Here is a 229,064-nt window from a genome sequence, read left to right on the forward strand (position 1 = left end):
GGAAGGCCGCCGCCGCGGCGCGCGCTACGCCGTGGTGACCGTGTGCGTCGCCGGCGGCCAGGGCTGTGCCGGCCTGTTCGAGATCGCCCGGAGCTGAACCGATGGACCTGCGCTTCACCGACGAGGAAATCGCGTTCCGCGACGAGGTCCGGAACTTCTGCCGAACGGAGATCCCAGCCGAGATCCGGAAGAAAGTCTCGGAGGGGCGCAGCCTCTCGAAGGACGACTACGTCACCAGCCAGCGGATCCTCAACGCCAAGGGCTGGGCGGTGCCGCACTGGCCGCAGGAATTTGGCGGCCGGGATTGGAGCCCGATCCAGCGCTACATCTACACGGAGGAGCTGTTCCAGGCGGCGGTACCCCTGCCGCAGCAGTTCAACTGCTACATGTTCGGCCCGGTGCTGGCGACCTTCGGCCGGCAGGACCAGAAGGAGCGCTTTCTCCCCCGCGCTGCCAATCTCGACGATTGGTGGTGCCAGGGCTTCTCCGAGCCTGGGGCCGGCTCCGACCTCGCCTCGCTGAAGACCAAGGCCGTGCGCGACGGCGACCACTACGTCGTCGACGGCCAGAAGACCTGGACGACGCTCGGCCAGCACGCCGACTGGATCTTCTGCCTGGTCCGCACCGACTTCGAGGCCAAGAAGCAGCGGGGCATCTCCTTTCTCCTGATCGACATGACGACGCCCGGCATCACCGTGCGCCCGATCCTCACCCTGGAGGGCCGGCACGAGGTCAACGAGGTCTTCTTCGATTCCGTGCGCGTGCCGGTGGAGAACCTCGTTGGCGAGGAGAACAAGGGCTGGGACTACGCGAAATTCCTGCTCGCCAACGAGCGGACCGGCATCGCCCGGATCGGGCTCACCAAGGAGCGGATCGCCCGGATCAAGCGCCTCGCCCGGGAAATGCCGGCCGGACCCGGCACGATGTGGGACGATCCCGCCTTCCGGTCCCGCGTCGCGGAGGTCGAGGTCGAGCTGAAGGCCCTGGAGATCACCCAGATGCGGGTGGCGGCCAAGCAGGGCCGGGCGGATTCGGTGGAGCCGGACCCCGCCTCCTCGCTCCTCAAGATCCGCGGCTCGCAGCTCCAGCAGGCGGCGACGGAGCTGCTGGTGGAGCTCGCCGGGCCGTTCGCGCTCGCCGCCCCGGCACGCGGGGCAGGGGCCAACAACCTGCCCGGGGGCTTCGACTGGGTCGATGCGGCGGCGCCGAGCTATTTCAACAACCGCAAGGTCTCGATCTACGGCGGCTCGAACGAGATCCAGCACAACGTCATCGCCAAGGGCATTCTGGGTTTGTGAGACGATCCCGGATCCGCTTGCAGGCTTGAGAAACGCGGCGGTCGCGGCCTCGGCTCTCCCTCCCCCCTCTGCGGGGGAGGGTGGCCCCCGAAGGGGGTCGGGAGAGGGGAGCGACGTTTCAGGACGCGGCACGCCCTTCATGCCGGTTGCGCCCTGTCCTGCAGCCGGGTTCCCCTCTCCCGGCCCCTGCTGACGCAGGGGCCACCCTCCCCCGCAGAGGGGGGAAGGAACGTCCGAGGACACCACCATGGATTTCGACCTGAACGAGGACCAGTCGCTCCTGCGCGACAGCGTCGAGCGGCTGGCCGCCGATCTCTACCCGTCCCTGGAAAGCCGGCAGGCGCGGCTCAAGGCGCCGCTCGGCTTCCCCGCGGAGGGCTGGGCGGCTTTTTCCGAACTCGGCGTCACGGGACTGCCCTTCTCGGACGAGGACGGCGGCCTCGGCGGCGGCCCGGTCGAGACCATGCTGGTCATGGAGGCGGTCGGCCGCAACCTCGTGGTCGAGCCGCTGCTGGCGAGCCTCGTTCTCGGCTCGACGGCCCTGCGGCTCGGCGGCAGCGCCGCGCAGAAGGCGCGCCTCGTTCCCGACTTGGTCTCCGGTGACCTGCGCCTGACCCTCGCCCACACCGAGCGCCAGTCCCGCTATGACCTCGCCGACGTGGCGACCACGGCCCGACGCTCCGGCGACGGTTTCGTGCTGAGCGGGGCCAAGAGCGTCGTACCCAACGCCGACGCGGCCGGCCTGATGGTGGTCTCCGCCCGCGTGTCGGGGGAGCGGCGCGACGCGAAGGGGATCGGCCTGTTCCTGGTCCCGGCCGACGCTGCCGGCGTCGCGATCGAGGCCTACCCGACGCAGGATGGCGGCCGGGCCGCGGAGGTGTCCTTGTCGGAGGTGCCCCTGCCCGACGACGCGGCGCTGGGCGATCCCGAAGCCGGCCTGCCGCTGCTGGAGCGGGTGGTGGAGCACGGGATCGCGGGGCTCGCCGCCGAGGCGGTGGGCTCCATGGACGCGCTCCACACGCTCACGGTCGAGTACCTCAAGACCCGCAAGCAGTTCGGCGTCAGCGTCGGCTCGTTCCAGGCGCTGCAGCACCGGGCGGTGGACATGCTGATCCAGCTGGAGCAGGCCCGCTCGATGGCCCTCTACGCCGCCATGATGGTCGACACGCCGGATGCGGCGGCGCGTGCGGCGGCCCTATCGGCCGTGAAGGTCCAGATCAACAAGGCCTGCCGGTATGTCGGCCAGGAGGCCGTGCAGCTCCACGGCGGCATCGGCATGACCCTCGAGTATATCGGCGCCCACCACTTCAAGCGGCTCGCCATGATCGAGTACCAGCTCGGCGACACCGCCCATCACCTGCGCCGCATCACGCAGGACGCGAACGGACTGCTCGCGGCGTAACCCACGCGGACAAGGGGCTTCCAAAGGGCGTGCCCTTTGGTGGGGTGTCGGGGTGAAACCCCGACGAACAGGTCTCCGCCCCAGGCAGGGGAGGCGGAGACCTTGTGAAACCGCCTTCAGACCGTCGAGCGGTCAGTTGAACAGCGAGCCGACCCCACCCTGCACCCGGCCGAGGCCGGCGCGGGCGACGGAGTTGTTCGGATCGATCGTCGCTGCGCGCTGGTAGTTCTCCATCGCCTCCTTGCGCTGGCCCGACTTCTCGTAGGCCAGGCCGCGATAGGCCCAGGAGGTGGCGTCCTTGTTGTTGACATTGAGGGCCGCGTTGTAGTCCTCGATCGCCTTCGGGTACTGGTTCGTGGCGATCAGGCTCTGGCCGCGTGCGGCGTAGGGCGCGGACTTGAAGGGGTCGCGGTCGATGGCGGCGTCGAAATCGGCGATCGCCTGCGTGTCCTGACCCTGCTTCTGCCGCACGAGGCCGCGGGCATGATAGGCCTCGGCCGATTCCGGCATCAGCCGGATCGCGACGTTGAGGTCGTTGAGCGCCTGGTCGAGGTTGCCCTGGGCGCGCTCGACATTGGCGCGGCCGATATAGGCCGGGCCGTAATTCGGATCGATCCCGATCGCCTTGGTGAAGTCCTGCAGGGCAGGGCCGTCGCGGCCGATCTGGCGGCTCGCCAGGGCGCGATTGTTGTAGGCGGAGGCGGAGTTCGGATCGAGCTGGATCGCCTTGGTGAAGTCGGCGATGGCATCGTTGAACTGGCCGGCGCGGGCATAGGCGGCGCCGCGGGTGTTGTAGGCGGCCGCGTCGTTCGGGTTGCGCTGCACGACCTCGGTCAGGGAGGCGATGTTGACGTTCGTGGCCCCCGTGGTGTCCTTCTCGAGGACCGCGTATTGCCGCGGGCCGGCCGCGCTCCCGACGGTCTCGCAGCCCGCGAGGCCGGCGGCCGAGACCATGGCTGCGCCGATCAGTGCCGTCTTTCGTCCCAGCCCGTTGCGTACGTTCATTGCCCCACTCTCCCCGAGGCGTCGCCCGCCTTGCGCGTGCCCGCCTCGCCCCTCACAGTCCAAGAGCCCGCGCCGTGCGCCGGGCACGCCCGAATCCGGGGCACCGTCGCGCATCACGGTGAAGGCCGGCTTAAGAAGCGCCGCGTCGTGATCCGGCCCCCGCCCGTCCCGGGGACGAAGGCGGTGCAGGCGGAATCGATCGACAGCATTCGGAACCGACCACGCTGTGGTGGAAGCGGTGGGATGTGGCGAAGGTATGGCTCGACGGTTCCGGGACGCCGCAGGCGGGCTTCCGACCGCCATGCGACGATGCAGGTGTGCCTTCGAAGCCTCAGGAACCGGCCGGGACGGGCCCGAGGCGGGTCACGTGACCCATCTTCCGGCCGGGACGCGCCTCGCCCTTGCCGTAGAGGTGCAGATGGGCGCCGGGCTCGGCCAGCAGGGCGTGCCAGTCGTCGGCCTGGGCACCGATCAGGTTGCGCATCTCCACCGGCAGGCCGCCGACCCGGCCCGGATCGCCCAGCGGCCAGCCGCAGATGGCCCGCACGTGCTGGGCGAATTGCGAGGTCAGCGCCCCCTCGCTGGTCCAGTGACCGGAATTGTGGACCCGGGGCGCGATCTCGTTGACCACGAGCCGCTCCGCCCCGTCCTCGCGGACGAGGAACATCTCGACGGCGAGGACGCCGACATAGTCGAGGGCGTCGGCGATCCGACGGGCGATCTCGAGGGCGATGCGTCCCGTCTCCGGGGCCACGCCCGGGGCCGGCACCCGCGTCAGAGCGAGGATGTGATCGCGGTGCTCGTTCTCGCACAGGTCGTAGGCCGCGAAGCTGCCGTCGCGCCCGCGGGCGCCCACCACGGAGACCTCGCGCTCGAACGGCACGAAGCCCTCCAGGATCAGCGGCGCGCCGCCGAACTCGGCGAACAGGGCGTTGCGGTCGCCCTCGGCCCGCTCGCGGAGCATGCGCTGCCCCTTGCCGTCGTAGCCGAAGCGGCGGGTCTTGAGCACCGCCGGCAGGCCGATCACCTCGATCGCCCGGTCGAGATCGTCGGGCGTGTCCACCGCCCGGAACGGCGCCGTCGGGATGCCCAGCCCGTTGATGAATTCCTTCTCGGAGAGGCGGTCCTGCGTGGTCGAGAGCGCCCGCGCGTTCGGGTGCAGGGCGGCGTGCCGGGCCAGGATGTCGGCCGTGGCGTGCGGGATATTCTCGAACTCGTAGGTCACGACATCGACGCTGCGCGCGAAGGCGGCCAGCGCCTCGGCATCGTCGTAGGCCGCGCAGGTGGTCCGGGCGGCCACGTCGAAGGCGGGGCTGTCCGCGTCGGGGGCGTAGACGTGCGCCTTGAGGCCGTAATCGGCCGCCGCCAGCGCGATCATGCGCCCGAGTTGGCCTCCACCGACGATGCCGAGGGTGGAGCCGGGGCCGAGGATCTTGTCCGTCACGCGTTCTCTTCCGTCACCGGCCGTTCGGCCACCGAGGCGGTCTGGGCCGCGCGCCACGCCTCCAGGCGCTCCGCCAGATCCGGATCGGAGAGCGCCAGGACGGCGGCGGCGAGCAGGGCCGCGTTGATGGCCCCGGCCCGGCCGATCGCCAGGGTCCCCACCGGGATGCCCGCCGGCATCTGGACGATCGAGAGGAGGCTGTCCTGGCCAGACAGGGCCTTGGATTCCACCGGGACGCCGAAGACCGGCAGGCGGGTCATCGCGGCCGCCATGCCGGGCAGGTGCGCGGCGCCGCCCGCCCCCGCGATCACGACCTTGAGGCCGGCCGCGACCGCGCCTTTGGCGAAGGCCACAAGCCGGTCCGGCGTGCGGTGGGCCGACACGATGCGCGCGTCGTAGGGTACGCCGAGGGCATCGAGCGTCTCGGCGGCATGCCGCATGGTCGCCCAGTCGGACTGGCTGCCCATGATGATCGCGACCGGAGGCGACGCCATCGTTGATCCCGGAAAAAGAGGGCGCTTACAGGCGGTGCGGGCCCGCGGCAAGGCGCGACCCGAAGACGTCCACCGACATCAGGCGATGATGTCCGGCGTGAGCGCGTCCTCGATGTGGAAGATGCGGTCACGCAGGGTGAGCTTGCGCTTCTTCAGACGCTGGATCTGGAGCTGGTCGCCAGCCACGCTGCGCTCCAGCGCCTCGATGGCACCGTCGAGATCCCGGTGCTCCTCGCGCAGCCGCGCCAGTTCGCCCAGGAGGTCCGACTGCGCACTCTCACCCGCCTCGTCCGCCATCGTCACCTGAGGACCCGAAGACCGTTCATGGCCCGAGAGCATGCGTCACGCTCCGGCGCCGGACAAGACGGCGCGGTAAGCAATCATCAGACTTAGCAGCAGAAAACGCTTCGACAGGTCCGGCATCTTGTGCCAATCTCGATGTGTCGAAACGATGACAGGAGATTCGGCTCATGTCGCTGCAGACGCATCTGAACCAACTCGCCCGGAAGCACGAAGCCCTCGAGCGTGAGATTCAGGAAGCGATCCACAGGCCTTCGGCGAACGACCTTCACATCGCCGAGATGAAGCGACGGAAACTCCTTCTCAAGGACGAGATCAACAGGCTGCAGGCGAACGGCAATACGCTGCACTGAGCCCCTGATCCGTCCGCACGCATAGCAGAAACGGCACGACAGCTGCCGCCGCATCGGGAGACCGGTGTGGCGGTTTTGCGTTCTGCGACCGCTCGTTTGGAGAAACGGCCGCCTCGGGATCGCCGATCCGGGCGGGCGTCGTGCTCTCGCGGATGTGACCCCGGAGCCTTGGCGACGGGGCGCCTGCCGCGCCCGCACGCCCGGGGATCGAAACAGACGACCCGCGACCTCCCGGCAGATGCGTTTCCCGCCGGCCACGCCGAGGCGCCCGGCTTCGAAGCCGCCGATCCGGGATGCATCCGGCGAACGCGTCACGGAGCACCCCGATCGCGCGAGCGAAGGCGCGCGGGGGTTCCGGCGACCCACAACCGGCCTCACACCCGCGGAAGAATGCGCTACTCTGGGCCCCGCCGCCGGAGAGCGGCCCGCGAGGAAACGCCGAACTGATGACGAGAGCCAGCCTGCCGGGCCGCTACCCGGACATCTACGATTCGGCCCGCCGCGCCCCGGAGACCTTCTGGCTCGGCGCTGCGCAAGCGCTCGACTGGGCGCATGTCCCGCAGCGGGCCTTCGCGCCGGATTCCGGCCCCTACGGCCGCTGGTTTCCGGACGGCACCCTGAACGCCTGCCACAATGCCGTGGACCGTCACGCCGACGGAGCGCGGGCGGATCAGGTGGCGATCCGCTACGATTCGCCCGTCACCGGGACCAAGCGCAGCATCACCTACCGCGCGTTGCGCGACGAGGTGGCGGTACTGGCCGCCGTCCTCGCCGGCCTCGGCGTCGGCAAGGGCGACCGGGTGATCCTCTACATGCCGATGGTGCCCGAGGCCCTGTTCGGCATGCTGGCCTGCGCACGGCTCGGCGCGGTGCATTCGGTCGTGTTCGGCGGCTTCGCGGCCAACGAGCTGGCGGTGCGGATCGAGGACGCGGCGCCGAAGGTGGTGCTCGCCGCCTCCTGCGGGATCGAGCCGAACCGCGTGGTCGCCTACAAGCCGCTCCTCGACGCGGCGATCGCGGCCTCGCGCCACAAGCCGGAAGCCTGCCTGATCCTGCAGCGCCCGCAGGCCGCCGCGACGCTCATGCCGGAGCGGGACCGCGACTGGGCCGAGACCGTGGCGGCCGCCCGTGCGGCGGGGCAGCGGGCGGCCTGCGTGCCGGTCGCCGCCACCGACCCGCTCTACATCCTCTACACCTCCGGGACGACCGGGAAGCCCAAGGGCGTGGTCCGCGATACCGGCGGCTACCTCGTCGCCCTCGCGTGGTCGATGCCGAACCTCTACGGCGTCCAGCCCGGCGAGACCTATTTCTGCGCCTCCGACATCGGCTGGGTCGTCGGGCACTCCTACATCGTCTACGCGCCGCTCCTGCACGGCTGCACCACGGTCCTGTACGAGGGCAAGCCGGTGGGCACGCCGGATGCCGGCGCATTCTGGCGGGTCGTCGCCGAGTACGGGGTCGTGTGCCTGTTCACCGCGCCGACGGCGCTGCGGGCCATCAAGAAGGAGGATTCCGCCGGCGCCCGGATCGCCGATTACGACCTCTCCGCCTTCCGCAGCCTGTTCCTCGCGGGCGAGCGCGCCGATCCCGATTCGGTCGCCTGGGCCGAGCGGGTGCTGAACCGGCCGGTGATCGACCATTGGTGGCAGACCGAGACCGGCTGGCCGATCGCCGGCAACCCGATGGGTCTCGGCCTTCTGCCGGTGAAGCACGGTAGCACCTGCGTGCCGATGCCGGGCTACCGGGTCGAGGTGCTGGACGAGGGCGGCAAACCGGTCCCGGCCGGGACCATGGGCACCATCGCGATCCGCCTGCCCCTGCCCCCCGGCTGCCTGCCGACGCTCTGGGGCTCGGACGCGCGCATGCGGTCGAGCTACCTTTCCACGTTCCCTGGCTACTACGACACCTCGGATGCCGGGGTGATCGACGCGGACGGCTACATCACGGTGCTGGGACGCACCGACGACATCATCAACGTCGCCGGGCACCGCCTGTCCACCGGCGGCATGGAGGCGGTGCTGGCGGGCCATCCGGACGTGGCCGAGTGCGCGGTCATCGGCATCCGGGACGCCCTGAAGGGCGAAGTCCCCTGTGGCTTCGTGGTGCTCAAGGCCGGCGTCGACCGGCCGACCGAGACGATCGAGCGGGAACTCGTGGCCAAGGTGCGCGACGAGATCGGCCCCGTGGCGGCGTTCAAGCTGGCCCTCACCGTGCCGCGGCTGCCCAAGACCCGCTCGGGCAAGATCCTGCGGGCCACCATGAAGCGCATCGCCGACCACGAGCCCTGGACGATGCCGGCGACGATCGACGACGCCGCGGCCCTCGACGAGATCGACGAGAGCCTGAAGGGACGGGGAATCGGCGCCGATTGAGGCGCCGGACGGTCCCGCGATCGGGACAGGCGCCGAGTCCAGGCGGCTCTCCCCGCGCGGCGCCGGGTCACGGCGCGGCCCAACCGCATCCTGCGGGTAGAGCCGGAGCGGCGGTGAGGGGCGCGATGCAGGATGCGGCCGCCCTGACCCGCCGTCGCCCCTCTGCGGCCGCCGCGCTCAGCGCGCCTGCGTGATCCGCAGATTTCCGCCCGGCGCCACTGCCCCGGGAACGCAAGTGCGGCCTCCCCCACGCTCAGGGGAAAGGCGACGGGTGGGGGCGGGGCAGATGGCACCGCACCGCTCGAGTCTGCGCCATCCCGCACGGAATCTGCGACCCTGGCACGCTCTGGGACGCCACCACTCCCCGGTGAGAGCGCGCGCGGGCTGCCGGGCAGGTTCCCGGGCCGCATGACCGGCGTGCGCGGCGCTGCCGCCGGTCTCAATACGCCAACGCCCATTGCGCTTCGGATGCCCATAACCATCTCCAGACCATCCAACGGGATGGCCTGGAGACGTTTCGACGATGACCGACACCGCGCGCGACCTCCGTCCGAAGGTGCCGGACAGCGAGAAGATCACGGTCAATCTCGGCTTCGTCGATCTCGGGCGCGTCGACCTGATGGTCCGCGACGGCTTCTACGCCAACCGGGCCGACTTCATCCGCACGGCCGTGCGCAATCAGCTGGACCGGCAGGAGGAGGCGGTCCGGCAATCGGTGGCGCGGCGCCAGCTCCGGCTGGGGCTCTCGCACTTCTCCCGCGCGGACCTGGAAGCGGCTCGGGATGCCGGCTCGCCCCTGCACATCCAGGTCCTGGGCCTCGCCACGATCGCCGCCGACGTCACCCCCGAACTGGCGCGGGCCGCGATCGCGTCCGTGGAGGTCCTGGGTGCCTTCCAGGCCAGCGCCGCCGTCAAGGCGGCACTGGCCGACCGGACCACCTGACCGTCCGCGCCCCGGTCGCGCGGAATCTCCACCCGAACCACGCCGTATGAGGATCCTCCCCATGTTCCGTTTCCCCAAGATTGACCCGTCGAAGCTCGACCTCTCGGCGTTCGGAATGTCGCAATTCGACCCGCACGCCTTCGGATCCGCGACGGCGAAGGGCAGGGGAACGGGGCCAGGAACCGGGCGAAGAACCGGGGCAGCGGACCGGACCGCCCGGATGCAGGACGCGATGGCGCGGTTCCGCCGCGGCCAGGAGGCCGCCGTCGCGCAATGGACCGAGGCACGACGCGGCATGGCAGACCGGCCCGGCACCGCCGGTCATGCCGAGCAGACCCTCGACATGGAGGCGCCGACGGCGGCCGGCGGTGCCTGGACGGCGCCGGATCAAGGCGGCGGTTCGCGACCAGGGACGGCCCCGGACCTGTCGGCGATGTTGCGCGCCCTGCGCGAGCGGCTGCCGAATGCCGGCCCGTCAGCCCGCCGCCCTGCCGCCGAAGTCCCGCCCGGCGCGCGGTTCGAGGATCGCGTTTTCACGGAGGCCGCCGGCAGCCGGGGCTACAAGGTCTACGTCCCGAGCGGCTACCGGGGTCAGGCCCTGCCCGTCATCGTGATGCTGCACGGCTGCACCCAGAACCCCGACGATTTCGCGGCCGGCACGCGGATGAACGCCCTGGCCGAGGAGCAGACGTTCCTGGTCGCCTATCCGGAACAGCCCCCGTCGGCCAACCTGCAGCGCTGCTGGAACTGGTACGCGGCGGGCGACCAAGTCCGCGAGGGCGGCGAGCCGGCGCTGATCGCCGGCATCGCCCGGTCGGTCGTGGCGGAGTTCTCGGCCGATCCCGGCCGGGTCTACGCGGCCGGGCTCTCGGCCGGCGGCGCCGCGGCGGCGATCCTGGCGGCGACCTATCCGGACCTGTTCGCGGCCGTGGGCATCCATTCCGGGCTGGCCTGCGGGGCGGCCCGGGACATGCCCACCGCCTTCGCGGCCATGCAGGGGCAAGGGTCGGCACCGGGGCCGAATCGGCAGGCGGTCCCGACCATCGTGTTCCACGGCGACGGCGACCGAACCGTGCATCCCGTCAATGGCGATCGGGTCGCGGCGCAGGCCGTGCCGGCCCCGGGCCTGGACGAGACGGTCAGCCGGGGCACGAGCCCCGGGGGCATGGCCTATACCCGGACGGTCCGCAGCGACGCGACCGGCCGGCCGGTGCTGGAGCAGTGGGTTCTGCACGGGGCCGGGCACGCCTGGTCGGGCGGAAGTCCCGACGGATCCTACACTGATCCGCGCGGGCCCGATGCCAGCGGCGAGATGGTCCGGTTCTTCCTGGCGCAGGAAGGAGCGTCCGCGGACCGTGACTGACCGTGGCGAGTGACGGCGCGGCCGGTCCGCCGCGCCGTTACCGTCGGGCGCTCAGGAGGGTGTCAATCGGCGTCCGAATCGTCGGCGTCATCCTCCAGGCCGGCGGGGGCCGATCGGTCCAGCGCCGGCGCGTAGGCGTCCTGCGTCGCATTCGTCGAAACCGACGCCGGCACGCTCCGCGCGTTCGGGTCGGTCGGGATCAGGGTCGCGCTGGCCGCGACGAGGCCGGCCATCGAGCGGACGTCCTGGGGCTGGCGCGGATCGCGGGAGATCAACGTGGCCTCCCGCTGCAGACGGAGATTGCAGGCCTGCGAGGGCAGCCCGCCATTCGGCGTGCAGGCATCGTGGCGGGCGCAGGCGGCGTCGAGGGCATCGATCGGCGGCAGCGGGGCGTTGTTGCCCGGACCGCAATAATTGCCGTGAACGAGCATCTTGGGTCCGCCGAAGGCGGCCGGCTGGGCATATGACGGCGCCGCGAGGGCGGCGCAGCCGGCGGCCAGAAGGAGCGAGGCGGCAAGTTTCGTGATCATCATTCAGGACCTCGGGCGATCTCGCCCCCTCAGGCGGTTCGCGTCGTGGCGACAGCGTCAGAAACGGTCAGCCACATCGGCGAGTTCCCGAACCCCCAGCCGCAGGGCTGACCTGCCGCAGCGCGCTGGCCGGCGCGGCCGTCCTGCGCCAGATTGACCGGACGCATCCGGAGCCACCCATGACTGCACGCCTGTTCGAACCGCTGGTTCTCGACGCGCTCACGCTCGAGAACCGCATCCTGATCGCCCCGATGTGCCAGTATTCGGCCCGGGACGGCGAAGCCACCGACTGGCACATGATGCATCTGGGACAGCTCGCCATGTCGGGGGCGGGCCTGCTCACCCTGGAGGCGACCGCGGTCTCGCCGGAAGCCCGGATCACCGCCTGGGACCTCGGCCTGTACAACGACGGCTGCGAGCGGGCGCTCGGCCGCGTGCTCGACGCGGTGCGCGAATACGCGCCGATCCCGATCTGCATCCAGATCGCCCATGCCGGCCGCAAGGCATCGAGCGCGGCGCCCTGGGCCGGCGGCCAGCAGATCCCGCCGGAGCATCCCTACGGCTGGCGCACCGAGGCGCCCTCGGCGGTGGCGCACGGGGAGGACGAGGTCCCACCCCACGCCCTCGACGTCGCCGACCTGAAGCGCGTCCGCGACGAGTTCGTTGCGACCGCCAAGCGGGCCGTCCGGCTCGGCATCGAGGCCGTGGAGTTGCACGGCGCCCACGGCTACCTGCTGCACCAGTTCCTGTCGCCGATCGCCAATAAGCGGACGGACGCCTACGGCGGCAGCCTCGAGAACCGCATGCGCTTTCCCCTCGAGGTCTACGACGCGGTGCGCGACGTCGTCCCGGCGGGCAGCCCGGTCTGGCTGCGCGTCTCGGCTACCGACTGGGTCGAGGACGGCTGGGACCTCGACGAGACCGTGGCGCTGGCCCAGGCGCTGAAGCGCGCGGGCTCGCCGGCGCTCCATGTCTCGACGGGCGGCGTCTCGCCGAAACAGGCGATCAAGCTCGGGCCGGGCTACCAAGTGCCCTATGCCGAGCGGATCAAGGCCGAGACCGGGCTCACCACCATCGCGGTGGGGCTGATCACGGAAGCCCGGCAGGCGGAGACGATCCTGCAGGAGGACAGGGCGGACGCGATCTCGCTGGCCCGCGCCATGCTGTACGATCCGCGCTGGCCCTGGCACGCGGCCGCCGAACTCGGAGCCCGCGTGCGGGCGCCCAAGCAGTACTGGCGCTCGCAGCCGCGGGAGTTCAAGGACCTGTTCAAGGACACGGCCTTCGGGCAGCGCTGAGGCCACCCTCAGCGCGGCAACGCCCCGACGAGCGGCCCCAGAGGCCGGCTGATGTCGGCGCGGCCGAGATTCGGCGCGTAGAGGCTCGAGACCGATCCGTCGAGGAACAGGGCATTGCGGCAGCCGAGATCGTCCCGGAACAGCCGCGCGAAGGCCCCGAAGGTCACCGGGCGCTCGGAGATGGCGAAGATCGCGACGTGCCCGTCGCCGGGCACGCCGACGCCGTTGCGGATCTTCTGGCTCGGCCCGTCGGCGGCGATCTTCGGGTGGATCTGGCCGTCGATCACCAGCATCGGTCCGGACTGCGTGGCGAAATCCGGGCGCATCTTCGCGCGGAGATAGCGGGCGGTGTCGGCCACTCCGGCGCGCTCGCCCTTCACCCAGAAGATCCCGTTGGGCTTGAGGTGGAAATTGCCCGGCCCGTCCGCCGTGGAGGCGCGCTTCAGCTCGTGGCCGTCCTCGATGTAGAGGCCCACCGGCGCCTGGTCCTTGTCGTACATGCCGGCATTCATCGCGAAGGCGAGACGGCCGCCCTGCTTCTCGGCGAGGGTGCCGAGGGCGCCGTAGGGCTTTCCGTCGTCCGAGAGCCAGAACAGCCGCAGCCGCTGCCGCCGCAGGTCGATGGTGCAGACCGTGAAGGTCTCGCCCTGCGCCTCCACCGGCCGGCACGGTTCCGCCGCCGCCGGGGTCGCCGCCCGGGCCGGGGCCGCCAAGGCGAGCAGCGCGATCAACAGGGCGTGAGCCGGTCGCAACATCATCATTCGTTCCATGCAGCTCGGGGACGGCGAGTCGGGGACGGCGAAGCTAGATCGGCGCGCGTCTCGCTCTGGAAAGCGGCGATTTTCGTGTCTCGGCCCGACCGGGACGCGTCAGGGGATCTCGCGTGGATCTCGCGGCTCCGCGCCGCGGGGCGGGGCTGGACCGTTTTGCCGATTCGCACGTTCTTAGCCGCAGAGGGCATTTTTTCCACGGAGATGACGTGATGAAGGGTGCAGTGCTCGGATCGGCCCTGCTGGCGGCGGGTGCACTGGTTCTGGCGCCGGCCAGCGCGGACGCGCGCGGCTTCGGCGGCGGCGGCTTCCATGGCGGCGGCTTCGGAGGCGGGTTCCACGGCGGCGGCTTCGGCGGCGGCGGCTTCCGTGGCGGCGGCTTCCGTGGCGGCGGGTTCGGGGGATTCCGCAACGGCGGCTTCGGCGGCGGCTTCCGCGGCGCCGGCTTCCGTCCGGGCGGCTTCGGCTACGGCCGCGGCTTCTACGGTCGGGGATACGGCTGGCGGGGCGGCTACGGCTATCGCGGCGGCTACGGCTACGGCCTCGGCGGCCTGGGTCTCGGCGTCGGGCTCGGCCTCGCGGCCGGCAGCCTCTACGGCGGCTATGGCTACGGCTATCCGGGCTACGGCTACGGCGGCTACTACGCGCCGGCCGCCTACGATTACGGCTACGGCGGCGGCTGCTACACCGTCCCGCGGGTGCGCTGGACCCCCTACGGCTACCGCCGGGTCCTGGTCGAACGCTGCTACTGAGCGTCATCGACAACGAAAAGAATGGGACAGGCCGCCTCCGGGCGGCCTTTTCCTTGCGTGGCCCGCCGCATCGTTGGACAGCTCAGCCTGGGACGCCGATACTGGTATCCGGCGGCGGGAGACGGTGATGAGTTCAGCAACCGGGCAGGGGCGCGCGGCCGTGGAGGTGGTCGAGATCCGCGACGCCAGCCTCACCGCCTTCTATCGTTCGATGACCCCGCCGGAGCGGCACACCTTCTGGGCCTGCGCGGCCGGCTGGTGCCTCGACGGCATGGACTTCATGATCTACCCGCTGGTGATCGGGACGATCATGGCCCTCTGGCACGTGGATGCCGGCACGGCCGGTCTCGCCGCCACGGTGACGCTGCTGGCCTCGGCGCTGGGCGGCTGGCTCGCGGGCTTCATCGCCGACCGGATCGGCCGAGTTCTGACCCTGCAGATCACCATCCTGTGGTTCTCCTTCTTCTCCCTGCTCTGCGCCTTCGTGCAGAATTTCGAGCAGCTCCTCGTGGCCCGGGCGATCCTGGGCCTCGGCTTCGGCGGCGAGTGGGCGGCCGGCGCCGTGCTGATCGGCGAGACCATCCGGGCCGAGTATCGCGGCCGGGCGGTCGGCTCCGTCCAGTCCGGCTGGGCCATCGGCTGGGGGCTGGCGGTCCTGTCGCAGGCGGTGACCTTCTCGCTGCTGCCCCCCGAGATCGCCTGGCGCTGGATGTTCGCGGTGGGCGCCCTGCCGGCCCTGCTGATCTTCTACCTGCGCCGCTACGTCCAGGAGCCGCAGGTCGCCGCCGAGACCCGCGCCCGGGCCATCGCCACCGGCGACCGGCCGAAGATCTGGGAGATTTTTTCCGGGCCGATCCTCAAGACCACCCTGCTCGCCTCGCTGGCGGCGGCGGGCTGCCAGGGCGGCTATTACGCGATCACCACCTGGGTTCCGCGCTTCCTCACCACCGAGCGCGGCCTGTCGGTGGTGTCCTCCACCGGCTACCTCGCGGCGCTGATCATCGGCTCGTTCACCGGCTACCTGGTCGGCGCCTGGCTCGCCGACCGGCTCGGGCGGCGGCCGCTGTTCCTGATCTTCTCGCTGGGCGCCATCGCGGTGATCGTCGCCTACACGCAGATCCCGCTCTCCAACAGCGTGCTCTGGGTGCTGGGCTTCCCCCTCGGGTTCTTCGCCTCCGGCTACTTCTCCGGCATGGGCGCCTTCCTGACCGAGCTCTACCCGACCCGCCTGCGCGGCTCGGGGCAGGGCTTCTGCTACAATTTCGGCCGGGGCGTCGGCGCCCTGTTCCCGGCGCTGGTCGGCTTCCTCGCCGAGCGCGCCGGCCTCGCCTCGGCCATCGCGATCTTCGCGGCCATCGCCTACGGGATCTTCTTCCTGGCGGCCTTCGCGCTGCCCGAGACCCGCGGCCGGGTCCTGCACGCGGATACCTGACCATGCCGGAGATCCGAGACTGCCCCGCCCCGGATCTGCATCCGGGCGGGCCCACCCGCTACCGGGTGCCCGCCGGCGCGGTCGACACCCACGCCCACGTGATCGGCCTGCCGCCGGCCTATCCGCTGGTGGCCGACCGCAGCTACACGCCCCCGGCCGCCCCGGCGGACCGGTATCTCGCGATGCTCGACGCCACCGGCATGGCCAACGGCGTGCTGGTCCAGGTCAGCGTCCACGGCACCGACAACCGGCTGATGGTGGAGACGCTCCGGGCCAACCGGGAGCGTCTGCGCGGCATCGCGGTGATCCCGCTCGGCCTGCCCGACGGGGAACTCGCCGCCCTCAAGGAGGCCGGGGTGGTCGGCCTGCGGCTCAACGTTCTGTTCGGCGGCGGGGTCGGGCTGGGTCAGGTCGAGTCCTACGGGGCGCTCGCCCGCGAGATGGGCTGGCACCTCCAGTTCCTGCTCGATGCCCGTGAACTGCCGCCCATCGCGGGCCGCCTGTCGCGGCTGCCGGTGCCGCTGGTCTTCGACCATATGGGCCACATGCCGACCTCGGCCGGCGTGGACCATCCGGGCTTCCGGGCGCTGCTCGGCCTCGTCGCCGACGGCAACTGGGTGAAGCTGTCGGGCGCCTTCCGGGATTCCGTGACCGGTCCGCCCTACGCCGACACGATCCCGTTCGCCCGCGCCCTCAACGACGCCGCCCCCGAGCGCTGTCTCTGGGGCTCGGACTGGCCGCACGTGGCCGCCTGGGACGGGCCGCCCCGGACCGCGACGCTCCTCGACCTGATGGCCGACTGGGTGCCGGACGCGGATCGGCGCCGGATGGTCTTCGCCGACAACCCGCGCCGGCTCTACGGATTCGGTTAGGGCAGGGGTTCAACGCCGGCCGAAGACCGTGCCGTCTGCGCGCGCGGAATTCGTTCGCGCTGCCGGCGAGGCGGGGGACCCGGTCAAACCCGCAGGTCGACGCTCAGTCCCTGTCCGGGGGGCGCCGGGGGACTGGCGTTCGCCGCGCTCTGGGCGCTGTCCGCGACGAGCCCGGCGACCGCCTTGTCGGCCGCGAGCTGCTGCTTGGCGACGGCGATGCCGATCTGCTGGTTCTGGGACGAGCCCAGCATCTGAACGGCGGTGGCGGCCAGGGTATCCATGGCCCTGTTCTAATCCTCCCGCCTGAATCCCGCGTTACGCAGATCCGGGGCTTTCGAGCGAATCCGGATCAATCGCCCCGGACGGCACCGCGGGCGGCCTGCCGTCAGAAGCTCGGCGGCGTGCAGGCGCTCACCACCTCGCAGGGGTTGGGCCCGACGCAGCGGAACCGGTGCGGGCGGCGGCTGTCGAAGCTGTAGGCGTCGCCGGGGCCGAGGATCCGGCGCTCGGCGTCCACCGTCACCTCCAGGCGGCCGGAGAGCACGATGCCACCCTCCTCGCCCTCGTGGGAGAGCGGCACCCGGCCGGTATCGGCCCCGGGCTCGTAGCGCTCCTTGAGGATCTGGAGCTTGCGCCCGAACAGGCTGTCGCCGACCTGGCGGTACGAGATCGCCCCCTTGGCGGCCCGGCGGCCGATCTCGGTCAGCTCCTCGGCGGCGAAGAACGCCTTGCGCTCCGGCTCCGGCTCCAGGGCGAAGAACTCGGCCATGCCGATCGGCACGCCGTCGAGGATCCGTTTGAGCGCGCCCACCGACGGGTTCACCCGGTTCGCCTCGATCAGCGAGATCGCCGAGTTGGTCACGCCGGCGCGCTTGGCGAGCGTCCGCTGCGACAGGCCGTGGCGGGCGCGCACGAAGCGCAGGCGCGCGCCGACATCGATGCTCATCCGGCTCAGGCCCGTTTCAGGTGTTGCGGATCCCGCAACGGTGCCACCCGCGGCCCCATTCCTGCAAGGGGTTGGCGGCGACCAGAAAAGGACTTGTTGCCCGATCGGCGAAGGTGTCCCCTGGTCCCGCCGCCCGATCCGCGCCGCCCGCCCCGGAGAACCGCCCCATGACCGACCATCCGCTCCGCAACACGCCCGCGATGGACGCCTTCTGGATGCCGTTCACGGCCAACCGCCAGTTCAAGGCGGCGCCACGCCTGCTCGTGTCGGCCGAGGGCATGCACTACACCGCCGATGACGGCCGCTCGGTCCTCGACGGCACCGCGGGCCTCTGGTGCGTCAATGCCGGCCACGGGCGCCGGGGCATCGCGGCGGCCGTGGAGCGCCAGCTCGCGACCCTCGACTTCGCCCCGACCTTCCAGATGGGCCACCCGATCGCGTTCGAATTCGCCGAACGCCTCGCCGAGATCGCCCCGGGCGGCCCCGACAAGCGCCTCGACCGGGTGTTCTTCACCAATTCCGGCTCGGAATCGGTCGACACGGCCCTCAAGATCGCGCTGGCCTACCAGCGGGCGATCGGGCAGGGGACCCGCACCCGGCTGATCGGCCGCGAGCGCGGCTATCACGGCGTCGGCTTCGGCGGGCTCTCGGTCGGCGGCATCGTATCGAACCGCCGGGTCTTCCCGCAACTCAACGGCACCGACCACCTGCGCCACACCCACGACCCGGCCCGCAACGCCTTCGTGAAGGGCCAGCCCGAGCACGGGGCGGAACTCGCCGAGGATCTGGAGCGGCTGGTGGCCCTCCACGGGGCCGAGACCATCGCGGCCTGCATCGTCGAGCCGGTGGCGGGCTCCACGGGCGTGCTGATCCCGCCGAAGGGCTACTTGGAGCGCCTGCGCGAAATCTGCACGAAGCACGGCATCCTGCTGATCTTCGACGAGGTCATTTCCGGATTTGGCCGCCTCGGCGCGCCGTTCGCGACCGACTTCTTCGGCGTCGTCCCCGACCTCGTGACCAGCGCCAAGGGCCTGACCAACGGCACGGTGCCGATGGGCGCGGTCTTCGCGAGCCGGGCGGTCCATGACGGGCTGATGCACGGCCCGGACGGGATCGAGCTGTTCCACGGCTACACCTATTCCGGGCATCCGGTCGCCTGCGCGGCCGGCATCGCCACGCTGGACATCTACCGGGACGAGGGGCTGCTGACCCGCGTCACCGACATCGCCGACGACTGGGCCGCGGCGATGCACGACCTGCGCGGGCGCAAGAACGTCATCGACATCCGCACCATCGGGCTGATCGCCGGCATCGAGCTGGCGCCGCGGCCGGACGCGCCCGGCAAGCGCGCCTACGAGGTGTTCGTCGACTGCTTCGAGCGCGGCCTGCTCACCCGGGTGACCGGCGACATCATCGCCCTGTCGCCGCCGCTGATCATCGAGCGCGGCCAGATCGGCGAGATCGTGGACGTCCTGGGCGCGGCGATCGACCGGGCCGCCTGAGAGCCCTCTCGGTCTCTGCGAGCGCAGCGAAGCAATCCAGGGTCGCGCCACGCTTAAGGATGTCGCGCTGCCCTGTGTCGCGTCGCTGCGCACGCGGTGACGGAGAGGGGTGACGCGATCCCGCAACCCTTGCGGTCCGCACAGGCGCCCCCGGCGCGCGGTGGGGTTGTCGCGACACTGCCGACGCCCATCTGCCCCGGACCCGGATTTGAGCCGGGCATGAGGGTTTCTATGTCGAACACCGCCCTGATCGTCGGCGCCAGCGGCATCGTCGGCAGCGCCACCGCGGCGCTGCTCCATCAGGAGGGCTGGCAGGTTGCCGGCCTCGCCCGTCACCCGGTGCGGCAGGACGGCGTCGCGCCGGTGGCCGGCGACCTGCAGGATCCGGCCTCCCTGGCGCGGGCGCTCGCCGACATCGCCCCGTCCCACGTGTTCCTGGCGACCTGGCAGCGGCGTCCCACCGAGGCGGAGATGATCCGCATCAACCGGGCCATGATCGAGAACCTGCTCGAGGCCCTGCGCCCGAAGGGCAGCGTCCGCCACGTCGCCCTGGTGACGGGGCTGAAGCACTATCTCGGCCCGTTCGAGGCCTACGGCAAAGGCCGCCTGCCGCAGACGCCGTTCCGCGAGGACCAGGGCCGGCTCGATATCGAGAACTTCTATTACGCCCAGGAGGACGCGGTCTTCGCGGCCGCCGCGCGCGACGGCTTCACCTGGAGCGTCCACCGCCCGCACACGATCATCGGCAAGGCGGTGGGCAACGCCATGAACATGGGCACGACGCTCGCCTGCTACGCCACCCTGTGCCGGGAGCTGGGGCGGCCGTTCGTGTTCCCGGGCTCGGCCGTACAGTGGAACGGGCTCACCGACATGACCGACGCGCGGTTGCTCGCCCGCCAGCTGCTCTGGGCCTCCACGGAGCCGAAGGCGGCGAACGAAGCCTTCAACGTCGTCAACGGCGACGTCTTCCGCTGGAGCTGGATGTGGGGCCGGATCGCCGACTGGTTCGGGATCGAGGCGGTGCCCTTCGACGGCACGCACCGGCCGCTCGAGCCCCGGATGGCGCAGGACGGGCCGGCCTGGGCGGAGATCGCCGCGCGGCATGGGCTCGCCGAGCCGAACCTCGAGAAGCTGGCCTCCCCCTGGCACACGGATGCCGATCTCGGCCGGCCGATCGAGGTCGTCACCGACATGAGCAAGAGCCGGCGCCTCGGCTTCACGGCCTACCAGCCCACGGACGACGCGTTCTTCGACCTGTTCGGCCGGCTCCGGGCGGACCGGCTGATCCCCTGAGCCGGGGCTGTCCGGTCAGCGCGCGTCGCGCTGCAAAGAAAGCACGCGCACCAAGCCCTCTCCCCTGCGGGGGAGGGAACCCGCCCCCGACCCCGGCCTGCCGACCTCAGGCGGCCTTGCGCTCGGTCCCGCACCACTCGGCCACGAACAGCGCCATGGCGGTGGTGCAGCGTTGCACGGAGGCCAAGCTCACCCGCTCGTCGAAGCCGTGGATGTTCTGGGCGGTCGGACCGTAGCAGAGCGCCGGCACCCGGTCGTAGAGGGCGTGCACGCGGGTATCGAGGTAGGAGGGCGACGTGAAGCTCTGCAGCGGCGAACCGATCGCCCGCGCGTGGGCGCGGCCGAGCACGGCCTCGGCCTCGGAGCCCGCCTCCAGCACGTAGCCCTCGACGAAGAAGCCGTTGAAGACCACGCGCGGCGGATTGTTGGCCAGGAACGGGTCGCTACGGGCGAAGCGCGACACCGCCGCCTCGATCTCGGCGGCGGCCTGGGCGGCGGTCACGCCCGGATAGAGCGCGATGCGGCAGTGGATCCGGCACCAGGCCGGGACCGAGGAGGCCCAGTCGCCGCCCTCGATCTTGCCGATATTGAGATTGATCGGGTGGTCCTCGTTCTCGAAATGCGGGTGCGCGCTCGTCTCGGCGTTCCAGCGGGCCTCGACCTCCCGGAGCGCGCCGATCACCCGGTAGGTGGCGTCGATGGCGTTGGCGCCCGCCCCCATCTCGCGGACGTGGACCGGCACGCCCCGGACCTCCACGGCGAACCAGAGCACGCCGGTATTGGCGCGCACGAGCTTCTCGTCCTCGGGCTCGGGGATCAGCACGGCGTCGGCCCGGTAGCCGCGCAGATGGCTCATCAGCGCGCCGTTGCCGGTCGATTCCTCCTCGACCACCGACTGCACCGTCACGGAGGCCGCCGGCTGCAGGCCGAGGCGGGCCAGGGCGTCGAGGGCGAACAGGTTCGCGGCGTGTCCCGCCTTCATGTCGCCGGCCCCGCGGCCGTATAGCCAGTCGCCCTCGACTACCGGGTCGAAGGGCCGATGGGTCCAGAGATCGAGCGGGCCGGTCGGCACCACGTCGACATGCGCCTGCAGGATCAGCGAGCGCCCGGTCTCGGTGTTCGGGCGGTGGTGGCAGACGACGATCGGCGCGTCCGAATGGAGGGCGTCATCGATCTTGGAGCCCCCCGGATGCGCCGCGATGGCGGCGCGGTCCATGGCGAAGCGCTCGGTCGCGTAGCCCCGGGCGCGGAATTGCGCGAAGACGTAATCCTGGCAGGCATGCTCCGCGCCCCGCAGGGAGGCGAACCGGACCAGAGCCTGCGTGTGGGCGACCTGATCGGCAAAGCCCTCCGCCACGGACGCTTCGATCTCGGCGGCGAGGGTGGGGTCGAGGGCCATGGGAACTCCGAACCGTCTGTGGCCGAAGGAGGCCCCCGGGCTCGGGCCGCTGTCAACCGGCGGTCGGTGAGGCATGGTCCGTGCCGTCAGGCCGGGAAGGCTGCGCGGATCTGCTCGGCAAACCGCATGAACGCCGCGCTCGGCTGGCTGTCCCTGCGGTGGACCAGCAGGGTCTGGGCATGTCCGTCGCCATCCGGAAGCGGATGGACCGATACGCGCCCGGCGCGGCGGGCGGGCTCCGCGACGACGCGCGGGATCAACGTCACGCCCAATCCGGCGGCCACGCAGCCGAGGATGCCGTCGAGGGTCCCGAATTCCATGCGGCGGACATGCACGAGGCCCTGCCGGGCCAGAAAGTCCTCCAGGCGCCTCCGGTACGTGCAGCCGGCCCGGAACACGAGCACCTTCGCCTCCCGCGCGCGGCCCAGCCGGTCGAGCAGCGCCGCCGGGTCGCCGACGGCCGGATGCGCCACCAGCACCAGGTCCTCCGTGAGCACCGGGATCGCGACGAGGTCGGCCTGAATGACCGGACCGGCGACGAAAGCCCCTTCGAGGACCCTGTCGAGAACCCGGGCGATCAGCTGCTCCGTCGGGCCGGTCTCCAGCTCGATGTCCACCTCCGGGTGGCGGGCGGCGAAGGCGGCGAGCGGACCGGGCAGGCGCAGGGCCGCGGTCGTCTCCATGGCGCCGACCCGCAGCGGTCCGCGCGGCTCGCCCTCGGAGAGCAGCGCATGCCGCGCCTCCGACAGCAGCCGCCCGACCTGGATCGCGTAGGGCAGGAGCCGCTCTCCGGCCCGGGTCAGCGTCACCCCACGGCTGCCGCGGTGGAAGAGCGGCACCTGCAGGGCCTGCTCCAGCGCCCGGATCCGCCCGGTGACGTTCGACTGCACGGTGTTGAGCCGGGCCGCCGCGCGCCCGATGCCGCCGGTCTCGGCGACGGCGGCGAAGAACATCAGGTCGGTGCTGTTCATGCCATCTGCTTTCGCGATGACATCCTTCTGAAGGAATCATTTTTTCTGCGTCAAGCGGGTCGATAAGCCTGAGATCCCGTCGGCGGCGCCGCGTGCGCGACCGAGGGTCGAGCCGGATGCGAAGCGGGGAGGGACCATGGCTCTGAGGACACGACTCACCGAGGCGTTCGGGCTGCGCCATCCGGTCGTGCTGGCCCCCATGGACCCGGCATCGGGCGGGGCCCTGGCTGCGGCCGTGAGCGCGGCCGGCGGACTCGGGCTGATCGGCGGCGGCTACGGCGATCACGACCGGCTCCAGCGGGAGTTCGCCGCCGCCGGCAACCAACGGGTCGGCTGCGGCTTCATCACGTGGTCCATGGCCCGGGACCCGTCGCTCCTCGACGCGGTGCTCGCCCGCGCCCCCGCTGCCCTGATGCTCTCCTTCGCCGATCCCGCCCCCTTCGCCGCGCGGATCCGGGCGGCCGGCGTGCCCCTGATCTGCCAGGTTCACACCCTCGCGCATGCCCGGCGCGCCCTGGAGGTCGGTGCGGCCGTCGTGGTCGCCCAGGGGACGGAGGCTGGCGGCCACGGGCTCGCCGCGCGCGGGACGATGGCCTTCGTGCCCGTCGTCGCCGATCTGATCGCCCGGGAGCACCCGGAGACCCTGCTGCTGGCGGCGGGCGGCATCGCCGATGGCCGCGGTCTCGCCGCAGCCCTGGCCCTCGGGGCCGACGGCGTGCTCGTGGGCACGCGGTTCTGGGCGACCCGGGAAGCCCTGATCCACCCGGCCGCGAAGCAGCGGGTGCTCGCCGCGACCGGCGACGACACGGTGCGCACGCGGGTCTACGACATCGCCCGGCAGCGGCCCTGGCCGGCATCCTATACCGGCCGGCTCCTGCGCAACGCCTTCATCGACACCTGGCACGGCCGCGAGGACGCGCTTCACGCGGCCGCCGCCGAGCGGCGACGGGACGTGGAGGAGGCCGACGCGGCGGGCGATTACGATGTCGCCAACGTCACGGTCGGGGAGGCCGTCGGGCTGATCGAGGATCTGCCCGGGGCCGGCGACGTGGTGCGGCGGATCGCCGACGAGGCGGAGGCCGCGATCCGCCGCAGCGCCGGCCACATGGCGGCGCCGTGACGGCCTCGGCAAAGCGTGACTACGCAGGGCCGGAGCCGGCCGGAACCTCGGCGTTGCCAACGGCTTAGCGTGACGGCAAACCACCGCGGTTGTTCACGCCGGAGTCGTCCATGCGTATCGGTCTGATCTCGGTCCTGTCCGGCCTGCTCCTGTGGAGCGCGACCCCAGGCGCAGCCCGTGCGGATGTGGTCGTGAACGTCGACAAGACCACCCAGCGCATGGAGGTCTCGGTCAACGGCCAGCCGCGTTATTCCTGGCCCGTTTCCACCGGCGTCGCGAGCTACGACACCCCGTCCGGCTCCTACCGGCCCTTCCGGATGGAGCGGACGCATTTCTCGAAGGAGTGGGACGACGCCCCCATGCCCTTCGCGATGTTCTTCACCACCCAGGGCCACGCCATTCACGGCACCAACCATGTCCGCAGCCTGGGGCGTGCGGCCTCGCATGGCTGCGTGCGCCTGTCGGTGCGCAACGCCGCGACCCTGTTCAACCTCGTCAAGGCCGAGGGCGTCGGCCGGACGCGAGTCGTGATCGAGGGCGCGGACGTCCCGATGGCGGATCGGGGCCAGCGGGGGACGCGCGTCGCCCGCCGCCGCAACCCCTATCAGCCGGACGATCTGCTGGCGGACAACGATCAGATGGGCCGCCGGTCCCTGCCGGCGTATTATCGTCCCGTCGGGTCCGGCTACGCGCCGGCAACCGTCTACGGATACCCGGCCGAGACCGACGGGATGGACGGCTGGTAGCCCGGCCTCGGACGGCATCGTCCAGGCACGATCGTCATGCGCGGCCGCCGCGACCCATTGCCGAGAGCGTGATGCCGGCCTAGCTCCTGCGCGGCCATCAGAGCCCCTCGCGGCCGCTGCTGCGATTTCAGACGGACGGAGACACCCCCAAGATGCCCTTCGCTTTCTGCCGCTCCCTCCCTTTTGCCGCCCTGGCGCTCGCGGCGGCCACCGTGCCGGGTTACGCCCTCGAGGTGACGCGCTCGGCCGACATCGCCGCGCCCCCGGCCAAGGTCTGGCAGACCATCGGCGAGTTCTGCGGCATCGGTGACTGGCATCCCGCCATCGAGAAGTGCGTCCTGTCCGACAAGGACGGCATGAAGGTCCGCACCCTCAGCCTGAAGGGCGGCGGCACCATCAAGGAGGAGCAGGTCTCCCGGGACGACAAGGTGATGAGCTACACCTACACGATCCTGGAGAGCCCGCTGCCGGTCTCGGACTACAAGTCGACGCTCTCGGTCGCCCCCGCGGAATCCGGCTCAAAAGTGACCTGGACCGGGACCTTCAACGCCAAGGGCGCGCCGGACACGGTCGCCAAGGACGCGATCCAGGGCATCTACGATTCCGGCCTGAAGGCGATCTCCGAGAAAGCGAAGTAGGCTCCGTCACGATTCGGAGCGCGCTGCCGGACCCGGTCGGCGGCAGCGCGCGCCAACCTCTTCTGAAGACAGCCTGTTTCGCGGTCTCGACCCTGAACGCCCGCCGGCCGCGCCCGATCGGCCTGCGGCCGGGGCGATTGACCCACTGCCAAGCTCGGCTCACAACCCCGGCGGCGCAGCCCGTGCGCCCCAACAGGATGACAGCCGTGCCCGCGTCCCGTCGATCGATGCGTCTCAGCCTCGCCGCCCTCGCCGTCGCGGCGTTGGGCGCCTGTCAGCAGCGCGCTGCGCCTGCGGTCTCCGAGCCCTCGCCCGTCATTCCGGCCCCGATCGTCCTGCCGACGGGCAGCGGCTGCGGCCCTGAGATCGCCCGGACCAAGGCGATCGTCGACAGCGACGTGGCCACCGGCAATCTCAACAAGCCCGTGGGCGACCGCTTCGGCGCCGACCTCGCCCAGGCCGCGGCGGAATGCGCGGCCGGCAAGTCCGGCGAAGCCCTGCACCTGCTCGCCGCCGCCAAGAGCCGGTATGGCTATCGCTGATCGGACCGCGGCCGGTCCGACCCGCTCGCGCAGGATCGGCCGCATCCCCTTGGCGGGCTGAGCTTTGCGGCATCACGAGCGGTTCCGACCCGCCCCCATCCGGAAGCGGTGGAGCGTTGCCGAGCCTGCACGAAGGGCCGTCCAGCCGGCCGCGCCGCTGCTTTCTGCAGGCCGCCGCCGCGGCCGTGGATGCGGGTGTGTTCGCACGGGGGTGCGATCCGGGACGTAAACCGCGCCGGAGCGGATGCCAGGGTCCGGCTAGATCACGAACAGCAGGTTCAGTCCGGCGCGCCGAAACCCTTCCTCGGCGATCTTCAGATCGAGCCCATAGGACGCGATGTCGTCCGCGACCGGGTCGAGGGTCGGCGCCCGGTGCTGGTGCAGGTGCTTGATGTAACTGTGGCAGGTCGTGCAGGTCTCGACCTGGACGTCCTTCGAGACCTCGTCGAGGCCGTAATAGCTGACGCCCTCGCCGTCGCCGCAGGCGGTGCAGCGGATCCGGACGTGATTCCAATACGTGCCGCAGAGCGAGCAACTCAGGTAACGCGCCTTGTCGGCCGGGGTCCAGGCGACGATGACGCTCGCCACAGGCGCGCCGCCGCAGCAGGGGCAGACCCCGTCGGCCACGGGCTTCAGGGTCTTCGTGTCGAGCCGCGCAGCCTGCTCGGCAAGACGGACCTGCAGGGCCGCCGAGACGAACACGCATTCGGCGATCCGGTCCACCGGCAGCGCCCCCTCGAAGACCTGGAGGGCCAGATCGAGGCGATCCTCCCGGGACGCCGCACGCAGGCTGTCGCGCGCCGCGACCGAGGCCTCAGGCGCCGTCGTGAGGTCGAGTTCGGCGAGCAGCGCCAGGAGCCCGTCGTCGAACCCCTGGTCCGCCTCGAGGCTATGCCGCGACAGGGGCGGCATGCCGTGCTCGCTCCGCAGCGCCAGATCGGAGGCCTCTGGAAGCGATGCCGGCGGCCCCTTCGCCTGGATCACGGCCTGAGCCCGGGCGACCTCGGCGACGAACCGGAGATAGGCCTCCATCGGATTCCCGGGGGCCGCCTCGAGAAGGCGCGCGGACCGGTCGGCGAACAGCCGTGCGGGATCGGGCAGGCGGACGAAGGGCACCGACCCGGAGATCCCGATCTTGTCGGGATCGGGCTTCAGCTCGTTGAAATCCCGGCGGCGGGGGCTCGTCGCGGGTGCTGCGGTCGGCGTCTCGTCCGCGGCCGGAGCCGCGGATTTCCGCTTGAAGAAACGGGCCAAGGCTCAGGATCCGCGCTTGTCCACCGAACCCCGGCGGCCCGTGCCGCCGGCCATCTGACGGAACCACTTGCGGTGATGGCGGTAGGCCCAGCCGCCCGTGACCGTGCCGCGGACCATCGCCCGGCCGGTGCCGCGGACCCAGATGCCGGCGTAGATGTGCACCACGATGATCGCGATGGCGATCACCGCGGCGAGGGAGTGGGCCAGGAGCGCCCAGCGCTGGGTCTCGATGGAGGTGAGGCCGCCGAAATAGGTGTTCCAGATCACGAGCCCGGTGACGAACATCACGCCGATCAGCGCGGTCTGCCCCCAGAACACGCCCTTTTGTCCGGCATTGTACTTGCCGAGCTCCGGGAGCCGGTCCTCACGGTTGGTGACCACGTCGCCGATATGCTTCGTCCACTCGACATCGTCCTTGTTGGGGATGTTGAGCTTCCAGAAGCGCACGAACAGGAAGAAGAAGCTGACCGCCAGCGCCACGCCGAACCAGGGATGGATCGCCCGGGTCGCCTGCCCGCCGCCGAACAGGCCGGTGAGCGAGAACAGGTAGGGCGTGAACATCGCCAGGCCCGACAGGGTCAGCAGCGTGAACAGGATCGCGGTGATCCAGTGGTTCACGCGCTGCACGCCGGTGTAGCGCGGGACGTACAGCACCTCCGTCGCCTCGGACTTGGCGTGGTGCAGGGGGCGGGGATCGCCGTCCCGGATGTCGCGGTGGATCGTCATCGACCTTCACTCGCCTGATGCGGCGCCGGCCCTGCGCCTCGGCGGAGGGGGCTCTGAAATTCAGGATAGGGCCTCTGGGCCCCGCCGTCTTCGGTTATCCGATCCCGCCCGTTTCCGAAGGGATCGCGGGTCCCCTCTCCCGTGCGGGAGAGGGACAGGGTGAGGGATGAGGACGATCCGGAGAAGGCGCAACCCGATCCCACGTCAACGACGTGCTCGATCCTGAACCTTCTCGACCCTCACCCCAACCCTCTCCCGCACGGGAGAGGGGGCGCGTCGCGTCTCCCGGGCTGCATTGGCAGCCCGGGATGCCGATCAATGCGGCCGGGCCTCGCCGCCGCCGGTCTCCCGGCGCTTGGCCTCGTCGTATTCGACCGCCTCTTCCTCCTCTTCGGGCACGACCTCGTTGGGGCCGGCCGTCACGTAGTGGAAGAAGCCCGCCACCGCGGCGAAGCCCATGGCGGCGAGACCGAACACCTTCGCTCCGCCCTTCCAGAAGGCGACGAGCGGCGAGATCTTCGGATCGTTCGGCAGACCGGCGTAGAGGCTCGGCTGGTCGGCGTGGTGCAGCACGTACATGACGTGCGTGCCGCCGACGCCGGCCGGGTCGTAGAGGCCGGCATGCGCGAAGCCGCGCGACTTCAGATCCTCGACGCGGTCATGCGCCTGGTCGATCATGGCCTGCTTGGTGCCGAACATGATCGAGCCGGTCGGGCAGGCCTTGGCGCAGGCCGGAGCCTGACCCACCGCCACCCGGTCCGAGCACAGGGTGCACTTGTACGCCTTGTGGTCGGTCTGGCTGATGCGCGGGATGTTAAAGGGGCAACCCTTCACGCAATAGCCGCAGCCGATGCAGTTCTCCTCGATGAAGTCGACGATGCCGTTGGAGTACTGCACGATGGCGCCGGGGGACGGGCAGGCCTTCAGGCAGCCCGGCTCGGTGCAGTGCATGCAGCCGTCCTTGCGGATCAGCCATTCGAGGTTCTGGGTCTCGGGGTTCTCGTACTCGGTGAACCGCATCAGGGTCCACGACTTCGGGGTGAGGTCGTGGGGGTTCTGATACGTGCCCGTGTTGACGCCGATATCGTCGCGGAGGTCGTTCCACTCCTCGCAGGCCGATTGGCAGGCCTTGCAGCCGATGCACTTCGACACGTCGATGAGCTTGGCGACCTCCACCTGGCGGCGGATCTCCGGCGGCGTCTCCGTGGAGGCGGAACGCTGGCGGATGTCGAGGGAGCTGTAGTCAGCCATGATTCAGCTCCCCTTACGCGACGGCATCGGACGGAGGCGTGGTCGGCTCGATATTCACGAGCCAAGCCTTGAACTCCGGCGTCTCGGTGTTCGCGTCGCCCACGACCGGCGTGAGCGAGTTCGGGTGCCATCCTTTCTTGGTGTGGCCCATGAAGCCCCAGTGCTGCGGGATGCCGACGACGTGGACCGGCTTGCCGTCGCAGATCAGCGGCTTGATGCGCTTCGTCACCACGGCCTTCGCCTTCAGGGAGCCGCGCTTCGACCAGACGCGGACCCAGCCGCCCTTGGCGATGCCCTTCTCCTTGGCGAGTTCCTCCGAGATCTCCACGAAGGCCTCCGGCTGGAGGATCGCGTTGATCCGGGCGTGCTTGGTCCAGCCGTGGAAGTGCTCGGTCAGGCGGTAGCTCGTCGCCGCGTAGGGGAAGTCCTTCGCGTCGCCGAGATCGGCCAGGTCGTCCTTGAAGATGCGGGCCGCGGGCGCGCCCTTGATCTTCGGGAAGGCGACGTTCTGCACCGGGGACTCGAAGGGCTCGTAGTGCGTCGGGAACGGCCCGTCGCGCATGAGTCCGCGGGTCCACAGGCGGGCGACGCCCTCCTGGTTGAGGATGAACGGACCGACGCCCTTATCGGGGGCGACGGTGACGCCGTAATCCGGCACGTCGAAGCCGATCCACTGCTTGCCGTTCCACTCGATGAGCTTCTTCTTCTCCGACCACGGACGACCCTCGGGGTCGCACGAGGCGCGGTTGTAGAGCACGCGCCGGTTGGCCGGCCACGCGAAGGCCCAGTTGGGCGCGATGCCGCGATCGCCGGGATCGGTGTTGTCCCGGCGGGCCATCATGTTGCCCTTCTCGGTGTAGCAGCCCGAGTAGATCCAGCAGCCGCAGGCCGTGGTGCCGTCGTCCTTGAGCTGGGCGAAGCCGTCGACCTGCTTGCCCGCCGGGATGACGGTCCCGTTGAGATCCGGCGTCGGCGCGAGCGTGTAGCCGTTGAGCTCGCGGGCGAGCTCCGTGGGCGTCGGCGACTCGGCGATCGCGTAGTCCCACTTCAGATTGACGATGGGGTCGGAGAAGGCCCCGCCGTCCTTCTTGTAGGCTCCGCGGATGCGCAGGAAGATCTCCGACATGATCTCGATGTCGGAGCGGCACTCACCCGGCGCGTCCTGGGCCTGCCAGTGCCATTGCAGCCACCGGCTGGAGTTCGACAGCGAGCCTTCCTCCTCCACGAACAGGGTGGTCGGCAGTTCGAACACCTCGGTCTGGATCTTGGTCGGATCGACGTCGTTGTACTCGCCGTGGTTCTCCCAGAACCGCGCCGTCTCGGTCTTGAGCGGATCCATCACCACCAAGAATTTCATCTTGGAGAAGGCTTCCGTCATCTTGGCGCGGTTCGGGAACGACAGCAGGGGGTTGAAGCCCTGGATGACGTAGCCGGTCATCTTGCCCTGCTTGGCGAGCTCGAACCCACGCAGCACGTCGTAGGTCGGCACGTCGAGCTTGGGCAGGTAGTCGTAGGCCCAGTCGTTCTCCTTCTGGGCCTTGTCGCCCCACATCGCCTTCTGGAACGAGACGAAGAACTTGTTGTAGTTCTGCCAGTAGCTCGTCTGCCCCGGGCGCAGCGGCTTGAACTGCCGCTTGGCGATGTAGCTCGCGTAGTCGGGCTCCTTCTCCACGGGGATGTTCAGATAGCCGGGGATGAGATTGCTCATCAGCCCGATATCGGTCAGCCCCTGGATGTTGGAGTGGCCGCGCAGGGCGTTCATGCCACCGCCCAGCATGCCGATGTTGCCCAGCAGCGTCTGCACGATGCACATCGAGCGGATGTTCTGCGAGCCCTTGGAATGGTGCGTCCAGCCGAGCGCGTAGAGCGACGTCATCACCCGGTCGGGCGCGGCCGTCGTGGCGATCAGCTCGCAGACCTTGAGGAAGGTCTCCTTGGGCGAGCCGCAGATCTTCTCCACCATCTCGGGCGTGTAGAGCGCCACGTGCTTCTTCAGGAGCTGCATGACGCAGCGCGGGTGCTGCAGCGTCTCGTCGACCACGGCGTAGCCGTCGGGACCGATCTCGTAGTCCCAGGTGGTCTTGTCGTAGTCGCGCTTGTCCGCATCGTAGCCCGCGAACAGACCCTCGCTGAAGTCGTAGCCCTCGCGGACCACGTACCCGGCGTTGGTGTAGGCAGAGACGTAGCGGTGCTGCAGCTTGTCGTTGTCGAGCAGGTACTTGGCCACGCCCGACAGGAACGCGATGTCGGTCCCCTGCCGGATCGGGCAGTAGAGATCGGCCACCGACGCCGTGCGGGTGAAGCGCGGATCGACGACGATCAGCTTGGCGTTGTTATGGGCCTTCGCCTCGACGACCCACTTGAAGCCGCAGGGGTGAGCCTCGGCGGCATTGCCGCCCATCACGGTGATCACGTCCGCGTGCTTGATGTCCATCCAGAGGTTGGTCATCGCACCGCGTCCGAAGGAGGGCGCCAAACTGGCGACCGACGGACCGTGTCAAACCCTGGCCTGATTGTCGAAGACCAGGGCCCCCATGCTTCGGACGGTCTTGTAGGTCAGCCACGCCGTCTCGTTGGTCGTGGCCGAGGCCGCCAGGAATCCGGTCGTGGTCCAGCGGTTGACCGTGAGATCGCCGTTCTTGGCCACGAAGTTCTTGTCGCGGTCCTCCTTCATGAGCTTCGCGATCCGGTCGAGGGCGAAGTCCCAGGAGACGCGCTTGAACTCCGAGGAGCCCGGGGCGCGATGGAGCGGGTATTTGGTCCGGGTCTCGGCGTGCACGAAGTCGAGGAGCGCCGAGCCCTTGGGGCAGAGCGTGCCGCGGTTGATCGGATGATCGGGGTCACCCTCGATGTGCATCACCGAGGAGCGCGCGTTCTTCGAGCGATCGCCCAGGCTGTACAGGATGACGCCACACGCGACCGAGCAATACGGGCACGTGTTGCGGGTCTCGCGCATCTGCGCGAGCTTGAAGGGCCGCACCGCGGCGGCCATAGCGGGCTCGAGTCCCCCGAACCCGAGGGCACCCAGCGAGCCGCCCGCGAGGCCGGCGCCGGCCCCCTTGAGCAGGCCACGCCTTGAGACCTGGACAGTCATCTCCGCCTCACAGAAAAGCGATCTGGTATAATTCCAGGGTGTCCCAAAAAAGCCCGCGCGAGGCAAGTGCGGTTGCGTGACACAGCAAGTCCCTGTGTCTCGGACGAAGCACCACGTTCGTCCGAGCCGGTATCATCCTGCCGAGAAACGATTTCTTTACTTGCTGGGGATCGCCGGATTCATTCCCGAGGGGCTCGCCGTGCGGTGCTCCAGGGGAGCCTGCGGCTCCGTGGCGGACGAGCCGCCGGGATTGGCCTGCGGAACCGGGCGGTTGGCGTTTTCCTTGGTCGATTGGCCGCCCGGGTCCGGCGCATCCTTGGCGGCCGATTGCTCGCGGGGAACCGGCGCCTGGCTCCAGCCGTCCTGGGCGCTGCGGGATTTGTCGCCCATCGCGTCGACACCCTTGATCTCGCCCGGCTTGGTCTGCGCGAGGCACGGGGTGCCGACCGTCACCGCCCCGAAGAGCACCAGCATCATCAGGGGAATCGAGCGAGGCAAGGGACGTCTCCGGGGAACGGGCAGGGGGATGCGCGGGCAACGTGCCCTGCACCGCCCCAGTTCCGGCCTGCGACACCGCCCCTCCGAGAGGCCGCCGGATCGGACGACCCGTCGACGCGCCGGCGTCGGTGACGGCTCCTTAACCACGCCCTGCAACGCTGCGTGCTGGCAGGTGCGAGGATCGCCCCATCATGTCGAAGCCGCATCCGGAGCGCGCCTCCGAACTCGAACAGATTCCAGACGCAGCGCCGCTCCCCCCCGGCGTCCGCCGCCATCTCGGCCAGACGTTGCGCACACTCTATACCGATACGCTCTCGGCCCCCGTCGACGAGCGCCTCAAGGCCCTGATCGCCCAGCTCAGCAAGCCGAAGCGCTGACGCAGCCCGCCACCGGCGCGATTGCCGGATATCCGGATGGGACAGGGCAGGGACCTCGCGTCGCACCGCCAGCGCCTCACGCCCCACCGGACCGAGGCCCACTCAAGTGCGCCAGCGCACATAAGATTGTTCGTTCTGAGAAACCCGATCCGGCATTGCGATTCTTCTCCTGTCGCGGAGATCCGGAGAAGATCCATGCGTTCTGGCGGCCTACTGCGCTGATCCGACTTGCATTCCGGCCGATGACGCCGTTCCTGAGCGAGCGATGCCATCCCGCGTGTCCGCGTCCGAGGCTTGACTTCGTTCGGTAAAAAGAACGATTTCCGGCCTCTGGGGATGCAGGTCCCCTGGATCGCAATCGCGCATGGCGGGGGATCGGACGTGATGAAGAACGCTGCAGGTCGCGGCCGGATGGCCCGGGCGATCGGGTTCTCCCTGCTGGCGGGTGCCGGCCTGTGGGCCTGCGTGCTGCCGGCCGCGGCCGAGACCGCGCTCCTCAACGTCTCGTACGATCCGACCCGCGAGCTCTATCGGGAGATCAACGCCGCCTTCGCGGAGGAGTGGAAGGCGAAGACCGGCGAAGCGATCACGATACGGGCCTCGCATGGCGGGTCGGGGGCGCAGGCGCGCACGGTGATCGACGGCGTCGACGCCGACGTGGTCACCCTCGGCATCCCGTCCGACATCGACGCGATCGCCAAGCTCACGCACAAGATCCCGGAGGATTGGCGCAGCAAGCTGCCCAACACCGCCACGCCCTACACCTCGACGGTGGTGTTCCTCGTCCGCAAGGGCAACCCGAAGGGCATCAAGGACTGGGCCGACCTGATCAAGCCCGACGTCAAGGTGATCACCCCGAACCCGAAGACGTCCGCCGGCGGGCGCTGGAACTTCCTCGCCGCCTGGGGCTACGCCTACGGGACCGACAAGGACGCCGCCAAGGCCGACGCCTTCGTCGGGCAGGTCTACAAGAACGTCCCGGTGCTCGACACCGGCGCCCGCGGCTCGACCGTGACCTTCGCCCAGCGCGGGCTCGGCGACGTGCTCCCCACCTGGGAGAACGAGGCCTACCTCGTGCTCCAGGAATTCGGGGCCGACAAGTTCGACATCGTCTCGCCGCCGAGCTCGATCTACGCCGAGCCGCCGGTGGCCCTCGTGGCGGTCAACGCCGAGCGGAAGGGCACCACCAAGGCCGCGCAGGCCTATCTCGACTTCCTCTACACCGACCGCGCCCAGGCCATCTTCGCTAAGCACCATTACCGGCCGATCCGCCGGGAGGCGGCCGCCCAGGCCGACCTCGCCCAGCTGCCCGACATCAAGCTGTTCAAGATCGAGGATCTCCAGGGCTCCTGGGACGAGATCCAGAAGCGGAACTTCGATGCCGGCGGTCTGTTCGATCGGCTGAGCCGGGCCGGCCGCTGAAGGGCGCATCATGGTCGAGACGCACCGCCCCCGATGGACATTCCGTCGGCCGAGCGTGATCCCGGGCTTCGGGATCAGCTTCGGCTACACCCTGACCTGCCTTGGGCTGATCGTGCTCCTGCCGCTCGCCGGGCTGGTGGTGAAGGCGTCGGGGCTGGGCCTGTCCGGTATCTGGGACGTCGCCACCGACCCGCGGGTGGCGAGCGCCCTGCGGATCAGCTTCGGCGTCTCGGCGCTCGCGGCCCTCGTGGCCTCGACCTTCGGCTTCCTCGTGGCCTGGGTTCTGACCCGCTACCGCTTCCCCGGCCGCAAGCTGGTCGACGCGGCGGTCGACCTGCCCTTCGCGCTGCCGACCGCGGTCGCCGGTATCGCGCTCGCCTCGCTCTACGCGCCGGACGGGCTGCTCGGCGCGCCCCTCGCACGCCTCGGCATCCAGGCGGCCTACACGCCGTTGGGCATCTTCATCGCCATGGTGTTCATCGGCCTGCCCTTCGCCGTGCGAACAGTCCAGCCGCTGATCGCGGAGATCGATAAGGAGATCGAAGAGGCCTCCGCGACCCTCGGGGCGACGCGGTTCGCCACCCTGACCAGGGTCGTGCTGCCGCCGCTGATTCCGGCTGTGCTCACCGGCTTCGCCCTGGCCTTCGCCCGGGGCGTCGGCGAGTACGGCTCGATCATCTTCATCGCCGGCAACCTGCCCTACGTGTCGGAGATCGCGCCGCTGCTGATCGTCATCAAGCTCTCCGAGTTCGATTACGGGGGCGCGGCGGCCATCGCCACGATCATGCTCGGCATCTCGTTCCTGACGCTGCTGGCCATCAACCTGATCCAGGCCTGGTCACGGAGGCGGTTCGGCTATGTCTGAGATCTTCTCGCCCGCCTTCGTGCCGGCCACCAAGCAGGCTCCGGTCGCCTCCGAGGGAGCCGCGACCCGCACGGTCCTGATCGGGATCGCGGTGGCGTTCCTGGCGCTGTTCCTGGTTCTGCCGCTGTTCGCGGTCTTCATCCAGGCCTTCTCGAAGGGGCTCGGAGCCTTCCTGGACGCGTTCCGCGAGCCCGACGCCTGGAGCGCGATCCGCCTGACGCTCACGGTGGCGGCGATCGCGGTGCCGTTCAACGTGGTGTTCGGGCTGGCGGCCTCCTGGGCGATCGCCAAGTTCGAGTTCCCCGGCAAATCGCTGCTGATCACCCTGATCGACCTGCCGTTCTCGGTCTCGCCGGTGGTCTCGGGGATGATCTACGTGCTGCTGTTCGGCTCGCAGGGCCTGTTCGGCTCCTGGCTGATCGATCACGGTATCCAGATCCTGTTCGCGCTGCCGGGGATCGTGCTCGCCACGGTGTTCGTGACCTTCCCGTTCGTCGCCCGCGAGCTGATCCCGCTGATGCAGGAGCAGGGCACCGCCGAGGAAGAGGCGGCGCTGACGCTCGGCGCCTCGGGCCTGCACGCGTTCCGCACGGTGACGCTGCCCAATATCCGCTGGGGCCTGCTCTACAGCGTGCTCCTCTGCAATGCCCGGGCGATGGGCGAATTCGGCGCGGTGTCGGTGGTGTCGGGCCACATCCGCGGCCTGACCAACACCATCCCACTCCACGTGGAGATCCTCTATAATGAGTACAACTTCGTCGCCGCATTCGCCGTCGCTTCGCTCCTCGCCGTCCTTGCCCTCATCACCCTCGTCCTCAAATCCGTTCTCGAATGGCGCTTCGCGGGGGAGCTCGCGGGCGGCCGGTCTCACTGACCGGCCATCCACGGCCATCCGGGTCGAGAACGTCTCGAAGACCTTCGACACGGCCGCGGTGCTGCACGACCTCTCCCTCGACGTGCGGGCGGGCGAGCTGATCGGATTGCTGGGCCCCTCGGGCTCGGGCAAGACGACGCTGCTGCGGATCATCGCCGGCCTCGACGCGCCGGACAGAGGACGCATCCTGTTCGGGGACGACGACGCGACCGGGCTCGCCGTGCAGGAGCGCGCGGTGGGCTTCGTGTTCCAGCACTACGCCCTGTTCAAGCACATGAGCGTGGCCGACAACATCGCCTACGGCCTGAACGCGCGCCGCCGGGCCGACCGGCCGGCCAAGGCCGAGATCAAGCGCCGGGTCGGCGACCTCCTCGACCTGATCCGGCTCTCGGGCTTCGGCGACCGCTACCCATCGCAGCTCTCCGGCGGCCAGCGCCAGCGGGTGGCGCTCGCCCGGGCGCTCGCCGTCGAGCCGCGGGTCCTCCTGCTGGACGAGCCCTTCGGCGCCCTGGATGCCCAGGTCCGCAAGGACCTGCGCCGCTGGCTGCGCGAGATCCACGACCGCACCGGCCAGACCACGATCTTCGTCACCCACGACCAGGACGAGGCCCTGGAGCTGTCGGACCGCGTGGCGGTGCTCGACCGCGGGCGGCTGGAGCAGGTGGGCACTCCCGACGAGGTGCAGGAGAACCCGGCCTCCGCCACCGTGATGAAGTTCCTCGGCGATTCCGTCGAGGTGGAGGCCATCGCCGAGGGCGGCCGGGTGCTGGTCCGGGGCCGGGAGACGCCGGTTGCGGCGCCGGCCGGGACCATCGGTCCGGTCAAGCTCTACGTCCGGCCCTGGCAGTTGCAGCTCGCCGAGCCCGAGGCCGCGCATCTCTCCGGCACCGTGCGCAGCTCGTACAGGACGCAGGGGCGTCAGCGGATCGAGGTGGTCGATGCCGAGGGGCGCGTGCTCGCGGTGGAGGATTTCGACGGGGTCCGCTACGCGGCCGGGCACCCGGTGGGCCTGCGGATCAACGGCGGCCACGTGTTCGGGTGACGCTCGCCAGCGGCAACGCAGCATCCTAGGCTCCCGACCATGACCGTACCGAGTCGCGAACCCGCACCCGATGTCCTGGCCGCCATCGGCCAGACACCGCTGATCCGCCTGCGCCGGGCCTCCGAGGCGACCGGCTGCGACATCTACGGCAAGGCCGAGTTCCTCAATCCCGGCCTGTCGGTGAAGGACCGCGCGGCGCTCTCCATCGTGCGGGACGCGGAGGCGAAGGGCCTGATCCGGCCGGGCGGCACCATCGTGGAGGGCACCGCCGGCAATACCGGCATCGGCCTCGCCCTGGTGGCTTCCGTGCGCGGCTATCGGACCCTGATCGTCATCCCGGTCACGCAGTCCGAGGAGAAGAAGCAGACCCTGCGGCTCGCGGGTGCCCGGCTGGTGGAAGTCCCGGCCGTGCCCTTCGCCAATCCGAACAATTACGTCCACGTGGCCCGGAGGCTCGCCGAAAAGCTCGCCGCCACCGAGCCGGCGGGCGCCTTCTTCGCCGACCAGTTCGACAACGTCGCCAACCGGCAGGCCCATGTGGAGGGCACCGGCCCGGAAATCTGGGCGCAAACCGGCGGCCGGGTCGACGGCTTCGTCTGCGCGGCCGGGACCGGCGGCACGCTGGCCGGCACCGCGGAGGCCCTGCGCGCCCGCATCCCGCAAGTGCGGATCGCGCTGTCCGATCCGGAGGGTTCGGCCCTCTACGCGCATTACACGACCGGGACCCTGAAGGCCGAGGGCAGTTCGATCACCGAGGGGATCGGCCAGGGGCGCATCACCCGGAACCTCGAAGGCTTCACCCCCGATCACGCCTTCCGGATCCCGGACCGCGAAGCCCTCGACATCGTCTTCGGGCTGATGCGGGAGGAGGGGCTGTCGCTGGGCGGCTCGTCGGGCATCAACGTCGCCGGGGCGATCCGGCTGGCCCGGGAACTCGGGCCCGGCCACACCATCGTGACGATCCTGTGCGACGGGGCGGCCCGTTACGCCTCGAAGCTGTTCAACCCGGCCTTCCTCACCGAGCGCAATCTGCCGGTACCGGGCTGGCTCGACGCCCCGCAGGATCCCCTGCCGGACTGGCACGCCTGAGCCGGGGGACCGCATCCGGACTTTTCCGCATAAAAGCGTAGCTTGGCGTTGAACGGAACGGAATGTCGCAGCGTTTGAACGGTCACGCTCGCACCAGCGCGACCGTCCGGAGAACGCGACCGATGTCCCTCGTCACCATTCTGCTCATCATCCTGATCATCCTGGCCTTCGGCGGCGGCGGCTTCCTCGGCGGCGGTGCGTATCGCGGACCCGGCTTCGGCCTGGGCGGCATCCTCCTGATCGTGCTGATCGTCCTGCTGGCGACCGGGCGGCTGTAAGGCGGCCCTCTCCGCCTGGACGGACGCGCGCCGGCCTGCCGACGCTCCGTCCGCTCAGGCCAACGGGCGGGCGCAGGTCCGTCAGGCGGCCGGCGGCCGTCCCGGCAGCGCGCCGGCTAGCGGCAGGTGATCGCCACCACCGCCGGCGCGGCCGCGGCCGGTCCGCCCTCCGGCCGCGGTGCAGCCGCGGGAAGACCTTGCGCGGCCAGGAAGGCGGCCACCGCCCGCGCCGGCACCAGCGGCAGGCGCGCGGGCGGGACCACCCCGGCGACGCGGCGCGGCGCCGAGGGATAGCGGGCCACGAGGCCGACGAGCCTGCCCGCGCGGTCGAGCACCGGCGCGCCGCCGGAGCCGGGCTGGAGCGCCGCGATCACATCGTCCCCGCGCGCCTCGCCGGGAGCGGCCAGGATCCCATCGGGACTCGGCGCGAGGGCGATCAGGTTGTCCTCGCCGGCGACGGACTCGGTCCGGATTGCGGGCCGGAACGGGGCGGGGGCGCCTTGTACCTCGAGAAGCGCGAGGCCGGCCGGATCGGTGGCGAGCACACGCGCCGGCGCCGACCCGATCTGGGGCTGGGCGCACCCATCCAGCACGGCGGCGGCGGTCAGCACGCGTCCTGGCGCCACCACGAGGCCGGCGCCCGAAGCCGGAGCGGACGACAGGCTCGCCGGCCTCAGGGGCGCGGGGGCCGGCGGCTGGGGCACCGGATTGCCGGCGGCGCGGGTGGTCCCCGCTGGCGTCCCGGGGCTTGCCGGCATCTGCGCGGCCGGCGCTGCGGCGGGGTCCGGAAACGGCACGAAGGCATTCGCCACGGCGATGACGAGCCGGCCGACCTCCGGCGCGAGGGTGCGGTCATAGCCGAACAGGAAGCCGCGGACTCCCTCCGGACCGGACGCATAGCGGATATAGGACAATCCCGGCCCGGTCTCGGCGGTGACCACCACGGTGTCCGGCCGCCGCAGCTTGTAGGTCACCTTGCGGCCGGGGAGCGGCGCGGTGGCCTTCTCGAAGAGGGAATCCAGGGTCTCGGTCCCGGGCGGGAAGGTGCGGGATTCCAGGGTCACGCGCCCGTCCTGGCTCTGCCAGCGGGTTCCGGCAGGGAGGGCGGTGCGCTTCGCCAGCAGGCGCTCCGGCACCCCCAGCAGGGCGCCGCTCCCGGAATCGACCGCGACGCGGAAGCGCGCCGCGTTCCGCGCGGCGGCACCGGCGGCCAGCAGCGCGGACCGGCCGTGGGGATCGAGGGGATCGCCTCCCCCGGTCCGGGCGCCGTAGGCGTGGAGCGCCTCGAAGGTCCGGCGCCCGAAGGCTCCCGACACCACGGCGTTGAAGTCGCCGGTCCAGACCAGGGCGTCCTGGACCGCCTTGCGGTCGGCCTCCGGCAGGGCCTCGAAGGTCGCCTTCGCCGCCTCGAAGGCGGGATCGGCCGGAGCCCCGGCAACCGGCGCCGGCCTCGGCGCGGTGCGGGCCGGGACCGGCCGGTCCTGAGCCTGAACCGGCCCAAGGCCGAGGGCGATCAGGATCGCGAGCGGTGTCACGCGCCGGGAGCGGCCGCGCGAGGCGCCCGGGAGCCGACACCGCGACGCATCACCCGAATCCATCGCCGCCCCCCGACCCCCGTCGTCGCGATCCTGGCAGAGGCCGCAGCGGCAGGCCAGACTAATCCGTCTCCGGCCACCGTGCGTCCGGGGCGACGATGCGCTAAAGGGCAGATGTCCGGTCCTGGGCGGCGGCCGGATTCCCGGATCGGTCGTCCGGCCATGCGATGCCGTCACGGTTCGACGCGGAGCCCGGCATGAGCGACACGAACACCACCTTCAAGAAGGCGCCCAAGCGCAAGGCCGCCAAGGGCAAGAGCATCAGCGTCTCTCCGGAGATGCGGCAGGCCTATGCCGACCTGATCCAGGAGCGCGCGGAGAAACAGGAAGTCTATGGCCGCCACCTGCCGCAGGATGAGACGCGCCGCCGGTAGCCGGAGGCCGGCCCAGGAATGCGGCGTCGCCGCGATTCGTCCGGGCGGGCGATAGCGGGGCGTCTGGCTCAGACGCCGGATCCAGGCCTCACCGGCAGCCGCCGACCGACCCGGTAAGGCCGTCCATTCAGCGCTTGCGCACGAATTCGGTGCGCAGGACCAAGCCCTTGATGGTGTCGTGGCGGCAATCGATCTCGTGCGGATCGTCCGTGAGCCGGATCGACCGGATGACCGTGCCCTGCTTGAGGGTCTGGTTCGCGCCCTTGACCTTCAGATCCTTGATCAGCGTGACCGAATCGCCGTCGGCGAGGGCGTTGCCGGCCGCGTCGCGGACCGCCGCCTTCTCGGGGGGCGCGGCCGCGGACCCGGGCGGGAGCCATTCGCCCGTCGCCGCGTCGTAGACGTAGGCCTCGTCGTCGTTCACAGCCGTACCCCGGGTTCGGATCGTGGCCGGGTCCTGTCAGGATCTCGTGGGCCCGTCATCCGCGCGCGTCCCGGCACACCGAACCGGTCGCCGAATCGGCGCGGGACGCCGCGAGCTTAGCCGATCGGGCCGGCCCCGCGCGAGAGCGGCGGGCCGGCCCGACGGAGTGCCTTACCGCTTCAGCGGGCCGGCCTCGATCACGTCCTCGACCGTGCGCAAGCCGGCGCGCGGGGAGTTGACGAGGCAGGCCATGTTGCCCGGCGGGTGCTGGTTCTTCCACATCTTGGTGTGGGCCTGGGGGATCTTGTCCCAGGGGAAGACCTCGCTCATGCACGGGTCGATCCGCTGGTCGAGCACGAACTGGTTCGCCGCCGAAGCCTGCTTGAGGTGGGCGAAGTGCGAGCCCTGGATGCGCTTCTGCCGCATCCAGACGTAGCGGGCGTCGAAGGTGATGTTGAAGCCGGTCGTGCCGGCGCAGAACACCACCATGCCGCCGCGCTTCACCACCAGCGCCGAGACCGGGAAGGTCGCCTCGCCGGGATGCTCGAACACGATGTCGACATCCTGCTTGCCGGTGATGTCCCAGATCGCCTTGCCGAACTTCCGCGCCTCCTTGGTCCAGGCGTGGAACTCGGGGCTGTTCACCTTCGGCAGTTGCCCCCAGCAGTCGAAGTCCTTGCGGTTGATGACGCCCTTGGCGCCGAGGCTCATCACGTAGTCGCGCTTCGACTCGTCCGAGATCACCGCGATGGCGTTGGCGCCCGACGCCGCGCAGAGCTGCACGCCGAACACGCCGAGACCGCCCGAGGCGCCCCAGATCAGCACGTTCTGGCCCGGCCGGACCGTGTGCGGCGCGTGGCCGAACAGCATGCGGTAGGCGGTGGCCAGCGTGAGCGTGTAGCAGGCCGCCTCCTCCCAGGTGAGGTGCTTCGGCCGGTGCATCAGCTGGCGCGACTGCACCCGGCAGAACTGCGCGAAGGAGCCGTCCCCGGTCTCGTAGCCCCAGATCCGCTGGGTCGGCGAGAACATCGGGTCGCCGCCGTTGCACTCCTCGTCGTCGCCGTCGTCCTGGTTGCAGTGGACGATGACCTCGTCGCCGACCTTCCAGCGCTTCACCTTGGCGCCGACCTTCCAGACGATGCCGGAGGCGTCCGAACCGGCGATGTGGTACTCGCCCTTGTGCACGTCGAAGGGCGAGATCGGCTCGCCGAGGCCGGCCCAGACGCCGTTGTAGTTCACGCCCGCGGCCATGACGTAGACCAGCACCTCGTCGTCGCCGATCTCCCAGACCGGCAGCACTTCGAGCTGGTGGGACTGTTCCGGCGGCCCGTGCCGCTCGCGCCGGATCGCCCAGGCATACATCTTGGCCGGCACATGACCCAGCGGCGGGATTTCACCCATCTCGTAGAGGTCCTTGACCTCCCCGCCCGTCGGACTGATCGCAGCGCTCGCCGCCATCTCGCTCTCCTCTCGTCCCGCGTGTTTCTCACGGCCGCGGTTCTCCATCGCGCTATAGCGGTGATGCCGGAGGCGTCCAAGTGGGCCGAAAGTCGAAACCCGATGGTTTCCGACACGAAAAAGGCGTCGGCACAGGGCGGGCAGCCACGTATTCAAAATCGGCTTTCCGGCAGACCAAGTATTATTCGCCCCTCGCCATGACGGCGCCGGTCCCGAGACCTTGCGCGGCGGCGCCACCGCGGGCCTGTGCTGCTCCCGGGCGCCCCGCAAGCCTCGCCAGCTCTAAGTCATTGTTCTGACGCGTTCTCTCGCGCCAGACCAAAGGCCGCTCCTGCGAAGAACAGTTCAGGTAGACTTTATACCAGCAGCGACGATGCTGATCGGGATCGGCGCGGGATGCCCTCCGTGACCGGATGGGACAGGGTCCTGCGGGGAGATCCCGCGTCGCCGCCTTCAAATCCCGCTGTTCCGGCGGGCAAGTTTTTTCATGGGCCGCGGAGGCCCGCGGGAGGCGTCTTGCACTTCCGTCCCGGATGACGCGTGCCCAAGCCTTCGCTACGGTGTCCGCAAGGCCGCGCCCAGCGCGGATACAAAGATGACACGGAGGCGAGGAATGGGCGCGAGCGTCGCCGAGACCAAGAGCGACAAGTCGAGCCGCGACAAGCCCTGGATCATCCGCACCTATGCGGGGCACTCGACCGCGGCGGAGTCCAACAAGCTCTATCGGGGCAACCTCGCCAAGGGCCAGACCGGCCTGTCGGTGGCCTTCGACCTGCCGACCCAGACCGGCTACGACCCCGACCACGAACTCTCCCGCGGCGAGGTCGGCAAGGTCGGCGTCTCGATCGCGCATCTCGGCGACATGCGGACCCTGTTCCAGGACATCCCGCTCGCCCAGATGAACACCTCGATGACCATCAACGCCACGGCCCCGTGGCTGCTGGCGCTCTACCTCGCGGTGGCCGAGGAGCAGGGGGCGCCGCTCGCCGCCCTCCAGGGCACGACCCAGAACGACATCATCAAGGAATACCTGTCGCGCGGGACCTACGTGTTCCCGCCCGCACCGTCCCTCCGGCTCACCAAGGACGTGATCCTGTTCACGACCAAGAACGTGCCGAAGTGGAACCCGATGAACGTCTGCTCCTACCACCTGCAGGAGGCGGGGGCGACGCCGGTCCAGGAGCTGTCCTACGCGCTGGCCATCGCCATCGCGGTGCTCGACACCGTGCGGGACGATCCCGAATTCGACGCCGCGAGTTTCTCCGACGTCTTCGGACGGATCTCGTTCTTCGTGAATGCAGGGCTCCGGTTCGTCACCGAGATCTGCAAGATGCGGGCATTCTCGGAACTCTGGGACGAGATCGCCCAGGAGCGCTACGGCATCGACGACCCGAAGAAGCGCATCTTCCGCTACGGCGTACAGGTGAACTCCCTCGGGCTCACCGAGCAGCAGCCGGAGAACAACGTCCACCGCATCCTCATCGAGATGCTGGCGGTGACGCTCTCCAAGCGCGCCCGCGCCCGCGCGGTGCAGCTGCCGGCCTGGAACGAGGCCCTCGGCCTGCCGCGCCCCTGGGACCAGCAATGGTCCATGCGGATGCAGCAGATCCTGGCCTTCGAGACCGACCTGCTGGAATACGACGACATCTTCGACGGCAGCCACGTGATCGAGGCCAAGGTCGAGGCGCTGAAGGCCGAGACCCGGGCCGAGCTGGAGCGGATCGGCGGCATCGGCGGCGCCGTCGCCGCGGTGGAAACCGGGGCGCTCAAGCGCGCACTGGTCGAATCGAACGCCCGGCGGATCTCGGCCATCGAGGCCGGCGAGCAGATCGTGGTCGGCGTCAACAAGTGGCAGCAGGGCGAGCCCTCGCCGCTCACCGCCGGGGAGGGGGCGATCTTCTCCGTCTCCGAGACCGTGGAGATGGAGGCCCAGACCCGCATCCGCGAATGGCGCGGTCGCCGCGACGCGAACGCGGTCGGTCAGGCCCTCGACGCCCTGGAGCAGGCGGCGCGCTCCGGCGCCAACATCATGCCCCCCTCCATCGAGGCCGCGAAGGCCGGCGTGACCACCGGCGAATGGGGCGCGCGCCTGCGGGACGTCTTCGGCGAGTACCGGGCGCCCACCGGCGTCACCCTGGAGACGGTGTCCAGCGGCGCGGCCGAGGACGCCAAGCTCCTGATCGCCGATCTCGGCGAGCGCCTCGGCGAGACGCCCAAGCTCGTCGTCGGCAAGCCCGGCCTCGACGGGCACTCCAACGGCGCCGAGCAGATCGCGCTCCGCGCCCGGGATGTCGGCTTCGACGTCACCTATGACGGCATCCGCCAGACGCCGGCCGAGATCGTCGCGAAGGCCAAGGAGACCGGTGCCCACGTGGTCGGCCTGTCGATCCTGTCGGGCTCCCACGTGCCGCTGGTGCGGGAGGTCCGTGCCAAGATGCGCGAGGCAGGGCTCGACCACATCCCGGTGGTGGTCGGCGGCATCATCTCGCCCGAGGATGAGCTGGTTCTCAAGAACATGGGCGTCCGCGCCGTCTACACGCCCAAGGACTACGCCATCGACCAGATCATGGTCGGGCTCGCAAAGGTCGTGGAGAAGGGTCTGGAGCGCCGGGACGGCCCATCGGACCAGCCGCGCGCGGAGGCTCAAGTCTACTGAGACGCGGCGGCATTAAAGTTGAATCAATAGCTGCCATATCTCAAACAAGTTTAACCGTTTCCGCATCATGATGTCCTCGGTCCCCCTTTCGGGACCGAGGAAGAAGCGACATGCGCCCTGGCATCTCGATCGCGGCCAAGCTCGGATTCTGCCTCGCCGCACTGGCTGTCCTGATCGCCGCGACGAGCGGCCTCTCCCTGACGGAACTGCGCAGCGTCAACGCCACCGCGGCGGAACTCCGCGACGTGCGCGTGCCGGCGACCGACGCGCTCGGCCGGATCGGCGTCATCATCATGCGGCAGCGGGTCAACGGCGGGCGGTTGATCACCGCCGACACGCCGGAGTTGCGGACCGAGGTCGCGGCCACGATCGCCAAGCGCGACGGACAGCTCGCCGCTCAGTTCGCCCGCTACGAGGCGCAGCCGCTCACGCAGGCTGAGCGCGACGCCTACGCGGCCCTCCGGCGCCAGCTGGACGCCTACAGGGCGTTGCAGACGGAAGCCCTGGACAAGGCTGCCTCCGGCGACGTCGCCGGTGGCCAGCGGATCTACAACACCACGATGTCGACCGGCATCAATGGGGTTCTGGCCGAATGGGACCGGCTGGTCGACCTGAACGCCGCCGGCTCGCAGGCGAGCGGCGCGCGGATCGAGGCGACCTACGCGGCCGCCAACCGGAACATGCTGGTGCTCGCCGCGCTCGCGCTGTTCGTCGCGCTGGGCGCCATGGTGCTGGTGCTGCGCGGCGTCAGCCGGCCGCTGCGGGCGATCGCGGCGGCGATCCAGCGCCTCGCCGCGGGCGACGCGGAAGTGGGGATCCCGGGCCAGGGCCGGCGGGACGAGATCGGAGCCCTGGCCGGCTCCGTGCTGGTGTTCCGCGACAACCTCGTCCGCTCGCGCGCCCTGGAGGCGGAGACGGCGCTGGCCCGCGCGGATGCCGAGACGCAGCGCCGGACCGCGACCCGTGCCATGGCCGACGCCTTCGAGCAGGCGGTGGGCGGCATCGTCGGCGGCGTGTCGGCGGCGGCCACCGAGCTGGAGGCCACCGCCCGGTCGCTGACCGGTAGCGCGTCGGATGCCGCCGGGCAGTCCGGCACCGTCGCGGCCGCCGCCAGCGAGGCCGCCGCCAACGTCAACACCGTCGCGGCGGCCGCCGAGGAACTGGGCTCGTCCGTGCAGGAGATCGGCCGTCAGGTCAGCGGCTCGGCGGAACTGGCGCGGGTCGCCGTCGCGGAGTCGACCAGCACGGTGGCGCTGGTGCACGATCTCAGCGCGGCGGCCGCGAAGGTCGGCGACGTGGTGGCGCTGATCTCCGGGATCGCCGCCCAGACCAACCTTCTGGCGCTCAACGCCACGATCGAGGCCGCCCGGGCCGGCACCGCCGGACGCGGCTTCGCGGTGGTGGCGTCCGAGGTGAAGGCGCTCGCCGAACAGACCGCCCGGGCCACCGAGGAGATCACCGGCCAGATCGGGCGGATCCAGTCCTCCACCGGGCAGGCCGCGTCGGCGATCGACGGGATCGGCCAACGGATCCGCGAGATCGACGACGTGGCCTCGAGCATCGCGGCAGCCGTGGAGCAGCAGGGTGCGGCCACCCAGGAGATCGTCCGCAACGTCGCCGAGGCCGCGGTCGGCACCGGCGCGGTGACCGGGACGATCGCGAGCCTTGCCCACTCCGCCGAAGAGACCGGTGCGGCCGCCGCCCAGGTTCTCGGGGCCGCAAGCGAGATGTCGCGTCAGTCTGAGCATCTGGGGGCCGAGGTCGCGCGCTTCCTCGCCACGGTGCGGGCGGCCTAGGGCGCCCCCTGACGGTCGGGCGGCAGATCGCGTAGGACGGCGCCATGCCGTCCGAAATGCCGTCCGCCCTGCCCACGATCCTGCTGCTGGCGGTGCCCCTCGCCGCCGCCCTCTCGGCGGGCCTGATCCTGCGCCTGCGCCCGCTGCTGCAGCGCTACGCCCTGGCCCGGCCGAATGCCCGCTCGAGCCACACCGTGCCGACCCCGCAGGGGGGCGGGATCGCCGTGGTCACGGCGTTCGTCACGATCTCGGGCCTGCTGATCGCGGCGCCGGAGATCGGGGGCCGTCCGGACTGGATCTGGCTTTCCGGCTGCGCCCTGGCCCTGGCGCTCCTCGGTGCGGTGGACGACATCCGGCCGCTGCCGGCCGCGCTGCGGCTCGCCGTGCAGGCTCTGGTGGTCGGCCTGCTGGTCTGGCACGTGGACGGGCGCTTGCTGCCCGGTCTGCCGCTCTGGCTGGAGCGCGGCCTCGCGCTGCTGGCGGGCCTGTGGTTCGTCAACCTGACGAATTTCATGGACGGGCTCGACTGGATGACGGTGGCGGAGATCGTCCCGGTGGCGGGCGCGCTCCTGCTGTTCGGCCTCGCCGGGCGCCTGCCGCCGCTGCCGACGCTGGTTGCGGCGAGCCTCCTGGGGGCGGTGCTCGGCTTCGCGCCGTTCAACCGGCCGGTCGCAAAGCTCTTCCTCGGGGATGTCGGCTCGCTGCCGATCGGGCTCGTCACCGCCTGGCTGCTGTGCCAGCTGGCCCTGGCGGGCGGCCTCGCCGCGGCCCTGCTGCTGCCGCTCGTCTATCTCGCCGATGCCAGCCTGACCCTCGGCGCCCGGGCGGCGCGGGGCGAGCGGGTCTGGGAAGCCCATCGCGGTCACCATTACCAGCGGGCCACCGTCAACGGGCTCAGCGTCCCCGGCGTGGTGGGCCGGGTGTTTGCGGCCAATCTCGCCCTGGCGGCGCTCGCCGCCGCGACCTTGCTTTGGCCGTCCTGGCCGGTCACGCTCGCCGCCCTGGCAGCCGGGCTCGCCCTGGTCGCCGCCCTGCTCCGCCGCTTCGCCCGCGCCCCGGCGCCGGCCCCAGCCGAAGGTGCCGCTCAGCCGTGACCGGACTCATCGCGCTCACCGGGGCGACCGGCTTCATCGGCCGCCATCTGCTCGCCGACCTCACCGCGCGCGGCTACCGGGTCCGCGTGCTGCTGCGCCGGCCGACGAGCGTGCCGGAGGGCGCCGCGAGCGCGGTGGTCGGCGACCTGACGCGCCCGATCAACATGGCGGCGGCCCTCAGCGGCGTCGACGCGGTGGTGCACTCGGCGGGCCTCGCCCACGCCAACCTCGGCCCGACGCCGTCGGGCGCCCCGGAGGACGATTACCGGACGCTCAACACCGAGGCGACGCGCAAGCTCGCGGAGGCGGCGGCGCGTGCGAAGGTGCGCCGCTTCGTGTTCCTGTCCTCGATCCGCGCCCAGGTCGGGGCGAGCGCACCGGGCGTGGTCGGGGAGGGCGATCCGCCCCGGCCCACCGACGCCTACGGCCGCTCCAAGCTGGAGGCCGAGCGGGCGCTCGCCGAGATCGGGCTGGACTGGGTCGCCCTGCGCCCGGTCCTCGTCTACGGGGCGGGCGTGAAGGGCAACATGGCCGCCCTGCTGCGGCTGGCGCGCAGCCCCTATCCGCTGCCGCTGGGAGGCCTCGCGGCGCGGCGCTCGCTGATCTCCCTGGAGAGCCTGTCGGGCGCCGTGGACGCGGCGCTGGCGGCGCCCGGCCCGCTGAACCGCGCCCTCATCGCGGCCGACCCGGATCCGCTCAGCCTGCCCGAGATGATCGCGTCCCTCCGCCACGGCCTCGGCCGCGGCCCGGGCCTCGTCCCGGTGCCGGCCGGGCTCATCAAGCTGGCCTGCCGGCTGACCGGCCGGGACGCGCAGTTCGCCCGCGTCGCCGAGGGGCTCGTCGCCCGCGCCGACGGCCTCGCGGCCCTCGGCTGGAGGCCGGCCGGGCCGACCCGCGACGGACTCGCCCGGCTGGCCCGCGACGGCGGCTGACGGCGCGGGCCAAGCTCAGACGCCCGCGTAGATGTCGGTGATCGTGCCGAGCAGCGACAGGGCGTCCGCCTTCGAGCGCTGGAAGGCGTTGCGGCCCACGATCGATCCGAAGCCGCCGCCCGCCTGGATGGCGCGGATCTCGTCGAGGAAGGGAGCCTCCTCGGCGTGGGCACCGCCGGAGAAGATCACGATCCGCCGGCCGTTGAAGGCGCATTGCACCACGTGGCGGACGCGCTCGGCCGCGGTGCCGATCGGGATGCCGGTGGCTTCGTAGACCTTCTTGGCCGCCGGCTGCTCGATATGGGCGGTGGGCAGCTTCACCTTTATGATGTGCGCGCCGAGCTGCGCGGCGATCTGCGCCGCGTAGCCGATGACGTCGATGGCGGTCTCGCCCGCCTTCGACAGGGCCGAGCCGCGGGCGTAGGACCAGATCACCACGGCGAGCCCGACGCTCTTGGCCTCTTCGGCGATCGCCCGAATCTGGCCGTACATGGCGTTGCGGTGGGCGGAGCCCGGATAGATCGTGAAGCCGACGGCGCAGGCGCCGAGCCGCAGGGCGTCCGCCACCGAGCCGGTGATCGCCTGCTCGGGATCGTCCTCGTCGGCCAGGAGGTCGTGGTCATTGAGCTTGAGGATCAAGGGGATGCGCCCCGCATAGTCCCGCGCCCCCGCCTCCAGGAAGCCGAGCGGCGCCGCGTAGGCGTTGCACCCCGCCGCCAGGGCCAACTCGAAATGGTACAGCGGGTCGTAGGCTGGCGGATTCGGGCCGAAGCTGCGGGCGGGGCCGTGCTCGAAACCCTGGTCCACCGGCAGGATCAGCATCTTGCCGGTGCCGCCGAGCTTTCCGTGCTCCAGCATCCGGGCGAGGTTGGCGAGCGTCCCGGGGCTGTCGGCCCCGTACCACGACAAGATCTCGGTGACGCGGTGGGATCGGTCCATCGGGCAGACTCCTGGTCGGGCAGACTCCTGGTCGGAGACCGTCGCGCCGCATGCCCTGCCACGCCGTGCCATGCCGTGCCGTGCGCGGACGGCCTGCCTTCGGAACGGGGCGGGGAAAACCGAGGTTCCCGCACGCGGCGCTTTCGGCTAACCGGATGGGGAGATGGGCGCCAGGAATCCGGTGGCTCGAAGCCCCGGGATCGGCCCAGAGATTCGCATCAGAGGTTCGCTCATGCGCAGGCTGATCCTGTTGCGGCACGCGAAGTCCGACCGTCCGCCGGGCGTGGCGGACCACGAGCGCCCGCTCAATGCCCGCGGCCGGCGGGCGGCCCCGGCGGTGGGCGCCCACCTCGCGCGGGAAGGCCTCTGCCCGGATCTCGCCCTGGTCTCGACCGCTGCACGGACGCGCGAGACCTGGGAGACGATGGCGGCCACGCTCGGCAATCCCGAGACGCGCTGGCGGCCCGAGATCTACGAGGCGCCGGCGCAGCGGATCCTCGCGGTGATCCGGGAGGCGCCCGACACCGCCGGCACGGTGATCGTCGTCGGCCACAATCCGGGACTCGGCGACCTCGCGGCGGGGCTGGCGGGGGCGGGGCCGCGGGCGGCGCGGGACCGCCTCGCCCTGGAATTCCCGACCGCGGCCTACGCGGTGATCGACTTCGCGGGCGACCTCTGGGCCGAGGTCGCGCCGGGCCGGGGACGCCTGGAGCGGTTCGTGCGCCCGCGGGACATCGACCCGGATCTGGCCGGCTGACGCCTCAGGCGACCGGCACCGCGACGGCGTGCGCCTCGACCTCGGCGTGGCTCGGCAGGGGCGAGCCCGGCACGAAGGCCTCGAAGGCCGCCCAGAAATCCTGCCGGATCGCGTCCCGCTCGGTGAGGATCTCGTGCCGGGAATCCGGCAGGACCAGGATATGGCCGGCCTTCAAACGGGCCGCGAAGCGCTCGGTGTCCGGCGTGCCGCAAACCGGGTCGGCCCCCGCCGCGACGATCAGGGTCGGCAGCGTGATCCGCGGCGCCGCCCGCGGGTCGCGCAGGCGCGCCATCGCGCGGAACGCCTCGGCGAGCCACGCGATCGTCGGATCGCCGACCGCGCCGGCGCCGACCTCCCGGGCCGCCGCGGCATTGCGGGCGTAGCGGACCGGATCCCGCGACAGCCTGTTGCCGGCGAAGGGGTTGGTGGCGATCGAGACCGGCTTGCCGAGCGGGATGTACCGGCTCCCGAGGCCCAGACGGTGCAGGCCCTGCGACAGCAGCGCGGCGCCGGCCGGCCAGCGGATCATCCGGATTGACAGCATCGGGGCCACGGTCACCAGCCGCCGGAACGGCAGCCAGCCGTCCAGGGCGCCCAGGAGAGCGACGCATCCGCCCATGGAATGCGCGAGGCCGACATGGGGCTCGGGCATCAGGGGCACCAGGACGGTCTCGGCCACGGCCCGCAGGTCGAGGCGGTAATCGTCGAACCGGGCGACGTGGCCCTTGTGGGGATTGTCCACCCGCCGGTCCGACTCGCCCTGGCCGCGCCAGTCGAAGGCGACGACCGCGAAGCCCCGCGCCCGCAGCTCGTGGATCGTCTCGTAGTACTTCTCGATGAACTCGGCCCGGCCCTGGAGCAGGCAGACCGTACCCCGGCAGGTGCGCGCCGTCGTCTGCCAGTAGGCCGCCCGCAGGGTGCAATCGTCGCGCGTGCCGACCGCGATCAGCGTGCCGCCCGGCGGGACCGGATTGTCGGGCGTGCTGCGCAGGGTCAGGAGCGGCGGCTCGCGCCCGGTACCACCGTCGAAGCGTCTCACTGGCCTCACCTCAGCGCGTCCGTGCACCGCCCGCTGCACCCGCGGACCGTAGCGAAAAAATTGCGATTCCTGCCATCGCCCGGGGTCTTGAAGGGCGATTTTCCCCCTCCGATATCTCGTCTGTGCCGGCCGTCAGGCGGCACGAAAGACGGGTCCGGCCCATCGGGCGGACCGGAATTGCATGTTGCTCACACGAGGATATGTCATGCGTCAGTTCGATCTCGCTCCCCTGTACCGTTCCACCGTCGGCTTCGACCGCCTGTTCTCCGCCCTCGACCAGTTCGCGAGCGCCGAGGCGGCCCCGACCTATCCGCCTTACAACATCGAGCGGACCGGCGAGAATGCCTACCGCATCACCGTCGCGGTCGCCGGCTTCACCGAGTCCGACCTGTCGATCGAGGTGCGGGAGAACGCCCTCACGCTGAAGGGCGAGCGCAAGGCCGAGGGCAGGGCGGAGTTCCTGCACCAGGGCATCGCGGCCCGCGCCTTCGAGCGCCGGTTCCAGCTCGCCGACCACGTCCAGGTGACGGGTGCGGCGCTCGAGAACGGCCTCCTCCACATCGACCTCGTCCGCGAGGTTCCGGAGGCGAAGAAGCCCCGCCGCATCGAGATCGCCACGGCGGCGCGCCCGAGCGCCCCGGTGATCGAGGGCGATGTCCGCAAGGACGCGGTCCCGCAGGCCGCCTGATCCCGCGCCCGCGCGGAACCGTCAGGTTGATGGAGCGCCCCGGCCCCGGCCGGGGCGCTTTCTTGCGCGGGCTGTCATAATGGCGTGTGCCCTTCGTGCTCTGTGTCGGATTCGACGGTGCACGGACGCGCACCCGGAGTGAACCCGACCATGGTCGCCAATCTCGCCCGCGGAGCCTACAGCGCGCTCGGAGCCGGCTGGCACAAGGGCGTGCAATGGGGAGTCGGCGCGCCGATCGCGAAGCTGCGCCGCCGGTCGATGCCGCTCCCGGGCGTCGAGGGGGCGAACGGAATCGCCGATCTCCTCTCGGCCGAGCGGGCTATCCGCCTGCCGGAGCCGTTCGAGGGGCGCAGCCTCGGCCGCATCGGCAGCCTGGAGGTGCGGCTGGCGACGCGGAAATCCGAGATCCGGCGGGCGCAGCGGCTGCGCTACAAGGTCTTCTACGAGGAGATGTCGGCGGTGCCCTCCGGGCTCGCCGCCCTGTCCCGGCGCGACGTCGACAGCTACGACGCGGTCTGCGATCACCTCCTCGTCCTCGACCATGCCGCCCCGAAGCGGAAGAAGCCCTTCGTCGAGCCGCGTCCGAAGGTCGTCGGCACCTACCGGTTGCTGCGCGGCGCGGTGGCCGAGCGGCATACCGGCTTCTATTCCGAGAGCGAGTACGACCTCGCGCCGCTGCTGGCCGCCCAGGGGCATCGGCGGCTCCTGGAACTCGGCCGTTCCTGCGTGCTCAAGCCGTACCGGAGCAAGCGCACCGTCGAGCTGCTCTGGCAGGGGATCTACGCCTACGTCCTGCACCATAAGATCGACGCGCTGATCGGCTGCGCCAGCCTGGAGGGCACCGATCCGGACCGGCTGGCCCTGCCGCTCGCCTTCCTGCACCACCATGCCCGCGCACCGGAGGGCTGGCGGGCCCGGGCACTGCCGAAGCGTGCCGTGGCGATGGACCGGATGCCGAAGGAGGCCGTGGACACGAAGGCCGCGCTTCACGCCCTGCCGCCGCTGATCAAGGGCTACCTGCGCCTCGGCGCGACCTTCGGCGACGGCGCGGTGATCGACCACCAGTTCGGCACGACGGACGTGTTCGTGACGCTGCCGGTGGAGGTGATCGGGGCGCGCTACCGGGGCCATTTCGCGCCGGCCGGGTGAGGGGCCGGCGCGGCGCGAGGCCGTCATCCAGCCATCCCTCCTCATCCTGAGGTGCGGGCGCGCAGCGGCCGCCTCGAAGGAGACGTCCAGCCAGCCGCGCGATCCCTGGAGCCCGCCTTCGGGTCCGCTTCGCGGTCACCTCAGGATGAGGGGACCTGTCGGGAGCAACGAACCCTTCGGCCCCGTCCCTACAGATCCCCCAGCGCCAGCTGACCCTGGTTGCGCGCCTTCGGCGGCGCGGCCTTGCGCTCCTTGGCCCGCGCGGAGGCGGCGCGGGCAACGGGCGGCTTCTTGGGCTTCGGGTCGCCGCGCATCCGGGCGACCGCCTTGTCGCGGGCCACGGCCTCCGGGGCCGTGGGATCGTCGGTCAGCCACTTGCCGCGCTTGATCACCTCGTTCACGCGGCCCTGGTTGACCCCGACCTTGAAGGCGATCTCCTGCTGGGTCATGCCGGTCGTGGCGTGCAGGTCGAGGATCGCCCGGGCGAGCTCCGGGGTCATCTTCTGACCCGTCAGTCGCCGGGCGGGCTTCACCGTGCGGGTCGCGCGGTCGCGCTCGCGCAGGCGCTCCAGAAGCGCCAACGCCATGTTCATGCCGTGCTCGCGCAGGGCCTCTTCGAATTCCTTCAACGTCGCCATCGGCGCCAACCTCCGCCGGGCTCTCGGGCCGGTTACTCGCGGGGGAACGTGCCGGGAACGAAGCGGTTGCGCAAGCCGAGGGGCGAGGGGGGCCGCACCGTGTCGGTGGACGGCGGGTGTCATCCACCGGAAATGCGCGGCCCTGGCCTCCCCCGGCGGCTCGGCGCCCGGGGCCGGGGGTCAGGACGGCCGTCAGTCCGCCGACGATGATCACCCCGATCCGCAGGATCGCCTCCGGCGAGGCGCCCGGCTTCCTCGTCCGGGCGCCGGAGGCGGGGGCGGCGGGCGAGCCGCGCCGCTGGCGGATCGGCGAGGATTTCAGGTCGATGGCGGAGGGGCTTATGCCGCGGCTGCCGGGCTACGCGCCGCTCAAGGCGCGGCTGCTCGCGGCCCTGCGCGTTACCAAGGCCAAGCGCTCGGAATACGACCACCTGATGCCGCACCTGCACGACGCACTGAAGCGGGACGAGACCTCTCAGGCCGACGTGGACTTTCAACCCGGCGAGACCTGGGGCACTTTCTCGGACCTCGTGATGCACGGGGCCATGGGCGGCCGTTCCATGCTGGAGCAGACCGTCTATCTGCCGGTCTCGGCGCAGGCCGCCCCCTCTTCAAGCCCGCATCGCTTCCTGGCGGCCAAGCTCGGCCGCGCCCTCCGCACCTGAGACAAGGACATCAGACCATGATCCTCGAGATCGCGCAGATCGAGATCAAGCCCGGCATGGAGGCCGAGTTCGAGGCAGGCATCACCGAAGCCTCGGCGATCTTCAAGGCGGCCAAGGGCTGCCGGGCCTTCGAGGTGCGGCGCTCCGTCGAGCATCCGCAGCGCTACCGGCTGCTGATCCACTGGGACACGCTGGAGGCCCACACCAAGGACTTCACCGGCTCGCAGCCCTGGCAGGAGTATCGCGCCCTGGTCTCCCACTGCTTCGCCGGACCGGTGGCCGTCGAGCATACCGAGCAGGTTCTGAAGGCGTTCTGAGCGCCGCCGCGCTGCGCCCCGGACGGCGCCCGCCAGAGGGGCGACGCGTTGCGGCGCGCGCCTCCGGTGCTAGGCTCCCGCATGAGCGAACCCGAAGCGAATCATCGGGGGCGCGGCAGGCGGGAACCAGGCTGGGGAACAGGCTGATGGCGCGGCTCGGACAGCTCGCGGGTGCCCTGGCGCTCCTCGGATGGATCGCGGGGCCGGCCCTCGCCCAGACCGCGCCGGCGGCCCGCACGACCGCACGGCCGGTGTCGGCCGCATCGGCGTCGTTCGCGAAGAGCTTCGTCCGGGCGGACCTCGCCAGCGCGGCGGTCCGCCTGGAGACCGCGCTGAAGGCGGAAGCCGGCGGACCACTGCGGCCGGCCGGCCAGTCCCGCGCCGCCGGGCTGGCCCTGCTCACCGCCGACAAGCCGGACGAGGCGGTGGCGCCGCTCGCCGCCGCGGTGGCGGCCGACCCGGCCGACGCGCGCAACTGGCAGGCCTATGCCCGCGGGGCCGCGGCGGCCCTGGGCGCGCTCGAGGACAACGACTATCAGGGCCGGTCGCGCCTGCGCGGTCGGGTGACGGCCGCCGCCTACCGCGCCTACGAGCGCGCCGGCACGGCCGCCGACGCCGCGGCGTCGCTGGCGGCCCTGGGGTCGGCAGAGGCCGAGCAGGAATCCTGGCGCCCGGCGCTGGACGCCTACGCGGCGAGCCTCGCCCTGGCCGAGACCGGTCCGGTCCGGGAGACCTACGAGACCCTGCGGGCGCAGCACGGCTTCCGCATCCTCGACTACAAGGTCGATTCCGACGCGGCCGCCCCGCGGGCCTGCTTCACCTTCTCGGAGGCGATCAAGCCCAAGACCGACTACGCCCCCTTCGTCGCCGTCTCGGGCAGCAGCGCGGCCGCGGTGACCGGGGAGGGCTCCCAGGTCTGCGTCGACGGGCTCAAGCATGGCGGCCGCTACGCCATCGTGGTCCGCCCCGGCCTGCCGTCGGCCGTCGGCGAGAGCCTGCTCAAGGCCGCCGATTACGAGATCTACGTCCGCGACCGCGCCCCGCAGGTGCGCTTCACCGGGCGCAACTACGTCCTGCCCCGGACCGGGCAGGCGGGCGTGCCCCTCGTCTCGGTGAACGCGCTCAAGCTCGACGTCGAGGTGCTGCGCATCGGCGACCGCAGCCTGCTGCCGACCCTGCGGTCGGAGGACTTCCTGGGCCAGCTCAGCGGCTCGACCGCCCGGACGATCGCCTCCGAGAAGGGCCAGCGCGTCTGGAAGGGCACCCTCGACACCGCCAAGGCCGAGATCAATCAGGAGGCCGTCACCGCCTTCCCGGTGCTGCAGGCCGTGGGCAAGCTGGAGCCCGGCCTCTACGTGATGCTGGCCCGCCCCTCGGGCACGGCCGCCTCCGACGAGGAATACGATACGCAGGCGACCCAGTGGTTCGTGGTCTCCGACCTGGGACTCACCGCCACCAAGGGCCGGGACGGGGTTACCGTGGTCCTGCGCTCGCTGGCCTCCGCGCAGGTGATGGCGGGCGCCGAGATCCGGCTGATCGCCCGCAACAACGAGGTGCTGGGCACGCGGACCACGGACGCACAGGGGCATGTCGCCTTCGATCCGGGTCTCGCCCGCGGGGAGGGCGGCCTGGCGCCGAGCCTCGTGGTGGCGCAGGCCGGCGGCGATTACGGCTTCCTCGACCTCAACCTCGGCGCCTTCGACCTTACCGACCGCGGCGTGAAGGGGCGGCTCGAGACCGGCGGCCTCGACGCCTACCTGTTCCCGGAGCGCGGGGTCTACCGCACGGGCGAGACCGTCCAGCTCACCGCCCTGCTGCGCGATCCCCGCGGCGCCGCCGTGCCGGACCTGCCGCTGACCCTGGTGGTCAAGCGGCCGGACGGCGTCGAGTACCGGCGCGTCTCGGTGCCCGACCAGGGGCTCGGCGGCCGCGCCCTGCCGCTGCCGCTCCTGTCGGGGGCGATGCACGGGACGTGGCGGGTTTCTGCCTACACGGACCCGAAGGCGCCCGCGATCGGCGAGACCAGCTTCCTCGTGGAGGATTACGTCCCCGAGCGGCTGGAGGTGACCCTCAAGGCCCGGCAGGCGGCCCTGAACCGGGGCGAGGCCGCGCAGGTCGATGTCGCCGCCCGCTACCTCTACGGCGCCCCGGGGGCGGACCTCGACGTGTCGGGCAGCGTGACCGTGCAGGCGGCCGCCACCAGCGGCATCAAGGGGCTCGAGGCCTACGCCATCGGTCTCGACGACGAGGCCGTGGAGCCGGCGACGCAGGAACTGCAGGATCACGGCACCACGAACGCGCAGGGCGGCGCCACCGTCACGGTGCCGGTGCCGCAGGTCGCGGCCCCGCGCGCCCTGGAGGCGAAGATCACGCTGGCGGTCGGCGAGCCCGGCGGCCGGGCCCTGTCGCGCAGCCTGACCCTGCCGATCCTCCCGGCCGGCCCGGTCCTCGCCCTGCGCAAGGGCTTCACCGACCTGAAAGAGGGCGGGGTCGCGGGCTTCGACGTGGTGTTCGCGCGCCCCGACGGGGCGCTCCTCGCCCGGCCGGGCGTGAGCTGGACCCTGTCGCGGATCGATTCCTCCTACCAGTGGTATCGGGCGGACGGGCGCTGGTCGTTCGAGGCGGTCAAGTCCGCCCGGCGCGTCGCCAGCGGCACCGTCGACCTCACGGCCGCCGGTCCGAGCCGGATCGAGGCGCCGGTCGGCCTCGGCCGCTATCGGCTGGAGGTCTCGGCCGCGGGTGCCCCGGAGGCGACCGCAAGCCTCGGCTTCGAGGTGGGCTGGGGCGGCTCCGAGACCGCGGAGTCGCCCGACCTCCTCGACCTGACCCTCGACAAGGCCGCCTACGCGGCCGGCGACACGCTGCGGGCCAAGCTCAGCCCGACGTTCAAGGGTCAGGCCAGCCTGATGGTCGTCAGCGACCGCGTGCACCAGACCCTGGAGGTCAGCGTGCCGGAGGGCGGCACCACGGTCAGCATCCCGGTGAAGGCCGAGTGGGGCGCCGGCGCCTACCTGGTGGCCACCGCCTACCGGCCCCTCGACCAAGCGGCCAAGCGCCTTCCGGGCCGGGCACTGGGTCTGGCGTGGTTCTCGGTGGACCGGGAGCGGCGCAGCCTCGGGGTCGCCCTGAAGGCGCCGGAGCGGGCGCGCCCGCGCCAGGACCTGACCCTACCGGTCCAGCTCACGGGCCTGAAATCCGGCGCGCCGGCGCGGATCACCGTGGCCCTCGTCGATGTCGGCATCCTCAACCTGACCCGCTACGCGGCGCCGGATCCGACCCAGTACTTCCTCGGCCAGAAGGCGCTCGGGCCGGAGGTCCGCGATCTCTACGGCTACCTGATCGACGGCATGCAGGGCTCGGCCGGGGCGATCCGCTCCGGCGGCGACGCGGGCGGCGGCGAGCTCGCCGATTCCCCGCCGACCCAGGCGCCGCTGGCGCTCTATTCCGGCGTCGTGACCGTGGGGCCGGACGGCGCGGCCAGCGTCACCTTCCCGATCCCGGCCTTCAACGGCACCGGCCGCGTCATGGTCACCGCCTGGAGCGGCGACCGGGTCGGGCAGGCCCAGGCCGACGTGATCATCCGCGACCCGGTCGTGCTCAGCGCCACGCTGCCGCGCTTCCTCGACACCGGCGACCGCTCGCGCCTGTTCGTGGCCCTCGACAATGTCGAGGGGCAGGGGGGCGAGTACACGGTCGACCTGAGCCCGACCGGACCGGTCGTGGTCGGCGCCAGCGCGCTGCGCCAGACGCTGCGGCTGGAGGCCGGGACCAAGGGCCAGTTCGCGATCCCGCTCACGGCCGCAGGACCGGGCACGGCCCGCCTCGACCTCGCTTTGTCGGGGCCCGGGCTCCCGTCCACCCTGAACCAGAGCTTCGCCCTGGGGATCTCGCCGGGGACCGGCGCGCTGCTGCGCCGCTCGGTGCGCAGCCTCGCCCCCGGGGCGGGGCTGACGCTGACGTCGGACCTCCTCGCCGACCTGCAGCCGGGGACCGGCAGCGTTTCGCTCTCGGCCACGGCCTTGCCGGGGGTCGATGTGGCGGCGCTGCTCCGGGCTCTCGACCGCTACCCCTACGGCTGCTCCGAGCAGGTGGTGAGCCGGGCGATGCCGCTGCTCTACGTCAACAAGCTCGCGGCCCTGGAGAAGCTCGCCCTCGACAACGGCGCCGACGATCGGGTGCGCGAATCGATCGAGCGCCTGCTCGCCCGCCAGGATTCGAGCGGCGATTTCGGCCTGTGGTCGGCGCAGGGATCGAGCGACCTCTGGCTCGACGCCTACGTGACCGACTTCCTCACCCGCGCCCGGGAGCGCGGCTTCGCGGTGCCGCAGAAGGCCTTCGCCCAGGCGTTGGACTACCTGCGCAACGCCGTGGCCAACGCCACCGAGGTGCGCAACGGCGGCGCCGACCTCGCCTACGCGGCCTACGTGCTCGCCCGGAACGGCCGGCCGGTGATGGGCGACCTGCGCTACCTCGCCGACACCAAGATCGGCGACTTCTCCTCCGCCCTCGGGCGGGCGCAGCTCGCCGCCGCCCTGGCTCTGCTGGGCGACCGCGGACGGGCCGCCAAGACGATGGACTCGGCGCTCGCCCTGCTGCGCGCCGACCGCGACAAGGGAGTCTATCGCGCCGATTACGGCTCCCGCCTGCGCGACGGGGCCGGGCTGATCACGCTCGCCGCCGAGAGCGGGCTGGCACAGGGGGCGCTGGGCCCCGCCGCTTCCGTGCTCGGCGAGGAGCAGCAGGCCGAGCGGTCGACGAGCACGCAGGAGAATGCCTGGATGGTGCTCGCCGCCGAGAGCCTGTCGAACGAGGCGGGCGCCCTGTCGTTCACCGTGGACGGCGCCCCGCAGACCGGAATGCTGGCCCGGGTCTACCGGGAGGCGGCCCTGGCCGACCGGGGCGTTCAGCTCACCAATACCGGCCGCGCGCCTGTGCAGGTGGCCGTGACCGTCAACGGCAGCCCCCTGGTACCGGAGCCGGCGGCGCAGCAGGGCTACACGATCGAGCGCAGCTTCCGCCGCCTCGACGGCAGCACCATCGATCCGGCGAGCGGCCTGCGCCAGAACGACCGGCTCGTGGTGGTGCTCAAGGTCACGGAGGCCAAGGCGGAGGCGGCGCGGCTCCTGCTGGTCGATCCGCTGCCGGCGGGGCTGGAGATCGACAATCCGAAGCTGCTGGACGCCGACGCGCTCCAGGGGCTCGCCTTCGCCAAGTCCGACGTGCAGCCGGTCCACACCGAGTTCCGGGACGACCGGTTCGTGGCGGCCTACGACCGCGACCCGAGCCAGTCGGCCTTCTTCACCGTGGCCTACACGGTGCGGGTGGTCTCCCCCGGGACCTACGTCCATCCGGGCGCCACCGTGGAGGACATGTACCGGCCCGCCCGGTTCGGCCGGACCGCCTCGGGCAGCGTGACGGTCGGGACGGCGAAGTAGGACGGGCGGCGTTCGAGCACTGCGCTGGCGAGGACGTCGGTGCTGAAGCCCTCGTCCGGACCCGCCTCGGACGCGACGGCGCAACCCGCCGGGCCGGGCCGCTGCGTTGCGGCGGGCACATGGTGCGTCGCGGAACCCCCATAATCGCCCGTCCATTCCCACAGGTCCCATTCGGAACCCGTGGAGCGATGCCCGATGCCGGACCTCGACGCGCTCGCCGGCTCCGCAGCCCGCGCGCTGGCCTACCTGCCGTGGTGGGCCGAGAGCCTGATCCTCATCGTCGCCTGCTGCGCCGTGGTGATGCCCCTGCACGGTGTCGTCTACCGGGCGATGAAGCGGGCGGTCGCGGGCAAGAGCCTGTTCTGGCGCTCGCTGGTCTCGCGTACCCGCGGGCCGAGCCGCCTCGGCCTGATCGTGGTGGCGATCAGCCTCGCCTCGACCACGGTGCATCTGTCCTGGGAGGTGCGGATCGCCCTCAACCAGATCCTGCTGGTGGCCTTCGTGACGCTGACCGGCTGGTGCTGCGCCACCGCGCTCCACATCGCCACTGTCATCTACCTCCGACGGTTCAAGCTCGACGCCGAGGACAACCTGCTGGCGCGCAAGCACTTCACCCAGATGCGCATCCTGGAGCGGGCCGGCGTGACGCTGGTGGCGCTGATCACCCTCTCGGTGGCGCTGATGACCTTCGAGCCAGTGCGCCAGTACGGGGTCAGCCTGCTGGCCTCGGCGGGCGCGGCGGGCCTCGTCCTCGGGCTGGCCATGCAGCCGGTCCTGTCGAACCTCGTGGCCGGCATCCAGATCGCCATCACCCAGCCGATCCGGATCGAGGACGCGATCATCGTCGAGAACGAGTGGGGCTGGGTGGAGGAGATCACCGCCACCTACGTGGTGGTCCGCCTCTGGGACTGGCGCCGGCTGGTCCTGCCGCTGACCTACTTCATCCAGAAGCCGTTTCAGAACTGGACCCGCGACGGCGCCTCGCTGATCGGCAGCGTGTTCGTCTACGTCGACCACCGGGCGCCCGTCGCGGCGATGCGCGAGAAGCTCGCCGAGATCGCCAGGGCCACGCCCCTGTGGGACGGCAAGGTCGTGAACCTCCAGGTCTCGGACGCGAAGGAATCGACGATCGAGATCCGGATGCTGGTGAGCGCCCGCAACGCGCCCCAGGCCTGGGACCTGCGCTGCGTGGTCCGCGAGGCGATGATCACGTGGCTCCAGGCCGAGCACCCGGAGGCCCTGCCGCGGCACCGGACGGAATGGGTCGGCGCCGAGGAGCCGGCCCTGCGCCGGGCGGAGGCGCGGCGGTTCGCGGCGTGAGGCACAGCGTTCAGTGTTGCGGGATTCCCAGCCACGCCCTCATCCTGAGGTGCCGAAGCGCAACGGAGGCCTCGAAGGAGGGCTTCAGGAATCGCAGCGGCTTCTGGAGGGCTCCTTCGAGGCGGCTTCGCCGCACCTCAGGATGAGGGCGCGGGTCGGATGTCTTCCGATGGACCGTCGCTCAGTCGTCGGCGCCGGCGTAAAAACTCTCCACGCCGATGCCCTCCTCCTGCATCAGCCGGGCGCGGGCGCGCAGCTTCTCGGTCTCGCTCTTGAGCTGGCCGCAGGCCGCCAGGATGTCCCGGCCCCGGGGCGTGCGCACCGGCGAGGCGTAGCCGGCGTTGAACACGATCTCGGAGAAGCGCTCGATCCGGTCCCAGTCGGAGCATTCGTAGCGGCTGCCCGGCCAGGGATTGAACGGGATCAGGTTGATCTTGGCCGGGATGCCCTTGAGCAGGCGGACCAGCTCCCGCGCGTCCGCGTCCGAATCGTTGACGCCCTTCAGCATCACGTACTCGAAGGTGATCCGGCGGGCGTTGCTCAGGCCCGGATAGGCCCGGCAGGCGGCGAGCAGCTCGGCGATCGGGTATTTCCGGTTGAGCGGCACCAGCTCGTCGCGCAGGTCGTCGCGCACGGCGTGGAGCGAGATCGCCAGCATGGCGTTGGCCTGCTCGCCGAGGCGCGGGATCTGCGGCACGACCCCCGAGGTCGAGACCGTGATGCGCCGCCGGGACAGGCCGAGCCCCTCCTGGTCCGACATCACCCCCACCGCGTCCACCACCGCGTCGAGATTGTAGAGGGGCTCGCCCATGCCCATGAACACGATGTTGGTCACGAGCCGGCCGACCTCGCCGGAGCCGCCGGCGTCGCGGCTCGGCATCTGGCCGGGCCAGTCGCCGAGCTCGTCCCGGGCGGTGACGAGCTGCTGCACGATCTCGGCGGCCGAGAGGTTGCGCACGAGGCGCTGCGTGCCGGTGTGGCAGAACGAGCAGGTCAGGGTGCAGCCGACCTGGGAGGACACGCAGAGCGTGCCCCGGTCCGGGCCGGGAATGTACACGCACTCGATCTCGGCGCCGCGATTGTGCTCCTGCCGGTTGGTCGGCGCCATGCGGAGCAGCCACTTGCGGGTGCCGTCCCGGGAGACCTGCCGGCTGGCCACCTCGGGCCGCTCCAGGGTGAAGTGCTCGGCGAGCTGCGCCTTCAAGGCCTTGCCGACATTGGTCATCTCGGCGAAGTCGGACGCCCCGCGAAAATTGACCCAGTGCCAGACCTGGCCGGCGCGCATCCGGCTCTCGCGCTCGGGCACGCCCATGCCGACGAGCTGCGCCTTGAGGGCGTCGCGGGTCAGGCCGACCAGCGATGGGCGGCGGCCGGGCAGCGCCTCGGGGAGGAGATCCGGCGCCTTCTCGATCGCGGCATCGGCCGCGCGGGCGCTGTCGAGCGACGGCGTCGCCATGGCGTTCAAACAATCCATACGATTGGAAAGTGTCTGATATAGGCGATCGCGCCGGCGAATGCGAATGCGCGCTGGCGACGGCTGACCCCACGGAGAGCCATGACGACCGACACGCAGGCCGGGCAGGCGATCTACAATCCGCGGACGCTGCAGATCTACGACCTCGTCGTGCTGCGCCTGTCGAACCCGCTGATCTGGCGCTGCCCCACGGCGCGGATCCTGGATCTCTACGACCGGCACGCGGGCTTGGCGCATTGCGACGTCGGGGTCGGGACCGGCTGGTATCTCGACCGCTGCCGCTTCCCCGCGCCTGCGCCGCGCATCGGCCTGATGGACCTCAACGCCGACAGCCTCGCCTTCGCGGCCGACCGGATCGCGCGCTACCGGCCCGAGACCTACCGGGTCGACGTGCTCGGCGCCCCGGCCACCGGCATCGCGCCGTTCGACTCGATCGGGATGACCTACCTGCTCCACTGCCTGCCGGGCGACATCGCCGCCAAGGCGAAGGCCTTCGACACGGTGCGGCCGTGCCTGCGGGACGACGGGGTGGTGTTCGGCGCCACGATCCTGTCGGGGGGCGTCCCGACCACGGCTGCGGCGCGCGCGCTGATGCGAGTCTACAACCGAAAAGGGGTGTTCTCGAACAGCGCCGACACGCTGCCGGCCCTGCGCGCGGCCCTCGATCAGCGGTTCCGGTCGGTGGAGATCACGGTCGTCGGCTGCGTCGCCCTGTTCGTGGCGCGGGAGCCCCGCTGACCCGGCCACCGTCCGCGCACACGAAAAAGGGCGCCCGCAGGCGCCCTCATCCATCGTGCCAAGTCCCAAAAGAATCAGGCGGCTGCGGTCTTCACCGGCACACCCTTCTCGGCCAGGAAGGTCTGCAGCTCGCCCGACTGGAACATCTCGCGGGTGATGTCGCAGCCGCCGACGAACTCGCCCTTCACGTAGATCTGCGGGATGGTCGGCCAGTTCGAGAAGGCCTTGATGCCCTCGCGGATGCCCTGATCGGCCAGCACGTTCACGCCCTTGAACGGCACGCCGAGGTAGTTGAGGATCTGCACCACCTGTCCCGAGAAGCCGCATTGCGGCATCTGCGGCGTGCCCTTCATGAACACCACCACGTCCTGGGAGGCGATCTCGTTCTGGATGGTCGTGTTGGCGTCGGTCATCGAGTTAGTCCTCGTTCGTCCTGTGACGGTTTATCGTGCAGCAAGCTTATAAGCTTGGCGTATGCTTCCTTGATTCCGCGATTTGCAGCAGTATCGCGTCCATATCAAAGCGTGCCGAAAGAAGCTCGTCCGGATCAACCGGACAGCTATCCGGCAGGTTGGGCAGAAGGCCATCACCGTATGGCGTAAGACCCAAGTTGGCGGTTTCGCGTGCGGATTTCCAGATCCGGTCCCAATCCAAACGCTGCCGCATCGATCGCTCGAACCTGTTGCGCGCGGCGATTTGGAACGTCAGCGTCTCCTCACGCCAGGGGCGGGTGACGGGCAGATCCGGCGCCGATAGGCGCTTCAGCATATGGGCGAGAGCCTGGACCAGCAAACCCTCAACGGCTCGAAGTTGAGACCGTCCTACGCTCTCGATCTCCTCGGCGACATTCTCCCAGTCGACCGCATTCGACAGGTCGCTGCGGGCTCCGAGCGCGCGCAGAGCCGCAACCTGCTCCTCGGCCCAGGTCACGATGTCGTCATCGTAGAGACTCGGTCGATCCATCGGGAGAGCTACCGCGAGAACGCCTAATCCTGCGGGACACCCGTGGTCAGCGCAAGGGCGTGGAGGACGCCGCCCATCCGGCCCTGAAGGGCGCCGTAGACCATCTGGTGCTGCGCCACCCGTGTCTTGCCCTTGAAGGCCGCCGACAGGACGGTGGCGGCGTAGTGGTCGCCATCGCCCGCGAGGTCGCGGATCTCCACCTGCGCGTCCGGCAACGCTTCGCGGATCATGCGCTCGATCTCGCCCGCATCCATCGGCATCGGCAAACTCCTGGGCGTAAGGGGGTTCAGGCGGCGGGAGCGGCCGGCTGGCTCGCCATGTAGGCGGGCAGCCAGCCCTCGTGCGCCGTGGACAGGTCGGCCAGCGATATGGTCTCGCCGCCCGGCAGGGTCAAACGGTCGGAGCCGGTGACGCCGACCACCGCCGCGTCGATCCCCTGCGCCGAGGCGCTGTAGAGGAGGTCGCTGGCAGCTTCCGGATCGATCGCCAGCAGGTAGCGGCCCTGGTCCTCGCCGAACAGGTAGGCGTGGGGGGCGAGATCCACCGGCACCTCGGGCAGAGCAGCGCCGATGCCGCCGGCCATCGCCATCTCGGCGAGGGCGACCGCGAGGCCACCGTCGGAAAGGTCGTGGACCGTGTCGACGGCGCCCGACTGGATCAGGGTGCGGACGAAGTCGCCGTTGCGGCGCTCCAGGGCGAGATCCACCGGCGGCGGCGCGCCCTCCTCGCGGCCCTCGATCACCGACAGGTAGGCGGATTGGCCAAGCCAGCCCTCGCCGGAGCCGATCAGCACCAGCACGTCGCCCTCGCGCTTGAGGGCGATGGTGGCGTGGCGCGCCACGTCGTCGAGCATGCCGACGCCGCCGATGGTCGGGGTCGGCAGGATGCCGACGCCGTTGGTCTCGTTGTAGAGCGAGACGTTGCCGGACACGACCGGGAAGTCCAGCGCCCGGCAGGCCTCGCCGATGCCCTGCAGGCAGCCGACGAGCTGGCCCATCACCTCGGGCTTCTCGGGATTGCCGAAGTTCAGGTTGTCGGTGATGGCGAGCGGCTTGGCCCCGACCGCCGTGATGTTGCGCCACGCCTCGGCCACGGCCTGCCGGCCGCCCTCGACCGGGTCGGCCTCGCAATAGCGCGGGGTGACGTCGCAGGTGAGCGCCAGCCCCTTCGGCCCGTCCTCGACCCGCACGATGGCGGCGTCGCCGCCGGGCTTCTGGACGGTGTTGCCCAGGATGAAGTGGTCGTACTGCTCGAAGACCCACCGCTTGGACGAGAGGTCCGGGGAGCCGACGAGGCGCTTGAGCGCGTCGGTGAGCGAGGCCGGGGCCGGAACCTCGGAGGCCGCGAGCACCGGCAGGTGCGTGTTGGCGAGGTGCGGCCGGTCGTAGAGCGGCGCCTCGTCGCCGAGCTCCTTGATCGGCAGGTCGGCCACGGTCTCCCCGTGCCACTTGATCACGAAGCGCAGCGTGTCGGTGGTCCGGCCGATCACCGCGAAGTCGAGCCCCCACTTCACGAAGATGGCTTCCGCCTCCGCCTCCATGCCGGGCTTGAGCACCATGAGCATGCGCTCCTGGCTCTCGGAGAGCATCATCTCGTAGGGGGTCATACCCTCTTCGCGGGCCGGCACCTTGTCGATGTCGAGTTCGACGCCGAGGTCGCCCTTGGCGCCCATCTCAACGGCCGAGCAGGTGAGGCCGGCGGCGCCCATGTCCTGGATGGCGATCACCGCCCCCGAGGCCATCAGCTCCAGGCAGGCTTCGAGCAGCAGCTTCTCGGCGAAGGGATCGCCAACCTGCACGGTCGGACGCTTCGACTCGGAGGCCTCGTCGAACTCGGCCGAGGCCATGGTGGCGCCGTGGATGCCGTCGCGGCCAGTCTTGGAGCCGAGATAGACGATCGGGTTCCCGATTCCGGCGGCGGCCGCGTAGAAGATCCCGTCGGTGCGGGCGAGGCCCACCGCCATGGCGTTGACCAGGATGTTGCCGTCGTAGCGCTTGTGGAAACCGGTCAGACCGCCGACGGTGGGCACGCCGAAGGAGTTGCCGTAGCCGCCCACGCCCGCGACCACGCCGGAGACGAGGCTGCGGGTGCGCGGATGGTCGGGGGAGCCGAAGCGCAGGGCGTTGAGCGCCGCGATCGGCCGAGCGCCCATGGTGAACACGTCGCGCAGGATGCCGCCGACACCGGTCGCCGCGCCCTGATAGGGCTCGATGTAGCTCGGGTGGTTGTGGCTCTCCATCTTGAACACGCAGGCGAGCCCGTCGCCGATGTCGATCACGCCGGCGTTCTCGCCCGGTCCCTGGATCACCCACGGCGCCGAGGTCGGCAGCCCGCGCAGGTGCTTGCGGGAGGACTTGTAGGAACAGTGCTCGTTCCACATGGCCGAGACGATGCCGAGTTCAGTCAGCGTCGGGTCGCGCCCGATCAGGCCGCGAAAGCGCTCGTACTCGTCCGGCGTCAGGCCGTGCTGGGCCACGAGCTCGGGGGTGATCGGAACGTCGTTGCGGAACATGGGGCAGCCTCGACGAGGGCGGTCCGGGAGCCCCGACAGGACCCCCGACCCGATAAGCGACCCGAACCGGGCAGCGTGCGGCGACGGTGACGGATTAGTGCGTTCTCCCACCGCGTTGCAATACGCCGTCTGACGCCACCGTGGATGAAGCCCGGTCACGCGGCCGGCGGATGGGCCAGGAAATCGGCGATCGCCGCCACGAACTTGTCGCCGTAGGCCTCGCGCTTGCGCTCGCCGACCCCGTGGACCGTGCGTAGAGCCCAGAGGTCGACGGGCTTCTGGCGGGCCATCTCGATCAGCGTTCGATCGGGGAAGACCATGAAGGCCGCGATGCCCTCGGCCCGGGCCAGCGTGGCGCGCAGGCCGCGCAGGTGCTGGAACAGCGCCTCGTCGGCCTCCGAGAGGGCGATCTCGCCGTCCTCGCGGGATGCAGGCCGGCGTCGCTCGCGGGATTCGGCCTTCGGCTCCGGATCCGGGCGGAGCTGGACCGGCTCCCGGCCGAACAGGATCGCCTCGCCCTTCTCGGTCATGGACAGGCCGCCGAAGCCGTCGGCGTTCTCGGCGATCGCCCCGGCCGCGAAGAGCTGGCGCAGGATCGCCCGCCACGCGGCCACCGGCTTGTCGGCGCCGACCCCGAAGGTCTTGAGGCTCGCGTGGCCGTTGCGGCGGATCTGCTCGCTCTCCTTCCCGTGGACCACGTCGCAGATATAGGCCGCGCCGAAGCGCTGGCCGGTGCGCACGATGGCCGAGAGGATCTTCTGCGCCGAGACCGTCCCGTCCACGAGGGTGACGCCGCCGCGGCACAGGTCGCAGCGGCCGCAAGGGCCGCTCGCCTCGCCGAAATAGGCGAGCAGCGACTGGCGGCGGCAGGTGGCGCCCTCGCACAGGGTGATCATCGCCTCGAGCTTGCGCCGCTCGACCCGGCGGCGCTCGTCGGAGATCTCCTTCTCGTCGATCTGGCGGCGGCGCAGCGCCATGTCGTCGAGGCCGTAGAGGGTCAGCGTGTCGGCGGGCAGCCCGTCGCGGCCGGCGCGGCCGATCTCCTGGTAGTAGCCCTCGACGTTGTTGGGCATGTCGGCGTGGCAGACGAAGCGCACGTCGGGCTTGTTGATGCCCATGCCGAAGGCGATGGTGGCGGTCATCACCACCCCGTCCTCCTGCAGGAACCGGTCCTGGTTGCGCATGCGCGTGCCCTGGTCGAGGCCGGCATGGTAGGGCAGGGCGTCGAACCCGTCCTTCTTGAGGGTCTCGGCCAGTTGCTCGACGCGCTTGCGCGAGGAGCAGTAGATGATCCCGCTCTCCGCCCGCCGATGCTTCAGGAACCGCTCGATCTGCCGGGCCGGGTTGTCCTTGGGCTGGAAGGTCAGCCGGATGTTCGGCCGGTCGAAGGAGTGGACGAAGATCTTCGGGGGCCGGTCCTGCGGGAACAGCCGCTCGGCGATCTCCGCGCGGGTCGCGGCATCGGCGGTGGCGGTGAGCGCCAGGGTCTGGATGTTGCCCAGCGCCACCCGGGCCCGGGCGATCTCCCGGTACTCGGGCCGGAAATCGTGGCCCCATTGCGAGACGCAATGCGCCTCGTCCACCGCGAGCCGCCGGACCCCGGCCCCGCGCAGGGCCTCGATGCAGCCCTCCATCAGCAGGCGCTCGGGGGACACGAACAGGAGACGGAGGTCGCCCGAGCGCAGGGACCGCCAGGTCTCGCGGGACTCCGTCTCCGCCACCGTCGAGTTGAGGGTGGCGGCCTCGATGCCGACGCTCTTCATCTGCTGCACCTGATCGTGCATCAGCGCGATCAGCGGCGAGACCACGACGGTCAGACCGGGCTCGACCAGGGCGGGGAGCTGGTAGGTCATCGACTTGCCGGAGCCGGTGGGCATCACGGCGAACACGTCGGCGCCGTCCAGCACCGCGCCGATCACCTCGTCCTGCCCGGGCCGGAAATCCTCGTAGCCGAAGGTCTTCTTGAGCGCGGCGCGGGCCTCGTCGAGGCGGGTCATCGGGATCCTTGATCGGGGTTCTGGCCGCCCTTGCGGCAGGGGTGTGTAGACACTGGCCTCCGTGCGTCTACACGGGGGCTGCCATGCCGCTCAACATCCGCAGCGAAGAGGTGAATCAGCGCGCCGAGAGGCTGGCATCGCGGACGGGCGTGAGCAAGACCGAGGCGGTGCGACCCGCGCTCAAGAACGGACTGGCGCGGCAGAACGCGGAGCGCGAGACTTTCCTGGAGCAGGTCAAGCCGATCCAGGACAGGTTGGCATCCAACCCGTCGACGGGCCTCAAGGCGGATGAGGCCTTCTGCGACAGCCTGAACGACGCGTGATGTTCGTCGACGCGTCCGCCATCATGCGATCGTCGCCGGCGAGCCGGGACATTCTGCGCTGATGGATCGGTTGCGCGACAGTCCCGTGCGGCTCACGAGCGGCGTTGCCGTGTATGAGGCGGTGCTCGCCATCACCCGGCTCAAGGCCGTCCCGCCCGAAGTCGCCGAAGAGATCGTGGACGATTTTCTGGCCGCCACAGGCGTCACGCGGGTCCCGATCGCCGAAGCGGAGACGCGACTCGCCCTCGCGGCCCACGCCCGCCACGGCAAGGGCCGCCACCCGGCGCGCCTGAACCTCGGCGACTGCTTCGCCTGTGCCTGCGCGCGGATGAACGGCGTGCCGCTGCTCTACGTCGGCGACGCCTTTCCGCAGACCGACATCCGCTCCGCCCTGGCCTGACGCCTCAGCCGCCGTGGAACTCGGCCACGTGCTGGGCCACGATCGCGTCGAAGGATCCATCCGCCCGGAAGCCCAGAGCCAGGGCCGCCTCCGGCTCGAAGGCCTCCGGCCAGGAGCCGACGATCCGCGCGATGGTCGCGTCCGGCGCGCGCCGGATCAGCGCCACGGCCTTGTCGCCCGCCGCGCGGCGCAGGGCCTCGATCTCCTCGGCGACCGTGGCGGAGACGCCCGGCATGGTCAGGCTGATCCGGGGCCCGATCGCCGCGAGGTCGAGCCCGGCGGCGTGGACGAGGAAGCCGACCGCCGCGGCGGGGCTGGCGAACCAGTGCCGCACCGTGTCGGGCACCGGCAGGATCGCCTCCTGGCCGGCCAGCGGCTCGCGGATGATGCCGGAGAAGAAGCCCGAGGCCGCCTTGTTGGGCTTGCCCGGCCGCACGCAGATGGTCGGCAGGCGCAGGCCGATCCCGTCGAGGAAGCCGCGGCGCGCGTAGTCGGCGAGCATCAGCTCGCCCATGGCCTTCTGCACCCCGTACGAGGAGGCCGGTCGCAGGATGTGGTCGTCCGGGATCACCTTGGGGAAGGGCGGCCCGAACACCGCGAGGGAGGAGGTGAAGACGAGCTTCGGCCGGTAGCCGTCCGCCACGTTGGCCGCGCGGATCGCGTCAAGGAGCAGGCGGGTACCGTCGAGATTGACCCGGTAGCCGAGTTCCAGGTTGGCCTCAGCCTCGCCGGAGACCACCGCGGCGAGGTGGAAGATCACCCCCGGCCGCCCGGCGATGGCGGCCTCGGCGGCACCCGGGGCCGTCAGGTCGGCGGCCTCGGCCCGCACCGGGCCGGAGAAGCCTTCCGGCGCCGCGGGCGGAACCACGTCGAGCAGGGTGAGGGCGCTGAGCGTCTGCCCGCCGACCTGGCCGTCCTTCACCAGGGCGTCCACGAGGCGGCGGCCGATCATGCCGGCGGCACCGAGAATCAGGGCGTGCATGGGAAACCTCTCGTCGGAGTATGCGGCCTCAGGCCATCATGTCGAGGGCGCGGCCGAAGAAGTCCGGGCCGCCGAAATTGCCGGATTTGAGGGCGAGCAGCATCGGCTCCGGTCGCCCTGCGGTCCGCAGCACCGGTACGCCCGCGGCGATCTCCGGCCCGAGCAGGAAGGCGGTGAGGCCCAGCCGGTCGACCACCGACCCCGAGGTTTCGCCGCCGGCGACCACGAGCCGGCGCACGCCGCGGGCGACGAGGCCCTCGGCGATGGCGGCCAGCGCCGCCTCGATGGCGTGGCCGGCCGCGTCGACCCCGTGTTCGGCCTGGAGGGCGCGCACCGCCTCGGGGGGCGCCGAGGACGCGATCAGCACCGGGCCTGCGGCGAGCCGTTCCGCCGCGAAGGCCAGGGCCTCGGCCACCACGTCGGCGCCGGCGAGCAGCCGGGCAGGGTCGAGGCGCATCACCGGCATGATCTTCTCCGCCGCGGCGACCTGCTGGAGGGTCGCCTGCGAGCAGCTGCCGGCGAGGCAGGCGGCGGCCCCGCCCACCGGCTCGCCGACGGCGGCCCCGGCGGCATCCTGCGTGCCGCGCCCGTCGGCCACCAGCGCCCGGGCGAGCCCGAGCCCGAGGCCGGACGCCCCCACGGAAAATTTCTCGCCGATGATCGCCCGCCCGAGGGTTTCGAGGTCGCTGTCGAAGATCGCATCCGCGATGGCGGCGCCCTTGCCCTCGGCCGCCAGGGCCTGGAGGCGGGCCGCCACGGCCTCCGCACCCCGGGCCACCGTGGCGGTGTCGACCAGGCCGACCGGGCTGGCGCTCTGGCGCCCCAGCACGCGCACGAGGTTGGCGTCGCGCATCGGGTTGAGCGGATGGTCCTTCAGGGGACTCTCGTTCAGCGGCACGGATCCGACGAACAGGTTGCCCTGGTAGACGCTCCGGCCCGTCTCCGGGAACGCCGGGGTCACGAGCGCGATGGCCGCGCCGGCCTCGGCCCGCAGGGCGTCCATCACCGGGCCGATATTGCCCGCATCCGTCGAATCGAAGGTCGAGCAGACCTTGAACATCACGTGGGCCGCGCCCCGGGCCCGCAGCCAGGCTTCCGCCTCGCGGGAGCGGGCCACGGCCTGGTCGGCCGGGATCGAGCGGCTTTTCAGCGCCACCACCACCGCGTCGGCCTCCGGCAGGGCGCGGCCCTCCTCAGGCACCCCGATGGTCTGGATCGTGCGCAGGCCCGCCTTGGTCAGGGTGTTGGCGAGGTCCGAGGCGCCCGTGTAGTCGTCGGCGACGCATCCCAGCGCGAGGCTCATCGGGCGCTCCCCTTGTAGGCGGCGAGCCAGCCGAGGCCCGCGACGGTGTCGGCGGCCGGGATGTACTCGCAGCCGACGAAGCCGCGGTAGCCGAGCCGGTCCAGCTCGTCGAACAGGAAGAAGTCGTTCATCTCGCCGGTACCGGGTTCGTGGCGCTCGGGCACGCTCGCCGTCTGGACGTGGCCGATGATCGGCATCAGGGCGCGCAGCCGCATGGTCACGTCGCCGTGCAGGATCTGGCAATGGTAGAGGTCGAACTGCAGCTTCAGGTTCGGCAAAGCCAGCTCACGGATCAGGTCCGCGGCGCGGCCGAAATCGTTGAGGAAGTAGCCCGGCATGTTCCGGCCGTTGATCGGCTCCAGGACGAGGTCGAGGCCGGCGTGGGCAAGCCGCTCGGCCGTCCAGGTCACGGCCCGGCGGTAGGATTCGGCGGCCTTGGGATCGTCCCAGGGGGCGAGGCCCGCCATGAGGTGGAGCCGGCCCACGCCGGTCGCCTCGGCGTAGCGGAGCGCCGTCTCGACACCCGCCTTCAGCTCGTCGAACCGCTCGGGGAAGGCGGCGATCCCGCGCTCGCCCCCGGCGAAGTCGCCCGGCGGCAGGTTGAACAGCGCCTGGGTCAGGCCGTTCGCCCGGAGCCGCGCGCCGATGGCCTCGGGCGGATGCTCGTAGGGGAACAGGAACTCCACGGCGTCGAACCCGGCGCGGGCCGCAGCCTCGAACCGGTCGAGGAACGGCACCTCGTTGAACATCAGGCTGAGGTTGGCGGCAAAGCGCGGCATTCTTTTGGGACTCCCTGCCCGATCCTTGAAAACGCGACGATCCGCTCAGCGGACCACGATCCAACCCAATCCCCGCATCCTGAGGTGCCGGAGCGCAGCGGAGGCCGCGAAGGCGGCGCGCTGGCGCGGGCACCTCAGGATGAGGAAGCGGGTGGGATCAGGCCTCCTCAGGCCGTCCCCGGCAGCTTCGCCCCCGAGACCTGCGCGTAGAGCCGCGCCACGGAGGCGTCGTCGTCGCGGCCCATGCCGGCGCCGGACGCCATCAGGAACATCTGGAGCGCCGCGGCCGCCACCGGGACCGGGTACTTCTCCGCCCGGGCCATGTCCTGCACGATGCCGAGATCCTTGACGAAGATGTCGACCGCGCTCTTCGGGCTGTAATCCGCGTCGAGGATGTGGGGCACCCGGTTCTCGAACATCCAGGAATTGCCGGCCGACTTGGTGATCACCTCGTAGACGCGCCGGAGATCGAGACCCTGCTTGGCCGCGAAGGCCATCGCCTCGCAGGCGGCGGCGATATGCACCCCGGCCAGCAGCTGGTTGATCATCTTGAAGGCCGCGCCCTGGCCGGCCGCGTCGCCGAGCTCGTAGAGCGTGCCCGCCATGGCATCGAGGGCGGGCCGCGCCTTCGCGAAGGCCGCCGCCGAGCCCGAGGCCAGGAAGGTCAGGCCGCCATCCGCCGCGCGGGCCGCGCCGCCGCTCATCGGGGCGTCGAGATAGTGGCGGCCGGTGGCCTCCAGCCGGGCGGCGAGCGCGCGCGCGACGGCCGGATCCATGGTGGCGGAGGAGACGAACACCGCGCCCTCGGGCATCGCGGCAGCGGCCCCGTTCTCGCCGAACAGCACCGCCTCGGTCTGGGCGGCGTTGACCACCACGCTCACCACCACGTCGGCGTCCCGGGCCGCCTCGGCGGGGTTCGCGGCGCCCCGGCCGCCGGCGGCGGCGAAGCGCGCCACCGCCTCCGGGTTCACGTCGCAGGCGGCGACCGAGAAGCCCGCCCGCAGGAGCGAGCCGGCCATGCCGGAGCCCATGGAGCCCAGGCCGATCACCGCGGCGCGGCGGGTGGGGGTGTCTGTGGTCATCGCGGGCTGATCCTGCCTGAAGGGAAGGGCGCCCCTGCGTCGCCGCGCGGGGCCCGAGGCCCCTCTCCCGTCGGGAGAGGGGCCGTGTCGCGCTCGGCTCGAAGCCTCAGCGGTTGACCATCCGGGCCGGCGTGACGAACACGCAGACCGAGCCGACCACCAGCATCGCGGCGAGCGCGTACATGCCGGCGGCGGTGCTGCCGGTGGCGTCGCGCAGCGCCCCGATCACGTAGGGGCTGACGAAGCCGGCAAGATTGCCCACCGAGTTGATCAGGGCGATGCCGGCCGCCGCGCCGGCGCCGCTGAGGAACGCCGTGGGCAGCGACCAGAACAGGGGCGAGCAGGTCAGCACGCCGGCCGCCGCCACCGAGAGGGCCGCCACCGCGATGGTGGTCGAGCCCGCGCTCGCCGAGACCACGAAGCCGACGGCGCCGAGCAGGGCCGGGACGATCAGGTGCCAACGGCGCTCGCGCATCCGGTCGGCGCTGAGCCCGAACAGAACCATCACGATGGCCGCGCACAGGAACGGGATCGCGCTGATCAGGCCGATGTTGAGATTGCCCTGCACGCCCGACGCCTTGACGATCGTGGGCATCCAGAAGGTGAGGCCGTACTGCCCGGTCACGAAGGCGAAGTAGATCAGGCTCATGAACCACACGCGGCCGTTGCGGAACACGGTGGCGATGGAGTGCGGGCTCGATTCCTTGCCCCGGTTGTCGGCGGCGATGTCGCGCTCCAGGAGCTCCTTCTCGGCGTCCCTCAGCCACTTCGCCTCGGCCGGGCGGTTGTCGAGGTAGAAGAACACGGCGAGTCCGATGAGCACCGCCGGCACCGCCTCGATCAGGAACATCCACTGCCAGCCGGACAGGCCCTGGGCGCCGTTGAACGCGTCCATGATCCAGCCGGAGAGCGGGTTGCCGAAGATCCCCGAGATCGGGATCGCCGCCATGAACACCGCGATCACCTTGGCGCGGCGATGGGCCGGGAACCAAGAGGTCGTGTAGAGGATCACGCCCGGATAGAAGCCGGCCTCGGCCAGCCCGAGCAGGAAGCGCATCCCGTAGAAGCTCCACTCGGAGTTCACGAACAGGAAGGCGCCGGAGATGATTCCCCAGGTGATCATGATCCGGGCGATCCACACCCGCGCGCCGACCCGGTGCAGGATCACGTTCGAGGGCACCTCGAACAGGAAGTAGCCGAGGAAGAAGATTCCGGCACCGAGGCCATAGACCGTCTCGGAGAACTTCAGCTCCTGGGACATCTGGAGCTTGGCGAAGCCGACATTCACCCGGTCGAGATACGCCACCACGTAGCAGAGCATCAGGAACGGCACGAGGCGCCAGAACACCTTCGCGTAGGTGCGGTCGGCGAAGGACTTTTCGTCCGCGGGCGCGGTGGCGCCCCCCAGCGGAGCGGCTTGGACCGGCATGGCGTTCTCCCTCGCCCATACGCTCGCGCGGATGGGCGGATCATGGTCTTCACCGCTCGTCGGGCGGCGCTGGGGCGGTGCCATATCGCCTTTTGGCAGCGCTGCCAATCCGGTTGTGCGACATAATGCAGGCCGCTATGTCAGGGGCCGGATCGCTGAGGACGGTCTTCCCAATTGCACCCCCATCCCGCGGTGGCGCAGCGCAGCGGAGGCCTCGAAGGAGCCCTCCAGGGAGCGCCGCGCCGTCTGGAGACCTTCTCCTTCGGGGCCCGGTCGCGCGGGCATCGCGCGATGAGGGTGCGGATGGGCGATGCGACGGACGTCATCAGAGACCGCGCCGGGAGAAGCGGGGCCATGGACGAATTCCAGCCGCCGGGGCGGCTCGTGACGCTTACCGACGTGGCCCGTGAGGCCGGGGTCGGCGAGAGCACGGTCTCGCGGGTCCTGCGCAACCACGGCTCCTATTCCAAGCGCGCCGGCGCGCGGGTGGCTGAGGCGGTGGCCCGGCTCGGCTACGTGCCGAACCGCCTCGCCGGCAGCCTCGCCGGCCAGGGCGCGAGCGCGCGGCTCGTGGGCGTCGTCATCCCGTCGCTCGCCAACGTGGTCTTTCCCGACCTGCTGCGCGGCCTGACATCGGCGCTCGACGCCGAGGGCATCCCCTGCGTGATCGGGGTGAGCGAGTACGATCCGGACCGGGAGGAGGCGCTGGCCGCCGCGCTCCTGTCCTGGCGGCCGGCGGCGCTGCTGCTCACCGGGCTGGAGCACAATCCCGGGACAGTGGCCCTCGCCAGGGCCGGGGGCGTGCGCGTCGTCGAGATGATCGACACGGATGGCGACGGGATCGACACGGTGGTCGGGTTCTCCAACCGGGCCGTGGGGGCGGCGAGCGCCCGCCACCTCGTCGCGCGGGGCTACCGCCGCATCGCCTATCTCGGCCACGACTTGCGCATAGACGTGCGGGCGGGCAAGCGGCTGGCCGGGTTCGAGGAAGCCCTGGCGGAGGCCGGGCTGGCGCTCCAGGCCCAGGAGATCCGGTCGGGGCCGTCCTCGCCGGCCTCGGGGCGGGCGGGGCTGGAGGCGCTGCTGGCGCGCCACCCGGATCTCGATGCCGTCTACTTCTCCAACGACGACATGGCGCTCGGCGGCTACTTCGCCTGCCTGGCGGCGGGGCTCGCGGTCCCGGGACGGATCGCGCTGTTCGGCTTCAACGGGCTCGACTTCGCGGCGGCGATGCCCCAGCCCCTCTCGACGGTGCGCACGCCGCGCCTGGAGATCGGCCGGCGGGCCGCCGCCTGCCTGACCGATCAGAGTCCAAAGAAAATCGATCTCGGGTTCGAGCTGATCGAGGGAGCGACCGCATGAGCGACGAGAGCCGGCTGCGCGAAGACATCTGCCGCTACGGCCGCTCGCTGTTCGAGCGCGGCCTGACGCCGGGCTCGTCCGGAAACATCTCGCTGCGCCTGCCCGACGGCGGCTGGCTGGTGACGCCGACCAACGCGTCCCTCGGCTTCCTCGACCCGGCGCGGATCTCCCGGCTGGACCAGCAGGGGCGCCTCGTCTCGGGCGACAAACCCACCAAGGAGATCCCGCTGCACAGCGCGCTCTACGAGAGCCGCAGCGAAGCGAAGGCGATCGTCCACCTGCACTCCACCCACGCGGTGGCGGTCTCGATGCTGCCGGAGATCGACCCGCGTCAGGTCCTGCCGCCGCTGACGCCCTACTACCTGATGCGCGCCGGCGGCACGGCGCTGGTGCCCTATTACCGACCCGGCGACCCCGCGGTCGCGGACGCGATCCGGGGGCTCGCCGGCCGGTACAGTTCGGTGCTGCTCGCCAATCACGGCCCGGTGGTGGCCGGGGACAGCCTGGAGGGCGCGGTCTTCGCCACCGAGGAGCTCGAGGAGACCGCCAAGCTCTACCTGCTGCTCCGCAACCTCAATCCGCGGCAGCTGAGCCCCGGGCAGGTGGCCGATCTGGTGAGCCATTTCGGCCTGACCCTACCGAAGCCGGAGGACCATGCCGGGCACGATCACGGGTGAGGGTGGCCGTCCGTGGTCTGTGCGAAGGCGCAACGCGCCCCCTCTCCCATGCGGGAGAGGGTCGGGGTGAGAAATCGGGTCTTTCCGGTGAGGTCGCACCCCTCACCCTGTCCCTCTCCCGCACGGGAGAGGGGAGCCGCGCTCCGTTCAGATGGCGATTGTCCGCGGGGAAGGCTCCGCCTCACCCCTCGATCTTCGCGAACTCCGCCACCTCCCGTGTCGCGGCGCGCAGGGCGTTGAGCAGAGCCAAGCGGTTCTCGCGGAGCTTCGGATCGGGCGCGTTGACGGTGACGTCCTGGAAGAAGGCGTCCACCGGCGCGCGGAGCGTGGAGAGCGCCTGCATGGCCCCGGCGAAATCCTCGCGGGCGACCGCCGCCGAGGCGGTCTCCCGGGCCTTCGCCAGCGCCTCGGCCAGTGCTCGCTCGGCCGGCTCGCCCGCGGCGGCGAGGGCGGCGTCGGGCGCGGCATCGTAGGCGCGGCCGTCCTTCTTCTCCTCGATGCGCAGGATGTTGGCCGCGCGCTTGTAGCCGGCCAACAGGTTCTTCCCGTCCTCGGTGTCGAGGAACTGTCCGAGCGCCTCGACGCGGCGCACGACCATCAGCAGGTCGTCCTGGCCGGGCAGGGCGAAGACGGCGTCGATGAGGTCGTGGCGGGCGCCCTGGTCGCGGAGGTAGACCTTGAGGCGGTCCGCGAAGAAGCCGAGGAGATCCCCGGCATCCGCACCGGCCCGCCCGGCGAGGCCGCGATCCGCCGCGCCGACCTGCTCGAGAAGGCGCAGGCGCAAGCCGCGGTCGAGGATCAGCCGGATCACGCCCAGAGCCGCCCGGCGCAGGGCGAACGGGTCCTTGCTCCCCGTGGGCTTCTCGTCGATCGCCCAGAACCCCACCAGCGTGTCGAGCTTGTCGGCGAGCGCCACCGCGATGGAGACCGGATCGCTTGGCACCCGGTCGGAGGGGCCGAGCGGCTTGTAATGCTCCTCGATGGCCGCGCAGACGCTGTCGTGCTCGCCCTGGAGCGCCGCGTATTTGCGGCCCATCAGGCCCTGGAGCTCGGGGAACTCGCCGACCATCTCGGTGACGAGGTCGGCCTTGGCGAGACGGGCCGCGCGTTCGGCGAGCGCCGGGTCGGCGCCCACGCGCGGCGCGAGGTCCTTCGCCAGCGCGGCGATACGGGCGATCCGCTCGCCCTGCGTGCCGAGCTTCTCGTGGAAGACGATGCTGTCGAGCTTCGGCAGCCGATCCTCCAAGCGGATCGCCTTGTCGGTCTCCCAGAAAAACTTCGCGTCCGACAGGCGCGCCCGGACCACCCGCTCGTTGCCTGCTGTGATCGCCCGGCCGCCGTCGATGGCGACGAGGTTCGAGACCAGGATAAAGGCCGGCGCCAGGTCCTCCGACCCGCCCTTGCGCAGGACGAAGCACTTCTGGTTCGCCCGGATGGTCGCCCGGATCGCCTCGGCGGGGATGTCGAGGAAGGCCTCGTCGAACGAGCCCATCAGCACCACCGGCCATTCCACGAGGCCCGACACCTCCTCCAGCAGCCCCTCGTCCTCGACGAGGTCGAGGCCGCGGGCGAAGGCGAGGTCGCGGGCATCGTGCAGGATCACGTCCTTGCGCCGGTCGGCGTCGAGGATGACCTTCGCCCGCTCCAGGGCCTGGATGTAGTCGTCGAACCGGCGCACCTCGATCGCCTCCGGGGCGAGGAAGCGGTGGCCGTAGGTCACCGTGCCGGCCGCGATCCCGCCGACCGCGAACGGCACGACCTCGGGGCTCTCGGTCTCCGGCCCGAAGGTCGCGACGATCGATTGCAGCGGGCGCACCCAGCGGAGGGACCCCGGCTCCGCCGAGGCCGCGCCCCAGCGCATGGATTTCGGCCAGGGGAAGTTCTTGACGATTTCGGGCAGGAGCTCGGCCAGGACGTCCAGCGTCTCGCGGCCGGGCCGCTCGATCACCGCGAGGTAGAATTCGCCCTTCTTGGGATCGGTGACGGTCGTGGCCTGATCGAGGCTCGTCAGTCCCGCGCCCTTCAGGAAGCCCTGGACGGCCGCCTCGGGGGCGCCGACCCGCGGGCCGCGGCGCTCCTCGCGCACGGCCTCGCCCCGGGCGGGGAGGCCGGCGATGTGCAGCGCCAGCCGGCGCGGCGTCGAGAACGCCTTGGCGCCCTCGTACAGGAAACCGCGCGCCACCAGGGCGTCGGTGACGAGCTTTTTCAGATCCTCCGCCGCGCGCCGCTGCATGCGGGCGGGGATCTCTTCCGAGCGGAGTTCGAGCAGGAGGTCGGGCATGGCGCGGCCATATCGCCGCGCCGCACCCCTGTCGAGGGTCGACGGCCCAGGCTCAGCGCGCCTCGCCCTTGAGGATGGTCGTGAGCTGCCACTTGCGGTCGCCGATCGCGTGGGCGTCGGAGACCTTCCAGCCGTCATCCTCGCGCACGAGGTCGTAGACGATCGCCTTCGATCCGTCGCCGCCCTTGCGCTCCACCGTGACCTTCGCTTGGTCCTTGCCCTCGGTGGCCTCCTTGAAGGTCAGGTTCTTCACCGTGTCGGGCTTCAGGGGCTCGCCGTTCAGGCGATAGTCGAAGTCGAGGTTGCCGGTGGCACCGTTGGCCTGCTTCGCGTCGGCGTCGAACAGGCCCTGCAGGCGCTTCGAATACACGGAGGAGTGATTCGGGTGCGGCTCGGCGTAGAGCTTCTTGACTGTGGCCTCAGGCCCGGGATCGGCCGCCAGCGCGGGGGCGAGGCCGAATCCGAGGAGGCTGAGGGCGAGGATCGTCTTCTTCATCACGAGGTTCCCGCGTCTGCGGACGCGCCGGAGCGCGCCGGTTGGCGGGGGTTGCAACGCGCGAAGGCTCAAGGGGCTCCGCCGGCCGCGGTCTTCAGCCACGCGGCCCCGCAGGCCTTGGCGAGTTCCCGCACCCGCAGGATGTAGCTCTGGCGCTCCGTCACCGAGATCACGCCGCGCGCGTCGAGGAGGTTGAAGACGTGGCTGGCCTTGATGCACTGGTCGTAGGCCGGCTGCGCCATCCGGTGGCGCTCGCCCTCCGCGGCGGGCGCGCCCGCCGCGAGGTAGGACCGGCAGGCCGCCTCCGCGTCGGTGAACTGGCGGAACAGCATCGTCGTGTCGGCGGACTCGAAATTGTGGCGGGAATATTCCTGTTCGGCCTGCAGGAACACGTCCCCGTAGGTGATCCGGTCCGCACCCTCGGCGCCGTTGAAGTCGAGGTCGTAGACGTTCTCGACGCCCTGGACGTACATGGCGAGCCGCTCCAGCCCGTAGGTCAGCTCGCCCGCCACCGGCGCGCACTCGAAGCCCGCGACCTGCTGGAAATAGGTGAACTGGCTGACCTCCATCCCGTCGCACCAGCATTCCCAGCCCAGGCCCCAGGCGCCGAGCGTCGGGCTCTCCCAATCGTCCTCGACGAAGCGGATGTCGTGGAGCTTGAGGTCGACGCCGATGGCCGCGAGCGAGGCGAGGTAGAGCTCCTGCAGGTTCGGCGGGTTCGGCTTCAGGATCACCTGGAACTGGTAATAGTGCTGGAGCCGGTTGGGGTTCTCGCCGTAGCGGCCGTCCTTGGGCCGGCGCGACGGCTGGACATAGGCCGCCTTCCAGGGTTTCGGGCCGAGCGCCCGCAGGGTCGTGGCCGGATGGAAGGTGCCGGCGCCGACCTCCATGTCGTAGGGCTGGAGGATCACGCAGCCCTGCGCCGCCCAGAATTCCTGAAGCGTCAGGATCAGACCCTGGAAGGATTTCTTTTGGGACATGGGTGTCGGAGGCTCGGGCTCGCGCGGCGGCTCGGGCCGCTGGCGGGCCGGTTTAGGTGCGGGCGGGCAGGGGTGCAAGGCGCAGGGTGTCGGGTGAAGGCGATCGGGTGACGGGTCTTCGGCGCCGGCGGCCCGGGTTGCCTGTCCGGGCCGGATGAGGTCCGATCCGTCCGGACCAGCGGAGAGAATCATGGACAGCAGCCTCGCGATCCGCCGGATCGGCGCCGGCGACCGGGATGCTTGGCTGCCGCTCTGGCGGGGCTACCAGGCGTTCTACAAGGTCGACCTGTCGGACGCCGTCACGGAGACGACCTGGCGGCGCCTCAACGACCCGGCCGAGCCGGTCGACGGAGCCCTGGCGTGGCGCGGCACGGAGGCGATCGGCCTCGTCCACCACATCCGCCACCGCTCGGCCTGGACGGTCGGGGATTACTGCTACCTCCAGGACCTGTTCGTGGCGGACGGCGCCCGGAATCTTGGGATCGGGCGGCGGCTGATCGAGCACGTCTGCGAGGCCGCGAAAGCCGCCGGCTGCTCCCGCGTCCACTGGCTGACGCACGAGACCAACACCGACGCGATGCAGCTCTACGACCGGATCGCCGAGAAATCCGGCTTCGTGCAGTACCGCAAGATCCTTTGAGGGCCCGCGCCCCAGGTGCGGCGGGACACGCAAGCGTGGCGGTTTTTGGGCAATACCGGGAACCGCCAAGCCAACGGCCAAGTTATCGCTGCAACAGGGGATCTCGGCACCTCAGCGCTGCCGAACGCAATACGACGGACCACTCGTCATGTTCAATGCTCGCACCCGCAACACCTTCGGCCGCAAGAACATCGCCGTCTTCGCCGCGCTCGCCATCTCGTCGCTGGCCGCGACGCCCGTCGTGATGAGCGCCAGCCGCGCGCTCGCCACCTCCGAGGACCAGCCGGTGGCCGCGACCCTGCGGGTCGAGCCGGTGGACGTCGCGCCCGTGGCGGTGGCGCCGAAGTCCGAGGGGACCTGCCTGCGCAAGGTGCGGGTCGTCTACAGCGGCTACGGCCAGCCGGCGGACGGCTGCGCCGCCCATTGAGGAGCCGCACCCCGGCCGGGCACGGCTCCAGGCCCCTGGTTCGACGCGCTCTCCGACGCCGGACGGGATCCCACTTCGGCGGAGAGCGTCCTAGCCATGGGCCGGCGCGGTCCCGGCCAGACGCTTGAGATGGAGCTCTTCCAGATCGATCTCCGTTTCCAGCTGACGCAGCACCGAGCTGTGGACCCGGTTCTGCCGGTGCAGGTCGATCAGCGCCGACCGGCCTGACCGCACGGCGAGCAGCGCGGCGGCGAAGTGCTCGTTCTTCTCGGCTTCGAGCGCCGTCCGCTCGTCCCGGTCCCGCGAGGAGGCCCGGACCCGGCGACGATACTCCTCCACGAGGCGCGGGTGCTGCAGCGCCCCGGTCTCGGGGAACACCAATCCCTCCAGGGCGGCGAGTCCCGCCTCGTTGACGACGACGCGGGCCATGGGCGCGTCGAGATGGCCGTCGGGCAGGTGCGCCACGGGATCGAGGCGGAGCCGGCGGATCAGCGGCCCCAGGGTCGTGCCCTGCACCAGCACGGTGAACAGGATCACCACGAAGGCCGCGACCAGGATTGCGTCGCGGCCGGGGAAGTCCACCGGCAGCGCCAGGGCCGCCGCAAGGGTCACGACCCCGCGCATCCCGGCCCATCCCACGATCAGCGGCACGGCCGGGTTCGGGGAGGGTTCCCGCGCGCGCAACCGCGGCGACAGGAGCCGCCGCAGGTAGACGGCGGGAAACACCCAGAGCAGGCGGGCGACGACGCAGGTGGCGGTGACGGCGAGCGCCAGGGGCAGCCCCGCCGAGAGCGAGCCGTACTCGCCGCCGGTCCGGGCCAGCACGCCGCGCAGCGCCAGGCCGATCAGCACGAAGACCAGGGCCTCCAGCACGAACACCACGAATGCCCACACCGCCACGGAATGGCGGCGGGCATGGGCGTCGAAGGTCTCGTGCTCCCGGCCGCCCATCATCAGGCCGCAGGCCACCACGGCAAGGACGCCGGAGGCGTGGACCTCCTCGGCCGCGAGGTAGGCGACATAGGCGGCGAGGAAGCTCAGCACCGTGATGGCGTTGGCGTCGTGCAGCCGCCGCATCCCGGCGTTCACCGCCAGCCCGCAGGCGAGCCCGACCGCGACGCCCGCCGCCGCGAGCCACGCGAAGCTGCCGGCCGCCGCCCAGGCGCTGAAGCTCCCCGTCAGCGCGGCCGCCACGGCGAAGCGGTAGAGCACGAGGCCCGAGGCGTCGTTGACGAGGCTCTCGCCCTCCAGGACCGTGATCATCCGGCGGGGCAGGGCGACCCGGGCCAGCACCGCCTTGGCGGCGACCGCGTCCGGCGGCGAGACGATGGCGCCCAGGGCGAAACAGGCGGCCCAGGGCAGGGCCGGCACCACCGCGTGCGCGACGAGCCCGACGATCAGGGTCGTGAACAGGACCGCCCCGAGCGAGAGCGACAGGATCGGGCCGAGGCTCGCCCGGAAGTCGCGCCAGACGGTGAAGTAGGCGGATTCGAGCAGGAGCGGCGGCAGGAACAGGACCATGATCAGGTCCGGGTCGAGCGTGAAGGCCGGCAGGCCCGGCACCACCGCCAGCGCCATGCCGCCGATGACCAGGGCCGCGGCCGGCGGGAAGCCCAGGCGCCCGGCCGCCAGCGACAGCAGCAGGGCCGCGCCGAGGAGGCCGAGGATCAGCTCGAACAGGGCGACGGAGGTCATCGATGAATCGGGCTCGGCGCTGGATCGGCGGGAAGCGCGGCCGTTCTACGCAGATTTCAATCGTCGGTGGAATACCAGTGCAGACGTACCAGACCGAACCCCGCCGTCCATCGCCAATCGGTCGTCTGCGCGATCAGCCGCCCTGCGCGGCCTGCCAATCCAGCGTGGATGTCCTTCCCGCAGATGGCGGATCGCTCACGCGATCCTCGGGAGCCGGTGGGAGGCCGCCCTGCAGTTCATGACGCGATCGAACGCATCCGTGTCCGCGCCTCGACCACGTTCGGCGAGACAGCCGCCGCTCTCGTCGCCGAAAGCTTCTCGGCCACCGCCGACGCGACGGATGGGTCCAGCGTCGTTCAGCCGTCCCGGGCGGTCCGTCGCGTCGGCGCGAATCCGGCCGCCGGCCGTATCCTACAGCGCCCCCTCCCGCACCGCGCCCGGATCGGCGAGCGCGTGGAGGATGCGCGCGGCGCTGTGGGCGAAGCGGAGCGTCACGGCCTTGCGCCGGGCGCCGCTCAGCGGGTGCTCGGGCGCCGCACGCAGGATCCCGGCCCCGTAGGCATCCGCGACGATCAGGCCGCATTCCTCCGGGATCAGGGATTCGGGCACGTCCTCGGGGATCGCGAAGAAGAACCGGTCGCAGAAGTCGCGGTAATCCGGCCATTTCCGGTCCGCGCGGAAATCCGCCACGCTCGACTTGATCTCCACGATGGTGAGCTTCCCGGCGCCGCACAGGGCGATCACGTCGGCGCGGCGGCCGTTGACGAGGGAGAATTCCGGCAGGGTGACGCAGCCCATCTCGGAGAACAGCCGCCGCACGCCGCGCTGGATGCGCAGCGCCGTCGGCGATTGCCGCCGGTCGGGCGGCAGGAGCGCCTCGGCCGCCGGGGGCGGAGAAGCGGAATCGGAAACGCCGATGGAAGCGGACATCAATCTCGGAAAATGCGCCTGTGCCGAATCGGGACATCCTGCCAATCCGGGCGCCGTCCGTCACCTGCGGCGCGGCATCGCCCCGGGGCAGTCATCCGAGGCAGGCCCGAATCGCGTCGAATCCGTCGGTGAGCGCGGCCGGGCCGGGCTGCAGGATCAGCGGCGACTTGATCTCGTGGATGCGCCCGTCGCGCACGGCCGGGATCGCCGCCCAGCCGGGTCGGGACCGGATGCGGTCGACATTGACCCGCTTGCCGCACCACGAGGCGAGGATCACGTCGGGCGCGGCTTCGATCACCTGTTCGGGCGTGACGATCCGGTCCTGCGCGGCCGGCTGCCGGCTCAAGGCCGGGAACACGTCCCGGCCGCCCGCGAGGCCGATCAGATCCGAGACCCAGCCGATGCCGGAGATCATCGGCGCGTCCCATTCCTCGAAGTAGACGCGCAGGGTCGGCCGGTCCCGCACCGCCGCGGCGGCCTCCGCCAGCCGCGCCTCGAAGCCGGCCGCCAAAGCCTCGGCCCGTTCCGGCAGACCGACGAGGGCGCCGAGGGTGCGGACCATGGCAAGGCAGCCCGCCACGTCGCGCTGGTTGAACAGGTGCACCGCCACGCCGGCCCGGGCGAGGTCGGCGACGATGCCAGCCTGGAGGTCCGAGAAGGCCAGGACGAGGTCCGGCGCCAGCGCCAGGATCTTCGGGATGTCCGCGCTGGTGAAGGCCGAGACCCGGGGCTTCTCCTTCCGGACCCGGGGCGGGCGCACCGCATAGCCCGAGACGCCGACGATCCGGTCCTCCGCACCCAGCAGGTACAGGGTCTCGACGGTCTCCTCGGTGAGGCAGACGATCCGCTCGGGCGGGAAGCGCCGCATCAGCGATGGAACCACGTGAGCAGCCCGGCCCCGGGGGCCAGCAGCACGAAGGCCCAGACCAGGGCGGAGGCGACGTTGGCCAGCTGGAACGGCAGCCGCGCCAGGCCGAGGATGCCGGCGAAGAGCGGCACCAGGGCCCGGGCTGGCCCGAAGAACCGCCCCAGCGCCACCGCGGCGATGCCCCAGCGCCCGATGAAGGCCTCGGCCTTTGCCATGAGCTCGGGGTAGCGCCGCAGCGGCCACTTGGTCTTGGCCCCCGGTCCGAGCCAGCGCCCGGCCTCGTAGGAGATCCAGTCGCCGAGCGCGGCGCCCACCGCCGCGGCGATCACCACCGGCCAGAACGGGATGTCGGCGCCGCCGACGAGGGCGCCGATGCCGACCAGGATCACGGTCGCCGGCACGAACAGCGACAGGACCGCGATCGATTCGCAGAAGGCGAGGCCGCCGGCGATGAACGGCGTCCAGGCCTTGTGCGCCTCCACGAAGGCGAGGGTCGTGGTGCGCAGCGCTTCGATGTCCATGGGGCTCTGAACGGGGCTCGGCGGGTGGGAGGAGGGTCGGTCCCATCTGAGGCGCGCGGGGGAGGGCGGCAAGGGATAGGGGTGCAGGCGGCGCGGGAACCGGCTAACCGTAGCGGGACAACGAGCGAGTCCCGCGTTGAACGTCCTGTCGATCCAGTCCCATGTCGCCTACGGCCATGTCGGCAACGCCTCGGCGGTGTTTCCGATGCAGCGGCTCGGGGTCGAGGTCTGGCCCGTGCATACGGTGCAGTTCTCCAACCACACCGGTTACGGCGCGTGGCGCGGCCCCGTCTTCGACGCGGCGATGATCCGCGAGGTGGTGCGCGGCATCGGCGAGCGCGGCGTGCTCTCCACCTGCGACGCGGTGCTGTCGGGCTACATGGGGTCGGCCGAGATCGGCGCCGCGATCCTGGAAGCGGTGGACGCCGTGCGGGCGGCGAACCCCCAAGCGCTCTACTGCTGCGACCCGGTGATCGGCGACGTCGAGGAGGGTGTCTACGTGCGGCCCGGCATCGAGGCGTTCCTGCGCGAGCGCGCGGTCCCGGCCGCCGACATCCTCACCCCCAACCAGTTCGAACTCGGCCTCCTCACCGGCCTGCCGAGCCGCACCCTGGCGGCGGCCGGAGCCGCGATCGCGGCGCTCCAGGCGCGGGGGCCGCGGGTGGTCCTGGTCACCTCGGCGCTCTGCGCCGACACGCCCGCCGACAGCATCGACCTGCTCGCGGGCGCGGAGGGGCGGGTGTTCCGGGTCCGCACCCCGCGGCTCGCCATCGCGGTGAACGGGGCGGGAGACTGCATCGCGGCCCTGTTCCTGGTGCACTATGCCCGGACCGGCTCGGCCGAGGCGGCGCTCGGCGCGGCGGCGGCCTCGATCTACGGGCTGCTCAAGCGCACCGCCGAGGCAGGATCGCGGGAGATCCTGACGGTGGCCGCGCAGGAGGAATACGTGAACCCGAGCGCGCGGTTTCCGGTCGAGGCGGTGTGAGGGCACGCCCTTCGGCCGGGCCCGGCGAGAGCAAGAAGGATGGACACGATGGCGCGCCGCTTCGTCACCCTCGACGTGTTCACCGAGCAGAGGCTCGCCGGCAATCCGCTGGCCGTGGTGCTCGACGCGGAGGGGCTCGACACCGCCGCCATGCAGGCCATCGCGCAGGAGTTCAACCTTTCGGAGACGGTGTTCGTCATGCCGCCCACGGAGGCCCGGCACCGGGCGTCCTTGCGCATCTTCACCCCCGGCCGGGAGCTGCCCTTCGCCGGCCACCCGACGGTGGGCACCGCCGTGCTGCTGGCGCTGCAGGATCCGTCCCGGGGCGATGCCCGGGCCTTCGGCCTGGAGGAGCGGATCGGAATCGTCCCCTGCGTGGTCGAAACGCTGGCGGACGGCAGCGGCGGACGGGCGCGGTTCCGGCTGCCGATCCTGCCGGAATACCTCGGTCCCGGCCCCGAGCCCGCCTTGCTGGCCCCGCTCCTCGGCCTCAAGCCCGCCGACATCGGCACCGGCCGGCACGCGCCGAGCCGCCACGGCGTCGGGCCGAGCTTCACCTGCGTGCCCGTGGGCTCGGTGACGGCCCTCGACGCCGCCCGGCCGGCCCAGGCGCCCGACCCGAACGACGGGCTCTACCTCTACACACCCGACCCCGAGGGCACCGGCCAGAGCTGGCGGGTCCGCATGTTCGCGCCGAATTTCGGCGTCACGGAGGATCCCGCCACCGGCTCGGCGGCCTCCGCCTTCGCGGGGGTGCTGATGCAGTTCGAGGCCCTGGGCGACGGCACGCACGACGTGGCGATCCGCCAGGGTGAGGCGATGGGGCGGCCGAGCGAGATCGCGCTCCAGCTCACCATCGAGGCGGGGGCCCTGCGGAGCGTCGAGATCGGCGGGGCCGCGGTGATCGTGGCCGACGGCACCCTGCATGTCTGACGGCTTCCGGATCACGCAGCTTGCCGCCGTGACGGCGCGGTTCGTGACCTACGACTGGGCCTTCCCCCGGGAGAATGCCGCCGCCATCGCGGCGCATTGGCAGACCCGGATCGCCCGCGCGCCCGGCATGTTCGACGGCACCGTCCTACTGTGCTGCGACCACGCCGTCGCGGACCGGGCCGCCCGCCTCGACCTGTTCGCGACGCGCTACGCCACCTTCACCTACTACCGGGACACCCGGCACGCCGACGCCCGCATCGCAGACGCCCGCATCGCCAATGCCTTCGCGGCGATCGTGCCCTGGACCTCGGACGGCGCCGTCCTGCTCGGCGAGATGGGGGCCCGCACGGCCAATGCCGGCCAGCTCTACTTCCCCTGCGGCACTCCGGATCCGGACGACATACAGGGCGCGCGGGTCGATCTCGTCGGCAGCGCCGCCCGGGAACTCGCCGAGGAGACCGGCCTGGCGCTGCCGGACAAGGCCGAAACGGATTGGGTGCTGCTGGAGGGGGAGGGCCAGCTCGCGTTCCTGCGGCCGGTGCGCTTCCCGGAGACGGCCGCGCGGCTCGTGGCGCGGATCGCCGACCATCTCGGCGCCGAGGCCGAGCCGGAACTCGCCGGGATGCACGTGGTGCGGGGCCGCGACGACATCGATGCCGCGCGGATGCCGGGCTTCGTCCGGGCCTACCTGGCGGACGCGTTCCCGCCCGCCCGCTGACCGGCGCGGCGCGGGGAAAGACGTTCGTCTCCCCGCGGGGGCGGCCGGATGTCATCTCTGGCATCAATCGCGGGCAATACAGATTTTCGTTTCATTGACCGCCCTGGCGGCAAGCATAAGCTCGGCCTTCCACAGAACAGCCCCGCACAACGCGGGCAGCGGATCGCGGCAGGCCCCATGCTCATCGGATCTCACGCACGTCCCGGCGTCCGCCGGTTCGCCGACGCGCTGCTCGCCGCCGCACTGACGCTGGCCACGACACTGGCCACAACGACGCTGGCCGCGGTGGCCGCCCGCGCGGAGGAGGTCGTCCTGCGGGTCGGCGACCAGAAGGGCGGGAACCGGTCACTCCTCGAGAGCGCCGGCTCCGCGAAGGATCTGCCCTACCGGATCGAATGGTCGGAATTCCCCGCCGCCGCGCCGATCCTGGAGGCGCTCAACGCCGGCGCCCTCGATGTCGGCTACACCGGTGACCTCTCCTTCCTCACGGTCGTCGCGGCCGGGGCACCGATCAAGGCGATCGGCGGCACCAAGTCGGATCCGCGGACGCAGGCGATCCTGGTCCGCGCGGATTCGCCGATCCGCTCGGCCGCCGACCTCAAGGGGAAGCGACTCGCCGGCACCCGCGGCGGCTGGGGCCAGTTCCTGATCAGCGCGACGCTGGAGAAGGCCGGGATCGCGCCATCCGAGGCCACCTTCGCGCCGCTCAACCCGGTCGACGCCAAGGTCGCGCTGATGGCCGGCTCGGTGGATGCCTGGGCGGTCTGGGAGCCCTACGTCTCGTTCGCGACGCTCAGGGACAAGACCCGGCCGATCGCGGACGGCGCGGGCCTCACGCCGACCATCACCTTCATCGTCGCCTCGGACAGCGCCATCGCCACCAAGCGGGCCGCCCTGCAGGACTTCCTGAGCCGCCTGGACAGGGCGCGGCTCTGGTCGCTGGACCATCTCGACGCCTACGCCCGGAACACGGCCGCGCTGACCAGGCTGCCGGAGGACGTCCTGCGCGCGGCCTACACGGCGCAGCGGACGCGGCCGATCGCGCTCGACGACGGTGTCGTGACGGAGGTCCAGGAGGCCTCGGACCGGGCGACGCGAAACGGGATCCTGTCGAGGACGCTGGACGTCGGGCGGGCCATGGACCGGAGCTTCACCGCCGCGGCCTCGAACTGAGCGCGGCGCGGTCGTGACGCGCCCGCGATTTTTGCGGCACCGCGGGAGCTTCGCTGTTTCCGGCACGTTCACCCGACGCTCCCCGCGGCGGCACGTGGCCGGGCGGGTCGCGTTCCGGAGTGTCCATGTCCTCTACTCGTCGTCCCGCATCGCAGTCCCGCGCGGCCCGCACGCGCATCCAGGAAGGCCAACCCTACCCCCTGGGCGCCACCTGGGACGGGCTCGGCGTCAACTTCGCTCTGTTTTCCGCCCACGCCACCAAGGTCGAACTCTGCCTGTTCGACGATGCCGGCGAGCAGGAGATCGAGCGGATCGAGCTGCCCGAGTACACGGACGAGATCTGGCACGGCTACCTGCCCGACGCCCGCCCCGGCACGATCTACGGCTACCGGGTCCACGGCCCCTACGAGCCGAAGGCCGGCCACCGGTTCAACCCCAACAAGCTGCTGATCGACCCCTACGCCAAGGGGCTCGTCGGCTCGATCACCTGGAACCCGGCCCTGTTCGGCTACAAGATGGAGACCGGCGACGACCTGACCTTCGACGAGCGGGACAGCGCCCCCTACACCCGCCGCTCCCGGGTGATCGACCCGGCCTTCACCTGGGGCCGGCACCAGAAGCCGCTGGTGCCCTGGGACAAGACCATCGTGTACGAGGCCCACGTCAAGGGCATGACCAAGCTCGACCCGCGGGTGCCGGAGAAGCTGCGCGGCACCTATGCCGGCCTCGGGACCCGGGACGTGCTCGACTACATCAAGAGCCTCGGCGTGACCTCGGTGGAGCTGCTGCCGGTCCATTCCTTCGTGCAGGACGACTACCTGCAGGAGAAGGGGCTGGTGAATTACTGGGGCTACAACACGATCTCGTTCTTCACCCCCGCCCGGCGCTACGCGGCGGTGCCGGACTTCGCCTTCTCCGAGTTCAAGGAGATGGTCTCGCGCTTCCACGGCGCCGGCCTCGAGGTGATCCTCGACGTGGTCTACAACCACACCGCCGAGGGCAACGAGAAGGGCCCGACCCTGTCGTTCAAGGGGGTCGACAACGCCTCCTATTACCGGCTCCTGCCCAACGAGCCGCGCTACTACATCAACGACACCGGCACCGGGAACACCTTCAACCTGTCGCATCCGCGGGTGCTGCAGCTCGTCACCGATTCCCTGCGCTACTGGGCGCAGGAGATGCAGGTGGACGGGTTCCGCTTCGATCTCGCCACGATCCTGGGCCGCGAGCCCTACGGGTTCGACGAGGGCGGCGGCTTCCTCGACACCTGCCGCCAGGATCCGGTGCTCAACAACGTCAAGCTCATCGCCGAGCCGTGGGATTGCGGCCCGGGGGGCTACCAGGTCGGCGGCTTCCCGCCCGGCTGGGCCGAGTGGAACGACCGGTTCCGCGACGACGTCCGCGCCTACTGGAAGGGCGATGGCGGGCTGCTGCCGGATCTGGCGGCGCGGATCGCGGGCTCGGCCGACAAGTTCAACAAGCGCGGGCGCAAGCCCTGGGCCTCGGTGAACTTCCTCACCGCCCATGACGGCTTCACCCTGCACGACACGGTCTCGTACAACGACAAGCACAACGACGCGAACGGCGAGGGCAACCGCGACGGCCACTCGCACAACCTCTCGTACAATTACGGGGTGGAGGGCCCCACCGACGACCCGGAGATCCGGGCGGTGCGCCTGCGCCAGATGCGCAACATGCTGGCGACGCTGTTCCTGTCCCGCGGCACGCCGATGCTGCTCGCCGGCGACGAGTTCGCCCGGACCCAGAACGGCAACAACAACGCCTACTGCCAGGACAACGAAGTCTCCTGGCTGGACTGGGATGCGATCGGCGACGAGGAGCGGGATCTCGCGGAGTTCACCCAGCGCCTGATCATCCTGCGCAACGCCCTGCCGATCCTGAGCCGCGGGCGATTCCTCACCGGCCAGTACGACGAGGAGTTCGGCGTCAAGGACGTGACGTGGCTGCGGCCGGACGGGAGCGAGATGGCGGGCGAGAACTGGTCGGACGGCGAGGCCCGCGCCTTCGCGGTCCAGCTCGACGGGCGCGCCCAGGCCACCGGCCTGCACCGCCGCGGCGGGGACGCCACGCTGCTGATCATGTTCAACGCCTACCACGACCTCGTGACGTTCACGCTGCCCGAATCCGTGGGAGGCGTGGCCTGGACGCGGCTCCTCGATACGAACCTGCCCGACAGCCAGGACGTGGAGAGCTTCAAGTTCGGCTCCGGCTACGACGTGACCGGGCGCTCCCTCCTGATGTTCGTGCTGAAGCCCGAGGACAGCCCCGGGACGGAGGACAACGCCATGGAGCGCTCCTACCAGCACGTCATGCAGGCCTTCGAGCGGGCGAACGTGGAGCATGTCCGCTTCCACCTCGACGAGGCCGAGGGGTAAGGGACGCGGCCGGGCGGTTTTCGCATCGCCCGGCCGACTGCGCCTTGCGCCGGACGGCGCACCCGGCTAACAGCACGGCACCGCGCGGCCCTGGCCGCGTCCGGCGCGCCGCGTGCGCGCCCGGGCGCCCGGTTCGCGGACGGAGGGGTGGCCGAGTGGTTGAAGGCGCACGCCTGGAAAGTGTGTATACCGGAAACGGTATCGCGGGTTCGAATCCCGCTCCCTCCGCCAGACTTCAACCATCCTGTATTGCTCATTAATCACAACAACTTACGCGACCGGCCACGGGTTGTGTCCCCCATTATGTCCCTGACTGTGTCCCCCAACCGATAGATCGCGTCAGGACGGCTGCCCAGAGCTATTTTTCCACTGTCAAGCCGTTGAACGCAGTTTAGTGCGTGACCACCTGTCGAGTTCTCCGACAACGGGCTGCTAGTAGCGCCGACAGGACCGACCATGCTTCCAATCCCCACAGAAGAACTCACCACCTTAGCCGCCACACCGCTTGGCCAGTTGGCTCTCGGCGTCGTCGGCAGCGCAGCCTGGGATGGTATCAAGGGAAGCGCGGCGAAACTCGGTAGCCTGTTCGACCGCGTTGCAGCTCAGCGCCCGGAGCTGAACAAGGCCGCAGCGGACGCTCAGGCGAACGAAGACGTTGAGGCAGCTCGACGCATCGCGCAGGAAGCCACTGAGGCCATTCTCGTGATGGCCAACGCGGGCACCATCGACATCCAGGGAGCGGAGATCACCGCGCTCCGTTCGGTCGATTTCGATCACATGCAAGGTGTGATCCGGGCCTCCGATTTCGTGGTCCGTAGCGCGGGCATGATTAGCGTGGGTGGTGCGGGCAATGCGACGGGAACCACCCATCTAGAGGGCGGCAAGTCAGGCTCGTCGCTACGCACCCGAGGAGCCGGCATCGACATGGGCTCCGGCACTTCAATCAAGATAACTGGGAACGCAGGAATCAAGATCACCTGATGGGCTCTTGACACGCTGGAGCACCGCACCTGCGGTGGCTGGTCAACCTCGATCAAGCAAAGCTCGCAGCGGGACAGCAGGGTTTCGTCTGGCGGCCTCCTCGCGCGTCCAACGCCGCTTGGCGAACCGAGCTTTCTCGCTCACCCCGACCGCTATGAGCTGGGCGAGGGTAGAGGGGCAGTCGGTGAAGCCGAGCTGGGACAGGATGGTCTCGGCCTTCACCCGCGAGCTGATGGGCGAACCGTCCGGCATGGTGGCGTAGACGAGGGCCTGAACGAGGGCGTTCCGGGGATCTGCGTCGGGCTGGTCTGTGGTCATGAGTGGTCTCTCGGCTGATGGCTGAAACAAGAACGGCCCCCGACAGCCCGACAGGGGCGATGCTGTCAGGCCGAAGGGAGCCGCTGAGTGGTCGTGAAGGAGCGCGGGCGACTTAGAGGCCGCTGACTTTGATCAGGCCCTGCTTGAGAGCCGACCGGAACGGCATCTGCCCCTTGCCGGGGATGTTGAGGATGACCTGACCGCGCACCTCGGATGCGGTGATGCCGCCACCGAACGTGGCGTTGAGCACCGCGGCGGGGCTGTGGTCGGCAACGGAGGCCACATACTCACGGGCGAGGCCGGCATAGGCGCGGGGGTCACGGTTCATCCCGTGCTGGTTCATGGCGTGCTTGAGGTCGTTGGGGCGGTTCTGCCGCGCCCACTGCCACAGGCCTTCGGCATCCTCGATGCCATGTGTGGTGGCCACGTGGGCGTCAGCCTGGGCCTTGAAGGCAGCCTTCACCAGCTCAACCCGCTGGGCCAGCTCGCCGGGCTCCTTGCTGGCCTCGGAGGCGGCACGGTTCAGGGTCCGATCGGACAGGGCACCAGTCTCGATCAGCTCGGCCATGGCGGCAACCTGACTGCCCGGCTGGGTCGCATTGACCAGCTCCGTGAGGTTCTGCTCCGCGTGGTCGCTGATGAAGCGCACCGCACCGTCATCAGCGGGGGCCTGCTCGGGGGCCTGGGAAGCAGCCTCAACGCCACCGTCCCGCTCGACGTATCGGCCGGACTGGTCGCGGGTCAGCATACCGAGCTGTTCGGCGATGCTGGCCTGCATTTCCATCCCGTTCACGGTGATGATGTCCGTGGGCTTGATGTCGCCCATGATCGGAGCACCGACCGCGGTGCGAGCCGTGGATAGGATGCCGGAGGAGACTGGGGAGCCGAAGTCGGCCGTGTTGATGCTGCGGGGGCCGTGGTTGACGGTGGAGCCATCAGCTCTGACGGAGACGGGGCCGCTGTTGACCCGTGCGTTGGCTACGGGAGGGGCATCGGAAGTGGGGTCGGGGATGGCAACCTCGGGGGAAGCCATGGTCTGGTAGGCGTGAACGTCTGGCATGGTGTGTCTGGGTCTTCTGTCAGATGTGGCTAGGTGCCGCGTGGTCGCGGCTGGATGAGATGGGGCTGTGGTCGGCGCCGCGGATGGCTTTGAGGTAGTTCATGAAGGTGGAGACGTTGCAGTAGGATCGGATGAACCTACGCCTGATGGACTTGAAGATGTGCCACTGTCTGTCAGACAGAGAGACAACTTCGTCACCCCGGCTCTCAGCATGGCGGATGGCAGTCTTCAGGAGGTGTAGCAGGAACCTCAGGTCTCGTTCAGTGAGACCGAAGTGTTCTCCAATCTGGAGCATGATCTCCACGTCACCACGGAAGTTGGTGGCTGATCTGAAGTTCTGATGAAGCCACGGGGCGATCTCTCGATCCACCACACGGGGCGAATAGGTCTCGGGTTCGAGCCTCCAGCGTGGCACTGGACGAGCCTCGGTGGTGTCAGTGGTGGTGGTGACGGGCTCAGGCACGCCGGCCTCCACGGGTTCGGGTGGAAACGAACAGGGGAGCAAGGCTGCGCTTGCGGTCTCGACCACCACAGCCACGGGTGAGGCCAAGGTTGTCGCTGCGGAGGTTCAGGCGGTCCTCATCGTGATAGACGATGGCTGTGCCACCCGGAGCCTCGGTGATGAGGCGCCCGACGTAGACGCTGGTGTGACCGTCGATGATGCGGACCGGGCTCTTGGGCCGGTTGAGATGGGTCAGGCTCCAGGAGCCGGTGTGCTTGGCGGTGACGCGCTCGAAGTCCTCACGATAGACCCATGCGGTCTGGTCGGGTGCGTTGGACAGGCGAACGCCTACAACCGCTCGACCCGTCTTCAGGTCGGTGGCGTGGGTGATGTTCTCGGGGTTCAAGGCGGGTCTCTTGCGGCTCGGCCGCTGCTGATGGGGCTGGCCCGTGGAGCGCGCGTAGGGGCTCGCAGACGGGCGCGAAGGGTTGGCTAGTAGTGAGCAGGCGAGGCGCTGACGGCCGTCCTGGGGCTCACGTCCCGGAAGGAAAGGCCATTGCAGGACGGGAGGGGTAGTCCCTCAGTCCGGCCGGGCGAAGGCTCCATGGGCGAAGTCACGGTAGCGCCGGGAGCGGAGACCGCCTCTGTCGCTCTCCTCCACGGTGAAATGGGCGGCATCACCCACGGTGGACGTGAGGGCGATTGTGTCCGAGCCTTCGTGGCTCATGCTCAGGGGCTCCTGTGGGAGCACACCCGCGGCCTTGAGGACGCGAGCTGCGGAGTAGAACGGGGTCGAGGAAGTGCAGAGAAGGCGGTCACCAAGGCGCGCGTGAAAGCGCCCGTGGCCCGCTGGGCTGACGGTTATGTGCATGGTCTGGGTCTGGCTGGTTGATGCCGCTTGGGCGCGGCTGGCTGTGTCGAGTTGCTAAGACAAAAAATAAGCGCCCCCAAGATCTCTCTTGGAGGCGCTCAAGTGACCAGAGCTGGCGTTCTGGTGGACTGGACTAGTTCGTGAGGCGGGTGTTGAGTTGCTAAGCTTTTGCTTATTGATACACCCCACCCGAGACGAACGCAGAAACTCTTTGAGGAACGTCAGGCGGTGATCCGACCCAGGACGTTCAGGACGCTCCGCGCGGTCCACTGACCACCGCGAGGTGTCGCGATGTGGCGCGCGTTGAGCGCACCCGCGATGCCATTGGCAGAGGTGATCCCCTCGGCCTTGATGCTGGCGATGATGCCGGACAGCCCCTCAGCGCGCTCCTGTGCGCCGGTCTTCACGGCCTCGACTGCGCTCCCGTTGCCGAGCCCCTTGAGATGGGCCGCACCGTTCGGGTTGCCGAGCTTCACGCCGCGGGCCTTGGCTGCTGCCAGAGCCTTGCGTGTGCGGTCGCTGATGAAGTTGCGCTCCTGCTCAGCCACAGCGGCGTAGATGTGGAGCATGAACGGGTCCACATCGGGACCAAGCTCGGTCACGACGAAGCGAACGCGGTGCTTCATGAGGCCCGATACGAAGTGAACGTCACGGCTCAACCTGTCGAGCTTCGCGACTAGGACCGGGCAGGGATGCTCACGGCTGTCCCGGAGCTTGGCTTCTCTGATGGCTGCGGCAAGCTGCGGACGGGTCTCCAGGGCATCGCAGCCCTTGCCGGTCTCCACCTCCGTGAAGGCGTTGATCAGCTCATAGCCATGGTCCTTGGCGAACCTCTCGACAGCTTCACGCTGTGCGTCCAGGCCGAGACCAGAGCGTCCCTGGATTTTGGTCGAAACGCGGTAGTAGGCGACTGCGATGCGGCTGGTCATGGACTGTGCTCCCGCTTGCACAACCACCATACGTCCATTTGGCGATCGTGCAAGAGGGCGTGAGCCCTACACCTCGATGCCGGACCATGAGGCTGGCCAGCTCGACTAGGAGCCCTGGTCAGTCGTTCAGGGTGGCAACACAGGCCACAGGCCAGCGGCCAGGAGACCTCAGACCACCCGAGGATGGCCCCTCCCCATCTCGACCGCGCCAATCAGGCAGGGCCATGGGGGACACTGCCCGAGGCGAGTTCGTCGATCTGGTCTCACATTTCTGCGCCAACTATTTTGACCCTCTCAGGGCTCTAGGAGCACACAACAAGCGCACTTAACGAGGCGCTAGATGTGCTCGACCAGATACTCCCAAAGGGATTTTGATCAGAGATTATCTCTTAGTTTATAATCCATAGGGTCATAGCCTAGGGTATATCATCAATAAATCATAATAATCATGTTGATTAGAGTGTCCTGTTGCAACTTATCTACTCTTGATTTTGCAACTTAAGTTAACTGTCCACCCGTACCGCGGTATGAGGGCCACCACCTCCCCATCCGGCCTCATGCACCCGGTCTGGGCGGCTTGGTCGAGGCAGTCGCGTCATCCGCGCCACGCTCTCTCCCACGGGTTGAGGAACCCGTATTCTCCTAGTCTGCGAGGTTATTCGCTACTCTGGCCGTTCCTGAAGGTACGTCAGCCACTTAGCTGATCCGAACCCGAAGGCCCCGACAGGCACTCAGGATGCAGCTCGATCCGGCTGGTTGGAACCCGATGAAGCCCGCCACCGACGAACGAGAACACCAGATGGGTTCAGGTTCAAGGAAGGAAGAATCAGTCCAACCGGTCGAACTGCAACCGGAGTGCCCGGCTGTGGAATTGGTCGATGGAGGCACGGCCGAGGCTCAGCGTCGATCCCTTCGGCCCTACCGACACCGAGTGAGGTATTCCACCCGGTACCCATTTGCGCCGCCCCGGTGCGCTCCAGGACGGCCGTCAGCACCTTGCCAGAGGTCAACTACCCGCGGACACTTCTCGGCCGCTGGTGAGCTGACGACCCACCTTCCAGGGCCATTCTAGGTGCCGCTCTCGCCCCCCAAGGCGGATGAACAGGCCGGTGATCAGCGCATCCCCCCACATGGCGGTGATGCCGAATCGTCCCACGTCTAGCTCTACGTCGCCCGGATAAGCGGTGAGGTTGATGCCGAGGGCCTGGAAGCTGATCCCCTTGAAGCTCGAAAGCATTGGTCGTGGTATCCTGACCGTCTGGCCACAGCGGCAACGGCACGGCCAGGCTTATGCCCAAGTTCATAGGCGCTGCCTATCAGTCATGACACCCGATGGACAGCTATGCTTGTTCGTGGTCTACTATAATCGAAAGGTATGCACCGGTGGAATGATCTTCACCCGCACACATATGTCAGCAATATCACACCGAGCGAGATCTAAGCTCTCTGGCCCAGCGTGAAGGCGAGAGCCGGGCCAATAAACGAGAGGATCGTCAATGCTCTATCTGCTGAAGGTCCTGATCCAAAAATTCCGACCAAGGCCACAACAACCAAATATGTACATAGGACCGCAGCAGGTCCCGTAGCCTGCATGTTGAGAACGATGTTCCGAAAAAAGTCCATGAGGCCTCCCATACGGCAACGGCTCTATCACATCTAAGGTAGCTTAACCGCCTCCACACAGGCCCTCATCGCCTCCAGCGAGGTGGCACCGGCATAGCGGCCCATGGTCATGCCGAGGGGGAGGGGGATGCCTTCCAGTGTGCCGTTCTCGGCCTTGTGGCCGACGACGTTCGCGATGGTCCACGGCGTATACCCCTTGGCACCACGCTCCAGCCCCTCCACGGCCTTGCGGACGAACCAGCGCCGCCAGGAGTGGAAGTCCACGTTGGACTGCCGCTGGGCGAGCGAGGCACGCTCCTCGATACCAAGGCGGCGACGCTCTCGCGTGAAGGCTTGCCCTACGGGTGCCGACCGATCCCGCTTCGAGCCCTCACGCTGTTCCGGAAGCTCATTGAACAGGTAGGCCTCGGGGTCCTTGCCGTTGGTCCTGCGGGCGATCAGCTCGGATAGGGCAGGGTGGGCCGGGATGGTTCGGAGGCCGCTGGGGGTCTTCGCGTCCGTGACCCTGAGGCACCCGTTCGCGCAGTCCTTCACCCGCAGACCAGCCACTTCCTCCAGCCGAAGGCCACTCAGGGCGCTCATCAGTGAGAACTCACGCTCGCGCTGGGACCGAATGCCGGCCATGAGGCGGCGCACCTCGTCGTCGCTGAACGGCCTCTTCTCGCCCACAGCAACCTCACGGCGCCGCTTGGGCTTCTCCAGGGACTGCTCCAGCCACGGGTTCTCCTTCGTGCCGTGGCGCTTCCGAAGCCACCTCCAGTACGACCGGAGGCAGGACAGGTCCTTGTTCGCGGTCTTCACGTCCACGCCCGCGCTCACGAACTGGTCGTGGATGTACCGGCCGGCGACCCGCTGGGTGATGGCCTCCACGGTCTTGGGCGTCCGCGTGCGTCCGCACCAAGCCTCCAGGCGGGCGAGGGAGCGGCGGATGTCGTCCTTGTAGCCGATGGACAGGTCCTTCTCCGCGAACCAGCGGTCCACCAGGGCGGTCAGCGGCGTGCTGATGCCGAGAGCCACGGCGGCGAACCGCTCGGCCTCCTCGGCACCATGTCGGCGCTCGACGGCCTCTATGGTCTCGTGGAGGGCATCGTCTTCGGGATCGTATCCCTCCTCCTGCGGCCCGGTTCTGTCCAAGTGGAGCTGCCCCTCATCGCGGAGGCGTTTCACCTCCAGGGCCTGCTCCGTCAGAGAGGCGCGCACAGCGGTCGCCTTGGTGCCGTGAAGGGACGCGCGAAGACGCTTGATCACGTCCACCTTCTCGCGCTCGGCCTCCAGCACGTCGGTGGTGTTCAGAGGCTCCTTGAGCTTCGTCTTGCCGACCTCCGGGACCATCGAGGGCGGCACACGAATCACCACTCGGATACGGTTGCCGTGCCATTCGAGATTGGTTCCGAGCTTCTTCTGGACGGGCATGGCAGGAGGGGGTAGAAATGAGGGGTGTCCCCCATTCAGTCCCCCAATGTGTCCCCCAAAGCAATCTCGAAAAATCCTATGATCTCAGTGGCTCAATGGGTTGTGCGCACTTCGGCGGATGGTCCCGCTCCCTCCGCCACCACAAGCGCCGAAACGCGGTCTCTTCGAGCCTTCTGCGGCTGAGCGCCGACACAGCGGCTGTCGCGCGGTCGCGGACCGTCGAGTTCGGCCCCGACGTGGCGCCCCGGAGATGCGTGGCAGCGCCGATCCGTCCGGCAGGCTTGCACCCCGCACTCCGATCACCCGGCACGACATCCCTGAACGACCCGGCCGGTCGGTGGACCGCGCGGGGCTCGCGGATCTGGAGACGCGTCGAACCATGGGGCTTGGCCAGCAGCCGCATCGGCACGCCTCCAACCGCATCAGAGGCCGTCCAGCGCGCAGGATTGCGCATCACGTCCTCGCGCGCATGCCCGGCAGAGACATCGCGGTAACCATTCAGGCGCATTGCCCGCTGCAGCAGCCGCCGGAGCCCTCATGCCCAGCCCCCGATCGACGATGCCCCGCCCGTTGACGGCGACGCCCCGCACCCTGGAGACGACGGTTCTCGCCGATCGGATCAAGGCGCTCACGGCCTGGGATGCCGGCGCGGCGATGGCCCGAACCGCCAAGGCTGCGGATAGCGATCCGCCGGTGATCAGGCTGCCGCTGGCCGCCTAGCATCGACACGGCCCGTCTGCGCGGACCCGCCCGGCTCGCCGCGGCGGGCCTTGTCGTGCGCGCGGCGTCCAGCCGGGAGGGACGCATCATTTTCCGGCGCGGGCCGGATTATCGCCCCGCATCGGACGTCAACACTCCGACATGCCAAGTTTGGAAGCATTCTCAGATCCGCCGTTCGCCCGTCCCGCCGCCCGGGGACGCGCCCCGCGGATGCGCGCGAGCGGGCCACCGATCCGAGGCCTACCGAGACGTGCCGAGAGCAAACCGCGGAACCAGGCATGACATCCGAAATTGTTTGATGCATCGTTCAATATAATCTGCACGCCTGCGCAGATTTTTTCCCTTGCATCGAAGAATTTTTCTGTCAGAAACGCGAAGCTTATCTGATCAATTCGGGGTCTATACATGCGTATGCTTGCACTCGGCGCCGTCCTCGCCGTCGTCATGCCCCTCGCGGCGCAGGCCCAGGAGGCCGGGGATGCGGCCGCCGGCGAGAAGGCGTTCGCTCCCTGCAAGGCGTGCCACAATTTTCAGAAGAACGGCGTGGGTCCTGACCTGAAGGGTGTCGTCGGCCGCAAGGCGGGCACCTACGAGGGCTACAACTACTCCGCCGCCCTGAAGAATTCCGGCATCACCTGGGACGAGGCCAACCTGCACGAGTGGCTGAAGAACCCGAAGGCGAAGGTCCCGGGCAACAAGATGATCTTCCAGGGCATCACGGACGACAAGAAGATCAACGACGTCATCGCCTATCTGAAGACCCAGTCGTAAGGCCGATCCGCCTTCGGAGCGGCGACACGAGCGATCGGCGCCCTGGATTCACTGATTTCACCCCGTCCGGCCGAGCCGGACGGGGATTTATTCGTCAATCTACAGTATTGAAGAAATAATCCGCCGGATTTGTCATCGCGAGAGCTTCACATCGCGAGCAATGATGGTATTCTAAAACCAGTCGCCCGACGTAACGCACCGGGCGTCCTCAACCTTCAGCCCCGCCGGCACCCGCCGCGCGGGGCTTTTTCGTGGCTCAGCGTCCGCTGCCGGAGGACAAGCTCGACCCGACGCTTCCGGAGAGCTGGCTCGGCGTTCCCAGCTGGGTGCCGTTCGGATTGGTGTCCAGGCTGAGATCGGGCGACACGAGGCCGCCGGGCGCGGGGTTCGTCGACTGGGCCGGCTCGAAGGCCTGCCGGGCGCCGGCGAGCGGAATGATGACCCGGTCCGGTCGGATCGTGGTCTCGCAGAGCCCCTGGCAGATCGGAATCGTGAGGTCCGTCTCCTGGCAGATCGCCTTCATCTCGCCCCGGACGCACGTGCAGCGGCACAGCGCCGAGGCCGGGACGGGCAGGGCCAGCAGGGCGGCGGCGAGCATGATCGTGCGCATGATGATCGACCTCAGGGCCCGCGACAGGGCGATCGGGGCTCATAGCACGTTGCGCCCCGGAGCCCGAACGCGCCGCCCCCCCGGCATCCCGCGTCGCAGCGAAGCCGGGCGAGGCTGACGCGGTCCTGAACCGCCCCGGGGAATCAGGAGACCGGCGCGCCGGTCTCCCGGATGATGCGGACGGGCCGAAAGGCGCGCGCGGACACCTCGGCCTCGACCCAGGCGCGGGCCGCGTCGGCCGCGGGGTGATCGGCGAAGGCGGCCGGGCGCGGCGGCCATTCCGATCCGGACTGGACGACGTAGCCGCGCATGCCCGCGGCGCACGGGCCGACATAGCCGAAGACCTTGCCGGTGCCGTCCACGAGGTCGGTGCAGTGGACCGGCCCCTCGGTCCAGCGGAGATCAGGCATCGTCTCGCCTCATGCGCGCCCCGGGCTCGATCGGTCTCTGCCCGTCGGTCAGGTGGTCTTGGTGCGCCGCGACCGGCCGGCGACGCGCCGGGCGGGCCGAAGCGAGTCGACGCGGGCCCGGGCCGCCCCTATACGCGCCCGGCGGCCGGACCGTCATCGGCGCCTTCCGAGCCCGCGGAGGGATCCGGCGTGGCGGACAGCTCGGCAGACAGCGTTGCGATCGTCGGCCTGGGCTATGTCGGGCTCCCGCTCGCCCTGGCGTTCGGCCGGGCGCGAATCACGATCGGCTACGAGCGCACCGCCGACAAGGTGGCGGCCTACCGGGCCGGACACGACCCGGCGGGAGAGATCGACGCGGCGGCGTTCCGGGCGGCCGGGCACCTCGCGATCACCGACGACCCGGCCGCCCTGAGCGCGGCGGACGTGATCATCGTCACGGTCCCGACCCCGGTGGACGCGGCCCAGAGCCCCGATTTCACCCTGCTGATCCGGGCCTCGGACCTCGTCGGGCGGCACATGCGGCCGGGCGCGACCGTGGTGTTCGAATCCACCGTCTATCCCGGCGCCACCGAAGAGGTCTGCATCCCCGTCCTCGAGCAATCCTCCGGCCTGCGCTGGAAGACGGATTTCTTCGTCGGCTACTCGCCGGAGCGGATCAATCCGGGCGACCGGGAGCACAGCCTCGCCAAGGTGGTGAAGATCGTCGCCGGCGACACGCCCGCGACGCTGGAGCGGCTGAAGGCCCTCTACGGGTCGATCATCGAGGCGGGCCTCCACGCCGCCTCGTCCATCCGGGTGGCCGAGGCCGCCAAGGTCATCGAGAACACCCAGCGCGACCTGAACATCGCGCTCATGAACGAGCTGTCGCTGATCTTCGACAAGCTCGACCTCGACACGCAAGAGGTCCTCGCGGCGGCGGGGACCAAGTGGAACTTCCTGCCGTTCCGCCCCGGGCTGGTCGGCGGCCACTGCATCGGCGTGGACCCGTACTACCTCACCCACAAGGCCGCGATGATCGGCCATCATCCCCAGGTGATCCTGGCGGGGCGCCGGATCAACGACAGCATGGCCGCCCACGTGGCGCGCAGCACGGTGAAGCGGATCGTCCGGCGCGGCGGCCATGCCGGGCGGGCGCGGGTCATCGTCCTCGGCCTGACCTTCAAGGAGAACTGCGCGGACCTGCGCAACTCGAAGGTCGCCGACCTCGTGCGGGAGCTGGAGGAATTCGGCTGCGCCGTGTCGGTCCACGATCCCCGCGCCGGATCGGCGGAGGCCCGGGCCGAGTATGGCATCACCCTCGTCGACTGGGCCGACCTGCCCGCCGACGCGGACGCGGCCGTGATCGCGGTCCCGCACCGGGATTATGCCCGGCTCGGGCCGGAGGCGATCGCCGCCCGGGTGAAGCCCGGGGGCCTGATCGTGGACGTGAAGGCGCTGTACGAGCGCGCGGCGTTCGCACGGCTGGGCTACGAGGTCTGGCGGCTGTGACCGTTGCCGGGCCGCCGGCAAGCACTGCGATCATCCGGACGACGAGGGGACATGCCATGGACGAGACCGGCCACGATCACCGGCAGCCCGCGCCCGGCGACATGGCGGCGCTCGCGGAGCGCCACGCCCGCTACCCCGACGCGCAGATCCGCGCCCTCCTGAACACCACGCGCACGATCGCGCTGGTCGGGGCCTCGGCGAACCCGGCGCGCCCGAGCTGGATCGTGCTGAAATACCTGCTCGACCGCGGCTACGCGGTGACGCCGGTCAATCCCGGCCTCGCCGGCCAGGACCTGCTCGGGCGCCGGGTGGCGGCCTCCCTGGCCGAGGTCCAGGCCAGCCTGGGCGACCAGCCGATCGACATGGTCGAGATCTTCCGCAATTCCGCCGCCGCCGGGCCGCTGGTCGACGAGGCGCTGGCGCTCAGCCCGCCGCCGAAGGTGATCTGGATGCAGCTCGGCGTGCGCGACGACGCGGCCGCTGCCCGGGCCGAGGCGCGCGGCCTCACGGTGATCATGAACCGCTGCCCCAAGATCGAGTACGGCCGGCTCTCGGGCGAGATCGGCTGGACCGGCGTGAATTCCCGGATCCTCAGCGCCCGGAAACCGGTGCTGGCGGCCAAGGGCGTCCAGAAGCTGACCATCGCGGAGCGGGGCCGGCGGGGCGACTGAATCCGATCCTCATACGGATCCGAGACAGCGCCCCGTGGCCAGCGCCCCATTCGCAGCGCCGCGTCCGATCGCGTTGCGACGGTCTGGAAGGAAGGCGATTCCGTTCGAGACAGCCGCGCCATCCTCCCTCTCCCGTTCGGGAGAGGGTCGGGGTGAGGGACACGACGCTTCGCGGTCGAGCGCACCATCACGGCTCGGGCAGGCGAGCCTCGTCCGGACGAACCTGATCCCTGTCCCTCTCCCGCACGGGAGAGGGACCCGCGCATCGCGTGGAACGGGCTCGGCTATCGCCCCCGCCTCACCGCGATCGGGAACGATTCCCGCCGGATCGGGTCAGCCCACCCCACACCCTGATTCCGAGGCGTGAGCGCAGCGAGCCTTGAAGGAGGCCTCCGCCGCTCTCCGGCCCCTCACGATGCGGCGGTGACGGGGAGAGCCGAGCCGGCCCTCCGCGGTCCCGTGCCCGCCTTGATGTGGTATTCTGATACCTTAACCGCCAAGCCGCTCTGATTGCTCGCCTTTTCGCGATTTCGGATTTCGCTGTTGACCCGGCATCCGGGCCCGTCTATGCACTGGCCACCGCCGCCGCGTGTGCCCCACGCGGCGGCTCGTTTTTCGGCACCCCGATGTTCTCGGATCCCGACGCGTCGGGGCCCTGGTCCGTCGGAACCCCTGGGATTTGGCTATGAAGACCACCTCGCTGAAGCCCGCCGAGGTCGACAAGAAGTGGATCGTGATCGACGCGGAGGGCCTCGTCGTCGGCCGCCTCGCGTCGATCGTGGCGATGCGCCTGCGCGGCAAGCACAAGGCCGCCTACACGCCCCACGTCGATTGCGGCGACCATGTCATCGTCGTCAACGCGGACAAGGTGAAGTTCACCGGCCGCAAGTACGTCCAGAAGCGCTACTACTACCACACCGGCTATCCGGGCGGGATCAAGGAGCGCACGGCCAAGTTCATCCTCGAGGGGCGCTTCCCCGAGCGCGTGGTGGAGAAGGCCGTCGAGCGCATGCTGCCCCGCGGCCCGCTCTTCCGTCAGATCCTCGGCAACCTCCGCGTCTACAAGGGCTCCGAGCACCCGCATGAGGCCCAGCAGCCGCAGGCGCTCGACGTCGGCGCCCTCAACCGCAAGAACGTGAGCGCTTGATCATGGCGACCCTGCAGTCCCTCGCCGACCTCAACCGGTCGAACACCGGCGCGGTCGATCCGGCCAACGAAGCGCCCATCCACGTCCAGAAGCTGGACGCCCAGGGCCGGGCCTATGCCACCGGCAAGCGTAAGGACGCGGTCGCCCGCGTCTGGATCAAGCCCGGCAACGGCACGGTCACGGTCAACAAGCGCCCGGTGGAGACCTACTTCGCCCGTCCGGTGCTGCGCATGATCCTGCGCCAGCCGCTGGAGATCGCCGGTCGCGTCGACCAGTACGACATCACCGTCACGGTGGCGGGCGGCGGCCTCTCCGGTCAGGCCGGCGCGGTGCGCCACGGCCTGTCGAAGGCCCTGACCTACTACGAGCCGGAGCTGCGTGCCCCGCTGAAGCGCGAAGGCTTCCTCACCCGCGACGCCCGCGTGGTCGAGCGTAAGAAGTACGGCCGCAAGAAGGCCCGCCGCAGCTTCCAGTTCTCCAAGCGCTGATATCCGGTCACACCGGTGTCACGGAGAGGGCGGTTCCTGCGGGAGCCGCCCTTTCGCGTTTCGGGGCTGCGGCGCGGCCGTTGACAGGCTGTCGCACCGCGCTCACCAGTTTCCCGGCCGCGATGGCCGACTCGGGCGGCACTGCCTTTCGGAGAGAGCGAGACGGACGATGGCTGGCGACGGCGTACAGAAGCCCACCGTGTTCATCGACGGCGAGGCCGGCACCACCGGCCTCGGCATCCGCGAGCGCCTGGAGCGCGACGGGCGGGTCGCCCTGCGCAGCATCGCGCCGGAGCACCGCAAGGATCCGGAAGCCAAGCGGGCGCTGCTCGCCGAGGTCGATCTCGTGGTGCTCTGCCTGCCGGACGAGGCCGCCAAGGAGACCGTGGCGCTCGCCGACAGCCTGCCCGGCGGCGGCCCGCGCGTCCTCGACGCCAGCACGGCCCATCGGGTCGCGGAGGGCTGGACCTACGGCTTCCCCGAGCTGACCCGGGAGCAGGGGGCCGCGGTGGCCCGCGCCCGGCGGGTGGCCAATCCCGGCTGCTACCCGACCGGCGGCGTCGCGCTCCTGCGCCCGCTCGTGGAAGGCGGCCTGATCCCGGCCGATCACCCGATCAGCATCAACGCGGTCAGCGGCTACAGCGGCGGCGGCAAGAGCATGATCGAGGCCTACGAGCAGGGCACGGCGCCGCCGTTCCAGCTCTACGGCCTCGGCTTCGCCCACAAGCACCTGCCGGAACTGCAGCGCTACAGTGGGCTGACCCGCCGGCCGATCTTCGTGCCGGCCGTGGGCAACTTCCGGCAGGGCATGCTGGTGAGCGTGCCGCTCCATCTCGACGCGCTGCCGGGCCGGCCGGCGGCCGCCGACCTGGAGGCCGCCCTGCGCGACTGGTACGCCGGTCAGCCGCTGGTGCAGGTCGTGCCGGGCGCCGCCACCGGCGCGCACCGCGAGAAGATCGAGCCGGAGGACCTCAACGACACCGACCGGCTGGAGCTGCGGGTGTTCGGCTCGTCCGAGCACGGGCAGGCGGTGCTGGTGGCGCGGCTCGACAATCTCGGCAAGGGCGCCTCCGGGGCGGCCGTGCAGAATCTCGGGCTGATGCTGGGGCTCGCCGGCTAGCCGGCGGCGGCAGACGCATCAGCCCCGGCTTTGCGCGCGGAGCGAAGGAATCGAGGGCCGCGCGCCGTTTGGCGGCGTGCCGCGTCCCGTTCGATTCGCCCCGGGCACAAGACGTCGAGGGCCGTGTCGGGCTCCGCGTGAGCACGACGCGGCAACGCGAGCCTCAGGCCCTCCTCGACAGAGGGGACGCCGCCGGCGAAGAGAGGGCCGTGAGGCAAGGCCCTCGAACCGCTCCCTTCGCACCGCGAGAGGCGATGAACGGCGACCTGATCGATGTGGCGTTCGGCCGGCCCTGGCGCAGCGGGGACGCTGCGGCGGACGAGACCGCCCTGCCGCGCGGCACCCTGAGCTTGCAGGTCGATCTCGGCTTTCGATGTCCGATTCGACGCGTCGAGATCGGAACCGCTTGTGCCGCGCGGCCGAGCCTCGCCCTGTCCGATGACGGACAGGTCTGGCGCACGCCCGACCTCGACGCCTCCCAGAGCGGGGCGGAGGCCGCGGCCCTGATCCTCGGAGCCGGGGAGGGCGCCTGGGCGCGGCATGTCCGCGTCACCCTGGACGCGCCCGCCGGAAGCGGCCTGCCTGCGGTACAGGTCCTGTGCGCGCAGGCCGATTTCGACCTCATCGTCCTGCGGCGCGTGCTGGACGTGCCCTTCGACATGGCCGACGAGCGGCCCGGCGCGAACCCTTACGTCTCCTACCGCCTCGTCAGCGCCGAGCGGCCGCGTTCGCGCGCCCTGGTGGGGCTGGCGCTCTACGAATGCGGCGCTTTCGGCAACTGCCTGATCCAGTTGCTGCTCGCCATCGGCATCGCCCGCAACCTGAACCTGAAATACATCAAGCTCCCGGCCGCAGACCGCAGCGAAGTGATCGGGCTGACCGGCCCGCTGACCTGCGGCGGGATCACCTTCATCCCCGGCTCCGCGCCCCTGCCGGACGACGGCGCCTTCCTGTCGGGGATGTATTTCGATCTTGGGATCCAGCAGCTCGCCGGCCCCCTCGGCCCCGCCGAGACCCGGGACATCGTCCGAACCTGCATCCGGCCGCTGTTCAGCCGGCTGCCGCCGACCATCCCCGCCAAGCCCGACGACGCGCTGCTGATCCACATCCGCTCGGGGGACATCTTCAGCACCTGGGTGGCGCCGACCTACCCGCAGCCGCCGCTCGCCTTCTACCAGATGGTCATCCGGCGGCTCCTGTCGGAGGGCCGCATCCGTCGGATCACGATGGTGTTCGAGAACCGGCTCAACCCGGTGATCCCGGTTCTGGAAGCCTGGATCGCGGATCTCGGCGTCCCCCTGACGACGCAGAGCGGCACCCTCGTCGACGACGTCGCCGCGCTGATGAACGGGCGCTACCTCGTCTTCGGGCTCGGCACCTTCGGACCGGGCGTCTGCCAGCTCTCCGAGCATGTCGAGCAGGTCTTCTACTTCGCCTCCGGCTGGCCGCAGCACTTCAAGAGCATCCCGACCATCGGGCGCGTCGTCGAGGTGCTGGACGTGGCCGGCGCCTACACGAAGGTGGGCGAATGGGACAACTCCCCCGAGCGGCGGGCCCTGATGCTCGACTACCCGGCCGGAAACCTCGCCTTAGACGACGCCTGATCCCGCCGGGACCGCCTTGCCGAAGCCGGCAAAACCGGTGACAAGCGCCCGGCTCATCCGTCGGAGGACAGATTTGGCCAGCGCTGACCAGCCATCGGAAGCCCTGCGCATCAACGCCTTCGACATGCACCGCGCCGAGGTCTTGATGCTGCAGCGGCGTCGGCTCCGGCCGCGCCATGCCACCCTGGTCAGCTTCGCCGCCAAGTATCACTACGTCGAGAGCCAGCGCCGGCTGGTCGCGGCGGCCGCTGCCACGGGCGATTTCGACACGATCGAGAGCTGGTCCCCCGACCGGCTGCGCGAGACGCCGTTCTACCGCGCGCACCGGGGGATCCTCGACCGGTCCCGGGGCGCCGGGAACTGGGCCTGGAAGCCCTACGTCATCGCCGAGGCGCTGGCGCAGCGCCGCGACGGCGACTTCATCGTCTTCAGCGACACCGGCATGCAGGCGGTGGGTGACGATCCGCTGCCGCCGGTGGCGCCGCTGCTCACGTGGCTCGACGGCTCGGAGCGCCGGGTCGCGGTGGGCGTGCTCCACGGACGGCCGCAGCGGGCCTGGACCAAGCGCGACTGCTTCGTGCTGATGGACTGCGACGCGGAGCGCTACTGGGAGGCCGACCAGATCCAGGCCTCCTGGATCGCCTTCATGGTGAGCCCAGCCACCCGCCACCTCGTGGCCGAGTGGCTGCGCTACGCGGGCGATCCGCGCATCGTCACCGACAGCCCCAACGCGATGGGCCTGCCGGATCTCGACGGCTTCATCGACCACCGCTTCGACCAGAGCATCCTGTCGAACCTGATCTACAAGCTCGATCTGGAGATCCCGCCGCTGCGGCAACCGTCCAAGCAGATCCGGACCCTGATCGAGGAGCTGGAGACGGACACGCTGGTGACGGCGCGTCCCTCGGAGAACATCGCGCTGGGCAAGACCTGGCGGGCGAGCTCCGCCTCTGCCTGGTCGGGGACGACCGGCACCTACGGGGAGCGCACCACCGGCGACCCGTCCTTCTTCTTTCACACCGGGCTCGACCGGAACCCCTGGTTCGTCCTCGATCTCGGCGCGGTCGAGCGGGTCTCGGAGATCCGGATCTACAATCGCTGGGGGCAGCTCAGCGAGCGGGCGCAATTCATGCGCGTCTGGCTGGGCGAGACCGAGACCGATTACCGTCTCGTCTTCGATGCCGTGGACGCCCATTGCCATCCGGGCCTGCCCCTCCACCTGCGATTCGACAATGCCCGGTTCCGCTACCTGAAGATCGATCTCGACGAGGAGCAGTACCTGCACCTCGACGGGGTCGAGATCTTCGCGGCGCGCTGAGACGACAGAGCCATCAGTCCCGCATGAGCGCCCCGGCACAGGACAAACCGCTGTTTCCGTTCGGGCCGATCCTGTTCTTCGGCGATTCGGTGACGGCGGACCTGACGGCCGAGACGCCGCCGCTCTTCTCCGGCCCTCAGACGGTCGCGCGGGGGATCGGCGGGCAGTCGACCCGGGACATGGTGCGGCGGCTTCGCTCCGACATCGCGCTTTACGGCGCGCGGGGCCTCCACCTCATCGGCGGCCGCGACGATATCCTGAGCCGCGATCGGGCGCCGTCGCTGGACCGCATCGTGACCGATATCGCGGCCATGCTGCAGGACGCACGCGACCTCTACGTGCGGACCTGGATCGGCTCGATCCCGCCGGTGGATCCGGACGCGCCGGGCGCGGCCGGATTGCCGGTCTCGCTCATCGGGGACGTCAACGCGTGGCTGCGCGACCACGTGGGGACCTACGGGGCGCAGTTCATCGACTACGACGCCGTCCTGGCCACCGAGACGGGCGCGCTGAGGCCTGGATTCAGCGACGACGGACTCCGGCTCAACGCCGCCGGCTATGCGGCGCTCCGGGACGCGATGATGGCGGCCCTGACGGCCCCGGGTGTCGAGCAGATCTGGGCGCCGCCGGAGAGCGAGGACGCCGTACGCCGGCGCAAGTTCCTGCACCATTTCGGCTATCTCGATTCGAACACGCGCTATCCGAGCCCGTTCATCCAGTTTGCCGGCAAACCGGGTGCCAGCCATTACGGCGTGCCGTTCGACGCCGACGGCTTCCTCAACGCCGCCCCCATCGTGGAGCGCAAGCCGCAAGGCGAGACCCGGATCCTGGTCGTCGGCGATTCGACCACCATCGACGGCGGCGACATCGCCAACACCCTTCCCGGCCGCCTCGAACGGATCCTGCGGGCGGAGGGGCTCGACAGCGCGAAGGTCTACAATTTCGGGGTCATGTCGAGCTGCCTCACGCAGATGACGCACCTGATCTGGTCGCGTCTCGTGACCTACGCTCCCGACGCGATCCTCGTGCTCAGCGGCAGCACCGACCTGTTCCAGCCCTGGACCTACGATCCCCGGCCGGGCCATCCCTACAACGCCTTCATCACCCAGCGGCTCTACGACCATTTCTTCGACACGCACGATCCCCGGGCCCGCGAGGACGGTCTGTCCTACGAGGCGCTGATCACGCTGATCTACGAGGAGCTGAAGCGGCTGCGCGCCGAGGTGGGCTGGCAGAGCCCCGGCTGGGAGGATGCCATCATCCACCATTACGCGCTCGCGGCCCACCGGCTGACCAAGCTGTCGCACGACCACCAAGTGCCGATCCTCAGCGTCCTGCAGCCGACGATCCTGCGCAAGCGGCACCTCACCGAAGCGGAGCGCGGCGTCGCCTCGGGGGCGTTCCTGGCCTATCTCGACCGGCAATACGCCAAGCTGGAGGCGTTCACCGCGCAGCTCGCCGCGCGGCGCCCTTACCGGCGCACCTTCACGGCCCTCGACCTCAGCGGGATTTTTCGCGACCGGGAAGAGGGGACCTTCTACGACATCGTCCACTACGACGATCCCGCCCGCGAGATCGTCGCGACGCGGCTGGCTGTCGAAGTGCGGCGGCTGCTCGCGCAACCCCGCTCCCCCATGACGCGGGTCCGCCGCTTCCTGACGGGCGGCCGCAGGCGATAGGGCCGCCGCGGCTCCGTCTCAGCCGGCGCTCAGCCGTTGCGCGGATGACGGAGAGCCCGGTTCCCGGGGCCGGCAAACGAGGCCCCGCCCCCGTCGCGGCGGCAACCGGGCATCGTCGAAATCTGCACACCGAAGAACATGCCACCGGCTTCCGGGCCCTGGTCGTCGGCAGGGCGGCCAGCCCTCCGAGGCCGGCAACTTCTGGATGCCGTATCTCAATTTTTTTCGCCCATTCGGAGAGTGTTTACGTTTTGCTGAGGATGGTCGATCTTCTCTAGGTTGTCGCAGTCCGAGAGGAAATCGTTCCGATGATCAGCTCCGCGGATCGGGCGGCCAAATTCGAGCGCTTCAGACATATCCTTGAGGAGCCGTGGCACCAGTCGAAGGCAGGAACATTTCCGCTCTTCACCACCGATCGCTCCTACGATCTCGAGACTTATCAGAGCGAGAGCCAGGGTAATCTCCCCGAAATCTTCACGCACTTCGTCGAAGTCCAGCCAGACAAGCTGTTTATGGACCTCGGATGCGGATATCGAGGCGACATCCTATTCCACAATGTTCTGAATGTGGAAGTCTACCCGAGCCGCTCGGCAGATCTCATCGTCGATCCGACCCGCCCGTACCCGATCCGATCCGAAACTCTGGATGGCATCGGCTGCTTCGCCGTCCTCGAACACACCCGACAGCCTTGGGTTGTCGTCCGGGAGATGCGGCGCATGCTGCGCAAGGGTGGGACGGTCTTCATCGACTGGCCCTTCCTGCAACCCGTTCACGGCTACCCAAGCCACTATTTCAACGCGACGCGGGAGGGGCTCAAGACCATCTTCGAGGACGAAGGGTTCGAGGTCGAGCTGTGCGACACGTTCGTCAACCAGACGGTCGCCTACACGGTCTCCTGGGTGCTGGGCGCCTTGAACCACCATCTGCCCGCCGAGATCCGGCCGGAACTGCTCAACATGACGGTCGGAGAGCTGATGGCCCTCGACGTTCAAGGGGAGCAGTGGCGCAGGTGGCTTGAGGCCTTGCCCGCAACCGCCCGGGAGGAGCTGGCCTGCGGAAACTCCCTGGTGGCCAAGAAGGCAGCCTGAGCGAGAAGGCAGCCTGAGCGAGAAGGCAGCCTGAGGCGACCGGACCGCCGTCGGCTCGGGGGACGGGCTCTACCCCTGTTGACCCGACCGCTTGACCCGGTGGGTGAAGATCACCGAGAGCCAGGGCACCACCGTATGCTCGACCTCGATCGAGATCAGCACCTCGAGGTGGAGGGCGTAGGGTAGGGTGAAGCGGAAGCCGCAGCGGGCCTCCTCCATGGTGGTGGGGATGTCGCCGAGCACCGCCGCGATCACGTCCGGCCGGTGGACGTCCACGGGGATGCGCTGGACCTCGCCGTCCACCTCCACGACCAGGGTCGCCTTGGCGCGGCTCGCCGACACGACCCAGCCCGCCAGCACCACCTGCCCGTCCTGGATCTCGGCCCAGACCCGATCCTGGGGGGCTTCGAGGTTGGCGCGGGCGAAGGAATCCGGCAATTCGCCGTCGAGCTCGGCCACGGTGCAGCCGACCTCGTACTTCTCGAAGCCGCGCCCCTCGCCGAAGATCCCAGCGAATTCCTTCTGGTACTGGGCGATCCGGGCGTTCTTGATGTCCTCCGGCAGGCCCGACCACTGGCCCTTGGCCTGAACCGTGTAGACCGAGAGCAATTCGCGCAGGAACGCGATGCGCCCCTTGTCGGCGACGTAGAGGTTCATCAGCCAGTCGGCGGCCGACGCGTTCTCGTAATAGGCCTCCGGCACCCGGCGCAGGGCCTCGGCGCGGTAGAAGCAGCAGGAGAAATTGGCGGTGAGCGGCGAATTGGCCAGCACCGGGAAGCTGATCGTACCGGTCGGGTAGCGGCCCTGCTCGTCGTGCGGCAGGTAGGAGCCGGTGGCCGGGTAGTGGAGCAGCACCCAGTTGAAGCACATGTCGAGGCTGCGGTCGTTGCGCAGCATTCGCATCTGCATGGCGACCTTGCGGTCGGACAGCCAGTAGTCGTCCGCCTCGCAGAAGGCGACGTACCGGCCCGTGCAGGCGGAGAGGCAGTCCTGCATGTTGCGCAGCATGCCGAGGTTCTGCGGACGGGGCCTGACGACGATCCGCTCCGGGTGGCGCGCCCGGTAGCTCTCGACGATCTCGGCCGTCCCGTCGGTGGACGTGTCGTCACCGATCACGACCTGCATCCGGAACAGCCCGCGCTGTCCCAGCACCGCGTCAAGGCAGCGGCCGATCTCGGCGGCGTGGTTGTAGGCCGTGACGATGACGCTGACGGTGAGCTGCTCCATCAGCCACGCGCGCAAGGCGTCCGGCTCACCGGACAGCGCATCGGGCGCGTCGAGGCCCATGTCGTGCAAGGCCGCGCGGGCGATGTCGGGATTGGCCTCGATCAGCCGTCCGAGGCTCGGGACGTCCTCCTCGTCGAGATAGGCCTCGGCCAGCCGGCGGAAAATCGATTTCTGCGCGGCCTCGTAGCCTGCCGCGTAGCGGCCGCCGAAATGGCCGCGCAGCTTGCGGAAGAACGCGATCTCGGAATTGCCGAGCTTCTTGTGACGGGCGAGTTCGGTGGCGTAGGTCGCCCACATCCCGGCGGCGTGCTTGCGGTAGACCGCCATCACCTCCGGCAGGAAGCCGATGCGCCCGACCTCGGCATGCATCAGGTGGACGTACCAGTCGCCCGGGGCGATGCCCTCGTCGAACGCGAACGCCTCGGCACCGTGGTAGCGCCAGCGATAGAGCACGCTGTTGGTCTGGACGAAGTTGTGGGCCACGAGGTCGGACAGGGACGGCTGCGGGCTGCACTGCTTCGGGTACAGCTCCTCGACCCCCGGCATGTCCTCGTAGACCACCCGCACCCGATGGAAGCAGAGGGTGAATTCCGGGCGTGCCCGCAGGAAGTCGACCTGGCGCTGGAGCTTGCGCGGGTCGGTCCAGTAATCGTCGCCTTCGCAGATCGCCACGAACTCGCCGCGGGCGCGGGCCGTGAGGTCGGCGAAGTTCCTATTCGGGCCGAGGTTCTCGCTGCGCAGGACCGCCACGAGGTTGGGATGGCGCGCGGCGTACTCGGCGACGATCTCGGCGGTCCCGTCGGTGGAGCGGTCGTCGCCGACCAGCAGCTCGAAGGGGAAGTCCGTGGCTTGGCCGAGGATGCTGTCCAGGGTCTGCCGGATGAAGGCCGCCTGGTTGTAGGTGATGCACAGGACCGAGACGACCGGCCGGTTCCAGGCAGGTGCGGGCTGGGTCTCGGCGCGGGTCCGGATCCAGGCCGCGAAGGGATTGACGAAGCTGCCGTCGAAGGTCTCGTCCGGCGGCGCGGTGAAGTCGGCCCGGGGCCGGCGCCCGAGCCGGGCACCGTACTTCACGTAATGTTCGAGGGGCGACAGGTCGGTGAGACCCACGTCGGGATAGCGCGTCGCGTAGCCGATATGGTCGAACAGGCCGCTGGCGTAGATCGTCGCGAAGTCATCCTGCCACGGCTCGAGCGCCGGCGCGGCCTCTCCTGCACCGTCCTGCATCGATCAGATCCCTCGAACGCGCGTCAGCGGGCCGCTTCCCCAGACTGGACCCTCAGAGGGTGCTGGGGAGGCGCCCTTCCTCGGAGCCGTGGTTGTAATAGTGCTGCGTCGGATCGGCGCCGGCATTCGCGACGTCGTCGTTGCACGCGAGGTAGTACTGGCGGTCGAACAACCCGGAGGTTTCGAGCCATCCGAGCATCGTCGCCTCGGGTACGACGGGGGCACGATCGGGCGTGGCAGCGGCAGCCTCGCGGTAGAGATGCGCGAACCGGGCGATCCGGGCGGCCACCTCCTTGGCGGCCGGCCTGCGGACCGAGGAAGCGACGACGCTCGATTGCTCACCGGGGCGCCGGCGCTGGAGGTCGGCCTCGGCCAGACGCACCAGACGGGCGAGTTCGCCCTGGGCCTCCTTGAGCCGTGCCTGGGTCTCGGCGAGCTCGGCCCGCAGCGCTTCCACGTCCTCGCTCAAGGTTAGCTCCGTCTCAGTCACGGGGCCCGACGGGTCTCGGGCACGCAGCCATCAGAGTATTCGGCCGGAGGCCGGCGCGACGGGAGTACCCCAGTCGGGTTGCGGCCGGCTGTACGATCGCCTCCGGGACCGGTCAACCCGCCGCTCGACGACGCGGCGCCACCGCCTCGGCTCATGGAACACCGCATCGACCGACGGTTCGGACCGCCGTCCTGGCCAGCCGACCGCCGATCTCTCACGCCGCCACCCCAAAGGCGTCTTCGTCTTCGGCTGCAGCTTCGGCATGCGGACGCAGGAGCCGGCAACCGATCACGAGCAGGAGGCCGGCGGGGACGACGAGGATCAGGGCGATGCCGAGGATCCCGATATGCCCGATGAGCCGTCCGTAGAGTCCACCGGTGACGCCGTCGTGCCACGAGATCGCCGTCATACCGACGACGGCGGCGACGAGGAGCACGGGGATCTTGAACCACAGGGGCCAGGGCGCGCGGCGGGTCCGGAGGGCCGCTTGCGCGGCGGGCTGCGGCGCCGCGCGCTCCCGCTGCGCCAGGACCGCCTCGATCTGATTCTGAAAGTCCGCCTGGATCGGGCCGTTCGGGTCCAGGCCGTCATTTCCCGGAGCAGGCTCGACCTGCGGTCGCGCCTCGTCCAATCCTTCTGCCAGCGGCCCCGGGATCGCCGCCTCGGCGGCGACCATCAGGCGCGCCTCGTGCCGGCGCATGAACAGCCAGAGCGCGACGGCGCCCATCAGGACGAAGGCCAGCAGCCCGAGGCCGACCGGCCCCATGACGTTCTCGATGGAGCGCCCGCAGAGATACGCGCCGAAGCCCATGATCGAGGCCCAGGCGACGCCGCCCAGCGCATTGAAGGCGAAGAAGCGGCGGGCGTCGAGCTTGTTCACGCCGGCAAGCACCGCCGCATAGGCGCGCAGCATCGCGGTGAAGCGGCCGAAGAACACGATCTTCCCGCCGTGCCGGCGGAACAGGTATTGGCCGAGCTTGAGCCGGCCGTGATCGAGGCCGATCAGGTGCCCCTTGCGCAGGAGCAGGGGCAGACCCCAGCGGCGGCCGACCCAGTAGCCGGCATTGTCGCCCAGGATGGCCGCGGTTGCCGCAATGGCCACCACCACGGCGATGTTGATGTTGCCGGTGCTGCCGGCATAGGCCGCCGAGGTCAGCAGGACCGTCTCGCCCGGCAGGGGCAGGCCGGCGCTCTCCAGCGTGATGATGACGAAGATCGCCAGGTAGCCATAGTGCGCGATCAGGTCGGCGATCGGCAGATCGTGCAGGAAGGACATGCGGTCTCCGTGCGGCTCGCAGGTCGCGCTGTCGACGACAAACGTGGCCGCTCCGGGGCGGAGTGACGATCAAGACCGCCGCACAGGCGCCGTCCCGCCGTCGGCCGCGACGGCGGTCACGGGCGCTTCATCCCTCACGGGCGGGGTGCGGCGCCGCAGCGCCCGCTCCGATCTCGGCGAGATGGGCGCGCATCCACGCGATGGTGCTGATGAGCCCCTCGCGCAGGGCGACGCGCGGTTGCCAGTCGAGCTCGGACCGGATCAGCGCGGTGTCGAGGACGTTGGCGGGCACGTCGGCGGCGCGGCTCGGCTTGTGGATGCAGGGCAGGCGATCCCGGCCGAAGGCCACCTCCAGCTCCGCGATGATCTGGTTGACGCTCAGGCCCCTGCCGCTCCCGACATTCAGCACCTTGTGCGGCCCGTCATAGGACACCGCGGCGAGGAACGCGTCGCTGACATCGTCGACGTGCAGGAAGTCTCGCACCACCTCCCCGGTCCCCCAGACCTCCAGCGGCAGGCCCAAGAGAACACGGTGGATGTAGCTGCCGATCAGGCCCTGGTGCTTGGTGCCGAGCTGGAACCGGCCGTACGGGTTCGCGATCCGGAGGATCTGGTAGTCGATCCCGTGGAGATGCCGGTACAGGTGAAGCGACTTCTCGATCATCAGCTTGCCGATGCCGTAGGCCGAGATCGGGTCGGTCGGCGCCTGCTCGGGGATCGGGATGGCCCGGGGAATGCCGTAGATCGCGCCGCCGGAGGACGAGAACACGAGCTTCCTGATCCGGGCCGAGCGGCAGATCTCGAGCAGATGCAGGGTGGCGATCGGCGCGGCGGCGAGTTCCGCGGACGGATCCCGGTTCGAACTTTCCGGGATCGAGCCGGCGATCAGGTGGAAGACGACGTCCTGACGCTCGACGGCGTTGGCGATCGCGAGGCGGTCGGCGAACTGGCCGGTGACCCGGGCGACACGTCGGTCGAGCACCTCGGACTGGATGTGGCTGCGGCTGAAGCAGGTGACTTCGGCCCCCGCCGCCGCGAGGCGGTTGCACAGGTTCAGCCCGAGGAAGCCGCCGCCGCCCAGCACGAGGCAGCGGAGCCCCGCCATGGACGGCGCGGGCTGACCGGATCCGGCGGGATCGAGCGGCTGCGGGCCCTGCCGGGTGTCACTCATGGCCGACATTCAGCGCCGTCTTGGATCGGCGTGGGGGCCGGAAGGGCATCTTCCGGCCGCCGGCCCGGATCGGCGGGATCGCGCTCACGGGCCTCGATCATGCGCTCGACCAGCGCAAGGGCCGAGCGCTGAAGCGCCTGCCGCGTCGGTTCGAGGGGCGCCTTCCCGCAGGCGCGGGCCGCCGCGTAGGCGGCCGCGTAGGCCGCGTCCCAGCCGGCGGCGAGGACTGACGGGCCCGCGGCCTCCAATGCGTCCCGAACGGCGCCCCAGGCCGCTTGATGGGCCGCGTCCCAGGCCGCGCCCCGAACGGCCGAGCCGGTCTGCCGCAGGGTCAGGTTGGCGACGGCCGCCCGCTTGCGCGCGCGCTTGAGGTGATCGCACAGGGAGACGAGTTGGGCGACGTCCTCGACCTCGGGCAGGTCGGCCAGTTCGTCCCCCTCCACGTTCAGCTTGGCGAGGCGGAACCACGCCGGCAGGTGGGTGCGGATCAGCCAATCGGCCACCAGGGCGACCCGCCGGCGCTCCAGGGCCTCCGAGCCCCGGGTGCCGACCAAGCGCGGAACGAGCGGCAGGATCAGGGCATCGCGCGCATCCTGCGGCAGGCGATCGCTCCAGGTTCGGACAAAGGCGGCGATGCTGGGCGACGCGCAGGCGGGTTCATCCGAATGCGGCTCGCCGGCGACGTAGGCCACCGCCTCCAGGGCGCACAGGCCTGCCTCCGCGCCCGCATGGGGGCCGGCCGCGAGCGTCCTGACCCGCGCAAGCCGGTCTGGGTCGACGCGCGCGGGCCCGACGGTCCGCTTGTCCTGCAGCCGGGAGGCACCGCGATCCGGCACACGGATCGGCCGATCGTCCGCAGCCGTGATCGAAAAGCCGGCCGGTGCCCCGGTGGCGACCTCGGCCTCAAGTGCGGCCACGGCGGCCACGACCCGCCCCGGGTCGACCGTATAGCTCACGTGGAAGGCGTGCACGCCGGCGCGCGGGAAGGTCCGGCCGCGCAGGAACAGGATCCGCGCGCCCCCGGCCTCGATGAAGCTGGCATAGCCCCGGAAGTTGAAGGACAGCTCCTCGTGGATCAGGCCGAGGATCCGGCACCCGGGCCGGCAGAACAGGGCGTTGCTGAGCGCCGAACTCGATGAGCCGACCACCAGTTCGGCGGAATGGAAGGCCTCGACCTGTTCGAGGAAGGTCAGCGTCTCCGGATAGATCACCTCGAAGCCCAGGGGGCGCAGCCGTTCGGCGATCTCCGCCTCGTTGACGAGGGCGCGTTGGGTGAAGGCCTTGCGCGAGATGAACAGGCGCCGGTCGGTCCGGCCGGAGAGGGCCCCGCGCGCGCGGGCGCGGTCGAGGATCTGCTGGCGGATCGCCCCGAAGACGTCGGCCGGCCAGACCGTGTCGTAGAAGGGGCGGCCGGGCTTCATGTCGAAGGGGAAGAAGGCCGGCACCGGCGCCATCCCGAGGAGCCCGAACGCGACGGGCCTGGGCGGCAGCGTGATCACGGGCCGGTCGCGCGTGTCGAGAAGGCCCAGGATCTCCGCGTGCGCCCCCGGCATGTGGTCGTCGATGCAGAGCGGGATCCCGTCGGGGCAGCGCGGGTCGTTGTAGCAGAGCATCCGCGGCACGAACTCGCAGAACCAGTGCCCGTAGTTCCGGCTCTGCAGGCCGAACATCATGAGGCCGGCCGCGATCGTGTGCTCGGCCTCGGGCACCTCGACGAGGGCCCGCGTGGCCCCGAAGGCGGCGGTCATGATCTGGTCGGGGTTGAGGCCGTCCTGCAGCAGGATGTCCGGGCGCCGCGGATGGGCGGCGAGGTCGTAGACGAGCTTGCCGCCGGCGATGACGACGTTGCTGCGCGGGAAGGCGCGGGCGCCCTCCAGAAAGGCGAGATACTGGGCCGGGATGTCCAGGCTGCCGGCCTCCGACCGGAGGGCCGGGGGCGGTTCCCAGAAGCGCAGATCGGGCGCGGCGATGCGGCGCTCCGGGAGCACCGTGATGGCGCGGGCGCCGCCGGCGGCCGCCAGGGCCTGGACGGAGACGATGTCGTAAGCCTCCAGTGGCTCGGAGCCGGTGACGTGGCGCGTCGCCGCGTGGAGCGCGATCGCCTCGTCGAAGCGCCCGTCCTCCAGCAGGGTGTCGAGGAGCAGGCGGCGCAGGTTCTTGACCTTGGTGCTGAGCCGGTCTCCGTCCTCCGTCGTCACGCCCGCGTCGCCGCCATTGAGGTCGTAGGCGAGGCGGTAACAATGGAGGCACGGCTCGGGCTGGTTCCGGCACTCGTAGGCCCATCCGAGCCGCAGCAGAGTCGCAAGCCCGTCCTGGATCAGCACGGGCGCCTCAGCGTCGGCGCGCAGGCCCGCGATATAAGCCTCGGCTTCGGCGAACCGGCCGCGCTCGCACAGGTCGCGCAGGCGCGCCGTGGCGGCGGCCCTCGTCCAGCGCGCCCGGGGGCCGGGGACCAGGGCGGCGATCAGGTCATAGGTCTCGGCGGCGGCGCCGAGCCGTTCGTCGCCCTCGAGCCGGAACGCGAGGGTCTCGAGGTGCCGGCACAGCGCGCCGCGCCGCACCGGCTCGCGCTCCTCGGCGGCAAGGGTGCGGATCTGCGCGAGGACGTCCGGCGCGTTGTCGCGATGGACCGTCCGGATCAGATCGATGAAGGTCTGCGTCGGCCTCATGTCGGTTGCGCGCCTGATCGACCCTGCCCGTCCGCGCGCCGGTCGAACGGCGCGCCCTCGCGGGCGGTGTACTGGAACCGGCGTGCCGTGACGAGATATCCGAATGCCCCTCGCCGGGGAGGGCCGGCGGATGCGGCGCTGGAGGGCGCACGCGGTCTCGTGTAGGGCAGGGCACCGGGCAGGCAGGGATCCCCGCGCATGGACGACGACCGGAACGACACGCTGCATTCGGGCCGCGGACGGATCCGATCCCGGATCCGGGCACGATGACCGTCCGCCTCGTCCTGTACGGCGCCGGCGCGCTCGCCCGCGAGATTGTCGACGCCCTGCAGCGCCTCAACGCGCACGGGACCGTGATCGAGCTGCAAGCCAGCATCGTCGATCCCGGGATCGACGCGCCGGAGACGTTTCGGGGCCGGCCCGTGATTCGGGATGTGCGCAGCCTGGCGGGCGACGCGAGCCTGCGCTTCGTCGTCGCCCTCGGCGAGCCCGGGCCCCGGGCCCGGGCGGTCGCGCATCTTCGGGCGGAGATCGGCGCCCAGTTCACCTCGATCATCGATCCGGGGGTGCTGATCGGAGCGAGCAGCCGGATCGGCGCGGGTGCCGTGATCCTCGGCCATTCCTCCATCACGACGGATGCACGCCTCGGGGAGCACGTCCTCGTCAACCCGGGCTGCACCGTCGCCCACGACGACGTGCTCGAGGATTTCGCCACGCTGAGCCCTGGGGTCCACCTGGCCGGGCATGTCCGCGTCGAGGAGGGCGCGTTCCTGGGCACCGGGGCCTGCGTGATCCCGCGGATGCGGATCGGCGCGCACGCCGTGGTCGGCGCCGGCGCCGTCGTGATCCGGAACGTGGCGCCGGGCCAGACGGTGTTCGGCAATCCGGCGCGGTCCCTGCGGCGCGCCTAGGCGGGGAGGGCCCGGCATCCGGATCGCCGCCTTCCGCGGTCCTGTCCGGCCATGTATAGCGGGCGCGTCACCTTAGCATGCGCGTGAGGATGGTGGCGGCCGACAGTCAGGACGTGTCTCGACGATGATCCCCGTGCTCATTCCAAGCCTGCCGGAGACGGATGCCATCGTCCCGTATCTGCGCCGGATCGATCAGTCGCACATCTACAGCAATTACGGTCCGCTCTCCCGGGCGTTCACCGAGACGCTCTGCCGTTTCGTCTCGGAGCGCGCCGACGGCGCGCCGGTGGCGGCGACGATCACCGGCAGCGGGACGACGGCCATCGAGCTCGCCCTGCGCTACCGGATCGCCGGCCGGACGGGCCGGCTCTGCCTGATGCCCGCCTACACCTTCGTCGCCACCGCGCATGCGGCGGTCAATGTCGGCCTGGAGCCGTTCTTCGCGGATGTCGATCCCGAGACGCTGGCGCTGACGCCGGCCATTGCCGCCCGTGCCCTGGCGGCGGCCGGGGGCGATGTCGCCGCCGTGGTGGTGGTCAGCCCCTACGGCGCGCCGATCGACGTCGCCGCCTGGGAAGCGTTCGAGGCGGCGCACGGCATCCCGGTGGTGTTCGACGCCGCCGCCGCCACGCTCAACCTGCACCGCGTGGGCGCGCAGCCGATCTGCGTGAGCCTGCACGCCACCAAGGCGCTCGGGATCGGGGAGGGCGGGGCGATCCTCACCACCGACACCGATCTGGTCGCCCAGACCACCGCCATGACGGGCTTCGGCTTCTCGGCGAGCAGCCGCGTGTCGGAGGTGCGGGGCGGCAATTACCGGATTTCGGAATACGCCGCCGCGGTCGGACTGGCGGTGTTCGACGGGCTCGAGGCGCGCATCCAGCAATTGCGGGACGCATCCCTCGCCTATGTCGCGGGCTTCGAGCGGATCGGCGTGCGCATGCAGCCGGGCTTCGGCAGGGACTGGCTGACCATGACGATCACCGCCCTGTTCGAGCCCGGCACCGCCGATGCGGTGACGGCAGGCTTCGACGCGGACGGGATCCAGTGGCGGCGCTGGTACGGGACCGGCTGTCAGGCGCACCCCGCCTTCGCGACCTGCCGGCACGACGGGCTGGCGGGGACCGCCGCGGCGGCCGCGAGCGCCATCGGGGTGCCGTTCTTCCCGGCGATCACGCCGGCGCAGATCGATGCGGTCTGCGGCAGCGTGGAGCGGTCTCTGGCGGCCCGCTGAGCGGCGACGGTGGGCCCGGGCCGAGAGGAACGGTCGAGGACGATGCAAGGCGATTTTCGGCGTATCCTGAGTCAGGCCGATCCCTCGAACGGCGCCGCTGCGCTCGACGCGATCGAGGACGGCCTGTCCGCACTCACGAACAGCCGACCGGCGGTCGCTGCGCAGCACCTCGCCACGCTGGCTTTCCGGTTCAAGGGCGAGAACCGGCTCGACCTCGCGGCGCGTGCCTACGACCTCGCGGCCCGGGTGACGCCTGCACCCGCGGCGGCGTATCGGCTCGCCGCCATCCGAACCCGCATCCTCGATCTCTGCCGCCGCAAGGCGTTCGATCCGGTGGAAGGGCTGCTCCAGGAGTTGCGGGAGGCCAAGGCGGCCGCCGGGGATCACGGGCAGAACGACCCGTCGCTCATCCACATCGCCTGGGACTACGAACTCGCCGGGGACGCCGAAGGCGCGGTGCGCAGCTACCTGCTCGCGCGGATCGCGCGGGACCAGCTGGGCGGCCAGGCGCTGACGATTGACGGCGACACCCTCGAGCGCAAGATCCGGAACCTGCGCCTCCTGCAGATGACCGCTCTTGCCGAAGATGGTCGGCACGAGGAAGCGCGGGCACTCCACGAACGGACGCGGCATGTCCTGGAGCTCGGGCCGCTGCGGATCTACGACATTGTTTCCGCCCGCCAGGGGGCCGCCGACGGGCAAGGCGAATACCGGGAGCTGCTCGGAGCCCGCCGGATCGCCGAGCCGGAGATCCGCTTCCTTGAAGGCCCGGTAGCGCTGACTTCCGATTGCGGCACTCTGAACGCCCCGCCGCAATACATTGCCCGGTTCAGGGACTGCCTGACCTTTCCGCGCAGTAACATCGTGCTGCAGGGTAATCGCTTGATCTACGATCTCGCGGCGCACCCGGACAGCGGCGTCGCGGATATCAAAGATGGGAAGAACGCCGATCAGATCATGACGGCCGTCTACGGCGGTGGGCGTGCGTTAGTCGAAGAGCCGGCTGAAGCGCAAACCGTCGAGTCCGGCCTGATGATGTTCGGGCTCCAGAGCAGAAACTACGGCCACTGGTTGCTCGAATTCGTGCCGCGGATGCTGTGGTTCAACGACCCAGCATGTCCAGCGGGTCTCCCCATCTGCATCGACGACCACATGCCGGAAACGCATCGACAGATTGTGGAACTGCTCGATGCGCGCCACCGGCCGATTCTGCCCCTGCCGGCCCAAGCGGTACGCTTCAGGGAACTCGGGGTCGCCCCAGTTCCGACGTTTTTCCCGTTCGACGTTCGGCCGGGCGTGCCGGTCTACGACTCGGTCTGGCCGAAGGACATCCTCGGCGCCATGCGGCGCGCGGTGCTGGACCAACTTGCGGCACGCGGGATTGACCTGCGCGCCACGGGGCGGCGGATTTTCCTGTCGCGGAAAGGCTTCACGCAGCGCCAACTCGTCAACGAAGCCGAGATCATCAACGTTCTGGGGCGCTACGGCTTCGAAGTCGCCTACCCGGAGAAGCTGTCCTTCATCGAGCAGATCGCGCTCTATCATTCGGCCGACGTGATCGTGGGCTCCGCGAGCTCCGCTATGACGAACACCATCTTCTGCAACGACAAGGCCCGCGTCGTCGCGCTGATCCACGAGAACCGGTCGTTCAATTTCCGCGGCTACACCAGTATGATCGGGTCGAGCGGCGCCCAAGTCCTTTATATCCGGGGAAAGACGGTGCCGGGCGAGAAGACGCATCCGTTCCACGCCAACTACACGGTCACGCCCCAACAGGTGCTGCGCGGCCTTGAGCGCGTGGGCGTCGGCCCGTAGCGGCCAAATACGGGGCGACATGCGGCCGATGGTGACCTTCCTCGACCTCGTCCGGTCAATCGACAGCGGCAACGCCGCGCACGTGCTTGACAGGCTGGGCTCCCTGCTCGAAGCGGAGCGCCCGTCGGGATCGCGGGCGGCTGCGACCCTGCGGCACCTCGAAGCCCTCGGCTTCCGGCTTGAGGGGGGCGCCCGCTTCGCGGATGCGGCGCGCGCCTACGAACTCGCCGCCGCGATCGACCCACACGATCCGGCGCGCTGGCACCGGATCGCCATCGCGGCACGCCTGCGCGGCTTCATCGACCACGAGCGCTGGGACGACGCATCGGCGTTTGTCGCCGCGATCCGGGGCCAGGACGAGGCGGGGCCCGCCCTGCACAAGACCGCCCGGACGCTGCTGCAGCTCGGCTGGGATCACGAGTGCCGCGGCCGGGCGGAACCTGCCGTTCAATGCTACCGCCTCGCCTACGCACTTAACGGCGGCGATGCCGGCCTCGCGACCGTGGACGGGGACAGCCTGAGCCAAAAGATCCGGAATCTGCGCATCCTGCAGATGAACGCCCTGGCGGAGGCGGGCCGGCACGAGGAGGCCGTGGTGCTGCACGAGAGCACCCGGTCGATCGTCGGCCTCGGCCCCGTCGGCATCTACCGCATCGTCTCAGCCCGGCAGGAAGCCGGGGAGGGGCACGGGCGCTATCACGAATTGCGATCCGGCCGCAGGATCGCCAACCCGGGCGTGACATTCCTCGACGGCCCGATCCCGCTGACCTCCCAGCCGGGGACCCTCGACGCTCCGCCGCAATACGTGGCCTTCTTCCAGGACTGCCTGACCTTCCCCCGCAGCAACGTCGTGCTCCACGGGGACCGACTGATCTATGACCTCGCGGCCCATCCCCTGAGCGGGGTCGCCGACATCAAGGACGGGGTCAATCCGAGTCAGATCATGACGGCCGTCTGGGCGCCCGAACGCGCCCTGGTCGAAGCGCCATCGGAGACGCGCGAGATCGAGGCCGGGCTGATGCTGTTCGGCCTCCAGAGCCGTCAGTACGGCCACTGGCTGCTCGAATTCGTCCCCCGGATGCTGTGCTTCAATGATCCCGCATGTCCCTCGGGATTGCCGCTCTGCATCGATGACGGGATGCCGGAGACGCACCGCCAGATCGTCGCGCTGATGGACACGCGCGACCGGCCAATCGTGACGCTGCCCCCGGTCGCGACGCGGTTCCGCGAACTCGGCCTCGCGCCCGTGCCGGCCTTCTTCCCGTTCGATACCCGGCCGGGGCTTCCGATCTACGACGCGATCTGGCCGCAGGACATCCTCGCCGCGGTGCGGGACAGGATCCTCGAACGGCTCGCCGCTGATGGGGTCGATCTCCGACGGACCGGGCGGCGCATCATCCTGTCCCGGCGAGGGTTCACGCAGCGCCAGCTCGTCAACGAGGCCGAGATCGTCGAGACGTTGCGGCCCCACGGGTTCGAGGTTGTCCAGCCCGAGCAGCTCACCTTCGCCGAGCAGGTGCAGATGTACCACGCCGCCGACATCATCGTCGGATCGGCGAGTTCCGCCCTGATCAACTGCATCTTCTGCCGGCCGGGCACCCAGGTCGTGGCGCTTGCCCACGAGAGCCAGGAATTCTACTTTCGCGGCTTTACCAGCTTCGTCGAGTCAAGCGGGGCGCGTCTCTTGTTCGTCCGCGGAACCACCCTGCAGGCGGAGGGCGTCCACCCGATGCACGCGAACTACATGGTCCCGCCGGCGACGATGCGGCGGGCTCTGGAGAAGGTCACGGTAGCTCTTTGATGCGCATCCGCTGACGGCGCCTCAGCCGGACGCCGGACTTCCCGCTCCCGCATACACCTTGTGAGTCGGCATACCGCAGAAATCGTCCTCCACGCCGAGCATCCGCATCGGTTCGGACGGGGTGGCGAGCAACCCCTGCATCAGCAGGCGCAGGAATTCCTGTGGCCCCCGCGTCGGTATCTCGGCCTGGAGCAGATCCGCGCCGTACAGATCCAGGGTTTCGATGATGTACTGCTCAGCGCCGGCATGGAGCTCGGCGAGGACAGCGTGCTCGTCCGGAGACCGAGGGTCAGCCTTAAACATGGGCGCGATCCGGTCGCCCACCGTCTCGTAGCCCACAACCTGCCCGTGGGGCGCGGTCAGGAACGCCTCAACGGCGAGGCCGTAGGCCAGGACGGGGAGCGCGGACGTCTCGGGATTCTCGGTGCCCGCGCGGAAGCAGCTGACGGCCGCGCCGCCGTCCTTCTCGACGCCCTGCGCCGTGTCGAAGGTCGTCATATAGAAGCCGACCAGCGGCCGGCCGAGCGCCACCTGCATCATCTTCTGAATCGTGGCCGAGTAGCCGACATCGACCACCGCGTGGAGGCCGTCGGCATCGAGCCCCTCCTGTCGGGCATAGGCGCGGAATCGCGCGTTCATGTCCACCCCATGGGCCATGATCTCCGGCTCGAGGTCGGTCATGACGCGCTCGACCACAGGGGCATCGGTCGGGAGCCGCACGTCGCGGCTGTCCAGTCCGAGATGTGCCGGGGCGGTGAAGCTCGCCCGGTTCCAGAGCAGGGACTGGATACTCCCCACGTAGCGGCCTGCCCCGGTCACCAGATCCGGACGGAAACCCGTGCCGAGGGCCGCACCGATCGCCACCTGCCGGGAAACGTGGAAGTAGCGACCCTCGGGCAGATGGCGCAGTCCGTAGCGCTCCCGGATCAGCCGGTAGACCTTGACCAGGAAGTCGCCTTCCCGCGCGAGAAAGTACAGCCGCTCGACCCGCCCCAGGGCTTCGTGCCGGATCAGCCAGGACATGAACAGCAACATGAGCGGCCCGAACACGACGTAGCCGACCTCGCGGGCCGAGCCGAGCGAGAGGTAGGGCGGGGCTGCGCGGTCGAGGAACGGGTTCCGGCACAGCGTCAGCATGGCGTGGCCGATGACCAGATCGGACGACCACGTGCGCGCGAGATCGCCTTCGTCCCGCACAAACCCGCTCTGTGCGAGGATCTTGGCCGGATGCGCGACGTGCAGGTAAGGGATCCGTCGGTCGCAGGCCGCTTGGATGTCGGAGTGCTCGTTGTCGCCGACATGCAGCCAGCGGGCCCGCGGCACCGCTTCGGCCTTCTCGACGTGGCGCCACAGGTCGCCCCGGTCCTTGCGAGCCCCGATCGCGTTTGACACGTAGAGCGCCGCGAATAGATCGGCGACTCCAATTGCCTGGAGGATGCCGCGTATGTCGGCCTCCTCATAGTAGGTATCGGTCATCAGGACGATGCGCTTGCCGCGTTGGCACGCCGCCTCCAGGACGGCGATGACCTCCGGGCGCGGGCGCAGAGCGCCGAGGTCGATCTGCTTCTCCAGCGCGTGCGCCCGCGCGACCACGTCGTGGGGGATGGTGCCCGAAGCGGCGAGTTCCGCGTAGATCTCCGACAGGTTGACATCGCCCTGGTGGTGCTTGCGCGCCCGGACCCGATTCTCGGCGGCGCGGCGCTCCGCGAACAGCGGCACGGGGCGGCCTTCCTCCGTCGCGATGCGGTGCTCGACGAGATTGAGCACCGCGTCCGGGCGCCGGGCCGGGCGGCTCACCAGCGTGTCGAACAGGTCGAACGAGACGAGGTCGACATCTTCCAAAGCCCGCAGCGCCTGATCCTGGGTCCGGGCGCTGTACTGGTGCCAGTTGCGGGCACTGCCGTCAGAGCGGATGAGACCCCGATCGTAATCGAGGCACACGGCGCGGTAGCCCTGCGACCGGCACACGATCGGGATCACCCGCTCGATCGCGTGGGCGACCGTGCCATCGGTCTGGCCGTGCTCCTCGGGGAAATCCTGGGGGGTCAGTCCGCCGGTCAGCAGCGGGCGCAGGGCATCGACCCGCGCCCAGAACATGCCGCCGACCGGGTAGTCGATGTACTCGTCGAACCCATCATAGGGCAGGCCGAGGCGGGCGAGCAGGCCGTAGCCGGTGCCCATATTCGAGAGCCAAGTATGCGCCCAGTAGACGATGTGCGCGCTGGTTTCAGGGAAAACGAGGCCGATCGTGCGGTCCTCTTCCAGCAGCATGCGGGCAATGGCGGCGCAGGCCGCGTTCGCGAACAACGCGCGATAGATATCGTCACGCCAGCGAGTCTGCTCGGCACCGCTGAACAACGACTTCTTCGTGTGGACGTGGAGCACGAGATCGTAGCGCAGGATGTCAGGTGCCAGCACGGTGACGAGCGGTCCGAAGTTGCGGCCGCGATTCTTCGCCAGCACGACCCGGCACCGGTCGGCGAGGCCGGCACGATCCGCCGCCGCCGCGATCGCATGCTGCTTCGCGGGCTCGTCAGTCGAGACCAGCAGGTCGAAATGCGGGATCGCCCGCACGAGGTGGGGCAGAAGGTCCTCGAACACGTCGACGTAGAAGGCGTGCACCACAACCACGATGCGGGCGGACGTTTTCTCACGCAGGACGAGGGGGCGGGTCTCGATCACTCGTGCCTGGGCATCGCGGGCGCAGGCGAGGCGGATCGGCCGCCCCTCCGCGCGCCCGCTTCTCAGGTAATGCAGCAACGGGTTCAGGCCGGCCTCGGCGACGTCGGCATTGTTGCCGAGATACCAGCCTCCATCGAACAAAGGGCCGGGATTCAACCCGCGAGCTGCACCTTCGCGAAGGTAGTGCCGCGCTGCCTGATTCGGCGATAGATCGGAGGCGGTCGTCCGCTGGTACCAGTCCGCGTCGAACAGATCGGAGTTTTCGATCGGCGCCAATGCCAACGGGTCAGTGAAGGGGCAGATCGGCCGTCCCTCTGAGCGTCCGTCGTTCAGGTAATGCAGAAGCGGGTTCTGACCCGCAGCGGCGACGTCGGCGTTGTGGGCAAGGTACCACGGTCCGTCGAACAGCGGGCCGGGGCTCAGGCCGTTTGCGGCGCCCTCCTGGAGGTAGTGTCGCGCGGCTTGATCCAGCGTCACGCCGGGTGCCTGGGTTTCACAGTACCAGCCGGCATCGAACAAATCGGACGCCGCAATGAGCGCCGCCGCCACCGGTTCGGCGACTGGGCAAATCGATCGTCCCTCGGCACGTCCGCTACCCAAATAGTGCAGCAAGGGGTTCAACCCCGCCTCGGCGACATCGGGATTGTTGGCGAGGTACCATGGGCCGTCGAACCGCGGGCCAGGGCTCAGGCCCCGCGTGGCGCCCTCGTGGAGATAGTGCCGTGCGGATTGATCTGGTCCCACGTCAGGAGCTTGGGTTGCACGGTACCAATCTTCATCGAACAATTTGGAGGCGGCGATCCGTGCGACGACTTCCGGGTTCGCGACCGACCAAATCGGACGCCCTTCCGCGCGTCCGTTGTCGAGGTAGTGCAGCAACGGGTTCACGCCCGCCGCGGCGACGTCGGGGTTATTGGCGAGATAATATGGCCCATCGAAGAGCGGGCTAGGGCTAAACCCAAGCGCGGCGCCATGCCGCAGGTAGTGCCGCGCAGCCTGATCGAGCGACAGCTCGGGCACGTGCATTGCCTGATACCATACAGCGTCGAACAGTTCAGAATTTGCCAATCTTCGCTCGTTGGAACGATTGCCGACAAATCTGAAAAGACGGCGCAGCTTCCTTAGAAAAAATCCAGAAAAACGCATTTTATCACTTTATATTAAAATTTAGATTTTCTATCGAAGTCCGTTTCGAGGCAAACGGACAGCACAAAGATTCTTACACCATAGATTTGGCAGCGCACAAAGTCTGATGCGCTTTGACGTCGGCCCTTCATGATCTGATGCTTTCGAGCCGCTCGCTGTAGCGCCGTGCGATTGCATCGATGCTAAAGTTGTCTTTGACGAATTGGGCCGCGCGCATGCCCCGTCGCGCTGCCTCGTCGCGGTTATGGAATACCTCGCGCATGGCGGCGGCGGCGCTGCTAATTTTCGGATCGGCCCACACGCTGCCTCGTTCTACGTTTAGGTACTCGTCATATCCGACCGCCACCAAGTCGTAATCGACTAGGAAGCAGTTCTCTTCCGTACAAAAATCCATATTCCCAGAATAGGCTGTTGCGATCACCGCGCGTCCGAGCTGCATGGCTTCGAGCATGCCGAAACCGAAACCTTCGGCCCTGTGTAGAGATATATAGCAATCACAGGATAACTTCAGGGAAAGAAGCTGCTCATATGTGTAAACCTCATCAATGACTCGGATTCGGGGATCATCTTGGATAAGTTCATCAATCAAACTCCAGATTCTGATCTGAAAGTCATTTAAGACCCGGCGCCTGTTCCAAGTTTTAATGATGAGGGCCACCTGTCGATTATTTTTGTCGAACGCCGATTGAAAGGCGCGAACTGCCGCGAGAGGGTTCTTGCGCTCAGCGAAGGAAAAGGAGTCAAATGTAGTCAGGAAAGTAAACGCCCCGTCCTGACATAAATCGGGGTGGGGCTTGAGATGCGGCGGCAGGTTCTCGACGGCCATCCCAACATTCACGACCGGCTTATCGGTCTGAGTCGCGTAGATTTCCTGGACGTAGCGTGAAGAAACCCAGATTTCATCCAATAGCTCGAGTGCAAGAAAGTGCGACTTTGGAATTTTGTTAAGCTCCCAGAAAAAATAGCCGATATTATAACTGCATTCAAATATTGATTTTGGCAACATAGCCAGGGCAATCGGGATAAAATCTGCATTAAGGTGAAACAGATTAACGCGATGCGGGCGTTGGTGTGGACTATAATCGAGCTGGCTCGAGAACCCGACGAGAGCAGGGTTTTCAACGTTAAACGGCAAGGCGGACAGCGACGGCGCGATGCTGCGCTCGAGGATCTGGTACGATAGGCGTGTCGCCTGCCCGAGCCCAGAGGTCTTATCAATGGGACCGATGACGGATGCGCCCTCCTGCGTTTCACTCCGGGCAGACACCGTCGACGGTAGACAATGTCCCGCCTTTTGGTACGAGCCTTGATTTGACCCGGAGGCGCTATTCCCGCTGCGCTGCCGGACTTGTCCGGCGAGGTTGCATGCAACAGTTGTATCCCGGAGAAAAAACGTTAGATTGTCTTCGAAAGGGTCTGCGCCGTCTAACTGACGCGCGAAGAGAGCCTCCATTGAGGAACGCGGAATAAGATCGATAACATGCGGATGTTTGCAGCTTAAAACAAGGAAATAGTGCAGAGCTGCCAGCCGCCCCGCGCGACTGTTGAGATTTAAGCAGTGCAGCTCGGGATTCTTGGAGATATGCAGTCGCATAAATGTGCTGAGCGGAAAGCTGCCATGGGATGAATGATCGACGTTCCGCAGCATCGACAGCTGATCAGGTGTTACGAGCGTCTGCTCCAGATTCAGTTGCGGCGTCTTCTCAAAACACCACCAGTACAGTACCTCATTCACCACCTCCGGCTTTGTAACATCGAGAAGGTCCGGGCGATCGCGCCGGAGAAGATTCCAAAGGGCCACGCTGATGCATGCGGGAAACTCGGAAACCGGCAGCGGACTGTTGAGGAACCGCAGCTGAGCTGGCGACAACGGGACGCTAAGCGATCGCCCCCATCGCAGACTGTATTCTCCGATATACCACAGGAGGATATCCTGGCGGTCCTTCGCGGTGCCAGAGAGCTTGGCTTTGAGATTCGCGCCGCCTGACCGGAGTACCTCATTGCGAAGAAATTTCGAAATCAGGCCGTCGGGATCCTGCTCGGGATTAGCTGTTTCAAGAAGAATGGCTGCAGGCGATCTGCTGCTGGGCGAGGATTGGTCGTCGTCAGGGAGACAAGACCAGCCGGACCTACTCGGTGCCGCTGGATCCACTGCAGCTTGCAATTCGGCAGCAATCAGAATCATCAAGGCTGAGAAGGATTCCGGAAGCGGCGGAACGACACGTTGGAGGCTCAGCATACCCAGGTGAACGTTCTTGGCCAAAACCCATCCGCTGCCGAGGATCGAAATTTCGATTGCACCGTCCAAGGCCGAAAAATTCTGCAGGTCGACCACGAAACCGTGCCGTCCGTCGCCGATGGCATGGTCCTTGAGATCCTGCCGAAAGATGTTGGCTCTCGCATACTCCGTCTTGCCTCCGGCCGCAGTGATCTGAACGAGAAGCGGCAGATTCGGGTTGCGCGTGTCGAAGGCCCATCCGGTGACGAAGGGCTCGTCGATGAAGTCGATGTAGCCGCGCCACCTTTGATCGTTGGTCATGTCCAAACTCATGAATAGGCATCTTGGGGTGCTCAACCACAGCCGCGGGGCGTGCGGGCTCGGTTTCGCTCCATTCGCCTTCTAGCATCACCCATCCAACTCATGCGATGTTGCGCGCTCATATCCTGCGGCAAAATTGCGGACCCCCGATCGGCGGACCTGGGTTGGAGCAGGTTTCGGATCCGCGCCCTGACCTGACCGGCTGGCTTTGGACCGGGCTGATTGAGAGGATCAGCTGGGACCAAGGGAGTCGGACATGCGGCGAGGTCAGAGGATGAGCGCGGAGCAGGTTGTGCTGAAGCTGCGCCAGATCGAGGTGCAGACGGCACAAGGCAAGAGCTTGGCGCTGGCGTGCAAGGAGGCGGAGATCTCTGAGCAGAGCTATTACCGCTGGCGCAAGGAGTACGGCGGCCTCCAAGTCGACCAGGCCAGAAAGATGAAGGACCTGGAGCGCGAGAACGCTCGGTTGCGGCGGCTCGTGGCGGACCTGTCCCTGGTGGGTCAGGTGCTGGCGGACGTTGCCGCGGGAAACTTGTTCTCTATTCGGGGTTCATCGGTCAATGCCCTGTCGTGCGCATCCTGGTTCGACGCGTGATCGGTCCTGTGGAGCTCTTGCTTCTCTCCGAGGTCGGCCGGTGCCGCCTCATGTTGGGGTAAGAGGGAGTGGGCGGAGCCATCTAAGCCGCGCGCTCGGCAGAACCGACGCTCGAGTTTCCTCGGCTCACCGGGACTGTCAGGAATTCCGTGTGCGGGCGGCGGGTTGAACATCAGGCCGCCATGGCCCGTGTGAAGCGCTCGCCGAAGATGACGGCGAACTGCGCCTTGGCCATGACCCACTCACGTGGCCCCATCTTCCACGCCTTCTCGGAGCGGTTTAAGACCAGGTAGAGCAGCTTCAGCGCGGCCTCGTCGGTCGGGAAGTGCCCGCGGGCGCGCACAGCCCGGCGCAGCGTGGCATTCAGAGCCTCGATGGCGTTGGTCGTGTACAGGATCCGGCGCACCTCGCCGGGGAAGGCGTAGAACGGGACCACCTCGCCCCAGGCCCGTCGCCAGCTCTGGGCGATGGCCGGGTAGCGCCGACCCCATTCACCCGCCTCGAAGGCTGCCAAAGCTGCCTCGCCAGCCGCGGCATCAAGCGCGCGGTAGATGTCCTTCAGCGCCCCCTCCACGGCCTTGCAGTCCTTGTAGGAGACGAAGTCGAGGTTGTGGCGCAGCAGGTGGACGATGCAGGTCTGGACCAGCGCCTCGGGGAACACCGCTCGGATCGCGTCGGGGAAGCCCTTCAGGCCGTCGACCACGGCCAGCAGCACGTCCTCGACGCCGCGGTTCCTCAGCTCGTTCATGACCCGCAACCAGAACTTGGCGCCCTCATTCTGCTCCAGCCAGAGGCCGAGGATCTCCTTGGATCCGTCGGCGCGCACGCCCAGCGCGATGTGCACGGCCTTGTTGCGGACCACGCCCTCGTCACGCACCTTGATCCGCAAGGCGTCGAAGAACACGATCGGATAGACCGGCTCCAGCGGCCGGGCCTGCCAGGCGGCGACTTCCTCCAGAACCGCGTCGGTCACCGCGCTGATCAGATCGGGTGAGACCTCAATGCCGTAGAGCTCGCGCAGGTGCGCGACGATCTCCCGGGTGCTCATGCCGCGGGCGTACATCGACACGATCTTGTCGTCGAAGCCGGGAAACCGGCGCTGATACCGGGCGATCAGTTGCGGGTCGAACGTCGCCTGCCGGTCGCGCGGGATCGCCAGCTCGATCCGGCCAGTCTCGGTCGTGACTGTCTTGCGACCGTAGCCGTTGCGCGTGTTGCCGGCCTCCTCGCCCGCCAGATGGTGGTCCATCTCGGCGTTGAGCGCCCGCTCGGCCAGGGCCTTCTTCAGCTCGTCCAGCAGGCCATCGGCCTCGAAGGCCGTCTTCGGATCGGCCCCGGCCAGCAGCTGGTCCAGGAGCGCGTCAGGGATACGGGGTGCTTTGCGTCGTGCCATCGGGAACCTCCTTCGGGTCCACTATGGCCGCCCGCACACGAAATTCCTGACAGTCCCCCCGCCTCAGGCCCATCTTCAATGGAGAGTACCCGGCAGCCAGGAACCTCGTGCAGCCGCGCCATCGCCAAGCTCCGTCCTTCTCACACGAACGGAGAACGCACGGGGAAGCCACACGAAATGACGAAGAGCCACTTTTGCGATACTGCTGGCGAATTGGGTGAATCGGTTTGAGATGATGGGCGTTTCCGGATCATGGCGCAGAGCGCGCCTTGTCCGGGAGATCGAGATGTCTCTCCATCCCACACCCGATTGCGGCGTCCCACACGAGACCGCGGCCGTCGCCCGTGCCGCATTCCCACACGGTCATGCCTATCTCAGGCTGAGGGATGCTCTCGGTCCGATCGACACGGATATCCCGTTCGCTGGCTTGTTCGCACGCGTCGGACAGCCCGCGGCCTGCCCCTGGCGGCTGGCGCTGATCACGCTGCTGCAGTTCTCTGAGAACCTGTCCGACCGCTGTGCGGCCGATGCCGTACGGGCTCGCATCGACTGGAAGTACCTGCTCGGCCTCGACCTGACCGATCCCGGTTTCGACGCCTCGGTCCTGAGTGAGTTCCGCTCCCGCCTCGTGGCCGGCGAAGCCGAGGCCCTGCTGTTCGACACCCTGCTCACCCTCTGCCGCGAGCGCGGCCTCTTGGCCAAGCGTGGCCGCCAGCGCACCGACGCAACCCATGTCCTCGGTGCGGTCCGCAGCCTCAACCGCCTCGGCTGCGCCATCGAGACCTTGCGGGCCGCCCTGAACGCCCTGGCTGTTGTCGCGCCGGACTGGCTACGGGCTCATACGGATCCGAACTGGATCGAGCGCTACGGCCGTTCCATCGACGACTTCCATATCCCGCAGGGCGAGACGGCGCGCCGCGCCTGCGCGGAGGCGATCGGTGACGACGGGCACCGGCTGCTTGCAGCCGTCGACGCCAAGGCTGCACCGGGCTGGCTGCGCAACGTCCCCGCCATGGTGGTCCTTCGCCGCGTCTGGCTGCAGAACTTCCACGTCACCGAACCACCGACCGGAGGCTCGGAGGGAGACGGGCGGATCCGCTGGCGGACGGAGGCCGAGGGCATCCCAGCGGCCCTGGTGATGGTCGCATCGCCCTACGATCCGGACGTGCACTACGCCAAGAAGCGCGCGACCACATGGATCGGCTACAAGGTCCACCTGACCGAGACCTGCGACGACGCCCAGCCGCCGCTGATCGTCCACGTCGCGACGATACCGGCCCCGATCGTGGATCGGGCGGTGCTCGACCCGTTGCACGCGGCGCTGGCGACGAAGGACTTGCTGCCGGCCCGCCATCTCGTCGACGCCGCCTATATCGACGCCGACGGTCTCGTGGCCGCCGCGCGTGATCACGACGTCGTCCTGACCGGACCGGTGTCGAAGGACAACCAGTGGCAAGCGCGTACCGAGGGCGCCTTCACCATCGAAGCCTTCCACCTCGACTGGGATCGGAAGATCGCGACCTGCCCGGCGGGACATGACAGCCGGAGTTGGCATCCCAATTACAACCTCGGTCGCACGGTCATACGGATTCGGTTCGCTGCACAGCACTGCCGAGCCTGCAGCCTGAAGCCTCGCTGCACCCGCTCGCAGCGCCGTCTACTGACCCCGCGCTCGCGTGAGGAACACGATGCGCTCGTCGCGGCGCGGGCACGAGAGACCTCGTCGGCCTTCGCAGTTGACCGGCGACGGCGCGCTGGCATCGAAGGCACGCTCTCACGCGGCGTACGGACGATGGGCCTGCGTCGCAGTCGCTATCTCGGTCTAGCCAGGACGCATCTGCAGCACCTGCTGACGGCGACGGCGATCAATCTCGGCCGCCTGGCCGCCTGGATCGGCGACACGCCCGCTGGCCGAACCCGACGCCCTGCATTCGCTCGCCTCATGGCTCAGCCCGCGGGCGCGTAGGAATTCGCCAGCAGTATCTTTTGCGGAGCAAGTCCAATGCTCACCAACCCCTGATCCGCAAACGTTCCACCGCTCCACCAAAACGGGTCAACTCCATCTCCCGCTCACGTCGACCGTCAATCCAGTTGCGCAGCGTCGAGAGCCCGACGCCGAGATCGGCGGCGACCTCGCGGCGCGACCGCCCACTCGTCTGCGCCAATCGCACCGCCTCAGCACGAAACTCAGGGGTAAAGGTCTGCTTCCGGTCTGCCATCGGAACCCTCCTCCTTCAGGAAAAGAGCTCTCCACTTTCTCGAGGCAAGTCCATCTCCGCTGGCAGCATCTCCCAGGGAATGCCTGAGCGCAGCACGAACAGAATGCCGGTCAACGCGGCTCGGTTCTCGATCGGCCGTCGGCCACCTTTTGGACGTGGGCGGGGCGGCGGCAGAAGCGGCGCAATCTCGGTCCAGAGACCATCGGGCAGAAGCGGACGAGCCATTACGACCAACGCCCACCCGCCCGATCCGTGCCCGTTCTGTTAGGCGCTATAAAGGTCCACCATGCCAGTTCGGGCACCCGTCCTTCGCGCTCTTGCCATCATCTACGACGGCAATCGAGCGCGAACGGTCGGGACCGCTCGCACGACACTTCGGATTTTTCGATAGGCTGAGCACCCAACAGCAGGATATACGTCACATGCTGCAGCCATGGGACAAACCGCTTCTACTGCTCAAGTCTACCAGGATTATCGAAATGAACGCACCTCTGCCAAGCGCCGCGTTACTTCATCAAAATGCACTCGCACGGATCGAGGAGGGTGACCTCAACAGCGCGCAAGCTTTGCTGAAAGACGCCCTTCGCCTCGCGCCCGACAGCTTAGCTGCCTATAGCACACTCGTGCGCGTTTCGCAGCAGCTGGGACGGCTGGCTGAAGCCAAGTCACATTGTGAGAGATTGATCGAGCTCGCTCCAGATGATCCGTCACTTGTGCTCTGGCTCGGATGGCTCAATTTCGAACTCGAAAGCTTCGACGAAGCGAAGTCTTGCGCCGCTTATGTCGAGGACGCGGCCCTTGGTCGGTCGAGGGACGCGCTACGGCTTCTCATCTTCGCCTGCGGCAGATCCGGCGATTGGCACCGGGCGGCGATCGCGTTCGAGAAGCTGACGGCGCTTCACCCGGACGGCATCGACGAAATCGTCGAATCGGCCTTCGGTGCGTTCGCGGATCACCTGCTGAAGCGCTACCACGCTAGGGCTTTTGCCGATGTCGTGGATCTCGGCAGGCAAATGCCCTCCCAATTCGCCTCAGCCAAGTGCATGACCGTTGACCAGGTCGCATTCGCGGTCAGCGACAGTTGCCTCAGATTGGGCCAGTACGGCGAAGCGATCCGCGCGCTTGAGGACCGCATTCCGGCAACCGGCGGCCCCCAGCTCCCGAAGCCCGTTCTGGCCTCCGCCCGGAGCCTATGCCTTGTAACCTCTCTGATGCCAAGCCGCCTCGCCATTCAGAAGCGAGCCGTAAAGTCCTGGCTGGAACTCGGCGCGCAGGTCATATCACTGAATGCGGCCCACGAGCGGACCATACTTGAAGGCACCTTCCCCGACGTTCAGTTTGTGACAGCGCCGCGTCACGCTGAGGGCCGTTTCGGCAAGCCTTACGTCTATGTCCACGACATGATGACCGTGCTGGCCGACGCACCGACCCGCACAGTCGGTCTGATCAACGCGGACATCGTTCTCTCGCCGAAGGCAGGGCCGCTCCTCGATAAGGCCTTGGCGGAAACGCGCGCGACTCTCGTGTGTGGCCACCGCTACAATGTGGATACAATCGATCGAGCGGACGCGCCAGACAGCGGCGCCCAGATCTACGAGGGGGGATATGATTGGTTTCTTTTTTCCCCAGAATCAGCGATCGTGTACATGGATGCGCCCTTCATCTTCGGCGGCCCGTGGTGGGACATCTGGCTCCCGGCCTGCGCGTTGTCCAGCAAGATCACCGTCTCGATGGTGCGCGACTCGGTCGCGTTTCACGAGTATCATGAGCAGCGATGGGATGAGACCATGTACCGGGAGCTCGGGCAGGATTTCATCCGGACGATGACCGCCACATCCAGGCAGGGCGAAGGACGCTTCAATATGCGATTGTCGGAACTTCTCGGAACGGCGCACGCGCTGTTCGAGAACGACAAGCCTTCTGCGCAGAAGTTCAGTTGGCTCAGCCCCTTACTCCGAAGCCTAATAGCTCTCGACAGCTGCGTCCTCTGAATATCCTGATCCCCGGTGCGGGTTGGCGCGACTTGAAGCTTGAGTTTAGCGGGGGAACCGCTGTGGCATCGGCGTAGCGCTCCAGAAGCCGAAGCCGAATCGGCCGTGACAGATGGCGTCGGCGCTGCCGAGAGTCCGTGTGTGCCCATGACGTGCGACACCGCTCTGATGTCCGCTGTCAACAACGCGGCCGCGCAAGATCGACCGCTCTGACGAACGGTTCGGGGATGTGTACGCGCACGGATGTATCGCCCGCGGATTGTGAGACACCGATTTAAAGCCTACGCGGCGATGGCCGCCTGTGGAAGCTGTGCGGCGCGGATTGCGGCGGGTGGGCGGAACCCGTGTCGCTCGATCAGCCACGTCTCATTATAGGCATCCCGGAACGCCAGCAGTGCGTGGCGCAGATCCTCGACCGTAGCGAAGTGCTTGATCCACAGCAGATTCTCCTTGAGGATACGGATTCAGCGCTCGGCGCATCAATTCCCCTCCGGGCCGCGCACGAAGGCGGGCGAACTCGCGATGCCCAGGAACGCGAGTTCTGCCTGGAAGGCGTCCGCCATGTACTGGCTTCCGTGGTCGTGCCGGACGCTCAGGCCGGAGGCGATTTCGGCCGCGAAGCCGCCGAAGCGCTGCCGCACCCCTTGGCGGATCGGCTCCAGCGCCTCGAAGCGCGTGGCCCGACGCGCCGTATGGATACCGACGCACTCGGCCGACCAGTGATCGATGGCCACGAACACCGCGACCTGCCCCTCCGCGGTCCAGGTGGTGGTCAGCTCGGTGCCCCACATCGTGTCGACCCACTCCGGGATGATGGGGCAGTCGTGGTTGCGCGGACCGCGCGGCGTGCCGACCCGCGTGGGGGCCAACAGGTCGTGGGCACGCATCAGGCGCAGCACCCGGCGCTTGGAGGTGCGCACGCGCTTCATGCGCAGCCGTGCCCAGACCTTACGGTGGCCCGCGCCGTGGAAGGGGCTGCAGGTCAGGATGGCGCGGATCCGCAGGAGCAGTGCCGTATCCGGCATCGCCCCGACCGGGCCGAGCCGCCACGCCGGATCGAGTGCGGCCTCCGAGCGAGGCGGTGAGAGATACCGGTGGACGGTGGCGCGTGACACGCGCCAGATCCGACACACCCGAGCCAGCCCGTAGACGCTCCCGCTGGCGGGCGAGACGGTCCGGCTCATGGCCGCGACCGCCTGCGGACCAAAGGGCCGTAGCCACGCGCCTCCAGGGCGGCGACCTTGGCCTCCAGCAACTCGCGCTCCAGCAGCATCTCGCCGAGCTTGGCCTTGAGACGCCCGCTCTCCAGAGCGTCCGCATCGAGGGGCCGGGTGGACAGGCTGGCCTCGCCCGCCGTCAGGAAAGCATCGCGCCAGCCCGACAAGGTCGCCGCCGTCACGCCCAGGCCGCGCGAGACGCTCTCCAGGTCCTCACCACGCAGAAACCGCAACACCGCGTCCCGCTTGCGCTGCCGGGACATGCGCCCACCCCGGCCAGGTCCGACCGCACCGGCAACCGCTCCTGAATTCGTCGTCATCGTTCTCACCCCTGAGGCGGAGACCGTCCGCTAACGGGGTGTCTCAAGCAACCGTGGGGCGGAGGAGGCCGGATCGACAGTCCCTCGTCACGGTAGATCCGGTAGGTGCGCTTGTGGTTCACCTCGCAGCCCTCCCGTCGCGACAGGATGTGCAGCCTTCGGTAGCCGTAGCGCACCCGTGCGGCAGCGAGTTCCTTCAGCCGCATGCGCAGCGTCACCTGCGGGTCGGAGCGCTTCCTGTAACGCTGGGACGAGCGGCCGAAACCGGTGGCTTGGCAGACCCGACGCTCGCTGATGTCGTAGGCCACCTGCAGGTGACCGACGACCTCGCGGCGAACGGCGGGCCTCACCACTTTCGCTTGAGCACATCCTGCAGCATGGAGCGGTCCAGCGTCAGGTCGGCCACCAGTCGCTTGAGCTTGCTGTTCTCGTCCTCCAGCTGCTTGAGCCAGCGGATCTCCGGCACGCCCATGCCGACGAACTGCTTCTTCCAGCGGTAGAACGTCGGCTCCTACACGCCCATCTTCCGGCTGACCTCGTCCACTGTCGCGCCGTTCTCCGCCTGCCGAAGGGCAAAGGCGATCTGCTCGTTCGTGAAGCGTTTGCGAGGCATGGCATCCACCCTCCTTCAGGGTTCAGGATGCCCGAATGTCAAACGGCATCGGAACGGGGCTCTTCCGCAGGTTCGGTGCTGACGGTGGGAGGCGCTCGGTCTGGTTTGTCGGGCGGTTTCTGCTCCGCCTCACGCGGCGTGAAGGACGCGCTGCCGGAGCAGGTCGAGGCCGGCGCGGCCGTACATGGAGCGCTTGATCAGCTTCAGGCGGTTCACCTGCCCCTCGACCGCCCTGTTGCTCCACGGGTCGCCGATGGCCGCGTGGACAGCGGCCTCGTCCTGCCGCAGCCCGGCGACGAAGCCACCGAGTTCACTCGCGGCGGCCGCCTCCAGCCACGGCTTCAATGCGGCCGGATCGCGGGCGCGCAGGATTGCCCCGAAGCCGCGTACCTGCTCGGCCGCGGCCTGCAGCCTGGGCGCAAGAGCACACAGCGCTGCGATGAAGCGGCGATCCGCGGGCGGAAGGCTGGCCGGATCGCTTATCAGGCACCGCGCGATGCGGCGTGTCGACGGGATGCGGGCCGAGGGCGGTCGAGTTGGAAGGCCCCGGCGCCGTCGCTTCGCCCAGCGCTGGACGATCTCGTAGCCGCCCTCGAAGCCGATGGCGCGAAGCTCGCGATACAGGCCCGCCGCGTTGTGCTGACCCTCCTGCCAGCGCACCTCGACAAAGCGCAGATGAGCATCGAGCCGGCTCGGGGCCGGCGCCCGGCGATAGGGCACGAACGCTCCCACGCACAGCTAGCGTCGTACGCTGTTGCGGGAGGCGCCGAGCGTGCGCGCGATCGTCTTGATCGCCACGCCCTCACCGTGCAGGCGTAGCGCCGCCTCGCAGCGCTGTCGTCGCCGGCCGCCCCCGTGCCCATTATCCTGCTCCGGAGGCAGGTCAGCAGGAGCGAGCGCGACCATGGCGGCTGGAGCGTCTTGGAACGCTGCCTGGCGGGCGGCCTCCCGGATTTCTGCCTGATGCCGCTCGACGCGTGAACGCAGCGCCTCGGAAGCGTTGACGAGAAGGTGCCAGCGGTCCGTGACCTGGATCGCCTGCGGCGCGCCGAGCCGCGCAGCCTCGGCGTACGGCCCCGCTCGATCCCGGCTGACGACGGCGATGCCGGGATGCGCAGCGAGCCAATCCCGCACGGGCTCGCAGGCGCGGCCGGGCAGGAGATCAAGGACGCGACCCCGTTCCAGATCGCAGACGATCGTGCCGTAGCGCCGGCCCCGCCGCCAAGCCCAGTCGTCGATCCCGACCACACGCGCGGACGCGCACCCTGCGCTCTTGCAACGGCGGATCAGCCGCAGGACGGTGTCGCCGCTGACCGGCATGGCAAGCCGTCGCGACAAGCGGGCGCCGGCCTCGCCGCCGAGCGCCATGCCGATATCGGTCTGCGCCTCGGCCAAGCGATCGCTGCGCTGTGCCCTCGCACGTGCGAGGCCGGGAACAGGCTCGGCAAAGATGCGGCCCGGACAATGGCTGCAGCGGAAGCGGCGCACCTTCACCCGCCACGTGACCGAGCGATCCTGCCAGGGCAGGTCCTTCAGGGTTCGCCAGTACGAGCTATGCACCCGGGCCGACCATCGCCCAAACTGCGGGCAGGCTGCGCGGGCTGCGGTCGTCCTGGCCGTGATCGTCAGCGCATCGGCGTTCAGCGCAAGCTCGTCGACCTGCACACCTTCTGAAACCGAGGGCAATAACGGGTTCGAGATCCGCATCGCGCTCTCCCTCCGCCACCCCAGGGATCAACGCTTCACAAGGCGCTCAGCACCGAACCTGCGGAAGAACCCTTATTCCACGCCGAAACACACCCGAAAAACTTGCGCTCGGCGCGGACCAGTTTGCTGGGTCAGGGTCAGGAGGACGTCAGTATGACCCAGCGCGTGCTTGTAGAGCGAGTAGACGTACTGTGGGTTCCTCATCTGCGGGTGGCCGCTGGTGAATTCGGCTGAGGTGACGATGTTATGTGCCGCGTCCTGCAGGGTACCGCCGTGTGCGAGTGCGTCGGCAATGTCCTACAAACCGGTCGGGTCGGGGATCGGTTGAGCAAGGCCTCGTGTAGCCGACGATATGGTTGTGCGAGGATTGGAATGTCGCGCTGCTGGCTCGCCTCGTTGGCGGACGCCGCTTTGACAGGTCAGCTACCTAAGTCTTAGAGACCCGCGCGGCGCTTGGGTTGGGCGGGCGCGATGGTGCGGGAAGAGTCATGGTGAGAGCTGCCATCAAGCGAGGCGACGGCGGGGTCCGGATCCTGACCGCCGGCGCAGCGGAGCCCGGAACCCGGCTCCGTCGAGGGGCGATATCCGAGCGACGGCCATGACCGGTGTGACCCTCGGTGCGGCGGGACCGCGCGTCCTGCTGAACCTCGTGCGGCTCCTGCCGAGCGAGAAGGGGGCAGGCGGTGCCGGCCGCCTCGCTCTGGCCCTCTTGGCGCATCTGCCGCGGCGTGTGCAGTTGCGGGTGGCGATACCCCACCATTGGCGCAGCCTGATACCAGCCTTCCCGACGGTCAGCTTCGAGGTCGTGGACGACGACAGCAACGCGAGCCTGCGGCGCCTCCTTTCCTGGTGCGAGTGCTATGTCGACCCTCTGAACGGACTCAGGCCGACGCTCATCGATCCGAAGATCGCCGTTATCAGCTTCGTTCTCGATCTCCAGCACCTACGCATGCCCTGGCTCTATACTGAGGAGCAGATGGCAGGGCGGTTGGCCGAGTACGGCTACGCAATCGACCGATCGGATTGGCTCGTGGCGATCTCCGAGTACGAGCGCGATAATCTTGCGGACTTCTACGGAGTCGATCGTGTCTCCGTCGTCCACTTGGCCGGCTTTATGGCCGAGGACAGCGGCCTTGACGCGGAAGCCGTGAGAGCCAAGCGTGCGGAGGTCGGTGACGAGGCATCTTATCTTATTTATCCCGCCGTGCCCTGGCCGCACAAGAATCATGACATCTTGATTCAAGCGATCGCCATCCTCAAGCGGCGCGGCCTGAGCGTTCCAGTGGCGCTGACCAACACTTCGGGGCAAACCGCCGAGAAGGAGCGGCTCGGCCGTGTCGCCGCTGCTTTCGGCGTCGATGATCTGGTGGATCTGCACGGTTTCTTGGATGAGGCCGCGCTCCTCGACCTCGTGATCTTAAGCCGCGGCATGGTGTTCCCGAGCCTGTATGAGGGTTTCGGCATCCCGCTCGTCGACGCGATGGCACTGGGCGTCCCTGTCTTGGCCAATCCGGCCGCCGCGGTGCCGGAGATCTGCGGTGCGGCGGTGACCTATATGGACAACGCGTCCAACGCTCTAGCGCTCGCCGACGATATTGCGGCCTTTTGGACCGGGACCGAGACGCGGAAGGATTTGGTAAATCGAGGGCTCGAACGTGCGCGGGATTTCTCGTCCGAGAAGATGGTCGCAGACCTTGCCGACGCCATTGACGCGGCCGTTGCAGCCAAAACAACTCGCGCTCTCCCGCCCGCGAGCCGGTTTACTCCGCCGCGCTACAACGAGCTTGCCGTTTTCGTCGCATACGGGAGGCTGACGGAGGCTGACCGCGCCCATTTGCGCGAGGCGGGGGACATCCACGCCTGGCACGCGCGCGCCTTCGGCGCGGACGCAGTTGTGACAGTCGGCCTAGATATCGCTCTGGTCGACGATCCGGACTTGTCCTCCTTCTTCGGCGCGGCCGCCAAGCTCATCCTTTTCGACGCCAGCGACCCGGCGTCCCTGGACACCGCAGTCGCGGATTTTGCGACCCGCTACGACCACGCAGAGTTTCAGCTAGTCACAGCGTACCGGGACCGGCTCAGTGCGTACAGCGCCACCGCGGTGCGGAGTGTGGTGTCGGCGCTGCGCCTGTTTACAAAGGCGGACTGCGCCGAGCCCGACACGCAGATGCAGGATTGCAAGCTTGAGAGGGAGCCCAGCGAACAGGAAGGTGTGATCGCGTACCAGCAAAGGCGCGGCACCAGCTTGGCCATCCGTGATGTGCTGCTTCGGCGCGCCTCGGCGCGGGGTCTTCGGAACGGCACGGTGGGTTTTCTGTCCGCCTACTGCACGCGCTACGCGCGACTGCGCGTGCCGATCGTGCGGCCGCAGACCGGTGTTCCTCACGAGACGGGTGATGCTCTCTAGCAGACATGGACACCTCGACTTCGGGGTGGGATTGGGCCAATAGGTCCGCAAAGAGCTTGCGATGGCTGGATTGCGTGAGACAGATGGCGGGCCGGAGCCCGCAGGACCGCCGCCCCACGAAGAGGCCGTCGATCCCGATTGGTATCTCGCCATCAACGGCGATGTAGCGAAGGCGGCCCTGGATCCGACGGAGCATTACATCCGCTATGGCCGGGCGGAGGGACGGTTTCCCAACGCCGCAGCGGCGGCTCGCCACGCGTGCGAGGCCGAGGGGAAGTTGGCGGCGGAAGTTAACCCGGTCTGGTACCTGGCCGCCTACCCCGACGTCGCAGCGGCAGGCGCCGACCCGGCCGAACACTACGCCCTCTCCGGCAAAGCCGAGGGCCGCCATCCCAACGCCGCGGCCGCGGCTCGCCACGCCCGCGATGCCGGGTGGGAGCTTATGGGGGAAGTTGACCCCGCCTGGTACCTCACCGCTTACCCCGACGTCGCAGCGGCAGGCGCCGACCCGGCCGAACACTACGCCCTCTCCGGCAAAGCCGAGGGCCGCCATCCCAACGCCGCGGCCGCGGCTCGCCACGCCCGCGATGCCGGGTGGGAGCTTATGGGGGAAGTTGACCCCGCCTGGTACCTCACCGCTTACCCCGACGTCGCAGCGGCAGGCGCCGACCCGGCCGAACACTACGCTCTTGCTGGCTACGCCGAAGGCCGCCATCCCAACGCCGCGGCCGCGGCTCGCCACGCCCGCGAGGCCGGGCGGGAGCTTATGGGGGAAGTTGACCCCGCCTGGTACCTCGCCGCTTACCCCGACGTTGCAGCGGCAGGCGTCGACCCGGCCGAACACTATGCCCTTGCTGGCCATGCCGAAGGCCGACTCCCGAGCGCCCAGGCGGCCACCAGGCACGCGCGGCGGCAGGAGGTCGATCCGGAATGGTACGTGGCGCGCTACCCCGACGTGCTTGAAACTGGCCTCGATCCGGCTCAGCACTATGCCGTCCGTGGTCACGCCGAGGGCCGCTTGCCCAACCCCGCGCATCTGCCGGTCAAGGCTTGGGCGCCAGTTGAAGATAAAGCACCGGCGGCAAGGCCCCTAGCACAATATCCTCTCGTCGGCGTGGTGACACCGGTGCGCAACCGACGCGCTTGGTCGGTGGACTTCGCACGGATGCTCGACGGGCAGGATTACCCACTCTTCCGGTTCTATGCGGTAGATTCCAACTCGACCGACGGAACGCCGGAGGCGCTCAGAAGACTCGATACTGCCGGCTGCACGGTCCTCTCGGCGCCCGACTCCGCCTACTGGACAGCTGCGACCAACATTGGTGTCGCCCGCGCATTGGCGGACGGGTGCGACTACATCTTGACGATCAACGACGACGCGATCATCCCCCCCAATTTCTTGAAGACCATCGTCGACGCCGCGGAGCGCGCCAAGGCGCGCATCGTGGGAAGCGTGATCGCCTTCGCTGACACGCCAGGGCGTCTTTGGGGGGTGGGTGCCTACAACAACTGGAGTTCAGGGTCCTTCGTGCAGACCGCGATGGCCGGGGCCTGGGACGATGCACTTGAACAGATCCCGCTCTCGCCCGAAGGGCTTATCGTGGCGGATTATCTGTGCGGTAACGGCACGTTAATCCACCGCTCGGTCTTCGAGGAGATCGGTTTATACGACGTCCGCCACCTGCCGCATTATCACGCCGACAGCGAGTTTACGATGCGCGCTGAGCTGGCTGGCATCGAGCGTTGGGTCGCGCCGAGCGCGCGGCTATACAATCGATTCACGGACGCCGGAGACGGAATTTTCGCGGCCCGCAACCAACGTTTGTTCTCCTTCCGGTCAGCGAACTATGCTCGACCACTCGTCTTTATCATAAACACCTATTGCCCTGACGAGATGAAGGCGCGGGCATTGGTGCGATACTTCGCGCTCTTCGTCAAAGAACCGAGCGTCCGGACGTGGTCGCGTCTCCTGCGGGTTGTGAAACTGATCGACACGCCGGTCGGGAGTCGCAGGGTTAGCTGTGCCGATTTCTTCCCGCCATCAGATCCAGCTATGCGCGCGGCCGAGGATCTAGATATCCTGCTCGGACTCTCCGAATCGGCTTTCCTGGCCCTGCTTTACCCCACCTTACTCCGGCGGCTCGAGTTCGAGGCGGAGCGCACGCGGCATACCGACGCGATCCGGTCCGGCTGCGATCGGCGCGATATCGTCCGCGAGATCCTCGCCCGCCCCGAGGCAAGATACGCTCGGCATGCGCACGCGGCGTTCCTGTTGGCTTATCTCGCCAAGGAGAATAATTCAGCCGAAACCTTGACTCCGGCCGAACGGCGACTTCTGGCGGCGTATATCGAGGCGGGCCGCTTACCGACCCGGGCTGAGGCAAGAGCCCTCACCGACGTGCCTGCAGGGATCGGTTCGGGCGTCGAACGTTCAGATGCCCTCACCGTGTATTTGAACGTCGACGTTCTATGCATGGCAGTGACCGACCCGAAGGCCGCCACGGGTGTTCACCGCTACGTGCAGAACGTCATGCAGGAGCTGGCACGCAACGCGCGGATCGATTTGAGGCTATTCCATGCGCCGCAGCTCGAGGAGAGCGCGACAGAGTTGCGCGCGGGACTCCTCGCGGGAGCCACGTTCGCTGAGCACGGCCTCCGGCCCCGGACCGGCGTGGTGTTCTATCCCTATTTCCCGTTCGCGGGCGTGGATCAGCGCTTCGAGGCGCTCCCACAAGTATTCACCGTCTGTGATCTATTTCCGCTTACGAACCCGGACTGGTTTTCGGCGGCAGCGATTGCTAATTTCAATGGGCAACTTCGCTATCTCGCTCAAGCCGACCACGTTCTGTGCATCTCGGCGGCTACGGAAGACGCACTACGCACGACCTTCCCGACTTTGCCGGCCACCTCATCTGTCGCGCATCTCGGCGTAGTTCGGAGGTCCGGCAACGACGGAGATACCGCGTCGGTGAGCCACATCGGGCTCGATGGGAAACCCTATTTCATCTGCGTCGGAACAATCGAGCCGCGCAAAAATCTGCGTACAGTAATCGCGGCCATGCGGCATCTGAGATCGGCGGCAGTCCAGGATCTCCGGATGGTCGTCGTTGGTCAGGCCGGGTGGTCGATCACCGCGGAGGGTTTGACCGATCTAGCAGAGGCCGACGCGGCTCGCATCACGTTCCTCGGCCGTGTACCGGATGAGCAGCTCTGGGACCTTTATTCAGGGGCTGTCTGCACGGTGTTCCCGTCGCTCGCCGAAGGCTTCGGTTTCCCGATCGTCGAGTCCTTCTCTTGCGGCACGCCCGTCGTGACGTCCAACGGTTCGAGCATGGCCGAGATTGCAGGCTCGGGAGCGCTCCTGGTCGATCCGACCGATCCGATCGCGATAGCGGTGGCGGTGGAACGTCTGGTGACCGACCCGGCCCTTCACGCCACGCTCGCCCGGGAAGCGGAACTCCGCAGCCGGCACTTCACCTGGGAGGTCTGTGCCGCGCGCCACGTCGAAGCGTTCGAGCGCGTGGCAGCCCGCAGGGAGGCGCCGGATCGACCGACGTCTTGGCGAAAGGACGTGGCCACCGCGCCGCAATCGGTGGGGAGTTCCGTTCAGTGAGCGCAGCCACGGTTACGCTGAGTAGGAGCCACGAGCGGGAACCCGGTACCGTCTCTTGGGACTCGGGCCTCGATCTACCGATCGAGGCGGACATACCGTTCGACAGCACGCTGGCCGGTGCAGGCTGGTACCCCTCGGAAATCTTCGAGGGTGTGTGCTTCCGGTGGATGGGCAGCGCCACGACGGCGCGGGTCACCGCAATCCTGGACCGCAGCATCGACCTGGAGTTGAGCGTGTATGTTCCACATATCGTGGACCACGCGTGCTGGGACGCGGTGACGTTCCGCGTGGATGGGCAGCCCGTCGACGCGGTCCTCGCAGTCGACCAGGTCCGCATGTATGTCGTCCGGCTGCCGGCGCGCCCGGCCTGTGCCGCGGGCAGAGTGGAGCCCGAGCGGAACGAAGTGGCGGAGAGCCTAACTGAGATCGAGCTATGCGCCCCCTTCGCCAAGCAGCCCAATCCCAACGATGCGCGCACGCTCTCAATCGGCGTCTCGTTGCTGCGCGTCCGGCCGATCGCTCCCGAGGCGCTCGCGCGCAACCGGCTCATCGTGCGCGCGGCGCTGCTGTCGTATTTCGCGGGGCGGGACGTGGCCGGCCTGATCCCGGTCTCGGACGGGCCCGGCGCCACCTCATGAGCCTCAACATCACGGAGCAGGTGCTCGCGGGCAGCCTGCGGGAACTGCACGCGTGCCTGCGCGTCTGGCTCGCCGGCGGCGCGCCGGCTGATGCGAGGCTTGCTGCTGACGCGCGCGATCGCTGGGTCGGGCTCGTCAGCCATCACCGAGCCGAGTCGGCTTTGGCGCTGCTCGCCATAGAGGCCGGCGCGGTTTTCTTCGCGATCGCCCATGAGCCCCGCGTTCTCGACGCGATTCTGCAGCTTCCGGCTCCGTCGGCGCGCGTCCGGGACGCCTGGGCCGCGCTCGACCCACATGATCCCCGCCGGCTGCTCGGCGGCATGTTCCTGCATCCCCCTTTCGAGCTGGACAACCTTGAGCATTTCGTCGGGCAGGAACGCTTCGACAACATCCTCTTGATCTACGCGACGTGGCAACCGCGGTGCTTCGAGACGGACGCCCAACGGGCCCGCTACGTCGCTTACGGCGCCACGCTTTGCACGGCGCTCGCCGACCGGATCGAGACAGGCACCAGTCCGCTCGACACGTTTCTGGAACACAGCGTCCGCTCGATCGGTGGCGGCATCGTCTACTCGTGCGAGGGGATGCTCGTCGAGCACGCGCGGGCAAAGAGCCGCCTGATCCGCGCCTATCTCAAGCGCCGACATGGCCTCGATCCCGCCGAAACAAGTCAGGCCGACGTGCTGGTGGCCGGCTCGACGATACGGATCGGGCTGCTCTGGGCCGATACCGACTGGCGCACGGAGAATATCGTCGGCGCGGCGTCCGTCGACCGGCTACAGGACCACGGCTTCCACGTCGTCTCGATCATCCACCATAACCGCCCCGCGACGAAGGATCGGCGGACGATGGAGGGCCGGATTGCCGCGCTGAGCCATGAGGTCGTCGATCTCAGCCGACGGCGCGGACTGACCGAGCAGGCCGAGGCGATCGCGGCCCTCGACTTGGATTGCCTGATGTTCATGACGAACGTCACGCACGGCTACAACGACTACATCGCCCTCGCGACGTTGCGGCTGGCGCGGTGGCAAGCGGTCAACCTGTGTGCCGTGGTCACGACGGCATTCCCGGCCATCGACCTCTACATCTCCGGCCTACTCTCGGAGAGAGCCGAGAGGCCACAAGACGGCTACACCGAGGCGCTCGTGCGCCTGCCGGGATCGTGCCTCGTGTTCGACCGCCAAGACGAGGGGGGAGAGTACCGCAGCGCGAAGCTTTCCTTCCAGCGCCTGCGCGACCCGTCGACGGTCACACTGTTCGGCAGCGGAGCCAATTTCTATAAAATCCATCCTGATCTCACCGATACGTGGGCGCAGATCTTGGCCGCGACGCAGAATAGCCGACTCGTGCTGTACCCGTTCAACCCAAACTGGAGTTCCGATTTTGCGGGTCGGCGCTTCCTGCGCCGCTTCAGCGATCAGCTCATCGCCCGGGGCGTCGATCCCGCGCGCGTGACCGTGGCGGGTCCCTGGCGGGACGCGGGGGTCGTCGCCGACCTTCTATCCGAGGTCGACATCTACCTCGACAGCTTTCCCCACAGCGGCGGATTGTCGTCGCTGGACGCCCTGCGTTTGAACATACCGATCGTCACGAAGGGCGGTCCAACACAGCGCGAGAACCAGACCGCCGACTTGCTGGATCTGATGGGGTTGTCGCGCTACGTCGCGGACTCCGTCGATGGTTATGTGCGAACGGCCTGCACGCTCGCCGAGGATCTCTCCGCCTGGGCCGCATTCAAGGTCGGCATCGCGCGGGGCATGCGCGCGGCTCCATTCTTCGACACGGTCACGTACTCCGCCCGGCTGGCCACCGCGCTGCGCTCGGCGGTGACGGCGCCGGCAGCTCGGGATTCAGAACCGTGATGGCGCCCCCCACCCTGGCCACATCGCTGGCCCCGCACCCCGAACGCCGGATCACTGGCGGGCGCGAGATTGGTCGGCTGAATCAGTACCGCTGCATCGAGAGTTGGCGGGCGAGCGGCTTCCACGTCTTCAGCGTCAACGCAGCCGACGAGGCAGACGCCGTCCGAACCGCATATCCGGATGTGCCGGTCATCGTCGCTGAGCGCGACGCGCGCGGTCTCTGCGGGCGGCCGTTGATACCGGTGTCCGAGATGATCCGGGCCCTGCGGGGCGCCGGGGTGACCTGGGGCGGCATTGCCAGCGCGGACGTGCGGGTCGCCGCCCCTGGCCTTCTTCTGCATGTCGCCGGCGAAGGCCGGAACAGAGACATGGCGGTGTTTCTGAACCGCGCCAACGTCGCCCATCCCTGTGACGAAGCCGGCGAACTCGATTCCGGCGGTCCATCAGCTGTCCTGTTCGATGTCAGGCATTCCGCCGCACTGGATTTCGAGCCGTTCGCCCTCGGCCTGCCGGGGTGGGGGCGCGCCTTGGCGATGACACTTCTCCTTGCCGGCTCTCAGGCCTACTCTCCGGTCGGCGCCGTCCTGCGACACCTCGACCACCCGAAACTTTGGGGGGAGGAGGTTCACCGACGCTTCTTTTCGGCGTTTCGCACACGCTTCTCGCCCGAGTTGAGGGCGCTGCAGCGCACGGAGGGCGCGGACGCGTTGCCATCCCTTGCCGCTGTTGCGGATCTGGGCCGGCACGCGGAGGTCTACGCGGACCTCGCAGATCGCCGGGCCGGAGAGACCGGTCTCACGGAATCTGCCCGGCGCCACAGGTCAGCATACGCCGCCGCCATCGCAGACCTCATTCAGGAATTGGCGACAACCGCGCCCCGGCCCGGGATCTCAGGCCGGCTCTAGGAGATCTCGTCGTGCTCTCGGAAAACTTCATCCTCTGCGCCATCCTTGGCGTGCCGCTTGAGGGAGAGCACGCCCTTTCGGCCGCGGTCGAGGATCTCGACGTGGCGCCCTTGCCGCTGGCCATGGCCCTGGCTCAGACGGGCCGCATCGACGATCTCTGCCGGTTGCTCCGGCTTCGGAGCGACATACCTTTCGGCGCGGTCGCCGCCTGCGCTCTGTTCGTCGGATTAACGCGCGACCCCGGACAAGCCGTCACCCTGTTCAGGGTCCTGCGGGAGGCCGCGCCATTAGACGCCGATGTCTGGTTGGCCATCGCCCGTTTCGAGGCCGCCATCGGCAACGAGGCCGCAGCCCTGCGCGCGGCCGCGGTTCATGCGGAACTGGCGGGAATATCGTTCGCGACTCCTGCCCGTGAGGACGCCGCGCCTGTGCGAATTCCTCTTGGAACGATCCGGACTCTCCGGGGTGATGTGAACATCGAGTTTTGAAGGTGGAGGTCGCAACGGGTTACGCCGTGTCGAACTCGGGCTGACGGCTGGCGATCGGCCTGGAGGACGGCCTGCGCCAGACCCACGGCTGGCTTCTGGAAGAACACGCAAGCCGGCGGGGCTGAACGGCGCGAGCCGGACGCGGAACGCCGCCTCCTTCGGACCTTGGCTAGCGATCTCATCCAGCCGAAGCTCATCATGGGATTTATCTAGCGTGGACTCGATGGACCGCGAAACGAGCACACCCTCTCTGGCTTCGGTTCAGAGCCTCGCCTCTGAAGGGGCGTATGCGGCAGCGCGGGAGGTCGCCCTCTCCCTCATTGACGCATCGATCGACAAATTCGGCGCCTGCGTCGCCCTCATCGAGATCGAGAGACAGCTGAAGAATCTGCCTGGCGCCATAACGGCTTGCCAAACCGCGACAGGTCTACATCCCGAGAACGAATCTTTGCACCTGCATCTCGGCTGGCTCCACTTCGAAGCCGGCCAACTCAGCGAGGCGCGAGACTGCGCCGGAAAGGTGGCGGGTTCGGAAAACCCACAGCTCCAGGTCGGAGGCTTGCGGCTCCATATATTCGCCTGCGCGCGAGATGGCAGCTGGGAGAAAGCGACAACCTCTTTCCGAGAGCTCGAGACGATCGATGCCGAACAATCTCATATCACCGCGAACGAATCGCTATCGACTTTCGAAGGGAAGCTGATCGAGCTTATCAACGCGAAACGGATCCGCGCAGCGTACAATCTCCTTTCATACCTCCCCCCGCAAATTGACCGATTATCGAGCAAGCTTTTAGATCATATGAAAACGACGCCGCCGACTCTACCTCGAGCCGGCGATCGGCTTTTGTTGGATCGCTGCGCTAACAGAGTCAGAAACCTCCTGCTCAAGCACCAAGACAACAAACTGTCGAGTTTTATATCTGGAATCCTGCCGAAACCTCGCAAGTCGCGGGGGCTCAAAGTCTCGGTCATTACGCCAGTTCTGAACGGCGGACTGACGCTGCGGACCACCATCGAGTCGGTGCTGCATCAGGAGAATGTCGAGGTCGAATACATCATCGTTGACGGAGGCTCGACCGACGACACGATAAAAATCGTTCAAGAATACGGCGACAGGATTGAATCGTTCATATCCGAGAAGGATCGAGGGCTGTACGATGCAGTCGGAAAAGGTTTCGACCGCGCGACCGGAGACATTTTCTGTTACCTCAATGCGGACGATACGTTCGAGCCAGGCGCGTTGGCTAGAGTTGTCGAAGCCTTCAAGGGCAACCCCGGTTGCGAAGTTATATATTTTGATGAAAGCGTCAATAATGAATTCTGGAAAACACAAAACAAGCAACAAAAAGACGTAGATTTTATCGATCTTTGGCACGGACATGTGCTCTTTCAAGCGAGTGTTTTCTTCACACGCCGGGCATATTATTTTGCCGGCGGAATAAATAGGATGATGAAACTTGCAGGCGACGCCGAACTCTGGCTACGCTTGTCCTTGTTATATCGCTTCCGGTATTGCTTCGGCCATGTCAGCAGCGCGTCCGTTCATGATCGGCAACTCAGTCGCGATATGGGCGCCTATTACGGCGAGCTCCTTAAAATCAAGCAGCAATATCGTGAGCTCATACATCCGCTTAAATGGGCTTCTCTGTACCTCAGGCACATGTTTCTGCTAATCAGAAGATTTGCCCGATCCCGGCAGCCTCGAGCGAGAAGATATCGCCGCCTCCTTCTGCCCTTCGCAACGTCGAGGTTGCCGGAAGCTCCTATTGGCCAAATTCTTCCGGATCACAATATATGCCCTATCTACCGCACACCTGCCACGACCTTCATCGCAAGTTTGCTGACCAAGACTGGGCGCCCGGACAACGTAAACAGAGTCGTTCACCACGAAAAATCTGACATCATCGCCGTCTACCCAAAAGTTTTGATTTCCCAGCTTGCACCGATCCGGGTAGACACGACACACGATGATTTTGTCTCTACCGGTGATGTGCTGTGCAACGGGACGGATGCTCACTGCAGCGTTCTGACAACGGACACGCTCACGTTTTCTCTCCTGCGCAGAATGCTGGATCGTTGCGCAAGCCGTTACACGGTGGATCGCAAGCAGACGATGCACGATGCTGACCCACTATCTCTACCCCTATCAGATTTGCCTCCGCTGAAACTGCAAAGCTATCTTCACGGGTCGGAAAAAATTCTGCTCATCACTGACGATACGGATGAGCCTAACGTGCAGACGCGATTCTGCTCCGGAACATCGAAAATCTACACGATCGAGACGGATGAAGCGTGCCATAAGCTCGGCCACGCGGACTCTCTGTACGCCCGCCAGACCTCAGGCACAGAGGTCTGCTTGACTGGAGCGGCTGCCAAATTCGATGCAGTCATCATTGAACAGGCCTCTCTTATCGCGAATGCCCCCTTCGACTGCCTGAGAGCGTTGTCGCATCGGCTGACGTCGCATGGGCGCGTCGTTTTCCGGGTTCCCAATGCGAACTCGTTCCTCTTCGACCTGCTTGGGCTTCGCTGGCAGCGCTTGCACGTCCGGATGCCCATGCACCTGCATTCTTCCCGCTCCATCAAAGCTGTCGCCGAAATCATGGATTACAATATCGAATACATGACCTCATTCACACCTTTGCATAAAATTTTGCCCACTTCCCCAGGCGACTTCTGCCCGCCATATCCTCAGCACGCCTCTGACTACTTACTCGGCGCGATCGCAAAGTTGTTCGATTGGAGAGGTAGAGGAGACGAGCTTTTCGTTGTCTTAGAGCGCCGTACCTGAGGGACCATGTCGAACCATCTCAAGATCAGCATCGTGACGCCCTCCTTTAATCAAGGGCAGTTCGTAGAGAGCACGGTCCGGAGCGTACTTGAACAAAATTATCCGGAACTAGAATACATATTCATGGATGGTGGCTCAACAGACTCTACAATCGATGTCATAGATAAATACAGAGACAAATTTTTTCACTTTAGGTCGCATCGTGATGAGGGACAGGCCGCAGCTGTCGCGGAGGGCTTTGAGACCAGCGGCGGAGATATACTTGCTTACCTGAATAGCGACGATATGCTTGCCCCTCGCGCGCTATTCTATGTCGACGCCTTTTTTCGAAACAACCCCGATATCGACGTATTATACAGTCACAGGCTGGCGATCGACACGAATGGTATCGCGATTTATTATTGGATTTTGCCGACTCATTCGTCGTATCTTATGTCGCGCTGGGATTATATACCTCAGGAAACAACTTTTTGGCGCCGGTCGATCTGGGAGAGGGCTGGCAACATCGATAAGTCGTTCCGATTCGCAATGGATTACGATCTGTTCGTGCGCTTTATGAAGCTCGGCAAATTCAAGCGCGTCAACCGATTTCTGGGTGCGTATCGCTGGCATGACGATGCTAAGTCCAGTCGCCTGTTCGAGACAGTCGGACGAGAGGAAATCGCCCGCGTTTGGCGGGAACATGGTATCAAGAAAAGTAAGATATCTAGCTTTCTAGAGCGCCGATTCCATCAAGCGATCGATTCAAACTCGAATACATTCGTGGAGAATCATCACATCCGGAGCGGTTGCCTACCGGGATTGGGCTACCACATCAACGACGTTTGGGGGTGGTGACCCATTTGGGGAGTTATATTACTATGGACCAATCTGAATTTTAATTGACCGAGTAAATATACCGGACGAAGCATCTAATACTCGGGATCGATCCGGCGACTAATTAGCCTCCCCTTGGGTCGCCGGTGGCTGGTGTCGAGCCATTCAGCGCCGATTCTTCCCAACGGATCGAGAAAAGGTTGGCTTGAGCGATGCGTCCGGTATCGTTTGCCGGATCGCCGTTTCGTTTGAGCCGCGGGAGGGAGCGGCCGTCGAACTCGGATAAGCAGCCGCATCTTTGTCGAGGCGTTAAGGTATGGTGGTTTGCCGTTCGATCGTGAGGACGGGGTGTGGATCGGGATCCGGGCGCGGAGCGGTGAGGCGAAGTCGTGAGTCAGATCAGTTCCAAGTGCATCGCCCTTACGTTCGCCCCCCTTGCGGCGGCCTCTCCGGCGGCAGGCCTGGACGCAGGCCCCTTGACCACGCCAACCCAAGCCGACCTGGCGCGTATGAGCCCGCTGACGGCAAGTTCGGCAGTTACCTTGTCGGGTTACGCCCTCTCGGGCGACCGCGGCGCGGGCTGCACCATGGTCCGAGGCGCGGCCAGCGGTCCTGGCGCCATCCGCGACAAGTCAGGCTCATGGTGGCAGGCTGCCCCTGGTCGCCCCATGGACGTGAGCTGTTTCGGCGCCAAGATGGATGGGAAGACCGACGACACCGCCGCAGTGCAAGCGGCGATCACTGCTGCCGCCATGTCGGGTGCGGGCGGCCAAGTTACGATTCCGGGCGGCAGCATCCGGATCGGCAGCGTGAACTTGCCGAGCAACATCCGCTTGTCAGGGGCAGGGATGAACGCGACGGCCGTCTTCGCCGCCACGTCGACCGGCGACGTCTTCTCGGCGTCGGATCCATCGAACGTGAGCAACGTCGCGATCGAGGCGCTAGCCGTCTACGGTGCGGGCGGAAGGCGCCAAACCGGCGGGCACTACGTGCTGTTCCGGAACTGCACCAATTGCCGTGTCTCAGACTTCTTGTTCTCCGGGGCCTTTGTCGGCGCTGAGGTAACCGGGCCGAACACAGTCAACGTGGCGCTCGAGCGTGGCCGGTCAGACGGGGCTGTCCTCTACCATTTCGCCGTGTCGGGAGGCTCGGATACTTTCCTGCGCGGCCTCGTCACGACTGCCGGCGGCGGTGACCAGGCAAAGTGCGGGGTGCGGCTCACACAGTCTGGCGGAACCTGGATCTCCGACTCAGACATCACCGCGTCCGGCCACGGTACCTGCGTGCAGCCCGGCAGCAATCAGTCGGTGAAGTGGACCTTCGTCTCGAACACAGCCCTGGGTGATAGCGGCTCGGGCTACGGCCTTTTCCTCGCTCCGACCGGCACTGGAGCGATTTACGGCTTCAGCGCCTCGAACGCGTGGACCTCCGCGAACAAGAAGGCCGGCATCGCGACCCAATGCGAGGATGGCGGTGTTATCGAGGCCTTGACACTGAATGCGCACCGCGCCGTGGCGAACACGCTGGACGGAATGATCTTCACCTGTGGCAACGGCATCCGGATCATCGCTCCGACTGTGGTCGACAACAGCAACCCGGATGGCGGCGGCGTGGCCGGCCGCAACTCCGGCATCGCGTTCGGTCCCGGCATCTCGCATTTCACCGTGGCTGGCGGCGAGTTTAGGGCCTTATTCGGAAGCAAGCCGTTTCAAGCGCACGCCGTACGCGTGATGCCGGGCGCCTCAGATTATTACACCATCCAGGGCGTTGACGGTGTCGGGGGTACGACCACCGGCGTCACCATTCAAGATGGCGGGACGGGCGCGCACAAGACGGTGGCGAACAACTGGTAGTGTCAGTGACTGCTCCCCACCCTGAAGCATGGCGTAGATCGCCTTGACCGGATCGAGGAAAGCCCGCCCGGCTCGGCCAGGCGGGACCAATCGATCAGTCGAGTTGATCGGCCCATGCATTGGCCTCAACGAGCGCCTGCTCCACGGATGAGTAGGCCGTTCGCGACTCCTCCCAGAGCATGTTCCGGACGCCATGGATGGTCCACAGATATGAGGGTCCCCCGGATTTTGGTCCGGCCGCAAGGTGAGCTTCCGGATCTCATGAGGGTCCCCCGGATTTTGGTCCGGCCGCAAGGTGAGCTTCCGGATCTCATTCGGCGGCCTGCAGGGCCGCCGCCAGGGCGAATTCCTGGGGCGTTCGCCACCCCAGGGCGGTGTGAGGACGGCTCTCGTTGTAGTGCCGCCGCCACGTCTCGATCTTGCTCCTCGCGTCGGCCAACGACAAGAACCAGTTCGCGTTCAGGCACTCGTCGCGCAGCCGGCCGTTGAACGACTCGACCAGCGCGTTGTCGGTCGGCTTGCCGGGGCGCGAGAAGTCCAACGTGACGCCGTTCTCGTAGGCCCAGCGGTCGAGGGCTTTCGAGACGAACTCAGGCCCGTTATCGACCTGAATCGCGCCCGGTGCTCCGCGCAGCAGCGCCAAGCGGCCGAGGACAGCCACGACCTGCTCGCCTTTGATGCCCTGGTCGACCTCGATCGCCAGAGCCTCGCGCGTGAACGCATCGACGACCGTCAGGGCCCGCAGCCGGCGGCCGTCGAACAGCGCGTCGGAGACGAAGTCCATCGACCAGCGTTCGTTCGGCCGGAGCGCAGCAGGCTGACGCTCACGGTGTGCCGCGCTGACGTTCCGGCGCGGCCGCTTGAGCCGCAGGCTCAGCCCCTCGTCCCGGTAGAGGCGGTGGACCCTCTTGTGATTCACCCGCCAACCTTCCCGGCGCAGCAGGATGTAGATCCGGAAGTACCCGTAGCGCACCCGGCTCTTGGCCAGATCGCAGATGCGCATCCGTAGCGGTGCCTGATCGGGTTTGGTCGAGCGGTAGCGGACGCCCGACCGACCGACGCCGAGCGCGACACAGCCGCGCCGCTCGCTCACCCCGTGCGCCTCCTGAACCTGGTGCACGAGCTCGCGTCGCCGAGCAGGCGTCAGAGCTTTTTTGCGAGCACGTCCTGCAGGATGTGCTTGTCGAGGCTCAGATCGGCCACGAGCTGCTTGAGCTTGCGGTTCTCGTCCTCGAGCTGCTTCAGCCGCCGCAACTCGCCCGTCCCCAAGCCGCCGTAGAGCTTCTTCCAGCGGTAGAATGTCTGCTCGGAGATGCCCATCCGGCGCAGCACCTCCGAGACCGGTGTCCCGGTCTCGGCCTGCTTCAGCGCGAAGGCGATCTGCTCTTCGGTGTACCTGCTCTTCTTCACGGCTCTGCTCCTCCCCTCAGGGGCTCACGAAACCGGAAAACTCGCACTCACGCCGGACCAAAGCGATGGGGGGACGTCACCTCATGGCTTGACCCGCCATACAGTCGCCAATCGATGCGAGTCCGTACGGAATCGGCCGCACGGCGGTCGGACAGGTTCTCGGAGAACTGCAGCAGCGTGATCAGCGCCAGCCGCCAGGGGCAGGCCGCGGGCTGTCCGACGCGTGCGAACAAGCCAGCAAACTGGATATCCGTGTCGGTCGGACCGAGAGCATCCCGCAGCCTGAGATAGGCATGACCGTGTGGGAATGCGGCACGGGCGACGGCCGCGGTCTCGTGTGGGACACCGGAATCGGGTGTGGGATGGAGAGACATCTCGATCTCCTGGACAAGGCGCGCTCTGCGCCATGATCTGGGAAACACCCATCATCTGAAACGGATTCACCCAATTCGCCAGCAGTATCTGAACTGAAGCAAGTCCATGCTCCCGATGGCCTGATCGGTGATTACCACACGCCGGTGCTCCCGATGGCCGGCGCGTGAAGGAAAACTCCGTACGACAACCAAGATCTCAAATGGCCGGCAACGCACCATCAAGGTTGATTTTAACACCGCCTCCCTCGTTGGCCTTACCTGAATGCCCATGACGAGATTCTGAAGACTAACGATGTGGAGCTGCTCGCCCCATTTTTGGGTGGAGCAGTCTCGCTCTCAGGGGCAAACGCCATCTCTTCAAGACAGACCGCATCTCGCAAAAATGCGGACGACCATGGGCGTTCTATAACTCTGATTACTCGAGGCGCTCTCCGGGCATGTGTACCAGTTGAGCCCGCCCCGGTTCGAATGGAGCCAAGCTCGCTCTTCGCGCTTCGAAACCTTTGCAGAAGACCTCCGGGTTAGACAGGTCCAGTCCCTCGAAATCCAAGAAGTTATAGCGCCACCACTCACTTGCGAGCAGAAGACCGATGATCTCCCTGGGAAAACGAGGGCGAATGATCTCTGCCGGGTTTCCACCGATGATCTGGTAGGCAGGCACCGAACGCGTGACGACGCTGCCGCTGGCCACAACACATCCAGTTCCAAGAGTAACACCGGACGCGATCATCGACCCAGCGCCGATCCAAACATCGTGCTCAATCCTCGGCGCCGGCCTTTGCGGATTCGAATGAATATTCGCATAGTCAGAACGAAAATCTCCCATCGCGCGAATGACTTGACCCCGCGGATTTAATTCATGCGTGAAGGGAGAAGTCGAGATATGCTCGATCGGATGCCGGTAGATTGGATAAGTGACGCCTGGCCCTATCGAGCAGTAGCGGCCGACACTAATGTTGGGATTTATTACACTGTTGCTGTACGTCTGAAAACCGAGCGGGCATAGCACCTTACCGACATAGATGCCGACATAAGGCTCGATTTCACAGCCTGACACAAACTCAAGGACGTCGCCGACAGTTACGCCCTCGTCCACCTCGGAACTCATCGAGATGCGATGGTCGTGAAGAAACTCAATCGTGTGACGTGTAGCCCGGATCTGCATAGCTCTGCCAGTCTACCCGATGCCGACTCGCGAACACAGGGGGGCGCAGCGTCGGGGGAGGAAAAAACCGTCCTCGCGAACGGTAGGTGATCGTGATTAGTTTTTTTGAACCACAACTTCGAGTAACGGTGTCCAAAGGCAGGTCCGCGAAAGAAGATCGCCTTTTAATCCATGGAGCAATCTTGAGCGACGCGAGTGCTGAGATAGGCGCTATCGCCTTGTCATCCAGTCTCGGGGGGGGTCCCGATGGGCGAGGCGGTCACCGCACTTGCACTCGCCGTGACCATTCACCGAGGACATATGACACTGGGGTCAAGCGGACATCCTAAAAACCGAACGGCAAAATAGATATAGCTCGCTTAAGCTCACTGATCTATTGCACCATTAGTGCAAAAGGAGCCGATAACACGGAATCCTTGCTCAAAGCGGCGGCTAAGCTCTAAAAGAAGCGGGAAGCAACTGGCAGACCGCTCAGATTTGCCTCAAATAACTACAGCCAACCATAATCCTTTTCTGTCTCAAGAGCTGGATACGTAAGCACCCGCCCACTGCACGCTTACCTGTCTCCAATAATCGAAACTGCCGTCGGTAACGTATCTACAACCTTCGAAAACGAGCTGCACACGACTTGGCCCGATTTCATTCAACGGAATTCTGATTAAATTTGCACCCTTTTGAATGAGATGCGAATCGACAGACGCGCCTACCGAAACGACACATCGACTCACTTTTGAAAGATCGGCAGCATAAATTGACAGACACAAGTAGCCCCGCTCGGCTTCGAGAAGGCGAAATTTTACAGAGGGGTGAAGCCAATTATCAGGATATTGGTAGCCAATACTCAGGAACCCGCATTCAGTTAGCTCCGCGAGGGTGATGCAGGGGTAAAAATCGATATTAGCCGGAGCAGATTCACCAGACCGTCTCAATGCTTTGCTGTAAAAGTCCAGCATTTTGGATTCGGCAAGATCCCAATGAGACCAAAATACACAGTATTTACTACAGCCCGCATCACGCAGCTCAATATCTGGATCAACGATGCAATAGGATGGAGGCCTTTGATTGACGCTATACACAACTGAAGATTCATCGTCTGCAGGTTTCCACCAGCAGTGAGCGTCTTGATGGAAACGATGGGCGAAGGCTCCGTAGATCATGTATTCGCTAGGCGGAACTTCTGCGGTCAGTATTTTCCAGAGATCGTGCTCCGCATTCAGGTGCTCAAGCACAGCCCGATCAAGCACGTAGATTGGCCGGTCCATAAATTGGAAGCTAGGATCGAAACCAAGGAACTGACCTGTCCCAGAGCGCCATCTTAGGCTGGGCTCGTTATCCCAGCATCTGTATTGCCAGATTGGCCGGCCACCCTGAAAAAAATCTTCGGAATGCAGGTCAGCGATCAAAAGATAGTCAGAGTCAATACTCCAAATATAGTCAGCATCGCTATGATAGCAAAGTTGCAACTTTATATACATTTGAACTCTGAAGTCGTCTTCCTGATCGCCCACAATCGACTGCTTCGAAATTAAACGAGATCCTGGAGGCAAATCCATGTGCTTTATGGATTCGAAGTCCGCATCATCACAAAAAATCAAAAGAATTCCATCTATTTTGCTAAATACAGAAAAACTTTTCAACATAACAGCTAATAAGTGAAGATCTTTGCGGCAGGTTACAACGGCAACATCCATTTTATAACGTGTCGACGTACTGCATGTTTCGGTCATGAGGCAAGCTCGTTGATACAGAGGAAACCCACACGTGTTGCGAAATTTTCGCTATAGATGGCCCGTGCCCTTGTTGCCACTCTTCAACGCTAGCACAAGACAAATGATCGACATAGATCATTGACTTACAGCGATCAGCGACACCCTTTATGCAGGTCTTGCAGAAAGAAGCTATAATTGACGCGCAATGCACAAATCACGAGAAAACAACTAACTAGAAATTAAAGTCGGACTATGAGCTGATGAGCAAACCCGGTTTGATTTGCTGCGCGAATCACCGGGAAGCCGAAGCTGCAATATGGAAGGCTTTTACCATAGGCACCGCAGTGGCGGGTCGATTCTCAACATTTGACGACGTGAAAAGGTCCTATACGATCGCGGACGTTGAATTCTGACGGCGAGACGGCGCTCAGGGGAGTCTCGACATGCAGCAGTGAAGTAGCCGAGGGGCTATCGTTCTAAACTCACGTCTCCGGTTGGTCCGAAAGCGTCTGCGCGGCGAGTTTCCCTGGTGGGCTTTACGACCCGCGTCCGTAGATGTCCTCGACGCGGATGATGTCGTCCTCGCCGGTGTAAGAGCCGACCTGGACCTCGATCAGCTCCAGCGGGATCTTCCCCGGATTGGCCAGCCGGTGCATCGAGCCGATCGGCAGGTAGACCGCCTCGTTCTCGTGGACCAGCACCACCCGGTCGTCGATCGTCACCTCGGCGGTGCCGCGCACCACGACCCAGTGCTCCGCCCGGTGGTAGTGCTTCTGCAGCGACAGGCGCCCGCCCGGCACCACCTGGATCCGCTTCACCTGGAAGCGCTCGCCGATGTCGATGCGCTGGTACCAGCCCCAGGGCCGGTACATCCGCAGATGCGCGTCCGCCTCCGGTGCGCCCGAGGCCCGCAGGGCGTTGACCAGATCCTTCACCTGGCCCGAATGCGCCTTGGAGGCCACCAGCACCGCGTCGGGGGTGGAGACCACCACCACGTCCTCCAGGCCCACCACCGCGGTCAGGCCCTCGCCCTGGCTGTGCACGAGGCTGTTCTTCGTGCCGATCAGCGACACCCGGCCCCGCACGGCGTTGCCTTCCGTGTCGTGGTCCAGCACCTGCCAGACCGCGTCCCAGGTGCCGACATCCGACCACGAGAACGACACCGGCAGCACCCCGGCCCGGGCGGTCCGCTCCATCACCGCGTAGTCGATCGAGATCTTGGGCGCCCGGGCGAAGGCCGCCGCATCGAGGCGCACGAAGTCGAGGTCGGTCACCGCCGCCTCCAGCGCCGCGCGCGCGGCCGCCAGCACCTCGGGGACGAACGCCTCCAGCTCGGCCAGCATCAGGTCGGCGCGGAACAGGAAGTAGCCCGAGTTCCACAGGGCGCCGTCCGTGATCAGCGCCTCGGCGCCGGCCCGGTCGGGCTTCTCGACGAAGCGGGCGACCCGGGCCGCGCCGGGCGCCTCGGCGATCGGCTCGCCCCGGCGGATGTAGCCGTAATCGGTGGCGGGCCTGTCCGGCTCGATGCCGAGCGTCATGGTGTAGCCGGCCTGGGCACCGGCGGCCGCGCGCCGCACCGCGTCGACGAAGGCCTCCGTGTCGGGCACGACATGGTCGGCGGCCAGGATCAGCACCACGGCCTGCGGGTCGGCGGCGGCGGCGTGCAGCGCGGCCACCGCCACGGCGGCGGCCGAGTCGCGGCCCTGCGGCTCCAGCAGGATGTCGGCGGCAAGACCCAGCTGGTCACGCTGCTCGGCGACGATGAAGCGGGCCTCGGCCGAGGCGATGACCGTGGGCTTGGCGAAGACGGACGTGTCCGACACCCGCGCCAGCGTCGCCTGGAAGGTCGAGCGCTCGGCATCCACCAGCCGGGCGAACTGCTTGGGCATGCTCTCCCGCGACGCCGGCCACAGCCGCGTCCCCGTCCCTCCGCACAGGATCACGGGGAGAACCTGATTGTTCCAGTCGCGCACTTATCTCTCCGCAGCCTGTCTCACGATCCAGCGTCTGCAAGCTTAGTCCGTGCATCTTCCAAGATGCGAGCCAGAGACACAGTTAAATCGATCTTAGGTGTCCAACCTGTGGCCTGCCGCAAGTGGCGGGCGTCGCCGAACGCCAGCGGCACCTCAGAATGTCGCGACCTTGTGGGATCGCGACGGACTTCAATATCGATTTGGGCAAGCCCCCGTAAGCCGGTTAGCATGCTCTCGATGCTTCGCGGCACACCGGAGCATATGTTGAAGGTTTGAGGGCCATCAAATCTCTCTGCATATTGAATAATTTTGATATAAGCACCAACGACATCAGAGACGTCGAGAAAGTCGCGCTGAGCAGATAAGTTGCCTACTTCTACGAACGGCGGTCGTTGCCCTACTTCAGCCAGCGCGATCTGATGCGCGAAGGAGGCGATTGCAAAGGCCAAATCCTGCCCCGGGCCGATATGATTGAAGGGACGCAGCACGATCGGCTTTAGGCAAGTACCTTCGGTCGATTTTAGCACCAGCTGCTCGCTCAACCGCTTGGAACGAGCATAGGCGTTCGTCGGCTGTGGTGCCGTCTGCTCGGTTGCGGGGCACCCGCCGATGAACGCACGTCCGTAGACCTCGCTGGAGCTGACAAAAGCGAAGATGCAGGGCTTTCCTGCCTGTTCGAGCGCGTCAATCAGATTATACACCGCTCCGAAGTTGAGACGCCACGTGTCAAACTTTGATCTGTCAGCACGAACAATCGACGACTCGGCCGCAAGATGAAGCACATCGGTGGGCTGGAAGGTGCTGATCCGCCTCGCGACCGCGATTGAATCAATAAGGTCGAGCCGCTCGTAGGAAACTCCGTCTGGAACGTTCAAAAAGGTGCGACGCCCGACGCCGAGTATCTCGTCCGAGGCGAAGGCATCGCGAACCCTCTGAAGAACGTGGCCACCTACGAACCCTGAGGCGCCAGTGACGAGGATACGCCTCATGTTTTAACGTGTCGGCTCAAGCGTTTGCGCTGAGGCGCTTGATGTCGGCGTCGACCATCTCGGTGATCAGGGCCTCCAGGCTGGTCTCGGCCTCCCAGCCGAAGGTCGCCTTCGCCTTGGCGGGGTTGCCGAGCAACACCTCCACCTCCGCGGGCCGGAACAGCGCCGGGTCGATGACAAGGTGGTCGTCCATGGTCAGGCCGACATGCTTGAACGCGATCGCGCACATGTCCCGCACCGTCGTGGTCCGGCCGGTGGCGATCACGTAATCGTCCGGGCGGTCCTGCTGCAGCATCAGCCACATCGCCTGCACGTAGTCGCGGGCGTGGCCCCAGTCGCGCTTGGCGTCGATGTTGCCGAGCCGCAGCTCCTTCTGCGTGCCGAGCTTGATCCGCGCCACCGCGTCCGTGACCTTGCGGGTCACGAACTCGACCCCGCGCAGCGGGCTCTCGTGGTTGAACAGGATCCCGTTCGACGCGTGCAGCCCGAAGCTCTCCCGGTAGTTGATGGTCATCCAGTGGGCGTAGAGCTTGGCCACACCGTAGGGCGAGCGCGGGTAGAACGGCGTCGACTCGCTCTGCTTGGCCTCCTGGATCAGGCCGAACATCTCCGAGGTCGAGGCCTGGTAGTAGCGCGCCTGGGGGGCGACCGAGCGCAGGCATTCCAGCATGTGCGCGGCGCCGAGGCCGGTCACCTGCCCGGTGAGAAGCGGCTGCTGCCACGACGAGGTCACGAAGGACTGGGCGGCGAGGTTATAGATCTCGTCGGGCTTGGCGGCCTGGACGATGCGCATCAGCGCCGAGAGGTCGAGCAGGTTGCCGTCGACCAGCTCGACATCGTCGAGGATGCCGAGCCACTTCAACCGGTGGTCGAACACGCCGGCATGGCTGGAGCGCCGCACGATGCCGGTGACGGCGTAGCCCTTCTGCAGCAGCAGCTGTGCCAGATACGCGCCGTCCTGGCCCGTCACACCCGTGATCAGCGCTCGCTTGCTCGTCATGAACCCGTTCCGTTCCGATGATGCCTGGCTGCTACGACCACGATAGCCTGCACGTCAAGGCTATCGAAGCCGATCACCATCGCTTGGATATTATTAGTTCCGCAGCGTGGCGATATTCTTTGAGAACCACTGGTAGGTTTGGCGCAGCCCGTCCTCCAGGCCGATCTCCGGCCGCCAGCCCATGGCCCTGAGGCGCGACACGTCCATCAGCTTGCGCGGTGTCCCGTCGGGCTTGGTGGCGTCGAAGTCGAGCTGGCCTGCGTAGCCGATCACCCGCGCGAGCGCCTCGGCCAACTCCCGGATGGTGCAATCCTCGCCGGTGCCGACATTGATGTGCGACAGGTCCGGCCGCGTGTTGGCCGCGTAGACCCCGTCGTCCATCTCCATCACGAAGACGCTGGCGCGGGCCATGTCGTCCACGTGCAGGAACTCGCGCATCGCCCGGCCGGTGCCCCAGACCGTGACCGACGGGCGGCCTTCGACCTTCGCCTCGTGCAGGCGGCGCATCAGCGCCGGCAGGACGTGGGCGTTCTCAGGATGAAAGTTGTCGTTCGGCCCGTACAGGTTCGTCGGCATGACGCTGCGGTAGCGCCGCCCGTATTGGCGGTTGTAGCTCTCGCACATCTTGATCCCGGCGATCTTGGCGATGGCGTAGGGCTCGTTGGTCGGTTCCAGGAGCCCGGTCAGGAGCGCGTCCTCGCGCATCGGCTGCGGGGCCAGCTTCGGGTAGATGCACGACGAGCCGAGGAACAGCAGCCGGTCGACATCGTGCGTGTGCGCGGCGTCGATCAAGTTCGACTGGATCAGCAGGTTCTCGTGAATGAATTCGGCGGGATAGGTGTTGTTGGCGTGGATGCCGCCGACCTTGGCGGCAGCGAGGTAGACCTGATCGATGCGGTTGTCGGCGAAGAAGCGCCGGACCGCCGCCTGATCGAGAAGGTCGAGACTCTGGCGGTCGGCCGTGAGAATGCGCTCGTGGCCCAACTCACGCAGCCGACGCACGATCGCCGAGCCCACCATGCCCCGATGGCCCGCCACGAAAATGGTCTGACCTCGACCGTCCATCACGCGTCCGTTCCCTGCCGAAAGCTCGGATTTCCAAGCCCTATAGCCCATTTGCGGCGCGATTTTGCCGAGCAAAGACGCATTTTTTTGAGGTGAAGAGAGCTGGCAAAAAAGTCCGGAATTTTATCGGACGGAACAGATCTGGAAACGATTGGGCAGCAAATATTGGCATTCTGCCAGCAATCGACGGCTTCCAGGATGGGCTATCGGCTTGAGTGTCGTGCGATGCGTGATGCAAACGGCGGGCTGGGTGTAAATTAAGCTGAAGAGGCAACATAAATCTCAGCTAAGCTCGGCTCGCTTCAACCGCGATCTTATACGCCGACGGGATTATCAGGCCTCGGCCAGATCGCTGCGTCGGTCGGCACGGCGCGCAACACTGTGCAGCCCATGCCGATTATCGTCCGGTCGCCGACCTTGAGGCCCTGCAGCACTTTAGCGAGCGGGCCGACCAAGCTGTCTGCGCCTATCGAGCAACGACCGCCGATGAACGCCGCGGGCGAAATTGTCGAGTTGTCGCCAATGGTCGCATCGTGGCCGATGATCGCGCCGGTGTTCACGACGCAGAATCGCCCCAACTGCGCATCGACATTAACAATGACCCCATGCGCCACGAACGCCCCCACGCCCAGCGCAACGCCTTGACTGACGATCGCGTGCGGCGAAACCAGGGGCGGGCACGGCAGGGCGTGACGCTCGAGCCATGCGATAATCTCGGCGCGCGCTTGGATAGCCGCGCGACTCACGCCTCCCACAGCTAGCGCCACGCCATCATATTCGGCGCGGTCGGTCAGCAACTCGTCGAGATAGCCTCGGTACCGGCCAACCTGCGCGGTCGGCTGGCTTGAATAGGTCGACTCTACCGTGTAGCCGAGAAGCTGTGCGACCTCGGCGATCTCCTTGGAGAATCCGCCACCGCCGATCAGCGCGAGACGCTGCCCCGGCGCGGTCACAGCATGGCTCCGCCATCGACCCGGAGGATCTCGCCGGTGACGTGCCGGGCCTGGGGCGACATCAGGAACGCGATGGCGTCGACCACGGATTCGACGGACGCGGCGCCCGCGGGGCTGCGCTTCACCAGCGCGTCCTTGAACTCCGCGCCGTACAGGCGGGCATGGGCCTGAGTCATCTCGGTGTCGAGCCAGCCGGGGGCGACGCCGACGGCGCGCCGGGGAGCGAGTTCCCGGGCGAGGCCCTTGATCAGGGCGTCGAGACCCGCCTTAGAAGCGGCGTAGGGCACGATCGCCGGCTCGGGCCGCTGCGCCGCGACGGACGAGACCGCGCAGAACACCGCGTCCCGGGTCGAGACGCGGGCGCTGCCGAAGGACGCCGCGAACAGGGTCGGCGCGACGAGGTTCGTGCGATAGAGGCGCTCGACCTCCTCCACGCCGAGGCTTCGCATCGGCTTAATGACCTGAACGCCTGCGCAGTACACGAGCCCGGTCAGGAGGCCCCGCTCGGCGACCGCCGCCTGCAGCACGCCGCCGATCGCCGGGAGATCGGTGACGTCGGCCGCGACGGCGGCGCAGCCGAGCGCCTCCAGCTCGGCGAGCCGGTCCGCCCGCCGGGCGAGGGCGGTGATCCGCGTCCCGCCCGCGCGAAGACGCTCGGCGACGGCGCGGCCGATGCCGCTGCTGGCCCCGACGACGAGGACGTGCCCCCCTGGCTGCGACATCGGCTCCGACATCGGCTCAGGCCTGTAGCTTCGCGCCGGCCAGCGCGATCAGGTCGTCGGTTGTCGCCGCGCCGGCGATCCGCTGCGGATCCACCTCGAGGCCCAGCGTGTCGTAGAGCGCCATGATGTTGAGGATGCCCAGCGAGTCGAAGGTCTCGATCTCCCCGAGGCTCTGCCCGCGGGCCAGCGGCCCCGGCTGATCAAGGATCGTGCCGAGCTCGTCCAGGAATGCGATCTCGGTCATCGGATGGTCTCCTCGTAGGTCATGACCTGGGGCGCGTAGATCCGGTCGGTGGTGATCGTGCAGGCCCCCCAGCTCAGGCCGACCCCGAAGCCGGCGAGCAGCGAGCGCACTTGGCCGTCCGCATAGGCCTCCGCGAGGAAGCCCGAGATCGTGCCGGGGATCGAGGCCGAGTTCTGGTTGCCGTAGACCGACTGGGTGCCGGTCGGAAGCTTTCTGTCGTCGAGCCCCAGGCGGCGCTGGAGGTTCTTGAGAATGTACTTGTTCGGCTGGTGCAGGACCAGGAAGTCGACGTCCTCGGCGCGCGTGTCCGAGAGGGCGAGAATGTCCTCGATCAGCGGCGGGACGCGCTTGAGGGAGAAGTTGAAGACCTGCGCCCCATCCATATGCATCGTCGCGGACTTGTCCGCATCCGCCGCGTCGGCCCGCAGGCCGCTATGGGGGATGAACAGCGCCTTCTCCCCCGAGCCGTCGCTGTGGAGCTGGAAGACGCTCTCGCTCTCGCGCCGCTCGATCAGCACTGCGGCGCCGGCATCGCCCATGATCGGGGTGATCGAGCGGTCATCGGTGGCAACCATGCGGCTCGCGACGTCGCCGACGCAGAGGAGGACGCGGTTGAGGCCCGATTCGACGAGGCTGTAGGCGACCGACAACCCGTAAACGAAGCCGCTGCAGCCGAGGCGGATGTCGAAGCAGAGCGTGTCGGTCCGCATGCCGAGGCGGTGCTGCATTGCGATCGACGTGGAGGGCGAGCTGTAATCCGGCGTCTGGGTCACGAGGATCAGCCCGTCGACGGCGTCGGGCTGCAGGTCGAGGCCGCGCAGCAGGTGGCGCGCCGAGTGCAGGCAGAGATCCGCCGTCGTGGTGCCGGGATCGGCGACGACGTGCCGGGTCGAGAAGCCCATCGCGCGCTTGAGGCGCTGCGCCTCCTCGGGGGCAAGCCCGAGGGCGGCCGCCTCGTCGTCGAAGGCCAGGACGCGTGCGCCGACCGTGGTGACGAGCCCCGCGAGGGTCGCGCGCGAGAACCGCAGGTCAGCCATGCTCGACCGTCTCGGCGACGTAGTCGATCCAGCCCTGGAAGCGGCGGAGGGGCGACTTCGTGCTGTCGAGGATGCTCTCGTTGGCGAGCGGCACGTAGCGGCCGACCGTCCGCTCGATCTCGGATTCCGTCTCGAGGAGGAGCTCGACCACCGCGAAGGAATCGAGCCGCTCGTAGACGTCGTCCTCGGGCCCGGGATTCTCCAGGTCCGGGCGCCCCCAGGTCTCGACGAGCCGCGCGAAGGTCGCGCGGGCAGCCGCCTCGACGGCGCCGCGGTCACTCCGCGACGATGTGGATGTAGGGGGTGTCATCCGGTCCTCGTGTCAGTCGGTACGTCTTGCCCTCGGGGCCAGCGCTGAGGGGTTCGAAGCCGTTGTCGTCGAGGAAGGTCTCGACCATCCGGTTCTTCGCGCTCGGGCGATACCGGGCCTTCAGGTCCCGATCACCCTCCTGGTGGCAGACGTGGCGCAGAATTTGGGCCTCGATGCGGCGACCGAGCGCCCGGCAGCTCATCAGGAAGGTCTCGAGTTCGCCGCCCCGGACGATGGCGACCCCGACGATGCCCATGTCGCCGAAGCGGTCGACCACCCGGGCCGCGTAGACGCCGCCCTCCTGCATGGCGGTGGCGACCTCGTCCTCGGTGTAGCGCCGGGTCGTCAGGTTGAACTGGTTGGTCTTGTTGATCAGCTGCGTGACCCGCCGCAGGGAGCCCGGGTTGTTGCGGGCGACATGAACCCGGATCTCGAGGGAGGCGAGGTAGTCGTCCATCGAGGCGGCCGAGCGCTGCAGCTCCTGCCGCTGCGCCTCGCCGCGGTACTGCTCGGTCTTGGCCAGATCCTCGGCGGTGACGTTCCGGGCGCGCAGCGACGCGATCCCGTCGAGCAGGGTGAGCGCCTGCTCGGGGCGCGTCCGGTCGAACAGGTGACACTCGACCCCGGGGAGCCGGGCGCGGACCTCCTCGATCTCGAACGGGTTGTCGTCGAGGAAGACGAAGCTGTCGAGGCCGAGGTTCAGCGTCGCCGCGAGGTCGCGAATGTTCTCGCTCTTCTCCGACCAGTTGCTGCGGTAGGCTACGAAATCGTCGAGCCGCAGCGGCATCGCACGCTGGGCGAAGACCGCGCGGAAATCCTCCTCGTTGTTCTTCGTCACCGCGCAGAGCAGGATCCCGAGACCCTTCAGGCGCAGGAGCTGGCGCTGGAGCTGGGTGTGGACGATCCCCGGATAGTCGCTGTCGACCTCCAGGTTCTCCACCCCGTCCTCGCCGACGACGCCGCCCCAGAGGGTGTTGTCGGCGTCGACCACCACCACCTTGCGCCGCGCCCGCAGCCGCGCCGCGACGGCGTCGGCGTAGCGCGCGTTAAGCGCGTCCACGGCGGCCGGGGCGTAGGGCATCTGGTACATGTACCGGTTGCGCTCGCGGAAGGCGTTGGCGAAGCCGAGCAGCGCCAGGGCGCCGGCGGCGTCGACGACGCTGACCCGCTCCTGAGCCCGGGCGAGGTCGAACAGCACCGCGTTCACCCGCGCCAGGGCCGCCAGCTGGTAGTGGAGGTCGCTCTCGACGGAGGAGACCGGCACGAACGGCACGGTGTTGAGGATGATCGTCCCCGGCGCCCGGGCGAGCCGCGCCGAGACCAGCTCGGCGAGGCCGCGCGCGCGGGCGACGGCCGCCTCGTCCGGGGCGACGTCGAAGAACCAGCGGTGGTCGAGATGCACGATCAGGACGTCGGCGGCGGCGGGACCCGCCAGCACCTGCTCGATCTGTCCGATGGGGAGATGCTCGCAGGAGACCGTGGCGAGATCCGCAAGGCGGCCCGCCATCTTCCCGAACGGGTTGGTGACGACGTTTCCGACGAAGCCGATCGACAGGGCGCGAGCCGTGGTCATCCTCGATACCGGTCCCTGCGACATCCTGCGGATGCCTGCCCTCCGGCGATCGACCGGCCCCTTACCGTGCGTGCGAGCGCCGCCCTCTTGCGAGATCGCGTGTCATAAAGCAAGGGGCCGGGCACCCGGCGGCCGGCCAGCCCGGCCGGGGCGGGGACCGGCCGAGGAGGAGTTGCGCGATGAACGGATCCGGTTCGGACGACGCCGCCGCGACGCGGATCTGGACCGAGGCGCACCAGGCCGCCTTCGCGCGGGCCACGGGGGACGTGAACCCGATGCACATGGATGCGCGGATGGCCCGGCGGACGCTCGCCGGCGAGCGGGCCGTCCACGGCGTCCACGCCGCCCTCTGGGCCCTCGATGCCTGCGCCGACGCCCATCCCCTCGACCGGCTCGCGACGCTGCAGATGCGGTTCGAGCGGTTCGTGCTGGTCGGGGATTGCACCGTGCTGACGGTCCACGCGGCGGACGCAGGGCAGCTGCGCCTGTCCCTCGCGGTGGACGGCGTCCGCACCCTGACGATCCAGGCGACCTTCGCGGCGGACAAAGCCCCGGCCCAGCCGGTCGAGACGGCACCCACCGCGATCCCCGCGGAGCCGATCGCCCGCGATCCGGCGGCCCTGACGGGGCTCGCCGGAGCCTTCACGCTGCCGGACCCGGCGGCGATCGCCGCGCTGGCGCCGCACCTCGCCCGCGCCCTCGGTCCCGGCCGGGTCGCCGCCCTGGGCGGAATCTCGACGCTCGTCGGCATGTTCGTGCCCGGCCTCCACTCGATCCTCTCAAAGATCGACGTGACCGTCACCGACGGGGATGCCGGCTCGAGCCTCGGCTACGCGGTGAAGCGGTTCCAGCCGATGCTGCAATCGGTGACGCTGGACGCCGCCGGCCCCGGCCTCACGGCCCGGGTCGAGGGCTTCGTCCGCCCGCGGCCGGTGGAACAGGAGAGCCTGCAGGACCTCGCGGCCCTGGTGGAGCCGGGCGCCTTCGCCGACGTGTCCGCGCTGATCGTCGGCGGGTCGCGGGGGCTCGGCGCAGCGACCGCCAAGCTGATCGCCGCAGGCGGCGGCGCGGTCTGCATCACCTACGCGTCCGGCGCCGACGAGGCGGAAGCCGTCGCCCGGGAGATCCGCGACGCGGGCGGGCGCTGCCAGGTCCTCCGCTACGACGCCGACGCGCCGGCCGCCGCGCAGCTCGCGGCGCTGTCGATGCGCCCGTCGCAGCTCTACCATTTCGCGACGCCCCGCATCTTCCGCCAGAAGCGCGCGCCCTTCGAGCCGGCCTGCCTGGACACGATGATGCGCATCTACAATGCCGCGTTCTACGAGCTGAGCCAGTTCTGCCTCGACCGCAGCGACGCCGTGGCGGCCTTCTACCCGTCGACCACCGCCATCGACGAGGCGCCTCGCGACACCCTGGAATACGTCATGGCCAAGATCGCGGGCGAGACCCTCGCCGCGACTTTGGGGCGGACGCTCCCGAAGCTGCGGACCGTGATCGAGCGGCTGCCCCGGGTGAAGACCGATCAGACGGCCACGATCTTCCCCGTGCCGGCCGCCGCCCCGAGCGCGCTGATGCTGCCGATCATCCGGCGCATGGCGTCGGCCTGACCCGGCGGACCAGGGCGCGGAATCGACGGGCCGGACGGGGCCGTCACACGATTGTCGATCAATTCAAGCGTCCCCTTGCATCGACACGAGCGCAGGACGGTGAACCCGGCCAGCGCGACATATCCGCGCGCGGCGCCGCTGTCTTGTTTCGCTCCGCCCGCCAAAGGCGGCACCATCGCCCTCGCCGGACGCCCGGCTCACTCGGCGGCGTCGTGTTGGACCTCCGCATCCGAGTCCGGGTCGGCCTCGTCCTCGGCGTCGGCCTCACCGTCCTCGGACTCCACGGGCGCGGCGGCCGTGAAGAAGTCGCCGTTCCGGATCGCCTCGCCGCCGGTCACCAGCATGCTGAGATAGGTGTTGAGGGTATTCGGCGCGACGTCGGGCAGCCGCTCGGCGATCTCGACATGCGACAGGCCCTGCGGGCCGGCCGAGCCGAGCAGCGCCTTCAGCCGTCCCTTGGCCGAGTTCGCCCGGGGACCGCGGGCGCCGCGCCGTCCGCCGGAGGCGGGCGCGGCGCGTTCGGCCGGTGAGGCCCGCGGACCTTCGGGCGCGTGGAGACCGGAGGCGTCCAGCGGGATCCCTTCGACGATCGAGGTCAGCGCCGCCTCGGCCGCCCGGAGCTTGGTCAGCTCGGCTCCGATCCGGTCGTAGTCGCTCTGGAGCGCGGCCCTGCGCGCCCTCACGTCGACCAGGGCCTTCGTCAGGGTGTTGTCCTCAGCCACCGGACGGCCTCATCCCATGATTTCGCTGGGTGACGGCATACGTCATAGGACCATTGCGGCGTCAACAGGCGCGCGGAGGCTCGCCGGCCGGGCCCGGTGACGGCCCGCGATCGGCAGCGCGAGTTGTGAGGACGACGCCCGATGGCTTAGAGACATCTTCGAACGCCTCTGCCGGCTTGGAGTCATCGGCGCAATTGCCGAATCTCGACGGATTCCGATTTCGGCACGCCGATACCGTAATCGTCATGCCAGAAGGCGAACGTTCTTCCACGGGTTCGATGTGCGGCCGTCCGCTCCGGGACGTCGGCCGCGTCGCGCCCAGGGGCATTCATAGATCCCGCAGAGCAAATTATGTCTTTGAATATTTTCGACAAAGGGGAGAATAATGTCATCGACATCGATTCGCGGGATCAGCACAGCCAAGCCGGAAAGATCTACATCAACGGCGACAACAACTACATCCGCATAGGCAGAGGCTGCGTGTCCGACAAGGACATGCACATCGTCATCGAGTCCAACTGCCGGTTCGATGTCGGCGAGCACGTCCGGCTCTCGATGGCCAACATCTATGTCGGCCCCAGCTCGATCCTGCGCATCGGCGACAGGACCGGCTTCACCGGTCTTGTCCATCTCAATCCCGTCGAGGCGAAGGTGATCGAGATCGGGACGGATTGCTCCATTGCGTCCGGAGTCTGGATGACGACGAGCGATTTTCACTCGATCGTCACCCGGGATACCGGGCAGCGGCTGAATCCGGCCAAGCCCGTTCGCGTAGGCAATCACGTCTGGATCGCCAATCACGCCACGCTCCTCAAAGGCTCCGTGGTCGGCGACAACGCCATCATCGGCGCACACGCTGTCGTCACCGGAACCGTGCCGCCCCATTGCGTGGCCGCCGGCAATCCCGCACGCATCGTGCGGGAGGACGTGACGTGGCGTCCGGACCTGATCTGACCGCACCCGCGATGAGGCAGGCGAGGGCGGACGGCTCCGGGCCTCGGACCGGTCCTGCGGAGCACCGTCGGCGCCCCGTTGTTTACCCGGTGCGCGTGTTCCGTTAGGGCGATGAACCGCCGACACGGCGTCTCGTCCGACGCGCCGGCACGCCTTCGATCAAGCCCACAATCGGCCCGCGCGAACACATGCTCCTCCGAGCCTCAGGTCTCGTCTCAAGCGCCGCCGGGCCGAAGCCCGCCTCGGGGCTGGTGGCCTGCACCGCCTCCGACGCCGCGGATCGCGGACCGGCGCGCGCGGCGCGCGGCGCAGCGCGAGCGGTGCGTTGAAGCGGTTCTTCTGCCTGTACCGCAGGGTGCGCGGCAATCCGCTGATCCGGCTGGCGGTGCGCCGCGGCCTTCCGGCGGCGAACGATCTCGTCACCGCGGACGCGCAGATCGCGACTCTGGCCCCGCATGTCGACGCGGCCTTCTACGCGAGCTGGTACGGGATCACGGCCGATCCGGTGCGCGACTACCTCGTCCGCGGCTGGCGCGAGGGCCGCGACCCGCGCCCCGACTTCGACTCCGCCGCCTACCTCGCCGACCGCCCCTACCTCGCCCGGGCCGGCATCAACCCGTTCCTGCACGCCCTCACGCGCCGGCGCGCCCGGGCCGGCGGCGAGGGTGGCGGCGCGGGCGGGGCGGCCGGCGCGGCCGGCGCGCCCCTGCCCAAGCCCGACACGGCCCGGGCCGAGCGCCTCGCCCGCCGCCTCGTGGACGGGGCCTTCTACCTGGCCAACAACCCCGACCTCGCCGCCGCCGGCGTCGATCCGGTCGACCACTACATGGCCTCCGGCTGGCGCGAGGGCCGCGAGCCGGCACCGCAGTTCGACACCCTGGCCTACTGCCTCACCCGCGGCCTCACCTTCGCCACCCAGAACCCGCTGGTGCACTACGTCCGCAACGGCGGACCCGCCCGGCCGGACCCGGACGCGGCGCTGGCCCTGCGGATGGAGACCCTCACCCCCTACTTCGACGCCGCCCATTACCGGCAGCGCCTGCCCGGCCCCCAGGCCGAGGCGCTGGCCGGGGCCTCGGACGCCGCGCTGCTGCGCCACTACGTGACGGAGGGCTGGCGGGCGCGGGTCAGCCCGCGGCCGGACTTCGACCCGGCCGGCTTCGTGCAGGCCCGCGCGGGCAGCCGGGCGGTCGGCGACGACCCGTTCTTCCGCTACGTCGCCGAGACCCGGCTGTCCGGGGGCACGCCGTTCGCCGAGCCGCACCGGCTGAACCTGCCGGCGGTGGATGCGGACTGGTACCGGGCGACCTACCCGGACGTGGGCGGGCGGGAGCCGTACCTGCACTTCGCCGAGGCGGGCTGGCGGGAGCTGCGCGACCCGGGGCCCGGGCGCTCGACGCTGGCCGCGCTGCTGGGCGTCTGCGGCCTGCGCCCGGCGCGGGCGCCGATCGCCGATACGGGCTGGCTGGGGGCGATCGGGCAGGCGGCCTGCGACCGGGACGGGCTCCTGGACCTGCAGGCGCGGCTGGTGGCGGGGCATTTCGACCACGGCTTCTACCGGGCGCGCTACGGGCTGTCCGAGGCGGACGACGCCGTACGCGACTATTGCGACACCGGCTGGCGGAACGGCCGCAACCCCAGGGCCGACTTCAACGGCTGGGCCTACCGCGCGCACCATCCCTACGTGGAGGCGACGGGCATCGCGCCCTTCGTCCACCATCTGGCCCGGGCGCTGCTGCGCGGCGACGACCTCGCGGGCGATGCCTTCGATCCGCGCTACGGCGCGCCGCCGGCCGCGGAGGACGCGGAATTGTTCGAGCAGGCCCGCCTGATCGAGCCGTTCTTCGACGCACCCTGGTACCTCAAGCGCTACCCGGATACCCGCGGCTTCGAGAACGGGCCGGCGATCCACTTCCTGTCCCACGGACAGGAGGAGGACCGCGATCCGAGCAAGACCTTCTCGACCCGCTTCTACCGCCGGGCCTACGGCCATCTCCTGGGTGCGGGGGAGCCGCCGTTCCTGCACTACGTGCGCACGGGCCGGGCCGCCGGGCTGATGGCCGCCCCCGAGGATCTCGGCGCCTACCCGCCCATGGAGGCCCCCGCGCCCGATGCATGGGACCGCCTGCCCCAGGCCCTGCCCATCGACCAGGCCCGGGTCGTCGTGATCGTCCCGGTCTACAAGGGCCGCGGCGAGACCCTGCGCGCCCTCCACGCCTGCCTGTCCCAGCCCCAGGCCACGCCCTTCACCCTGCTCGCCGTCAACGACCGCTCCCCCGACCCGGAACTCACCGCAGACCTCGCCCGGCTCGCCGGCCGCGGCCTGTTCCACCTCGTCGAGAACGAACGCAACCTCGGCTTCGTCCGCTCGGTCAACCGCGCCCTCGGCCTGCGCCAGGGCCGCGCCGTCGTCCTGCTCAATTCCGACGCGCAGGTCTTCGGCGACTGGCTCGACCGGCTCGTCGCCCACGCAGAACCCAAGGTCGAACCCGAGGCCGAACCCGGGGCCGCCCCCAGGGCCGAAGCCGGGGCGGGGCTGCGCGTGGGCAGCGTCACGCCGCTGTCCAACAACGCCACGATCTGCTCCTACCCGCGCTTCAACGCCAACAACACCATGCCGCTGGAGATCGACCGCGCCGATCTCGACCGCATGGCCGCGCAGGTCAACCGCGGCCACGCCGTGCCCGTGCCCACCGGCGTCGGCTTCTGCATGTACATGACCGCCGCCGCGCTCGACGCCGTCGGCACCCTCGACGCCGAGGCCTTCGGCAAGGGCTACGGCGAGGAGAACGACTGGTGCCTGCGCGCCATCAAGGCGGGCTTCGTCAACCTGCTCGCCGAGGACGTGTTCGTCTACCATGCCGGCCAGATCTCGTTCGGGCTCGACGAGGGCGGCGAGTACGTCCAGGGCCAGGCGGCCCTGCTGGCCAAGCACCCCGACTACCCGGCCCGGGTCGGCCAGTTCGTCCAGGCCGATCCCGGCCGGCGCGGGCGGGCGCGGCTCGACCGGGCGCGGCTGGCCCGGCACTTCGCCGGCCGGGCGCTCCTGTACGTGACCCATTCCTGGGGCGGGGGCATCCAGCGGCACATCGACGACATGGTCGCCCAGGCCCGGGCCGAGGGCCTGAGCGTCGTGCTCCTGCAGATCGACCAGACCCGCAACCTCGAGGTCCACGTCGCCTACCGCAGCCCCGAATTCCTGTACCTGCCCAACCTCGCCAGCCTGTACCTGCCGCGGGACGCGGACGAACTCGCCGGCTTCATCGCAGAGCTGGCGCCGGTCCTGATCCACGTGCACTCGCTGGCGGGGCTGCGCTGGGCGGCGGCGCGGGCGCTGATGGATCGGGTGGCGGGCTCGGGCCGGCCCTACGCCTGGACGCTGCACGACTACTCGCCGGTCTGCCACCGCAACCACCTGGTGCAGCCGGACGGGCGCTATTGCGGGCTGGCGCCGGTCAGCGCGTGCCGGGCCTGTCTGGCTTCGGACGCGGACGGGTTCGAGGAGCCGGATCCGGGGGAGCGGCGGGCGGCGTTCGGGGCGTTCCTGGCGAGGGCTTCGCGGGTGTTCGCGCCGTCCGCCGACACGGCGGGCCGGATCCGGGACGTGTACCCGAATCTCGCGGTCACGGTCCGGCCGCGTGTCGAGCCGGAGCGCAGCGTGCGCCCCACCGCCCTGCAGCGGCCCGGACGCGTCCGCCGCGTCGCGGTGCTCGGCGGCATCAGCCTGCCCGAAGGCGGATTGCTGCTGCAGGCTTTGGCGTCAGACGCGCGCAAGCGAGACCTGCCTTTGCGCTTCTCGATCGTGGGCTTCTCCGACCCCACCCTGACGGGCGGCCTAGAGCGGGCCGGCGTCACAGAGACAGGGCGGTACTCCACCGACGACCCGACCCTCGACCGGGTCGCCCGGGCAGCCCTCCAGATCGCCGAGACCGGCCGTCATTGGGAGGATGACGAAATCCTCGATCTAGTAACCCAGGTCTCTGCCGATCTGGTGCTGATGCCGTCGATCTGGCCGGAGACCTACGCGTATGCGCTGTCGCTGGCGCTGCGCACGGGCCTGCCGGTGGCGGCCTTCGACCTCGGCGAACCGGCGGAGCGGCTGCGTGCCGACCCGGACGGCCATCTCCTGCCCTATGCCCTCGCCACCGACCCGGCCGCCTGCAACGACCGCCTGCTCGCCCTCGACATTCCGGCCGGCGGCCGAGTCGCCACGCCGATCCGGGCCGCCACCTCTGACGGCCTGATGCGCGACTATTACGCTCTCACCACCTGACGCCGACCGGCGCGGGAAGCGCCGGTCAACGCACTTTGGCCCCTTTTCTCGTCAAAGCAGGCCCGGCAACGCGAGGTCAAATCGATGCCCGCCCTCCCGACGGCTCCCGGGCAGAAGAGCCCGATCGAGTCCTATCTGCATGTCCTGCACGCCCTGATACTGCGGGACATGCGCACCCGATTCGGTGCCTCGCTCTGGGGTTACGGCGTGGTCGTGCTATGGCCCTGCGTGCACGTCTTCATGCTGATCGCCATCTACACGTTCCAGAAGCTGGCGGCGCCGCTCGGCGACAACCGGGCCCTGTTCTTCGCGACCGGGGCGGTTCCGGTTCTGGTTTTCCAATACATCTCCCGCGAGGTCATGAAGGCGGTGATCATGAACCGGCCGCTGACCTACTATCCACAGGTCAAGCTGTTCGACGTGATCCTGGCGCGGATCCTCGTGGAGATCGTGACCGGCTTCCTCGCGCTGCTGGTCGTCTGCTCCATCCTGATCGCCATCGGGACCAATCCAGTCCCCGCAGATCCGTTCACGGCCATATGCGGCTATCTCGCCGCCATCATCCTGGGGGTCGGGATCGGAACGATCAACGTGGCGATCATCGGTTTCTTCCCGGGCTGGCTGATCGGCTACGCCCTGTTCAGCATCATCCTGTACGTGTCCAGCGGCGTCATGTTCCTTCCGAGCTATATGCCCGACAAGGTGTACTACTGGATGAAGTACAATCCTGCCATGCAGTTGGCGGAATGGGTTCGATCGGCATACTATCCCTATGCTGGTATTCAAGTAGATTACCTCTATGTCGTCATGTTCGGATTGACCTGCGCCAGCATCGGCCTGCTGCTCGTCAAGCATGTCGTCACCAAGATGCAGGGGTGAGCCGGGCCGGCATTGCGCCTGCCCGAGAGCCGCGCCCGACACGATTCTCGGGCCGGCCTGGCACAACCGGAGGCACGCGGTAGCCGCGGCATCCGACCGGCCAGACCGGATGCCGATCCGGATCCGGGGCCGCAGACGGACCTTCGGGTCTCGAAAACTCAACCCGCTCCGGGTCAGGGCTGCCGCACGATGACGAATGCCGTTCATGCGATCGATACGACGTACATCCGCCGGATCCAGCAGCAGCAGATCGAATTGACCCTTCTCAGGGCCGAGCGCGACGCCGCCCTGCAGGAACGCGATCTGGCCCGGGCGCGGTCCGAGGCGACATCGACCCTCCTCGACGCGCTCTTGGGAAGCCTGCGGCCCTATGGATTCAGCCGCAAGTACTTCCTGTCCGCGATCCGCAGGGCGGCGCGGACCGTACCGGATCACGGCCCCGCCGCACTCCAGCACGGCATCCTGTTCGAAGGATCGAACCGGATCCTGGCGGGCCCGCGCAGGCCGGTCCAGGCGGCACACCGCTGACACCCCACGCGCTTGCGCGCGTTCCCCGTTCGGAGACTGGAGCCGAAGACCATGGATGTCGAACTCCTGACGGTGTTCAATGCCCTGATCAACCTGAGGGACAATCTGGACGCGCGCCCGCACATCCTCGGCTCCGAACTCGACTTCCTGTCCTTCGCCACCCGGATGGCGCCGTACTCCAACGCGCAGCTGCTGCAGGACCTGTGGGTGCTGTATGAGCTTCAGGAGAAGCGGAACGGCTATTTCGTGGAATTCGGCGCCTGCGACGGCGTCAGCCTCAGCAACACGCTCCTGCTGGAGAAGACCTACGCTTGGCAGGGCGCCCTCGCTGAGCCCGCCCGGGCGTGGCACGCGGCGCTGCAGCGCAATCGCAACTGCTACATCTCCGACAAGTGCGTCTACAAGACCGACGGGATCGAGGTGCTGTTCAACGAGGTCGACATCGGCGAACTCTCCGGCATGGAGGACTTCGCAGACGGCGACTTCCACGCCCAGTTCCGGCAGGAGCGCCGGCAATACCCGGTGGCCACGATCTCGCTGGACCGGTTCCTCACGGAGGCGCGGGCGCCGCGGCGCATCGATTACATGAGCATCGATGTGGAAGGCGGCGAATTCGACGTGCTGCAGAGCTTCGATTTCACGCGTCACGACATCGCGCTGATCAGCGTCGAGCACAATTTCTCGGGCAGCCGGGAGAAGATCGACGCGCTGCTGACCGGTCAAGGCTACCGGCGGCGCTTTCGTCAGTTCTCCCTGTTCGACGATTGGTACGCGCGCCCGGATCTCGTGGCCGCACGGTCCTGACGGAGGATCCGGCCATGTCGGCACAGACCGCGATCGCGATCCTCGATTCCATGTTCGACCTGTTCAAGGAGATGGGCAGCGGCATCGCCCTCGACCTGAACTGGCTCGCCATCGCCCGGCGCCTTCAGCAGGTCCGGGCGCAGGCCGTCTGGTCGGCCGATCTGGACTTCGTCGCCTCCAAGCTGAAGGCGCACGCCGCCCATTATGCGGCGACCTACCGCCCGCCGCTCGGCTCGGAGGCGATCAGCAAGGCGAACGCCGACCGGCTCGATGACGTCGTCCGCCACTACTCGATCCTGCGCGCGCATCTCGAACAGCAGTTACCGGCCTCTTGAGGCGCTGGCGGCGGGTCCGCCGGCACAGAGGAGTTCCGAGCGCCGGCCGCACCAGGCAGCGCCGCCGGCGTCACAGGGCGGACCAGTCTCGCCCGGCCCGAGCCAATCCGCCGGTCCCAAGCGTTGAGAATGCGAACGGTTTGGGGCATCGATCGCGAGCGCGTGCGTCGAACCGGAGCCGATGGGGATCTCGTGAGCAGTCTGAAATTCGGGACGAGCGGCCTGCGAGGTCTCGTGACCGACCTCGTCGGCGGGCCGAGCTACGCCTATGCCAGCGCATTCTTCCGGTCCGTCTCGGCGGATGACACCCACCGAGCGGTGGTGATCGGGCGGGACCTGCGCGACAGCAGCCCCGGCATCGCTGCCACGGTGGCTGAGGCGGCCGCAGCCGCCGGCTTCACCGCGATCGATTGCGGCGCCCTGCCGACCCCGGCCCTGGCCCTCGAAGCGATGCGGCGCGGCGCCTATGCGGTCATGGTCACGGGCAGCCACATCCCCGAGGATCGCAACGGCCTGAAGTTCTACCGTCCCGACGGCGAGATCACCAAAGCCGACGAGGTGGCCATCCTGGCCGCCCTGGCGGACATCCCGGCCGGCGGCGAGAGACCGGCGGCGTCGTCCGCGACGCCCGAGCCCGACGCCATCACGCGCTACCAGCAGCGCTACGCCACCGCCTTCGCGCCGGACATCCTGAAGGGCCTGCGCATCGCGGTCTATCAGCAGAGCTCGGTGGCCCGCGACCTGCTGTCCGAGCTGCTCGCCGGCTTTGGCGCGCAGGTGACGCCGATCGGTCGGTCGCAGGTCTTCGTGCCGATCGACACCGAAGCCCATCGTCCCGAAGACATCGCCTTCATCCGCGATGTCATGGCACCGGGGTCTTTCGACGCCCTTGTGACCACGGACGGCGACGCCGACCGGCCGCTGGTGGCCGATGGGACGGGCCGGATCCTGCGGGGCGACGTGCTCGGGCTCATTACGGCCCGTTACCTCGACGCCGACACGGTGGTGGTGCCGGTCACGGCCGGCTCGGCCCTTGAGCAGTCCGGGGGCTTCCGGACGGTTGTGCGCACGAAGGTCGGCTCGCCGTTCGTCATCGCCGGCATGGAGCAGGCGACGTCTGCCGGGGCGCGGATCGTCGCCGGCTTCGAGGCTAACGGCGGCTTCCTGCTCGGATCGGACGTCACGCTCCACGGTAGGACTTTAGCCGCCCTTCCGACGCGCGACGCGATGCTGCCGATCCTCGCCACATTGGCAGCGGCGCGCGCGACCGGCACCGCCCTCGCAGATCTCGTGGCGTCCCTAGATGCGGGCGAGATGGCGAGCGACCGCCTGCCCAACACCCCGTCCGACACCAGCACCGCCTTCCTCGAGCGCCTCCAGGATGCGGACTACCGCGCCGCCTTCCTCGGCCCGATTGGGTCATCCAACTCGATCGATCAGCAGGACGGGATCCGGATCGAACTGAACGGCGGGCGCACGATCCATTTCCGGGCTTCGGGAAATGCGCCCGAGCTGCGCTGCTATGCGGAGGCCAAGTCGGCGCAAGAGGCGCAGGACCTCGTCCGATGGGGACTTGCCTCCGCCGCGACCGCGATGGCGGCAAACGCCTGAACCCTCACGAAGCCTCGGAGCGATGCCCGAACAACGCAAGAAGCCGGGGCTCTCTTCAAGGCGCGCTGACGACCTTCACCTCTTGGCGCGACCGCGCGGGGAAGGCCAACGGACGGGCTTCGCGCGACATGCCCGATGGCCACACGCGCCCTGCTACCGGTCGGCGTACCCCGCCGCGACGGACCTGCGCAGGCCCGCTTCGAGATCGATGTGCGGCTGCGTCGAGTGCGCAGGTGCCGGTCGTCACGTTCCTGCGCCGGGTCTGGTTGCAGAACTTCCGCCTCAACGAACGTGACGATGACGCACTGTACGCAGACGATCGGGTCCGGTGGCGCGCCGAGACCGACAGCAATCCGACCGCCCACACGATGGTCGCCTCGCCCTACGACCTGGACGTCCATAACGCGAAGAAGTGCATCACCTGAATCGATCACGAGGTCCACATCACGGAGCGGTACCACGACGGCGGCCGCCGGTGATCGCCCACAGAGCGTCGATCCCGGCCCGGTCTCGAATCACGCGGTGCTCGGCCGGCGGCACATCGCGCTCGCGGCGGAGGACCTGCTCCAAGCGCACGATCTCGTCGACGTCGCCTCCATCGACGCTGAAGGCGTCGCGTCGACCATGGCTTATCACGGTGGCGACCTCATCGGGCCAATGCCGGGGAACAACCAATTGGAGGCGGGCACCGAGGGAGCATTCGCGCTCGAAGATTTCCAGCTCGATCGGTATCGCTAGGTCGCTGTCGACCCGGCCGGCCACAGCAGCCGGATCCGGCTTTTCGACTGCAACTTCGGACCTAAGGTGGTGCACACCCGGTTGGCGATGAGGACCACAATGCCTGCATCCTGCAATGGCGCTGCACGCGCTCGGAGCGCCGCCTGGGGACACCGCGCTCGTGAGAGGAACATGGGGCACACGGCGGCACGGGCGCGCGAGGGTCAGCCAGCTGTCGCACTGCCGACCGGGGAAGGCGAGTCGGTTTCGAGGGCACGTGTCGCGCGGGATGCGGGCGATGTGGCTGCGCGGAAGTCGCCATCTCGCCTTGGCCAATTCGGCACGGCTGAGATTTGACTACAGCACTTGGAGACGACCGCTCTTATCAACCTCAATCGCCTCGCTGCGCCTGGATCGACGACACGCCCGCCGCCAGAACCCCGCGCTCCGCCTTCACGCGCCTTATGGCTTGGCCGACAGGCGCGTAGGCGTTAACCGGCAGGATCGAAAACGGGGCGTTCCCGATCCGGGCACGCCCCGCCTGCGTCAGAAGTGCGAAAGGACCCCAGTTTGCCGTGTCGCTCGACAACGGCTTACGTTGGGTTCGTGCCAGTGCTGGCGAGCCTGCATCGAGTCGCTACGGGGTTGGGGTTGGCGGAGGGAGGTCCCTTTTTGCATTCTGGACGAGGCTCGCTCGATCAGTGAATGACACGTAGCGTAAGCGTATAAGATCTTTGGCTCCCTCTGGAGCTCGGGTGTGGACCGGCTTCCAGCCCCTTGCTGCGGAACGAGGCGCATAATGTTGAAAGGCCGTCTCGTCGGTCGCGTGGCCGAGCAGTGCCGCGACCTCGGTTCGGGTCTTAGCAGCCTTCAGGCGTGCCGCCGCGACGTGCCGACAGGTGTAGGGAGTGACAAGGCCTCCTGATCAAACCGGGGATCCCCGTCGCTATGCAGGCAGCCCGGAGAGCCCTGCGAATTCCGGCATGCACCCGGCGCCAGTCACCATCGGCCGTGGCCCGTGCCAACGCTGCGATGAACTCGCCGAGCCCTTGGATGTAGCCCTCGGAATACGCGTCCAGCTCGATCGTCCGAGTCGATCCGTTCGCGCGGCCATTGGAATTTTTGCCGTTCTGGACGACCAAGCTGGTGCCAATGATCTGAGCCGTTGGCCATTCGCTTGGACGCAGCCCGAGAAGCGACGTGTAGGAGAGGTAGGGCCGCGCGAGGAACGCGTACCGGTGGCGTAGGCCTAAGAGGGCCGCGTCAACCGCGTTGAATTCGGTCGCGGTCAGGGACTTCCGCTTGTCCGCGCTTGTGCGCCGAGGCGTCTTGATGGCCCGTGGGGCGGCGAGACGGCCGGTTTCGGGGTCCACCACTTCAGCCAGGAGATCAAGAGCTGTGTCTATGAGCTTCGATCTGGCCGGCTTCGATATGCCGAGGTAGACGAGGCATTCCCGGATTGAGGCTCGATAAGTCCGGATCGTGGACCGGGACCAGCGATCCTTTTCGCCCAGGAACCACTCGGCGAACTGAATCGGCGTGAGCGGATCGATCCCGGTCTCTCGGGTCGCCATTTCCAGGAGAAGGGTACCTCGCTTAAAATAGGCTTTGACGGTCGCCGGCGCTCGTGTCCGGTCTCGATTGGCTGGATCCACCACTGACCACCCCTGTTACATGCGCCGAGAGCCCTCTCCGCCGGCCGCATTCACAGCGTGCTCACCAACCACGAAAATCGCCATCGCACTCCGGCCTACCCGCCCAGTCTTCTGGTCCGAGTCCAAAGGCGGCAAGCGCCACGGCCTCGTACGCGTATCGCCGATGTGGGCGGCAGAACGTGTGTCCCTCGTCCGCGCAGATGAAAGCCGCGCGCGCCTCGCAGCCGCGCTCACTGCATCGGGCATACCACCCGGAATTTGGCAAGCGATCGATCAGGTCTTGGACATGGGTACGTTGAAGGTCGCGTGTCCACTCTGAAAAGGGCACAGACGCCTCGGGACGCCGGTTACCGTCCCGCGAGGGTTTACGCCGTCCGGCAACCTTGACGGCCGCTGGCTCCGTCACTGCGATATCCTCAAGTTTGCGATTTAGAGCCTCGCATGAGGAGGGTTTCAGATCGGGGTCCGCACCGACACTCGGTTCTAGGCCTATAGCCGCATGCGGTAGCGACAGCCGCATTTCCGATAGGGTCGGATCAAGGGTTCGAATGTCTTGGACGACCTTGCCGGCCGCTGGCGCCGTTATTGCAGCCTCCTCGAGTTCGCCATTCAGCGGCTCGCATGAGGCAGGTTCCGGATCGGTATCCGCACCGACACTCGGTTCTAGGCCTATAGCCGCATGCGGTAGCGACAGCCGCATTTCGGATAGGGTTGGATCAAGGGTTCGAATGTCTTGGACGACCTTGCCGGCCGCTGGCGCCGTTATTGCGCCCCCGTCGAGTTCGCCATTCAGCGGCTCGCATGAGGCAGGTTCCGGATCGGTATCCGCACCGACACTCGGTTCTAGGCCTATAGCCGCATGCGGTAGCGACAGCCGCATTTCGGATAGGGTTGGATCAAGGGTTCGAATGTCTTGGACGACCTTGCCGGCCGCTGGCGCCGTTATTGCGCCCCCGTCGAGTTCGCCATTCAGCGGCTCGCATGAGGCAGGTTCCGGATCGGTATCCGCACCGACTCTCGGTGCTAGGCCTATAGCGGCATGCGGTAGCGATAGCCGCATTTCGGATAGGGTTGGATCAAGGGTTCGAATGTCTTGGACGACCTTGCCGGCCGCTGGCGCCGTTATTGCGCCCCCGTCGAGTTCGCCATTCAGCGGCTCGCATGAGGCAGGTTCCGGATCGGTATCCGCACCGACACTCGGTGCTAGGCCTATAGCGGCATGCGGTAGCGATAGCCGCATTTCGGATAGGGTTGGATCAAGGGTTCGAATGTCTTGGACGACCTTGCCGGCCGCTGGCGCCGTTATTGCGCCCCCGTCGAGTTCGCCATTCAGCGGCTCGCATGAGGTATGCTCCGGATCGGTGTCTGCACCGACACTCGGTGCTAGGCCTATAGCGGCATGCGGTAGCGATAGCCGCTCTTTGGTGAGGCTCGGTTCAAGAATTGGAATGTCCTGGACGATATTGATTGTCGCTGGCGCCGTCATTGCGACCTCCTTGAGTTCGCAATTCAGCGACTCGCATGAGGTATGCTCCGGATCGGTGTCTGCACCGACAATCGGTGCTGGGTCCATAGTGACACGCGGTGTCGATAGCTGGTCTGTGGCGAGGACAGGAAAAAGGGTTCGAATGTCCTGTCCGCGGCTCGTACGCCACGTCCAATCGATGTGACCGCGCGACCGCAGCTGCAATATCGCATTCTTGACGGTGTTCTCCGCCACCCCCAGTTCGGCGGCGATTTCCGCATCCGTCGCCCGGCAACCCGCTCGGCCAAACTCAGAGCGATCCGCTAGGGCCCAGGCCACAAAGCGGGCGGCGCGCCGTATCTCCCGGTCCCATCGGACATTGGCCGACCAAGCTCGTACTGAATCCGCTACCGTCATGGCTATGCTCGCTCGCCTGCAGGTCTCGGAAGGCTAGCAACGAACGTCGCAAGAGCGATGGCTGCACCGAATGTCGGTGCGCTTGCTACGGAGCGCTCGGGCGGGCACCAATCTCGCGCGACATCCGGAACCGCTCCCTCGCGTTGCCTTATGGTGGTATGTAGCTTCGAGGAAGCCTACGCGATCACCGGCCGGAGCCTGGAGGATCAAACTGCCAGACTCGTCTCGTTGTAGAGGGCACTCCTGCCCGTCGGCACATAGCTCGAACGCACGGCGAAGTGGACTTGCTCCAGCCAAGCAAGTCCAGTCCCGAATGCGGCTTGTCAGTGCTCGGCGTACTCCGCCGCGACGAGCCTGCGCAGGCCCGCCTCGAGATCGATGCGCGGCTGCCAGCCGACCCGGCCCAGGAACCGCGTCGAGTCGAGCATCTTGTAGGCCGCACCCTGGAACGAGCCGGGCGGGCTCACGAGGGGGACGGACCAGTCGAGGGCGACCAGGGCCGCCCGCGCTACTGCCTCGACGGTGATGGGGGTGTTGGCGCCGCAGTTGAGGATCTCGTTCTCGAACGCCCGGTCGGCCGCGAGGATCGCGTCGATCTGGTCGTCAACGTATAGCACCTCGCGGACGGTCTGCAGGTTGCCCCAGACCTCGAAGGCCTGCGCGCCCGCTGCCTTCTCCCGCACGGCCCGGTCGAGGAGGGCGCCGACGAAGTGGCTGCGATCGGAGGCCGTGTTGTCGTGCGGACCGTACAGGGTCGCCAGCACGCAGTGCAGGAAGCTCAACCCGTATTGGTGCGCGTAGGCCGCCGAGCCCGTCGCCAGGACCTGCTTGGCGAGCCCGTAGCCGATCACGGAGGGATGGGTCGGTCCCTGTCCGAAGCGCGCCTCGGGGAGGGGCTCGGCCGATTCCGGATAGGTGCAGGACGAGCCCGTGGAGACGAGCTTGGCCTGCGGCTGGTACAGGCGCCACGCCTCGAGGACGTTCAGGTGGATCCGGGCGTTGATCGCCAGGAGCTCGCCCTGGATGTCGTACTGAATTGCGCCGGTCCGCTGGCGGGTCACCACGTGGAAGATGCGGCCGGCCGGGGGGGCGTCGCGCAACGCCCGCTCGACATTGGCCCAGTCGGACAGGTCGCCCGCCGCGCGGCCGATCTCGACGACCTCGCGGCCCTCGGCCCGGAGCCGCGGCACGAGGTTGCGCCCGAGGAAGCCGTCCGCCCCGATGACGATGTCGCGCTCAGGCCCCGGCATGGCGGTACTCCTGGCGATACCACGCGATCGTCGGCCGCAGCCCGTCCGCGAGCCCCGTGAAGGTCGACATTCCGAAGCGCTCGCGCAGCCGCTGGTTGGTCGAACGGCGGGCGAGGACGCCGTGGGTCGTCGTGTCGGGGGCGTGGACGGGCCGGTCCTCTCCCGCCACCTCCAGGATGGTGCGGGCGAGGTCGAGCAGGGTCGTGGTCTCGCCGCGGCAGAGGTTGAGCGCGTCGCTCGTCTCCCGGATCGCGAGCGACCGAGCGAACGCGTCGACGACGTCGCCGACGTAGATGAAGTCGCGCTCGACCAGCGGGTTGCCCTTGATCGTGAAGCGCTCGCCCGGGGCCAACGCGCGCATCACGAAGGCCGGCAGGACATGCGCCTTGCGCGGATCCCTCGAGTCGTGGGGACCGTAGGGGTTGCTCAGGCGGAAGCTGATCGTGTGGATCCCGTAGCGCTCGGCGTGCAGGTCGGCGACCACCTCGGACCAGCGCTTCGACCACGCGTAGAAGGCCTCGTTCGGATTGGGCGGCGCGTTGAGGTCGACCGGCCGCGCGTCGTCGAGGGGGTCACAGGCCGCCGGATAGACCGCCACGCTCGAGGCCGCGCGCACCTCGCGGATGCCCTTCGTCAGGCAGAACCGGTAGAGGCGGTTGGCGATCTCGGCATTGCCGGTGAGCAGGTCGCTCTGCGCCGTCTCGAACTTGTCGGCGTCGTAGCGCTGCGCGGCGACGTTGACGACGATCGCGTCGGCGGGGACCGAGAGCGCCTCGAGGGCGTCGAAGCGCGCGGCCTCGGTCGCCCCCGGCACCGCACGGCCGGAGGGGCTGACCGCGATCAGCCGCGGCACGCGGCCGGCGAGATGCGCGACGAGGTTGCGGCCGACGAACCCGGTCGCACCGACGACGAGGACGGTCTCGGGCAAGGGGGCGGGGGGAAGGGCGGCCACGCTCAGGCTGCCGGCAGGTCGGCGGCGGTGATCACCTTGAGATCCGGCACCGGAACGATGAAGGCGCCGCCGTTCTCGAGGTAGCGGCGCTCGCGCGCCAGGAACTCGTCGATGAAGTTCCAGGCGAGCACCAGATAGGCGTCGGGCGCAGGCACGCTGCCCTCCTCGACGATCGGGATGCGGGCGCCGGGGATCAGGCGGCCGAACTTCAGCGGATTCTTCTCGGCCGCATATTGAACCAGCCGCGGGCCGATGCCGAAGGCGTTGAGCAGCGTCGCGCCCTTGGCCGGGGCGCCGTAGGCGTGGACCGTCTTCCCCTCGGCGTTCATGCGCTCCAGCAGATCGAGCAGCGCCGCCTGCAGGCGCCGGACGTTCTCGGCGAAGCCGACATAGGTCTCGAATGTGCCGTAGCCGCGGGCCTCCTCGTCGGCGCGCATGCGCTTGACCGCGTCGCTGACCGGGTGGGCGCCGGGGAAGCCGACATGCGCCTCGAGGGAGCCGCCGTGGACCGGCACCACGCTGACGTCGAAGACCTCCAGGCCGTGGCGCGCGAACAGCTGCTCCAGGGAGCGGAGCGTGTAGTAGCACAGGTGCTCGTGGTAGATCTGATCGAAGGCGGTGTTCTCGATCATGCCGCCCAGGTAGATCGCCTGCACGACGAAGACGCCGTCCGGCTTGAGCAGCGTGACGATGCCTTTCACGACACTGTGCAGTTCCTCCAGGTGGAAGAAGACGCCGGCGGCGGTGATCAGGCTCGCCGGCCCGTCCTGCGCGCGGACGATCTCGGCGGTCTCTTCGTTGAAGAAGCGGTTCAGTGTCGGCACGCCCGCGGCGCGAGCCAGTTCCACGACGTTGGCGGCGGGCTCGACGCCGCAGCGGCGCAGGCCGAAGGGCTCGTACTGCCGCAGCCACGTGCCGTCGTTGCTGCCGATATCGACGACGAGGTCCTGCGGCCCGAGGCCGTACCGCTCCACGAGCCGGGCCGCCGTCTGGCGGAAATGCTCCACCAGCGTCTTCGTCGTGCCAGAGACGTAGGGGTAGTCGCTGAACATGCTCTCCTTCGGGATCGTGTGATCGATCTGGACGAGCGTGCAGTCGTGGCAGAAGCCGGCGCGCAGGGGGAAATGCGGCTCGCGCCGGTCGGCGAGGTCCGGCGGGATCAGGCGGTTGCAGTGCGGCTGATCGGTCAGGTCGAGGAACAGCTCGACATCGCGTCCATCGCAGACGCGGCATGCCATGGCGAGTTTCGTTCCCGTCATCGTACGACCTATGACATCCGCGGCGCGAGACTCTACGTGCCCGAGACGCTTACCGGCTGAGCTGGAGGGGCGCAACGATCGCTCCGGCCCGGATCGACGGCAGGGCAGGACCACTGGATTCGACCCGATCCATACCGCCCGCACCCTCGCGCTGTTCAGCGCATCTCTGCCAAAAACACTACCAATATCTTCGATTTGGAAACAATCATGCCCGAAACCGCGTGGACGATACGCAAGTCGCACTACATCATGAAGGATCGATGGCTCGGACTCCGTGCCGACGACTGCGTGACACCTTCGGCCCACGTCCTCGATCCCTATTACGTGCTCGAGACCGCGGACATCGCCCTCGTGCTGGGCATCGACGCGGCCGATCACGTCATCCTCGTACGCCAATACCGGCACGCCTATGGGAGCCCGAGCCTGGAGCTTCCGGGCGGGGCCATCGACCCCGGCGACACGGATATCCTCGCGGCCGCCGAGCGCGAGATGCGCGAGGAAACCGGCTACACCTTTGCCGATGCCGAACGCGTGGTCACCCTCAACGCGGATCCGGCCCGCTACGCCAACCGCATGCATCTCGTCCGCGCGCGCGTGATCGCGGCCGGGCCGGCGCGTCCGGATCCCGGCGAAGACATCGCGGTGATGCGCGTGCCGCGGGCCGAGGCTCTGCGGCTCGCCCAGTCGGGCTCCATCGTCGGAGCCGTGCATGCCGCCATGATCCTGATCGGTCTGTCCGGCCGCGGATGAGGGGCGTCACCGGATTGTGGATCGAGCGATCGAACCGCTGACAAGGCCCGCGCGTTCCGCCAATACGATTAATCGCAGGTTAAAGAGCGGATTGAAGCGTGCCCGAGTACGACATCAAGATCGTCGCTCCGCGAGATCGGAAGGCCGCGGACGCCGAGCGCGAGACGCCGCCCAAGCGCCGGCTCGACTGGGACCGCGCCATGCGTGAGGCGGCCGAGGCGGAGCTCTCGATCCAGTCCCACGACTGAACCCGCCGCGCGGCGACGCGCGCCCTGGTCCCCCACACGTGTTGCCGCTTCCTAGCCCGTCAGCGCGGCCTCGCGCAGGAAGGCGAGCAGGTCGTCCGACCGGAAGTGATGCACGGCGAGCCCCGCCGCCCGGCCGGCGGCGAGATCGGTTTGCTGATCGCCGATCAGGAAGCTGCGCGCGCGGTCGATGTCCCAGTGGTCCATCAGGTCGAGGATCATGCCGGGTTCGGGCTTCCGCCAGCCGTGGACCGCCCTGTAGGCCTCCACCGTCCCGTCCGGATGATAGGGGCAGTACCGGAGATCATCGATATGCGCGCCCGCCGCGCGCAGGTCGTCCCGCATCCAGGCCGTCAGACGGGCGACATCGGCCTCGGTGTAGAAGCCGCGGGCGACCCCCGCTTGGTTCGTGACGACGAACACGAAGAAGCCGGCGTCGTTCAGCGCGCGGACCGCATCACGCGCGCCCTCCATCCAGTGGAACCGGTCCACGGAACCGACATAGCCGTGGTCGTGATTGAGGACCCCGTCCCGGTCGAGGAAGGCGGCCGGTCTCGTCCGGCGGGCCGGGATCTCCACCTGAGCGCGGTCGTAGCTCTCGGGCACGCCGATATCGAGAAAGTAACCGTCGTAGGCCTCGCCCACGACGCGGCCCTCGGCGACCAAAGCGGGCAGGACGTCCCGTTCCAGCGAGCAGGCCGGCGGGAAGCCCTTCAAGGCGTCGCGGCGCACCAGATAGACGCCGGCATTGACGAGACCGGGGCCCGGCTCGGGCGGCCGCTCGAGGAAGGCGGTGATCCGCACGCCGTCGAGGAGCGCGACGCCGTAGCGTGCCGCGTCCGGCACCCGGCGGAGCGACAGGACCATCGCCGCCTCCGGATGACGCGCCGCCAGGGCGGGCAGGGCCAGCAGGTTGACGTCGAACCACGAGTCGCCGTTCAGCAGGAGGAAGGTCTCGTCCGCCTCGGGGAGGGCGTGCACGACGGCGCCGCCGGTCCCAGCCTGCTCCGGCTCGATCGAGACCCGCAGCGTCATGCCGAAGCGTCGCGCGACTGGGTTGTCGGCGGCGTAGGCGCGGATCTTCTCGCTGTGGAACGAGGCCAGCAGCACGATGTCGGTGAAGCCGTGGCGGCCGAGCTCGAACAGCAGGACGTCCAGGAACGGCTCGCCCGCCACGGGCAGCAGCGGCTTGGGCATCGCCGACGTCAGCGCGCCCAGGCGGGTGCCGAATCCGCCGCACAGGATCATGGCCTGCCGGATGGGGCTGCCGGCGCCTCTCGGTCTCTCGGTCACGGGCCGCCCTTCACGCCGCCGTCCCGCGGGGGAACAGGCTTTCCTCGACGAGGCCGCACACGATGTGCGCGGCGGTGATGTGGACCTGCTGGATCAGGGGCGTTGCGTCCGACGGCGCATGCAGGCACAGATCCGCCCGCTCCGGCATCGCTCCGCCCGTCGCGCCCGTGAACGCGACGACCCGCACGCCCAGCGCCCGCGCCGCATCCATCGCCTTCAGCACGCTCGGCGAGCGCCCGGAGGTGGAGAGGGCGAGCAGGACGTCGCCCGGCCGCCCGAGGGCGAGCACCTGCCGCGCGAACACGTGCTCGTACCCGTAATCGTTGCCGATCGCGGTGATCACCGAGGTGTCCGTGGTCAGCGCCAGGGCGGCGGCGGGTGCCCGATCGTAATTGAGCCGCGAGACGAACTCGCCCGCGATGTGCTGCGCGTCGCCGGCGCTCCCGCCATTGCCGATCGTCAGGAGCTTGCCGCCGCCGCGCAGGGATGCGGTCACCACGTCGGCGATCTCGGCGAGGGTCGCCTGGAAGCGGGAATCGTCGAGGGCCGCCTGGAAGGTGTCGCGGGTCTGCGTGAGGAAATCGACGATCGCGCTCATGAGCACCTCGGTCCGTGACCGCGCCGGCCGACCTGTCGGGCCGTCCGGCGGGGTGATCGCTGCTGGGCTGGAGCCGTCCGGATCAGACGTTGGCGAACCGCGAATTGCGGATCATCCGGAAGCCCTTGATCAGCTCCTTGATCCCCCGGTCGAGGTCGAAGTCGGGGAACCAGCCGGTCGCCTCCAGCTTCGCATTGGACACGATGTAGTCGCGCTTGTCCGGATCCTCGCCGATCGGGGCCTCGACATAGACGAAATTCGGCACGTGCGCCTTGATGCGTGCGCAGAGTTCCAGCTTCGACAGGTTGGCGCTCGACAGGCCGAGATTGTACGCCTCGCCACGCATCCGGTCGTAATTGTCGATCGCGTGGATGAAGCCTTTGGCCACGTCGCGGATGTGGATGTAGTTGCGCTTGAAGTGGCCCTCGAAGACCAGGAGCGCCCGGTCGGTCACGGCCCGGTGGGTGAAATCGTTGACGAGGAGGTCGAGGCGCATGCGCGGCGCCATGCCGAACACCGTCGCGAGCCGCAGGCTGACGCCGCGCCCGCTGTCGAGCACGGCCGTCTCGGCCTCGACCTTGGTGGTGCCGTAGAGCGAGATCGGCCGCAGGGGCGACTCCTCTGTGCAGAACTTGCCGGCCTCGCCGACGCCGTAGCCCGAATTGGTCGTCGGGTAGACGATCCTCTGCTCGCCACCCGCGCGCTGGACCAGGGCGATCACGGCATCGCGGTTCAGGGTCGTGGCGCCGATCGCGTCCTCCTTGCACAGGGGTGCGCCGACCAGGGCCGCGAGGGGGATGAGCACGTCGTGCTTCGGGATCAGGTCGTCGAGGATGCGCGTGTCGCGGGCGTCGCCCTTGATCGGCTCGAAGGCGTCATACTGGCAGGCCGAGGACAGGTCCGGCCCTCCGGACTTGAACGTGTCGAGAACCGTGACGTGATGCCCGCGCTCCAGGAGCATCGGCACCAGGATCGTCCCGATATAGCCGGCGCCGCCGGTGATCAGAATTCGCATCGTTGCCTCTCGTCGCGATGAGCCGTCGGGCCGCCTGCGGCCGGGCTGGAATGATGGGCGGGCGCCGCTCAGCGGGTCTGGCGATAGATCAGGGTCGACCCGTCGACATCGATGCCGATCGGAACGACGGATAGCGGCGCCACCCGTTCGGTCAGAGCCGGAAGCCGGTCCGGATCGATGAGGGCGAGGAAGAAACCGCCCCCGCCCGCGCCGCACAGCTTCGCCCCGTAGGCCCCCGACGCGATGATCGCCTCGAACAGATCGTCGAGCACCGCATTCGAGACCTCACGCGACAGGGTCCGCTTGATGCGCCACGAGGCGGAGAGCATATCGCCGAGCTGCGTGAGCCAGCCGCTCGTCCCCGCCTCCAGCAGCGAGACGCATTCCTCGACGAGACGGTAGAGTTCGGACAATTCCTTGTCGATCGCGCGCGCGCGCGTCACGGCGATCTGGGCGGCGACCGTGGTCGTCGCGCGCCGCGCGATGCCCGTATGGACCAGCACCATCGACGCGTTGAGCTGTTGTGTGGCCGCAGAACTCATCTGAACGGGGGAGATGCGGATCGCGGAACCGCTGAAATCAAATCGGTTGATCCCGCCGAAGGCTGCGTGGAGCTGATCCTGGACACCAACGTTCTCGCGCAGGATTTCACGTTCGACTTCGATTGCCTTCTTCGACAATTCGATCTTCGTAGGCTTTTGATTCAATATCGCGTAGATCGTACGCAAGAAGCCAACTGTGAAAGCCGAAGAAGAGCCCAATCCGCTGCCCGCCGCAGGCAAATCGGAGATGATGCTCATATCAAGCCTGCGAGTCACGTCGAAATGCTTAAGCACCTCCCGAACGACCGGATGTTCGATTTCATAAATAGTGTTGCAATGCTCAACGCGGGAATAACTTAATCTATAATTGTAATCTTGACAGCCAATCAAATCGAGCGCTGCGATGATGATGTATTTATCAATCGCTGCGCCGACGACTGCGCCGGGCGCGCGCTCGAAGTACTCCGGATAATCGGTGCCGCCGCCGAACAAGCTAATACGCAGCGGTGTTCGCGTGACTGTCAGCATAGAAATTTTCCCAATTTTATATCCTCAGAACTTTTTCGATTTAAGTAGCTTCGATCTATAATTTCGGTTCGATTGCTAGAGCGATGCACGTGCACAGCCATGTCACCATGGAAATGACCGGCACCGAATGACTTCTCCTCGAAAAGTCGATGATCATCGTCAATATTCGAAGCATCGGCAGAAGTAATTGCATCATTATAATTGTTCTGATTTGACATGATTTCATCAATACGTTGGGCAACAAAGCTGAACTGATTTGAAATGCCTTTCTTTGGCCGCGTCAGATCGACAGCACCGGACCACTGCTCTTCAATTGGCAGCATGGACCGATTCCGGCCCTTCGGTGAACAAGTCGCGACGTCACCGTTCACGCGGCTCGCTCGCGAGGAGTCTGAGAAAGACCTGAGCGCAACCGATGCCACAGCTTTAACTACATCGGCCTCACTGACGACTACGACACGGTCCGACACGGCAATCTTTAGCCTGACCGCATCCGAAAAATCAGCATCCTGTGCGCACATGCCGGCCACGGCCACGAGTTTGAAGACAAATCTTCCGTAGGTCACATGCCTCCTTTATGGTTAAGGGATTGTAAACTCTGCAGATCCGTTCATCGCACCGCCCCAGAGGCGCTCCGCCGAGCCGCCAACATGACTCCTCTGCTGTTGCACGGCAGATTTAAATTAACATATTAGATAGACAATTAAATATGCCGGCATCTTAAATTTGTGCTAGCCGCACACCATTTACGACATCATCTTTAAAAAAAATCTACTGAGCAACAATTCGATCTTGCGGTCTGTATAAGATTAAAAATGCTGGGTTTGGCACAGGCTTGCCGCAGATCGCACTGATTCGACTGCATCGAATCAAATTCCGCCCCCGCATCTTAATTTTTAGATACGCTAACAGGAAAGGCTTTTAGATGTTAATTTACGGATCGTCGTCGGGATGCGGCGTGCTGGACGATCACAACTCATGCATGGCGATCCGCAGGTCTGCGCCGCCACTTCGCTGGTAGAGAGCGCTGATGCTCGCCATCCCTATCCAGCACACACAACCCCAGCCGCGTGCCGAGATCTCCCGCTCGCACGAGAGCTCCGGCACGCTGGCCTCACGCTACGGTGTGTCCATTGAGACCCGTCTAGCTATTGTCGAACGGCAAGAGATTCGCGCGCCGTCACGAAAGCTTCAACTAATCGCATTAGCCGCCTCACGGAGCCGCCACGCCATGACCGTCGAAGTAATGTTATCGCCTCTCCGTCCAGTGGCGCAACGAAGGCGGGATTGAGCCCGCGATCCTCCGCAATCCTGGCCACGATCGGTCCGAGCAATGCCTCCAGATCCGCGTGGCGCGGTGCCGGCATCTCCAGCTCGCGCAGGCGATCAAGCAACGGAGCGGGCAGGTTGCCCACCTCGTTGGCCGTGCCCAGCCACGAGACACGGCTGATGTCGGTCTCCGTCTGAAAACAAGGATCTTGGTAGGCCCGGGCGGTCTCCGGCTCGAGCATCGGAAGCAAGGCATCCCAAAGCCTACCGTGATCTGCGCGCGTTGCGGCCTTCTCCAACTCGTCGATCAGCATCAGCGGATTGGCGGTGCCAGACCGAGCCACCGCCATGATCGGATGCGCGGGCTCCGACGTTGCCCAACGACGATCAAGGCCACCCAGCGATGCGCCCGCGTCCCGAGTCGCATCGACTCGCCACAGCCCCAATCCAAGATGATGGGCGATCCTCGCGACAAAGCGGCTCTTGCCGGCTCCCGGCGGGCCGATCAGCAGGGTCGGTCGGAACGTGGCGTGCTCACGTCCGATCAGATCGGCAAGAAGCCTGTCGATCATGGCCTGCGCGTAAGGAAACTCGAAGGTCAACCGAGCGCGCACAGCCGCGAGATCCGGCACCTCGACGAGCGGGAGCGGCTTACCGATGATGTGCTCATAGCCGCGCGCGATGGACTTGCCGCGGTCGCTCCCGGTCTCCTGGATCGTTGGAACGACGAGAACGTGCCCCTTGGGCACTTCGGCGTATGGGACATCGGCGTCCGGTATCTGTGCCGTCGTCTCGACGGTCGCCGCCTTCTCGCGCCGGCGCGCCTCGTTTTGGGCGAGGCGAGCCTCGATCATCTTCCACCTGCACCGCTCCCGCGTCGCCGCGTTGTCTGCAACCGGCCGTGTCAAGACCTCCCCAACGGGTACGAGCGCGTGGACGAGTGCCACATCGCCGGCGAAGGCGTCATCGACGCCACAGGCCAGGGCGGCAGCCGCAGCGATGGCGCTGCTCGTCTTCTCGGAAAACGTCAGAAGCGCATCCTTGAGCGCGTCGTGCCAAGCTGCCTGCAGGGCGACAGCGAGATCGGTCGCCCCGGTTACATCCGTATCGGCGCCCGGTTCGGCAACGCGTCCGAGAGCGAGGCGCGTCTGCGCCTCGGCCAGGGCTGCGAACCCTTTCCGGAGGTCGAGAACCGCTTCGCGTTCCTGCCAAAGGGGCTGGGCCAAGCGCGCGGCAGCTCTGCGATCATCGCCGGCGCAGGAAAGCAGCGTCGCGACATCGGCCAACGCCCGCGCCACCGGCTGATCGCGCTCCACGGCCAACACGTCGAGGAACCGGATCAGGGCGGATCGTCGGGCGATCCATCGACGGTCACGCCATAAAAGACCGTCCGAAGAAGTCCTTGCCGCGATCCAGGCCGAGACCAGGGCCTCGGCATCCGGGGCGAGGGTGGTGATCTCCAGGGCGATCTCGGAACAGGCAGAATCCACGCGCAGATCCTGTGCAAGGCAGGCTCGCAGGCGGCGCGGAAGCATCGGTTCGAGCAGGCGACGTGCCGCTTCAGGGTCGATCTGCAAGGCAGGCGGGGTCGAAGAGAATGCCATCGGATTCCTCCCTCTCAGCGGGCGACGCCGACGCGGTCGGAACCGCGGCGCGCAACGGAGCACCAAGCGTGGGCGAGGCAGAGCACCTTGAGATCAGCCCGGCGTCGAGCGCGCCGCCCGAGCACGTGCACGAGCAGGTCGATGCAGGAGCCGTCACCCCGCGCTGCGCACAGGCAGAGCGCCGACATCGCCGGATCGAGGCGCCCAGGAAAGGCGATGGCCTCGGCGAGGACGCCGAGGGCGATGTGGATCGCAGCCGCCGGATCGCCCCGGCAAGCCGCGGACCAGTCGGGGGACGGCAGGGGCTGCGCGGCCTTCAGGGCAGCGGCCAAGCGGCACTGCGCCGGCATATCGAGCGTCTGAGGGGCGAGGACGCGCCACCAGGACAGCGGCAGCGAGAGGCTGGCCGCGTCAGTTGTGCCGGAGGGGTGGGCATCGGGGTCACGAGCGAGTGTCATTGAGACAGACCTGGAGAGCACGCCGGCGCGCAGGCGCGCGGTGCGGGATTGATGGAGAGCGAGATGGACGCATCAGGTCGCGGTCGCGACCCGATGCCAGCGTGGTGCGATCAGGGCGCGAACGGCCCGGGCGAGTGCGGGTGTTTGACGTTTTCAGGAACGGCGAGGCTCGCCAACGCCATCGTCAGAAGGTCCGGCACAGCCGCGCGCAATCGGGCTTGAAGCGCCGCGGTCACAGTCTCGAGCGCCGACGAGACCGGGGTCGCGAACAGCTGATCTATGGCCGGTCCGCTCACCGTAAGGTCATCGCAGTATCCCGCCCTTCCATAGACGTCGATCAGCACCGCGCGAGTCTGAGCGACCTCGTAGCCGAGTGAGGCCAAAAATGAGCGACCCTGGACCTGCGCGCACCGCAGCACCCATTCGACTTGGTGTATTTTCCTAGCCTCATTTTTTCCGGAGCCTCTCTTGACCTCGGCGATGATGGCTCGGCTCTCTCTCCGATCGACGACGATTAGGTCGAGGAATACCGACTGCGCGACCGCGCCAGCGAGTTCGATCGAGGTCTGGTTGAGCTGGGCGACGCTGCTGGCGCGGACGAGTTCCTGGGTCGGCACGGTGATCGGCATCGCGACGTTGCGCAGCACGATGTAGCGCCCGCTTCGCTCGAGGACGTCAGTGATGGCCGCCTCGATCAGAGACCCATGCCGCTTGACCATGGAGGCCAGCACGGAGCCGAGCTGCGACAAGCCTGGTCCGAGCAGGGGATCGGGCACGAAGGTCGCCCGGAACGCGCCGTCGAGCGCTGCCTCGGCCGCGGCCATCAGTTCGGGTGCGCAGATCTGTGGGATCGGGGGCTGGACGTGGCCGTAGCCGACGGCGGCGGCGCTCCCGAGCGGGACGGTGATCCGGCTGGTCGGCCCGGAGCTAGGCTGCCCACGTGCAGATAACCGCTGTCGGCCGCCGCGCTGGGCGGCGGGGTGGGGGACGACGATGGTCATGGATGGTTTCCGTCCAGGCGACACCAAACCGCGCGCCCTTCGCCGAACGGCGGCAGGGCGGCGAACGGGCTCGTTTCCGCGGCCTCAGGCCTGCGGCGACGAGGGCGTCAGGATTGCGGGATTGCGAGGGGACGCTGAGGCACGGCCTATCGCGTGCCAGCGCACCTTCAGGCGATCAGGCGGGTTGCCGGGACGGGCGGTGGGACTGCCCGGAATTCATGCATCGGGCCAGTTTCGTCGGCGTGATTACGCCGGTAGTGAAGGTCTCAGCCATGGTCGGTATCTCCTTGCGATACGGATCGTGGTCAGGCCGGCGCTTGGTGCTGCTAACACCGGTGCCGGCCGCCCTCTGCTAAAGAGCGGCGCGGCATGTGCGGGTGGTCTGCCGAGGACGAACGTGGCGCGGATCGGCGTCTTTGAGAAGACCACAACGGCGACGATATGATCTCAAGGACGCCCTTCCTGTCGCGATCGTTAACGGAAGCCTGGCGCCCTTTTCCTTGTTGCAGGTGAGCGCTTCACATCGCATGATCGCCTAACGGCCGGGTGGAAGGTTGTCGCCAGCAAAGTCTTGCACACTGCGCCGATCTCACGGATCCGCACAGATCAACGTGGCGACATTTGCCTGTGTGACCACGTCAGAGACACAGCGGATTTCATGCTGTATCGCCGCAGGATCAGTGTGAGCGGGTATGTGGCGGACCTCTAAGTACAACCGCATTGAGGAAATGCACGTGTTTCGGTCAGGGCAGAGCGGCTACGTGCCCATCGGCCTCTTGATCTTCGAGGGTGGCTCCTCAAGGCGCATCGGTCGGTTTGCCTATAGCTCCGACTATCTAGCTGCAGAAGGGCGTAGGCCACTCGACCCCATTGGCCTGCCGCTCGGAACCAAGTGGCGGCCAGCGGCTCCGGGAGAGGTTCATCTGGCCTTTCACGATGCAGGCCCTGACGGCTGGGGAAAAGGAATTCTGTCGCAGGTATTCCCAGAACTGGAACTCGGCATGCCGGAATTTCTGGCTCTGGGCGGGCTGTCGCGCACGGGCGACCTGGCCTTTGGCTCAACGCCCGAGGCTCCCGAGAGGTGGACACCCAGAGCGGACGCGGCGTCTGGGTTAGTTCAAAGCGAGGACGTTCTCGAAGAGGTGCTCATCGCAGCAGAAAATTATGAAGGAGGCGAAGCGTCGGCGGACCAACTCGCTCAGCTATTCATTCACAGCTCGGACATTGGAGGAGCTCGACCGAAGGCGCGCATTCGGGTTTCAGACAAGGAATGGATAGCCAAATTTTCCACGTGGGATGACAGGTTCGACAATCCCAGGGCTGAAGCGGTTTGTCTGGATTTTGCTGAGGCCGCAGGACTTCGAGTCCCTGACCGCGAACTGCGTGTCGTTAGCGGTCGGTCGGTTCTCTTGATATCGCGGTTCGACCGGTCCTCGGATGGGGCTCGTTTGTCTTACCTCAGCGCCGGCACTTTGCTTAGTGAACCTGCCCATGGATATGCCACAAGCAAGACCTATTCGGACATCGCATCAGCCGCGCGCCGGATCGGTGTTCAGGATCCAGAGCGCGAGATGTTCCGCAGGCTCCTGGTTAATGCCTATCTACGGAACACCGATGATCATTTGCGCAACCACGCCTTCATCCACGATGGGGCCGGCTGGCGGCTCTCACCGGTATTCGATGTTGTACCGCATCCTTCGGGCACCAAACATGTCTGCGCCCCAGCTCCCGGTATCAGTCGAGAGTGCAACCCGAGCATCGCATTCGCGAGCTACGCCAAATTTGGCCTCTCCACGGCCGAAGCCACATCGATTCTCGTTGAAATTCATGAAGCGACCTCACGCATCCCGGATTTTTTCGACGCCCGAGGCGTATCTCGACGGGACCGGGAAATGCTCTTGGCATGCTTCGGCTTGCTGCCCAGACCTATCACGTCCTAGCGAATCTCCGTATCAGCGAATCAGTGCCACCTCTTTATAATTGGTCTCATTCGACGGAACGCCCGTACCTTTATAGGTAAAATATTTCGGTCAAATAAACATACCGAAAATCATTAGAGACCAATTTATATATCCAGAAAAAATTAAGAACCCAACAATTATGTCAGTTTTAAACTCGCCTGAATCTGCCTGCGAAGCGACATGTCGTGTTTTCGAACCACATTCATAAATATGATTTTTCTACCAAAACTTGAAATCTCAGCCGATCGGATCGAGTAATAACAATTTTGAGGGTCCGCAATCTTTCAATCAGGCGGCCCGCACGCCGGGCCCATCCCGCCCATGTGCCTGATCCATGATCTCGCCGATCCGCTCGCCGACGGCGACGGCGATCTCCACCGAGGCCGCCCCTTCCGAACCCTGCCGGCAGATCCGGGTGAGGACGTCGGTCACGCGCTGCTCCATGACCCCGAGGATCGCCGCGGCCGCCTGCGGCTGCGCGCCGCGCAGCACGGCGGCGAGGTCGCAATAGGCGTCCTGAAGAAGTCGGAGCGTGAGCCGCTCGACCGCTTGTTCATCCTCCGCCGACAAGGCTTGCATCAGACCCCACTCCCGACAGCGCCCCCAGCCTTGCCCCGACATCTTAACAAGCCGTGAAGGACGCCGCGGAACCGCAAGCTTCGGCTAACCCTGCCGCAGGGCCGGGGGAGGTCCATTCACGCACGGCGCGGATTCCGGGCGGCCGAGGCGCCTCGGTGCGATCCGCGGCCGGGCGGAGGGAACTTGGCGGGCCCTCGGCGGGTCGACCCCGCAAGATCCGTCAGCGCGAGAGCCTCCCCATGCGCCTCCTCATCATCACGAGCCTCTGTCTGGCCGCCATCGCCGCGACACCGGCATCGGCCCAGGTTCAGCAGACCAATCCCAACGCCGCCAACCGATCCATGGAAACCGGCGGCCAGCTGCGCGCCCTGCGGCAGGAGCAGACGACCCAGAGCAACACGCTGCGGATGGACATCCAGCGCAACCAGGCCGCGACGCCCGCCCCGAATACCGGACCGAACGCGATCGGCCCGACCGGCGGTACGGGTGTGATCGGCCGCTAGGACCGGGACGGTGCTGGCCGGAACCGGTCCACGCTCCCTACACGTCCGGCAGGCGCCGCCCCTTCACGACCACCCGCGGCCACCGGTCCAGCCCGATCGGCATCAGCACGGCGATCCCGGGCGGCACCGCGGCGTCGCCGAGCAGGCTTTCGAGGGAGACCCGGCAGGCTTCCTCGAGTTCGCCCCGCGTGCGTGCGCCGGACGTCTTGATGTCGGCGATCAGGAGCGCCGCGATCTCGTGGGCAAAGGCGTCGCCGTCCAACATGCCGGGCTCCTGTTCTACGCGTGATCCCGTAGAGCCTCTCGCACAACGCCCGGAGCGCGGTTGCGGTCGGAGGCGAAGCCGCCGGCGCCCGAGAGTCTTGTGGGAAACCCTTAGCCGTCTCGGGCCCCCGCGAGCAGCCGGACAGAATTACGTATCCCCATACCGATTGCGGATGGTGTCACCGTCCGGTCCCGGGCGGCCATCCCCCGCGAGACGACCGTGCCGGCCCCCTACCCATAAAGGAGAGATAGTCCGCCCCGGACGGCCCGTGCCACGTCGGACCGGCAGATCGCGGCTCGGAAGCCGCTTGCCGATCGGCGGCGCGCTCCTGGGCTCGCGTGACGGGGACCAGGGTCCGGGTGCCGTGGGGACGCAGCCCGCGATGGCGCCAGAGGGATCGAGGACCGGACCGATGATCATCGTCGACGAGCGCTCCGGCCCCTTGAGCCCTGGCGCCGCCCCCGCCCGCATGCGCGCGTCCGCGGAGAGCTCGCCCGCCGGACGCCGCGGCGCCGGGCGACTGGCGATCCTGGTGTCGGCGGGGACGATCCTGTTTCTGATCCCGGCCCTCTGGAACGGCCACCCGTTCCTGTTCCCCGACAGCGAGCACTACTTCATCATCGGCCGGAGCATCCTCGGCGGTCTCGCCCGGCTCGGCGGCTCGGCGGCGGCGGCCGGCAGCGGCGGCGCCGTCATGGCCGATCCGGCCGCGAGTTCGGATGCGGCGGGCGGCCTTGCCGCGATCGCGGGCGGGCGCTCCCCGGTCTATGCGCTGCTGCTCTACGTCCTGTCCGCCCTGGCGAGCGTGTGGTGGATCATCGTCCTCCAATCCGTCCTCGTCTCCTGGCTGACCGTGACATTCCTCGATCTCGTCTGGGAGCGGCCCCGGCCCGGTGCGGTCCTGGCCGGTCTGGCGGCCTTGGCGCTGCTCACCTCCGCCGGGGCGTTCAGCGGCTTCCTGATGCCCGACATCTTCGCGGCGACCTTCGTCCTGGCGGCCCTGCTGCTCGTCTTCGACACAGCGGCGTCCCGCGGAAAAACCCTCGCCTATGCGGGCGTTGTCGCCCTCAGCCTGGTGATGCATGCCACGATCGTCCTGCTGGCCGGATCCGCGCTCGTCCTGATCGCGCTGTGCCGGCTCGTCCCCTTCGCAGGCCGACATGTCCGCAGGGCGTCGCTGCTCTGGATCGGCGGCGCGCTGATCCTGGGGCTCGCCTTCAATGCGGCCTATCTCCGGCTCGCGGAACGCGTCTCCGGGCATCCGGTCGGAACGCCGCCCTACCTGATGGCGCGCGTCATCGCCGATGGGCCGGGGCGTCTGCTCCTCACCGAGACCTGCACGCCGTCCGATCGCCCCTTCGCGGCCTGCGCCTTCGCAGGCCGGCACTTCGTCGACCACAATGACTTTCTCTGGGGCAGCGGGAGCCCCGGTCCCAACTTCAGCACCGCGCCCGCCGCCCTGCGCACGGCGCTCGGCGCCGAGGAGGGGCGCTTCGTCCGCGCGGCAATCCTGCATCATCCGATCGCGCAGGCGGCGGCCTCGACGCGCAACGCCCTGCGGCAGCTCGTCAGCGTGGACATGACCGAGTTCGTGATCGGGACGCATCTCCTCGTCGACGATGCCGAGTTCAGGACGGCCGCGATCCTGAAGACGATCCCCAAGCTCGACCGATGCCTCGCGCAACCCGGCGTGTGCCCGCCGGAGGCCGCGCTCGTCCCGACCCTCCAGGGTGCCTTCGGCGTCAACCTCCTGTCCTGCTTGGCCGCGATGGCCGTCACCGCGCTCTACTGGGCACTGCGGCCCCGGCTCGGGGCCGACACCCGGGCGCGTCTGGATCGCCTCATGCTGATCGGGACCGGGATCTGCCTCTTGCTGCTCGTCAACGCGGTGGCCTGCGGCGCTCTGTCCGGACCGCATGACCGCTACCAAGCGCGCCTGGCGTGGCTCAGCGCGCTGTTCATGGTGGCGCTCGCGGTCCATGCGGGCGGGCCGGGCGAGCCGCAGCCGGCGCGCAAGCCGGTGTGACGGGCGCTGCGCGCGCCGAACCGACCCGTCCGCGGCGGGACGGACGGCATGCGCCGGCGGAGACGCGAAGCGGCCGCCTCCGGGCGATGCACGGCGGCGGTCCCCCCGCGGTCGGGCATTCAGGCGCATATCGCGCCGCCCGGACCTTCAGACGATCTCACGGGGCAACGAACGGGCCCGTCCCGAAGCTGAACCGGCTCCAGCGCCTTCCGGCAGCCGAAGCCGACGGTGCGGACTGGTCCAGCACGGCCGGACCGAGAGGCCGGCTCCGTCCAGGGAGCGATCCGGACACGGCCGTCCGCTAAGGCCGGACCCGTCCCGATATCGCGGCGCGGCCTGCGGATCGGAGGCTGGCCTGGGCAGCCGCGCCGCCCGGCTATCGAAGCTCGGGGGCGGACGACAAGTCGACCCGTGAGCCGACCCGGGAGAAGACGAGGAGGCGCGCGCCCGCATAGTTCAGGACGAGGGCGACCGCGGAGGCCAGGGCCAGGGCGGCGAGGGGGGCGGAGAACGGCTCGGGAAGCCGGAGGATCGCCAGAGCGAAAACCAGCATGTTGCAGGCGAAGCCGAAGGCCTGCACCAGCAGGTAGCCGGCCAGGGCGCTCAGGACCGGGCGCCCCCGCAGATCGGCGAAGCTGAGGCTCCTGTTGAGCAGGAACGTGACCAGCACCGCCACCGTGAAGGACACCGCCCGGGCGGCGAAGGGCCCGCAGCCGAAGCCGTGGATGCAGAGCGCCATCAGCCCGGCATCGGTGACGAATCCGATCCCGCCGACGAGACAGAAGCGCGCGAAGCGCTCCGCCTCGCTGCGGGGTGCCCGGGCCTCAGCGGACATCGAGCTGCCGGGCCACCGAGAGGTAGAGCAGGCGCTTCAGCTCCTGACGGGTGCGGGTCGTCAGGTCCAGGACGATCCCGGTGAAGAAGGTCAGCACGCTGAGGATCACGATGCCGAGGCTCAGGACCGCCGTCGGCAGGCGCGGCACGAGGCCGGTCTCGACGAAGGTGACGATGACGGGCGCGACCAGCACGAGCGCGGCGAGCAGCAGCGCCACGCTGAGCGCGCCGAAGAACTGGAGCGGCCGCTCGTCCTTCATCAGGCGCAGAATCAGGTACAGGATGCGCGCACCGTCCCGGTAGGTGCGCAGCTTGCTGACCGATCCCGCCGGCCGCTCCTGATAGGCCGTCGTGACCTCGGCGGCGGGCATGCGCAGCTCCAGCGCGTGGACCACGAGTTCGGTCTCGGTCTCGAAGCCGCTGGACATCGCCGGGAACGACTTCACGAAGCGGCGCGACATGACCTTGTAGCCCGAGAGCATGTCCCGGAACTCGCGCCCGAATACGCCCTGGACGAGGCCGGTGAGGACGCGGTTCCCGAGGCGGTGGCCCGGCCGGTAGGCCTGCTGCGAGACCTCCGCGCGGGCGCCGTTGACGAAGTCGAGGTCGTCCTTGAGCACGCGTCCGACCAGGAACGGTGCCGCCGCGGCGTCGTAGGTGCCATCCCCGTCGACCAGGATGTAGATGTCGGCCTCGACGTCGCCGAACATCCGCCGGACGACGTTGCCCTTGCCCTGGCGCGGCTCGATCCGGACGATCGCGCCCGCGGCTCGGGCGACCTCGGCGGTCCCGTCGGTGGAGTTGTTGTCGTAGACGTAGATCTGCGCCGTCGGGAGGGCCGCGCGGAAATCGCCGACGACCTGCGCGATCGTCAGGCTCTCGTTGTAGCACGGGACCAGAACGGCCAGGCGGGGCGGGCGCGCGGTTTCGGCGACGAGGCCAAGGACGGACATGGCGGGGCTCCGCGGCCTCTGCCTGAGGCCTGCCGCCACCGTGCGGGCCGTCCGGATCGACCACAATCGGCCGCGCTCCGGAGCCGGACCGCGCTTTCGACGTAGCGGCGCCGGCCGAAGGAGGGCGGGCTACGTCCTTCGGCGGAGACGGCCGCGCGGGCTCACGCCTCGGCCCGCGCCCGCTTCCGCGCCTCCGGGACGGCGGCGGGCGCCGCGCGGCCGTGTCCGCTGAAGGGCAGGCGCAGGCCCGCGACCACCGGATAGACCGCCGGCAGCACGACGAGGGTGAGCAGCGTCGCGGAGATCAGGCCGCCGATCACCACGGTGGCGAGCGGCCGCTGCACCTCCGCGCCCGCGCTCGTCGAGAGCGCCATCGGCAGGAAGCCGAGCGCGGCGACCAGGGCGGTCATCATCACCGGCCGCAGCCGCATCTCGGCGGCGCGCGTCGCGGCCTCCTTGGCGCCGAGGCCGGTGGCCTCGAGGTCCCGGATGTAGCTCGTGAGCACCACGCCGTTCAGGACCGCGATGCCGAAGGTCGCGATGAAGCCGATCGCCGCCGAGATCGAGAACGGCATCCCGCGCAAGGTCAGCGCCAGGATGCCGCCGGTGGCCGCCATCGGCACGTTGAGGAAGATCAGGCCGGCGATGCGGATATCAGCGAACATCACCACCAGCAGGATCAGGATCGCCGCGAGCGCGGCCGGGACGACAACCGTCAGCCGGCCGGTCGCCTCCTGCAGGTTCTGGAACTGGCCGCTCCAGACCAGGGCGTAGCGCGGCGGCAGCGTGACCTGCTGCGCCACGGCGGCCTGGGCGGCCGCGACGAAGCTCTGCACGTCGCGGCCCCGGACGTTCGCCTGAACGGAGATCCGCCGCTGCAGCCGCTCCCGGCTGATCTGCGCCGGTCCCGTCGCGACCTCCACGCTGGCGACCATCGCCAGCGGCACCATCATCCGGCTGCCGGCCTCTCGACCCGCCTCCTGGCCGGAGCGGCCGACCGGCAGGGCACGGATGCGCTCGATGTCGCCGCGGTCGGCGGGATCCAGGCGCACCACGATGTCGGTGATCGAGTTGTCGTCCCCGTAGACCATGCCGGCGGTGCGGCCGCCGATGCTCTCGACGACGTCGAGCACGTCGGACACGGTGATGCCGTAACGGGCGGCCCGGGCCCGGTCGACCTGGATCGAGAGCGCCGGCATGCCGGCCTGCGCCTCGGCCTTCACGTCCGCGGCGCCCTCGACCCCCGACACCGTCCGCACGATGGCATCGGCCGTGTCCTTCAGGACCTTGAGGTCGTCGCCGTACAGGCTGATCGCGACGTCGCCGCGCACGCCCTCCAGCAGGTCGTCCATGCGCATCTGGATCGGCTGCGAGAAGCTGTAGGCGACACCGGGCACCTCCTCCTTCAGCCGCGTGTCGAAGGCGGCCACGAGGCCGTCCTGCGTCGCCGCGGTGGTCCAGGTGGCGGGGTCGGCGAGGGTGATGAAGCTGTCGGTCGATTCGACGCCCATCGGGTCGGTGGGGATCTCGGCGCTGCCGGTGAGGGAGACCACCCGCTTCACCTCGGGGAAGGATTTCAGGACCCGCTCGATCCGGCCGACCGTGGCCAGCGACGCGTCGAGGGCGATGCCCGGCAGCTTCTCCGAGGTGACGACGATCGCGCCCTCCGACAGCTTCGGCAGGAACTCGCCGCCGAGGCGCGTGGCCAGCACGCAGGAGCCGGCGAAGAGCGCGAGCGCCACCCCGACGGTCAGGACCACGTGCCGCTCGGCGCCGCGCAGCAGCGGCCTGTAGGCGGCGCGCATCCCCCGGACGAGGCGCGTCTCGCGCTCGCCGACGCCGCGACCGGCGAGGAAGAGGGCGGCCAGGGCCGGCATCAGCGTGAGGGTGACGACCAGAGCGCCGGCGAGCGCGAGGATCACGGTCAGCGCCATCGGCACGAACATCTTGCCGGCCACGCCCTGCAGCGCGAGGATCGGCACGTAGACGAGGATGATGATCGCCACCGCGAAGATCACCGGCCGCGCCACGGCGGCGGTGGCGTCCCGCACCACCTCGGTGGCCGGCCGGTCCGGATGCTCCCCGCGCGCGCGCAGCACGTTCTCGATCATCACCACGGCGCCGTCGACGATCAGACCGAAATCGATGGCGCCGAGGCTCATCAGGTTGCCCGACAGGCCGAGCAGGCGCATGCCGGCGAACGCCATCAGCATCGCGAGCGGGATCGCGACGGCGACGATCAGGCCGGCCCGCAGGTTGCCCAGCAGCAGCAGCAGGACCACGATCACCAGCACCGCCCCCTCAAGGAGGTTGTGCGCGACCGTATGGATCGTGCGATCCACGAGGGCGCTGCGGTCGTAATAGGGGACGATCGCAACCCCGGGCGGCAGTTGCGGGCGCAGGTCGTCGATGGTCTTCTTGACCCGCTCGACCACCGCGCTGGCATTCTCGCCGTAGCGCATGAGGGCGATGCCCACGACCGTCTCGCCCGCGGCGTCGTGGGTGACGGCGCCGAGCCGGACCTTGGGCGCCTCCTGCACGGTTCCGAGCGTCGCGAGCGTGACCGGGACGCCGCCGGGGCCGGTCGCCACCACGACGTCGGCGATGTCCTGCGGGCCCTTGGCGAGGCCGAGGCCGCGGATCACCTCCTGCTGATCGTTGTGCTCCAGATAGGCGCCGCCGCGCGCGGCATTGTTGTCGGCGAGCGCCGTGTAGACCTGGGCGAGGGTGACCCCGTAACGGCGCAGGGCATCGGCGGAGATGCGGGCCTCGTAGGTCGGCATCTGGCCGCCGTAGATGTTCACATCGGCGATGCCCGGCGTCAGCTTGAGCTTCGGGGCGATCGTCCATTGCAGGATGCGCTTGAGCTGCATCGGCGTGTAGGCCGGCCCGCGCAGCTCGAACTGGTAGATCTCGCCCAGGCCCGTCGCCATCGGGCCCATCTGCGGGTCGCCGACGCCGGCCGGCATCAGGCTCTTGGCCTGCGGCAGGCGCTGGAACACCTCGGCCCGGGCCTCGGTCACCGATACGGATTCGTCGAAGGTCGCGTAGACCGCCGAGACCCCGGCCCGGGACGTGGAGCGCACATTGGCGAGGCCCGGCGCGCCCGCCATGGCATTCTCCACCGGGAAGGTGACGAGACGCTCGACCTCCAGGGGGCCGAGCCCCGGCGACAGGGTCAGGACCATCACCTGCCGGGGCGAGATGTCCGGCACCGCGTCGATGGAGAGGCCCTCGAGGTTGGCGATCCCGCCCGCGGCGGCCGCGAGCGCCACCACCAGGACCAGGAACCGGCGGCGCACCATCAGGGCGAACCAGGTCTTCATCGCGGTGCTCAATCCGTGGAGCCGAGCAGGCTGCGCATGAGGATCGCCTTGAGGCCGAAGCTGCCCGCCGTCGCGACGCTCTCTCCGGCCGCGACGCCGCGCGTCACCTCGACCCAGTCCGCCCGCTGGATCCCGAGGGTCAGGACGCGCCGTTCGAAGCGGTCGGGGGCGACGCGCACGAAGGCGATCGGGCCCGCCTCGGTCTGCTGGATCGCGGCGGCCGGGACGGTGACGCCCGACCGGCCGAGATCGGCGGCCACCGTGACCGACACGAACATGTTGGCGCGCAGCAGGTCCTCGGGATTGTCGAGTTCGAGCCGCGCGGGCGCGGTGTTGGTCGCCGGATCGAGGGCGGCGTTGACGGAGCGCACCCGGCCCTCGAAGGGCGGCTGGCCGGGGATCGGGCTGTCCACCGTGGCCGCGTCCCCGGCCTTCACCCGGGTGATGTCGGGACCGTAGAGATTGGCCAGCACGACGACGCGGGCCGGATCGGCCACCGTGAACGCGTCGCGGGCGGTGTCGACGACCTCGCCGAGGGTCACGCCGACCTGCGTCACGACCCCGGCGATCGGGGTGACGACCGCGCTGGTGCCGGGCGCGGCGCCCTCCGCGGGGGCGAGGCGCTGATACTGCGCCCGGTACATGTCGGCATTGGCCTGGGCGGACTGGACCGCCGCGCGCGCCTTGGCGAGATCGACCTGCCGCCGCTCGACCTCGGCCTGGGCGACGCCGCCGAACTTGAGCTGCTCCTGGCCGCGCTTGAGCTGTATCTCCGCGGCCCGCTCGGAGGCCTGCGCCTCGCCCAGGGTCGCCTGGGCGGCCTGGAGGCCGTTGCGCGCGTCCAGGATCCCGGCGGCGTCGAGGGTCGCCAGGGTCTGGCCGGCCGCGACACGGTCGCCGGGCTGGACCGCGAGGCTCAGGACCCGCCCCTGCGTGCGCGGCTTCAGATGCGTCACGCGCCGCTCGTCGAAGGCGACGGTGCCGGGGGCGCGCACCGGCAGGACGATCCGGCGCGTCTCGGCCGTCTCGAAGGCGAGGCCGGACCGCTTCTGGCCGGCCGCGTCGAGGGTGACGAAGTCCGATTGTGCTGGCGCGTCCTCCGTCTTCGCGGCGGACGAGGCCGTCATCGAGGCGTCGTCACCGGTTTGGGCAGGCCCCAAGCCGAGCCGGTCGCGCAGCGCGTCGCGCGAGATCCAGCCGGCGCCCAGGAGCGCGGCGAGGATCAGGACGAGCCAGACCAGGCGTGCGCCGCCGCGCCGGGCCTTCCCGGGCCGGACCTCCGGAGCGGCCGCCGCGGTCGGCCCCACATCCGGATGCGACGCCTGCGCGTCGGTCTCGGCCTCCCGCGCGGCGTCGGAGGCGTCCATGGTCAGCGCCATCCGATCCACCGCAGGCCTCCCCATCGCCCGGCGCCGAGCGCCGCAGCCGACTCGACCGGCCGCCTCACGCGTCGAGACCCGGCTTGAGCACGTCCTCGGTCACGAAGCGCCCGGTCTCGACCTCACGGACCACGACCTCGTAGCCCGCGCTGCGCAGATCCTTGAGGTGATCGAGGGTGACGTAGGCCCGGGTCTCGACATCGTACAGGCGGCTCGCCGCGTAGCGGTTGATCAGGCGCCGCGGGCGCCGCTTCCTAGGCATGCACCGACGTCCACGGATCGGGCGCGAAGCGGCGGGACGGGCAGGGAAGGCGAGACCAAGTCCGCATCGAGGGAATCCGGAAGCGCACCGTCCGGCGGCCGAGGGGCACGCGGGTACGGGCTAGAGTCATTCCAATAAAGAGGGCCAACGCGATGCGGTGCCATTAAATTCGGGTTCATGCGGACGGTCGCGGGGCGATTTGCGCCGCGAAGTCCGGCACAAGGGTCCGGGACCGGGAAACAGCCGCGCCTGCGCCGGGGCGTGGAACCGGGGCGGGGGCCGCGCGTGGCGAAGCTGCTGCTGATCGAGGATGATGCGGAGACGGCCGGGGACGTGCTCGACGACCTGCGCGGGCGCGGCCACGAGGTCGTCTGGACCGCGACCGGTCCGGACGGAGCCCGGGCGGCCCGGGATGGCGGCTGGGGCGCGATCATCCTCGACCGGATGCTCCCCGGCCGGGACGGCCTGAGCGTCCTCCAGGATCTGCGCCGCGACGGGGATCGGACGCCGGCGCTGGTCCTGAGCGCCCTGGGCGACGTCGACGAGCGGATCCGGGGCCTGCGCGCCGGCGGGGACGACTATCTCGCCAAGCCCTTCGCGCTGGCCGAACTCGCCGCACGCATCGAGGCGCTGCTGCGGCGGCCGGTCGACAGCCGCGAGACCGTCCTGCACGTGGGCAACCTCGCGATCGACCTGATCGCCGGCACGGGCCGGCGCGGCGCCCGCGACCTGGAGTTGCTGCCGCGCGAACTCAAGCTCCTGGAGTATCTCATGCGCCGCCCCGGCCAGATCGTGACCCGGGCGATGCTGTTCGAGGAGGTCTGGAACTACCGGTTCACGCCCAAGTCCAACCTGATCGACGTCCATGTCGGGCGCCTGCGCCGGAAGCTGGAGGCGGGCGGGGAGCCGCCCCTGATCCACAGCGTGCGCGGCACCGGCTTCACGCTGACGCCCGATGGTTGATCGGCTCCGCTCGGCGGACCTGTTCCGCTCCACCGCGATCCGCTGGGCGCTCGGCATCGCCCTGTGGTCGCTCCTGCTCGCCCTTGCGATGTTCGCCTTCGTCTACTGGCAGACGGCCGACTACCTGCGGGAGGAACTTGCCGAAACGCTCCGGCTGGAGGTCCGGGCGGCCGCGGCCGACCCTGGCGTCGCGGCGACCCGGGTCGATACGTGGATCGCGATGGATGTCCACGCCACGCATTACGGCGGCCTGTTCGCGCCGGACGGGACGCGCCGGGCCGGCAATCTCGGGGCGTTGCCGGCCCGTCTGGCGCGCGACGGCGACGCGTACCGGGTAAGCGCGACGGTCGATCTCGCCGGTCGCAGCCTCCAGGACGAGATCTGGGCGGCCGCGCTGGCGCTGGCCGACGGCAGCACCGTGGTGATCGCCCACGACACCGACGAGATCGACCGCGTGAAGGCCACGATCCTGCGCGCCCTCGGCCTCGGGCTGGTGCCGACGCTGGCACTCTCGGCCCTGGGCGGCCTGCTGCTCACGAGCCGCGCGCGCCGCCGCCTGGCCGCCACCGAGGCCGCCGTGGCCGAGGTGATGCGCGGCGACCTGGGCAAGCGCCTGCCGGTCGGCCCGGGCGACGACGAGTTCGACCGGCTGACCCGAACGGTGAACCGGATGCTCGACGAGATCGAGCACCTCATGGGCGAGGTCCGCAGCGTCGGCGACGCCGTCGCCCACGACCTGCGCACGCCGCTCACCCGCCTGCGCGCCCGGCTCGAGCGCACCCGGTCCCAGGCCCGGACCGTCGCGGAGTTCCACGAGGCGATCGACCAGGGGCTCGTGTGGATCGACCAGACGCTCGCCATGGTCACCGCCGTCCTGCGGATCGGCGAGATGGAGGACGGGCGGCGGCGCGGCGCGTTCACGCGGGTCGATCTCGGCGAGGTGGCGGCCGTGGCGGTCGAGTTCCACGCGCCGCTCGCCGAGGAGAAGGACATCGACCTCGCGCTCGCGGCGCGGGACGGGCCGCACCCCGTCCACGGCGACCGCGACCTGTGCTTCGAGGCCCTCTCGAATCTCCTCGACAACGCCCTGAAATTCACGCCGCCCGGCGGCCGCGTCGCGGTGGGATTGCAGCGGACCGAGGCCGCGATCGTCGTGACCGTCGCCGATACCGGCCCGGGGCTGCCACCGGGGGAGCGCAGCCAAGTGTTCCACCGCTTCTATCGCGCGGAGGCGGCGCGCCAGACGCCCGGCCACGGCCTGGGCCTGAGCCTCGTGGCGGCGATCGCCGACCTGCACGGCGCCCCCGTGGCGATCCGCGACGCGGCGGGCGGCGGCTGCCATGTCGAGCTGCGCTTCCCGCACGCCGAGGCGGAGGCCGGCCCTCGGACGGCCCGGTCAGCGCCGTCCATCACAAGTGGACCGTCATCCCCATAATTCGCCCGTGATGGCTCGGCCGCTCGGGTGCGAAAGCCGCGGTTAAGGCGCGCCATGTCAGTACCCGGCAACGAAACGACGCCTGTGTGGGGCCGATGAACGTGTTGCGGCGCGCCGGTTCCTGGCTCAGATCGGCCCGCACCTGGATCGCGCTCGGCGTCCTGGCCCCGTTGGGCATGGTGGTGACGTCCGGCCTGATGCTGGCCGATCTGCGCCGGGACGCCTGGGACAGCGCGGACCAGACCAGCCGGAACCTCCTCCAGGTTCTCGAGCGCGACATCGTGCGCAACATCGAGATGTACGATCTCTCGATCCGCGCGGCCGTCGACAACCTGAAGGTGCCGGGCCTGACCGAGGCCGATCCGCGGCTGCGCCAGCTCATCCTGTTCGACCGCGCCGCGACCGCCCGCGACATGGGCGTGATGCTGATCCTGAACGAGGAGGGCGATGTCGTCGCGGACATCGCGGCCGTCCCGCCCCGCAAGGGCAACTACGCGGATCGCGAGTACTTCCAGGTTCACCAGGCGAGCGCCGGGCTCGGCCTCCATGTCGGGCGCCCGATCGTGTCGCGGCTCGACGGCGAGCGGATGCTGCCGTTCAGTCGCCGCATCGACAGGCCCGACGGCAGCTTCGGCGGCGTGGTTCTGGGCACCGTGAAGCTGTCCTACTTCACGCACCTGTTCAGCGAGATCGACCTCGGGCCGGGCGGGGCCATCAACCTGTACCTGACCGACGGCACCCGCATCATGCGCTATCCCTACGTGGAGGCCGATCTCGGGGCGAACATCGCGCAGGCGCCGACCTTCAGGCGGTTCCTGCGGGAGGGGCGGGGCAGTTTCGTCAGCACCTCCGTGCGCGACGGCGTCGAGCGGAGCTACAAATTCACGCGGATCGGGACCCTGCCGCTGATCCTGAACGTCGCCCTGTCCACGAAGGACGTGGAGGCGGACTGGGCCGCGAAGGCGACGATCATCGGCGGCATCGTGCTGGCGCTGTGCGGCCTCACGATCGCGCTGTCGCTCCTGTTCGGGCGGGAGCTACGCCGCCGCGAGGCGATGCGGGCCGAGATGGCCGCTTTGTCGCGCACCGACGCCCTGACCGGCCTGCCGAACCGCCGCTGCTTCGAGGACATGTACCAGCGGGCTCTGGACGCGGCGCGGCGCGACGGCCATCCCCTGTCGCTGCTCATCGTGGATGCGGACCATTTCAAGCGCTTCAACGACCAATACGGGCACCCGGTGGGCGATGCGGTCCTGCAGGGCCTGGCGCGCAGTCTGTCGGCGAGCGTGCACCGCCCGCAGGATCTCGCCAGCCGCATCGGCGGCGAGGAGTTCGCCGTGCTCCTGCCCGAAACCGACGAGGCGGGCGCCCGGCGCGTCGCCGACACGATCCATGCCGAGGTGGCGAAGCTCCCCGTCCCGTCGGCCGGGCTCGGGGCAGGCGTCGTGACGGTGAGCATCGGGCTCGCCGCCGCACGGCCGAGCGGCGACCGGAGCGCGCCCCTGCCGGACCTGTACCGCTTGGCGGACGGCGCCCTCTACGAGGCCAAGACCGGCGGCCGCAATCAGACGCGCAGCGCGGCGCCGTCACCCGCGCCGCTCCAAAGGGGCGCGCTGCAGCTGGTGAAGACGTCCTGACGGGGCCCGGCTGCGATCGGTCTTCCGATTTCTTGACGGAATCGACACGAAAACCGTGATCTTCTCGCGCCGATGGCTGACGGACCGGCCCGTGCCGCCCGTCGTCATCGCGCGCCGATGGACGGGTAGGCAGCGGGACCCGTGCGTCGGATCAGCGATGCTCGTGTGGATTTCGCGTGGAATCCGGCCCCGCAAGCCAAGGGTAACGAGGATGGACGACAGACGTGTGGCGCCCCGCAGACGGACGCTTCTCGAGGGGCACATCGAACTCGCCGGTGGCGGTGCGATCGACTGCACGATCCGCAACATCTCGGACGGCGGCGCCCGCCTGCGCGTCGTCAGCGTGATCGGCGTTCCCGACGCCTTCGTGCTGTCCTACGGGATCAACGGTCAGCGTCGGCCGGTTCGCGTCACGTGGCGTCAGGAAACCGAACTCGGGATCGCGTTCGACGACGCCTGACGGCCCGCGCCGGACGAGGCTTCCACGCCCACCCGTGTTGAGGGGCGGATCGGAGGGGCGTGGAAGGCCTGCGTCCGGCTGGTGGCCCACCGATGCGCCGACAGGGTTAACGTTTCCTTACCGGGCGGCGGGGGCCGCGCGCCGGGCGTGGAGCGTCTCGGCGATCACCACGCCGGTCCGCAGCACGTGGCGATGGGCGATGGCCCCGGCCTCGGCGGCGTCCCGCCCGGCGAGGGCCTCGAACAGATCCCGGTGCTCCCGGGCGGATTCCGCCCAGCGGCTGCCGCTGGAGAGCGCGCGCAGGCGCGCCCACTGAGCCCGGGCCTGAAGCGGCGCGTGGGCCTCCGCCAGCGGACGGTTGTGGGCGGCCGTGACGATCGTCCGGTGGATCTCCTGGTTGAGGGCGAAATAGGCGTCGAGCACCTGGTCCCGGTGCATGCGGTCGAGCTGAGCCTGCTTGCCGCGCAGGTCGTCCATCAGGGCCTCGGAGATCCGCGGCGCGGCGAGTTCCGCGGTGAGCCGCTCGATGCCGGCCAAGGCCTCGAACAGTTCGAGGATCTCTTCCGGCGTCCAGTCCGGGACGCGCGCGCTGCGATTCGGGTGCAGGTCGACCAGCCCCTCCGCGGCCAGGAGCTTGAGGGCTTCCCGCAGCGGGGTCCGGGAGACCCCGAGCGCGACGGAAAGGTCCGTCTCCACGAGGGTCGCGCCCGCCGGCAGCACGCCGCGGACGATCATGTCCTTGAGCCGGGCCGCCGCCTGCTCGTGCAGTCCGATCCTGTGCACCTGCGCGGCGGGGACGATCAGGGCCTTGCGGGGCCGGCCCCGGCCTCGTGCGACGACGTCCATCGATCCTCCCACTCCACCGCGCCAGCCTAGCGCGTGCGGCCGCCCGATCGATGATCCATTTTTCGGCCACTTGCGCTGCCATATCATGCATTTGCGCAAATTGCATGCAGCATGCAGAAAATGCCTTGTCGCTCGTCCCGGCCTGTCGGATGCTCCGCGTGTCGGGGAAGGATGCGATGGAACGACCGAACCGCACGACGCGCCTGGGCATGCTGACGCCCTCGTCGAACAGCGTCCTCGAGCCGGCCACCGCCCATCTGCTGGCCGGCTGCGCGGGTGTGAGCGCCCACTTCGCCCGCTTCCGCGTGACGGAGATCGGCCTGTCGGCGGCGGCGCTGGACCAGTTCGACCCCGAGCCGATCCTGAGCGCGGCCGACCTGCTCGCCGATGCCCGGGTCGCCGCGATCCTGTGGAACGGCACCTCCGGCGCGTGGCTCGGCTTCGACGCGGACGAGCGCCTCGGCGCGGCGATCACCGACCGGACCGGACGCCCGGCCTCCACCGCCGCGCTCGCCTTCCGCGACCTGTTCCGCGCCCGGGGCTTCCGGCGGATCGGCCTCGTCACGCCCTATACCGGCGACGTCCAGCGCCGGATCCAGGCCAACTGGGGTGCGGCCGGATTCGACTGCGGCGCCGAGCGCCATCTCGGCCTGTCGGAGAATTTCGCCTTCGCCGAGGCCGGTCCCGAGGCCATCGCCGGCATGGTCCGGGCGGTGGCGGCCGAGGGCGTCGACGCGGTGGCGATCGTCTGCACGAATCTCGCGGGCGCCGTCCTGGCTCCGGATCTGGAGGCCGAACTCGGCGTGCCGGTGATCGATTCGGTGGCCGTCACCCTGTGGAAGGGCCTGGACCTCGCCGGCTGCCCGACCGCGCATCTCGCCGCCCATGGCCGCGCCTTCGCGGCGGACGGGGAGGGCCGTCCGTGAGCGCCGGAGCCGGAACCACCCTGATCCTCGACGGGATCACCCAGCGCTACGGGACGGCGCTCGCCGTCGACACCGTGACCCTCGACATCAAGGGCGGCGAGCTCGTGGCGCTGCTCGGGCCCTCGGGCTGCGGCAAGACCACCCTGCTGCGGGCGGTGGCGGGCTTCCTGAAGCCGACGGAGGGGCGCGTCATCATCGGCGGCCAGGCGGTCGACCACCTGCCGCCGAACCGCCGCACCGTCGGCATCGTGTTCCAGAACTACGCCCTGTTTCCCCACATGAGCGTCGCCGACAACGTCGCCTACGGCCTCGCGGCCCGGGGGGTCGGGCGGGCCGAGCAGAAGGCACGGGTGGCCGAGATGCTGGCGCTGGTGCGGCTGGAGCACCTCGCCGGGCGCTACCCGCGGGAGATGTCGGGCGGCCAGCAGCAGCGGGTGGCGCTGGCCCGGGCGCTCGCCGTGCGCCCCTCGATCCTGCTCCTCGACGAGCCCTTCGCGGCCCTCGACAAGAACCTGCGCCTCGACATGCAGATCGAGATCAAGCGCATCCAGCGCAGCGCCGGCACCACCACGCTGATCGTCACGCACGACCAGGAGGAGGCCCTGTCGATGGCCGACCGGGTCGCCGTGCTCAATGCCGGCCGCCTGGAGCAGTTCGCACCGCCCACCGACGTCTACGACCGCCCCGAGACGCTGTTCGTCAACACCTTCGTGGGCACGGCCAACGTCCTGCACGGCCGGCTCGCGACCGGGCCGGGGGGCACCCGCGTGGTGGCCCTGGAGACCGGCGGCCTTCTGCCCACCGTCACGGCCTTGCCGGACGGGACGCGGGTGGCCGCCTGCCTGCGGCCAGAGCACGTCGCCTTCGCGACCGGAGGGGAGGGGCTCGACGGCGTGGTCGAGATCGGCCTGCCGCTCGGCGCCACCCTGGTCCACGAGATCCGCCTCGACGGCGGCGCCCGCCTGAAGACCGCCGAGGCCCGGGCCGCGGGCGCCCGGCCCCGGCCGCCCGGCACCCGCGTGCGCCTGTCGCCGACCGCGCCCGAGCGGGTCAGCGTCTTCCCCGATTCCCGCCACTGAAGCCGAGCCGCCCGAGTCCGAGCCAGGAGAGCCGACCATGACCCTGCACCGCCGCAGCCTCCTCGCCGGCGCCCTGACCCTCGGCGCCGCGCAGGCCTTCCCGGGCCTGTCCCGCGCGCAGGCGCGCAAGCTCGTCTTCGCGACCTTCACGGGCAGCTGGGAGGAGGCGCACCGGGCCGTGCTGGTGCCGGCCTTCCGCAAGAGCTCGGGGGGCGACGTCATCCTCGATCCGATGCTCTCGGTCGACCAGATCGCCAAGGTCCAGGCCGCCCGGGCCAACCCGCCGATCGACGTGATGCTGCACGATCCGGGCCCCGCCCTCACGGCCATCGCCCAGGACCTCGTCGAGCCCTATCCGGTGGCCCAGTCGGCCCATTACGGCGACCTGATCGCCGACGCGCAGGAGCCGATGGGCCCGGCGCCGTTCTTCCAGATCGTCGGCCTGACCTACAATCCCGAGAAGGTGAAGACGCCGCCGACCTCCTGGGCCGACCTGTGGAAGCCCGAGTACAAGGGCCGGGTCGGCATCACCAACCTGAACTCGACGCTCGGCACCGGCTTCCTCGTGGAGATCGCCCGGATGCACGGCGGCTCGGAGACCGATGTCGAGCCGGGCTTCAAGGCGCTGGAGGCGCTCAAGCCGAACCTCGCCGCCGTGGCGGCCAACCCGGGCGCCCTGGCGGCCCTCTACCAGCAGGAGCAGGTCGACATCGGGCCGGGCAATTTCAACGCGATCCAGATCCTGAAGGCCCGGGGCGTGCCGGTGGAGTTCGCGATTCCGAAGGAGGGCATCATCGCCTTCAAGACGACGATCCACATCGTCAAGAACACGCCGGTAAAGGAGCTGGCCTTCAAGCTGATCGAGGCCGCCCTCTCGCCGGAGGTGCAGGCCAAGCTGATGCAGAGCCCCTACCTGATCGTGCCGACCAACCGGAAGGTCGCGATCGAGGGCGCGATCGCGAAGGTGCTGGCCAAGGACGCGGACGAACTGAAGCGCAGGTCGGTCTTCCAGGACTGGGCCGCGATCAACCGCAGCCGGTCGGCCTGGATCGAGCGCTTCAACCGCGAGATCCGGGTGTGACCGCCGGCCCGGCCATGGCGACGGCGGGCCCGGTCGCGGCGCCCGGCCGCCCGGTCCGCGCCTGGACGGCGGCCTACGACATCCGCCTCGCCCTGCCCCTCGGGGCGTTCTTCCTGGTCTTCTTCCTGGCGCCGCTGGCGCTGCTGCTGCTGGTGAGCTTCTACGCCGATCCGGGCATGACCCGGTTCGGCCTCGACCAGTACGCCCGGTTCCTGCTCGACCCGTTCTCCCTGCGGGTGCTCGGCGCGACCCTGTGGCTCGGCGTCGAGGTCACCGCGCTGACCCTGCTGCTCGGCCTGCCGCTGGCGCTGCTCCTGACCTGGGCGCCCGGCCGGCTGCGCGGCCTGCTGACCCTGATCGTGCTGCTGCCGCTGCTCACGAGCGTGGTGGTGCGGACCTTCGCGTGGATCGTGATCCTCGGGCGCCAGGGCATCGTCAACGCCGCCCTGCTCGGCCTCGGCCTCACCGACACGCCCCTGAAGCTGCTCTACACCGAGGGCGGCCTCGTCCTGGCGCTGGCGCAGGTGCAGATGCCCCTGATGGTCCTGCCGCTGGTGACCGCCCTGTCGCGGATCGACCCGAACCTCGCCGACGCCTCGGCGGCTCTGGGGGCGGGGGCGTGGCGCACCTTCCTCCGGGTGACCCTGCCGCTCTGCCTGCCCGGCATCGTGGCGGGCTGCCTGCTGACCTTCGCGGCGGCGATCACCGCCTTCATCACCCAGTCGCTGATCGGCGGCGGGCAGATGCTGTTCATGCCCATGTACCTGTACCAGCAGGCCTCTTCGCTCAACAACTGGCCTTTCGCGGCGGCGATCGCGATCGTCTTCCTCGTGGCGGTGCTGGCCTGCGTGACGCTCCTCAACCTCGTGGGCCGCCTGTCGCGCGGCTACGCGCAAGCCTGAGGTCACCATGCGGACGTCCCTGCGGCGCGACTTCGACTGGTTCAGCTTCCACGGCACCGTGCTGCTGCTCGCCGGCCTCTGCCTCGTCCTGCTGGCGGCGCCGACCGTGATCGTCGTGGTGGTCTCGTTCACCAACGGCTTCTCCCTGCGCTTCCCGCCGCCGGGCTATTCCCTGCGCTGGTACGCGGCGCTCGCGGAGGCCGAGCAGCTCCAGGCCGCCGCCTGGAACAGCCTGGTGGTGGCGGGCTGGGCGACCCTCCTGTCGGTGGTGCTGGGCACCGCGGCGGCGCTCGCCATCGCCCGGTCGCGGCGGCTTTCCGCGCGGCTCCTCGACAGCCTGTTCCTGTCGCCGCTGGTCCTGCCGGCCCTGGCCTTCGGGCTCGCCGCCCTGATGCTGTTCAGCCTCGCCGGGATCCCGGTCTCGCCGCTGACCCTGATCCTCGGCCACACCGTGGTCTGCGTGCCCTTCGTGGTCCGCACCACGGTCGCGGCCCTGTCGCAGATGGACCCGGTGCTGCTGGAGAGCTCGACCTCGCTCGGCGCCTCGCGCCTCTACACGTTCCGCCGGGTGACCCTGCCGTTGATCCGGCCCGGGATCCTGGCCGGGGGCTTCATCGCCTTCATGGCGAGCTTCGACAACGTCCCGGTCTCGCTGTTCCTGCGCGACGCCGCCACCGACATGCTGCCGATCCGGATGTGGCAGGATCTGGAGGGGCGCCTCGACGTCACGGTGGCGGCGGCCTCCAGCCTGCTGATCCTGGTGACGGTGGTGCTGGCGGTGGTGATGGAGCGGGCCGCCGGCCTGTCCCGCCGGATGGCGGGCTGACCCGCCATGCGGATCCTGCTCCTCAACCCGAACACCTCCGCGGCGATGACCGAACGCATGGCGCGGGCGGCCCAGGCGGCGCTGGCCCCCGATGCGCGGATCACCGCGCTCACCGCCACGACGGGCCTGCCCTACATCGCCAGCCGGGCCGAGGCGCAGCTCGCCGGCGCGGCGGTGCTGGAGACGCTCGCCGCGCACCAGGCCGGCCACGATGCCGCGGTGATCGCGGCCTACGGCGACCCCGGGCTGATCGCGGCGCGGGAGCTGTTCGACCTGCCGGTGGTCGGGATGGCCGAGGCGGCGATGCTGACCGCCTGCCAGGTCGGAGCGCGCTTCGCGATCGTCACCTTCGCCCCCGCGCTGCTGCCCTGGTACGAGGATGCGGTGGCCCTGGCCGGCCTGTCGGCCCGCTGCGCCGGCCTCTACGCGGTGCGCCGGCCGTTCCAGGCGGTGACCGAGGTCCAGGACGACTTGCGGCCCGAGATCCTGGCCCTGGCCGAGCGGGCGGTCGAAGAGGGGGCCGACGCGGTGATCCTGGCCGGGGCGCCCCTCGCCGGCCTCGCCACGACCCTGCGGGACGCGGTGCCGGTGCCCCTGGTCGACCCGCTGGCGGCCGCCCTCGGCCAAGCGCAGGCGCTGGTGCGGCTCGGGACGCGGCCGCCCCGGGCCGGACGCTTCGCCCGGCCGCCCGCGAAACCGGCCACGGGCCTGAGCGGGCCGCTCGCCCGCTGGATCGCGCATCGCGAGGGAGAGCCATGATGCAGACCGATGCGACGGGCCCGCTCTGGACCCTCTCGGCCACCGCCCTGGGCCGACGCTACGCCGCCGGGACGGCGAGCCCGGTCGCGGCCGCCCGCGCCTGCCTGGACCGGGCCGAGGCCGTGAACCCGGGGCTCAACGCCCTGGTCGCCGTCGATCCCGAAGGTGCGGCGCGCGCCGCCGCGGCGAGCGCGGCCCGCTGGGCGGCGGGCCGGCCGCTCGGCCCCCTCGACGGCGTGCCGGTGACCATCAAGGACAGCCTGAACGTCGCCGGGTTCGCCACCGGCTGGGGCAGCCGGCTCTACGCGGGGCAGGGGGCGGACCGGGACGAGACGCCGGTGGCCCGCCTGCGCGCGGCCGGAGCGGTGATCCTGGGCAAGACCAACGTCCCGGAACTGACCGTCCAGGGCTATACCGGGAACCCGGTCTCCGGCGTCACCCACAACCCCTGGGATCCGGCGCTGACCCCGGGGGGCTCCAGCGGCGGCGCCGTCGCGGCGGTGGCCGCCGGGATCGGCCCCCTGGCCCTCGGGACCGATGCGGGCGGCTCGATCCGCCGCCCCGCCTCCCATACCGGCCTCGTCGGCCTGAAACCCACCGCCGGACGGGTGCCGCGAACCGGCGGGCTGCCGCCGATCATGCTCGACCTCGAGGTGGTCGGGCCGATGGCGCGCACGGTCGACGACCTCGCGGCGCTGATGCGGATCCTCGGGGCGGCCGATCCGAACGCGGTCGCGCCGAACGGCTTCGGCCCGTTCGGGACCGCCGCAATGCCGGAGCGCCCGCTGCGGATCCTCCATGTCCCGGCCTTCGGCACCGCCCCGGTCGATCCCGAGATCGCCGACAGCGTCGCCGAGGCGGCCGGGCGCCTCGCCGGCCTCGGCCACCGGGTCGAGACCGGCCGCTTCGACGCGGCGACCGCCATCACGGAGGCGTGGCCAATCCTCGGCCAGGCCGGAATCGCCTGGCTGATGCGGGCGCATCCGGGCCGGCGCGACGACCTCGGCCCCGACATCCGCGCCCTGGCGGAGGCCGGGGCGGCCCTCTCGGCGGCCGACCTGTTCGACGTGCAGCGGATGGCGCTGGCGCTGCGTCAGGATCTCGCCGCCCTGTTCGCCGCGCATGATCTGCTGATGACGCCCACGGCGGCGGCGCTGCCCTGGCGGGCGGAGGACACCCATCCGGAGCGCATCGCCGGGGTGCCGGTGGGCCCCCGCGGCTCGGCGACCTTCACGGGCTTCGTCAACGCCGCCGGCTGTCCCGGGATCTCGATCCCCTGCCGCCCCTCCCGTGCCGGGCTGCCGATCGGGTTCCAGCTCGTGGCGCCCTGGGGCCGCGACGAGGCTCTGGTGGCGATGGCGGCGGCCTACGAGGCCGCCCATCCCTGGCGGATGCTCTGGGAGGGCGGCGCCCAGTGACCGGCCTGTCGCTCCACGCCGTCGACGCCGCCACGGGCCGGCCGGCCGCGGGGATGCGCGTGCGCGTCCTGCGGGCCGGGTCCCGGCGGCGGGTGCTCGCCGAGGGGCGGCTCGGCGCGGACGGGTCGCTCGATCATCCGATCGTGCGGACGCGGCTCGCCGCCGGACTCTACGAGGTCGTGTTCGCGATTGGGGACTTCGTCGGGGCGGCGGGGGAGGGGTTCCTGGAGGAGGCCGCGATCCGCTTCCGGATCGACGACCCCGACGGCCACTGCCACCTGCCGCTGAAATTCACCGCCTTCGGCGTCGCGCTGTTCCGCGGCTGCTGAGCCGGGGGTGCGTCGTCCCGGCACGCGCCTGCGGCGGCGCGGCCCTGCCGGCTCCCTCTCCCTTTGAGGTGACCGAGGCCCCCGGAGCGCCTAGACTCGATTCCGATCGGAGCGGGGCGCAGGAGGAAGCCGATGCGGGTTCAGGCGATGACGATCCCGGCCGCGGCCGGGCGCGCGACGCGCGGCGCCCCTCCGGCGCGCCTGATGCTGGCCGCGCTGACGGTCCTCGCACTTCCGCTGGCCTGGGTCGCGGCCGGACGCTCCCCTGCGGCAGCCATCGACCCCGATCTCGTGCGGGTGATCCGCTTCATGGCGCTGATCAAGGGCGGGTTTGCCCTGGCGGCGCTGGCCGGCTGCCTCTGGCGCCTCGGACGCCCCGCGGCCGCGTGGCGGAGCCTCGTCTACGTGGCCGGGCCGCCGCTCATGGCGGTCGGTGCGGCCGGCCTGTGGTCCCTGCACGATGCCGGCTCGGCGGCGCTCGCCCTGCATCTCGGTCTGTTCGCGCTCCTCGCGGCGGCGCTGACCGACCCCGATGCCCTGCCCGACGGTCCCCTGCGGCACGCCGTCAGATCGTCTCGTAGGCGAACAGAACCGAGATCAGCGTCAGGCCGATCAGCCCGATGACGAAACAGATGTCGGCGCAGCGCTCCAGGCGGATCGCGAGGTCGCTGACATCCCCCAGACGGATCGACAGGTAGGACGCGATCGCGCTGACCAGGAACAGGACCGCCGTCAGGGCGGCGGCCTCGTCGACGTGGCTCGGCCCGATCCAGCCCTCGGCGATCTTCACGAGGCCGATCAGCGTGGTGCAGACACCGACCATCGTACCGGCATTGGGGAGGATGTGGCGCGACAGGCCGTCCTCGCCGGATCCGGTGGCCTTCCGCCTTTCGGCCATGCGCTCCTCGTACAGCTCCGCGCCGGCCGATCCCCCTTAGATATCGCGCCCGTGGAGGTTCGTCATGAAGCGACCGCTCACCACCAGCTTCTCCGCGCCGCCGCCGACGCAGGCCGCCTCCCCCGAGCCGGCGACCTCGACGGCGACCACAGCGGCGACCACAGCGGCATCCTGGCGCGACGTCGCCCCGTTCGCGGCTGCCCTGATCGCCACCCTGGAGGGGATCGAAACGGGGCCGAAGGCGGGGCCGGCGATGCGGGCACACCGCTCCGCCATGCGCCGCCAGGGCGCGGCGGCCGCGGCGCTCGGCGGATCCGAGGCGCTGGAGGCGGTCCTCCACCAGGTCGCGGAGGCCGACGCGGCGCGGGCCGCTCAGCGCCTCGCGCTCATCCGCGAGGCCTGGACCGGGCTGCCGGGGGCGGGGGCGTGAGGCGTTCGGTCGGCCTACCGGACCGGGCTGGCGGCAGGTCCCGGACGCAGGTCCCGGACGAAGCGCGCCGTCGGGCGGGGCGCCGCCTTTTCGCGCCCCGGATTCAGACCGTCGCGTAAAGATTTGATACAGGATCTGGGATAAATTCGGGCTCAGCCACGCCGCGTCACACCGAGATCGATCGTCAGGAATTTGTGATGAACGACCAAGACAAGCAATTCATCACCCAGCAGATTCTTGATGTGGGCCGCCAGCTCTACGCCGCCCTCGACAGCAAGATCATGGCGGCTCACGCGCAGCAGCTCGCACAGATGCAAGATGTCAGGCGCCTCGCCGTCGTTCAGCTGGCGCCGAAAAACAACTTCTGTCTCGTGACAGATCATCCGATCGCCTACGAGAGCAACGATCACACGGTTCCGCGCGGAACAAAGGATGACAATACACGCAATCAGCGGTTCTGTCATGCGATC

The 229,064-nt window shown here is 68.7% G+C and carries 194 protein-coding genes, 1 tRNA gene and 11 pseudogenes (2 of these 206 cut by a window edge); 106 read left to right on the forward strand and 100 right to left on the reverse strand.

Translation table 11 applies throughout. The features are described 5' to 3' along the window. From MCBMB27_RS02910 to MCBMB27_RS02920, 3 genes are all read left to right on the forward strand, one after another. Window positions 1-97: the end of an acetyl-CoA C-acyltransferase gene (locus MCBMB27_RS02910; protein ID WP_075379808.1), read on the forward strand. The gene continues 1,091 nt to the left of window position 1, outside the view; only the last 97 of its 1,188 coding nucleotides appear in the window; its start codon lies beyond the left edge, outside the window; it ends in the stop codon at window positions 95-97. A 4-nt stretch (window positions 98-101) separates the two neighbouring features. Next, window positions 102-1,298 carry an acyl-CoA dehydrogenase family protein gene (locus tag MCBMB27_RS02915; protein WP_075379809.1) on the forward strand — a complete coding sequence of 399 codons (1,197 nt, stop codon included), beginning with the start codon at window positions 102-104 and terminating at the stop codon, window positions 1,296-1,298. A gap of 247 nt (window positions 1,299-1,545) precedes the next feature. Next, on the forward strand, window positions 1,546-2,700 hold the full coding sequence (locus MCBMB27_RS02920; protein ID WP_075379810.1) for an acyl-CoA dehydrogenase family protein: 1,155 nt from the start codon (window positions 1,546-1,548) through the stop codon (window positions 2,698-2,700). Between the two features lie 132 nt (window positions 2,701-2,832). On the opposite strand, the gene MCBMB27_RS02925 is transcribed toward MCBMB27_RS02920, so the two are convergent. The 4 genes from MCBMB27_RS02925 to MCBMB27_RS02940 form a co-directional block, all read right to left on the reverse strand. Further along, on the reverse strand, window positions 2,833-3,705 hold the full coding sequence (locus MCBMB27_RS02925) for a tetratricopeptide repeat protein (protein ID WP_043347979.1): 873 nt from the start codon (window positions 3,703-3,705) through the stop codon (window positions 2,833-2,835). Between the two features lie 331 nt (window positions 3,706-4,036). After that, a complete protein-coding gene (locus MCBMB27_RS02930; RefSeq protein WP_075379811.1) occupies window positions 4,037-5,149 on the reverse strand; it encodes a 5-(carboxyamino)imidazole ribonucleotide synthase in 1,113 nt (370 codons plus the stop codon). Then, complete coding sequence (gene purE / locus MCBMB27_RS02935) at window positions 5,146-5,643, reverse strand: 5-(carboxyamino)imidazole ribonucleotide mutase (RefSeq protein ID WP_043756154.1); 498 nt, start codon at window positions 5,641-5,643, stop codon at window positions 5,146-5,148. The genes MCBMB27_RS02930 and purE overlap by 4 nt, the downstream gene beginning before the upstream one ends. 78 nt (window positions 5,644-5,721) lie before the next feature. Beyond that, window positions 5,722-5,982: a YdcH family protein gene (locus MCBMB27_RS02940; protein ID WP_078947082.1), complete on the reverse strand. Its 261-nt coding sequence runs from the start codon at window positions 5,980-5,982 to the stop codon at window positions 5,722-5,724. Window positions 5,983-6,113: 131 nt separating this feature from the next. Here MCBMB27_RS02940 and MCBMB27_RS02945 point away from each other — a divergent pair, with 131 nt between their 5' ends. The 4 genes from MCBMB27_RS02945 (at window position 6,114) to MCBMB27_RS02960 (ending at window position 10,974) form a co-directional block, all read left to right on the forward strand. Further along, window positions 6,114-6,296, forward strand: a complete 183-nt coding sequence (locus MCBMB27_RS02945) for a YdcH family protein (RefSeq protein ID WP_043347966.1) — start codon at window positions 6,114-6,116, stop codon at window positions 6,294-6,296. 446 nt (window positions 6,297-6,742) lie between these two features. Then, window positions 6,743-8,668: a propionyl-CoA synthetase gene (locus MCBMB27_RS02950; protein WP_091955412.1), complete on the forward strand. Its 1,926-nt coding sequence runs from the start codon at window positions 6,743-6,745 to the stop codon at window positions 8,666-8,668. Window positions 8,669-9,191: 523 nt separating this feature from the next. Continuing rightward, window positions 9,192-9,611, forward strand: a complete 420-nt coding sequence (locus MCBMB27_RS02955) for a CopG family transcriptional regulator (RefSeq protein ID WP_075379812.1) — start codon at window positions 9,192-9,194, stop codon at window positions 9,609-9,611. Window positions 9,612-9,831: 220 nt separating this feature from the next. Next, window positions 9,832-10,974: an extracellular catalytic domain type 1 short-chain-length polyhydroxyalkanoate depolymerase gene (locus MCBMB27_RS02960; RefSeq protein ID WP_418287732.1), complete on the forward strand. Its 1,143-nt coding sequence runs from the start codon at window positions 9,832-9,834 to the stop codon at window positions 10,972-10,974. A 62-nt stretch (window positions 10,975-11,036) separates the two neighbouring features. Here the strand turns inward: MCBMB27_RS02960 and MCBMB27_RS02965 are convergent, their stop codons facing one another. Further along, window positions 11,037-11,507: a hypothetical protein gene (locus MCBMB27_RS02965; RefSeq protein WP_051044695.1), complete on the reverse strand. Its 471-nt coding sequence runs from the start codon at window positions 11,505-11,507 to the stop codon at window positions 11,037-11,039. A 176-nt stretch (window positions 11,508-11,683) separates the two neighbouring features. Here MCBMB27_RS02965 and MCBMB27_RS02970 point away from each other — a divergent pair, with 176 nt between their 5' ends. Then, a complete protein-coding gene (locus tag MCBMB27_RS02970) occupies window positions 11,684-12,802 on the forward strand; it encodes an NADH:flavin oxidoreductase/NADH oxidase (protein WP_075379814.1) in 1,119 nt (372 codons plus the stop codon). A gap of 8 nt (window positions 12,803-12,810) precedes the next feature. Here MCBMB27_RS02970 and MCBMB27_RS02975 read toward each other — a convergent pair whose 3' ends face one another. Next, on the reverse strand, window positions 12,811-13,563 hold the full coding sequence (locus tag MCBMB27_RS02975; protein WP_374701300.1) for a phosphodiester glycosidase family protein: 753 nt from the start codon (window positions 13,561-13,563) through the stop codon (window positions 12,811-12,813). A 221-nt stretch (window positions 13,564-13,784) separates the two neighbouring features. Here MCBMB27_RS02975 and MCBMB27_RS02980 point away from each other — a divergent pair, with 221 nt between their 5' ends. From MCBMB27_RS02980 to MCBMB27_RS02990, 3 genes are all read left to right on the forward strand, one after another. Beyond that, entirely contained in the window at window positions 13,785-14,324 is a 540-nt protein-coding gene (locus tag MCBMB27_RS02980) for a hypothetical protein (protein ID WP_075379815.1), read from the forward strand. Between the two features lie 127 nt (window positions 14,325-14,451). Next, window positions 14,452-15,756, forward strand: coding sequence for an MFS transporter (locus tag MCBMB27_RS02985; protein ID WP_043383458.1), 1,305 nt, complete (start codon window positions 14,452-14,454; stop codon window positions 15,754-15,756). 2 nt (window positions 15,757-15,758) lie between these two features. Next, on the forward strand, window positions 15,759-16,628 hold the full coding sequence (locus MCBMB27_RS02990) for an amidohydrolase family protein (protein ID WP_053609171.1): 870 nt from the start codon (window positions 15,759-15,761) through the stop codon (window positions 16,626-16,628). Between the two features lie 83 nt (window positions 16,629-16,711). Here MCBMB27_RS02990 and MCBMB27_RS02995 read toward each other — a convergent pair whose 3' ends face one another. Both MCBMB27_RS02995 and MCBMB27_RS03000 read right to left on the reverse strand, forming a co-directional pair. Then, a complete protein-coding gene (locus tag MCBMB27_RS02995; RefSeq protein WP_075379816.1) occupies window positions 16,712-16,909 on the reverse strand; it encodes a hypothetical protein in 198 nt (65 codons plus the stop codon). A gap of 104 nt (window positions 16,910-17,013) precedes the next feature. Next, window positions 17,014-17,574, reverse strand: a complete 561-nt coding sequence (locus MCBMB27_RS03000) for a cupin domain-containing protein (RefSeq protein ID WP_012318079.1) — start codon at window positions 17,572-17,574, stop codon at window positions 17,014-17,016. A 167-nt stretch (window positions 17,575-17,741) separates the two neighbouring features. Here MCBMB27_RS03000 and aptA point away from each other — a divergent pair, with 167 nt between their 5' ends. Beyond that, complete coding sequence (gene aptA, locus MCBMB27_RS03005) at window positions 17,742-19,076, forward strand: omega-aminotransferase AptA (RefSeq protein WP_043347931.1); 1,335 nt, start codon at window positions 17,742-17,744, stop codon at window positions 19,074-19,076. Window positions 19,077-19,307: 231 nt separating this feature from the next. Then, window positions 19,308-20,369 carry an SDR family oxidoreductase gene (locus tag MCBMB27_RS03010; protein WP_043383463.1) on the forward strand — a complete coding sequence of 354 codons (1,062 nt, stop codon included), beginning with the start codon at window positions 19,308-19,310 and terminating at the stop codon, window positions 20,367-20,369. Between the two features lie 106 nt (window positions 20,370-20,475). Here MCBMB27_RS03010 and MCBMB27_RS03015 read toward each other — a convergent pair whose 3' ends face one another. Beyond that, window positions 20,476-21,768, reverse strand: a complete 1,293-nt coding sequence (locus MCBMB27_RS03015; RefSeq protein WP_075379817.1) for an ArgE/DapE family deacylase — start codon at window positions 21,766-21,768, stop codon at window positions 20,476-20,478. Between the two features lie 86 nt (window positions 21,769-21,854). Then, window positions 21,855-22,739, reverse strand: a complete 885-nt coding sequence (locus MCBMB27_RS03020; RefSeq protein ID WP_075379818.1) for a LysR family transcriptional regulator — start codon at window positions 22,737-22,739, stop codon at window positions 21,855-21,857. A gap of 136 nt (window positions 22,740-22,875) precedes the next feature. On the opposite strand from MCBMB27_RS03020, the gene MCBMB27_RS03025 reads away from it, so the two are divergent. From MCBMB27_RS03025 to MCBMB27_RS03040, 4 genes are all read left to right on the forward strand, one after another. Beyond that, entirely contained in the window at window positions 22,876-23,859 is a 984-nt protein-coding gene (locus MCBMB27_RS03025) for an NAD(P)H-dependent flavin oxidoreductase (protein WP_075379819.1), read from the forward strand. A gap of 110 nt (window positions 23,860-23,969) precedes the next feature. Beyond that, on the forward strand, window positions 23,970-24,605 hold the full coding sequence (locus MCBMB27_RS03030; protein WP_043347906.1) for a L,D-transpeptidase: 636 nt from the start codon (window positions 23,970-23,972) through the stop codon (window positions 24,603-24,605). 152 nt (window positions 24,606-24,757) lie between these two features. After that, window positions 24,758-25,243: an SRPBCC family protein gene (locus MCBMB27_RS03035; protein ID WP_043347923.1), complete on the forward strand. Its 486-nt coding sequence runs from the start codon at window positions 24,758-24,760 to the stop codon at window positions 25,241-25,243. A gap of 197 nt (window positions 25,244-25,440) precedes the next feature. Continuing rightward, on the forward strand, window positions 25,441-25,785 hold the full coding sequence (locus MCBMB27_RS03040; protein ID WP_081948680.1) for a hypothetical protein: 345 nt from the start codon (window positions 25,441-25,443) through the stop codon (window positions 25,783-25,785). Window positions 25,786-26,043: 258 nt separating this feature from the next. Here the strand turns inward: MCBMB27_RS03040 and fdhE are convergent, their stop codons facing one another. The 5 genes from fdhE to MCBMB27_RS03065 all read right to left on the reverse strand — a co-directional run bounded on the left by fdhE (window position 26,044) and on the right by MCBMB27_RS03065 (window position 32,608). Then, complete coding sequence (gene fdhE / locus MCBMB27_RS03045; protein ID WP_083683332.1) at window positions 26,044-27,039, reverse strand: formate dehydrogenase accessory protein FdhE; 996 nt, start codon at window positions 27,037-27,039, stop codon at window positions 26,044-26,046. A 3-nt stretch (window positions 27,040-27,042) separates the two neighbouring features. After that, window positions 27,043-27,765: a formate dehydrogenase subunit gamma gene (locus MCBMB27_RS03050; protein ID WP_075379820.1), complete on the reverse strand. Its 723-nt coding sequence runs from the start codon at window positions 27,763-27,765 to the stop codon at window positions 27,043-27,045. Between the two features lie 315 nt (window positions 27,766-28,080). Next, window positions 28,081-29,016, reverse strand: a complete 936-nt coding sequence (fdxH, locus tag MCBMB27_RS03055) for a formate dehydrogenase subunit beta (RefSeq protein ID WP_043756175.1) — start codon at window positions 29,014-29,016, stop codon at window positions 28,081-28,083. A gap of 13 nt (window positions 29,017-29,029) precedes the next feature. Continuing rightward, the gene (fdnG, locus tag MCBMB27_RS03060; RefSeq protein ID WP_078947084.1) at window positions 29,030-32,110 is read right to left on the reverse strand and encodes a formate dehydrogenase-N subunit alpha; all 3,081 of its coding nucleotides are present in this window, start codon (window positions 32,108-32,110) and stop codon (window positions 29,030-29,032) included. Between the two features lie 156 nt (window positions 32,111-32,266). After that, window positions 32,267-32,608 (reverse strand): hypothetical protein, encoded by a 342-nt coding sequence (locus MCBMB27_RS03065; protein WP_053609177.1) that lies wholly within the window; start codon window positions 32,606-32,608, stop codon window positions 32,267-32,269. 191 nt (window positions 32,609-32,799) lie between these two features. On the opposite strand from MCBMB27_RS03065, the gene MCBMB27_RS03070 reads away from it, so the two are divergent. The 7 genes from MCBMB27_RS03070 (at window position 32,800) to MCBMB27_RS29025 (ending at window position 38,555) form a co-directional block, all read left to right on the forward strand. Next, a complete protein-coding gene (locus MCBMB27_RS03070) occupies window positions 32,800-32,985 on the forward strand; it encodes a NepR family anti-sigma factor (protein ID WP_043347894.1) in 186 nt (61 codons plus the stop codon). A 384-nt stretch (window positions 32,986-33,369) separates the two neighbouring features. Beyond that, on the forward strand, window positions 33,370-34,407 hold the full coding sequence (locus MCBMB27_RS03075; RefSeq protein WP_043347916.1) for a sulfate ABC transporter substrate-binding protein: 1,038 nt from the start codon (window positions 33,370-33,372) through the stop codon (window positions 34,405-34,407). Between the two features lie 10 nt (window positions 34,408-34,417). Continuing rightward, a complete protein-coding gene (gene cysT, locus MCBMB27_RS03080) occupies window positions 34,418-35,272 on the forward strand; it encodes a sulfate ABC transporter permease subunit CysT (RefSeq protein ID WP_043347891.1) in 855 nt (284 codons plus the stop codon). Next, window positions 35,265-36,146 carry a sulfate ABC transporter permease subunit CysW gene (gene cysW / locus MCBMB27_RS03085; protein WP_075379821.1) on the forward strand — a complete coding sequence of 294 codons (882 nt, stop codon included), beginning with the start codon at window positions 35,265-35,267 and terminating at the stop codon, window positions 36,144-36,146. Before cysT ends, cysW begins: the two co-directional genes overlap by 8 nt. Before the next feature lie 58 nt (window positions 36,147-36,204). After that, window positions 36,205-37,188 carry a sulfate/molybdate ABC transporter ATP-binding protein gene (locus MCBMB27_RS03090; RefSeq protein WP_043347886.1) on the forward strand — a complete coding sequence of 328 codons (984 nt, stop codon included), beginning with the start codon at window positions 36,205-36,207 and terminating at the stop codon, window positions 37,186-37,188. Between the two features lie 39 nt (window positions 37,189-37,227). After that, entirely contained in the window at window positions 37,228-38,277 is a 1,050-nt protein-coding gene (locus MCBMB27_RS03095; protein ID WP_075379822.1) for a cysteine synthase A, read from the forward strand. A 122-nt stretch (window positions 38,278-38,399) separates the two neighbouring features. Next, window positions 38,400-38,555, forward strand: a complete 156-nt coding sequence (locus tag MCBMB27_RS29025; RefSeq protein WP_085987623.1) for a DUF3309 domain-containing protein — start codon at window positions 38,400-38,402, stop codon at window positions 38,553-38,555. A gap of 116 nt (window positions 38,556-38,671) precedes the next feature. On the opposite strand, the gene MCBMB27_RS03100 is transcribed toward MCBMB27_RS29025, so the two are convergent. Next, the gene (locus tag MCBMB27_RS03100; protein ID WP_075379823.1) at window positions 38,672-40,153 is read right to left on the reverse strand and encodes a S1 family peptidase; all 1,482 of its coding nucleotides are present in this window, start codon (window positions 40,151-40,153) and stop codon (window positions 38,672-38,674) included. A 194-nt stretch (window positions 40,154-40,347) separates the two neighbouring features. Here MCBMB27_RS03100 and MCBMB27_RS30130 point away from each other — a divergent pair, with 194 nt between their 5' ends. Further along, complete coding sequence (locus MCBMB27_RS30130) at window positions 40,348-40,524, forward strand: hypothetical protein (RefSeq protein WP_167380409.1); 177 nt, start codon at window positions 40,348-40,350, stop codon at window positions 40,522-40,524. A gap of 127 nt (window positions 40,525-40,651) precedes the next feature. Here MCBMB27_RS30130 and MCBMB27_RS03110 read toward each other — a convergent pair whose 3' ends face one another. Together MCBMB27_RS03110 and ccrA are read right to left on the reverse strand one after the other, a co-directional pair. Then, window positions 40,652-40,948 (reverse strand): alkylphosphonate utilization protein, encoded by a 297-nt coding sequence (locus tag MCBMB27_RS03110; RefSeq protein ID WP_043347877.1) that lies wholly within the window; start codon window positions 40,946-40,948, stop codon window positions 40,652-40,654. Between the two features lie 171 nt (window positions 40,949-41,119). Beyond that, on the reverse strand, window positions 41,120-42,406 hold the full coding sequence (gene ccrA, locus MCBMB27_RS03115; RefSeq protein ID WP_043347875.1) for a crotonyl-CoA carboxylase/reductase: 1,287 nt from the start codon (window positions 42,404-42,406) through the stop codon (window positions 41,120-41,122). Window positions 42,407-43,019: 613 nt separating this feature from the next. Between ccrA and MCBMB27_RS03120 the strand changes: the two genes are divergently transcribed. From MCBMB27_RS03120 to MCBMB27_RS03135, 4 genes are all read left to right on the forward strand, one after another. Further along, window positions 43,020-45,062 (forward strand): protein meaA, encoded by a 2,043-nt coding sequence (locus MCBMB27_RS03120; RefSeq protein WP_075379824.1) that lies wholly within the window; start codon window positions 43,020-43,022, stop codon window positions 45,060-45,062. Window positions 45,063-45,172: 110 nt separating this feature from the next. Beyond that, window positions 45,173-46,858 carry a methyl-accepting chemotaxis protein gene (locus MCBMB27_RS03125; protein WP_075379825.1) on the forward strand — a complete coding sequence of 562 codons (1,686 nt, stop codon included), beginning with the start codon at window positions 45,173-45,175 and terminating at the stop codon, window positions 46,856-46,858. A gap of 56 nt (window positions 46,859-46,914) precedes the next feature. Continuing rightward, window positions 46,915-47,952: an MraY family glycosyltransferase gene (locus tag MCBMB27_RS03130; protein WP_043347861.1), complete on the forward strand. Its 1,038-nt coding sequence runs from the start codon at window positions 46,915-46,917 to the stop codon at window positions 47,950-47,952. Continuing rightward, window positions 47,949-48,884: an NAD-dependent epimerase/dehydratase family protein gene (locus tag MCBMB27_RS03135; RefSeq protein ID WP_075379826.1), complete on the forward strand. Its 936-nt coding sequence runs from the start codon at window positions 47,949-47,951 to the stop codon at window positions 48,882-48,884. Before MCBMB27_RS03130 ends, MCBMB27_RS03135 begins: the two co-directional genes overlap by 4 nt. A gap of 15 nt (window positions 48,885-48,899) precedes the next feature. On the opposite strand, the gene MCBMB27_RS03140 is transcribed toward MCBMB27_RS03135, so the two are convergent. Next, complete coding sequence (locus tag MCBMB27_RS03140) at window positions 48,900-49,823, reverse strand: class I fructose-bisphosphate aldolase (protein ID WP_075379827.1); 924 nt, start codon at window positions 49,821-49,823, stop codon at window positions 48,900-48,902. 232 nt (window positions 49,824-50,055) lie between these two features. Between MCBMB27_RS03140 and MCBMB27_RS03145 the strand changes: the two genes are divergently transcribed. Further along, the gene (locus tag MCBMB27_RS03145) at window positions 50,056-50,580 is read left to right on the forward strand and encodes a SixA phosphatase family protein (RefSeq protein WP_075379828.1); all 525 of its coding nucleotides are present in this window, start codon (window positions 50,056-50,058) and stop codon (window positions 50,578-50,580) included. A 4-nt stretch (window positions 50,581-50,584) separates the two neighbouring features. Here the strand turns inward: MCBMB27_RS03145 and MCBMB27_RS03150 are convergent, their stop codons facing one another. After that, a complete protein-coding gene (locus MCBMB27_RS03150) occupies window positions 50,585-51,619 on the reverse strand; it encodes an alpha/beta fold hydrolase (protein WP_051044692.1) in 1,035 nt (344 codons plus the stop codon). 205 nt (window positions 51,620-51,824) lie between these two features. Between MCBMB27_RS03150 and MCBMB27_RS03155 the strand changes: the two genes are divergently transcribed. Further along, on the forward strand, window positions 51,825-52,307 hold the full coding sequence (locus MCBMB27_RS03155) for an Hsp20 family protein (RefSeq protein WP_043383498.1): 483 nt from the start codon (window positions 51,825-51,827) through the stop codon (window positions 52,305-52,307). Between the two features lie 150 nt (window positions 52,308-52,457). Continuing rightward, complete coding sequence (gene olsB, locus MCBMB27_RS03160; RefSeq protein WP_043347850.1) at window positions 52,458-53,456, forward strand: l-ornithine N(alpha)-acyltransferase; 999 nt, start codon at window positions 52,458-52,460, stop codon at window positions 53,454-53,456. A 188-nt stretch (window positions 53,457-53,644) separates the two neighbouring features. Here olsB and MCBMB27_RS03165 read toward each other — a convergent pair whose 3' ends face one another. Beyond that, the gene (locus MCBMB27_RS03165; RefSeq protein WP_043347847.1) at window positions 53,645-54,094 is read right to left on the reverse strand and encodes a DNA-directed RNA polymerase sigma-70 factor; all 450 of its coding nucleotides are present in this window, start codon (window positions 54,092-54,094) and stop codon (window positions 53,645-53,647) included. Window positions 54,095-54,372: 278 nt separating this feature from the next. On the opposite strand from MCBMB27_RS03165, the pseudogene MCBMB27_RS03170 reads away from it, so the two are divergent. The 4 genes and pseudogenes from MCBMB27_RS03170 to MCBMB27_RS03185 all read left to right on the forward strand — a co-directional run. Beyond that, a pseudogene (locus MCBMB27_RS03170) lies at window positions 54,373-54,759 on the forward strand (Kdo hydroxylase family protein); the annotation flags it as partial. Window positions 54,760-54,776: 17 nt separating this feature from the next. Next, window positions 54,777-55,076, forward strand: a complete 300-nt coding sequence (locus MCBMB27_RS03175; RefSeq protein ID WP_043347845.1) for an antibiotic biosynthesis monooxygenase family protein — start codon at window positions 54,777-54,779, stop codon at window positions 55,074-55,076. A gap of 146 nt (window positions 55,077-55,222) precedes the next feature. Then, window positions 55,223-60,511, forward strand: a complete 5,289-nt coding sequence (locus tag MCBMB27_RS03180; protein WP_075379829.1) for an alpha-2-macroglobulin family protein — start codon at window positions 55,223-55,225, stop codon at window positions 60,509-60,511. A 195-nt stretch (window positions 60,512-60,706) separates the two neighbouring features. After that, a complete protein-coding gene (locus tag MCBMB27_RS03185) occupies window positions 60,707-61,831 on the forward strand; it encodes a mechanosensitive ion channel family protein (protein ID WP_075379830.1) in 1,125 nt (374 codons plus the stop codon). Between the two features lie 181 nt (window positions 61,832-62,012). Here the strand turns inward: MCBMB27_RS03185 and rlmN are convergent, their stop codons facing one another. Next, a complete protein-coding gene (rlmN, locus tag MCBMB27_RS03190) occupies window positions 62,013-63,287 on the reverse strand; it encodes a dual-specificity RNA methyltransferase RlmN (protein WP_043347814.1) in 1,275 nt (424 codons plus the stop codon). A 99-nt stretch (window positions 63,288-63,386) separates the two neighbouring features. On the opposite strand from rlmN, the gene MCBMB27_RS03195 reads away from it, so the two are divergent. Next, on the forward strand, window positions 63,387-64,043 hold the full coding sequence (locus tag MCBMB27_RS03195; RefSeq protein WP_043756200.1) for a class I SAM-dependent methyltransferase: 657 nt from the start codon (window positions 63,387-63,389) through the stop codon (window positions 64,041-64,043). A 74-nt stretch (window positions 64,044-64,117) separates the two neighbouring features. On the opposite strand, the gene grxD is transcribed toward MCBMB27_RS03195, so the two are convergent. The 5 genes from grxD to recQ all read right to left on the reverse strand — a co-directional run bounded on the left by grxD (window position 64,118) and on the right by recQ (window position 69,515). After that, entirely contained in the window at window positions 64,118-64,456 is a 339-nt protein-coding gene (gene grxD, locus MCBMB27_RS03200) for a Grx4 family monothiol glutaredoxin (protein WP_043347809.1), read from the reverse strand. Window positions 64,457-64,502: 46 nt separating this feature from the next. Continuing rightward, window positions 64,503-65,006 (reverse strand): DUF29 domain-containing protein, encoded by a 504-nt coding sequence (locus MCBMB27_RS03205; RefSeq protein ID WP_075379831.1) that lies wholly within the window; start codon window positions 65,004-65,006, stop codon window positions 64,503-64,505. A gap of 23 nt (window positions 65,007-65,029) precedes the next feature. Beyond that, complete coding sequence (locus MCBMB27_RS03210; RefSeq protein WP_007568343.1) at window positions 65,030-65,266, reverse strand: BolA family protein; 237 nt, start codon at window positions 65,264-65,266, stop codon at window positions 65,030-65,032. Window positions 65,267-65,292: 26 nt separating this feature from the next. Further along, the gene (gene purL, locus MCBMB27_RS03215; protein WP_075379832.1) at window positions 65,293-67,518 is read right to left on the reverse strand and encodes a phosphoribosylformylglycinamidine synthase subunit PurL; all 2,226 of its coding nucleotides are present in this window, start codon (window positions 67,516-67,518) and stop codon (window positions 65,293-65,295) included. A gap of 155 nt (window positions 67,519-67,673) precedes the next feature. Further along, on the reverse strand, window positions 67,674-69,515 hold the full coding sequence (gene recQ / locus MCBMB27_RS03220; protein ID WP_043756204.1) for a DNA helicase RecQ: 1,842 nt from the start codon (window positions 69,513-69,515) through the stop codon (window positions 67,674-67,676). A gap of 83 nt (window positions 69,516-69,598) precedes the next feature. Here recQ and MCBMB27_RS03225 point away from each other — a divergent pair, with 83 nt between their 5' ends. Next, window positions 69,599-69,838 carry a type II toxin-antitoxin system VapB family antitoxin gene (locus MCBMB27_RS03225; protein ID WP_075379833.1) on the forward strand — a complete coding sequence of 80 codons (240 nt, stop codon included), beginning with the start codon at window positions 69,599-69,601 and terminating at the stop codon, window positions 69,836-69,838. Between the two features lie 61 nt (window positions 69,839-69,899). Next, window positions 69,900-70,238: a type II toxin-antitoxin system VapC family toxin gene (locus MCBMB27_RS03230; RefSeq protein ID WP_236952878.1), complete on the forward strand. Its 339-nt coding sequence runs from the start codon at window positions 69,900-69,902 to the stop codon at window positions 70,236-70,238. A gap of 4 nt (window positions 70,239-70,242) precedes the next feature. On the opposite strand, the gene denD is transcribed toward MCBMB27_RS03230, so the two are convergent. The 5 genes and pseudogenes from denD to MCBMB27_RS03255 form a co-directional block, all read right to left on the reverse strand. Then, entirely contained in the window at window positions 70,243-71,220 is a 978-nt protein-coding gene (gene denD, locus MCBMB27_RS03235) for a D-erythronate dehydrogenase (RefSeq protein WP_075379834.1), read from the reverse strand. Window positions 71,221-71,248: 28 nt separating this feature from the next. Then, window positions 71,249-72,523, reverse strand: a complete 1,275-nt coding sequence (gene otnK, locus MCBMB27_RS03240; RefSeq protein ID WP_075379835.1) for a 3-oxo-tetronate kinase — start codon at window positions 72,521-72,523, stop codon at window positions 71,249-71,251. Next, window positions 72,520-73,302, reverse strand: coding sequence for a 2-oxo-tetronate isomerase (otnI, locus tag MCBMB27_RS03245; RefSeq protein ID WP_043347792.1), 783 nt, complete (start codon window positions 73,300-73,302; stop codon window positions 72,520-72,522). Before otnI ends, otnK begins: the two co-directional genes overlap by 4 nt. A 167-nt stretch (window positions 73,303-73,469) precedes the next feature. Further along, window positions 73,470-74,390, reverse strand: a pseudogene (ltnD, locus tag MCBMB27_RS03250) (L-threonate dehydrogenase); the annotation flags it as partial. A gap of 100 nt (window positions 74,391-74,490) precedes the next feature. Beyond that, on the reverse strand, window positions 74,491-75,813 hold the full coding sequence (locus tag MCBMB27_RS03255) for an MFS transporter (RefSeq protein ID WP_083683335.1): 1,323 nt from the start codon (window positions 75,811-75,813) through the stop codon (window positions 74,491-74,493). A gap of 354 nt (window positions 75,814-76,167) precedes the next feature. On the opposite strand from MCBMB27_RS03255, the gene MCBMB27_RS03260 reads away from it, so the two are divergent. Both MCBMB27_RS03260 and otnC read left to right on the forward strand, forming a co-directional pair. Beyond that, window positions 76,168-77,175, forward strand: coding sequence for a LacI family DNA-binding transcriptional regulator (locus tag MCBMB27_RS03260; RefSeq protein ID WP_043347788.1), 1,008 nt, complete (start codon window positions 76,168-76,170; stop codon window positions 77,173-77,175). Next, complete coding sequence (gene otnC, locus MCBMB27_RS03265; protein ID WP_075379837.1) at window positions 77,172-77,852, forward strand: 3-oxo-tetronate 4-phosphate decarboxylase; 681 nt, start codon at window positions 77,172-77,174, stop codon at window positions 77,850-77,852. The genes MCBMB27_RS03260 and otnC overlap by 4 nt, the downstream gene beginning before the upstream one ends. Window positions 77,853-78,033: 181 nt before the next feature. On the opposite strand, the gene glyS is transcribed toward otnC, so the two are convergent. From glyS to MCBMB27_RS03280, 3 genes are all read right to left on the reverse strand, one after another. Next, window positions 78,034-80,133, reverse strand: a complete 2,100-nt coding sequence (gene glyS / locus MCBMB27_RS03270; protein ID WP_053609194.1) for a glycine--tRNA ligase subunit beta — start codon at window positions 80,131-80,133, stop codon at window positions 78,034-78,036. Between the two features lie 52 nt (window positions 80,134-80,185). After that, the gene (locus tag MCBMB27_RS03275) at window positions 80,186-80,629 is read right to left on the reverse strand and encodes a nuclear transport factor 2 family protein (RefSeq protein WP_075379838.1); all 444 of its coding nucleotides are present in this window, start codon (window positions 80,627-80,629) and stop codon (window positions 80,186-80,188) included. A gap of 68 nt (window positions 80,630-80,697) precedes the next feature. After that, window positions 80,698-81,609 carry a glycine--tRNA ligase subunit alpha gene (locus MCBMB27_RS03280; RefSeq protein ID WP_043347781.1) on the reverse strand — a complete coding sequence of 304 codons (912 nt, stop codon included), beginning with the start codon at window positions 81,607-81,609 and terminating at the stop codon, window positions 80,698-80,700. Window positions 81,610-81,799: 190 nt separating this feature from the next. On the opposite strand from MCBMB27_RS03280, the gene MCBMB27_RS03285 reads away from it, so the two are divergent. Both MCBMB27_RS03285 and MCBMB27_RS03290 read left to right on the forward strand, forming a co-directional pair. Next, window positions 81,800-82,249 carry a GNAT family N-acetyltransferase gene (locus tag MCBMB27_RS03285; protein ID WP_043389491.1) on the forward strand — a complete coding sequence of 150 codons (450 nt, stop codon included), beginning with the start codon at window positions 81,800-81,802 and terminating at the stop codon, window positions 82,247-82,249. Window positions 82,250-82,397: 148 nt separating this feature from the next. After that, the gene (locus tag MCBMB27_RS03290) at window positions 82,398-82,676 is read left to right on the forward strand and encodes a hypothetical protein (RefSeq protein ID WP_051044690.1); all 279 of its coding nucleotides are present in this window, start codon (window positions 82,398-82,400) and stop codon (window positions 82,674-82,676) included. A gap of 90 nt (window positions 82,677-82,766) precedes the next feature. Here the strand turns inward: MCBMB27_RS03290 and MCBMB27_RS03295 are convergent, their stop codons facing one another. The 4 genes from MCBMB27_RS03295 to MCBMB27_RS03310 all read right to left on the reverse strand — a co-directional run bounded on the left by MCBMB27_RS03295 (window position 82,767) and on the right by MCBMB27_RS03310 (window position 86,690). Beyond that, window positions 82,767-84,371, reverse strand: a complete 1,605-nt coding sequence (locus MCBMB27_RS03295) for a Na+/H+ antiporter (RefSeq protein WP_043756222.1) — start codon at window positions 84,369-84,371, stop codon at window positions 82,767-82,769. 411 nt (window positions 84,372-84,782) lie between these two features. Continuing rightward, a complete protein-coding gene (locus tag MCBMB27_RS03300; protein WP_053609197.1) occupies window positions 84,783-85,301 on the reverse strand; it encodes an MmcB family DNA repair protein in 519 nt (172 codons plus the stop codon). Between the two features lie 91 nt (window positions 85,302-85,392). Further along, window positions 85,393-86,169, reverse strand: a complete 777-nt coding sequence (locus MCBMB27_RS03305; RefSeq protein ID WP_075379839.1) for a cobalamin-binding protein — start codon at window positions 86,167-86,169, stop codon at window positions 85,393-85,395. Continuing rightward, window positions 86,169-86,690 (reverse strand): DedA family protein, encoded by a 522-nt coding sequence (locus MCBMB27_RS03310; RefSeq protein ID WP_043347771.1) that lies wholly within the window; start codon window positions 86,688-86,690, stop codon window positions 86,169-86,171. Before MCBMB27_RS03310 ends, MCBMB27_RS03305 begins: the two co-directional genes overlap by 1 nt. 136 nt (window positions 86,691-86,826) lie before the next feature. On the opposite strand from MCBMB27_RS03310, the gene pdxY reads away from it, so the two are divergent. From pdxY to MCBMB27_RS03345, 7 genes are all read left to right on the forward strand, one after another. Continuing rightward, window positions 86,827-87,675, forward strand: coding sequence for a pyridoxal kinase PdxY (gene pdxY / locus MCBMB27_RS03315; RefSeq protein ID WP_075379840.1), 849 nt, complete (start codon window positions 86,827-86,829; stop codon window positions 87,673-87,675). 48 nt (window positions 87,676-87,723) lie between these two features. After that, window positions 87,724-88,608 (forward strand): PhzF family phenazine biosynthesis protein, encoded by an 885-nt coding sequence (locus MCBMB27_RS03320; protein ID WP_075381861.1) that lies wholly within the window; start codon window positions 87,724-87,726, stop codon window positions 88,606-88,608. Then, window positions 88,601-89,326 (forward strand): NUDIX hydrolase, encoded by a 726-nt coding sequence (locus MCBMB27_RS03325; RefSeq protein WP_075379841.1) that lies wholly within the window; start codon window positions 88,601-88,603, stop codon window positions 89,324-89,326. Before MCBMB27_RS03320 ends, MCBMB27_RS03325 begins: the two co-directional genes overlap by 8 nt. Window positions 89,327-89,503: 177 nt before the next feature. Beyond that, window positions 89,504-90,499, forward strand: a complete 996-nt coding sequence (locus MCBMB27_RS03330; RefSeq protein ID WP_075379842.1) for an ABC transporter substrate-binding protein — start codon at window positions 89,504-89,506, stop codon at window positions 90,497-90,499. A gap of 125 nt (window positions 90,500-90,624) precedes the next feature. Beyond that, complete coding sequence (gene glgX / locus MCBMB27_RS03335; RefSeq protein ID WP_043347763.1) at window positions 90,625-92,895, forward strand: glycogen debranching protein GlgX; 2,271 nt, start codon at window positions 90,625-90,627, stop codon at window positions 92,893-92,895. Between the two features lie 141 nt (window positions 92,896-93,036). Beyond that, window positions 93,037-93,126, forward strand: a tRNA-Ser gene (locus MCBMB27_RS03340). Between the two features lie 225 nt (window positions 93,127-93,351). Further along, entirely contained in the window at window positions 93,352-93,876 is a 525-nt protein-coding gene (locus tag MCBMB27_RS03345; RefSeq protein WP_075379843.1) for a hypothetical protein, read from the forward strand. A gap of 42 nt (window positions 93,877-93,918) precedes the next feature. On the opposite strand, the gene MCBMB27_RS29365 is transcribed toward MCBMB27_RS03345, so the two are convergent. The 8 genes from MCBMB27_RS29365 to MCBMB27_RS03380 form a co-directional block, all read right to left on the reverse strand. Then, complete coding sequence (locus MCBMB27_RS29365) at window positions 93,919-94,194, reverse strand: hypothetical protein (protein WP_139231617.1); 276 nt, start codon at window positions 94,192-94,194, stop codon at window positions 93,919-93,921. A 112-nt stretch (window positions 94,195-94,306) separates the two neighbouring features. Beyond that, window positions 94,307-95,020 carry a hypothetical protein gene (locus MCBMB27_RS03350; RefSeq protein ID WP_083683338.1) on the reverse strand — a complete coding sequence of 238 codons (714 nt, stop codon included), beginning with the start codon at window positions 95,018-95,020 and terminating at the stop codon, window positions 94,307-94,309. Between the two features lie 253 nt (window positions 95,021-95,273). Next, entirely contained in the window at window positions 95,274-95,717 is a 444-nt protein-coding gene (locus MCBMB27_RS03355; RefSeq protein WP_139231616.1) for a hypothetical protein, read from the reverse strand. After that, a complete protein-coding gene (locus MCBMB27_RS03360) occupies window positions 95,710-96,102 on the reverse strand; it encodes a hypothetical protein (protein WP_075379846.1) in 393 nt (130 codons plus the stop codon). Before MCBMB27_RS03360 ends, MCBMB27_RS03355 begins: the two co-directional genes overlap by 8 nt. Before the next feature lie 174 nt (window positions 96,103-96,276). Continuing rightward, on the reverse strand, window positions 96,277-96,423 hold the full coding sequence (locus MCBMB27_RS29370) for a hypothetical protein (RefSeq protein WP_159020289.1): 147 nt from the start codon (window positions 96,421-96,423) through the stop codon (window positions 96,277-96,279). A 365-nt stretch (window positions 96,424-96,788) separates the two neighbouring features. Further along, complete coding sequence (locus MCBMB27_RS03370; protein ID WP_075379848.1) at window positions 96,789-97,496, reverse strand: recombinase family protein; 708 nt, start codon at window positions 97,494-97,496, stop codon at window positions 96,789-96,791. Window positions 97,497-98,502: 1,006 nt separating this feature from the next. Continuing rightward, window positions 98,503-98,733, reverse strand: a complete 231-nt coding sequence (locus MCBMB27_RS03375) for a hypothetical protein (RefSeq protein WP_075379849.1) — start codon at window positions 98,731-98,733, stop codon at window positions 98,503-98,505. 419 nt (window positions 98,734-99,152) lie between these two features. Beyond that, window positions 99,153-100,532: a tyrosine-type recombinase/integrase gene (locus tag MCBMB27_RS03380; protein ID WP_139231615.1), complete on the reverse strand. Its 1,380-nt coding sequence runs from the start codon at window positions 100,530-100,532 to the stop codon at window positions 99,153-99,155. A 558-nt stretch (window positions 100,533-101,090) separates the two neighbouring features. Here MCBMB27_RS03380 and MCBMB27_RS03385 point away from each other — a divergent pair. Together MCBMB27_RS03385 and MCBMB27_RS03390 are read left to right on the forward strand one after the other, a co-directional pair. Further along, window positions 101,091-101,252 carry a hypothetical protein gene (locus tag MCBMB27_RS03385; RefSeq protein ID WP_236952879.1) on the forward strand — a complete coding sequence of 54 codons (162 nt, stop codon included), beginning with the start codon at window positions 101,091-101,093 and terminating at the stop codon, window positions 101,250-101,252. A 405-nt stretch (window positions 101,253-101,657) separates the two neighbouring features. Beyond that, window positions 101,658-102,023: a c-type cytochrome gene (locus tag MCBMB27_RS03390; RefSeq protein WP_043357149.1), complete on the forward strand. Its 366-nt coding sequence runs from the start codon at window positions 101,658-101,660 to the stop codon at window positions 102,021-102,023. Window positions 102,024-102,279: 256 nt separating this feature from the next. Here the strand turns inward: MCBMB27_RS03390 and MCBMB27_RS03395 are convergent, their stop codons facing one another. Beyond that, the gene (locus MCBMB27_RS03395) at window positions 102,280-102,633 is read right to left on the reverse strand and encodes a hypothetical protein (protein WP_236952880.1); all 354 of its coding nucleotides are present in this window, start codon (window positions 102,631-102,633) and stop codon (window positions 102,280-102,282) included. Window positions 102,634-102,776: 143 nt separating this feature from the next. Beyond that, window positions 102,777-103,043, reverse strand: coding sequence for a hypothetical protein (locus tag MCBMB27_RS03400; RefSeq protein ID WP_043356855.1), 267 nt, complete (start codon window positions 103,041-103,043; stop codon window positions 102,777-102,779). A 189-nt stretch (window positions 103,044-103,232) separates the two neighbouring features. On the opposite strand from MCBMB27_RS03400, the gene MCBMB27_RS03405 reads away from it, so the two are divergent. The 9 genes from MCBMB27_RS03405 to MCBMB27_RS03445 all read left to right on the forward strand — a co-directional run bounded on the left by MCBMB27_RS03405 (window position 103,233) and on the right by MCBMB27_RS03445 (window position 113,646). Beyond that, entirely contained in the window at window positions 103,233-104,531 is a 1,299-nt protein-coding gene (locus MCBMB27_RS03405) for a nucleotide sugar dehydrogenase (RefSeq protein WP_053610230.1), read from the forward strand. 56 nt (window positions 104,532-104,587) lie between these two features. Beyond that, a complete protein-coding gene (locus MCBMB27_RS03410) occupies window positions 104,588-105,202 on the forward strand; it encodes a CoA-binding protein (protein WP_053610229.1) in 615 nt (204 codons plus the stop codon). A 685-nt stretch (window positions 105,203-105,887) separates the two neighbouring features. Beyond that, complete coding sequence (rplM, locus tag MCBMB27_RS03415; protein WP_043356851.1) at window positions 105,888-106,349, forward strand: 50S ribosomal protein L13; 462 nt, start codon at window positions 105,888-105,890, stop codon at window positions 106,347-106,349. Between the two features lie 2 nt (window positions 106,350-106,351). Continuing rightward, complete coding sequence (gene rpsI / locus MCBMB27_RS03420) at window positions 106,352-106,837, forward strand: 30S ribosomal protein S9 (RefSeq protein ID WP_043356850.1); 486 nt, start codon at window positions 106,352-106,354, stop codon at window positions 106,835-106,837. A 169-nt stretch (window positions 106,838-107,006) separates the two neighbouring features. Then, window positions 107,007-107,957 carry an N-acetyl-gamma-glutamyl-phosphate reductase gene (gene argC, locus MCBMB27_RS03425; protein ID WP_053610228.1) on the forward strand — a complete coding sequence of 317 codons (951 nt, stop codon included), beginning with the start codon at window positions 107,007-107,009 and terminating at the stop codon, window positions 107,955-107,957. A gap of 254 nt (window positions 107,958-108,211) precedes the next feature. Further along, window positions 108,212-109,561, forward strand: coding sequence for a coagulation factor 5 8 type domain-containing protein (locus MCBMB27_RS03430; protein WP_075379851.1), 1,350 nt, complete (start codon window positions 108,212-108,214; stop codon window positions 109,559-109,561). A gap of 73 nt (window positions 109,562-109,634) precedes the next feature. Continuing rightward, window positions 109,635-110,879: a discoidin/SUN/FTP domain-containing protein gene (locus MCBMB27_RS03435; protein ID WP_043356761.1), complete on the forward strand. Its 1,245-nt coding sequence runs from the start codon at window positions 109,635-109,637 to the stop codon at window positions 110,877-110,879. A gap of 23 nt (window positions 110,880-110,902) precedes the next feature. Beyond that, window positions 110,903-112,558 (forward strand): GDSL-type esterase/lipase family protein, encoded by a 1,656-nt coding sequence (locus tag MCBMB27_RS03440; protein WP_075379852.1) that lies wholly within the window; start codon window positions 110,903-110,905, stop codon window positions 112,556-112,558. Window positions 112,559-112,866: 308 nt separating this feature from the next. Continuing rightward, window positions 112,867-113,646, forward strand: coding sequence for a class I SAM-dependent methyltransferase (locus MCBMB27_RS03445; protein WP_075379853.1), 780 nt, complete (start codon window positions 112,867-112,869; stop codon window positions 113,644-113,646). 69 nt (window positions 113,647-113,715) lie between these two features. On the opposite strand, the gene MCBMB27_RS03450 is transcribed toward MCBMB27_RS03445, so the two are convergent. The 5 genes and pseudogenes from MCBMB27_RS03450 to MCBMB27_RS28715 all read right to left on the reverse strand — a co-directional run bounded on the left by MCBMB27_RS03450 (window position 113,716) and on the right by MCBMB27_RS28715 (window position 121,706). Further along, window positions 113,716-116,100 carry a glycosyltransferase family 2 protein gene (locus MCBMB27_RS03450; protein WP_075379854.1) on the reverse strand — a complete coding sequence of 795 codons (2,385 nt, stop codon included), beginning with the start codon at window positions 116,098-116,100 and terminating at the stop codon, window positions 113,716-113,718. A 52-nt stretch (window positions 116,101-116,152) separates the two neighbouring features. Further along, the gene (locus MCBMB27_RS03455; protein WP_075379855.1) at window positions 116,153-116,569 is read right to left on the reverse strand and encodes a hypothetical protein; all 417 of its coding nucleotides are present in this window, start codon (window positions 116,567-116,569) and stop codon (window positions 116,153-116,155) included. 661 nt (window positions 116,570-117,230) lie between these two features. Further along, window positions 117,231-117,866, reverse strand: a pseudogene (locus tag MCBMB27_RS30455) (DedA family protein); the annotation flags it as partial. 127 nt (window positions 117,867-117,993) lie between these two features. Continuing rightward, a complete protein-coding gene (locus MCBMB27_RS03465) occupies window positions 117,994-119,037 on the reverse strand; it encodes an NAD-dependent epimerase/dehydratase family protein (RefSeq protein ID WP_051044846.1) in 1,044 nt (347 codons plus the stop codon). Then, complete coding sequence (locus MCBMB27_RS28715; RefSeq protein ID WP_091955253.1) at window positions 119,034-121,706, reverse strand: glycosyltransferase family 61 protein; 2,673 nt, start codon at window positions 121,704-121,706, stop codon at window positions 119,034-119,036. Before MCBMB27_RS28715 ends, MCBMB27_RS03465 begins: the two co-directional genes overlap by 4 nt. 266 nt (window positions 121,707-121,972) lie before the next feature. On the opposite strand from MCBMB27_RS28715, the gene MCBMB27_RS03480 reads away from it, so the two are divergent. The 4 genes from MCBMB27_RS03480 to MCBMB27_RS03495 all read left to right on the forward strand — a co-directional run bounded on the left by MCBMB27_RS03480 (window position 121,973) and on the right by MCBMB27_RS03495 (window position 127,467). After that, window positions 121,973-122,617 (forward strand): NeuD/PglB/VioB family sugar acetyltransferase, encoded by a 645-nt coding sequence (locus tag MCBMB27_RS03480; RefSeq protein ID WP_075379857.1) that lies wholly within the window; start codon window positions 121,973-121,975, stop codon window positions 122,615-122,617. A gap of 124 nt (window positions 122,618-122,741) precedes the next feature. Then, complete coding sequence (locus MCBMB27_RS03485) at window positions 122,742-123,851, forward strand: aminotransferase class I/II-fold pyridoxal phosphate-dependent enzyme (RefSeq protein ID WP_075379858.1); 1,110 nt, start codon at window positions 122,742-122,744, stop codon at window positions 123,849-123,851. Between the two features lie 42 nt (window positions 123,852-123,893). Further along, window positions 123,894-125,666 carry a glycosyltransferase family 61 protein gene (locus MCBMB27_RS03490; RefSeq protein WP_075379859.1) on the forward strand — a complete coding sequence of 591 codons (1,773 nt, stop codon included), beginning with the start codon at window positions 123,894-123,896 and terminating at the stop codon, window positions 125,664-125,666. Between the two features lie 28 nt (window positions 125,667-125,694). After that, the gene (locus MCBMB27_RS03495) at window positions 125,695-127,467 is read left to right on the forward strand and encodes a glycosyltransferase 61 family protein (RefSeq protein WP_236952881.1); all 1,773 of its coding nucleotides are present in this window, start codon (window positions 125,695-125,697) and stop codon (window positions 127,465-127,467) included. A gap of 21 nt (window positions 127,468-127,488) precedes the next feature. On the opposite strand, the gene MCBMB27_RS03500 is transcribed toward MCBMB27_RS03495, so the two are convergent. After that, window positions 127,489-130,893: a rhamnan synthesis F family protein gene (locus tag MCBMB27_RS03500; protein WP_170861863.1), complete on the reverse strand. Its 3,405-nt coding sequence runs from the start codon at window positions 130,891-130,893 to the stop codon at window positions 127,489-127,491. A 529-nt stretch (window positions 130,894-131,422) separates the two neighbouring features. Next, window positions 131,423-133,834 carry a glycosyltransferase family 4 protein gene (locus tag MCBMB27_RS03505; RefSeq protein WP_159020291.1) on the reverse strand — a complete coding sequence of 804 codons (2,412 nt, stop codon included), beginning with the start codon at window positions 133,832-133,834 and terminating at the stop codon, window positions 131,423-131,425. Between the two features lie 256 nt (window positions 133,835-134,090). Here MCBMB27_RS03505 and MCBMB27_RS03510 point away from each other — a divergent pair. Then, window positions 134,091-134,369 (forward strand): annotated as a pseudogene (locus MCBMB27_RS03510) (transposase); the annotation flags it as partial. Window positions 134,370-134,601: 232 nt separating this feature from the next. On the opposite strand, the gene MCBMB27_RS03515 reads toward MCBMB27_RS03510, so the two are convergent. Continuing rightward, window positions 134,602-135,822 (reverse strand): IS256 family transposase, encoded by a 1,221-nt coding sequence (locus MCBMB27_RS03515; RefSeq protein ID WP_075379863.1) that lies wholly within the window; start codon window positions 135,820-135,822, stop codon window positions 134,602-134,604. Between the two features lie 286 nt (window positions 135,823-136,108). Between MCBMB27_RS03515 and MCBMB27_RS03520 the strand changes: the two genes are divergently transcribed. Beyond that, window positions 136,109-137,788, forward strand: a complete 1,680-nt coding sequence (locus tag MCBMB27_RS03520) for an IS1182 family transposase (protein ID WP_075379864.1) — start codon at window positions 136,109-136,111, stop codon at window positions 137,786-137,788. Between the two features lie 91 nt (window positions 137,789-137,879). Here the strand turns inward: MCBMB27_RS03520 and MCBMB27_RS03525 are convergent. After that, a pseudogene (locus MCBMB27_RS03525) lies at window positions 137,880-138,041 on the reverse strand (transposase); the annotation flags it as partial. A gap of 51 nt (window positions 138,042-138,092) precedes the next feature. Continuing rightward, window positions 138,093-138,266, reverse strand: a pseudogene (locus MCBMB27_RS03530) (transposase); the annotation flags it as partial. A gap of 197 nt (window positions 138,267-138,463) precedes the next feature. On the opposite strand from MCBMB27_RS03530, the gene MCBMB27_RS03535 reads away from it, so the two are divergent. After that, window positions 138,464-140,032: a tetratricopeptide repeat protein gene (locus tag MCBMB27_RS03535; protein ID WP_075379866.1), complete on the forward strand. Its 1,569-nt coding sequence runs from the start codon at window positions 138,464-138,466 to the stop codon at window positions 140,030-140,032. A 281-nt stretch (window positions 140,033-140,313) separates the two neighbouring features. Here the strand turns inward: MCBMB27_RS03535 and MCBMB27_RS03540 are convergent. From MCBMB27_RS03540 to MCBMB27_RS03560, 3 pseudogenes are all read right to left on the reverse strand, one after another. Next, window positions 140,314-141,569 (reverse strand): annotated as a pseudogene (locus MCBMB27_RS03540) (IS3 family transposase). 56 nt (window positions 141,570-141,625) lie between these two features. Further along, window positions 141,626-142,182 (reverse strand): annotated as a pseudogene (locus tag MCBMB27_RS29040) (transposase); the annotation flags it as partial. 129 nt (window positions 142,183-142,311) lie between these two features. Continuing rightward, a pseudogene (locus MCBMB27_RS03560) lies at window positions 142,312-143,868 on the reverse strand (ISL3 family transposase). A 619-nt stretch (window positions 143,869-144,487) separates the two neighbouring features. Here MCBMB27_RS03560 and MCBMB27_RS03565 point away from each other — a divergent pair. From MCBMB27_RS03565 to MCBMB27_RS03605, 9 genes are all read left to right on the forward strand, one after another. Beyond that, on the forward strand, window positions 144,488-146,296 hold the full coding sequence (locus MCBMB27_RS03565; RefSeq protein WP_075379868.1) for a glycosyltransferase: 1,809 nt from the start codon (window positions 144,488-144,490) through the stop codon (window positions 146,294-146,296). A gap of 61 nt (window positions 146,297-146,357) precedes the next feature. Next, on the forward strand, window positions 146,358-149,909 hold the full coding sequence (locus tag MCBMB27_RS03570) for a glycosyltransferase (protein WP_075379869.1): 3,552 nt from the start codon (window positions 146,358-146,360) through the stop codon (window positions 149,907-149,909). After that, the gene (locus MCBMB27_RS29375) at window positions 149,906-150,547 is read left to right on the forward strand and encodes a hypothetical protein (protein ID WP_075379870.1); all 642 of its coding nucleotides are present in this window, start codon (window positions 149,906-149,908) and stop codon (window positions 150,545-150,547) included. Before MCBMB27_RS03570 ends, MCBMB27_RS29375 begins: the two co-directional genes overlap by 4 nt. Then, window positions 150,544-152,409 (forward strand): O-linked N-acetylglucosamine transferase family protein, encoded by a 1,866-nt coding sequence (locus MCBMB27_RS03580; protein WP_075379871.1) that lies wholly within the window; start codon window positions 150,544-150,546, stop codon window positions 152,407-152,409. The genes MCBMB27_RS29375 and MCBMB27_RS03580 overlap by 4 nt, the downstream gene beginning before the upstream one ends. Continuing rightward, a complete protein-coding gene (locus MCBMB27_RS03585; protein WP_075379872.1) occupies window positions 152,409-153,314 on the forward strand; it encodes a hypothetical protein in 906 nt (301 codons plus the stop codon). Before MCBMB27_RS03580 ends, MCBMB27_RS03585 begins: the two co-directional genes overlap by 1 nt. Before the next feature lie 101 nt (window positions 153,315-153,415). Beyond that, a complete protein-coding gene (locus tag MCBMB27_RS03590) occupies window positions 153,416-153,802 on the forward strand; it encodes a hypothetical protein (RefSeq protein WP_159020293.1) in 387 nt (128 codons plus the stop codon). A gap of 223 nt (window positions 153,803-154,025) precedes the next feature. Next, window positions 154,026-156,593: a glycosyltransferase family 2 protein gene (locus MCBMB27_RS03595; RefSeq protein WP_236952979.1), complete on the forward strand. Its 2,568-nt coding sequence runs from the start codon at window positions 154,026-154,028 to the stop codon at window positions 156,591-156,593. A 6-nt stretch (window positions 156,594-156,599) separates the two neighbouring features. Further along, complete coding sequence (locus tag MCBMB27_RS03600) at window positions 156,600-157,430, forward strand: glycosyltransferase family 2 protein (RefSeq protein ID WP_075379875.1); 831 nt, start codon at window positions 156,600-156,602, stop codon at window positions 157,428-157,430. Window positions 157,431-157,885: 455 nt separating this feature from the next. Continuing rightward, the gene (locus tag MCBMB27_RS03605; RefSeq protein WP_139231703.1) at window positions 157,886-159,262 is read left to right on the forward strand and encodes a glycosyl hydrolase family 28-related protein; all 1,377 of its coding nucleotides are present in this window, start codon (window positions 157,886-157,888) and stop codon (window positions 159,260-159,262) included. 310 nt (window positions 159,263-159,572) lie between these two features. On the opposite strand, the gene MCBMB27_RS03610 is transcribed toward MCBMB27_RS03605, so the two are convergent. The 15 genes and pseudogenes from MCBMB27_RS03610 to MCBMB27_RS03675 all read right to left on the reverse strand — a co-directional run bounded on the left by MCBMB27_RS03610 (window position 159,573) and on the right by MCBMB27_RS03675 (window position 173,786). Next, window positions 159,573-160,562, reverse strand: coding sequence for an IS3 family transposase (locus MCBMB27_RS03610; RefSeq protein ID WP_335633094.1), 990 nt, complete (start codon window positions 160,560-160,562; stop codon window positions 159,573-159,575). After that, window positions 160,520-160,672, reverse strand: a pseudogene (locus MCBMB27_RS30460) (transposase); the annotation flags it as partial. The gene MCBMB27_RS03610 and the pseudogene MCBMB27_RS30460, both read right to left, overlap by 43 nt. A gap of 68 nt (window positions 160,673-160,740) precedes the next feature. After that, window positions 160,741-161,046 (reverse strand): annotated as a pseudogene (locus tag MCBMB27_RS28720) (transposase); the annotation flags it as partial. Window positions 161,047-161,461: 415 nt separating this feature from the next. Further along, entirely contained in the window at window positions 161,462-162,142 is a 681-nt protein-coding gene (locus MCBMB27_RS03625) for a CatB-related O-acetyltransferase (RefSeq protein WP_159020295.1), read from the reverse strand. A 587-nt stretch (window positions 162,143-162,729) separates the two neighbouring features. Further along, a complete protein-coding gene (locus MCBMB27_RS29380; protein WP_139231714.1) occupies window positions 162,730-163,938 on the reverse strand; it encodes a DUF6492 family protein in 1,209 nt (402 codons plus the stop codon). A gap of 518 nt (window positions 163,939-164,456) precedes the next feature. Beyond that, a complete protein-coding gene (locus tag MCBMB27_RS03630) occupies window positions 164,457-165,863 on the reverse strand; it encodes a mannose-1-phosphate guanylyltransferase/mannose-6-phosphate isomerase (RefSeq protein ID WP_075381864.1) in 1,407 nt (468 codons plus the stop codon). A gap of 50 nt (window positions 165,864-165,913) precedes the next feature. Further along, entirely contained in the window at window positions 165,914-166,882 is a 969-nt protein-coding gene (locus tag MCBMB27_RS03635) for an NAD-dependent epimerase/dehydratase family protein (RefSeq protein ID WP_075379881.1), read from the reverse strand. 16 nt (window positions 166,883-166,898) lie between these two features. Beyond that, window positions 166,899-167,882 carry a GDP-mannose 4,6-dehydratase gene (gene gmd / locus MCBMB27_RS03640; protein ID WP_075379882.1) on the reverse strand — a complete coding sequence of 328 codons (984 nt, stop codon included), beginning with the start codon at window positions 167,880-167,882 and terminating at the stop codon, window positions 166,899-166,901. Between the two features lie 93 nt (window positions 167,883-167,975). After that, window positions 167,976-168,947, reverse strand: coding sequence for a GDP-L-fucose synthase (fcl, locus tag MCBMB27_RS03645; RefSeq protein WP_075379883.1), 972 nt, complete (start codon window positions 168,945-168,947; stop codon window positions 167,976-167,978). Between the two features lie 314 nt (window positions 168,948-169,261). Then, entirely contained in the window at window positions 169,262-169,900 is a 639-nt protein-coding gene (locus MCBMB27_RS03650; protein ID WP_075379884.1) for an LbetaH domain-containing protein, read from the reverse strand. Continuing rightward, window positions 169,897-170,622: an SDR family NAD(P)-dependent oxidoreductase gene (locus MCBMB27_RS03655; protein ID WP_075381865.1), complete on the reverse strand. Its 726-nt coding sequence runs from the start codon at window positions 170,620-170,622 to the stop codon at window positions 169,897-169,899. The genes MCBMB27_RS03650 and MCBMB27_RS03655 overlap by 4 nt, the downstream gene beginning before the upstream one ends. A gap of 16 nt (window positions 170,623-170,638) precedes the next feature. Next, window positions 170,639-170,866 (reverse strand): hypothetical protein, encoded by a 228-nt coding sequence (locus MCBMB27_RS03660; protein ID WP_075379885.1) that lies wholly within the window; start codon window positions 170,864-170,866, stop codon window positions 170,639-170,641. After that, the gene (locus tag MCBMB27_RS03665) at window positions 170,863-171,903 is read right to left on the reverse strand and encodes a 3-oxoacyl-ACP synthase III family protein (protein ID WP_075379886.1); all 1,041 of its coding nucleotides are present in this window, start codon (window positions 171,901-171,903) and stop codon (window positions 170,863-170,865) included. The genes MCBMB27_RS03660 and MCBMB27_RS03665 overlap by 4 nt, the downstream gene beginning before the upstream one ends. After that, the gene (locus MCBMB27_RS03670) at window positions 171,896-172,213 is read right to left on the reverse strand and encodes a hypothetical protein (RefSeq protein WP_012318195.1); all 318 of its coding nucleotides are present in this window, start codon (window positions 172,211-172,213) and stop codon (window positions 171,896-171,898) included. The genes MCBMB27_RS03665 and MCBMB27_RS03670 overlap by 8 nt, the downstream gene beginning before the upstream one ends. Beyond that, window positions 172,179-173,786 carry an HAD-IIIC family phosphatase gene (locus MCBMB27_RS03675; protein WP_075379887.1) on the reverse strand — a complete coding sequence of 536 codons (1,608 nt, stop codon included), beginning with the start codon at window positions 173,784-173,786 and terminating at the stop codon, window positions 172,179-172,181. Before MCBMB27_RS03675 ends, MCBMB27_RS03670 begins: the two co-directional genes overlap by 35 nt. 179 nt (window positions 173,787-173,965) lie before the next feature. Here MCBMB27_RS03675 and MCBMB27_RS03680 point away from each other — a divergent pair, with 179 nt between their 5' ends. Further along, window positions 173,966-175,393, forward strand: coding sequence for a MaoC family dehydratase (locus tag MCBMB27_RS03680; RefSeq protein WP_075379888.1), 1,428 nt, complete (start codon window positions 173,966-173,968; stop codon window positions 175,391-175,393). Window positions 175,394-175,590: 197 nt separating this feature from the next. Here the strand turns inward: MCBMB27_RS03680 and MCBMB27_RS03685 are convergent, their stop codons facing one another. Beyond that, a complete protein-coding gene (locus MCBMB27_RS03685) occupies window positions 175,591-176,115 on the reverse strand; it encodes a hypothetical protein (protein ID WP_075379889.1) in 525 nt (174 codons plus the stop codon). A 351-nt stretch (window positions 176,116-176,466) separates the two neighbouring features. Here MCBMB27_RS03685 and MCBMB27_RS03690 point away from each other — a divergent pair, with 351 nt between their 5' ends. The 8 genes from MCBMB27_RS03690 to MCBMB27_RS03725 all read left to right on the forward strand — a co-directional run bounded on the left by MCBMB27_RS03690 (window position 176,467) and on the right by MCBMB27_RS03725 (window position 185,924). Continuing rightward, window positions 176,467-177,069: an acyltransferase gene (locus tag MCBMB27_RS03690; protein ID WP_075379890.1), complete on the forward strand. Its 603-nt coding sequence runs from the start codon at window positions 176,467-176,469 to the stop codon at window positions 177,067-177,069. Between the two features lie 325 nt (window positions 177,070-177,394). Continuing rightward, on the forward strand, window positions 177,395-181,342 hold the full coding sequence (locus tag MCBMB27_RS03695) for a glycosyltransferase (protein ID WP_075379891.1): 3,948 nt from the start codon (window positions 177,395-177,397) through the stop codon (window positions 181,340-181,342). An 84-nt stretch (window positions 181,343-181,426) separates the two neighbouring features. Further along, the gene (locus MCBMB27_RS03700; RefSeq protein WP_075379892.1) at window positions 181,427-182,221 is read left to right on the forward strand and encodes an ABC transporter permease; all 795 of its coding nucleotides are present in this window, start codon (window positions 181,427-181,429) and stop codon (window positions 182,219-182,221) included. Window positions 182,222-182,410: 189 nt separating this feature from the next. Beyond that, window positions 182,411-182,749, forward strand: a complete 339-nt coding sequence (locus tag MCBMB27_RS03705; RefSeq protein ID WP_075379893.1) for a hypothetical protein — start codon at window positions 182,411-182,413, stop codon at window positions 182,747-182,749. A 51-nt stretch (window positions 182,750-182,800) separates the two neighbouring features. After that, window positions 182,801-183,553, forward strand: coding sequence for an FkbM family methyltransferase (locus MCBMB27_RS03710; protein WP_075379894.1), 753 nt, complete (start codon window positions 182,801-182,803; stop codon window positions 183,551-183,553). A 14-nt stretch (window positions 183,554-183,567) separates the two neighbouring features. Next, the gene (locus MCBMB27_RS03715) at window positions 183,568-183,888 is read left to right on the forward strand and encodes a hypothetical protein (RefSeq protein WP_075379895.1); all 321 of its coding nucleotides are present in this window, start codon (window positions 183,568-183,570) and stop codon (window positions 183,886-183,888) included. Between the two features lie 192 nt (window positions 183,889-184,080). Beyond that, a complete protein-coding gene (locus tag MCBMB27_RS03720) occupies window positions 184,081-185,499 on the forward strand; it encodes a phosphomannomutase (protein WP_075379896.1) in 1,419 nt (472 codons plus the stop codon). 233 nt (window positions 185,500-185,732) lie between these two features. Further along, window positions 185,733-185,924: a hypothetical protein gene (locus tag MCBMB27_RS03725; protein ID WP_053608437.1), complete on the forward strand. Its 192-nt coding sequence runs from the start codon at window positions 185,733-185,735 to the stop codon at window positions 185,922-185,924. Window positions 185,925-185,943: 19 nt separating this feature from the next. Here the strand turns inward: MCBMB27_RS03725 and MCBMB27_RS29385 are convergent, their stop codons facing one another. The 5 genes from MCBMB27_RS29385 to MCBMB27_RS03750 form a co-directional block, all read right to left on the reverse strand. Beyond that, window positions 185,944-186,261 carry a hypothetical protein gene (locus MCBMB27_RS29385; protein WP_139231711.1) on the reverse strand — a complete coding sequence of 106 codons (318 nt, stop codon included), beginning with the start codon at window positions 186,259-186,261 and terminating at the stop codon, window positions 185,944-185,946. An 815-nt stretch (window positions 186,262-187,076) separates the two neighbouring features. Beyond that, window positions 187,077-187,871 carry a hypothetical protein gene (locus tag MCBMB27_RS03735; protein WP_139231710.1) on the reverse strand — a complete coding sequence of 265 codons (795 nt, stop codon included), beginning with the start codon at window positions 187,869-187,871 and terminating at the stop codon, window positions 187,077-187,079. 2,205 nt (window positions 187,872-190,076) lie between these two features. Then, the gene (locus MCBMB27_RS03740) at window positions 190,077-191,003 is read right to left on the reverse strand and encodes an NAD-dependent epimerase/dehydratase family protein (protein WP_043386500.1); all 927 of its coding nucleotides are present in this window, start codon (window positions 191,001-191,003) and stop codon (window positions 190,077-190,079) included. Next, on the reverse strand, window positions 190,990-191,955 hold the full coding sequence (locus tag MCBMB27_RS03745) for an NAD-dependent epimerase/dehydratase family protein (protein ID WP_075379899.1): 966 nt from the start codon (window positions 191,953-191,955) through the stop codon (window positions 190,990-190,992). Before MCBMB27_RS03745 ends, MCBMB27_RS03740 begins: the two co-directional genes overlap by 14 nt. A 2-nt stretch (window positions 191,956-191,957) precedes the next feature. Continuing rightward, on the reverse strand, window positions 191,958-193,214 hold the full coding sequence (locus MCBMB27_RS03750) for a class I SAM-dependent methyltransferase (protein WP_236952883.1): 1,257 nt from the start codon (window positions 193,212-193,214) through the stop codon (window positions 191,958-191,960). A gap of 207 nt (window positions 193,215-193,421) precedes the next feature. On the opposite strand from MCBMB27_RS03750, the gene MCBMB27_RS03755 reads away from it, so the two are divergent. Together MCBMB27_RS03755 and MCBMB27_RS30135 are read left to right on the forward strand one after the other, a co-directional pair. Then, complete coding sequence (locus MCBMB27_RS03755) at window positions 193,422-193,964, forward strand: NUDIX hydrolase (protein WP_075379900.1); 543 nt, start codon at window positions 193,422-193,424, stop codon at window positions 193,962-193,964. 98 nt (window positions 193,965-194,062) lie between these two features. Then, window positions 194,063-194,212 (forward strand): hypothetical protein, encoded by a 150-nt coding sequence (locus tag MCBMB27_RS30135; RefSeq protein WP_164706398.1) that lies wholly within the window; start codon window positions 194,063-194,065, stop codon window positions 194,210-194,212. A gap of 51 nt (window positions 194,213-194,263) precedes the next feature. Here the strand turns inward: MCBMB27_RS30135 and MCBMB27_RS03760 are convergent, their stop codons facing one another. The 8 genes from MCBMB27_RS03760 to MCBMB27_RS03790 all read right to left on the reverse strand — a co-directional run bounded on the left by MCBMB27_RS03760 (window position 194,264) and on the right by MCBMB27_RS03790 (window position 202,517). Next, window positions 194,264-195,502 carry an HAD-IIIA family hydrolase gene (locus MCBMB27_RS03760; RefSeq protein ID WP_236952884.1) on the reverse strand — a complete coding sequence of 413 codons (1,239 nt, stop codon included), beginning with the start codon at window positions 195,500-195,502 and terminating at the stop codon, window positions 194,264-194,266. A gap of 10 nt (window positions 195,503-195,512) precedes the next feature. Continuing rightward, on the reverse strand, window positions 195,513-196,100 hold the full coding sequence (locus tag MCBMB27_RS03765; protein WP_075379902.1) for a D-sedoheptulose 7-phosphate isomerase: 588 nt from the start codon (window positions 196,098-196,100) through the stop codon (window positions 195,513-195,515). Window positions 196,101-196,182: 82 nt separating this feature from the next. Continuing rightward, window positions 196,183-197,115, reverse strand: coding sequence for an NAD-dependent epimerase/dehydratase family protein (locus MCBMB27_RS03770; protein ID WP_043349794.1), 933 nt, complete (start codon window positions 197,113-197,115; stop codon window positions 196,183-196,185). A 68-nt stretch (window positions 197,116-197,183) separates the two neighbouring features. Further along, window positions 197,184-198,185 carry a GHMP family kinase ATP-binding protein gene (locus tag MCBMB27_RS03775; protein WP_051976216.1) on the reverse strand — a complete coding sequence of 334 codons (1,002 nt, stop codon included), beginning with the start codon at window positions 198,183-198,185 and terminating at the stop codon, window positions 197,184-197,186. Beyond that, on the reverse strand, window positions 198,179-198,751 hold the full coding sequence (locus MCBMB27_RS29390) for a hypothetical protein (RefSeq protein ID WP_139231655.1): 573 nt from the start codon (window positions 198,749-198,751) through the stop codon (window positions 198,179-198,181). Before MCBMB27_RS29390 ends, MCBMB27_RS03775 begins: the two co-directional genes overlap by 7 nt. 582 nt (window positions 198,752-199,333) lie before the next feature. Beyond that, window positions 199,334-201,058, reverse strand: coding sequence for an AAA family ATPase (locus tag MCBMB27_RS30465; RefSeq protein WP_236952885.1), 1,725 nt, complete (start codon window positions 201,056-201,058; stop codon window positions 199,334-199,336). A gap of 14 nt (window positions 201,059-201,072) precedes the next feature. Continuing rightward, a complete protein-coding gene (locus tag MCBMB27_RS03785; RefSeq protein ID WP_139231654.1) occupies window positions 201,073-201,516 on the reverse strand; it encodes a hypothetical protein in 444 nt (147 codons plus the stop codon). 110 nt (window positions 201,517-201,626) lie between these two features. Next, complete coding sequence (locus MCBMB27_RS03790) at window positions 201,627-202,517, reverse strand: hypothetical protein (RefSeq protein ID WP_043386523.1); 891 nt, start codon at window positions 202,515-202,517, stop codon at window positions 201,627-201,629. A 761-nt stretch (window positions 202,518-203,278) separates the two neighbouring features. Here MCBMB27_RS03790 and MCBMB27_RS03795 point away from each other — a divergent pair. Beyond that, the gene (locus MCBMB27_RS03795; RefSeq protein ID WP_236952886.1) at window positions 203,279-204,457 is read left to right on the forward strand and encodes a type II toxin-antitoxin system HipA family toxin; all 1,179 of its coding nucleotides are present in this window, start codon (window positions 203,279-203,281) and stop codon (window positions 204,455-204,457) included. 309 nt (window positions 204,458-204,766) lie between these two features. Here the strand turns inward: MCBMB27_RS03795 and MCBMB27_RS03800 are convergent, their stop codons facing one another. Next, window positions 204,767-205,057 carry a hypothetical protein gene (locus MCBMB27_RS03800; RefSeq protein WP_043349792.1) on the reverse strand — a complete coding sequence of 97 codons (291 nt, stop codon included), beginning with the start codon at window positions 205,055-205,057 and terminating at the stop codon, window positions 204,767-204,769. A gap of 239 nt (window positions 205,058-205,296) precedes the next feature. Here MCBMB27_RS03800 and MCBMB27_RS03805 point away from each other — a divergent pair, with 239 nt between their 5' ends. Beyond that, window positions 205,297-205,560 carry a hypothetical protein gene (locus MCBMB27_RS03805; RefSeq protein WP_075379904.1) on the forward strand — a complete coding sequence of 88 codons (264 nt, stop codon included), beginning with the start codon at window positions 205,297-205,299 and terminating at the stop codon, window positions 205,558-205,560. 37 nt (window positions 205,561-205,597) lie between these two features. Here MCBMB27_RS03805 and MCBMB27_RS03810 read toward each other — a convergent pair whose 3' ends face one another. Further along, window positions 205,598-205,825 (reverse strand): hypothetical protein, encoded by a 228-nt coding sequence (locus MCBMB27_RS03810; RefSeq protein ID WP_043349788.1) that lies wholly within the window; start codon window positions 205,823-205,825, stop codon window positions 205,598-205,600. Between the two features lie 412 nt (window positions 205,826-206,237). Here MCBMB27_RS03810 and MCBMB27_RS03815 point away from each other — a divergent pair, with 412 nt between their 5' ends. Next, complete coding sequence (locus MCBMB27_RS03815; protein ID WP_075379905.1) at window positions 206,238-207,851, forward strand: hypothetical protein; 1,614 nt, start codon at window positions 206,238-206,240, stop codon at window positions 207,849-207,851. A gap of 376 nt (window positions 207,852-208,227) precedes the next feature. On the opposite strand, the gene MCBMB27_RS03820 is transcribed toward MCBMB27_RS03815, so the two are convergent. The 5 genes from MCBMB27_RS03820 to MCBMB27_RS03840 form a co-directional block, all read right to left on the reverse strand. After that, the gene (locus MCBMB27_RS03820; RefSeq protein WP_075379906.1) at window positions 208,228-208,686 is read right to left on the reverse strand and encodes a GtrA family protein; all 459 of its coding nucleotides are present in this window, start codon (window positions 208,684-208,686) and stop codon (window positions 208,228-208,230) included. After that, a complete protein-coding gene (locus MCBMB27_RS03825) occupies window positions 208,676-209,638 on the reverse strand; it encodes a glycosyltransferase (RefSeq protein WP_043349781.1) in 963 nt (320 codons plus the stop codon). Before MCBMB27_RS03825 ends, MCBMB27_RS03820 begins: the two co-directional genes overlap by 11 nt. 161 nt (window positions 209,639-209,799) lie before the next feature. Beyond that, the gene (locus tag MCBMB27_RS03830) at window positions 209,800-212,964 is read right to left on the reverse strand and encodes an efflux RND transporter permease subunit (RefSeq protein WP_075379907.1); all 3,165 of its coding nucleotides are present in this window, start codon (window positions 212,962-212,964) and stop codon (window positions 209,800-209,802) included. An 8-nt stretch (window positions 212,965-212,972) separates the two neighbouring features. Continuing rightward, on the reverse strand, window positions 212,973-214,331 hold the full coding sequence (locus MCBMB27_RS03835; protein WP_236952887.1) for an efflux RND transporter periplasmic adaptor subunit: 1,359 nt from the start codon (window positions 214,329-214,331) through the stop codon (window positions 212,973-212,975). Window positions 214,332-214,407: 76 nt separating this feature from the next. Beyond that, window positions 214,408-214,605: a polyhydroxyalkanoate synthesis regulator DNA-binding domain-containing protein gene (locus tag MCBMB27_RS03840; RefSeq protein ID WP_043349771.1), complete on the reverse strand. Its 198-nt coding sequence runs from the start codon at window positions 214,603-214,605 to the stop codon at window positions 214,408-214,410. A gap of 285 nt (window positions 214,606-214,890) precedes the next feature. On the opposite strand from MCBMB27_RS03840, the gene MCBMB27_RS03845 reads away from it, so the two are divergent. The 4 genes from MCBMB27_RS03845 (at window position 214,891) to MCBMB27_RS03860 (ending at window position 219,100) form a co-directional block, all read left to right on the forward strand. Then, window positions 214,891-215,568 (forward strand): response regulator transcription factor, encoded by a 678-nt coding sequence (locus MCBMB27_RS03845; protein ID WP_043349768.1) that lies wholly within the window; start codon window positions 214,891-214,893, stop codon window positions 215,566-215,568. Next, the gene (locus tag MCBMB27_RS03850; protein ID WP_075379909.1) at window positions 215,561-217,003 is read left to right on the forward strand and encodes a HAMP domain-containing sensor histidine kinase; all 1,443 of its coding nucleotides are present in this window, start codon (window positions 215,561-215,563) and stop codon (window positions 217,001-217,003) included. Before MCBMB27_RS03845 ends, MCBMB27_RS03850 begins: the two co-directional genes overlap by 8 nt. Before the next feature lie 95 nt (window positions 217,004-217,098). Continuing rightward, the gene (locus tag MCBMB27_RS03855) at window positions 217,099-218,640 is read left to right on the forward strand and encodes a sensor domain-containing diguanylate cyclase (protein WP_075379910.1); all 1,542 of its coding nucleotides are present in this window, start codon (window positions 217,099-217,101) and stop codon (window positions 218,638-218,640) included. A 211-nt stretch (window positions 218,641-218,851) separates the two neighbouring features. After that, a complete protein-coding gene (locus MCBMB27_RS03860) occupies window positions 218,852-219,100 on the forward strand; it encodes a PilZ domain-containing protein (protein ID WP_043386543.1) in 249 nt (82 codons plus the stop codon). Between the two features lie 117 nt (window positions 219,101-219,217). On the opposite strand, the gene MCBMB27_RS03865 is transcribed toward MCBMB27_RS03860, so the two are convergent. Further along, entirely contained in the window at window positions 219,218-219,946 is a 729-nt protein-coding gene (locus MCBMB27_RS03865) for a GntR family transcriptional regulator (RefSeq protein WP_043386546.1), read from the reverse strand. A 176-nt stretch (window positions 219,947-220,122) separates the two neighbouring features. Here MCBMB27_RS03865 and MCBMB27_RS03870 point away from each other — a divergent pair, with 176 nt between their 5' ends. From MCBMB27_RS03870 to MCBMB27_RS03910, 9 genes are all read left to right on the forward strand, one after another. Further along, entirely contained in the window at window positions 220,123-220,872 is a 750-nt protein-coding gene (locus tag MCBMB27_RS03870) for a maleate cis-trans isomerase family protein (RefSeq protein WP_043349762.1), read from the forward strand. Further along, window positions 220,869-221,951 carry an ABC transporter ATP-binding protein gene (locus MCBMB27_RS03875; RefSeq protein ID WP_043349755.1) on the forward strand — a complete coding sequence of 361 codons (1,083 nt, stop codon included), beginning with the start codon at window positions 220,869-220,871 and terminating at the stop codon, window positions 221,949-221,951. The genes MCBMB27_RS03870 and MCBMB27_RS03875 overlap by 4 nt, the downstream gene beginning before the upstream one ends. 37 nt (window positions 221,952-221,988) lie before the next feature. Continuing rightward, the gene (locus MCBMB27_RS03880; protein WP_075379911.1) at window positions 221,989-223,032 is read left to right on the forward strand and encodes an ABC transporter substrate-binding protein; all 1,044 of its coding nucleotides are present in this window, start codon (window positions 221,989-221,991) and stop codon (window positions 223,030-223,032) included. Beyond that, the gene (locus MCBMB27_RS03885; RefSeq protein WP_043349751.1) at window positions 223,029-223,934 is read left to right on the forward strand and encodes an ABC transporter permease; all 906 of its coding nucleotides are present in this window, start codon (window positions 223,029-223,031) and stop codon (window positions 223,932-223,934) included. The genes MCBMB27_RS03880 and MCBMB27_RS03885 overlap by 4 nt, the downstream gene beginning before the upstream one ends. 7 nt (window positions 223,935-223,941) lie before the next feature. Next, on the forward strand, window positions 223,942-224,760 hold the full coding sequence (locus MCBMB27_RS03890; protein ID WP_043386552.1) for an ABC transporter permease: 819 nt from the start codon (window positions 223,942-223,944) through the stop codon (window positions 224,758-224,760). Between the two features lie 6 nt (window positions 224,761-224,766). Next, on the forward strand, window positions 224,767-225,519 hold the full coding sequence (locus MCBMB27_RS03895; protein WP_043386555.1) for an aspartate/glutamate racemase family protein: 753 nt from the start codon (window positions 224,767-224,769) through the stop codon (window positions 225,517-225,519). Beyond that, window positions 225,516-226,937: an amidase gene (locus MCBMB27_RS03900; RefSeq protein WP_075379912.1), complete on the forward strand. Its 1,422-nt coding sequence runs from the start codon at window positions 225,516-225,518 to the stop codon at window positions 226,935-226,937. Before MCBMB27_RS03895 ends, MCBMB27_RS03900 begins: the two co-directional genes overlap by 4 nt. Beyond that, window positions 226,934-227,266, forward strand: coding sequence for a hydroxyisourate hydrolase (locus tag MCBMB27_RS03905; protein WP_075379913.1), 333 nt, complete (start codon window positions 226,934-226,936; stop codon window positions 227,264-227,266). The genes MCBMB27_RS03900 and MCBMB27_RS03905 overlap by 4 nt, the downstream gene beginning before the upstream one ends. A gap of 132 nt (window positions 227,267-227,398) precedes the next feature. Next, on the forward strand, window positions 227,399-227,890 hold the full coding sequence (locus MCBMB27_RS03910) for a hypothetical protein (protein WP_236952888.1): 492 nt from the start codon (window positions 227,399-227,401) through the stop codon (window positions 227,888-227,890). On the opposite strand, the gene MCBMB27_RS03915 is transcribed toward MCBMB27_RS03910, so the two are convergent. Next, window positions 227,832-228,164 carry a hypothetical protein gene (locus tag MCBMB27_RS03915; protein ID WP_043354278.1) on the reverse strand — a complete coding sequence of 111 codons (333 nt, stop codon included), beginning with the start codon at window positions 228,162-228,164 and terminating at the stop codon, window positions 227,832-227,834. The genes MCBMB27_RS03910 and MCBMB27_RS03915 overlap by 59 nt on opposite strands. A gap of 64 nt (window positions 228,165-228,228) precedes the next feature. Between MCBMB27_RS03915 and MCBMB27_RS03920 the strand changes: the two genes are divergently transcribed. Both MCBMB27_RS03920 and MCBMB27_RS03925 read left to right on the forward strand, forming a co-directional pair. Continuing rightward, entirely contained in the window at window positions 228,229-228,594 is a 366-nt protein-coding gene (locus tag MCBMB27_RS03920) for a hypothetical protein (RefSeq protein ID WP_075379914.1), read from the forward strand. Window positions 228,595-228,791: 197 nt separating this feature from the next. Continuing rightward, a protein-coding gene (locus tag MCBMB27_RS03925) for a methyltransferase domain-containing protein (protein WP_043354281.1) crosses the window boundary here: on the forward strand, window positions 228,792-229,064 show its start. It continues 576 nt past the right edge of the window; only the first 273 of its 849 coding nucleotides appear in the window; the start codon lies at window positions 228,792-228,794; the stop codon falls past the right edge of the window.

Source organism: Methylobacterium phyllosphaerae (assembly GCF_001936175.1).
GTDB lineage: Bacteria > Pseudomonadota > Alphaproteobacteria > Rhizobiales > Beijerinckiaceae > Methylobacterium > Methylobacterium fujisawaense.

Bases quoted from the DNA above. Each gene is read 5' to 3' on its own strand.
- glgX (WP_043347763.1), top strand. From the start codon at position 90,625: ATGTCCTCTACTCGTCGTCCCGCATCGCAGTCCCGCGCGGCCCGCACG.
- glyS (WP_053609194.1), bottom strand. From the start codon at position 80,133: ATGCCCGACCTCCTGCTCGAACTCCGCTCGGAAGAGATCCCCGCCCGC.
- otnI (WP_043347792.1), bottom strand. From the start codon at position 73,302: ATGCCGCGCTTTGCCGCCAACCTCAGCCTGATGTTCAACGAGGTGCCG.
- MCBMB27_RS03145 (WP_075379828.1), top strand. From the start codon at position 50,056: ATGCGCAGGCTGATCCTGTTGCGGCACGCGAAGTCCGACCGTCCGCCG.
- MCBMB27_RS03230 (WP_236952878.1), top strand. From the start codon at position 69,900: ATGGATCGGTTGCGCGACAGTCCCGTGCGGCTCACGAGCGGCGTTGCC.
- MCBMB27_RS03665 (WP_075379886.1), bottom strand. From the start codon at position 171,903: ATGGCTGACCTGCGGTTCTCGCGCGCGACCCTCGCGGGGCTCGTCACC.
- MCBMB27_RS29025 (WP_085987623.1), top strand. From the start codon at position 38,400: ATGTCCCTCGTCACCATTCTGCTCATCATCCTGATCATCCTGGCCTTC.
- MCBMB27_RS03740 (WP_043386500.1), bottom strand. From the start codon at position 191,003: ATGCCGGGGCCTGAGCGCGACATCGTCATCGGGGCGGACGGCTTCCTC.
- MCBMB27_RS03395 (WP_236952880.1), bottom strand. From the start codon at position 102,633: ATGCGCACGATCATGCTCGCCGCCGCCCTGCTGGCCCTGCCCGTCCCG.
- MCBMB27_RS03075 (WP_043347916.1), top strand. From the start codon at position 33,370: ATGAAGAACGCTGCAGGTCGCGGCCGGATGGCCCGGGCGATCGGGTTC.
- MCBMB27_RS03320 (WP_075381861.1), top strand. From the start codon at position 87,724: ATGGCGCGCCGCTTCGTCACCCTCGACGTGTTCACCGAGCAGAGGCTC.
- MCBMB27_RS03175 (WP_043347845.1), top strand. From the start codon at position 54,777: ATGATCCTCGAGATCGCGCAGATCGAGATCAAGCCCGGCATGGAGGCC.
- MCBMB27_RS03440 (WP_075379852.1), top strand. From the start codon at position 110,903: ATGAGCGCCCCGGCACAGGACAAACCGCTGTTTCCGTTCGGGCCGATC.
- purE (WP_043756154.1), bottom strand. From the start codon at position 5,643: ATGGCGTCGCCTCCGGTCGCGATCATCATGGGCAGCCAGTCCGACTGG.
- MCBMB27_RS03140 (WP_075379827.1), bottom strand. From the start codon at position 49,823: ATGGACCGATCCCACCGCGTCACCGAGATCTTGTCGTGGTACGGGGCC.
- MCBMB27_RS30465 (WP_236952885.1), bottom strand. From the start codon at position 201,058: ATGGCATTCTCTTCGACCCCGCCTGCCTTGCAGATCGACCCTGAAGCG.
- MCBMB27_RS03595 (WP_236952979.1), top strand. From the start codon at position 154,026: ATGGACCGCGAAACGAGCACACCCTCTCTGGCTTCGGTTCAGAGCCTC.
- gmd (WP_075379882.1), bottom strand. From the start codon at position 167,882: ATGACGAGCAAGCGAGCGCTGATCACGGGTGTGACGGGCCAGGACGGC.
- grxD (WP_043347809.1), bottom strand. From the start codon at position 64,456: ATGACCGACGCCAACACGACCATCCAGAACGAGATCGCCTCCCAGGAC.
- MCBMB27_RS03465 (WP_051044846.1), bottom strand. From the start codon at position 119,037: ATGAGTGACACCCGGCAGGGCCCGCAGCCGCTCGATCCCGCCGGATCC.
- MCBMB27_RS03490 (WP_075379859.1), top strand. From the start codon at position 123,894: ATGCAAGGCGATTTTCGGCGTATCCTGAGTCAGGCCGATCCCTCGAAC.
- MCBMB27_RS03385 (WP_236952879.1), top strand. From the start codon at position 101,091: ATGCCCCGCCCGTTGACGGCGACGCCCCGCACCCTGGAGACGACGGTT.
- MCBMB27_RS03775 (WP_051976216.1), bottom strand. From the start codon at position 198,185: ATGCTGACAGTCACGCGAACACCGCTGCGTATTAGCTTGTTCGGCGGC.
- MCBMB27_RS03000 (WP_012318079.1), bottom strand. From the start codon at position 17,574: ATGAGCATCGATGTCGGCGCGCGCCTGCGCTTCGTGCGCGCCCGCCAC.
- otnK (WP_075379835.1), bottom strand. From the start codon at position 72,523: ATGAGCCTCGCGCTGGGATGCGTCGCCGACGACTACACGGGCGCCTCG.
- MCBMB27_RS03290 (WP_051044690.1), top strand. From the start codon at position 82,398: ATGTTCAATGCTCGCACCCGCAACACCTTCGGCCGCAAGAACATCGCC.
- cysT (WP_043347891.1), top strand. From the start codon at position 34,418: ATGGTCGAGACGCACCGCCCCCGATGGACATTCCGTCGGCCGAGCGTG.
- otnC (WP_075379837.1), top strand. From the start codon at position 77,172: ATGAGCGACGAGAGCCGGCTGCGCGAAGACATCTGCCGCTACGGCCGC.
- olsB (WP_043347850.1), top strand. From the start codon at position 52,458: ATGGTCGCCAATCTCGCCCGCGGAGCCTACAGCGCGCTCGGAGCCGGC.
- MCBMB27_RS03715 (WP_075379895.1), top strand. From the start codon at position 183,568: ATGTCGGCACAGACCGCGATCGCGATCCTCGATTCCATGTTCGACCTG.
- MCBMB27_RS03040 (WP_081948680.1), top strand. From the start codon at position 25,441: ATGACAGCCGTGCCCGCGTCCCGTCGATCGATGCGTCTCAGCCTCGCC.
- MCBMB27_RS02965 (WP_051044695.1), bottom strand. From the start codon at position 11,507: ATGATGATCACGAAACTTGCCGCCTCGCTCCTTCTGGCCGCCGGCTGC.
- MCBMB27_RS03655 (WP_075381865.1), bottom strand. From the start codon at position 170,622: ATGTCGCAGCCAGGGGGGCACGTCCTCGTCGTCGGGGCCAGCAGCGGC.
- MCBMB27_RS02970 (WP_075379814.1), top strand. From the start codon at position 11,684: ATGACTGCACGCCTGTTCGAACCGCTGGTTCTCGACGCGCTCACGCTC.
- MCBMB27_RS03445 (WP_075379853.1), top strand. From the start codon at position 112,867: ATGATCAGCTCCGCGGATCGGGCGGCCAAATTCGAGCGCTTCAGACAT.
- MCBMB27_RS03910 (WP_236952888.1), top strand. From the start codon at position 227,399: ATGCGGGTTCAGGCGATGACGATCCCGGCCGCGGCCGGGCGCGCGACG.
- MCBMB27_RS03810 (WP_043349788.1), bottom strand. From the start codon at position 205,825: ATGTTGGACGGCGACGCCTTTGCCCACGAGATCGCGGCGCTCCTGATC.
- MCBMB27_RS03705 (WP_075379893.1), top strand. From the start codon at position 182,411: ATGACGAATGCCGTTCATGCGATCGATACGACGTACATCCGCCGGATC.
- MCBMB27_RS03915 (WP_043354278.1), bottom strand. From the start codon at position 228,164: ATGGCCGAAAGGCGGAAGGCCACCGGATCCGGCGAGGACGGCCTGTCG.
- MCBMB27_RS03765 (WP_075379902.1), bottom strand. From the start codon at position 196,100: ATGAGCGCGATCGTCGATTTCCTCACGCAGACCCGCGACACCTTCCAG.
- MCBMB27_RS02940 (WP_078947082.1), bottom strand. From the start codon at position 5,982: ATGCTCTCGGGCCATGAACGGTCTTCGGGTCCTCAGGTGACGATGGCG.
- MCBMB27_RS03185 (WP_075379830.1), top strand. From the start codon at position 60,707: ATGCCGGACCTCGACGCGCTCGCCGGCTCCGCAGCCCGCGCGCTGGCC.
- MCBMB27_RS03785 (WP_139231654.1), bottom strand. From the start codon at position 201,516: ATGACACTCGCTCGTGACCCCGATGCCCACCCCTCCGGCACAACTGAC.
- MCBMB27_RS03030 (WP_043347906.1), top strand. From the start codon at position 23,970: ATGCGTATCGGTCTGATCTCGGTCCTGTCCGGCCTGCTCCTGTGGAGC.
- MCBMB27_RS30130 (WP_167380409.1), top strand. From the start codon at position 40,348: ATGAGCGACACGAACACCACCTTCAAGAAGGCGCCCAAGCGCAAGGCC.
- MCBMB27_RS02955 (WP_075379812.1), top strand. From the start codon at position 9,192: ATGACCGACACCGCGCGCGACCTCCGTCCGAAGGTGCCGGACAGCGAG.
- MCBMB27_RS03450 (WP_075379854.1), bottom strand. From the start codon at position 116,100: ATGCAGGACGGTGCAGGAGAGGCCGCGCCGGCGCTCGAGCCGTGGCAG.
- MCBMB27_RS03295 (WP_043756222.1), bottom strand. From the start codon at position 84,371: ATGACCTCCGTCGCCCTGTTCGAGCTGATCCTCGGCCTCCTCGGCGCG.
- MCBMB27_RS03670 (WP_012318195.1), bottom strand. From the start codon at position 172,213: ATGACACCCCCTACATCCACATCGTCGCGGAGTGACCGCGGCGCCGTC.
- MCBMB27_RS03585 (WP_075379872.1), top strand. From the start codon at position 152,409: ATGGCGCCCCCCACCCTGGCCACATCGCTGGCCCCGCACCCCGAACGC.
- MCBMB27_RS03830 (WP_075379907.1), bottom strand. From the start codon at position 212,964: ATGAAGACCTGGTTCGCCCTGATGGTGCGCCGCCGGTTCCTGGTCCTG.
- MCBMB27_RS03120 (WP_075379824.1), top strand. From the start codon at position 43,020: ATGGGCGCGAGCGTCGCCGAGACCAAGAGCGACAAGTCGAGCCGCGAC.
- MCBMB27_RS03825 (WP_043349781.1), bottom strand. From the start codon at position 209,638: ATGTCCGTCCTTGGCCTCGTCGCCGAAACCGCGCGCCCGCCCCGCCTG.
- MCBMB27_RS03165 (WP_043347847.1), bottom strand. From the start codon at position 54,094: ATGGCGACGTTGAAGGAATTCGAAGAGGCCCTGCGCGAGCACGGCATG.
- MCBMB27_RS03770 (WP_043349794.1), bottom strand. From the start codon at position 197,115: ATGCGAATTCTGATCACCGGCGGCGCCGGCTATATCGGGACGATCCTG.
- MCBMB27_RS03815 (WP_075379905.1), top strand. From the start codon at position 206,238: ATGATCATCGTCGACGAGCGCTCCGGCCCCTTGAGCCCTGGCGCCGCC.
- MCBMB27_RS02945 (WP_043347966.1), top strand. From the start codon at position 6,114: ATGTCGCTGCAGACGCATCTGAACCAACTCGCCCGGAAGCACGAAGCC.
- MCBMB27_RS03180 (WP_075379829.1), top strand. From the start codon at position 55,223: ATGGCGCGGCTCGGACAGCTCGCGGGTGCCCTGGCGCTCCTCGGATGG.
- MCBMB27_RS03850 (WP_075379909.1), top strand. From the start codon at position 215,561: ATGGTTGATCGGCTCCGCTCGGCGGACCTGTTCCGCTCCACCGCGATC.
- MCBMB27_RS02960 (WP_418287732.1), top strand. From the start codon at position 9,832: ATGCAGGACGCGATGGCGCGGTTCCGCCGCGGCCAGGAGGCCGCCGTC.
- MCBMB27_RS03580 (WP_075379871.1), top strand. From the start codon at position 150,544: ATGAGCCTCAACATCACGGAGCAGGTGCTCGCGGGCAGCCTGCGGGAA.
- MCBMB27_RS03495 (WP_236952881.1), top strand. From the start codon at position 125,695: ATGGTGACCTTCCTCGACCTCGTCCGGTCAATCGACAGCGGCAACGCC.
- MCBMB27_RS03920 (WP_075379914.1), top strand. From the start codon at position 228,229: ATGAAGCGACCGCTCACCACCAGCTTCTCCGCGCCGCCGCCGACGCAG.
- MCBMB27_RS03675 (WP_075379887.1), bottom strand. From the start codon at position 173,786: ATGACCACGGCTCGCGCCCTGTCGATCGGCTTCGTCGGAAACGTCGTC.
- MCBMB27_RS03095 (WP_075379822.1), top strand. From the start codon at position 37,228: ATGACCGTACCGAGTCGCGAACCCGCACCCGATGTCCTGGCCGCCATC.
- MCBMB27_RS03325 (WP_075379841.1), top strand. From the start codon at position 88,601: ATGTCTGACGGCTTCCGGATCACGCAGCTTGCCGCCGTGACGGCGCGG.
- MCBMB27_RS03305 (WP_075379839.1), bottom strand. From the start codon at position 86,169: ATGCGGCGCTTCCCGCCCGAGCGGATCGTCTGCCTCACCGAGGAGACC.
- MCBMB27_RS03835 (WP_236952887.1), bottom strand. From the start codon at position 214,331: ATGGACGCCTCCGACGCCGCGCGGGAGGCCGAGACCGACGCGCAGGCG.
- MCBMB27_RS02975 (WP_374701300.1), bottom strand. From the start codon at position 13,563: ATGATGATGTTGCGACCGGCTCACGCCCTGTTGATCGCGCTGCTCGCC.
- denD (WP_075379834.1), bottom strand. From the start codon at position 71,220: ATGCACGCCCTGATTCTCGGTGCCGCCGGCATGATCGGCCGCCGCCTC.
- MCBMB27_RS03205 (WP_075379831.1), bottom strand. From the start codon at position 65,006: ATGGATCGACCGAGTCTCTACGATGACGACATCGTGACCTGGGCCGAG.
- MCBMB27_RS03155 (WP_043383498.1), top strand. From the start codon at position 51,825: ATGCGTCAGTTCGATCTCGCTCCCCTGTACCGTTCCACCGTCGGCTTC.
- MCBMB27_RS29365 (WP_139231617.1), bottom strand. From the start codon at position 94,194: ATGACCACAGACCAGCCCGACGCAGATCCCCGGAACGCCCTCGTTCAG.
- MCBMB27_RS03570 (WP_075379869.1), top strand. From the start codon at position 146,358: ATGGCTGGATTGCGTGAGACAGATGGCGGGCCGGAGCCCGCAGGACCG.
- MCBMB27_RS03100 (WP_075379823.1), bottom strand. From the start codon at position 40,153: ATGGATTCGGGTGATGCGTCGCGGTGTCGGCTCCCGGGCGCCTCGCGC.
- MCBMB27_RS02985 (WP_043383458.1), top strand. From the start codon at position 14,452: ATGAGTTCAGCAACCGGGCAGGGGCGCGCGGCCGTGGAGGTGGTCGAG.
- MCBMB27_RS03195 (WP_043756200.1), top strand. From the start codon at position 63,387: ATGACGACCGACACGCAGGCCGGGCAGGCGATCTACAATCCGCGGACG.
- MCBMB27_RS03010 (WP_043383463.1), top strand. From the start codon at position 19,308: ATGTCGAACACCGCCCTGATCGTCGGCGCCAGCGGCATCGTCGGCAGC.
- MCBMB27_RS03700 (WP_075379892.1), top strand. From the start codon at position 181,427: ATGCCCGCCCTCCCGACGGCTCCCGGGCAGAAGAGCCCGATCGAGTCC.
- MCBMB27_RS03255 (WP_083683335.1), bottom strand. From the start codon at position 75,813: ATGCCGGTCCAAGCCGCTCCGCTGGGGGGCGCCACCGCGCCCGCGGAC.
- ccrA (WP_043347875.1), bottom strand. From the start codon at position 42,406: ATGGCGGCGAGCGCTGCGATCAGTCCGACGGGCGGGGAGGTCAAGGAC.
- recQ (WP_043756204.1), bottom strand. From the start codon at position 69,515: ATGACCCGCCTCGACGAGGCCCGCGCCGCGCTCAAGAAGACCTTCGGC.
- MCBMB27_RS03300 (WP_053609197.1), bottom strand. From the start codon at position 85,301: ATGTCCGCTTCCATCGGCGTTTCCGATTCCGCTTCTCCGCCCCCGGCG.
- MCBMB27_RS03690 (WP_075379890.1), top strand. From the start codon at position 176,467: ATGTCTTTGAATATTTTCGACAAAGGGGAGAATAATGTCATCGACATC.
- MCBMB27_RS29380 (WP_139231714.1), bottom strand. From the start codon at position 163,938: ATGACCGAAACATGCAGTACGTCGACACGTTATAAAATGGATGTTGCC.
- MCBMB27_RS03865 (WP_043386546.1), bottom strand. From the start codon at position 219,946: ATGGACGTCGTCGCACGAGGCCGGGGCCGGCCCCGCAAGGCCCTGATC.
- MCBMB27_RS02980 (WP_075379815.1), top strand. From the start codon at position 13,785: ATGAAGGGTGCAGTGCTCGGATCGGCCCTGCTGGCGGCGGGTGCACTG.
- MCBMB27_RS03660 (WP_075379885.1), bottom strand. From the start codon at position 170,866: ATGACCGAGATCGCATTCCTGGACGAGCTCGGCACGATCCTTGATCAG.
- MCBMB27_RS03225 (WP_075379833.1), top strand. From the start codon at position 69,599: ATGCCGCTCAACATCCGCAGCGAAGAGGTGAATCAGCGCGCCGAGAGG.
- MCBMB27_RS02950 (WP_091955412.1), top strand. From the start codon at position 6,743: ATGACGAGAGCCAGCCTGCCGGGCCGCTACCCGGACATCTACGATTCG.
- MCBMB27_RS03400 (WP_043356855.1), bottom strand. From the start codon at position 103,043: ATGCCTGATCTCCGCTGGACCGAGGGGCCGGTCCACTGCACCGACCTC.
- MCBMB27_RS03020 (WP_075379818.1), bottom strand. From the start codon at position 22,739: ATGAACAGCACCGACCTGATGTTCTTCGCCGCCGTCGCCGAGACCGGC.
- rplM (WP_043356851.1), top strand. From the start codon at position 105,888: ATGAAGACCACCTCGCTGAAGCCCGCCGAGGTCGACAAGAAGTGGATC.
- MCBMB27_RS03680 (WP_075379888.1), top strand. From the start codon at position 173,966: ATGAACGGATCCGGTTCGGACGACGCCGCCGCGACGCGGATCTGGACC.
- MCBMB27_RS03260 (WP_043347788.1), top strand. From the start codon at position 76,168: ATGGACGAATTCCAGCCGCCGGGGCGGCTCGTGACGCTTACCGACGTG.
- MCBMB27_RS03125 (WP_075379825.1), top strand. From the start codon at position 45,173: ATGCGCCCTGGCATCTCGATCGCGGCCAAGCTCGGATTCTGCCTCGCC.
- MCBMB27_RS03350 (WP_083683338.1), bottom strand. From the start codon at position 95,020: ATGGGCGACATCAAGCCCACGGACATCATCACCGTGAACGGGATGGAA.
- MCBMB27_RS03210 (WP_007568343.1), bottom strand. From the start codon at position 65,266: ATGCCGATGGATGCGGGCGAGATCGAGCGCATGATCCGCGAAGCGTTG.
- MCBMB27_RS03485 (WP_075379858.1), top strand. From the start codon at position 122,742: ATGATCCCCGTGCTCATTCCAAGCCTGCCGGAGACGGATGCCATCGTC.
- MCBMB27_RS03840 (WP_043349771.1), bottom strand. From the start codon at position 214,605: ATGCCTAGGAAGCGGCGCCCGCGGCGCCTGATCAACCGCTACGCGGCG.
- MCBMB27_RS03535 (WP_075379866.1), top strand. From the start codon at position 138,464: ATGCTGCAGCCATGGGACAAACCGCTTCTACTGCTCAAGTCTACCAGG.
- MCBMB27_RS03900 (WP_075379912.1), top strand. From the start codon at position 225,516: ATGATGCAGACCGATGCGACGGGCCCGCTCTGGACCCTCTCGGCCACC.
- MCBMB27_RS03380 (WP_139231615.1), bottom strand. From the start codon at position 100,532: ATGCCCGTCCAGAAGAAGCTCGGAACCAATCTCGAATGGCACGGCAAC.
- MCBMB27_RS03880 (WP_075379911.1), top strand. From the start codon at position 221,989: ATGACCCTGCACCGCCGCAGCCTCCTCGCCGGCGCCCTGACCCTCGGC.
- MCBMB27_RS03790 (WP_043386523.1), bottom strand. From the start codon at position 202,517: ATGACCATCGTCGTCCCCCACCCCGCCGCCCAGCGCGGCGGCCGACAG.
- MCBMB27_RS03860 (WP_043386543.1), top strand. From the start codon at position 218,852: ATGGACGACAGACGTGTGGCGCCCCGCAGACGGACGCTTCTCGAGGGG.
- MCBMB27_RS03755 (WP_075379900.1), top strand. From the start codon at position 193,422: ATGCCCGAAACCGCGTGGACGATACGCAAGTCGCACTACATCATGAAG.
- fcl (WP_075379883.1), bottom strand. From the start codon at position 168,947: ATGGACGGTCGAGGTCAGACCATTTTCGTGGCGGGCCATCGGGGCATG.
- MCBMB27_RS03805 (WP_075379904.1), top strand. From the start codon at position 205,297: ATGCGCCTCCTCATCATCACGAGCCTCTGTCTGGCCGCCATCGCCGCG.
- MCBMB27_RS03800 (WP_043349792.1), bottom strand. From the start codon at position 205,057: ATGCAAGCCTTGTCGGCGGAGGATGAACAAGCGGTCGAGCGGCTCACG.
- MCBMB27_RS03710 (WP_075379894.1), top strand. From the start codon at position 182,801: ATGGATGTCGAACTCCTGACGGTGTTCAATGCCCTGATCAACCTGAGG.
- MCBMB27_RS03330 (WP_075379842.1), top strand. From the start codon at position 89,504: ATGCTCATCGGATCTCACGCACGTCCCGGCGTCCGCCGGTTCGCCGAC.
- MCBMB27_RS02995 (WP_075379816.1), bottom strand. From the start codon at position 16,909: ATGGATACCCTGGCCGCCACCGCCGTTCAGATGCTGGGCTCGTCCCAG.
- MCBMB27_RS03130 (WP_043347861.1), top strand. From the start codon at position 46,915: ATGCCGTCCGCCCTGCCCACGATCCTGCTGCTGGCGGTGCCCCTCGCC.
- MCBMB27_RS03050 (WP_075379820.1), bottom strand. From the start codon at position 27,765: ATGACGATCCACCGCGACATCCGGGACGGCGATCCCCGCCCCCTGCAC.
- MCBMB27_RS28715 (WP_091955253.1), bottom strand. From the start codon at position 121,706: ATGAGGCCGACGCAGACCTTCATCGATCTGATCCGGACGGTCCATCGC.
- MCBMB27_RS03635 (WP_075379881.1), bottom strand. From the start codon at position 166,882: ATGAGGCGTATCCTCGTCACTGGCGCCTCAGGGTTCGTAGGTGGCCAC.
- aptA (WP_043347931.1), top strand. From the start codon at position 17,742: ATGACCGACCATCCGCTCCGCAACACGCCCGCGATGGACGCCTTCTGG.
- MCBMB27_RS03410 (WP_053610229.1), top strand. From the start codon at position 104,588: ATGGACGAGACCGGCCACGATCACCGGCAGCCCGCGCCCGGCGACATG.
- MCBMB27_RS03345 (WP_075379843.1), top strand. From the start codon at position 93,352: ATGCTTCCAATCCCCACAGAAGAACTCACCACCTTAGCCGCCACACCG.
- MCBMB27_RS03375 (WP_075379849.1), bottom strand. From the start codon at position 98,733: ATGCTTTCGAGCTTCAAGGGGATCAGCTTCCAGGCCCTCGGCATCAAC.
- MCBMB27_RS02925 (WP_043347979.1), bottom strand. From the start codon at position 3,705: ATGAACGTACGCAACGGGCTGGGACGAAAGACGGCACTGATCGGCGCA.
- MCBMB27_RS03015 (WP_075379817.1), bottom strand. From the start codon at position 21,768: ATGGCCCTCGACCCCACCCTCGCCGCCGAGATCGAAGCGTCCGTGGCG.
- MCBMB27_RS03890 (WP_043386552.1), top strand. From the start codon at position 223,942: ATGCGGACGTCCCTGCGGCGCGACTTCGACTGGTTCAGCTTCCACGGC.
- MCBMB27_RS03870 (WP_043349762.1), top strand. From the start codon at position 220,123: ATGGAACGACCGAACCGCACGACGCGCCTGGGCATGCTGACGCCCTCG.
- MCBMB27_RS03520 (WP_075379864.1), top strand. From the start codon at position 136,109: ATGTCTCTCCATCCCACACCCGATTGCGGCGTCCCACACGAGACCGCG.
- MCBMB27_RS03310 (WP_043347771.1), bottom strand. From the start codon at position 86,690: ATGGACATCGAAGCGCTGCGCACCACGACCCTCGCCTTCGTGGAGGCG.
- MCBMB27_RS03070 (WP_043347894.1), top strand. From the start codon at position 32,800: ATGTCGAAGCCGCATCCGGAGCGCGCCTCCGAACTCGAACAGATTCCA.
- fdxH (WP_043756175.1), bottom strand. From the start codon at position 29,016: ATGGCTGACTACAGCTCCCTCGACATCCGCCAGCGTTCCGCCTCCACG.
- MCBMB27_RS03750 (WP_236952883.1), bottom strand. From the start codon at position 193,214: ATGACGGGAACGAAACTCGCCATGGCATGCCGCGTCTGCGATGGACGC.
- MCBMB27_RS03390 (WP_043357149.1), top strand. From the start codon at position 101,658: ATGCGTATGCTTGCACTCGGCGCCGTCCTCGCCGTCGTCATGCCCCTC.
- purL (WP_075379832.1), bottom strand. From the start codon at position 67,518: ATGTTCCGCAACGACGTTCCGATCACCCCCGAGCTCGTGGCCCAGCAC.
- MCBMB27_RS03370 (WP_075379848.1), bottom strand. From the start codon at position 97,496: ATGACCAGCCGCATCGCAGTCGCCTACTACCGCGTTTCGACCAAAATC.
- MCBMB27_RS03275 (WP_075379838.1), bottom strand. From the start codon at position 80,629: ATGAAGAAGACGATCCTCGCCCTCAGCCTCCTCGGATTCGGCCTCGCC.
- cysW (WP_075379821.1), top strand. From the start codon at position 35,265: ATGTCTGAGATCTTCTCGCCCGCCTTCGTGCCGGCCACCAAGCAGGCT.
- MCBMB27_RS03855 (WP_075379910.1), top strand. From the start codon at position 217,099: ATGAACGTGTTGCGGCGCGCCGGTTCCTGGCTCAGATCGGCCCGCACC.
- MCBMB27_RS03895 (WP_043386555.1), top strand. From the start codon at position 224,767: ATGCGGATCCTGCTCCTCAACCCGAACACCTCCGCGGCGATGACCGAA.
- MCBMB27_RS03600 (WP_075379875.1), top strand. From the start codon at position 156,600: ATGTCGAACCATCTCAAGATCAGCATCGTGACGCCCTCCTTTAATCAA.
- MCBMB27_RS03430 (WP_075379851.1), top strand. From the start codon at position 108,212: ATGAACGGCGACCTGATCGATGTGGCGTTCGGCCGGCCCTGGCGCAGC.
- MCBMB27_RS03505 (WP_159020291.1), bottom strand. From the start codon at position 133,834: ATGACCAACGATCAAAGGTGGCGCGGCTACATCGACTTCATCGACGAG.
- MCBMB27_RS03820 (WP_075379906.1), bottom strand. From the start codon at position 208,686: ATGTCCGCTGAGGCCCGGGCACCCCGCAGCGAGGCGGAGCGCTTCGCG.
- MCBMB27_RS03515 (WP_075379863.1), bottom strand. From the start codon at position 135,822: ATGGCACGACGCAAAGCACCCCGTATCCCTGACGCGCTCCTGGACCAG.
- MCBMB27_RS02920 (WP_075379810.1), top strand. From the start codon at position 1,546: ATGGATTTCGACCTGAACGAGGACCAGTCGCTCCTGCGCGACAGCGTC.
- MCBMB27_RS29370 (WP_159020289.1), bottom strand. From the start codon at position 96,423: ATGAGCCACGAAGGCTCGGACACAATCGCCCTCACGTCCACCGTGGGT.
- MCBMB27_RS03285 (WP_043389491.1), top strand. From the start codon at position 81,800: ATGGACAGCAGCCTCGCGATCCGCCGGATCGGCGCCGGCGACCGGGAT.
- MCBMB27_RS03035 (WP_043347923.1), top strand. From the start codon at position 24,758: ATGCCCTTCGCTTTCTGCCGCTCCCTCCCTTTTGCCGCCCTGGCGCTC.
- MCBMB27_RS02915 (WP_075379809.1), top strand. From the start codon at position 102: ATGGACCTGCGCTTCACCGACGAGGAAATCGCGTTCCGCGACGAGGTC.
- rpsI (WP_043356850.1), top strand. From the start codon at position 106,352: ATGGCGACCCTGCAGTCCCTCGCCGACCTCAACCGGTCGAACACCGGC.
- argC (WP_053610228.1), top strand. From the start codon at position 107,007: ATGGCTGGCGACGGCGTACAGAAGCCCACCGTGTTCATCGACGGCGAG.
- MCBMB27_RS03480 (WP_075379857.1), top strand. From the start codon at position 121,973: ATGACCGTCCGCCTCGTCCTGTACGGCGCCGGCGCGCTCGCCCGCGAG.
- MCBMB27_RS03565 (WP_075379868.1), top strand. From the start codon at position 144,488: ATGACCGGTGTGACCCTCGGTGCGGCGGGACCGCGCGTCCTGCTGAAC.
- MCBMB27_RS02990 (WP_053609171.1), top strand. From the start codon at position 15,759: ATGCCGGAGATCCGAGACTGCCCCGCCCCGGATCTGCATCCGGGCGGG.
- MCBMB27_RS03025 (WP_075379819.1), top strand. From the start codon at position 22,876: ATGGCTCTGAGGACACGACTCACCGAGGCGTTCGGGCTGCGCCATCCG.
- MCBMB27_RS03280 (WP_043347781.1), bottom strand. From the start codon at position 81,609: ATGTCCCAAAAGAAATCCTTCCAGGGTCTGATCCTGACGCTTCAGGAA.
- rlmN (WP_043347814.1), bottom strand. From the start codon at position 63,287: ATGGCGACGCCGTCGCTCGACAGCGCCCGCGCGGCCGATGCCGCGATC.